Annotated in this window: 203 protein-coding genes, 2 tRNA genes and 1 pseudogene (2 of these 206 only partly in view); 96 read left to right on the forward strand and 110 right to left on the reverse strand. The window is 71.3% G+C overall.

Annotated elements, in window-relative coordinates; genetic code table 11:
• The 3 genes in view from ABD295_RS15370 to ABD295_RS15380 are tightly spaced (at most 9 nt apart) and all read right to left on the reverse strand, a layout consistent with a single transcriptional unit that may run on beyond the window.
• A protein-coding gene (locus tag ABD295_RS15370; protein ID WP_344304664.1) for a glutamate mutase L crosses the window boundary here: on the reverse strand, positions 1-557 show its start. The gene continues 820 nt to the left of window position 1, outside the view; 557 of the gene's 1,377 nt are visible here — the first part of the coding sequence; it begins with the start codon at positions 555-557; its stop codon lies beyond the left edge, outside the window.
• The gene (locus ABD295_RS15375) at positions 550-1,731 is read right to left on the reverse strand and encodes a cystathionine gamma-synthase (RefSeq protein ID WP_344304665.1); all 1,182 of its coding nucleotides are present in this window, start codon (positions 1,729-1,731) and stop codon (positions 550-552) included. The genes ABD295_RS15370 and ABD295_RS15375 overlap by 8 nt, the downstream gene beginning before the upstream one ends.
• A 9-nt stretch (positions 1,732-1,740) precedes the next feature.
• Positions 1,741-2,424: a hypothetical protein gene (locus ABD295_RS15380; RefSeq protein WP_344304667.1), complete on the reverse strand. Its 684-nt coding sequence runs from the start codon at positions 2,422-2,424 to the stop codon at positions 1,741-1,743.
• A 115-nt stretch (positions 2,425-2,539) separates the two neighbouring features.
• On the opposite strand from ABD295_RS15380, the gene msrA reads away from it, so the two are divergent.
• The 3 genes from msrA (at position 2,540) to ABD295_RS15395 (ending at position 4,537) form a co-directional block, all read left to right on the forward strand.
• Positions 2,540-3,190 (forward strand): peptide-methionine (S)-S-oxide reductase MsrA, encoded by a 651-nt coding sequence (gene msrA / locus ABD295_RS15385; protein WP_344304668.1) that lies wholly within the window; start codon positions 2,540-2,542, stop codon positions 3,188-3,190.
• 251 nt (positions 3,191-3,441) lie between these two features.
• Positions 3,442-4,056 carry a phosphotransferase gene (locus ABD295_RS15390; protein ID WP_344304669.1) on the forward strand — a complete coding sequence of 205 codons (615 nt, stop codon included), beginning with the start codon at positions 3,442-3,444 and terminating at the stop codon, positions 4,054-4,056.
• 151 nt (positions 4,057-4,207) lie between these two features.
• Entirely contained in the window at positions 4,208-4,537 is a 330-nt protein-coding gene (locus ABD295_RS15395; RefSeq protein WP_344304670.1) for a hypothetical protein, read from the forward strand.
• A gap of 30 nt (positions 4,538-4,567) precedes the next feature.
• Here ABD295_RS15395 and ABD295_RS15400 read toward each other — a convergent pair whose 3' ends face one another.
• A complete protein-coding gene (locus ABD295_RS15400) occupies positions 4,568-5,269 on the reverse strand; it encodes a 4a-hydroxytetrahydrobiopterin dehydratase (protein WP_344304672.1) in 702 nt (233 codons plus the stop codon).
• 126 nt (positions 5,270-5,395) lie between these two features.
• Here ABD295_RS15400 and ABD295_RS15405 point away from each other — a divergent pair, with 126 nt between their 5' ends.
• From ABD295_RS15405 to ABD295_RS15420, 4 genes are all read left to right on the forward strand, one after another.
• Positions 5,396-5,737 (forward strand): YciI family protein, encoded by a 342-nt coding sequence (locus tag ABD295_RS15405; protein ID WP_344304673.1) that lies wholly within the window; start codon positions 5,396-5,398, stop codon positions 5,735-5,737.
• Positions 5,738-5,777: 40 nt separating this feature from the next.
• Positions 5,778-6,428, forward strand: coding sequence for a VOC family protein (locus tag ABD295_RS15410; protein WP_344304675.1), 651 nt, complete (start codon positions 5,778-5,780; stop codon positions 6,426-6,428).
• 224 nt (positions 6,429-6,652) lie between these two features.
• Positions 6,653-6,991: a cupin domain-containing protein gene (locus tag ABD295_RS15415; protein ID WP_344304676.1), complete on the forward strand. Its 339-nt coding sequence runs from the start codon at positions 6,653-6,655 to the stop codon at positions 6,989-6,991.
• A 216-nt stretch (positions 6,992-7,207) separates the two neighbouring features.
• A complete protein-coding gene (locus ABD295_RS15420; RefSeq protein WP_344304677.1) occupies positions 7,208-8,539 on the forward strand; it encodes an ABC1 kinase family protein in 1,332 nt (443 codons plus the stop codon).
• Here ABD295_RS15420 and ABD295_RS15425 read toward each other — a convergent pair.
• The 3 genes from ABD295_RS15425 to ABD295_RS15435 all read right to left on the reverse strand — a co-directional run bounded on the left by ABD295_RS15425 (position 8,536) and on the right by ABD295_RS15435 (position 12,824).
• Complete coding sequence (locus ABD295_RS15425) at positions 8,536-9,195, reverse strand: response regulator (protein ID WP_344304678.1); 660 nt, start codon at positions 9,193-9,195, stop codon at positions 8,536-8,538. The two genes, ABD295_RS15420 and ABD295_RS15425, sit on opposite strands and share 4 nt — an antisense overlap.
• 82 nt (positions 9,196-9,277) lie before the next feature.
• Positions 9,278-9,955, reverse strand: coding sequence for a response regulator (locus ABD295_RS15430; RefSeq protein WP_344304679.1), 678 nt, complete (start codon positions 9,953-9,955; stop codon positions 9,278-9,280).
• A 289-nt stretch (positions 9,956-10,244) separates the two neighbouring features.
• Positions 10,245-12,824, reverse strand: a complete 2,580-nt coding sequence (locus tag ABD295_RS15435) for a sensor histidine kinase (RefSeq protein WP_344304680.1) — start codon at positions 12,822-12,824, stop codon at positions 10,245-10,247.
• 77 nt (positions 12,825-12,901) lie between these two features.
• Between ABD295_RS15435 and ABD295_RS15440 the strand changes: the two genes are divergently transcribed.
• The 4 genes from ABD295_RS15440 to ABD295_RS15455 are packed head-to-tail and all read left to right on the forward strand — an operon-like array spanning position 12,902 to position 16,381.
• Positions 12,902-13,336 (forward strand): hypothetical protein, encoded by a 435-nt coding sequence (locus tag ABD295_RS15440; RefSeq protein ID WP_344304681.1) that lies wholly within the window; start codon positions 12,902-12,904, stop codon positions 13,334-13,336.
• A 16-nt stretch (positions 13,337-13,352) separates the two neighbouring features.
• On the forward strand, positions 13,353-14,018 hold the full coding sequence (locus tag ABD295_RS15445; RefSeq protein ID WP_344304682.1) for a vWA domain-containing protein: 666 nt from the start codon (positions 13,353-13,355) through the stop codon (positions 14,016-14,018).
• A gap of 28 nt (positions 14,019-14,046) precedes the next feature.
• Positions 14,047-15,045, forward strand: a complete 999-nt coding sequence (locus ABD295_RS15450; RefSeq protein ID WP_344304683.1) for a glycosyltransferase family 2 protein — start codon at positions 14,047-14,049, stop codon at positions 15,043-15,045.
• Complete coding sequence (locus ABD295_RS15455; RefSeq protein ID WP_344304685.1) at positions 15,038-16,381, forward strand: NDP-hexose 2,3-dehydratase family protein; 1,344 nt, start codon at positions 15,038-15,040, stop codon at positions 16,379-16,381. Before ABD295_RS15450 ends, ABD295_RS15455 begins: the two co-directional genes overlap by 8 nt.
• A 16-nt stretch (positions 16,382-16,397) precedes the next feature.
• Here the strand turns inward: ABD295_RS15455 and ABD295_RS15460 are convergent, their stop codons facing one another.
• The 6 genes from ABD295_RS15460 to ABD295_RS15485 form a co-directional block, all read right to left on the reverse strand.
• The gene (locus ABD295_RS15460) at positions 16,398-18,524 is read right to left on the reverse strand and encodes a vWA domain-containing protein (protein WP_344304686.1); all 2,127 of its coding nucleotides are present in this window, start codon (positions 18,522-18,524) and stop codon (positions 16,398-16,400) included.
• A complete protein-coding gene (locus tag ABD295_RS15465) occupies positions 18,521-18,922 on the reverse strand; it encodes an OsmC family protein (protein ID WP_344304687.1) in 402 nt (133 codons plus the stop codon). Before ABD295_RS15465 ends, ABD295_RS15460 begins: the two co-directional genes overlap by 4 nt.
• On the reverse strand, positions 18,919-20,331 hold the full coding sequence (locus tag ABD295_RS15470; RefSeq protein ID WP_344304688.1) for a magnesium chelatase ATPase subunit I: 1,413 nt from the start codon (positions 20,329-20,331) through the stop codon (positions 18,919-18,921). The genes ABD295_RS15465 and ABD295_RS15470 overlap by 4 nt, the downstream gene beginning before the upstream one ends.
• 76 nt (positions 20,332-20,407) lie before the next feature.
• The gene (locus tag ABD295_RS15475; protein WP_344304689.1) at positions 20,408-20,920 is read right to left on the reverse strand and encodes a GNAT family N-acetyltransferase; all 513 of its coding nucleotides are present in this window, start codon (positions 20,918-20,920) and stop codon (positions 20,408-20,410) included.
• Positions 20,917-21,462: a DinB family protein gene (locus tag ABD295_RS15480; protein ID WP_344304690.1), complete on the reverse strand. Its 546-nt coding sequence runs from the start codon at positions 21,460-21,462 to the stop codon at positions 20,917-20,919. The genes ABD295_RS15475 and ABD295_RS15480 overlap by 4 nt, the downstream gene beginning before the upstream one ends.
• A 235-nt stretch (positions 21,463-21,697) precedes the next feature.
• Positions 21,698-22,315, reverse strand: coding sequence for a winged helix-turn-helix domain-containing protein (locus ABD295_RS15485; protein WP_344304691.1), 618 nt, complete (start codon positions 22,313-22,315; stop codon positions 21,698-21,700).
• 68 nt (positions 22,316-22,383) lie between these two features.
• On the opposite strand from ABD295_RS15485, the gene ABD295_RS15490 reads away from it, so the two are divergent.
• Positions 22,384-23,763, forward strand: a complete 1,380-nt coding sequence (locus ABD295_RS15490; protein ID WP_344304692.1) for an MFS transporter — start codon at positions 22,384-22,386, stop codon at positions 23,761-23,763.
• On the opposite strand, the pseudogene ABD295_RS15495 reads toward ABD295_RS15490, so the two are convergent.
• A pseudogene (locus tag ABD295_RS15495) lies at positions 23,718-24,395 on the reverse strand (VOC family protein); the annotation flags it as partial. The gene ABD295_RS15490 and the pseudogene ABD295_RS15495 overlap by 46 nt on opposite strands.
• A 23-nt stretch (positions 24,396-24,418) precedes the next feature.
• Between ABD295_RS15495 and ABD295_RS15500 the strand changes: the two are divergent.
• Positions 24,419-25,921 carry an alkaline phosphatase family protein gene (locus tag ABD295_RS15500; protein WP_344304693.1) on the forward strand — a complete coding sequence of 501 codons (1,503 nt, stop codon included), beginning with the start codon at positions 24,419-24,421 and terminating at the stop codon, positions 25,919-25,921.
• Positions 25,922-25,925: 4 nt separating this feature from the next.
• Here ABD295_RS15500 and ABD295_RS15505 read toward each other — a convergent pair whose 3' ends face one another.
• Positions 25,926-26,708: a sulfite exporter TauE/SafE family protein gene (locus ABD295_RS15505; protein ID WP_344304694.1), complete on the reverse strand. Its 783-nt coding sequence runs from the start codon at positions 26,706-26,708 to the stop codon at positions 25,926-25,928.
• 56 nt (positions 26,709-26,764) lie between these two features.
• Here ABD295_RS15505 and ABD295_RS15510 point away from each other — a divergent pair, with 56 nt between their 5' ends.
• The gene (locus tag ABD295_RS15510) at positions 26,765-27,646 is read left to right on the forward strand and encodes a cobalamin-binding protein (protein WP_344304696.1); all 882 of its coding nucleotides are present in this window, start codon (positions 26,765-26,767) and stop codon (positions 27,644-27,646) included.
• 29 nt (positions 27,647-27,675) lie between these two features.
• Here ABD295_RS15510 and ABD295_RS15515 read toward each other — a convergent pair whose 3' ends face one another.
• On the reverse strand, positions 27,676-29,085 hold the full coding sequence (locus ABD295_RS15515; RefSeq protein WP_344304697.1) for a cystathionine beta-synthase: 1,410 nt from the start codon (positions 29,083-29,085) through the stop codon (positions 27,676-27,678).
• A gap of 37 nt (positions 29,086-29,122) precedes the next feature.
• Here ABD295_RS15515 and ABD295_RS15520 point away from each other — a divergent pair, with 37 nt between their 5' ends.
• Positions 29,123-30,133, forward strand: a complete 1,011-nt coding sequence (locus ABD295_RS15520) for an SGNH/GDSL hydrolase family protein (RefSeq protein WP_344304698.1) — start codon at positions 29,123-29,125, stop codon at positions 30,131-30,133.
• A gap of 37 nt (positions 30,134-30,170) precedes the next feature.
• On the opposite strand, the gene ABD295_RS15525 is transcribed toward ABD295_RS15520, so the two are convergent.
• Entirely contained in the window at positions 30,171-31,034 is an 864-nt protein-coding gene (locus tag ABD295_RS15525) for a Bax inhibitor-1/YccA family protein (RefSeq protein WP_344304699.1), read from the reverse strand.
• Between the two features lie 154 nt (positions 31,035-31,188).
• Between ABD295_RS15525 and ABD295_RS15530 the strand changes: the two genes are divergently transcribed.
• Positions 31,189-32,571 carry an FAD-dependent oxidoreductase gene (locus ABD295_RS15530; protein WP_344304700.1) on the forward strand — a complete coding sequence of 461 codons (1,383 nt, stop codon included), beginning with the start codon at positions 31,189-31,191 and terminating at the stop codon, positions 32,569-32,571.
• A gap of 33 nt (positions 32,572-32,604) precedes the next feature.
• Here the strand turns inward: ABD295_RS15530 and ABD295_RS15535 are convergent, their stop codons facing one another.
• The 12 genes from ABD295_RS15535 to ABD295_RS15590 form a co-directional block, all read right to left on the reverse strand.
• Positions 32,605-33,525 carry an NAD(P)H-dependent flavin oxidoreductase gene (locus tag ABD295_RS15535; protein ID WP_344304701.1) on the reverse strand — a complete coding sequence of 307 codons (921 nt, stop codon included), beginning with the start codon at positions 33,523-33,525 and terminating at the stop codon, positions 32,605-32,607.
• A 23-nt stretch (positions 33,526-33,548) separates the two neighbouring features.
• Positions 33,549-33,622: transfer RNA gene (locus ABD295_RS15540), tRNA-Leu, on the reverse strand.
• Positions 33,623-33,627: 5 nt separating this feature from the next.
• Positions 33,628-34,533: a uracil-DNA glycosylase gene (locus ABD295_RS15545; RefSeq protein ID WP_344304702.1), complete on the reverse strand. Its 906-nt coding sequence runs from the start codon at positions 34,531-34,533 to the stop codon at positions 33,628-33,630.
• A complete protein-coding gene (locus tag ABD295_RS15550; RefSeq protein WP_344304703.1) occupies positions 34,530-35,405 on the reverse strand; it encodes a homocysteine S-methyltransferase family protein in 876 nt (291 codons plus the stop codon). Before ABD295_RS15550 ends, ABD295_RS15545 begins: the two co-directional genes overlap by 4 nt.
• A complete protein-coding gene (locus tag ABD295_RS15555) occupies positions 35,402-36,307 on the reverse strand; it encodes a Ppx/GppA phosphatase family protein (RefSeq protein WP_344304704.1) in 906 nt (301 codons plus the stop codon). Before ABD295_RS15555 ends, ABD295_RS15550 begins: the two co-directional genes overlap by 4 nt.
• Before the next feature lie 14 nt (positions 36,308-36,321).
• Positions 36,322-36,843: a DUF501 domain-containing protein gene (locus ABD295_RS15560; RefSeq protein ID WP_344304705.1), complete on the reverse strand. Its 522-nt coding sequence runs from the start codon at positions 36,841-36,843 to the stop codon at positions 36,322-36,324.
• A complete protein-coding gene (locus ABD295_RS15565; RefSeq protein WP_344304706.1) occupies positions 36,840-37,373 on the reverse strand; it encodes an FtsB family cell division protein in 534 nt (177 codons plus the stop codon). The genes ABD295_RS15560 and ABD295_RS15565 overlap by 4 nt, the downstream gene beginning before the upstream one ends.
• 172 nt (positions 37,374-37,545) lie before the next feature.
• Positions 37,546-38,823, reverse strand: a complete 1,278-nt coding sequence (gene eno / locus ABD295_RS15570) for a phosphopyruvate hydratase (protein ID WP_344304707.1) — start codon at positions 38,821-38,823, stop codon at positions 37,546-37,548.
• A gap of 586 nt (positions 38,824-39,409) precedes the next feature.
• Entirely contained in the window at positions 39,410-40,147 is a 738-nt protein-coding gene (locus ABD295_RS15575; RefSeq protein ID WP_344304708.1) for a MazG nucleotide pyrophosphohydrolase domain-containing protein, read from the reverse strand.
• A 2-nt stretch (positions 40,148-40,149) separates the two neighbouring features.
• Entirely contained in the window at positions 40,150-40,833 is a 684-nt protein-coding gene (locus ABD295_RS15580) for a hypothetical protein (RefSeq protein WP_344304709.1), read from the reverse strand.
• 13 nt (positions 40,834-40,846) lie between these two features.
• Positions 40,847-44,464 carry a transcription-repair coupling factor gene (mfd, locus tag ABD295_RS15585; protein ID WP_344304710.1) on the reverse strand — a complete coding sequence of 1,206 codons (3,618 nt, stop codon included), beginning with the start codon at positions 44,462-44,464 and terminating at the stop codon, positions 40,847-40,849.
• 137 nt (positions 44,465-44,601) lie between these two features.
• Entirely contained in the window at positions 44,602-45,285 is a 684-nt protein-coding gene (locus tag ABD295_RS15590; protein ID WP_344304711.1) for a class I SAM-dependent methyltransferase, read from the reverse strand.
• 147 nt (positions 45,286-45,432) lie between these two features.
• Between ABD295_RS15590 and ABD295_RS15595 the strand changes: the two genes are divergently transcribed.
• From ABD295_RS15595 to ABD295_RS15615, 5 genes are all read left to right on the forward strand, one after another.
• Complete coding sequence (locus ABD295_RS15595; protein WP_344304712.1) at positions 45,433-47,235, forward strand: hypothetical protein; 1,803 nt, start codon at positions 45,433-45,435, stop codon at positions 47,233-47,235.
• 108 nt (positions 47,236-47,343) lie between these two features.
• Positions 47,344-48,588 carry a nucleotide sugar dehydrogenase gene (locus ABD295_RS15600; protein WP_344304713.1) on the forward strand — a complete coding sequence of 415 codons (1,245 nt, stop codon included), beginning with the start codon at positions 47,344-47,346 and terminating at the stop codon, positions 48,586-48,588.
• A complete protein-coding gene (locus tag ABD295_RS15605; RefSeq protein WP_344304714.1) occupies positions 48,585-49,376 on the forward strand; it encodes a glycosyltransferase family 2 protein in 792 nt (263 codons plus the stop codon). The genes ABD295_RS15600 and ABD295_RS15605 overlap by 4 nt, the downstream gene beginning before the upstream one ends.
• 4 nt (positions 49,377-49,380) lie before the next feature.
• Entirely contained in the window at positions 49,381-50,412 is a 1,032-nt protein-coding gene (locus tag ABD295_RS15610) for an NAD-dependent epimerase/dehydratase family protein (RefSeq protein WP_344304715.1), read from the forward strand.
• Positions 50,413-50,909: 497 nt separating this feature from the next.
• On the forward strand, positions 50,910-51,326 hold the full coding sequence (locus ABD295_RS15615) for a VOC family protein (RefSeq protein WP_344304716.1): 417 nt from the start codon (positions 50,910-50,912) through the stop codon (positions 51,324-51,326).
• Positions 51,327-51,445: 119 nt separating this feature from the next.
• Here the strand turns inward: ABD295_RS15615 and ABD295_RS15620 are convergent, their stop codons facing one another.
• The 3 genes from ABD295_RS15620 to ABD295_RS15630 form a co-directional block, all read right to left on the reverse strand.
• Positions 51,446-52,225 carry a 3'(2'),5'-bisphosphate nucleotidase CysQ gene (locus ABD295_RS15620; protein ID WP_344304717.1) on the reverse strand — a complete coding sequence of 260 codons (780 nt, stop codon included), beginning with the start codon at positions 52,223-52,225 and terminating at the stop codon, positions 51,446-51,448.
• A 9-nt stretch (positions 52,226-52,234) separates the two neighbouring features.
• Positions 52,235-52,843, reverse strand: coding sequence for an aminoacyl-tRNA hydrolase (gene pth / locus ABD295_RS15625; RefSeq protein ID WP_344305456.1), 609 nt, complete (start codon positions 52,841-52,843; stop codon positions 52,235-52,237).
• Positions 52,844-52,926: 83 nt separating this feature from the next.
• Positions 52,927-53,622 carry a 50S ribosomal protein L25/general stress protein Ctc gene (locus tag ABD295_RS15630; protein ID WP_344304718.1) on the reverse strand — a complete coding sequence of 232 codons (696 nt, stop codon included), beginning with the start codon at positions 53,620-53,622 and terminating at the stop codon, positions 52,927-52,929.
• Positions 53,623-53,911: 289 nt separating this feature from the next.
• Between ABD295_RS15630 and pepN the strand changes: the two genes are divergently transcribed.
• Positions 53,912-56,296: an aminopeptidase N gene (pepN, locus tag ABD295_RS15635; protein ID WP_344304719.1), complete on the forward strand. Its 2,385-nt coding sequence runs from the start codon at positions 53,912-53,914 to the stop codon at positions 56,294-56,296.
• Between the two features lie 17 nt (positions 56,297-56,313).
• Here the strand turns inward: pepN and ABD295_RS15640 are convergent, their stop codons facing one another.
• The 3 genes from ABD295_RS15640 to ABD295_RS15650 form a co-directional block, all read right to left on the reverse strand.
• The gene (locus ABD295_RS15640; RefSeq protein ID WP_344304720.1) at positions 56,314-57,318 is read right to left on the reverse strand and encodes a ribose-phosphate diphosphokinase; all 1,005 of its coding nucleotides are present in this window, start codon (positions 57,316-57,318) and stop codon (positions 56,314-56,316) included.
• A gap of 3 nt (positions 57,319-57,321) precedes the next feature.
• Complete coding sequence (glmU, locus tag ABD295_RS15645; RefSeq protein WP_344304721.1) at positions 57,322-58,800, reverse strand: bifunctional UDP-N-acetylglucosamine diphosphorylase/glucosamine-1-phosphate N-acetyltransferase GlmU; 1,479 nt, start codon at positions 58,798-58,800, stop codon at positions 57,322-57,324.
• Positions 58,801-58,942: 142 nt separating this feature from the next.
• Positions 58,943-59,024 (reverse strand) — tRNA-Gln (locus ABD295_RS15650).
• A 110-nt stretch (positions 59,025-59,134) separates the two neighbouring features.
• Here ABD295_RS15650 and ABD295_RS15655 point away from each other — a divergent pair.
• The 4 genes from ABD295_RS15655 to ABD295_RS15670 all read left to right on the forward strand — a co-directional run bounded on the left by ABD295_RS15655 (position 59,135) and on the right by ABD295_RS15670 (position 64,500).
• On the forward strand, positions 59,135-60,250 hold the full coding sequence (locus tag ABD295_RS15655; RefSeq protein WP_344304723.1) for an ATP-dependent DNA ligase: 1,116 nt from the start codon (positions 59,135-59,137) through the stop codon (positions 60,248-60,250).
• Positions 60,251-60,317: 67 nt separating this feature from the next.
• On the forward strand, positions 60,318-60,878 hold the full coding sequence (locus tag ABD295_RS15660) for a hypothetical protein (RefSeq protein WP_344304724.1): 561 nt from the start codon (positions 60,318-60,320) through the stop codon (positions 60,876-60,878).
• Positions 60,879-60,902: 24 nt separating this feature from the next.
• A complete protein-coding gene (locus ABD295_RS15665) occupies positions 60,903-61,802 on the forward strand; it encodes a hypothetical protein (RefSeq protein ID WP_344304725.1) in 900 nt (299 codons plus the stop codon).
• A 10-nt stretch (positions 61,803-61,812) separates the two neighbouring features.
• The gene (locus ABD295_RS15670; protein WP_344304726.1) at positions 61,813-64,500 is read left to right on the forward strand and encodes a stealth conserved region 3 domain-containing protein; all 2,688 of its coding nucleotides are present in this window, start codon (positions 61,813-61,815) and stop codon (positions 64,498-64,500) included.
• Positions 64,501-64,527: 27 nt separating this feature from the next.
• Here the strand turns inward: ABD295_RS15670 and ABD295_RS15675 are convergent, their stop codons facing one another.
• From ABD295_RS15675 to ABD295_RS15690, 4 genes are read right to left on the reverse strand one after another with little or no spacing between them, the layout of a single operon-like run.
• Positions 64,528-65,598, reverse strand: a complete 1,071-nt coding sequence (locus tag ABD295_RS15675; protein WP_344304727.1) for a hypothetical protein — start codon at positions 65,596-65,598, stop codon at positions 64,528-64,530.
• Positions 65,599-65,618: 20 nt separating this feature from the next.
• Positions 65,619-66,377, reverse strand: a complete 759-nt coding sequence (locus ABD295_RS15680) for a hypothetical protein (RefSeq protein WP_344304728.1) — start codon at positions 66,375-66,377, stop codon at positions 65,619-65,621.
• Between the two features lie 9 nt (positions 66,378-66,386).
• Entirely contained in the window at positions 66,387-66,923 is a 537-nt protein-coding gene (locus tag ABD295_RS15685) for a mycothiol transferase (RefSeq protein WP_344304729.1), read from the reverse strand.
• 59 nt (positions 66,924-66,982) lie between these two features.
• Positions 66,983-68,068 (reverse strand): DNA polymerase domain-containing protein, encoded by a 1,086-nt coding sequence (locus ABD295_RS15690; protein ID WP_344304730.1) that lies wholly within the window; start codon positions 68,066-68,068, stop codon positions 66,983-66,985.
• A gap of 17 nt (positions 68,069-68,085) precedes the next feature.
• Here ABD295_RS15690 and ABD295_RS15695 point away from each other — a divergent pair, with 17 nt between their 5' ends.
• Entirely contained in the window at positions 68,086-68,775 is a 690-nt protein-coding gene (locus ABD295_RS15695; RefSeq protein ID WP_344304731.1) for a hypothetical protein, read from the forward strand.
• Positions 68,776-68,823: 48 nt separating this feature from the next.
• Positions 68,824-69,246 carry a peptide-methionine (R)-S-oxide reductase MsrB gene (gene msrB / locus ABD295_RS15700; RefSeq protein WP_344304732.1) on the forward strand — a complete coding sequence of 141 codons (423 nt, stop codon included), beginning with the start codon at positions 68,824-68,826 and terminating at the stop codon, positions 69,244-69,246.
• A gap of 134 nt (positions 69,247-69,380) precedes the next feature.
• On the opposite strand, the gene ABD295_RS15705 is transcribed toward msrB, so the two are convergent.
• The 3 genes from ABD295_RS15705 to ABD295_RS15715 are packed head-to-tail and all read right to left on the reverse strand — an operon-like array spanning position 69,381 to position 72,408.
• Positions 69,381-70,286, reverse strand: a complete 906-nt coding sequence (locus ABD295_RS15705; RefSeq protein WP_344304733.1) for a hypothetical protein — start codon at positions 70,284-70,286, stop codon at positions 69,381-69,383.
• Between the two features lie 38 nt (positions 70,287-70,324).
• Complete coding sequence (gene hemQ, locus ABD295_RS15710) at positions 70,325-71,053, reverse strand: hydrogen peroxide-dependent heme synthase (protein WP_344304734.1); 729 nt, start codon at positions 71,051-71,053, stop codon at positions 70,325-70,327.
• Positions 71,050-72,408 carry a protoporphyrinogen/coproporphyrinogen oxidase gene (locus tag ABD295_RS15715; RefSeq protein ID WP_344304735.1) on the reverse strand — a complete coding sequence of 453 codons (1,359 nt, stop codon included), beginning with the start codon at positions 72,406-72,408 and terminating at the stop codon, positions 71,050-71,052. Before ABD295_RS15715 ends, hemQ begins: the two co-directional genes overlap by 4 nt.
• 76 nt (positions 72,409-72,484) lie before the next feature.
• Here ABD295_RS15715 and ABD295_RS15720 point away from each other — a divergent pair, with 76 nt between their 5' ends.
• Both ABD295_RS15720 and ABD295_RS15725 read left to right on the forward strand, forming a co-directional pair.
• Positions 72,485-73,498: a DUF4349 domain-containing protein gene (locus tag ABD295_RS15720; protein ID WP_344304736.1), complete on the forward strand. Its 1,014-nt coding sequence runs from the start codon at positions 72,485-72,487 to the stop codon at positions 73,496-73,498.
• A 4-nt stretch (positions 73,499-73,502) separates the two neighbouring features.
• Complete coding sequence (locus tag ABD295_RS15725) at positions 73,503-74,300, forward strand: NYN domain-containing protein (protein WP_344304737.1); 798 nt, start codon at positions 73,503-73,505, stop codon at positions 74,298-74,300.
• Here ABD295_RS15725 and hemE read toward each other — a convergent pair.
• Complete coding sequence (gene hemE, locus ABD295_RS15730; RefSeq protein ID WP_344305457.1) at positions 74,297-75,310, reverse strand: uroporphyrinogen decarboxylase; 1,014 nt, start codon at positions 75,308-75,310, stop codon at positions 74,297-74,299. The genes ABD295_RS15725 and hemE overlap by 4 nt on opposite strands.
• A gap of 166 nt (positions 75,311-75,476) precedes the next feature.
• Between hemE and ABD295_RS15735 the strand changes: the two genes are divergently transcribed.
• Both ABD295_RS15735 and ABD295_RS15740 read left to right on the forward strand, forming a co-directional pair.
• Positions 75,477-76,118, forward strand: a complete 642-nt coding sequence (locus tag ABD295_RS15735) for a DUF3000 domain-containing protein (RefSeq protein ID WP_344304738.1) — start codon at positions 75,477-75,479, stop codon at positions 76,116-76,118.
• A gap of 17 nt (positions 76,119-76,135) precedes the next feature.
• On the forward strand, positions 76,136-77,473 hold the full coding sequence (locus tag ABD295_RS15740) for an HRDC domain-containing protein (RefSeq protein WP_344304739.1): 1,338 nt from the start codon (positions 76,136-76,138) through the stop codon (positions 77,471-77,473).
• Positions 77,474-77,476: 3 nt separating this feature from the next.
• Here ABD295_RS15740 and ABD295_RS15745 read toward each other — a convergent pair whose 3' ends face one another.
• The 4 genes from ABD295_RS15745 to hrpA all read right to left on the reverse strand — a co-directional run bounded on the left by ABD295_RS15745 (position 77,477) and on the right by hrpA (position 84,177).
• The gene (locus tag ABD295_RS15745) at positions 77,477-78,877 is read right to left on the reverse strand and encodes an extracellular solute-binding protein (RefSeq protein ID WP_344304740.1); all 1,401 of its coding nucleotides are present in this window, start codon (positions 78,875-78,877) and stop codon (positions 77,477-77,479) included.
• Between the two features lie 76 nt (positions 78,878-78,953).
• Complete coding sequence (locus ABD295_RS15750; RefSeq protein ID WP_344304741.1) at positions 78,954-79,460, reverse strand: type II toxin-antitoxin system PemK/MazF family toxin; 507 nt, start codon at positions 79,458-79,460, stop codon at positions 78,954-78,956.
• 165 nt (positions 79,461-79,625) lie between these two features.
• On the reverse strand, positions 79,626-80,234 hold the full coding sequence (locus tag ABD295_RS15755) for a hypothetical protein (protein ID WP_344304742.1): 609 nt from the start codon (positions 80,232-80,234) through the stop codon (positions 79,626-79,628).
• Between the two features lie 76 nt (positions 80,235-80,310).
• The gene (gene hrpA / locus ABD295_RS15760) at positions 80,311-84,177 is read right to left on the reverse strand and encodes an ATP-dependent RNA helicase HrpA (RefSeq protein WP_344304743.1); all 3,867 of its coding nucleotides are present in this window, start codon (positions 84,175-84,177) and stop codon (positions 80,311-80,313) included.
• A 121-nt stretch (positions 84,178-84,298) separates the two neighbouring features.
• Here hrpA and ABD295_RS15765 point away from each other — a divergent pair, with 121 nt between their 5' ends.
• Together ABD295_RS15765 and ABD295_RS15770 are read left to right on the forward strand one after the other, a co-directional pair.
• Positions 84,299-85,009, forward strand: coding sequence for a response regulator transcription factor (locus tag ABD295_RS15765; RefSeq protein ID WP_344304744.1), 711 nt, complete (start codon positions 84,299-84,301; stop codon positions 85,007-85,009).
• A 3-nt stretch (positions 85,010-85,012) separates the two neighbouring features.
• The gene (locus ABD295_RS15770; protein ID WP_344304745.1) at positions 85,013-86,467 is read left to right on the forward strand and encodes a sensor histidine kinase; all 1,455 of its coding nucleotides are present in this window, start codon (positions 85,013-85,015) and stop codon (positions 86,465-86,467) included.
• A gap of 31 nt (positions 86,468-86,498) precedes the next feature.
• Here the strand turns inward: ABD295_RS15770 and ABD295_RS15775 are convergent, their stop codons facing one another.
• Complete coding sequence (locus tag ABD295_RS15775; RefSeq protein ID WP_344304747.1) at positions 86,499-87,215, reverse strand: NUDIX hydrolase; 717 nt, start codon at positions 87,213-87,215, stop codon at positions 86,499-86,501.
• Between the two features lie 130 nt (positions 87,216-87,345).
• Between ABD295_RS15775 and ABD295_RS15780 the strand changes: the two genes are divergently transcribed.
• Genes ABD295_RS15780 through ABD295_RS15790 form a run of 3 tightly spaced genes read left to right on the forward strand, consistent with a single transcriptional unit; the run spans position 87,346 to position 89,882 of the window.
• The gene (locus ABD295_RS15780) at positions 87,346-88,179 is read left to right on the forward strand and encodes an SDR family NAD(P)-dependent oxidoreductase (protein ID WP_344304748.1); all 834 of its coding nucleotides are present in this window, start codon (positions 87,346-87,348) and stop codon (positions 88,177-88,179) included.
• Positions 88,176-88,745 carry a DUF402 domain-containing protein gene (locus ABD295_RS15785; protein ID WP_344304749.1) on the forward strand — a complete coding sequence of 190 codons (570 nt, stop codon included), beginning with the start codon at positions 88,176-88,178 and terminating at the stop codon, positions 88,743-88,745. Before ABD295_RS15780 ends, ABD295_RS15785 begins: the two co-directional genes overlap by 4 nt.
• 9 nt (positions 88,746-88,754) lie before the next feature.
• Complete coding sequence (locus ABD295_RS15790) at positions 88,755-89,882, forward strand: glutamate--cysteine ligase (protein ID WP_344304750.1); 1,128 nt, start codon at positions 88,755-88,757, stop codon at positions 89,880-89,882.
• A gap of 16 nt (positions 89,883-89,898) precedes the next feature.
• On the opposite strand, the gene ABD295_RS15795 is transcribed toward ABD295_RS15790, so the two are convergent.
• Positions 89,899-90,669, reverse strand: a complete 771-nt coding sequence (locus ABD295_RS15795; protein ID WP_344304751.1) for an IclR family transcriptional regulator — start codon at positions 90,667-90,669, stop codon at positions 89,899-89,901.
• A 59-nt stretch (positions 90,670-90,728) separates the two neighbouring features.
• Here ABD295_RS15795 and ABD295_RS15800 point away from each other — a divergent pair, with 59 nt between their 5' ends.
• Both ABD295_RS15800 and ABD295_RS15805 read left to right on the forward strand, forming a co-directional pair.
• Entirely contained in the window at positions 90,729-91,946 is a 1,218-nt protein-coding gene (locus tag ABD295_RS15800; RefSeq protein WP_344304752.1) for an MFS transporter, read from the forward strand.
• A gap of 56 nt (positions 91,947-92,002) precedes the next feature.
• Positions 92,003-92,803 (forward strand): matrixin family metalloprotease, encoded by an 801-nt coding sequence (locus ABD295_RS15805; protein WP_344304753.1) that lies wholly within the window; start codon positions 92,003-92,005, stop codon positions 92,801-92,803.
• Positions 92,804-92,904: 101 nt separating this feature from the next.
• On the opposite strand, the gene ABD295_RS15810 is transcribed toward ABD295_RS15805, so the two are convergent.
• Together ABD295_RS15810 and ABD295_RS15815 are read right to left on the reverse strand one after the other, a co-directional pair.
• Positions 92,905-93,249, reverse strand: a complete 345-nt coding sequence (locus tag ABD295_RS15810; RefSeq protein ID WP_344304754.1) for a DUF2200 domain-containing protein — start codon at positions 93,247-93,249, stop codon at positions 92,905-92,907.
• 19 nt (positions 93,250-93,268) lie between these two features.
• Positions 93,269-94,132, reverse strand: coding sequence for a LysR family transcriptional regulator (locus ABD295_RS15815; RefSeq protein ID WP_344304755.1), 864 nt, complete (start codon positions 94,130-94,132; stop codon positions 93,269-93,271).
• An 83-nt stretch (positions 94,133-94,215) separates the two neighbouring features.
• Here ABD295_RS15815 and ABD295_RS15820 point away from each other — a divergent pair, with 83 nt between their 5' ends.
• Positions 94,216-95,088 carry an EamA family transporter gene (locus ABD295_RS15820; RefSeq protein WP_344304756.1) on the forward strand — a complete coding sequence of 291 codons (873 nt, stop codon included), beginning with the start codon at positions 94,216-94,218 and terminating at the stop codon, positions 95,086-95,088.
• Position 95,089: 1 nt separating this feature from the next.
• Here ABD295_RS15820 and ctlX read toward each other — a convergent pair whose 3' ends face one another.
• Positions 95,090-96,133, reverse strand: coding sequence for a citrulline utilization hydrolase CtlX (ctlX, locus tag ABD295_RS15825; RefSeq protein ID WP_344304757.1), 1,044 nt, complete (start codon positions 96,131-96,133; stop codon positions 95,090-95,092).
• Positions 96,134-96,173: 40 nt separating this feature from the next.
• Complete coding sequence (locus tag ABD295_RS15830; protein WP_344304758.1) at positions 96,174-96,869, reverse strand: VOC family protein; 696 nt, start codon at positions 96,867-96,869, stop codon at positions 96,174-96,176.
• 152 nt (positions 96,870-97,021) lie between these two features.
• On the opposite strand from ABD295_RS15830, the gene ABD295_RS15835 reads away from it, so the two are divergent.
• Both ABD295_RS15835 and helR read left to right on the forward strand, forming a co-directional pair.
• On the forward strand, positions 97,022-97,684 hold the full coding sequence (locus tag ABD295_RS15835; RefSeq protein ID WP_344304759.1) for a class I SAM-dependent methyltransferase: 663 nt from the start codon (positions 97,022-97,024) through the stop codon (positions 97,682-97,684).
• Between the two features lie 267 nt (positions 97,685-97,951).
• Entirely contained in the window at positions 97,952-100,108 is a 2,157-nt protein-coding gene (gene helR, locus ABD295_RS15840; RefSeq protein WP_344304760.1) for an RNA polymerase recycling motor ATPase HelR, read from the forward strand.
• Positions 100,109-100,115: 7 nt separating this feature from the next.
• Here helR and ABD295_RS15845 read toward each other — a convergent pair whose 3' ends face one another.
• The 4 genes from ABD295_RS15845 to ABD295_RS15860 are packed head-to-tail and all read right to left on the reverse strand — an operon-like array spanning position 100,116 to position 104,523.
• The gene (locus ABD295_RS15845) at positions 100,116-100,832 is read right to left on the reverse strand and encodes a VOC family protein (protein ID WP_344304761.1); all 717 of its coding nucleotides are present in this window, start codon (positions 100,830-100,832) and stop codon (positions 100,116-100,118) included.
• Between the two features lie 52 nt (positions 100,833-100,884).
• Positions 100,885-102,246: a threonine/serine exporter family protein gene (locus ABD295_RS15850; protein ID WP_344304762.1), complete on the reverse strand. Its 1,362-nt coding sequence runs from the start codon at positions 102,244-102,246 to the stop codon at positions 100,885-100,887.
• 32 nt (positions 102,247-102,278) lie between these two features.
• The gene (locus tag ABD295_RS15855) at positions 102,279-103,385 is read right to left on the reverse strand and encodes a DNA polymerase IV (RefSeq protein ID WP_344304763.1); all 1,107 of its coding nucleotides are present in this window, start codon (positions 103,383-103,385) and stop codon (positions 102,279-102,281) included.
• A gap of 40 nt (positions 103,386-103,425) precedes the next feature.
• A complete protein-coding gene (locus ABD295_RS15860; RefSeq protein WP_344304764.1) occupies positions 103,426-104,523 on the reverse strand; it encodes an FUSC family protein in 1,098 nt (365 codons plus the stop codon).
• Between the two features lie 35 nt (positions 104,524-104,558).
• Between ABD295_RS15860 and ABD295_RS15865 the strand changes: the two genes are divergently transcribed.
• The gene (locus ABD295_RS15865) at positions 104,559-105,977 is read left to right on the forward strand and encodes a WS/DGAT/MGAT family O-acyltransferase (protein ID WP_344304765.1); all 1,419 of its coding nucleotides are present in this window, start codon (positions 104,559-104,561) and stop codon (positions 105,975-105,977) included.
• On the opposite strand, the gene ABD295_RS15870 is transcribed toward ABD295_RS15865, so the two are convergent.
• From ABD295_RS15870 to ABD295_RS15880, 3 genes are read right to left on the reverse strand one after another with little or no spacing between them, the layout of a single operon-like run.
• Positions 105,968-106,786, reverse strand: a complete 819-nt coding sequence (locus ABD295_RS15870) for an oxidoreductase (protein WP_344304766.1) — start codon at positions 106,784-106,786, stop codon at positions 105,968-105,970. The two genes, ABD295_RS15865 and ABD295_RS15870, sit on opposite strands and share 10 nt — an antisense overlap.
• Positions 106,787-106,794: 8 nt before the next feature.
• Positions 106,795-107,448, reverse strand: a complete 654-nt coding sequence (locus tag ABD295_RS15875) for an SDR family oxidoreductase (RefSeq protein ID WP_344304767.1) — start codon at positions 107,446-107,448, stop codon at positions 106,795-106,797.
• Between the two features lie 21 nt (positions 107,449-107,469).
• Positions 107,470-108,639 (reverse strand): site-specific DNA-methyltransferase, encoded by a 1,170-nt coding sequence (locus ABD295_RS15880; protein ID WP_344304768.1) that lies wholly within the window; start codon positions 108,637-108,639, stop codon positions 107,470-107,472.
• Positions 108,640-108,690: 51 nt separating this feature from the next.
• On the opposite strand from ABD295_RS15880, the gene ABD295_RS15885 reads away from it, so the two are divergent.
• From ABD295_RS15885 to ABD295_RS15900, 4 genes are all read left to right on the forward strand, one after another.
• Positions 108,691-110,250 (forward strand): CocE/NonD family hydrolase, encoded by a 1,560-nt coding sequence (locus ABD295_RS15885; RefSeq protein WP_344304769.1) that lies wholly within the window; start codon positions 108,691-108,693, stop codon positions 110,248-110,250.
• A 365-nt stretch (positions 110,251-110,615) separates the two neighbouring features.
• On the forward strand, positions 110,616-111,479 hold the full coding sequence (locus ABD295_RS15890; protein ID WP_344304770.1) for a hypothetical protein: 864 nt from the start codon (positions 110,616-110,618) through the stop codon (positions 111,477-111,479).
• Between the two features lie 13 nt (positions 111,480-111,492).
• Positions 111,493-113,850 (forward strand): hypothetical protein, encoded by a 2,358-nt coding sequence (locus tag ABD295_RS15895; RefSeq protein ID WP_344304771.1) that lies wholly within the window; start codon positions 111,493-111,495, stop codon positions 113,848-113,850.
• Between the two features lie 116 nt (positions 113,851-113,966).
• Complete coding sequence (locus ABD295_RS15900; RefSeq protein WP_344304772.1) at positions 113,967-115,235, forward strand: phosphodiester glycosidase family protein; 1,269 nt, start codon at positions 113,967-113,969, stop codon at positions 115,233-115,235.
• Positions 115,236-115,317: 82 nt separating this feature from the next.
• Here the strand turns inward: ABD295_RS15900 and glgC are convergent, their stop codons facing one another.
• On the reverse strand, positions 115,318-116,565 hold the full coding sequence (glgC, locus tag ABD295_RS15905; protein WP_344304774.1) for a glucose-1-phosphate adenylyltransferase: 1,248 nt from the start codon (positions 116,563-116,565) through the stop codon (positions 115,318-115,320).
• A gap of 68 nt (positions 116,566-116,633) precedes the next feature.
• Between glgC and glgA the strand changes: the two genes are divergently transcribed.
• The 3 genes from glgA (at position 116,634) to ABD295_RS15920 (ending at position 120,214) form a co-directional block, all read left to right on the forward strand.
• Complete coding sequence (gene glgA, locus ABD295_RS15910; RefSeq protein ID WP_344304775.1) at positions 116,634-117,827, forward strand: glycogen synthase; 1,194 nt, start codon at positions 116,634-116,636, stop codon at positions 117,825-117,827.
• Positions 117,828-118,130: 303 nt separating this feature from the next.
• Complete coding sequence (locus ABD295_RS15915) at positions 118,131-118,619, forward strand: NfeD family protein (protein WP_344304776.1); 489 nt, start codon at positions 118,131-118,133, stop codon at positions 118,617-118,619.
• Positions 118,620-118,660: 41 nt separating this feature from the next.
• The gene (locus ABD295_RS15920; protein ID WP_344304777.1) at positions 118,661-120,214 is read left to right on the forward strand and encodes a flotillin family protein; all 1,554 of its coding nucleotides are present in this window, start codon (positions 118,661-118,663) and stop codon (positions 120,212-120,214) included.
• Positions 120,215-120,404: 190 nt separating this feature from the next.
• On the opposite strand, the gene ABD295_RS15925 is transcribed toward ABD295_RS15920, so the two are convergent.
• Positions 120,405-121,187 carry an ATP-binding cassette domain-containing protein gene (locus ABD295_RS15925; RefSeq protein WP_344304778.1) on the reverse strand — a complete coding sequence of 261 codons (783 nt, stop codon included), beginning with the start codon at positions 121,185-121,187 and terminating at the stop codon, positions 120,405-120,407.
• A gap of 93 nt (positions 121,188-121,280) precedes the next feature.
• On the opposite strand from ABD295_RS15925, the gene ABD295_RS15930 reads away from it, so the two are divergent.
• Positions 121,281-122,444, forward strand: a complete 1,164-nt coding sequence (locus ABD295_RS15930; RefSeq protein WP_344304779.1) for an ROK family transcriptional regulator — start codon at positions 121,281-121,283, stop codon at positions 122,442-122,444.
• 96 nt (positions 122,445-122,540) lie between these two features.
• Here ABD295_RS15930 and ABD295_RS15935 read toward each other — a convergent pair whose 3' ends face one another.
• Positions 122,541-124,598 (reverse strand): 3'-5' exonuclease, encoded by a 2,058-nt coding sequence (locus ABD295_RS15935; protein WP_344304780.1) that lies wholly within the window; start codon positions 124,596-124,598, stop codon positions 122,541-122,543.
• A 142-nt stretch (positions 124,599-124,740) separates the two neighbouring features.
• On the opposite strand from ABD295_RS15935, the gene ABD295_RS15940 reads away from it, so the two are divergent.
• The 8 genes from ABD295_RS15940 to ABD295_RS15975 all read left to right on the forward strand — a co-directional run bounded on the left by ABD295_RS15940 (position 124,741) and on the right by ABD295_RS15975 (position 133,781).
• Complete coding sequence (locus ABD295_RS15940; protein WP_344304781.1) at positions 124,741-125,157, forward strand: DUF2237 family protein; 417 nt, start codon at positions 124,741-124,743, stop codon at positions 125,155-125,157.
• A gap of 98 nt (positions 125,158-125,255) precedes the next feature.
• A complete protein-coding gene (locus ABD295_RS15945) occupies positions 125,256-126,197 on the forward strand; it encodes an ABC transporter ATP-binding protein (RefSeq protein WP_344304782.1) in 942 nt (313 codons plus the stop codon).
• Entirely contained in the window at positions 126,190-127,125 is a 936-nt protein-coding gene (locus tag ABD295_RS15950; protein WP_344304783.1) for an ABC transporter permease, read from the forward strand. Before ABD295_RS15945 ends, ABD295_RS15950 begins: the two co-directional genes overlap by 8 nt.
• 4 nt (positions 127,126-127,129) lie before the next feature.
• On the forward strand, positions 127,130-128,053 hold the full coding sequence (locus ABD295_RS15955) for an ABC transporter ATP-binding protein (protein ID WP_344304784.1): 924 nt from the start codon (positions 127,130-127,132) through the stop codon (positions 128,051-128,053).
• 5 nt (positions 128,054-128,058) lie between these two features.
• Positions 128,059-128,766 carry an ABC-2 transporter permease gene (locus tag ABD295_RS15960; protein ID WP_344304785.1) on the forward strand — a complete coding sequence of 236 codons (708 nt, stop codon included), beginning with the start codon at positions 128,059-128,061 and terminating at the stop codon, positions 128,764-128,766.
• Positions 128,767-128,918: 152 nt separating this feature from the next.
• On the forward strand, positions 128,919-130,049 hold the full coding sequence (locus ABD295_RS15965) for a flavin-containing monooxygenase (protein WP_344304786.1): 1,131 nt from the start codon (positions 128,919-128,921) through the stop codon (positions 130,047-130,049).
• 54 nt (positions 130,050-130,103) lie between these two features.
• Complete coding sequence (locus ABD295_RS15970) at positions 130,104-131,723, forward strand: LuxR C-terminal-related transcriptional regulator (RefSeq protein WP_344304788.1); 1,620 nt, start codon at positions 130,104-130,106, stop codon at positions 131,721-131,723.
• A gap of 279 nt (positions 131,724-132,002) precedes the next feature.
• A complete protein-coding gene (locus ABD295_RS15975) occupies positions 132,003-133,781 on the forward strand; it encodes an ABC transporter substrate-binding protein (RefSeq protein ID WP_344304789.1) in 1,779 nt (592 codons plus the stop codon).
• 116 nt (positions 133,782-133,897) lie between these two features.
• Here the strand turns inward: ABD295_RS15975 and ABD295_RS15980 are convergent, their stop codons facing one another.
• A complete protein-coding gene (locus ABD295_RS15980) occupies positions 133,898-134,941 on the reverse strand; it encodes a DUF5937 family protein (protein ID WP_344304790.1) in 1,044 nt (347 codons plus the stop codon).
• Positions 134,942-135,345: 404 nt separating this feature from the next.
• Between ABD295_RS15980 and ABD295_RS15985 the strand changes: the two genes are divergently transcribed.
• On the forward strand, positions 135,346-135,495 hold the full coding sequence (locus ABD295_RS15985) for a hypothetical protein (RefSeq protein ID WP_344304791.1): 150 nt from the start codon (positions 135,346-135,348) through the stop codon (positions 135,493-135,495).
• A gap of 9 nt (positions 135,496-135,504) precedes the next feature.
• Here the strand turns inward: ABD295_RS15985 and ABD295_RS15990 are convergent, their stop codons facing one another.
• From ABD295_RS15990 to ABD295_RS16000, 3 genes are all read right to left on the reverse strand, one after another.
• Positions 135,505-136,359 carry a DUF1707 domain-containing protein gene (locus ABD295_RS15990; protein ID WP_344304792.1) on the reverse strand — a complete coding sequence of 285 codons (855 nt, stop codon included), beginning with the start codon at positions 136,357-136,359 and terminating at the stop codon, positions 135,505-135,507.
• Positions 136,360-136,429: 70 nt separating this feature from the next.
• Positions 136,430-137,398: a nuclease-related domain-containing protein gene (locus ABD295_RS15995; RefSeq protein ID WP_344304793.1), complete on the reverse strand. Its 969-nt coding sequence runs from the start codon at positions 137,396-137,398 to the stop codon at positions 136,430-136,432.
• Between the two features lie 140 nt (positions 137,399-137,538).
• Positions 137,539-138,336, reverse strand: coding sequence for a nuclease-related domain-containing protein (locus ABD295_RS16000; RefSeq protein WP_344304794.1), 798 nt, complete (start codon positions 138,334-138,336; stop codon positions 137,539-137,541).
• A gap of 288 nt (positions 138,337-138,624) precedes the next feature.
• Here ABD295_RS16000 and ABD295_RS16005 point away from each other — a divergent pair, with 288 nt between their 5' ends.
• Positions 138,625-139,047, forward strand: a complete 423-nt coding sequence (locus tag ABD295_RS16005; protein ID WP_344304795.1) for a hypothetical protein — start codon at positions 138,625-138,627, stop codon at positions 139,045-139,047.
• A gap of 15 nt (positions 139,048-139,062) precedes the next feature.
• On the opposite strand, the gene ABD295_RS16010 is transcribed toward ABD295_RS16005, so the two are convergent.
• A complete protein-coding gene (locus tag ABD295_RS16010) occupies positions 139,063-140,427 on the reverse strand; it encodes an MFS transporter (protein WP_344304796.1) in 1,365 nt (454 codons plus the stop codon).
• A 359-nt stretch (positions 140,428-140,786) separates the two neighbouring features.
• Here ABD295_RS16010 and ABD295_RS16015 point away from each other — a divergent pair, with 359 nt between their 5' ends.
• From ABD295_RS16015 to ABD295_RS16050, 8 genes are all read left to right on the forward strand, one after another.
• Positions 140,787-142,259: a DHA2 family efflux MFS transporter permease subunit gene (locus ABD295_RS16015; RefSeq protein WP_344304797.1), complete on the forward strand. Its 1,473-nt coding sequence runs from the start codon at positions 140,787-140,789 to the stop codon at positions 142,257-142,259.
• Between the two features lie 146 nt (positions 142,260-142,405).
• Positions 142,406-143,251, forward strand: coding sequence for an ABC transporter ATP-binding protein (locus ABD295_RS16020; RefSeq protein ID WP_344304798.1), 846 nt, complete (start codon positions 142,406-142,408; stop codon positions 143,249-143,251).
• A gap of 3 nt (positions 143,252-143,254) precedes the next feature.
• Positions 143,255-145,789 (forward strand): FtsX-like permease family protein, encoded by a 2,535-nt coding sequence (locus ABD295_RS16025; RefSeq protein ID WP_344304799.1) that lies wholly within the window; start codon positions 143,255-143,257, stop codon positions 145,787-145,789.
• A gap of 139 nt (positions 145,790-145,928) precedes the next feature.
• Positions 145,929-146,426 (forward strand): GNAT family N-acetyltransferase, encoded by a 498-nt coding sequence (locus ABD295_RS16030; protein WP_344304800.1) that lies wholly within the window; start codon positions 145,929-145,931, stop codon positions 146,424-146,426.
• Positions 146,423-147,811 (forward strand): alpha/beta fold hydrolase, encoded by a 1,389-nt coding sequence (locus ABD295_RS16035; RefSeq protein WP_344304801.1) that lies wholly within the window; start codon positions 146,423-146,425, stop codon positions 147,809-147,811. The genes ABD295_RS16030 and ABD295_RS16035 overlap by 4 nt, the downstream gene beginning before the upstream one ends.
• 35 nt (positions 147,812-147,846) lie before the next feature.
• Positions 147,847-148,041, forward strand: coding sequence for a hypothetical protein (locus tag ABD295_RS16040; protein ID WP_344304802.1), 195 nt, complete (start codon positions 147,847-147,849; stop codon positions 148,039-148,041).
• A gap of 92 nt (positions 148,042-148,133) precedes the next feature.
• Positions 148,134-150,875 (forward strand): helix-turn-helix transcriptional regulator, encoded by a 2,742-nt coding sequence (locus ABD295_RS16045; protein WP_344304803.1) that lies wholly within the window; start codon positions 148,134-148,136, stop codon positions 150,873-150,875.
• A gap of 291 nt (positions 150,876-151,166) precedes the next feature.
• Positions 151,167-151,778 (forward strand): cysteine hydrolase family protein, encoded by a 612-nt coding sequence (locus ABD295_RS16050; RefSeq protein ID WP_344304804.1) that lies wholly within the window; start codon positions 151,167-151,169, stop codon positions 151,776-151,778.
• Between the two features lie 12 nt (positions 151,779-151,790).
• Here ABD295_RS16050 and ABD295_RS16055 read toward each other — a convergent pair whose 3' ends face one another.
• The 4 genes from ABD295_RS16055 to ABD295_RS16070 form a co-directional block, all read right to left on the reverse strand.
• Complete coding sequence (locus tag ABD295_RS16055) at positions 151,791-153,263, reverse strand: MFS transporter (RefSeq protein ID WP_344304805.1); 1,473 nt, start codon at positions 153,261-153,263, stop codon at positions 151,791-151,793.
• A gap of 141 nt (positions 153,264-153,404) precedes the next feature.
• On the reverse strand, positions 153,405-154,613 hold the full coding sequence (locus tag ABD295_RS16060; protein ID WP_344304806.1) for a flavin-containing monooxygenase: 1,209 nt from the start codon (positions 154,611-154,613) through the stop codon (positions 153,405-153,407).
• 34 nt (positions 154,614-154,647) lie between these two features.
• Positions 154,648-154,863, reverse strand: a complete 216-nt coding sequence (locus ABD295_RS16065; RefSeq protein ID WP_344304807.1) for a type 1 glutamine amidotransferase family protein — start codon at positions 154,861-154,863, stop codon at positions 154,648-154,650.
• Between the two features lie 125 nt (positions 154,864-154,988).
• Positions 154,989-157,799: an AAA family ATPase gene (locus tag ABD295_RS16070; RefSeq protein WP_344304808.1), complete on the reverse strand. Its 2,811-nt coding sequence runs from the start codon at positions 157,797-157,799 to the stop codon at positions 154,989-154,991.
• A gap of 222 nt (positions 157,800-158,021) precedes the next feature.
• Here ABD295_RS16070 and ABD295_RS16075 point away from each other — a divergent pair, with 222 nt between their 5' ends.
• Together ABD295_RS16075 and ABD295_RS16080 are read left to right on the forward strand one after the other, a co-directional pair.
• Positions 158,022-158,249: a heavy-metal-associated domain-containing protein gene (locus tag ABD295_RS16075; RefSeq protein WP_344304809.1), complete on the forward strand. Its 228-nt coding sequence runs from the start codon at positions 158,022-158,024 to the stop codon at positions 158,247-158,249.
• 67 nt (positions 158,250-158,316) lie between these two features.
• Entirely contained in the window at positions 158,317-161,742 is a 3,426-nt protein-coding gene (locus ABD295_RS16080; RefSeq protein WP_344304810.1) for a heavy metal translocating P-type ATPase, read from the forward strand.
• Between the two features lie 200 nt (positions 161,743-161,942).
• On the opposite strand, the gene ABD295_RS16085 is transcribed toward ABD295_RS16080, so the two are convergent.
• Entirely contained in the window at positions 161,943-164,840 is a 2,898-nt protein-coding gene (locus ABD295_RS16085) for a vitamin B12-dependent ribonucleotide reductase (RefSeq protein WP_344304811.1), read from the reverse strand.
• Positions 164,841-164,950: 110 nt separating this feature from the next.
• Positions 164,951-165,484: a transcriptional regulator NrdR gene (gene nrdR / locus ABD295_RS16090; RefSeq protein ID WP_344304812.1), complete on the reverse strand. Its 534-nt coding sequence runs from the start codon at positions 165,482-165,484 to the stop codon at positions 164,951-164,953.
• A gap of 405 nt (positions 165,485-165,889) precedes the next feature.
• Between nrdR and ABD295_RS16095 the strand changes: the two genes are divergently transcribed.
• Positions 165,890-166,231, forward strand: a complete 342-nt coding sequence (locus tag ABD295_RS16095) for a hypothetical protein (RefSeq protein ID WP_344304814.1) — start codon at positions 165,890-165,892, stop codon at positions 166,229-166,231.
• A gap of 28 nt (positions 166,232-166,259) precedes the next feature.
• Here ABD295_RS16095 and ABD295_RS16100 read toward each other — a convergent pair whose 3' ends face one another.
• The 3 genes from ABD295_RS16100 to ABD295_RS16110 all read right to left on the reverse strand — a co-directional run bounded on the left by ABD295_RS16100 (position 166,260) and on the right by ABD295_RS16110 (position 168,405).
• Entirely contained in the window at positions 166,260-166,685 is a 426-nt protein-coding gene (locus ABD295_RS16100; protein WP_344304815.1) for a DUF3052 domain-containing protein, read from the reverse strand.
• Between the two features lie 168 nt (positions 166,686-166,853).
• A complete protein-coding gene (locus ABD295_RS16105) occupies positions 166,854-167,234 on the reverse strand; it encodes a LysM peptidoglycan-binding domain-containing protein (RefSeq protein ID WP_344304816.1) in 381 nt (126 codons plus the stop codon).
• Positions 167,235-167,433: 199 nt separating this feature from the next.
• Positions 167,434-168,405, reverse strand: a complete 972-nt coding sequence (locus tag ABD295_RS16110) for an NAD(P)-dependent alcohol dehydrogenase (RefSeq protein WP_344304817.1) — start codon at positions 168,403-168,405, stop codon at positions 167,434-167,436.
• An 82-nt stretch (positions 168,406-168,487) separates the two neighbouring features.
• On the opposite strand from ABD295_RS16110, the gene ABD295_RS16115 reads away from it, so the two are divergent.
• The 4 genes from ABD295_RS16115 (at position 168,488) to ABD295_RS16130 (ending at position 171,878) form a co-directional block, all read left to right on the forward strand.
• The gene (locus ABD295_RS16115; protein WP_344304818.1) at positions 168,488-169,171 is read left to right on the forward strand and encodes a TetR/AcrR family transcriptional regulator C-terminal domain-containing protein; all 684 of its coding nucleotides are present in this window, start codon (positions 168,488-168,490) and stop codon (positions 169,169-169,171) included.
• A gap of 37 nt (positions 169,172-169,208) precedes the next feature.
• Positions 169,209-170,084: an alpha/beta fold hydrolase gene (locus tag ABD295_RS16120; protein ID WP_344304819.1), complete on the forward strand. Its 876-nt coding sequence runs from the start codon at positions 169,209-169,211 to the stop codon at positions 170,082-170,084.
• A gap of 113 nt (positions 170,085-170,197) precedes the next feature.
• Entirely contained in the window at positions 170,198-170,935 is a 738-nt protein-coding gene (lexA, locus tag ABD295_RS16125) for a transcriptional repressor LexA (protein ID WP_344304820.1), read from the forward strand.
• A 94-nt stretch (positions 170,936-171,029) separates the two neighbouring features.
• A complete protein-coding gene (locus ABD295_RS16130; protein WP_344304821.1) occupies positions 171,030-171,878 on the forward strand; it encodes a phosphatase PAP2 family protein in 849 nt (282 codons plus the stop codon).
• Here ABD295_RS16130 and ABD295_RS16135 read toward each other — a convergent pair.
• Both ABD295_RS16135 and ABD295_RS16140 read right to left on the reverse strand, forming a co-directional pair.
• Positions 171,781-173,811: an ATP-dependent DNA helicase gene (locus tag ABD295_RS16135; protein ID WP_344304822.1), complete on the reverse strand. Its 2,031-nt coding sequence runs from the start codon at positions 173,809-173,811 to the stop codon at positions 171,781-171,783. The genes ABD295_RS16130 and ABD295_RS16135 overlap by 98 nt on opposite strands.
• A gap of 188 nt (positions 173,812-173,999) precedes the next feature.
• The gene (locus tag ABD295_RS16140) at positions 174,000-174,602 is read right to left on the reverse strand and encodes a hypothetical protein (protein ID WP_344304823.1); all 603 of its coding nucleotides are present in this window, start codon (positions 174,600-174,602) and stop codon (positions 174,000-174,002) included.
• A 151-nt stretch (positions 174,603-174,753) separates the two neighbouring features.
• Between ABD295_RS16140 and ABD295_RS16145 the strand changes: the two genes are divergently transcribed.
• On the forward strand, positions 174,754-175,089 hold the full coding sequence (locus ABD295_RS16145) for a DNA alkylation repair protein (RefSeq protein WP_344304824.1): 336 nt from the start codon (positions 174,754-174,756) through the stop codon (positions 175,087-175,089).
• Here the strand turns inward: ABD295_RS16145 and secD are convergent.
• The 10 genes from secD to xylB all read right to left on the reverse strand — a co-directional run bounded on the left by secD (position 175,036) and on the right by xylB (position 189,479).
• Positions 175,036-177,312: a protein translocase subunit SecD gene (gene secD / locus ABD295_RS16150; RefSeq protein WP_344304826.1), complete on the reverse strand. Its 2,277-nt coding sequence runs from the start codon at positions 177,310-177,312 to the stop codon at positions 175,036-175,038. The genes ABD295_RS16145 and secD overlap by 54 nt on opposite strands.
• A 15-nt stretch (positions 177,313-177,327) precedes the next feature.
• Positions 177,328-178,656 (reverse strand): HNH endonuclease, encoded by a 1,329-nt coding sequence (locus tag ABD295_RS16155; RefSeq protein ID WP_344304827.1) that lies wholly within the window; start codon positions 178,654-178,656, stop codon positions 177,328-177,330.
• Positions 178,657-179,267: 611 nt separating this feature from the next.
• A complete protein-coding gene (locus tag ABD295_RS16160) occupies positions 179,268-180,275 on the reverse strand; it encodes a sugar phosphate isomerase/epimerase family protein (RefSeq protein ID WP_344304828.1) in 1,008 nt (335 codons plus the stop codon).
• A 77-nt stretch (positions 180,276-180,352) separates the two neighbouring features.
• The gene (xylA, locus tag ABD295_RS16165) at positions 180,353-181,525 is read right to left on the reverse strand and encodes a xylose isomerase (RefSeq protein WP_344304829.1); all 1,173 of its coding nucleotides are present in this window, start codon (positions 181,523-181,525) and stop codon (positions 180,353-180,355) included.
• Positions 181,522-182,715, reverse strand: a complete 1,194-nt coding sequence (locus tag ABD295_RS16170) for a Gfo/Idh/MocA family protein (protein WP_344304830.1) — start codon at positions 182,713-182,715, stop codon at positions 181,522-181,524. Before ABD295_RS16170 ends, xylA begins: the two co-directional genes overlap by 4 nt.
• Before the next feature lie 88 nt (positions 182,716-182,803).
• Positions 182,804-183,832, reverse strand: a complete 1,029-nt coding sequence (locus ABD295_RS16175; protein ID WP_344304831.1) for a substrate-binding domain-containing protein — start codon at positions 183,830-183,832, stop codon at positions 182,804-182,806.
• A 177-nt stretch (positions 183,833-184,009) separates the two neighbouring features.
• Entirely contained in the window at positions 184,010-185,107 is a 1,098-nt protein-coding gene (locus tag ABD295_RS16180) for an ABC transporter permease (protein WP_344304832.1), read from the reverse strand.
• The gene (locus ABD295_RS16185; RefSeq protein ID WP_344304833.1) at positions 185,104-186,645 is read right to left on the reverse strand and encodes a sugar ABC transporter ATP-binding protein; all 1,542 of its coding nucleotides are present in this window, start codon (positions 186,643-186,645) and stop codon (positions 185,104-185,106) included. The genes ABD295_RS16180 and ABD295_RS16185 overlap by 4 nt, the downstream gene beginning before the upstream one ends.
• The gene (locus tag ABD295_RS16190) at positions 186,642-187,910 is read right to left on the reverse strand and encodes an ROK family protein (protein ID WP_344304834.1); all 1,269 of its coding nucleotides are present in this window, start codon (positions 187,908-187,910) and stop codon (positions 186,642-186,644) included. Before ABD295_RS16190 ends, ABD295_RS16185 begins: the two co-directional genes overlap by 4 nt.
• 129 nt (positions 187,911-188,039) lie before the next feature.
• Entirely contained in the window at positions 188,040-189,479 is a 1,440-nt protein-coding gene (gene xylB, locus ABD295_RS16195; RefSeq protein ID WP_344304835.1) for a xylulokinase, read from the reverse strand.
• Between the two features lie 190 nt (positions 189,480-189,669).
• Between xylB and ABD295_RS16200 the strand changes: the two genes are divergently transcribed.
• The 5 genes from ABD295_RS16200 (at position 189,670) to ABD295_RS16220 (ending at position 195,226) form a co-directional block, all read left to right on the forward strand.
• Positions 189,670-190,755: an ABC transporter ATP-binding protein gene (locus ABD295_RS16200; RefSeq protein WP_344304836.1), complete on the forward strand. Its 1,086-nt coding sequence runs from the start codon at positions 189,670-189,672 to the stop codon at positions 190,753-190,755.
• Complete coding sequence (locus ABD295_RS16205) at positions 190,752-191,975, forward strand: ABC transporter substrate-binding protein (protein ID WP_344304837.1); 1,224 nt, start codon at positions 190,752-190,754, stop codon at positions 191,973-191,975. The genes ABD295_RS16200 and ABD295_RS16205 overlap by 4 nt, the downstream gene beginning before the upstream one ends.
• Before the next feature lie 66 nt (positions 191,976-192,041).
• Positions 192,042-192,833, forward strand: coding sequence for an ABC transporter permease (locus ABD295_RS16210; protein WP_344304838.1), 792 nt, complete (start codon positions 192,042-192,044; stop codon positions 192,831-192,833).
• The gene (locus ABD295_RS16215; RefSeq protein WP_344304839.1) at positions 192,830-193,639 is read left to right on the forward strand and encodes an ABC transporter permease; all 810 of its coding nucleotides are present in this window, start codon (positions 192,830-192,832) and stop codon (positions 193,637-193,639) included. The genes ABD295_RS16210 and ABD295_RS16215 overlap by 4 nt, the downstream gene beginning before the upstream one ends.
• Before the next feature lie 105 nt (positions 193,640-193,744).
• The gene (locus ABD295_RS16220) at positions 193,745-195,226 is read left to right on the forward strand and encodes a hypothetical protein (RefSeq protein ID WP_344304841.1); all 1,482 of its coding nucleotides are present in this window, start codon (positions 193,745-193,747) and stop codon (positions 195,224-195,226) included.
• 56 nt (positions 195,227-195,282) lie between these two features.
• Here ABD295_RS16220 and ggt read toward each other — a convergent pair whose 3' ends face one another.
• On the reverse strand, positions 195,283-197,148 hold the full coding sequence (ggt, locus tag ABD295_RS16225; RefSeq protein ID WP_344304842.1) for a gamma-glutamyltransferase: 1,866 nt from the start codon (positions 197,146-197,148) through the stop codon (positions 195,283-195,285).
• A 112-nt stretch (positions 197,149-197,260) separates the two neighbouring features.
• Between ggt and ABD295_RS16230 the strand changes: the two genes are divergently transcribed.
• A complete protein-coding gene (locus tag ABD295_RS16230) occupies positions 197,261-198,754 on the forward strand; it encodes an alkaline phosphatase PhoX (protein WP_344304843.1) in 1,494 nt (497 codons plus the stop codon).
• A 60-nt stretch (positions 198,755-198,814) separates the two neighbouring features.
• Here the strand turns inward: ABD295_RS16230 and hflX are convergent, their stop codons facing one another.
• On the reverse strand, positions 198,815-200,341 hold the full coding sequence (hflX, locus tag ABD295_RS16235) for a GTPase HflX (protein ID WP_344304844.1): 1,527 nt from the start codon (positions 200,339-200,341) through the stop codon (positions 198,815-198,817).
• 106 nt (positions 200,342-200,447) lie between these two features.
• On the opposite strand from hflX, the gene ABD295_RS16240 reads away from it, so the two are divergent.
• Positions 200,448-202,913: a GcvT family protein gene (locus tag ABD295_RS16240; protein WP_344304845.1), complete on the forward strand. Its 2,466-nt coding sequence runs from the start codon at positions 200,448-200,450 to the stop codon at positions 202,911-202,913.
• 46 nt (positions 202,914-202,959) lie between these two features.
• Here ABD295_RS16240 and ABD295_RS16245 read toward each other — a convergent pair whose 3' ends face one another.
• Genes ABD295_RS16245 through miaA form a run of 5 tightly spaced genes read right to left on the reverse strand, consistent with a single transcriptional unit; the run spans position 202,960 to position 206,832 of the window.
• On the reverse strand, positions 202,960-203,736 hold the full coding sequence (locus ABD295_RS16245; RefSeq protein ID WP_344304846.1) for an SDR family NAD(P)-dependent oxidoreductase: 777 nt from the start codon (positions 203,734-203,736) through the stop codon (positions 202,960-202,962).
• A gap of 33 nt (positions 203,737-203,769) precedes the next feature.
• Positions 203,770-204,639, reverse strand: coding sequence for a diaminopimelate epimerase (dapF, locus tag ABD295_RS16250; RefSeq protein ID WP_344304847.1), 870 nt, complete (start codon positions 204,637-204,639; stop codon positions 203,770-203,772).
• The gene (locus tag ABD295_RS16255) at positions 204,632-205,273 is read right to left on the reverse strand and encodes a pyridoxamine 5'-phosphate oxidase family protein (RefSeq protein ID WP_344304848.1); all 642 of its coding nucleotides are present in this window, start codon (positions 205,271-205,273) and stop codon (positions 204,632-204,634) included. The genes dapF and ABD295_RS16255 overlap by 8 nt, the downstream gene beginning before the upstream one ends.
• Positions 205,274-205,295: 22 nt before the next feature.
• Positions 205,296-205,874 (reverse strand): dihydrofolate reductase family protein, encoded by a 579-nt coding sequence (locus ABD295_RS16260; RefSeq protein WP_344304849.1) that lies wholly within the window; start codon positions 205,872-205,874, stop codon positions 205,296-205,298.
• A 19-nt stretch (positions 205,875-205,893) separates the two neighbouring features.
• Entirely contained in the window at positions 205,894-206,832 is a 939-nt protein-coding gene (gene miaA, locus ABD295_RS16265; RefSeq protein ID WP_344304850.1) for a tRNA (adenosine(37)-N6)-dimethylallyltransferase MiaA, read from the reverse strand.
• Between the two features lie 60 nt (positions 206,833-206,892).
• Between miaA and ABD295_RS16270 the strand changes: the two genes are divergently transcribed.
• From ABD295_RS16270 to ABD295_RS16285, 4 genes are read left to right on the forward strand one after another with little or no spacing between them, the layout of a single operon-like run.
• Positions 206,893-207,126, forward strand: a complete 234-nt coding sequence (locus tag ABD295_RS16270) for an antitoxin (RefSeq protein WP_344304851.1) — start codon at positions 206,893-206,895, stop codon at positions 207,124-207,126.
• The gene (locus ABD295_RS16275; RefSeq protein WP_344305458.1) at positions 207,123-207,626 is read left to right on the forward strand and encodes an NUDIX domain-containing protein; all 504 of its coding nucleotides are present in this window, start codon (positions 207,123-207,125) and stop codon (positions 207,624-207,626) included. The genes ABD295_RS16270 and ABD295_RS16275 overlap by 4 nt, the downstream gene beginning before the upstream one ends.
• Positions 207,627-207,660: 34 nt before the next feature.
• Positions 207,661-207,936, forward strand: coding sequence for a hypothetical protein (locus ABD295_RS16280; protein ID WP_344304852.1), 276 nt, complete (start codon positions 207,661-207,663; stop codon positions 207,934-207,936).
• A gap of 29 nt (positions 207,937-207,965) precedes the next feature.
• Positions 207,966-208,247, forward strand: a complete 282-nt coding sequence (locus ABD295_RS16285) for a hypothetical protein (RefSeq protein ID WP_344304853.1) — start codon at positions 207,966-207,968, stop codon at positions 208,245-208,247.
• Here ABD295_RS16285 and ABD295_RS16290 read toward each other — a convergent pair.
• On the reverse strand, positions 208,244-209,074 hold the full coding sequence (locus ABD295_RS16290) for an arylamine N-acetyltransferase family protein (protein WP_344304854.1): 831 nt from the start codon (positions 209,072-209,074) through the stop codon (positions 208,244-208,246). The two genes, ABD295_RS16285 and ABD295_RS16290, sit on opposite strands and share 4 nt — an antisense overlap.
• A gap of 4 nt (positions 209,075-209,078) precedes the next feature.
• Positions 209,079-210,560 (reverse strand): tRNA (N6-isopentenyl adenosine(37)-C2)-methylthiotransferase MiaB, encoded by a 1,482-nt coding sequence (miaB, locus tag ABD295_RS16295; RefSeq protein WP_344304855.1) that lies wholly within the window; start codon positions 210,558-210,560, stop codon positions 209,079-209,081.
• A 108-nt stretch (positions 210,561-210,668) separates the two neighbouring features.
• Here miaB and ABD295_RS16300 point away from each other — a divergent pair, with 108 nt between their 5' ends.
• The 4 genes from ABD295_RS16300 (at position 210,669) to ABD295_RS16315 (ending at position 213,997) form a co-directional block, all read left to right on the forward strand.
• Complete coding sequence (locus ABD295_RS16300; protein WP_425574099.1) at positions 210,669-211,448, forward strand: amino acid ABC transporter ATP-binding protein; 780 nt, start codon at positions 210,669-210,671, stop codon at positions 211,446-211,448.
• A 54-nt stretch (positions 211,449-211,502) separates the two neighbouring features.
• Complete coding sequence (locus ABD295_RS16305) at positions 211,503-212,405, forward strand: transporter substrate-binding domain-containing protein (RefSeq protein WP_344304856.1); 903 nt, start codon at positions 211,503-211,505, stop codon at positions 212,403-212,405.
• A 75-nt stretch (positions 212,406-212,480) separates the two neighbouring features.
• Positions 212,481-213,134 (forward strand): amino acid ABC transporter permease, encoded by a 654-nt coding sequence (locus ABD295_RS16310; RefSeq protein ID WP_344304857.1) that lies wholly within the window; start codon positions 212,481-212,483, stop codon positions 213,132-213,134.
• The gene (locus ABD295_RS16315; protein WP_344304858.1) at positions 213,131-213,997 is read left to right on the forward strand and encodes an amino acid ABC transporter permease; all 867 of its coding nucleotides are present in this window, start codon (positions 213,131-213,133) and stop codon (positions 213,995-213,997) included. The genes ABD295_RS16310 and ABD295_RS16315 overlap by 4 nt, the downstream gene beginning before the upstream one ends.
• Here ABD295_RS16315 and ABD295_RS16320 read toward each other — a convergent pair.
• Genes ABD295_RS16320 through ABD295_RS16340 form a run of 5 tightly spaced genes read right to left on the reverse strand, consistent with a single transcriptional unit; the run spans position 213,981 to position 216,359 of the window.
• Entirely contained in the window at positions 213,981-214,439 is a 459-nt protein-coding gene (locus ABD295_RS16320) for a hotdog fold domain-containing protein (RefSeq protein WP_344304860.1), read from the reverse strand. The two genes, ABD295_RS16315 and ABD295_RS16320, sit on opposite strands and share 17 nt — an antisense overlap.
• A gap of 10 nt (positions 214,440-214,449) precedes the next feature.
• The gene (locus ABD295_RS16325) at positions 214,450-215,091 is read right to left on the reverse strand and encodes a DEAD/DEAH box helicase family protein (RefSeq protein ID WP_344304861.1); all 642 of its coding nucleotides are present in this window, start codon (positions 215,089-215,091) and stop codon (positions 214,450-214,452) included.
• A gap of 10 nt (positions 215,092-215,101) precedes the next feature.
• Positions 215,102-215,236, reverse strand: coding sequence for a hypothetical protein (locus tag ABD295_RS16330; RefSeq protein ID WP_344304862.1), 135 nt, complete (start codon positions 215,234-215,236; stop codon positions 215,102-215,104).
• A complete protein-coding gene (locus ABD295_RS16335; protein WP_344304863.1) occupies positions 215,233-215,406 on the reverse strand; it encodes a VOC family protein in 174 nt (57 codons plus the stop codon). Before ABD295_RS16335 ends, ABD295_RS16330 begins: the two co-directional genes overlap by 4 nt.
• The gene (locus tag ABD295_RS16340; protein ID WP_344304864.1) at positions 215,403-216,359 is read right to left on the reverse strand and encodes a methyltransferase domain-containing protein; all 957 of its coding nucleotides are present in this window, start codon (positions 216,357-216,359) and stop codon (positions 215,403-215,405) included. The genes ABD295_RS16335 and ABD295_RS16340 overlap by 4 nt, the downstream gene beginning before the upstream one ends.
• Positions 216,360-216,416: 57 nt before the next feature.
• Here ABD295_RS16340 and ABD295_RS16345 point away from each other — a divergent pair, with 57 nt between their 5' ends.
• The gene (locus ABD295_RS16345) at positions 216,417-216,902 is read left to right on the forward strand and encodes a MarR family winged helix-turn-helix transcriptional regulator (RefSeq protein ID WP_344304865.1); all 486 of its coding nucleotides are present in this window, start codon (positions 216,417-216,419) and stop codon (positions 216,900-216,902) included.
• Between the two features lie 58 nt (positions 216,903-216,960).
• Here the strand turns inward: ABD295_RS16345 and ABD295_RS16350 are convergent, their stop codons facing one another.
• From ABD295_RS16350 to rsmI, 6 genes are all read right to left on the reverse strand, one after another.
• Entirely contained in the window at positions 216,961-218,784 is a 1,824-nt protein-coding gene (locus ABD295_RS16350) for an ABC-F family ATP-binding cassette domain-containing protein (protein WP_344304866.1), read from the reverse strand.
• A complete protein-coding gene (locus tag ABD295_RS16355; RefSeq protein ID WP_344304867.1) occupies positions 218,784-219,692 on the reverse strand; it encodes a 4-(cytidine 5'-diphospho)-2-C-methyl-D-erythritol kinase in 909 nt (302 codons plus the stop codon). The genes ABD295_RS16350 and ABD295_RS16355 overlap by 1 nt, the downstream gene beginning before the upstream one ends.
• Positions 219,689-220,591: a 16S rRNA (adenine(1518)-N(6)/adenine(1519)-N(6))-dimethyltransferase RsmA gene (rsmA, locus tag ABD295_RS16360; protein ID WP_344304868.1), complete on the reverse strand. Its 903-nt coding sequence runs from the start codon at positions 220,589-220,591 to the stop codon at positions 219,689-219,691. The genes ABD295_RS16355 and rsmA overlap by 4 nt, the downstream gene beginning before the upstream one ends.
• Positions 220,592-220,665: 74 nt before the next feature.
• A complete protein-coding gene (locus ABD295_RS16365) occupies positions 220,666-221,793 on the reverse strand; it encodes a resuscitation-promoting factor (protein WP_344304869.1) in 1,128 nt (375 codons plus the stop codon).
• A 191-nt stretch (positions 221,794-221,984) separates the two neighbouring features.
• Positions 221,985-222,872: a TatD family hydrolase gene (locus ABD295_RS16370; protein ID WP_344304870.1), complete on the reverse strand. Its 888-nt coding sequence runs from the start codon at positions 222,870-222,872 to the stop codon at positions 221,985-221,987.
• A gap of 46 nt (positions 222,873-222,918) precedes the next feature.
• Positions 222,919-223,776 (reverse strand): 16S rRNA (cytidine(1402)-2'-O)-methyltransferase, encoded by an 858-nt coding sequence (rsmI, locus tag ABD295_RS16375; RefSeq protein WP_344304871.1) that lies wholly within the window; start codon positions 223,774-223,776, stop codon positions 222,919-222,921.
• A gap of 97 nt (positions 223,777-223,873) precedes the next feature.
• Here rsmI and ABD295_RS16380 point away from each other — a divergent pair, with 97 nt between their 5' ends.
• The 3 genes from ABD295_RS16380 (at position 223,874) to ABD295_RS16390 (ending at position 228,929) form a co-directional block, all read left to right on the forward strand.
• Positions 223,874-225,565: a dolichyl-phosphate-mannose--protein mannosyltransferase gene (locus ABD295_RS16380; RefSeq protein ID WP_344304872.1), complete on the forward strand. Its 1,692-nt coding sequence runs from the start codon at positions 223,874-223,876 to the stop codon at positions 225,563-225,565.
• A gap of 74 nt (positions 225,566-225,639) precedes the next feature.
• Positions 225,640-227,736, forward strand: coding sequence for a phosphate acetyltransferase (gene pta, locus ABD295_RS16385; RefSeq protein ID WP_344304873.1), 2,097 nt, complete (start codon positions 225,640-225,642; stop codon positions 227,734-227,736).
• Positions 227,733-228,929 (forward strand): acetate/propionate family kinase, encoded by a 1,197-nt coding sequence (locus tag ABD295_RS16390; RefSeq protein WP_344304874.1) that lies wholly within the window; start codon positions 227,733-227,735, stop codon positions 228,927-228,929. The genes pta and ABD295_RS16390 overlap by 4 nt, the downstream gene beginning before the upstream one ends.
• Here the strand turns inward: ABD295_RS16390 and ABD295_RS16395 are convergent.
• Positions 228,902-230,686, reverse strand: the 3' portion of a protein-coding gene (locus ABD295_RS16395) for a bifunctional acetate--CoA ligase family protein/GNAT family N-acetyltransferase (RefSeq protein ID WP_344304876.1). The gene runs 891 nt beyond the window's last position; only the last 1,785 of its 2,676 coding nucleotides appear in the window; its start codon lies beyond the right edge, outside the window — the gene reads right to left on this strand; its stop codon occupies positions 228,902-228,904. The genes ABD295_RS16390 and ABD295_RS16395 overlap by 28 nt on opposite strands.

Raw genomic sequence — 230,686 nt, forward strand, 5'->3', positions numbered from 1 at the left:
GGGACGCCGGCGTGATCGAGGATCTCGCGCACCTGGTCTCCGGCTTCGACGGCGCCGGCGACGACGACCGGACCGCGCCAGCCGGCGGCGACGAGGGCGGCGGCCTGGTCGAGGAGCGCCTCGGCGTTGCCTCCGTCGGTGCCGCCGGTCAGCAGGACGACGTCGGCGGCCAGCGCCTCCAGCCTGCCCAGGTCGTCACCGCGGGCCAGCACGCCGACGACCTTGCCCCCACTGGACAGGGCCACGCGGCGACCGGCCTCCGCCGTCACCAGCTCCTCGTTGCCGACGACCGCGACGCGCAGCCCTCCCCCGGCACTCGAGCAGGCCAGCACCTCGGCGTCAGCCGCGCGGGGGTCCTGCTCGACGAGCACGGCCAGGCAGGCGTCGTACCCGTCCAGCACGTCGGTGTCGATCGTGGTGGGGTGCGAGGCGGACGCCACGATCCGCCCGGCCTCGAGGTCGACGAGCGCCGCCTTCGTGAAGGTGGACCCGAAGTCGACGCAGACGGCGCGACTCGAGGGGTTTCGAGGCGGTCGCTGCGCGACCTCCTCAACCACCGATGGCGAGGGCACGATCGAGATCAGCCAGGAGGTCGTCGACGGACTCGATGCCGACGCTGAGCCGGATCAGGTCGTCGGGCACCTCGAGGTCGGTCCCGGCGACGCTCGCGTGCGTCATCCGGCCCGGGTGCTCGATCAGGGACTCGACGCCGCCGAGCGACTCCCCGAGGGTGAACACCTCGGCCCTCGCGCAGACCTCGAGCGCGTGCTGCTCACCGCCGGTGGTGCGGAACGAGATGATGCCGCCGTACCTCTTCATCTGCTTGCTCGCCACGGCGTGCCCAGGGTGCTCGGGCAGGCCGGGGTAGAACACCTGGCCGACCGCGGGATGACCGGTGAGGAAGTCGACGACCTTCTCGGCGTTGTCGCAGTGGCGGTCCATCCGCACGCCGAGCGTCTTCAGGCCACGCAGGGTGAGCCAGGAGTCGAAGGGGCCGGCCACGGCGCCCATGGCGTTCTGGTGGAACGAGATCGCCTCGGCCAGCTCGAGGGTGCGCACGACGACCGCGCCGCCGACGACGTCGGAGTGGCCACCGGCGTACTTGGTGGTGGAGTGCACGACCACGTCGGCTCCGAGGCCGAGCGGCTGCTGGAGGTACGGCGTCGCGAAGGTGTTGTCGACGACGAGCAACGCTCCCGCGTCGTGCGCCACCGAGGCCAGCGCCTCGATGTCGCCGATGTTGAGCAGCGGGTTGGTCGGCGTCTCGATCCACACGAGCTTGGTCTCACCGGGGCGGATCGCCGCCCGCACGGCGTCGACGTCGGAGACCGGTGCCGAGCTGTGGGCCAGCCCCCATGGCCGGGCGACCTTGTCGAAGAGGCGGTGGGTGCCGCCGTACGCGTCGTCGGGGATGACCGCGTGGTCACCGGGCTTGCACAGGGCCCTGATGATCGTGTCCTCGGCGGCCAGGCCACTGGCGAACGCGAAGCCGCGCTCGCCCCCCTCGAGCGAGGCGATGTTGCCCTCGAGCGCGGTGCGCGTGGGGTTGGCAGAGCGGCTGTACTCGTAGCCGCCCCGCAGTCCGCCCACCCCGTCCTGCTTGTAGGTCGACGTCGCGTAGATCGGCGGGATCACCGCCCCGGTCGCCTCGTCGGGCTCGTAGCCGGCGTGGATCGCCCGCGTCTCGAAGCCGCCCTTGGTCCGATGCTGGTGTTGCTGCTCGTTCGGCACCCGTCGACTCTACGAGGGCGCGAAGACGGCGGTCAGGGCGGTGTCCCGCACCGAGCCTGCGCCGATGAACTGGTCGCACACGAGGTTCACGGTGAGCAGCGATCCCTTGGTCACGTCGAAGCCCCGCGTGCCGCCGATCACCTCGCTGCCGCCTGCGCCCGGGAACTGCGCGAACTGGAGGAACGTCCGGTCGGGCTCGATCGTCGTCCCGGTGGAGATCTTGCATCGCAAGGTCGTGGGCCCGCCGTTCTCGTTCACGAAGTAGCCGCTCGAGGTCACGATGACCTTCCCGTCGGCGGGCGCGACCAGGCTCACCGAGCGCACCACGACCTCGTCGGTCAGCGTGATGTTCTGGGCGCCATCGGCGTAGGCCGACACCGAGTTCACGAGCGACGCGAGCCTGGCGTCGATCTCGGCCTTCGTGTAGTACCGCGCGTCCGACTGCGCCACCGAGTAGCTGGATCCGGCCGCGGCGTACCGCTCGTCCGACTGGCTCTTCGTGTAGTAGCGCTTGTCCGCGTACTTGCGCAGATGCTTCTTCCAGACCTTCTTCCAGCTCGTCGCCGCGTGGATCACGTCCTCCGCGGCGATCGCGGGCACGACCACCGCAGCGGTCACGCCGACCAGCATTCCGGCGACGAGCCCGGCGCCGGCAGTCCGCCAGCGGTGAGGGGTTCCCATGAGTCGCGACATGTGTGATCCGTCCTTCCGCTCGACATCTGAGGCGCCCAGCATCCGGCCTGTCAGGACTCCCCGACAGCATGGTCTGGACATTCGCGGCACTTGAGCGTTCTGGGAGACTTGTCGCATGAGCTTCTGGCGTCCGAAGGTGATGAGCGTGGTGACTCCCGAGGAGGCACTCCCCGGTCGGTCCGAGCCCTGGGTCCGTCTGGCCGACCGGCACCTGGTGCTCGACGCGCCGCTGGTCACCGACGAGGTGCCCGAGGGCTACGAGGTCGCGGTCTTCGGCCTCGGCTGCTTCTGGGGCGCCGAGGAGATCCTCTGGCAGCAGCCGGGCGTCTGGTCGACCTCGGTGGGGTACGCCGGCGGCACCACCCCGCACCCGTCGTACGAAGAGGTCTGCACTGGCCGCACGGGCCACACCGAGGCCGTGCGCGTCGTCTACGACCCGGCCGTGGTGTCGTACGCCGACCTGGTCCGCATCTTCTTCGAGGTCCACGACCCGACGCAGGGCATGCGGCAGGGCAACGACGTCGGCACGCAGTACCGCTCGGCCATCTACTTCACGACGCCCGAGCAGGAGCAGGTCGCGCAGGAGATCACGAAGATCTACGGCGAGGAGCTGGCCCGCCGCGGCTTCGACGAGATCACCACCGAGATCGCCCCGCTGTCGTCGACGACGTACTACTACGCCGAGGACCACCACCAGCAGTACCTCCACAAGAACCCCAACGGCTACCGCTGCCACGCCAAGACGGGCGTCCCCGTTCCGCGATAGGCCTCACCCACGACGCCGTCCGTGAACAGGCGGTTGCGCGAAACTCGATGGTGCCTCGTCCGGGCTCGTGCAAGCGTTCCAGCGTGACCGACGAGGAAGTACGTAGCCGAGCGGCAGAGGTGAACGAGCAGTTCCGCCCGATCGAGCTGACGGCCGAGACGGTCACTCGTCCGGCGGGGCGCCACACCCGGACCGTGCACTCGTTCCTTCGACACCTCCGTGCGAAGGGCATGGACTGCGTTCCCGAACCGGTGTCGCTGGACGGGGAGACCGAGACGCTTCGCTTCATCGATGGCGACAGCGGCGGCGACGCGTGGAAGCACCAGCACGACGATCGGGGTTTGCGTTCGGCGGCGCTCCTCCTGAGGCGTATTCACGACGCCTCCGCTGACTGGGCCCCACCCGACGACGCCGTCTTCGCCGCACCGGAGGCCGAGGAAGGCGACGTCTTCGTCAACGGCGATCCCGGCCCCTGGAACTTCGTGTGGCGGGAGGGAGAGGCGGTCGCGCTCATCGACTGGGATTTCCTGCATCCCGCGCCAAGACTCAGCGACGTGGCGTACGCCCTTCGGTGGTTCGCGCCGATCCGGGACGACCAGGCAGTCATTGAGTGGCACCACTTCCCGGAGGTCCCCGATCGGCGCGCGCGCATCGAGGGCTTCCTCGATGCGTATGGGATCCCGGCCGACTTCGACGTCGCCGACGCCGTCATCCGACGCATCCGGTCCACCAACGAGCACGTCCGGTTCCTCGCCGGCCAAGGGCAGGAGCCTCAGAAGACGTGGGTCGCCGAGGGAGACGTCGAGAAAGAGGAACTTGTCGAGATCGCGTGGATCGAGGAGAACAGGGCCCTCTTCTCCCGCTGAGCGCAGCCCGAACGGGTCCTCCGGCCGACATGTCCAGTGCGGCCTAGGCCACCCGCCGAGGCACTTGACGCCCCCAAGTGCGCCGCCTTGGCTATGCGCACCAATAGCAACCAAAGTAGGGGGATCGATGTTTGCCCGTCGTCTGTTCACCGTGACCGCCGGAGCTGTGTCAGCCGTCGTGCTGACCGCCACAACGGCCAGTGCGCACTTCTGCTACTTCGACAACCCGAACCCGAAGGCGAACGCCGGCCGCGCGAACTCGAGCGGCTTCGTGTCGTTCGGCGCGATCGCCGCCATGGAGGGTTTCTGCCCGGCAGGAGCCGAGGTCCTGGCCGACGCCGTCGGCGTCTCGACCAGCACCATGATCAACGCGCACGGGCTGATGGCCGGACCCACCGGCGGCAACAAGGCGATCTCGCACCTGGACTTCGGTGCCCTCGAAGCAGCCATCCCGGACGCGATCGCCGCTTGCGAGGTGTGACCCACTCGAAGCGGCACTAGGCCCCCGCCGTCAGTCCGTCCTCGCAGCGGAGGCGTCGTAGCAGACGATGCCCCGGTTGCCGTCCTGGTCGGCGACCACGACGAGCGAAGGCCCGTCGCTGTCGTCGACGACGGTCCCGCCGGCCGCGACGGCTGCGGCGATCCGCTGCCCGGCCGCCTCGGGGGCCACGTAGACCTCGACGTGGAAACCTGAGCCGCCGTGCTCCCCGGCGTCGCCGAACCACAGGTTCGGCACCCGGCGCGTGGCGTCCCGGATCTCGTCGCTGGGGCTGCCGTGACCCTGGGAGTCGGCGCTCCCGGTCAGCAGGGCGGCCCACACCGGGGCGATCGTCGCTGAGCTGGCCGTGTCGAGGCCGAGCTCGATGTCGCTGACCGAGGCCGGGTCAGCGGCGAGCTCGTGGTCCGAGGCGATCTCGGTGATGCGGCGCGCGAGGTCGACGTCCTGCTGGGTCGGCCACTGGACGACGTACTCGGTGCCGTCGTCGTCGCGGTAGATGGCGTCGTCAGTGACCAGCTTCAGGTCGACGTACCCCTCGCCCATGGACACGCTCGGGTGGTGGCCGAGCGCGTCGCCCGCCTCGCCCACCGCGGCGAGGAACCGGACGCCGGCGCCGAAGTCGTCGACGAGGTAGCGCGCGTGCAGCCCCTGGGCGAGCTTGCGCCAGTCGGTCAGGTCGGCCTCGGCGATCTGTGCGCTGCGCAGCATGTCCATGGACGGGGACCCTATCCGCCAGAAATGTCCCGCCGGACTGTCGTATCCGACTGGTCTCGTTCGTGGACATGGTGGAGGGTGGCCGTCCGGGCTGCCCCGTTCCCGTTCGGACGACGAGGAGTGCACATGACCAAGTACGCGATCTACTTCCAGCAGCAATGGGTCGGCGACCACCCGGCCGAGTGGTACGGCACCCGCGTCGCCCCCAGCAGAGCCGTGATCGAGGAGATCAAGGAGGCGGGGCACTACGTCTTCGCCGGAGGGCTGGTCGAGGAGCTCGACAAGGCGTTCCACGCCGACGACACCAGCGGCGAGCTGGTGATCATGGACGGGCCCTACACGGAGTCCAAGGAGTACCTCGGCGGGATCACCATCGTCGACGTCCCCGACGAGGCCACCGCGCGCAGGTGGGCGGGCAAGATCGCCGTGGGGTGCGGGTGGCCCCAGGAGGTCCGCGAGATCAAGTAGGCGCCTGGTCCGCCCACGGTCACCCTGACATCCTGGGAGCGTGAGCGAGCAGGGGTGGCGGGAGTTCCTGGCTGCGGACGGCGTCGACGACTGGGTGGTGCTGCACGGCGGGCCGGTCGCGGTGTACGACGCCGGGTCGATGGTCGCCGCCGCGCGGCTGGCCGGGCTCGTCGCCGCCGTACCCGGGCTCGAGGGGTCGCGGGCGGCGCTGACGATCTCGGGCACCTTGCTGACCGTCCGGATGACGCGCGAGCTGTGGGGCATCGAGACCGAGCACGTCGACCTGGCGCGGGCGATCTCGGCGGTGGCTCGGGAGCACGGTGCGGCGGCTGACCGGGGGCGGGTGCAGGAGGTGCAGCTCGCTGTCGCCGCCAAGCCCGACGAGATCGACCTGCCGTTCTGGCGGGCCGTGCTCGGCTACGACCCGATGGCCGACGACAACGGCGTCGACCCGCTCGCGCACAGCTCCACGGTGTGGATGCAGGACCTCGACCCGGGCAGGTCGCTGCGGCACGCGATGCACGTCGACGTGTCGGTGGCGAAGGAGCACCTGCAGGCTCGGGTTGACGCCGCCGTCGCAGCGGGTGGCCGGATCGTCGAGCGCACCGACGCCGACACCCACATCTTCGCCGACCGCGCCGGCAACAAGGTCTGCGTCTGCGCGTGGCCCGACAGCGGGAACGTCGGCTGAAGAGGAACCTCCCGGCTTCGGGCCGCCGTTGCACGTGCACCGCGGCGCGGCCGAGCCGTTCTGCGTGCTCGAGGCACCCGCCGCGATGGTCGGCTCTTCGAGGGGCTTGCACTGGCCGGGACGGAGGGCCGCCCGACCAACGAAGAGCTCGACCGGATCGCCGAGGCGCACGGGATGATCGTGCTCGGCCCGGTCCCGGACACCTATCTGAAGGAGCGCGAGAGATGACGATGGACCCTGTGGAGACCAACCCGGACCACTACCGCGTGGTCTTCGAGAACGACCGCGTGCGCGTGCTGGAGTACCGCGACCAACCCGGCGACGTGACCACTCCCCACCGGCACCCCGACAGCGTGATGCACACGCTGTCGTCCTTCCGACGCCGACTCGTCTCGGGTGACGCGTCGCGCGACGTCGAGCTCGCCGCCGGTACGACGGCCTGGCTCGACGCGCAGGAGCACCACGGCGAGAACATCGGCGACAGCGAGACCCACGTGCTCTTCGTGGAGCTGAAGGAGGGCGCCGATCCCACCGATGCGTCCGGACTCCTCGGTCCTGGCTGATCGCGCCCACCCCGGGCTGGTCCGGTCCACTCGTGGTCTCGACTCATCGCTCGCAGGCTCGCTGCTCGACCACCCGTGGTCGAGCTGCTCGACAACCGGTGGTCGAGCGCAGTCGAGACCGGTCGGTCGTGCCGGGCTCGGCGGTGGTGATCGGGCCGACGCGCTCGACCTCGCTGGTGGTCACCAGCCGGTTTCCCCGCCTGGGACACTGGACACATGACCGAGCTACCCCGCAAGGCCGTCGCGCGCACGGCACGCCTGGCGGCGCTCCCGTTGGGGTACGCCGGGCGCAGCGCGATGGGCCTCGGGAAGCGGCTCGCGGGCCGGCCGGGCGAGGCCGTGATGACCGAGCTGCAGCAGCGCACCGCCGAGCAGCTCTTCCGGACGCTCGGCGAGCTCAAGGGCGGCGCGATGAAGTTCGGCCAGGCGCTCTCGGTGCTCGAGGCGGCGCTGCCGGACGAGGTGGCGGCGCCGTACCGTGCGCACCTGACCGCGCTCCAGGACTCCGCTCCCCCGATGCTGACGCAGACGGTGCGCGACCAGATCGCCAAGGACCTCGGCCAGGACTGGCGCAAGCGGCTGGTGCAGCTCGATGGCGGCCCGACGGCGGCCGCGTCGATCGGTCAGGTGCACAAGGGGCGCTGGCACGACGGCCGCGAGGTGGCCGTGAAGGTGCAGTACCCCGGCGCCGGCGACGCGCTGCTGGGGGACCTGCGTCAGCTCGCGCGCATCGCCAAGGGCATCGCCCCTGTGTTCCCCGGCATCGACGTCGTCCCTCTCGTCGACGAGCTGCAGGCGCGGGCGGCCGACGAGCTCGACTACCACCTGGAGGCGGAGGCGCAGAGCGCCTTCGCGGAGGCTTTCGACGGGGACCCCCAGATCGTGGTGCCGAAGGTGATCGCGGTCGGCAAGACCGTGCTGGTCAGCGAGTGGATGGAGAGCCCCGCGTCCCTCGCGTCGCTCATCACCGACGGGACCCAGGACGAGCGCGACCACTACGGCGAGCTGTTGGTGCGCTTCCTCTTCTCCGGGCCGGCCCGCACAGGCATGCTGCATGCGGACCCGCACCCCGGCAACTTCCGCCTGCTCCCCGCAGAGGACGGCAGCCCCGGACGGCTGGGCGTGCTCGACTTCGGGGCCGTGGCGCGGCTGCCCGGGGGCAGCCTCCCGACAGCGATGGGCGCGCTGCTGCGCATCGCCGCCGAGAACGACCCGGACACGCTCGCCGAAGGGCTGCGACAGGAGGGCTTCATCAAGCCCGGCATCCGCGTCGACCCGCAGCTGGTGCTCGACTACCTCGCGCCCTTCGCCGAGCCCACCCGCGTGGACAGCTTCCAGTTCTCGCGGGAGTGGATGCGCGGGCAGTTCGAGCGGCTCAACAACCCCAAGGAGCCGACCTTCACGATGGCGACCAAGCTCAACCTCCCGCCGTCGTACCTGCTCATCCACCGCACCTGGCTCGGGGGCATCGGCGTGCTGAGCCAGCTGGGCGCGCGGGCGCCGTTCCGCGAGATCCTCGAGGAGTCGCTGCCCGGCTTCGCCTCCTAGCGGGGCGGCTCGACCAGGCCCTCGCGCACCGCGATGGCGAGCGCCTCCAGCTTGGAGTGGGCGCCGAGCTTGGCCGAGAGGTTCGCGATGTGGTTGCGCACGGTGTGCACGCTCAGGAAGAGCTGCCCGGAGATCGCCACGTTGGTCAGCCCCTTGGAGAGGAGCTGCAGGATCTCGCGTTCACGATCGGTCAGGTCGTGGCCGACACCCTGCGCCTCGCGACGCATCCGCACGAGCAGCCGGCTGAGCAGCTGCGGGCTGACCACGGCGTCGCCGCGCGCCGCCGCCCGCACCGCCGTGACCAGCTCGCTGAGACCGCTCGTCTTGGAGATGAAGCCCGCTGCGCCCGCCTCCATGGCCGCACCCAGGACACGGTCGGACGTGCTGGCGGTCAGCATCACCACGGCCATGCCGGGGTTGGCCTCGAGGAGGGGGCGTACGGCGTCGGCTCCCTCGCCGTCGGGGAGCGTGTGGTCGAGCAGGACGACGTCGGGGCGGTGGTGGACCACCATGGCCCGGGCCCGGGCCAGGTCGGGGGCGACCCCGACGGGGTGGATGTCGGTCTCGGCGCTGAGCACGCGCACCAGGCTGTCCGCCAGCACTTGGTGGTCGTCGACCACCAAGACTGCGATTGCGCCCTCGGGCTCGCCGCTCATGTTCCCCCCGTCGTCCCGGCCACTGCATGCTACCGCCGGCCCGCTGAACGGACAGCGGCCTCGGGTCGGGCCGGTCCGCCGCTCAGGACGCGACGAGCAGTCCTGCCTCGGCCGCCCGGGTGAGCGTCTCCAGCGTCGAACGACCGCCGAGCGCGACCGCGGCGCGGGCGACCAGCGCGTGCACCTCGTCGTCGGCGAGGTCACGCGCGATCGCGGCGTCGCGCAGGGTGGCCCCCGCGGCGAGACGCGCCAGGAGATCGAGGTCGACCGCGGCGTACTTGTCGGTCCCCGGAGGTAGGGCCTGCGCGGGCCGGGACGCGCGCCCGAGGAGGCGCTGCAGAAGCTCGGGCGCGACGGCTGCGTCGCCGCGCGCCGCAGCTCGCACCGCGTCGAGCACGGGCTCCACGCCTCGGGTCTTGGTGACCACCCCGGCCGCGCCGTGGGTGACGGCGGCACGGGCGACGCCCAGCGAGAGCGTCGCCGTGAGCAGCACGACCGCGGCTTCACGATGACGCGCGACGAGCTCGTCGACGGCGTGGGCGCCGCGGCCGTCGGGCAGGGCGTTGTCGAGGAGGACGACGTCGGGACGCAGCGTGTGGATCAGCTCTGCGGCGCCGGCAAGGGTGCCGGTGGTCCCGACAGCGTCGAGGTCAGGCTCGGCACCGAGTGCGCGACGCAGACTGTCGCGCACGAGGGCGTGGTCGTCGACCACCAGCACCCGGACCTGCGGTGGCCTCGCGTCAGCCTCGCCGCTTCCCATATCCCTCCTCCGCCTACGTCGGCTCTCCTACCGCGGCGGCGGGGACCGACCGGAACCAGGGGATGAACTCTGCTCCGATCGGTCCCCTTGTCATGTCACGGGCCTCGGGAACCCACGACGTGACGCCGGTGAACGCCGCTCCGACTAGTACCCATGAATCAGAGCGGCGCTTGGCCTGCTGGGCCCGGGGGGTGACCAAGCCGGCGTAGCAATCCTGACCGAGTGTCAAGACGCCCCGGATCACCTCCAGGCGCCGTCCTGATTAGTACTTGAGCACTAGTTGCCGGGCTCAGTCCTGGGGCAGCCAGAAGTCGACGACCGTGCCCTCGCCGGGAGCGCTGACGATGTCGAGGCGGCCGCCGGCCACCTCGACCCAGTCGCGGATGCTGCTCATCCCGAGGTGACCGGCCGCGCTGCGCAGCGGCACCTCTGCCATGCCGACGCCGTCGTCGCGCACCTGCACCGACACACCGTCGTCGACGTCGCTGATCGTCACCTCGACCCGGTCCGCACGGGCATGCCGCCCCGCGTTGGCCAGCGCCTCCTTCGCGATCCGGTACGCCGTGGTCAGGTGGCTCTGGTCGAGGCGCGCGGTCGACGTCGACTCCACGGTCCAGGAGGTGCCCACGGGCTCGAGGAGGTACGCCGCCGCCTCGGACACCGCGTCGTCGAGACTCGCCGTCGGGTCCGGCGGCTCCAGCTCGAAGAGGAGTGCGCGGAGGCGTTCGGCCGCGCCGCTGACGGCATCCCTCGCGAACGTGAGGTCCTCGGCCAGAGCCTCGTCGAGCTCGCCCGCGCGGCGCGCGAGGATCCCCAGCCGCAGGTCCGCCGCGGCGATGACCTGGACCTGGTCCTGGTGCACCCCGTCGGCGATCCGGGCCCGCTCGTCCTCCTGCGCCGACACCAGGCGATCGAGGAGGGCGCGCCGTTCCTCGGCGACCTGGGTCAGCGAGAGCTCGGCGTCCATGCGCTGCAGGGCACCCGACAGCAGTCCCGCGAAGGCGCGGGCGAGGTCGACCTCGTCGTCACTGAACCTGGCCCGGCCGACGGCGACCACGGTCAGCACCCCCCGAGGGCCTTCGCGGCCAGGCACCGCCACGGCGAGGCCGCTATCGCTGCCGAGCACATCGGCCAGGACGGCCATCTCGGGGCTGACGTCGTCGCGCATGTCGTCGCAGACATACGGCTCGCCGGTGCGGAGCACCCGCAGGGGCATCGCCGCCGCCACGGGTGCACCGATCGGCATGGCCAGGCGGTCGTCGCGCTCGGTGGCGGCCGTGACACGCAGCACGGTCGGCAGCAGCTCGTCGCCGTCGGGCTCGATCAGCACCGCGTGCCGCGCCTGGAGAGCCTCGGCGAGGTGCCGCACGGCCATGGCCCGGAGCACGCCGGGACTGTGGGTGACCAGCGCGTCGGCGGCGAACTGGGCGAAGGATGCGTCCTGGCGCGACTGCTCACCCACCAGCAGGGCGTTGTGGATGGCCTGTGCGGCGCGGTCGGCGAGCCCGACGACGAGGTCCAGGTCGGCCTCGTCCAACGGGGTCTGGTCCTCGTCGCGCAGGACCGTGATGGCGCCCAGCACCTGACCGCCGACACGGAGCGACGCCACCAGGGCGCTCGGGCGCCCGTACTCATCCAAGGCGGCGCGCAGCTCAGGGTCCTTGACCAGCACGTCGGCGCGGTGCGTGTCGGCCGCGAGAAGCCCCGGCAACGATCGGGTGACCACGTGGCCGCTCAGTCCCTCGTCGACGCGGATGACCCGGTCGAGCAGCGTGTTCAGGGCGGCCTGCCGAGACGGGTCCGGGTGATGGACGGCCACAGGCTCCAGGAACCGGCCGGTCGGATCCACCAGCCGCACCGCACAGCCCGCGTCGAGACTGCTGGCGATGCGACCCGTCACCCGGTCGAGGGTCTCCGACAGGTCGGGGGTGGCGGCGAACTCGCTCGACACCTCCGCCAGCAGCGCGAGACGGTCGCGGCCGGCGCTGGCCTCGCCGCGAGACCGGTCACCCTCCCGCTCGACCGGGATGGTGCGCAGCCCACCCCACCAGATGAGCGCGATCAGCACAGCGGTCCACGCGGTCGAGACGAGGCCGACCGCGAAGGTGGCGTCGTACCGCCCGGCGCGGATGCCCGCCATGCCGACGAGGCTCACCAGGAGGGGAAGCACGACGGCGATGCCGGTGGACTGGCGCAACATCCTCCCGATGCGTCCCGGCTCCCCGAGCACCCCCGCGAGCCCCATGCGCGGCTGCAGGGCGAGGATCCCCACCGCTGCCACCAACGACAGGGCGGCGCCGTGCAGGGAGACGCCGGGAGAGCCCTCGAGCTGCGGCACGGCGCTGGAGTCGTAGAGCGTGGCGGAGAACCCGAGCAGCGCCATCAGCCCTGCCGCGAGCGTCGCGGTGTGCGCCACGCGCGGGCTGGTCCGGAGCGCGCCGATCCCGACGGACAGGCAGAGCAGGTTCACCGCCGCGCCGATCGGGAGGCGACCGGGCTCGGCCACCCCTTCGTCGAAGTGCGCCTGTTGCTCCTGGAAGAGGAACAGGTCCGCCCCGATGTCGCGACCCAGTGCCCAGTCGATGATGTCGAAGGCGGGCAGCACGGCGGAGAGCACGGCCAGGAACGCGGCGAGGGACCACCACCCCTGCCGACCCGCAAGGATGCCCAGCCCGACCAGCACGAGGACCACCGCCGCGTTGGCGCGCATCGCCGGCAGTCCTGGGTGCAGCTGGACCAAGAGGGCGGACTCCCCCCACCAGCCCAGGAGGACCAGCACCCCGCCGAGCACGAGCACGACGCCACAGACACCTGCGACCAGGGCGGGGGCGCCCCGGTCCGCGCGCTCGGAGGATCCAGGCGACGCCATGCGCACAGTATCCCCCGCGCATCAGATGCGCTGCCGCAGTTCTTGAACCACCGCAGTTTATGCGGCACACTGGCGTCGTGACCACCCAGGCCGACGACCCGCTCGCCCGCTCGGTCGACCACGCGCGTCGGGCTCTCGACCAGGTCGACCCCACCGTCGCGTCGGCCGCACTCCCGCAGCTGCGCCTGGCCGCCGAGCACGTGTCGGCGGCGATCGACGCGGCGATGGCCGCGACGATCCTCGAGGAGGGCGCGACCATCCGTACCGCCGGCGCCCTCGCCGGACTGTCGGAGAACGCCGTCGGGCCGCGGCTGGCGCGCACGCGCGACCTCGGCGCCTACTCCGCCGAGAACGGCCGGGTCACCGCCAAGGGCGTCGAGCGGGCGCTCTACGACCTCGAGCAGGGCCGGCACCAGCCCGCTTCGGCCGCGTCACCCCCCGCCACCCCACCCAAGCCCGCGGCACCACTGCGGTTCCGCGCGCGCCGTCCGTCCTCCCGGGACGACGCCTGACCGAAGGAGCATCCCGATGACCGACGCTGGACTCACCCACCTGTACTTCCTGCTCGACCGCTCCGGCTCGATGCAGTCGATCCGCACCGACACGACGGGCGGCTTCGACGCCTTCATAGAGGAGCAACGCGCCCACAGCACCACCGGTGCCGGACGATGCCGGGTCACGCTGGCGCAGTTCGACGACCGCTACGAGGAGGTGTACGCCGACCGCGACCTCGCCGACGTACCCCCGCTCGAGCTCCAGCCCCGTGGCAGCACTGCACTCCTCGACGCCCTCGGCAGGCTGGTCGTCGACGCGGGCGAACGGCTCGCCGCGCTGCCCGAGGACCAACGCCCCGGCAGTGTGATCGTCGGCGTGATGACCGACGGCTACGAGAACGCCTCGCGCGAGTGGGACCACCCGCGCATCAAGGCCCTCATCGAGCAGCAGACCCGCGACTACGGCTGGCAGTTCCTCTATCTCGGCGCCGACCAGGACGCGATCGAGGAAGGGCTGAAGATGGGCTTCGCCGCCGGCAAGTCGATGACCTACAGCCGCGGCCGGGCCAAGGAGTCGATCGCGGCGATGAGCGGCAACATCGGCAAGTACCGGCACGCCGTCGCCACCGGGGCAGCACCCGCGGCAGCGCGGCACCTCACCGACTTCAGCGAGGAGCAACGCCGAGACGCCGGCGCCTGACGTCCGCAGGGGCTGCCATGCTGGCCCCGTGTCGCTGCCTGCGCCGCCCAGACGACCGCTTGTCTCGGTCGTGCTCCCGTCGTTCAACCACGAGGACTTCGTCGAGGCCGCGGTGCGGTCCGTGCTCGAGCAGTCCTACGAGCACCTCGAGCTGTTGGTCGTCGACGACGGCTCCACCGACGCGACCCCGGACGTCGTCGCGGGGATCGACGATCCCCGGCTGACGCTGGTCCGGCTCCCCACCAATCGGGCGACCCACCCGCGCAACCTGGCCCTGGAGCGCGCGACCGGTGCTCTCGTCGCCTTCCAGAACTCCGACGACGTGTGGCACCGCGACAAGCTGGCCGCGCAGGTGGAGGCCCTCGCGGACCGCGACGTCGTGGCGTCCTTCACGCGGGTGAAGATCATCGACGGGTCGGGCGCTCCCGATCCTGGCACGTGGGCCGCCGGCTTGTTCACCCACGAGCTGGACTCCCCAGCAGCCTGGCTGTGCCGCTTCTTCGACGATGGCAACGACCTCTGTGTCTCCTCGGCGGTGTGCCGTCGCGCTGCGGTGATGCGGGTCGGCGCCTTCGACCCCAGCCTCTTCCACCTCTCCGACCTCGACCTGTGGGTGCGGCTCGCAGGGTTGGGCCACCTGCAGGTGGTGCCGCGCGAGCTGACGTCGATGCGGATCGTCGGCGATCGCAACGTCAGCGCACCCAGCGAGGCCACGCTGCGGCGCAGCCTCCGCGAGCACGCACAGGTGCTGGAGCGCTTCACCCAGCCGCCGGTCTACCGCCGGCTGCCCGAGATGTTCCCGGGTCTGCTGGACGACACCATGCGGCGGCCACTGCGGCTCGCGCTCCTCGCCCGCCACTGCTGGGAGCGTCGAGACGCCCTGCACCGGGAGTTCGGCGACCGCCTCTTCACGCGGCTGCTGCAGACACCCGGCTATCGGGAGCGGATCACCAAGCGGCTGGGCACCCACATCATCGCGGAGTTCCTCCAGGCTCGCGGGCGGCTCGAGATGGTGACCCATGGCTGAGGTCGGGACCGAAGGCGTCGAGGTCGCGGTCGGCGGCTGGCTCGAGGGACTGCGCAGGGCGGCTTCCGTCGACGTGCGGCCGATCCCCCTGGCCAGGTCGCGCGAGTGGGTGCTGCGTGAGGGCCGCATCGTCCACCGCACCGGTCGCTACTTCGCCGTGACCGGGGTCGAGCTGGCCGACGGCTCCGCGCAGCCGTTGCTGGAGCAGCGGGAGATCGGGACGCTCGGCTTCCTGCGGCGGGTCCGCGACGGCCGCGTGGAGCTGCTCGTCCAGGGCAAGATCGAGCCGGGGAACGTCGGCCTCGCGCAGGTGGCACCCACGTTGCAGGCGACCGCGAGCAATCTCGACCGGGTGCACGGCGGTCGCGGGCAGTTCCTCGAGGCGGAGTTCCGCGACCCGGCGCGCAGCGAGGCCTCGTGCGAGCAGAGCGAGCAGGGCACCCGCTTCCTCGGCAAGCTGAACCGCAACACCCTGGTGACGGGCAACCCCGACGGCACGACCGACGCCGACCTCCCGGCGGCGTACCGATGGTTCGACGCCGACATCGTGCTGAGGACGCTCGCGTGCGACAACGCCGTGAACACGGACGCGCGGTCGGTGCTCACGTCCGCGCCGTGGCACCTGCTGACCGTCCGGCCGCCGTTCGCCGAGAGACCCGACCAGCCGGCCGATCCGCTGAGCAGTCCCCTGGCTCGCTCGTACGCCACCCTCCGACCCGGAGCGCTCGACGAGGTCCGGCGGGTGCTGGACCGCGTCGCGCGCGCAGCACCGGCCGTGACGGAGGTCGCAGTCGACTCGCTGCCGGGCTGGCGCTTCGACGCCGACGCCGTGCACACCCTCGACGGGGCGGCGTACGCCGTGCGCCACCTCGCCGTCGAGACCGACGCACGGGAGACGCCGGCCTGGGACCAGCCGATCATCGACAGCCGCGGCGACGGGCACGCCGACCTCGACCTCGTGGTGTCGGACGGCATCGCGCTCGTCGTGCTGGTGGCCAGGTCCGAGCCCGGGCTGCTCCACGTCGCCGAGCTGGGCCCCACGCGCGTCGCGGAGCCCGGGAGCCGCGGCGAGACCTGGAGTTCGGCCGGGAGTGCGGCCGGGGGTGCGGCCGGAGGTGCGGCCGGAACCGTCGTCGCCCGGGTGCGGCAGTCGGACGAAGGCGGCCGGTTCTACCGCGACGTCACGGAGTACCGGATCGTGCAGCGACCCGAGCCCGACGACGATCCCGACGCCGTGCTGCTCACCCTCGGCGAGGTGCAGGAGCTGTTGCTCGCCGGCGGCACGCTCACGAACGAGGCCCGCAGCGCACTCTCGCTGCTGCTGACGCGCCTCTAGAGAGCCGGATGCCGGGTCAGCCGACCCACCAGCCGCGGTCCCCGCCGTACCCCCACTCCTCGCGGAACGCCGACATCGGCGACCGGTCTCCGAGGTAGGACCCGACGACGGCCGCGCCGAGGTCGTCGAGCTCGGGCGAGACCACCCGGCCGTCGACGCGGCGGGCCATCTGCTCGATGAACCGGGCGAGGCCGGGGTCCTCCCCGAGGCGGAAGAACGTCACCTGCGCCCCGAAGCGGGCCGCGTTGTCGAGCTCGCGCACGGCGTACGCGATGGTCAGCGGGTGCGGCGGATAGCTGAACGCCACCTCGCCGTCGGGCTCGAGGTGGCTCGTCGGCTCGCCGTCGGTCACCACCAGCAGCACGGGCTGCGCGTGCGGGTGCTTGCGGAAGTGCCGGTTGGCCAGCAGCAGCGCGTGGTGCAGGTTGGTGCCCTTGTCCCACTTAGCGTCGAGGGCGGTCAGCTCCTCGATGTCCATCACCTGCGCGTGCCGGCCGAAGGAGATCAGCTGCAGGGCGTCGCCGCGGAAGCGGGTGCTGATGAGCGTGTTCAGTGCCAGCGCGGTGCGCTTCATCGGCACCCAGCGACCGTCCATCGCCATCGAGAACGACGTGTCGACCAGCAGCGCGACGCAGGCCTGGGTGCGGGCCTCGGTCTCCTGGACCTCGACGTCGTCGATGCGCAGCGCGACCTGTGGTCTCGACTGATCGCTCGCTTCGCTCGCTGCTCGACCACCGGTGGCTGCTCGTCCACCGGTGGCTCTTCGACCACCGGTGGCTGCTCGACCACCGGTGGCTGCTCGACCACCGGTGCTGCCGGCCTCGCGCACGACTGCGTTGGTGACCGTGCGGGTGACGTCCCACGGCTCGGTGTCGCCGAACTGCCACGGCCGGGTCGCGCCGGACGGCTCGCCGGCGGCGCCCGCCTGGCGCAGGTCGCGCTGGCCCTGCCGACCGCTCATCCGTTCGGCGACGTCGCGCAGGAGCGACTTGCCGAGCTGGCGCATCGCCTTGGGCGAGAGCCGCAGGTCGCCGTCGGTACCGCGACGCAGGTAGCCGCTGTCGCGCAGCGCCTGCTCGAGCTGCTGCAACGTGCGCGCATCGACGGCAGCGCTGTCGCCGAGCTGGCGGGCCAGCTTGTCGAGGTCGACGTCGTCCATGCGAGCACCGCCGTAGGACTGCGCCAGCTGCTCGGCCAGGTCGTCGAGGTCGGCGATGTCCTGGAGCACGCCGGTCCCGTCACCGAGACCCAGCCCCTCACCGCCCTCGAAGCGCTCGCCGCCGTCCCAGTCCTCACCTGGCCGCAGCGCGCGGAGGTTGTCGTCCATGCGCGCGAGCTGGTCCATCAGCTCGGGCGACCCGAACGCCTGCTGCGAGAGGGACATCAGCTCGGCGCGCTGCTCGGCACTCATCGAGTTGAGCATCCGCTGCGCGGCGGCGGCGCGCTGGGCGAGTGAGTCGAGGAGCTCGTCGACGTTGCGCGGGTTCTCGGGGAAGAGGTCGCCGTGCTTGGCCATGAAGTCGTCGAAGTCCTGCTGGGTGTCGTCGCCCAGCCGGTGCTTCTCCAGCAGCTCGTTGAGATCGGAGAGCATCTCGCTGACCGCGGCCCGGTCCTCGTCGGTGGCGTTCTCCAGCGCCTGCTTCATGCCGGCGAAGCGCTGGTCGAGCACCTCCCGGCCGAGCAGGTCCTTGATCTCCTCGTAGGCCTGACGGGCGTCGCTGCTCTGCCAGTCGTACGACGCCAGCTCGCTCACCGCGGCGGCCGTCGACGCCGGCAGGTTGTCCAGCTGCATCTCGCGCAACGCCCGGTCGCCGTCGTCCATCATCACGTCGCGGGCGAGCTGCTTGCGCTCCTCGAGCACGGCCTTGTCGAGGAGCTCCTTGACCTGTTGGAGGGTGCCGTCGAGGTTGTGCCGCTGGGTGAGCTGCCGCCGCTTCTCGGCGACCCGGCGGGCGAGGTCGTCGAGCCCGGTCTGGTTGCGCCCGCCTCTGCGCAGGAACTCGCGCATCGCCCGCTCGGGGCTGGTGCCGGCCATGACCTCCTGGCCGATCGCGTCGAGGGCCTCGGCGAGGTCGACCGGCGGGGCGAGCGGGTCCGGGCCCCCGGCGTAGCGGCCGTAGCGGGAGCGGTGTCGTTCTCTCATGTCGCCACCCGCTCGACCCGGCGGACGTCGGCGCCGGCCCGGATCGCCCGAGGGATCTCGGCGACCTCGTCGACGACGGCCACGAGCCGCGCGACGTCCTCCGGCGCGGCACCGCTGTCGACCTCGACCGAGTAGGTGATGCCCGTCGATCCCCAGCCCTCGTCGAACCCGCCTGTTGCCACGACCCGCACCCCCTGGACCGGCACGCCCAGCTGACGGCCCTCCCGGAAGGTGTCGTTGAGGACGCACAGCGCCACCGCGAGGTGAAGCACGTGAGCACCCGTCGCGGCACCGTCGGTGACGACGCCCTTGTCGGTCCAGGCGTGCGGCAGCACCAACGCACCGTCGGGGTCGGCGCGAAGCGAGCCCGCGCTCACCGTCACCGTGAAGTCAGTCATCCGTAGACAGTCTCCGCGCCGTCGGTGTCCTTGCTGATCTTGCGCGCGAGGAAGAGCCCCTCCAGCGCGAGCTCGATCGCCGAGGCGCGGCTGCCGTCGTCGGTCGCGCCGAGCCGGTCGCAGATCTGGTCGTAGAGGTCGGACTCCGCGTCCTCGACGGGCGGCAGCGCCGGCAGCCCCGACAAGAAGTCGATCGCGGACACGTGCTCGCCGGTCGTGACCAGCCGGCCGCCGTCCAGCGCCTCCACCAGGAGCGCGAAGTCGATCCCGCGGAAGTGGTGGCGCACGGTCTCGGCGGTCGCAGTCCGGAGCAGGTGCGTGAGGATCTCGAGGGAGCGTCCCTCCTCGCCGGACTCGAACTCGATCTTGCCGCCGAGCACCTCGACCGCCGTCTCCAGGTCGACGACGCGGGCGACCGCCTGGTCCTCCCCCTGCGTGGTCGCGCGGTGGAGCGCCGCCGCCGCGATCGTCTCGGCGCCGGCGATCGCGAAGCGGGCGCTCACGCCCGACCGCTGGTCGACGGCGCTGGACTCGCGCAGCGCACGGGTGAAGCGGGCCAGGATCTCGACGAGGTGGTCGGGCACGTCGCCGACCAGCCGCGCCTCCTGGCGGATCACCGCGATCTCGTCCTCGACCTCGAGCGGGTAGTGGGTGCGGATCTCGGCACCGAAGCGGTCCTTCAGCGGGGTGATGATCCGACCGCGGTTGGTGTAGTCCTCGGGGTTGGCGCTGGCCATCACCAGCACGTCGAGCGGCAGCCGCAGCACGTAGCCGCGGATCTGGATGTCGCGCTCCTCCATCACGTTGAGCATCGCGACCTGGATCCGCTCCGCGAGGTCGGGCAGCTCGTTGATGGCGACGATGCCGCGGTGGCTGCGGGGGATCAGCCCGAAGTGGATCGTCTCCGGATCGCCGAGGCTGCGCCCCTCCGCGACGCGCATCGGGTCGACGTCGCCGATGAGGTCGGCGACCGAGGTGTCCGGGGTGGCCAGCTTCTCGGCGTACCTCTCCTCGCGATGCCGCCACGCCACCGGCAGGTCGTCGCCGAGGTCGGCGGCACGGCGGCGCGACACCGGGGTGATCGGCTCGTAGGGGTGCTCCCCCAGCTCGCTGCCCTCGATGACGGGCGTCCACTCGTCGAGCAGGCCGACGAGGGTGCGCAGGAGCCGGGTCTTGCCCTGCCCGCGCTCGCCGAGCAGGACCACGTCGTGCCCGGCGATCAGGGCACGCTCCAGCTGCGGCACCACGGTGCCCTCGAAACCGTGCAGGCCGGGCCACGGGTCCTCGCCGGCGGCGAGCTTGGCGAGCAGGTTGGCGCGGATCTCCTCGCGCAGCGGCTTGAGCTCGTGGCCCGAGGCGCGAAGCTCACCGAGGGTGCCGATCGTGGGTGTGGCAGAAGGTTGCGTCACGCAATCAACGCTACTCACGCCCGCAATGTGGAGTGCCCTCGAACGCCTGGTGGTCGAACTGCGCCGGTGGTCGAGCTCAGTCGAGACCCAGGAACATCACGTGCAGGCCGACGTACCCGTGCGTCGGCGAGAGGAAGGCGCCCGGAACCGTCGCGAGGATCTCGAAGCCCAGCGACTGCCACAGGTGCACGGCCGCGGTGTTGGTCTCGACCACGGCGTTGAACTGGATGCCGCGGTAGCCGTTCTCCCGGTGCCACTCGACGGCGTACTCCGCGAGCGCGCGACCGACGCCCCTGCCCTGCGCGGCCGGGGCGACCATGAACGACGCGGTGCCGATGTGGGCGCCGGCGCCGGGCCGGTTGGGGCCCATCTTGGCGGTGCCGAGGATGCCCCCGCGGTCGTCCTCCAGGACGACGGTCAGTCCGGGCGGCGGCTCGAGCCAGAGCGTCCGCCCGCGGTCGGAGCTGATGTCGGGGTCGTAGGCGTAGGTCTCCTGCTGGACCACGATCGCCTGGAAGATCGGCCAGATGCCCGGCCAGTCCGCCTGGGTGGCCGGTCTGATGTCGACCGGGACGCCTGCTGCCGTCACTCGCCCACCCGGCCGTCGATGGACTCGCGGATCAGGTCGGCGTGGCCGTTGTGGCGGGCGTACTCCTCGATCATGTGCACCAGGATCCAGCGCAGGCTGAACCGGCCCTTCTCCCGGCGCGACTCCCGCACCGACAGGGCGTCCAGCCCGTCAGGACCAGTGAGCGCCTCGTCGGTGATCCGGTCGCTCGCCTCCACCGCCTCGTCGAAGATGCCCCGTAGCTCCTCGGGGCTGTCGTCAGCGGCGGTGCGCCACTCCCAGTCGCGGTCGGCCTCCCAGTCCACCGAGGCCCACGGCTCGAGCTCCGGCAGCCCCAGGAACACCTCGTGGAACCAGTTGCTCTCCACGAGGGCGAGGTGCTTCATCATCCCGCCGAGCGTCATCGTCGACGGCGCCAGCGGCTGCGCCAGCTGCTGCTGGTCGAGCCCCGCGCACTTCATCCGGAAGGTCTCGCGGTGGTAGTCGAGGAACGCCCGCAGCGTCTCGCTCTCGTCGGCGCGCAGTGGCGGGTCGGTCCTGGGGTCGGGAAGCTGGTCGGGCATGCCCGCCAACCTACGACGCGGGATGCCGCTCGGACGACGGGGTTCTTGCCGGGCGCGCGACAACATCCGCGCAATTGAACGACTGTGGCCGCTCACGGGGTCCCACGGCGACAACATTCGCGCAATTGAACGACTGTGGCCGCTCACGGGGTCCCACGGCGACAACATCCGCGCAATTGAACGACTGCGGTCGCTCACGGGGTCCCACGGCGACAACATCAGCGCAATTGAACGACTACGGTCGCTCGCCCTCGTCCGGGTCGAGGTGCAGGCCGGGGTGCGGCATCAGCACGGCGTAGTAGAGGTAGGTGCGCCGCGAGTCGTCTCGTGGTCGTGTCGAGCCGCGGGTGCGCTCTGACCAGCGGTCGACCAGGGCGGTCAGCTCGTCGGCCATCGCGACCGACTCCTCCTTGGTGAGCCGCAGCGCGGCGTTGGTGAGGCTGGTGTGGGTTCCTTCCTCACGCCGGTCCGACAGGGCCTGGTCGACGACCATGCGACCCCACTCCGCCTGGTTGCGGCGGAACACCGCGGAGGCGGCCTTGCCGCCCGGGGACGCCTCGAGCTCCTTGAGGTTGGCGGTGGTGCCGGAGGGGTTGCTGGCCTTCCAGACCCGGTCCCGCTTGTCGCGGGCAGCCCCCGGGTCCTCCTCGACCAGCCCGTACTTCGCGAGCTGGCGCAGGTGGAAGCTCGCCTGGTTGGCCGGGATGTCGAGCTCGCGTGCGACGTCCGCGGCGCGCATCGAGCCCTGTGCGGTGAGCTCGGCGAGCACTCGGTTGCGAACCGGGTGGGCGATGGCCCGCAGCACCTGGGGGTCGTGGATGTGGCGCGCCCGGGACCCGTGCTCGTCCGTCATGGGAGACACTCTATCAAATTGCGCACCTCCTATTGCGCAATACATATTGCGCAATTTATGGTGCGGGTATGCCGTACCCGGTCACCTCTCCTTCTCGCACCACCTCCCGCTTCCGCGAGCTCGCCCGCAACCACGACTTCACCGTCCTCTGGGTCGGCCAGACGGTCAGCGAGCTCGGCACCCGGATCAGCATGTTCGTCTTCCCGCTGATCGCGTACGCCGTCACCGGCTCGGTGCTGTGGGCCGGGCTCGTCGGGTCCGCCGAGCTGGTCGGCCTCACCGCCGCCCTGCTGCCCGCCGGGGTGCTGGCCGATCGGGTCGACCGCCGGCTGGTGCTGCGGTGCTCGGCCGCGGCGGGTGCCTTGTCCTTCGGGTCCCTCACCGGGGCGGCGTTGCTCGGCGCGGTGACGCTCCCCCACCTGATGGCGGTCGCCGTCGTCAGCGGCGCGGCCGCGGGGGTCTTCATGCCCACCGAGCTCGCGGCCGTGCGCACCGTCGTGCCGCGCGAGCAGCTCCCCGCCGCGCTCAGCCAGAACCAGGCCCGGCAGCACGTCGCCGCCCTCGTCGGCGGGCCCGTCGGCGGTGCGCTCTACGGCGTGGCCCGCTGGTTGCCGTTCCTGGTCAACACCGTCACCTTCGCCTTCTCCTGGCTGATGCTGGGCCGGCTACGCACGGACCTGTCCCCAGCCCCTCGGCCTGCCCAGAAGCGGTCCGCTGTCGCCGACCTGCGCGAGGGGGCGTCGTACGCCGCCAAGCACCCGCTGTTCCGCACGCTCACCATCTGGTCCTGCCTGACGAACCTCACGATGAACGTGCTCTTCACCGTCGCCGTGCTGCGCCTGGTGGAAGGCGGCGTCGACCCCCTGCACATCGGGCTCGTCGAGACCGTCGCGGGCGGCTCCGGGATCCTCGGCGCGGTGCTGGCCCCGTGGCTGATCGACCGCGTGCCCACGGGCTGGCTGACGATCGCCATCGCCTGGAGCCCGCTACCGCTCGTCGTGCCGATGGCGATCTGGGCGCACCCTGCCGTCGTGGCCGCGGCGCTGGGCTGCGTGCTCGTGCTGAACCCTGCGGGCAACGCGGGCATGAGCTCCTACCGGATCAGCGTCACCCCCGACGCACTCGTGGCCCGGGTGCAGTCGGCCACACAGTTCGTCGGCATGTCGTCGCTGCCGCTGGCACCGGTCGTCGCCGGAGGCCTGCTCAGCCTGACGGACGGCGCGACCGCGATCCTGGTCGCCGGGCTGCTGTGCGGACTCACCGCCCTCATCCCGACGGGCTCGCGCTGGATCCGCTCGGTGCCGCGCCCCGCCGACTGGGACACGGCTCAGACGAGCGAGCCGCTCGCCGGGTCGCGGTCGGTGACGCAGTACGCCAGCCCGGAGGGGTCCGACAGCACGGTCCAGAACTCCTCGACCGAGCGCACCCTCGCGCCGAGCGTCTCGTGACGGTCCACCTCGGCCGCCCGGTCCGTGGTCCCGAGGTCGAGGTGGGCCCGGACGAGACCCTCGGGCTCGTCCAGGCGTTGCAGAAGCACGTCGAGCGCGAAGCCTGTGGACCCCGGAGCCGCACGCAGCCACGCGAACTCCGGCCGGCGCTCGAGCACGTCGACGCGACGGTCGAGGAGGCCCGCCCAGTAGGCGACCTCGGCGTCGTACGCCGCCGCAGGGATGTCGAGACAGACCTGGTAGACGCGGCTGCGGCGTACGCCGGGGAAGCTCGCAGGCGGGGGTGTCGCGGCAGCCGGATGAGGCACCAGACAGTGCACGAACCCGCCGGGCGAGCGCAGCTCGACCGACCCCGCCGCCTCGACGGCGGGATCCTCGACGTGCACGTCGAGGTGCACTCGAGGGACCCCCGCCCCCAGCCGCTGCACCCTCAGGTAGTCGTCGCCCTCAGGCGGGGCGAGCGTCGCGAACTCGTCGTGCACACCCCGTGGCGCGGAGCGGACGAACCCGGTCACGCCCTCCCAGAAGCCGACTGTGGGCTCGAAGTCGGGAGCGGGGAGATCGAGGAAGGCCGACAGCCAGAACGGCACCGACGAAGGTCGTGGGCGTTGCGAACCTCCCTCCTCAGACACGCCGCAAACGCTAACGTCCTCGCATGTCTGAGAGTGCAGGCCGCCACGAGGCGCGCCAGCGGGTGATCGACGCGCTGTGCGCGCCCGAGCTGGCGCCGATCGTCGACCTGGTCGTCTGGGCGGACGAAGACGGCGAGCCGTACGCCGCCAACCACCTCGGATCGGTGCGGTTCCGCTACCAAGGCGGCGCCGAGGTGCTGAGCGGCACCAACCCTCTCGGCAGCGAGGACCCGATGGCGTTCCTGCCCTATCAGCAGGAGCTGGCGAACCCCTCGCCCCGCGTCTCCACCGAGAATGCCTACCCGCTCGCGTGGCAGCGGTTGCGATCGTTCTTCGCGGACCCCGAGCGCAGTCCCGACCTGGCGATCGTGCACACGCCTCGGCACTTCTTCCCCGACGAGGGCGGCCACGTCGGGGAGCACGGCAGCCTCGACGCGATCCAGTCACGTGCACCGCTGATCATGAGCGGCGCCGGCGTCAAGAAGATGGGGTACGTCGACGCGTTCGCCCGCCTGGTCGACGTCGGACCGACCCTCGCGTTCCTCGCGGGAGTGCCCGCCATGGACCTCGTCGACGCCAACGGCCAGGGTCTCGACGGCCGGGTGCTGCGCGACCACCTCGAGCCCGGCGGAGGCCAGCGCCGGCACGTCATCGGGATGCTCTGGGACGGCGCCCACTGCGGCGACCTCCTCCACCTGGCCGAGACCGGCGAGCTTCCCGGCGTGGCCCGGTTGATCGCGAACGGGCTGGCGCTGCGCGGCGGTGCCGTCGCCGAGTTCCCGTCGATCACGCTGACCAACCACACCTCGATCCTGACCGGAACGGGCCCCGGGCGGCACGGCGTGATGGGCAACGTCTACTTCGACCGCGCCACCGGCGAGCGGGTCGTGCCCAACGACCAGTCGACCTGGCACCTCAGTGCCGACTGGCTGCGACCGTCGGCCCGCACGATCTTCGAGATGGTCGCCAAGCATGCCCCCGGCGGCGACGGGACCGTGCGCACAGCGTCCGTCGACGAGGCGATCGACCGCGGCGCCGACTACGCCACCATGGCGCTGATCCGCGAGTCCGGCGAGAGCGGCGCGGACGCGCTCGACGACGCGCTGCCGGACCCGACGACGTCGCCCTACCTTCGTGACGCGGCGTACCTCGAGGACTCGTACTTCCGGTGGGGCGTACGCGTCGACGACTTCGGGATCACGCAGATGTCCGCCCTGTTCTCCAACCCCGGGTCGGCGCCGCTCCTCACCTGGTGGGCGTCGGTCGTGACCGACTGCGGGCACCACGGCGGTGGACCGAGATCCGACATGGCTCGCGACGCGCTGCGTCAGAGCGACGCTCGCCTGGTCACCTTCCTCGACCATCTCGACAGCATCGGGCTCAGCGACCAGGTCACCATCCTTCTCACCGCCGACCACGGCTTCGAGGGCTCCGACCCAGAGGTCATCGGCTCCTGGAAGGCGGCCCTCGACGCGACCGGGATCCCCTACCGCGACGAGGGACCGGGTCTGGTCTACCTCCTCTGAGCGATCAGCCCCAGAGCCCGAGCAGCTCACCGCCGATGCGCACCACGAAGGCGGACACCACGGCGATGAAGAAGGCGCGGACGAACCTCCGGCCGCGCGCCACCGCCGTCCGCGCTCCCAGGTAGCCGCCGGTCAGGTTGGCCGCACCCATGGACAGGCCGAGCCCCCACAGCACCTCGCCGTGCGGGACGAAGACGCAGAGCGCCGCGAGGTTGGTGGCCCAGTTGGCCAGCCGCGCCTTGGCCGAGGCCTCGAGGAAGTCGTAGCCCAGCAGCCCAACCAGCGAGAACACGAAGAACGAGCCGGTGCCCGGGCCCAGCGCGCCGTCGTAGAACCCGACGGCCAGGCCCGTCAGCATCGCCGCCGCCGTGTGCCGGTGCCCGTCCCAACGCAGCTCGGTGACGTCGCCGAGCTCGGGCCTCAGGAGGACGTACGCCCCGACCACGAGGAGCGCGACGAGCACGATCGGCTCGAACGCCGACCTGGGGATCAGGTAGGCCACCGCGGCACCGGCCGCCGACCCGAGGAAGGCGAACAGCATCAGCGGCAGGAACGTGCGCGGGTCGGGACCGACCCGGCGGTAGTAGGTCGCCGACGCGACCGTGGTCCCGCAGATCGAGGCCAGCTTGTTGGTGGCCAGGATCTGCACCGGGCTCGCGCCGGGCAGGCCGATCAGCAACGCCGGCAGCTGGATCAGCCCACCACCGCCGACGACGGCGTCCACGAAGCCGGCCGCGAAGGCCATCAGCAGCAGGAACAGCAGGACTCCGGTGGTGACGTCACCCATCGACGCGCATCCGAGACGGCTCCGAGCCCATGGCGGACCAGCCTAGGCTCACCCCCGTGCGGATCGTGTCCCTGCTCCCCTCCACGACGGAGATCCTCTTCGCCATCGGCGCCGGGGACGACGTGGTGGGGGTGACCTTCGAGTGCGACTACCCCGAGGAGGCGCGCACGCGCACGATCGTGTCGACGTCCGCGATGCCCGAGGGGCTCAGACCGGCGGAGATCGACGCGTTCGTCGCGGTCGCGATGGAGAGGGGCGAGGACCTCTACCACCTCGACGAGGGCGCGCTGGCCGGCCTGGACGCCGACCTGGTCGTCACCCAGGACCTCTGCGCGGTCTGCGCGGTCGACGTCTCCGTCGTGGACGACGCGCTCGCCCACCTGGGCTGCACCGCAGAGGTGCTCACGATCGACCCGCACACCCTCGACGACGTCATCGAGTCGATCCTGCGCCTGGGCGCGGCCACCGGACGCGAAGAGGCTGCCGCCGCGCTGGTCAAGCAGCAACGCGGCCACCTGGTGTCGGCGGCGATGCGCTCGGCGTTCCGCTCGGGCGAGCGACCCCGCGTGATGCTGCTGGAGTGGACCGACCCGCCGTTCGCGCCGGGCCACTGGATCCCCGAGATGATCGAGATCGCCGGCGGTGAGCCGCTGCTCGGCACGCCGGGCGAGAAGTCCCGCCGCGTCACCTGGGACGCCGTGCACGACGCGCGCCCCGACGTCGTCGTGGTGGCTCCGTGCGGCTACGACCTCGCCGGTGCGCGCGCGCTCGCCGACGACCTGGCCGCGTCAGGCGTGCTGCCGGCCGGCGTACCCGTGCACGCCGTCGACGCCAACGCCTCCTGGGCGCGACCCGGCACCCGCCTGGTCGAGGGGATCGACGAGCTCTCGGTGATCCTCGCCCGGGTGCAGCGGGATCGGGTGAGATCGCGCGGGTAGGGGCTGCCGTCGCGCAGAGTCGCGATGTCCTAGCGAGCCAGGAACGCCAGCAGGTCCTGACGGGTCAGCACCCCGACGGGCTTGCCGTCCTCCTGCACCAGCACCGCGTCGGCGGACTCGAGCAGGCTGACCGCGGCCTGGGCGGGCTCGGTCGAGCCGATCACCGGCAGCGCTGAGGACATGTGGTCCTCGACCTTGTCGGTGAGGTGCGCAGCACCGGTGAAGAGGGCTTCGAGGAGACCGCGCTCGGACACCGAGCCGGCGACCTCGGCGGCCACGATCGGCGGCTCGGCCCGGACGACGGGCATCTGGGAGACGGAGTACTCCCGCAGGATGTGCACCGCCTCGGCGATCGTCTCCGACGGGTGCGTGTGCACGAGGTCGGGCAGCCGGCCGTCCTTCCCGCGCAGCACCTCCCCCACGGTGCGCTCCACGCTTCCCGAGTCCTCTGTGGCGAAGCCGTAGGACGCCAGCCACTCGTCGTTGAACACCTTGGTGAGGTAGCCGCGGCCCGAGTCCGGGAGCAGCACCACGATCACGGCGTCGTCGCCCTCGGTCGTGCCGGCGAGCTCGTGGGCCAGCTTGACCGCGGCGTACGCCGCCATGCCGGACGAGCCGCCGACCAGCAGCGCCTCTTCGCGGGCCAGCCGGCGGGTGAAGGCGAAGGAGTCGGCGTCGGACACCTCGATCACCCGGTCGGCGATCGTGCGGTCGTAGGTCTCGGGCCAGAAGTCCTCGCCGACGCCCTCGACGAGGTAGGGGCGGCCGGTGCCGCCGGAGTAGACCGAGCCGGCGGGATCGGCGCCGACCACCTGGATGTGGGGGTTCTGCTCCTTGAGGTAGCGGCCGACGCCGCTGATGGTGCCGCCCGTGCCCATGCCGGTGACGAAGTGCGTGATCCTGCCCTCGGTCTGACGCCAGATCTCGGGGCCGGTGGTCTCGTAGTGCGACCGCGGGTTGTGCGGGTTGGAGTACTGGTCCGGCTTCCACGCGCCCGGCTGCGAGGCCAGCCGGTCGGAGACGTTGTAGTAGGAGTCGGGGTGCTCGGGAGCGACCGCGGTCGGGCAGACGACCACCTCGGCGCCGTACGCCTTCAGGACGTTGCGCTTGTCCTCGCTGACCTTGTCGGGGCAGACGAAGACGCACTTGTAGCCCTTCTCCTGCGCGACCATAGCGAGCCCGACGCCGGTGTTGCCCGACGTCGGCTCGACGATCGTGCCGCCGGGCTGGAGCTCGCCGGACGCCTCGGCCGCCTCGATCATCCGGCTGGCGATGCGGTCCTTCACGGAGCCGCCGGGGTTGAGGTACTCCACCTTCGCGAGCACCAGCGGGCCCTTGCGGCCGTCCGTCCCCGCACCGTCGAGGTCGTCGAGGGTCTTTCGGAGCCGCAGGAGGGGGGTGTCGCCGATCAGGTCGAGCAGGCTGTTCACGTAGTCCACCGACCCAACCTACTGACCGTCTCCGTAGGGTGGTCACGTGGGCAAGGCGGGCGCGGCGCGGAAGCTGGCGGCAGCGGCGGCGTACGGCGGCACGGGCGTCTCCCTGGTCGGCGGCTCGCTCTACGGGCTGCTTCGCGCGGAGGCCAAGCTGGCCCGCAAGATGATCGGGCGGCTCGACCACGACCCGCCCGACCCGACCGGCTGGTACGGCCGGGGTCGGCCCGGACCCGCGCTGAGGGTGGCGCTGCTCGGCGACTCGAGCGCCGCCGGGTACGGCGTCGACTCGGTGCTGCAGACCACGGGCGCGGTGCTCGCGTCCGGCGTGGCCAAGGCGTCCGACCGGCGCGTCTTCCTGCGCTGCGTGGCCAGGACCGGCGCGCAGACCTCCGACCTGGCCGGGCAGATCGCGATGATCCCCGTGCCACCCGACGTCGCTGTGATCTCGATCGGTGCCAACGACGTGACGCACTCGGTGCGGCCCTCGCACTCCGTGCACCACCTCGGGGAGGCCGTCCGCCGGCTGACCGCAGAGGGCGTGCCGGTCGTCGTGGGCACCTGCCCCGACCTCGGCACGATCACCCCGATCCCGCCGCCCTTGCGCCAGGTCGCGCGCGCCTGGTCGCGCCGCCTGGCCGCGGCGCAGTCGATCGTCGTGGTCGAGGCAGGCGGGCGGTCGGTCTCGCTCGGGTCGATCCTCGGGCCGGAGTTCGCCGCCGACCCGGGCCGGCTCTTCGGCCCGGACCGCTTCCACCCGTCCGCCGACGGCTACCGCTCGATGGTCGACGTGCTGCTGCCGTCGGTGCTGGCGGCCCTCGGGCTGGCTCCGGACGACGAGCTGCTCCCGCAGGCCGGGCGCGGCGAGACCGTGCTGCCGGTCGCGAAGGCGGCCGTCGAGGCCGCCCGCACCCCGGGCACCGAGCTCGACGGCACCGAGGTCGCCGGCGCCGAGCGCGGCCTGCGCGGCCGCTGGGTCGAGCTGCGGCACCGCCGCCGGCACCCGCGCGCCGACGTGGAGCTGCCGGAGACAGCAGACGACCCGCCCAGCTAGGCCGGGCGGGCCGTCGTGGTTGACGTTAGGTGGGCTCTCAATCACCCCTCAGGATCGCCAGGATCCGCAGCAGGTTGGTGTAGATCCACACGAGGCTGACGGTGAGCCCGAAGGCCGCCCGCCACGACTCGCGCTCCGGCAGCCGAGCAGCGATGCCGCGCTCGATCATGTCGAAGTCGAGGATCAGCATGAAGATGCCGAGAGCGAGGCCGGCGACGCTGAAGAGCAGGCCCAGGGCACCGAAGCCGAAGAAGCCGATGGCGTTGCCGAACAGGCCGAGCACCATCTCGAGGAGGCCGAGGGCCACCATGCCGAACATCGCCGCGATGACGAAGGTGCGGAACTTCTGGCCGACCTGGATGTCGAAGAACTTGTAGGCGGCCAGCGTGCCGGCGAACGCGGCGAAGGTGCCGACCACTGCCTGCATCACGATGTTGCCGGTGATGCCCTGATCGGACACGAAGGTCGCGTCGAAGAACTTGCTCAGAGCGCCCAACGCGACACCCTCGGCGGCTGCGAAGGCCATCACCAGAGCGGGACTGATGACCCGCTTGAACGAGTTGACCAGCGACAGCGCGAACGCCGCGCCCGAGCCGATGAGGAGGGCGCCGTACAGCGAGCCGGCCGTCTCGCTCGTCACCTCGGGGGTGAGGTACCAGGTGAGCGCGGCGAAGACGAAGACGAGGGCGATCGAGATGGCCGACTTCTGGACCACCGAGTCGATCGTCATGGGCGCCGACGGGCCGCCGTACTCCTGCGTGGTGCCGGGCGTGCCGGTGCCCCAGGTGCTCGGGTCGCTGCCGTAGGGGTTCTGCGGGGAGGCGTAGCCACCCGCGGCCGACCCCTGGCCCTGCCCGTTGAACTCGGGCGATCGCGTGAAGATCGGATTGTTGGACTGCATGGTCTCTCCTTGGAGGCCAAAAGCGATCCTCACTCTGAGGACCACCACGAGGTGCGTCATCCTAGACGCGCCTCATGGGGGAGAACGAGCGACGGGGGGCGGGTGTTCCCGGCGCGAGGCGGGTACCCGGCAACCCAGCGGGGTAACGGGCCACATGACGACCGTGACGAGCGCCGTGTGGGACGACGGCGGCTCACCTGGGTATCAGGACCTCGACAGCGAAGCCGGCGCGCTCGACGACCTGGTCGTCGGGGGTGGTCTCGCCGGGCTGACCACCGCGCTCCTGCTGGCCCGGGCGGGACGGCGCGTGGCGGTGGTCGAGGCTCGCTGGATCGGTGGCGGCACGACCGGGCACAGCACCGCCAAGGTGTCGCTGCTGCAGGGCACGAAGCTCTCGCGGATGCGCCGCCACCACTCCCGGGGTCTGGTGCAGGCGTACGTCGAGGGCAACCTCGAGGGCCAGCAGTGGCTGTTGCGCTTCTGCGACGACCACGGCGTGCCGGTGCAGCGGCGGCCGGCGGTGACGTACGCCGCGAGCCAGGCGCAGATCAGGGTCGCCCGGTCCGAGCTCGAGGCTGCTGACGAGGCAGGCCTGCCGGTGAGCTGGCGGGAGTCCTTCGACGTGCCGTTCCGGCACCACGGCGGCGTCGTCCTGGAGGACCAGGCCCAGGTGGACCCGGTGCAGGTGCTTCGCGCGTTGACCGAGCAGGTGCGCGAGCACGGCGGTCTGGTCCACGAGGGCGTCCGCGTCACCGACGTGGCGTGGGACGGCCGCACGGTGACTCTCGACGACGGGCTCGAGATCGTCGCCGACAACGTCGTGCTCGCGACCGGCAGCCCGATCCTGGACCGCGGACTCTACTTCGCGAAGCTGGAGGCGCAGCGCTCCTACGTCGTCGTCATGGACGGGGCGCAGCCCCCGCACGAGATGTTCCTGTCGGCCGGCTCCCCCGGACGCTCGGTGCGAGAGGTGCCTCAGGGGCGGTCCTCCCTGCTGATGGTCGGCGGCTCCGGTCACGCGACGGGGCGGACCGACTCCGAGCGGGAGCACCTCGACGACCTTCGCGCGTGGACCCGCGCGCACTTCCCGGGCGCGGTGGAGACCCACGCGTGGTCGGCGCAGGACTACAGCCCACCCGACGGCGTCCCCTTCGTCGGCCCGCTCCCCCTCGGCCGCGGACGGGTGTACGTCGCCACCGGGTTCGACAAGTGGGGTCTGACCAACGCCGTGGCGGCGGCCCGCAGCATCAGCACCGAGATCCTCGGCGGCGCACCTCCGTCGTGGCAGAAGCCGATGCGCCACCGCATCACCGGTCCGCGGACCGCCGCCGAGCTTGCCCGCATCAACGCGGCGGTCGGCATCCAGGCCTGCCGGGGCCTCGCCGGAGTCCTGAGCCGGCCCCGCTGCACGCACCTGGGCGGGGTCCTGGAGCGCAACGACGCCGAAGGCACCTGGGACTGCCCGTTGCACGGCTCGCGCTTCGATGCCGACGGGTCCGTGATCGAGGGACCTGCGACCCGGCCCCTGTCTCTCTAGCTGGGGTGATGGTCATGGGCCGTGACCATCACCTCACTGATCGAGTGCGCGTGCGAACTCCCTGACGACTTGCTCTGCAGTCTGCTCGCGGACCAGCGCAGCCACTCCTTCGCCCGCATAGAGGTGAGCCACGGCGAAGTCCGTGGTCTTCCTGGCCTCCTGGTGTCGTAGGCGGGCGGCGTCGTCCATGTCGTCCTCACGGCCGACCCACTCGTCGTAGAAATCGTTGACCAAGGCGCGCCCCCCGAACTCCGGCGGCCAGGCGAGCCCCTGGGCCACGTCGAACACTCGTCCGTAACCGGTCTCGTCCTGCTCGATCAGTCTCGCGCGAGCCGACGACGACATCTCCGCCTCCGCACATCCGAGGAACGCCGTGCCGACCCACGCGCCCTGCGCGCCCGCCGCCAGCACGGCAGCGAGCCCCCGGTGGTTCAGGATCCCGCCAGCGGCCAGCACGGGACGATCGGTCCGGTCGAGGATCATCTGCAGCAAGGGAAGGGTCCCCATGGCGTTGCGACCGTGACCTCCGCCTTCGGCGCCGCGAGCGACGATGAGGTCCACGCCTGCGTCGTGTGCCAGATCGAGGTCCGACAACGCGCCGACCTGGGTCGCGGTGCGGATGCCGGCGTCCCGGAGCCGACGCACCGGGACGCTCACGTCTCCGAAGCTGACCGAGACCAGGTCCGGTCGAAGGTCGAGGACGGCGTCGAGCTGATCGGGGTTGCCTGACTGAGCCCACGCCAGCAGCCCCACGCCGTACCTGCCGCCGTCCGTCCCGGCGGTCGCGGCCTCGGCACGGACCGCCTCACCGCTCATGTCGTTGCCGACACCGAACATCCCGAAGCCGCCTGCCTTCGACACGGCGTTCGCGAGGCGACCCCGCCCCGGTCCGGCCATCGGTGCCAGGACCAGGGGCACCGAGCACCCGAGGGCCTCGGCCAACCAGTTCGTCATACGAGGAGGCTAGGCCGATGGGGTGCCCCCGGTGGGGCTCGAACCCACACTGAACCGCTTTTAAGGCGGCTTCCTCTGCCGGTTGGGATACGGGGGCGCGGGTCAGCCTAGGGTGCGTGGGTCTCGTGCCGGTTGCTGCGCAACCTCCTGGACCACCGGCTGTCGCAGACCGGCGAGGGAAGCCGCGCGGCCGAGGACGTCGTCGAGCATGTCGGTGGTCAGGCGGCCGGTGAAGGTGTTCTGCTGGCTGGGGTGGTAGCTGCCGAGCAGGGTCACGCCGGGGGTGTCGTCCGAGGGCCCGGCCAGCTCGGCGGAGGCGCCATGGCCGAACTTCGGCTTGGGGCGGGGTACGCCGTACCCCGCGGCCGCGAACGTGCGCAGCGTCGCGTCCCAGCCGTAGCCGCCGAGTGCGACCACCACCCGCACGGACGGCGCGAGCAGGGCGACCTCTCGGGTGATCCAGGGTGCGCAGGTGTCGCGCTCCTCCGTCGTCGGCCGGTTGTCCGGCGGCGCGCACCGCACCGTGGCGACCATCCGGGCGCCGATCAGGGCCTGTCCGTCGCCGGCGTGAAGGCTGGTCTCCTGAGCAGCCAGGCCGACGCGGTGCAGGCTGGCGAAGAGCCAGTCTCCGGAGGAGTCGCCAGTGAAGACCCGGCCGGTGCGGTTGCCTCCGTTGGCGGCGGGTGCCAGGCCCACGATCAGCACGCGAGGCGACCGCGACCCCCAGCCCGCGATCGGCCGGCCCCAGTAGGGCTGCTGCGCGAAGGACGCACGCTTGGCGCGGGCGACGTCCTCGCGCCAGTGCACGAGCCGCGGGCAGGCGGAGCAGACCGACACCCTGGCGTCGAGCTCGCCGAGGTCGGTCGTGTCCGCGAGGGCGGCCACCTCGGCGGCTGTCCGCGCGACCGGGGTGTCAGGCGCGGCCGGGTCGTCGGGCCAGCCCGTGCCCGCGGGGACGGGCGACGCGAACGTCTGCCGGGTGACCGGGTGTGGCAGGAGCTCGGTCACGCGCCGGTGCGGGCACCCAGCGCGGCGGCCATCGCGTCGATGTGGGCCGGCGTCGAGCCGCAGCAGGCGCCGATCACGTCGACGCCCATCTCGCGCAGCCGGACAGCGTGGGCGGCCATGTCGGCCGGCGACTTGTCGTACTCGAAGTGGTCGCCGACCACGTGCGGCAGACCGGCGTTGGACTGCGCGACGAGAAGCGTCCCGGCCGGCCGGGCGGCCGCCATCTGGCCCATGATCTGCTCCATCTCGTCCGGGCCGCGGCCGCAGTTGGCGCCGACGGCGGCGACGCCGAGGGCAGCCAGCTCGGTGACAGCCGCGGCGGGAGCGACGCCCATCATCGTCCGCAGGTTGGTGTCGAAGCTGAGGGTCACGACGATGGGCAGGTCCGGCGCGACCCGCTGGGCGGCGGCCACCGCCGCGCGCGCCTCGCCGAGGTCGCTCAGCGTCTCGATCAGCACCAGGTCGATGCCGCCATCGACGAGTCCGGCCAGCTGCTCGGCGAACAGGTCCTCCGCGTCGGCCTCCGTCAGGGTGCCGAGCGGCTCGAGCAGCTCACCGGTCGGGCCGAGGTCACCGGCCACCAGGAGACCGTGCTCGTCGGCCACCTCGCGGGCCAGCCGGGCCGCGGCCGCGTTGAGCTCGTGCACCCGGTCGCCGAGCCCGTGCAGGTCGAGGCGCGGGCGGGTGCCGCCGAAGGTGTTGGTGGTGAGCACCGACGCCCCGGCAGCGGCGTACTCCTGGTGCGCGGCGCGGACCGCGTCGGGGTTGTCGACGTTCCACTGCTCGCCCGGCATGCCGCCCTCGAGACCCCGGTCCTGCAGCAGGGTGCCCATGCCCCCGTCGAACAGGCGGATGCGGTCGAGGATGCTCATGGGTCCAGGGTAGGCACGAGGGACCAGGCGATCCCGTCGAGAATGTCAGTCGGCGAGACGACGAGCTCGGCGACCGAGGTACGCCGCAACACGCGGGCGAGGATCAGCGCCCCGGCCGCGATCACGTCGGCCCGACCGGGATGCATCCACGCCAGGTCGCGGCGCTCGCCGACGGTCATCGAGACGAGCCGTTCGACCACCGCCTGCACGTCGGCCACTTCGAGGGTCACCGGCTCGGTCGGTCCGCGATCGGTGTCCAGGCCGAGCACGCCGCCTGCGATCGTGGTGATGGTGCCGGCGACGCCGACGACGGTCGCGGGCGCGGTCAGATCGACGCTCACCCCGTCGAGGAGGCGGTCCACCTCGTCGGTCAGCGCGGCGACCTCGGTGGCCGTGGGCGGATCGGACGCCAGGTGCCGCTCGGTCAGGCGCACCGAGCCGACGTCCAGCGAGACGACCGACTCCGGCCGGTCGGTCCCCAGGATCAGCTCGGTCGAGCCGCCACCGATGTCGACCACCAGCACCGGCGCGGCCGGCTGCGGGTGAAGAGACCGGACCGCGCCGTCGTAGGCCAGCGCGGCTTCCTCCTCGCCCGTCACGACCTCGGGGTCGATGCCGAGGCGGTCGCGCACCCCGGCGATGAAGACGCCGGCATTGCGCGCGTCACGGGTGGCCGAAGTCGCCACGAACCGCACGCGGGTCACTCCGTGCTCGCGGATCAGCGCGGCGTACTCGTCCAGGGCGGCGAAGGTGCGCGCCAGCGCCGCCTCCGACAGCTCGCCCGATCGGTCCACGCCCTCGCCGAGCCGGACCATCCGCATCTTGCGGACGGCGACGTCGGGGAGGTCGCCGATGAGCAGCTTGATCGTGTTGGTCCCGCAGTCGATCGCCGCGACTCGCACGCCTGACGCCCTCCTCAACCCGGGCTGGGGGCGTCCACGCACGGACCGTCCGCCCACCACTCGCCCAGCAGGTCGAGCACCTCGTCGCCCAGCGGGTTGACCCCCCGGCCCTGGGCGAGGGCTTGGCCGGCCAGCACGTGCAGGCACTTGACCCTGTCGGGCATGCCGCCGGCGGAGATGCCCTCGATCTCGGGCACGCTCTGCCCCACCCGGTGAGCCAGGTCGGCACGGGCGGCGAGGTAGCGATCGTGCGCGCGTCGGTACGCCGCCGCGAGCTCGGGGTCCTCGGCCAGCCGGTCCTGCATCTCCTTCATCAGACCCGATCCCTCGAGGGTCCCGATGCGCGAGGCCGCGCGCGGGCAGGTGAGGTAGAAGGTGGTCGGGAAGGGGGTGCAGTTGGGCAGCCGTGGCTCGGTCGTCACCACGTCCGGAAGCCCACAGCCGCACCGGTGGCCGATCGCGGCGATGGCCCGCGGCTCGCGACCGAGCTGTTGCTCGACGGCCTCGAGGTCCCTCGGGTCGACGGGGTCGATCACTCCTGCGTGCCGTCGATCTCGCTCGCCGGTGGCTTGCCGGCGCCGTTCTTGTCCACCGGCGGGTTGCCGGCCAGCTCGACCGACGCCCAAGCCGTGGTCCACCACGCGGTCGGCTCCTCCTTGACCACCTCGTCGGGGTCGTGGAGGGTCGCGCCGCTCTCGAGGGGCTGCCCGTCGGCGTCGAGCACGACGTACGACGTCTCGCCGGGCATGACGTAACCGAACCGGCGGTGCCCCTCCTGGGCCACGAACGCGGGGTCCGACCAGCGCCGCTTCTCGCGTTCGAGGGCCTGGATGCTCGCCTCCCGCTCGGCGATCTGCTCCTTGAGCTCCGCGATGTGGGAGCGCTGCTGGAGGAACGCCTTCAGCGACGAGCCGTAGGACACGGTGAGCACGGCGACGATCAGCACCAGCAGCGCCGCGCGGCCCGTGATGCGCGGCCCGCGCTCCCTGACAGGGGGAATCCTCTTCGAGGCCCCGGTCGAGGGGGTGACCGCCGTGATGCGGGTCCCGGTCGTCGAGGTGGTCACGACGGGGTTGAGCGCGGTGACGGTGTCGTCGGACGGCGGCGTGCGAGGGCGCGACGGAGCGCCACCTCGCGGAGTGCGTGCGCCGGGACGCCGGCTGCCGCCGGGGCCCCCACGAGAGGTGCGTCGCTGTTGTCCAGAGTGATCCGTCATACGAGGGACCAGTCTGCCTGCCTCAGGCCTTGAAACGCGGGAAGGCCGCGGCCCCGGCGTAGCGCGCGGCGTCGTCGAGGTCGTCCTCGATGCGCAGCAGCTGGTTGTACTTCGCCACCCGCTCCGAGCGCGCCGGGGCGCCGGTCTTGATCTGGCCGCAGTTCGTGGCCACCGCCAGGTCGGCGATGGTGGTGTCCTCGGTCTCGCCGGAGCGGTGGCTCATCATGCAGCGGAAGCCGTTGCGGTGGGCCAGGTCGACCGAGTCGAGGGTCTCGCTGAGCGAGCCGATCTGATTGACCTTCACGAGCAGGGCGTTGGCCTGGCCACCCGAGATGCCCCGCTGGAGGCGCTCGACGTTGGTGACGAAGAGGTCGTCGCCCACGATCTGGATCTTGCCGCCGAGCTCGTCGGTCATCGCCTTCCAGCCCGCCCAGTCGTCCTCGTCGAGGGGGTCCTCGATGGAGACGATGGGGTACGACGACACGAGGTCGGCGTAGTAGGCGATCATCTCGTCCGACGATTTCTTCTGGCCCTCGAAGGCGTACTTCTTCTTGTCGTGGAACTCCGACGCCGCGACGTCCATCGCGAGCGCGATGTCCTTGCCGAGCTTGAGGCCGGCCGCCTTGACGGCCTCGGCGATCAGGTCGAGCGCGGCCCGGTTGGAGGCCAGGTCGGGAGCGAAGCCGCCCTCGTCACCGAGCCCGGTGGCCAGGCCCTTCTTCTTCAGCACCGACTTGAGGGCGTGGTAGACCTCGGCGCCCTGGCGCAGCGCCTCGGCGAAGGTCTTGGCGCCGATCGGCGCGATCATGAACTCCTGGACGTCGACGTTCGAGTCGGCGTGCGAGCCGCCGTTGAGGATGTTCATCATCGGCACGGGCAGGACGTGGGCGTTGGGCCCGCCGACGTAGCGGTAGAGCGGGAGGTCGGCGCTGTCAGCGGCGGCCCGCGCCACCGCGAGCGAGACGCCGAGGATCGCGTTGGCGCCGAGCTTGGCCTTGTTGGGCGTGGCGTCCAGGTCGAACATCGCCTGGTCGACCAACCGCTGGTCGTCGGCCTCGAGCCCGAGGATGGCTGGGGCGATGGTGTCCACGACGCCCTTCACGGCCTTGGTGACGCCCTTGCCGAGGTAGCGCTTGCCGCCGTCGCGGAGCTCGACCGCCTCGAAGGCACCCGTGGACGCCCCGCTCGGCACCGCGGCCCGGGCGAACGATCCGTCGTCGAGGGCGACCTCGACCTCGACGGTGGGGTTGCCGCGCGAGTCGAGGATCTCGCGGGCGCCGACAGCTGCGATGGATGCCACGGGCTTGCTCCTTAGGGCGGGTGGGGCGGAAGGACGGGGCGCTCGCCAGCCTAGAGGGCGCGGGCAGGGTGTCCAGCCGGCAGTCGCGGGCCGGACTCGGGACTGACGGGAGGGCCATTTCGGCGCAATTGAACGGCTAGGGCCGTTGTGCGACGCCCACGGCGGCCACAACCGCGCAATTGAACGATTACGGCCCTCGTGAGAGCCCCGCGGCGGCCACAACCGCGCAATTGAACGATTACGGCCCTCGTGAGAGCCCCGCGGCGGCCACAACCGCGCAATTGAACGATTCCGGCCCTCGTGAGGTGACCGGGGGAGCCGACAGGTCGGTGACAGGTGCTCCCGCTTGGCTGGACTCTCGTTCATGCACGCGCGGAGAGCCGCTCGCTGCGCGAACGGCTGCGCGCCACTGGCGGGCGCCCCGCGCCGGAGGGACCCGCAGGTCCTGCTGGTGCCAGCGGGGGCGCTCCGAGGAGTCCGGGCCGAGGTCGGGACGACGACGACGCGGGAGGTCGGTGATGCGTGGTTCGATGGCCGCCGTGGACCGGCGTCTCGCCGGCCTGGTGCTCGAGGCCGTCCCCGCGGGCTAGATGAGCCGGCGGCGTACGGCGTCGCGCAGGGCCTGCTCGGGGTCGACGCCGTCGGCGTGCGCCTCGGCGACCAGGGCGAGGAGACGCTCACCCACGTCGTGCGACTGTGGTCTCGACTGTGGTCTCGACTGTGGTCTCGACTGATCGCTCGCTTCGCTCGCTGCTCGACCACCGGAGGCTGCTCGACCACCGGAGGCTGCTCGACCACCCGAGGCTGCTCGACCACCCGAGGCCGCTCGACCACCCGAGGCCGCTCGACCACCGGAGCGCTCGAGCCGGCCCAGCACCTTGTCGGCGTAGAGCAGCGCGGGCAGCCCGGGCGGCAGTCCGTCGGTCACGGACGCGCGCGGCTTCTCGGCCGCCTTCACCTGCTCCCACAGCTCGTTGACCGCGACCGGCCCGGACGCCTGCGCGTCGCCGAACACGTGCGGGTTGCGGCGGCGCAGCTTGGCGACGATGTCAGCGGCGACGTCGTCGAAGGTGAACGTGCCCGCCTCCTCCGCCACGACGGCGTGGAAGTAGACCTGCAGCAGCAGGTCGCCGAGCTCCTCGCGCAGGTGGGACCAGTCGCCGGTCGCCTCGCCGTCGTCGATCGCCTCAAGGGTCTCGTGGGTCTCCTCGACGAGGTAGCGGGCCAGCGACCGGTGCGTCTGCGCGGCCTTCCAGTCGCACTCGGCGCGCAGCTGCCGCATGACGTCGAGCAGCTCGGCCGCCGGGCCGGGCTCGGGCGTCACGGTCAGCCGCAGCGCTGCGACTCGGGCAGGCTGCGGGCGTACGCCGGGTCGAGCTCCTCCGCAGCACCCTGCAAGGCCAGGTCGCTGACCGCGAAGGAGGTGCTGGTGTCGCGCGTCTCGGGCTGCATCTCGACGAGCGCCAAGCCGTACTGCGGGTCGATCTCCGGCTCGTTCTTCGCCAACCAGATGTCGAGCGCGTCCTGCCCCTTGGCGAGGGCGTCGTCGGACGAGGCGTCGGTGATGCCGTCCTTCTCCAGCTCCAACCGGCCGACCAAGGTGAGCACGTCGGTGACGTAGTCGATGCTCCGCTCGAGCTCGACGCGCGCGTCAGCGGCGTCCTTCTCGAGGCTCGTCACCGTCTGCTCCAGGTTGGCCAGGGCCGCGGCGTACGTCACCGAGGGGGTGACGTCGTAGTCGTCGGCGAGCTGCTCCGCCGCCGCGGTCATGGACAGGGTCTGCACGACGTTGCTGGTGATGATGCTCATCGGGATCGCCGTGCCCTCGCCCTCGAGCTGACGCTCGTAGGCCTTGCAGTAACCCTCGGCGATGCGGTTGACCTCGCTGACCGTGATGGTCTGGTCGCCCACCTGGGCGGCGACGCCGGGCTGGGCCCCGCCGCAGGCGGACAGGAGTCCGGTGGCCGACAGGGCCACGACGATCGCGAGCTGCTTCACGCGGGGTGTCACGGGGTGTTCTCCTTCATCGCGGGTCGATGACGGCATCGATGACCTGGCGGGCCCATTCAAGCAGGGCGATCCCCATGATCGGCTTCCCCCCGATCACGGCGGTCTGCGGACGGGGCACCAGGATCGTGTCGACCTGGGTCTTGACCACCGCGCCGGGGTGCAGCCGTTTGAGCCGGACCGCCGCCGAGTCCGGCAGCGACACCGGCGCGAAGCGGACGTGCTTGCCCGCGATGGTGACCTCGCGGACGCCCGCCTGTCGGGCCCGGGCCCGGAACCGGGCGACCAGGAGGAGCGAGGTGACCTCGATCGGCGGTGGGCCGTAGCGGTCCTGGAGCTCCTCGGCCAGCAGGTCGACGTCCTCGTCGGCGCGCACCTCGGCGAGCCGCTTGTACATCTCCAGGCGCAGCCGCTCGGAGCCGATGTAGCCGTGCGGGAGGTGGGCGTCGACGGGCAGCTCGATGCGCACCTCGCCGAGCTCGACCTCCTGCTCGCCGCCGGAGCGGAACTCCTGGACAGCCTCGCCGACGAGGCGGACGTAGAGGTCGAAGCCGACGTCGGCGATGTGACCGGACTGCTCGCCGCCGAGCAGGTTGCCGGCGCCGCGGATCTCGAGGTCCTTCATCGCGATCGCCATGCCGCCACCGAGGTCGGAGTGCTGGGCCAGGGTGGCCAGCCGCTCGTGGGCGGTCTCGGTCATCGGCTTCTCGGCGGGGTAGAGGAAGTAGCCGTAGGCCCGCTCACGGGACCGGCCGACCCGGCCACGCAGCTGGTGGAGCTGGGAGAGGCCGAGCATGTCGGCGCGCTCGATGACCATCGTGTTGGCGTTGGAGACGTCGAGGCCGGACTCGACGATCGTCGTGCAGACCAGCACGTCGAAGCGCTTCTCCCAGAAGTCGACCATCACCTGCTCGAGCTGGTGCTCCCCCATCTGGCCGTGGCCGACCCCCACCCGCGCCTCCGGCACCAGCTCGCGGATCCGGGCCGCCGCCCGCTCGATGCTCTGCACGCGGTTGTGGATGTAGAACACCTGGCCCTCGCGCAGCAGCTCGCGCCGGATCGCGGCCACCACCTGGCGGTCCTCGTAGGCACCGACGTAGGTCAGCACGGGGTGTCGCTCCTCGGGCGGCGTCGTGATCGTCGACATCTCGCGGATGCCGGTGATCGCCATCTCCAGGGTGCGCGGGATCGGGGTCGCCGACATGGACAGCACGTCGACCGAGGTGCGCAACCGCTTCATCTGCTCCTTGTGCTCGACGCCGAATCGCTGCTCCTCGTCGACCACGATGAGGCCGAGGTCCTTGACGCGGACGTCGGGGTTGAGCAGCCGGTGGGTGCCGATGACGATGTCGACGCTGCCGTCGGCGAGGCCGGCCATGACCTCCTTGGCCTCCGCGTCGGACTGGAAGCGGCTCAGCCCCTTGATGGTGACCGGGAAGGCGCTCATCCGCTCGGTGAACGTCGAGAAGTGCTGCTGCACCAGCAGGGTGGTCGGCACCAGGACGGCCACCTGCTTGCCGTCCTGCACCGCCTTGAACGCGGCGCGCACCGCGATCTCGGTCTTGCCGTAGCCGACGTCGCCGCAGACCAGCCGGTCCATCGGCACGACCTGGCGCATGTCGGCCTTGACCTCCTCGACCGTGCTGAGCTGGTCGGGGGTCTCGGTGAAGGGGAACGCGTCCTCGAGCTCGCGCTGCCAGGGCGTGTCCGGCCCGAACGCGAAGCCCTTGGTCGCCTGGCGGGCGGCGTAGAGCTTGATCAGCTCGGCCGCGATCTCGCGCACCGCGCGCTTGGCCCGGCTCTTGCGCTTGCCCCAGTCGGCGCCGCCGAGACGGTCCAGGCTCGGTTGCTCGCCGCCGACGTAGCGGGTCACCTGGTCGAGCGTGTCGGCCGGCACGAAGAGCCGATCGGGCGGTCCGCCGCGCTTGCTGGCGCCGTACTCCAGCACGAGGTACTCGCGGGTGTGGCCGGCGACCTCCCGCTGCTTCATCTCCACGAAGCGGCCCACGCCGTGCTGCTCGTGGACGACGTAGTCGCCGGCCTTGAGCTCGAGCGGGTCGATCTGCCTCTTGCGCCGGGCCGGCATCTTGCGCATGTCGCGCGTCGAGGCCGACTGTCCGGACAGGTCGTCACCGGTCAGCAGCACCAGCCGCGCGGTGTCGTCGACGAAGCCGTGCTCGAGCGCCGCGCAGGTCACGCTCACGACGAGCGGATCGAGCTCCTCGAGGTCCTGCGGCTCGACCAGCCGGGCGGCGACGTCGTGCTCCCCCAGCGCCTCCACCATCCGCTGCGCCGGGCCGTGCCCGGGGTGCACGACGGCGACGCGGTAGCCGTCGCCCAGCCAGCGGCGTACGTCCTCGATGGCGGCGCCGACGTCGCCGCGGTACTCCGGCGCGGGCTTGGCCGGCAGCACCCGGACCGGGACGGCGCCCGACTCCACGTCGACGCCGGCGTCGACCACCTCGCCGAGCTCGTCGCGCAAGAGGACCCGCTGGGTCTCGTGACGACCGTGACCGGCCTCCTCGACCACGGAGGGATCGTCGATGCCGAAGGGGCTGACGGACCACCATGCGAGCCCGCGCGCGAGCGCGTGGTGGCGCACGTCGGCGATCGCTCGGTACGACGCGGAGCCGAGGTCGACCGGAGCCACCCCGCCGCCGGCCGCGGCCGCCCACGACGCACCGAGGAACTCCTCGCTGGTGGCGACCAGGTCGTGGGCTCGGGAGCGGGCCCGCTCGGGATCGAGGACCAGCACGTGCGCGTCGTCCGGGAGCAGGTCGACCAGCAGCTCCATGTCGTCGACCAGGGCAGGAGCCAACGACTCCATGCCTTCGACGGCGATGCCGGCGGCGAGCTTGTCGGTCAGCTCGACCAGCTGGGGGTGGGCGCGGCCGAGCTCCGCGGCGCGGGCACGGATCTCGTCGGTCAGCAGCAGCTCCCGGCAGGGAGGCGCCCACAGGCGCTCGACGGGCTCGAGGGTGCGCTGGTCGGCCACGGCGAAGGCGCGGATTTCCTCGACCTCGTCACCCCAGAACTCCACCCGCAACGGGTGCTCCTCGGTCGGCGGGAAGACGTCGACGATGCCGCCACGCACGGCGAACTCGCCGCGCTTCTCGACCAGGTCGACCCGGGAGTACGCCGCGTCGGCCAGCCGGCGGACGACGTCCTCCAGCGCCAGCGTGTCGCCGAGGGAGAGCTCGACGGGCTCGAGGTCGCCCAGTCCCTTCACCTGCGGCTGGAGGATCGACCGCACCGGGGCGACCACGACCTTGAGTGGCCCGTTGGTCGTGTCGGTGCCGGGATGGCACAGGCGCCGGAGCACGGCGAGCCGGCGGCCCACGGTGTCGCTGCGCGGGCTCAGCCGCTCGTGCGGCAGCGTCTCCCAGCTGGGGTAGTAGGCCACCAGGTTGGGATCGACGAGCACGCCCAGCGCCTCGACGAGGTCCTCGGCCTCACGGTTGGTGGCCGTGACGGCCAGCACGGTGCGCCCGGCGTCGACCAGGCCCCGCACGACGAAGGGCCGCAGCCCCGCCGGCCCCGTCAGGTCGAGCGCGGTCTCGACCGCGGCGTCACCGAGCGCGCCGGCCAGGGTCGGCTCGGCCAGGACGGCGGTGGTCAGACCGTCGAGCGTCACGTGATCACTCCAAGGGGCGCGCAAGGTGGGGTGGGCAGGGAGGGCACAGCACGAGAGCCCCCTGTCCGTCAGGACAGGGGGTGGTGAACGCCTCCGAGTCTAGGCGGTGCCGCCGACAGGACCCGCGGGGCGACCCATCACGGGGCCACCACCGGCTTGGCCACGAGGAAGGCCTGCGCGCCCAGCACCCGCCACGCCAGCGGGACCTTGAGGTAGAGCCGCACGAGTCCCGCACCGCTGGGGAGCCGGCTCTTGGTGGTGTAGGGCAGGAAGCGCGGGATGTTGAGCTCGACGTCGAAGCCCGTGGCGTGGAAGGCCTCGACCAGCGCGCGGTCGTCCACCGGCGTGATGTGGTCGAAGAACATCCAGTAGTCCTTGCCGCAGTAGCGGACGTTGGGCTGGAGCACGAGCAGCCGCCCGTCGGGACGCAGCACCCGGCGTACCTCGTCGAGGGTGGAGACGATCACCTCACGGGGCACGTGCTCGAAGAAGTTGCTGATGAAGACCCGGTCGACCGAGGCGTCCGGGAGCATGTCCATCGCGTCGCTCCGGCACACGTGCGCCTCGACCCCAGAGGCCGCGCGGGTCACCACGTCGGGGTTGAGGTCGACCGCGATGCGTCGGGCCGCCCTGATGTTGTTGACGAACTCGCAGTGACCGGCGGCAACGTCGAGCACCGTGGAGTCGGCCGGCACCCAGCGGGAGAAGAAGTCGTCGCAGAGGACGCGCCAGAGGTCCGTGCGCTGCCCCTCCACCGACTCGAAGCGGTGCGCGTACAGACGACGAAGCCCCGCCCCCGGGTCGTCCGACCGCTCGATCACCGCGACAGCCTAAGTGACGATGGCGGCTCGACCGTGTGCGGCCGCCTACACTCCCGCCACATCCCGACCGCGCGATCCGGCGCGACCGCACACGAGGAGTGATCGGCCATCATCACCAGCGCGCCTCCACCTGGGACGGCGGCTCGCGTGCGCGCCCTCGTGCCCCTGCTGCCGTGGCTGGCCGCGACCGCGCTGTTCGGGATGCGGATCGGCCCGCGTCAGCCGTTCGCGGGCATCGACGGGTCCTGGATGACCGTGCTCAACGGCGCGCTCGGACCCTTGCGCCACGGTGACGACGTCGTCTTCAACTACGGGCCCTACACGTTCCTCCAGGTGCCCCAGATCGTCGACCGGAGTCAGTTCGTCCTCGGGATGGTCGCCTTGACGGTGGTCGTCCTGTGGACGTGGACGGTGTGTCATCTCGCGTTCCGGCAGTGCACCGGCCGCACCGCGTCCGCCGCGGCAGCGACGGTGACCGCCATCGTGGCCGCGACGCAGGGCGCGGCGACGGCCGCCGTCGGCGCCGCCGCCGGCACCATCCTGCTGACGCTGTCGCGTCCCCGAAGCCCTGACTGGCGTCCCGTGCTCCTGGTTCCTCCTGTCCTGTGGGGACTGGCCGGCGCGCTGGTCGTGCAGGTCAAGCTCTCGGACGGCGTCGCCTTCACCGCCCTGGCCCTGGTGGCCTCCCTGGCCGCCCGGCGGCCGCTCCTGATCCTGCTCGATGCCGCCGTCACCTTGCTCTCGTTCGGCGCGGGAACGGTGCTGTGGTGGCTGCTTGCCGGGCAGGAGGTCGGTGACCTCCGTGCGTGGTTCGCCTACGGTGTCGACATCGTCGCCGGCTACGGCGATGCGATGAGCTCCGAGGTCCCGCCCTACCTGCTCGGCTACCTCGCGGCGGGCATCGTGGTGGTGATCTCCCTGGTGACCGTCCTGCGCAGGCGCGCTGTCCAGTCGCGCACGGAGCTCCTCGGCTGGATCCTCGTCTTCGGCGTGACCCTCGGCTACGGCGTGAAGTCCGGCTTCACCCGGCACGACGTGCACGAGCTCACGTTCTTCGTCGTCGCCTTGATCCTCCTCGCGGTCGCCGCCGGCCTCACCGGCCTGTCACGCACTGCAGTGACGGGCGCGGTCGTGTGCCTGCTGATGGTCTTCCCCGGCTTCGAGAGCATCGATCCCGGACCCGCCCGGGACCGGTGGCGCGCCGACGTCGAGGTGGCGCTCCGCCACGACTACGCGGCTGGCCTGCTCGAGGCGACGAGGCTCGAGATGCAGACGACGTACGCCGTCCCGCAGGCCATGCTCGACGCCATCGGCTCCGCACCGGTCACCATCGACCCCCACGAGGCCACGGTGGCGTGGGCCTACTCCCTCACCTACCGACCGGTGCCGGTCTTCCAGAACTACGCCGTGGTGACAGAGCGGCTCGACCGCCTCAACGCCCGGGCCATCAAGTCCGCGAGCGACGACCGCTACATCCTCCGCATCGACACCCCGGGGTTCGACGGCCGCAACGCGATCTGGGAGAGCGCGCACTACAAGCAGGCAGTGGCCTGCAACTTCGCGCGCCTCCAGCGCGAAGGCATCTGGAGCCTGCTCGGCAAGGTGGACTCCCGCTGCGGGCGCGTGACCGTCGAGGGCACCCAGCGGGTGTCAGCGGGCGAGGCGCTCGAGATCCCGCCCGCGGCGGACGGCACCATCGTGACCGCGAGCTTCCGGCCAGACGACGGGTCCCTCCTCGCGCGGCTCGGGCACCTCCTGATGAAGGACTACACCCCACTCCGCGCCACGGTCGACGGCCAGGACTTCAAGGTGCTGGCACATCCGGCCACCGGCCCGTTGATGCTGTCGTTCCCCGAGGTGGACGAGGGCGCCTTCGACCCGTTCACCTACAGCGAGGTGAGCTTCAGCGAGCCCGGCACCGTGACTTTCGCGACGGTCAAGCTCCGCTGAGCACCACGGCTCCTGGCCGAGGGCTCGACCGCTCGAGGGGCCACCTTAGACTCGTCCGCGACGAGCGGCGCCGGACCTGGGGCCGCGTGTGCAGATCCGGGGACCCGCGTGACTGACCAACCAGCCTCGATCACCAGCGACGGCGGGGTGATCGGCGAAGACGACGTCACCTACGACGTCGTCGTGGTCGGCGGGTGCGGGCACGTCGGCCTGCCGCTCGCGATCGCGTTCGCCTCGCGCGGCACCCGCGTCGGCATCTACGACATCAACGACGCTGCCGTGAAGCAGGTGATGTCCGGCGAGCTGCCCTTCCGTGAGGAGGGCGCGGAGCCCCTGCTGCGCACCGCCATCGACGAGGGACGCCTGCACGCGAGCACCGACGCCGCGATCCTGAGCCGCGCCGAGGTGGTGATCGTGGTGATCGGGACCCCCGTCGACGAGCACCTCAACCCGGACCCCCACGCCGTCACCAAGGCCCTGCGCGACGCAGTCCACCACCTGCGTGACGGGCAGCTCCTCGTGCTCCGCAGCACCCTGTACCCCGGAGTCACCCGCCGGGTACAGGCGATGCTCGCCAAGGAGGGGCTGACGGTCGACCTGGCGTTCTGTCCCGAGCGCATCGCCGAGGGCAAGGCGATGGAGGAGCTCTTCTCCCTTCCGCAGATCGTGTCGGCCACCGGCCGGCAAGGACGCGAGCGGGCCGCTGCACTGTTCCGCACGCTCACCTCCCACATCATCGAGCTCGAGCCCGACGAGGCAGAGCTGGCCAAGCTGTTCACCAACACCTGGCGCTACCTCAAGTTCGCGGCGGCCAACCAGTTCTACGTGATGGCCAACGACCACGGCCTCGACTACGCCCGCATCCGCGAGGCCGTCATCAAGGACTACCCGCGGGCAGCAGACCTGCCCGGCGCCGGCTTCGCGGCCGGCCCCTGCCTGTTCAAGGACACGATGCAGCTGGCCGCGTTCTCCGACAACTCCTTCGTCCTCGGCCACTCCGCCATGCTGGTGAACGAGGGGCTGCCGCTCTACCTCGTCTCGAGGCTCGAGGAGCGCTTCGACCTTGCCGACACCACGGTCGGGATCCTCGGGATGGCGTTCAAGGGCGAGAGCGACGACATCCGCTCGAGCCTGTCCTACAAGCTCAAGCGGATCTTGGAGTTCCACGCGGGCGAGGTGCTGTGCACCGACCCCTACGTCACCGTCGACGAGGGGTTGCTGCCGCTGGACACGGTGCTCGAGCGTTCCGACGTGCTCATCATCGGCGCGCCCCACAAGGCGTACCGGTCGCTGGACCCCCAGGGCCCTGTGGTCGACGTGTGGAACCTCCTCGGCCAGGGCACCCGCGTATGACGCCGACGGCCGCCCCGGACGGCGGACACTGGCTGATCTCGATCGTCGTGCCGGCGTACAACGAGGCGGAGGCGGTCCTGCCCGTGCTCGACCGCCTCTTCGACGGGGTCGAGTCGGCGTGCGAGGTGCTCGTGGTCGTCGACTTCGAGGAGGACACCACGCTGCCGGTGCTCCGCGAGTACTCCCAGCGGGAGCCTCGGCTGCGCGCGCTGGTCAGCACCTACGGTCGCGGACCGGCCAACGCGATCCGCTTCGGCATCGACGCGGCGGCCGGACAGGTGGTCGTGGTCACCATGGCCGACGGCAGCGACGACCCTCGGCAGATCGACGCGCTGGCCCGGCTCGTGGAGCGTGGGGTCGTCGTGGCGGCGGCGTCGCGCTACACCGCGGGAGGTCAGCAGGTCGGCGGACCGCTCTTCAAGAGCCTCCTGTCCCGCTCCGCCGGGCGCTCCCTCAAGATGCTCGCGCGGGTCGGCACGCACGACGCGACCAACAGCTTCAAGGCCTACTCCACCGAGTTCGTCCGCGAGGTCGGCATCGACAGCCGATCCGGGTTCGAGATCGGTCTCGAGCTGACCGCCAAGGCCCGCCGGCTGCGGCGGCCCGTGGCCGAGATCTCGACGATCTGGCTCGACCGGACCGTGGGTGAGTCCAACTTCGACCTCAAGCAGTGGATCCCTCGCTACCTGCGGTGGTACCGGTTCGCCTTCGGGCCGCAGCTGACCTTGGAGCAGGTACGCCGGGAGTCGGCGCGCATAGCCTCGCTCAACAACTCGACCGGGAAGTGACCAGATGACCCAGCAGAAGGTGCTCGTCTCCGGATCCGCCGGGTTCATCGGCGGCTACGTCGTCGAGGAGCTGCTCCGGCGCGGGCACGTCGTCGTCGGCATCGACAACTACTCCAAGTACGGCAAGGTCGTGAAGAGCTACGACGACCACCCCGACTACCACTTCGTCGAGGACGACGCCCGCAACGTCGACGTGATGAAGAAGCTGCTCGCCGACTGCGACCACTTCATCGCCGGGGCCGCCCTCATCGGCGGGATCTCCTACTTCCACGCCTATCCCTACGACCTGCTCGCCACCAACGAACGCATCATGGCCGCCCAGTGCGACGCCGCCATCGAGGCCCACCAGCACGGGCGGCTCCAGAAGGTCACCTACCTGTCCAGCTCGATGGTCTTCGAGTCGACGACCCACTGGCCGTCCAAGGAGGGCGACGAGCGACGGATCCCGCCTCCGTTGTCGTCGTACGGCTTCCAGAAGCTCGCCGTCGAGTACTACGCGAAGGCCGCCTGGGACCAGTACCAGCTGCCCTACACGATCGTGCGCCCCTTCAACTGCGTCGGCATCGGCGAGGGCCGGGCCCTCGGAGAGGTCGAGGTCGACTCCGGCAACGTCAAGCTCGCGATGAGCCACGTCGTCCCCGACCTGGTGCAGAAGGTCGTGAAGGGCCAGGACCCGCTGCACATCCTCGGCGCCGGCGACCAGGTCCGCCACTACACCTACGGCGGCGACCTCGCCCGCGGCATCGTCGAGTGCATGAGCCAGGACGCCGCGCACAACGACGACTTCAACATCTCGACGGCCGAGTCGACCACCGTGCGCGAGCTCGCCGAGGTGATCTGGCGCAAGATCAAGGGCGACGACGTGCCCCTGCGTCTCGTCAGCGACCCGGCCTACGAGCACGACGTCCAGAAGCGCGTCCCCGACATCACCAAGGCCCGGGAGGTCCTCGGCTTCGAGTGCGCCACCTCCCTGGACGACATGCTCGACGAGGTCATCCCGTGGGTCAGCCAGGCCGTCGCCGACGGTCGGCTCTGACCCTCATCGGCGACCGTCGTAGTCCGTTCGGGCTATGCCGCCACGAATGTCGGGTGAATCGCTGCGAATCGCCGGGATAAGCCTGCGGTGCCCGAGCGGTCTTCATCATGATGCTGCTCAGAGGAGGTGAGCAGGAGTCATGTGGGACACCGTCGAGAACGTGCCGGCCACGGCCACGCATCTGTCACACGATGCGCCGTGCAGGAGATGCGGCCATGGCACACACACGTTCCTCCCTTGTTCGGACACCTGCGACTGCCCACCCCCTGTCGAAAGGGGCTCGATTGCTGCGAGCTCCCCAGCGGGACGGTCGGGGTTGCTGGCCCTGACCTGAGTGCCGGCGTCCGGGCCTTGCTGACCCGGACCCGGCCCCCACCGCCGGCGTACGCGACGGTGGTCGTGCTCGGACCGTCCCCGCGCCGTCCGCGGGGACGGCCGCGTGCACGTGGCTGGAAATCGGTTTGCGGCGCGGGGGGATGCGAACCACGCTTCTGGACATGACCTCCGTCGTGTCCCACACCACCGTCGACTGCGCGAACGCCTACGAGCTCAGCGAGTGGTGGAAGTCCCTGCTCGGATACGTCGACGTCGACGGCGACCCCAACGAGCCTGGACACGAGGAGTGCATGATCCTCGACCCGGACACCGGCCACCACATCCTCTTCATCGAGATCCCCGACGCCGCCGAGTCCAAGCGGATCACCGGCAAGAACCGGCTGCACTTCGACCTTCGCCCGCGCGACGGCAGCCGCGACGAGGAGGTCGAACGGCTCCTGGGTATCGGCGCCACCCTGTATGCGGACCACCGCGGCATCTACGGGCCCGGCAGCGGGTGGGTCACGCTGGCCGACCCCGAGGGCAACGAGTTCTGCGTCCTGCGGTCGCAGGGGGAGGTCGACGCCCAGTCCTCGTAGCGGGTTTGCGTGGGTCTCAAGGCGTCCCGACCGTCAGAGCATGCGGCTCACCGGGCTTCGAGACGTCCTGTTCGCGCTCATCGACCTGGCCGGGCCCACGCCGATCCCTCGCCTCGGGATCAGCTGCCCGTCACACCGTGCTCCCGCACGAACGCCACGATGCGTTCAGCCAGCTCGACGCGGCAGACGATGAGGTCGGGCAGCGAGACGTCGTCCTGGTTGTAGCGGAGCGGTGAGCCGTCGACCCGCGAGCAGTAGAGGCCGGCCGCCCGGGCGACCACGACGGGCGCAGCGTTGTCCCACTCGTACTGGCCACCGGCGTGCACGTAGGCGTCGCTGACGTCGCGCACGACCGACATGACCTTGACGCCGGCGCTGCCCATCGGCACCAGCTCGGCGCCCAGCTCCTCGGCGAGCGCCTCGACGAAGGCAGGCGGCCGGGTGCGGGAGACGGCGATGCGAGGGCGAGCAGCCGTCGAGGGGGCGACGTACGGCGGGTCGGCGGTCGAGAAGGTCTCCCCGATCGCCGGCTGGGCCACGGCCCCCGCGGTCAGGTCGCCGCGGGACCAGAGTGCGACGTGGACCGCCCAGTCGTCCCGCGGCGGCTCGGAGAACTCACGCGTGCCGTCGAGAGGGTCGACGATCCAGACCCGCTCGGCCTCGAGCCGGCGCTTGTCGTCCTTGCCCTCCTCCGACAGGACGGCGTCGCCCGGACGGTGCTCCGCGAGCAGCTGCATGAGCAGGTCGTGCGCGGCGCGGTCACCGGCGTCCTTGAGCTCGCGACCGGTGAGTCCCTCTTCACGCACCTCGAGGAGGCGGCGGCCGGCTGCGTCGGCCAGCCAGGCGGCGAGGACGTGGTCGTCGGCGTTCTCAGGCGGGGCCCCGGGCTCGAAAGTCACGACTCGAACCTAGCGGGAGGCGTTGTTGAACTTCTGCTGGGCCCGCTCGAGGCCGTCGACCAGCAGCGACTCGACGGCGTCTGCGCCGTCGTACACCTGGAACGGCACGTCCTTGCGCTCGGTCGTCGAGTAGTTGGACAGCACGAAGTCGCTGACGTCCTGACGACCGGGCGGACGGCCGATGCCGATGCGCACGCGGTAGAAGTCGCCCGTGCCGAGCGCACCGCGCAACGAGCGCAGGCCGTTGTGGCCGTTGTCGCCGCCGCCGAGCTTGACCCGCATCGTGCCGAACGGCAGGTCGAGCTCGTCGTGGACGACGACGAGGTGGTCCGGCTCGACCTTGTAGAAGGTCATCAGCGCCTTCACCGGGCCGCCGGTCTCGTTCATGTAGGAGCGGGGGCGCCCCAGCACGATGCGCGGCCCGTCGGTGCCCGGAGCGCCGAGCCGGCCCTCGACGACGTCGGCCCGCCCGGTCTTGTGGGCCCGCCAGGTGGCGCCGCCCTGACCATCGAGCCGGTCGGCGAGCTCGTCGGCGACGAGGTAGCCGACGTTGTGCCGGTGCCCGGCGTACGACGCGCCGGGGTTGCCGAGGCCGACGACCAACCAGACCTCGCTCATGTCCTCACGATCCCAGGCGAGCGGGTGCCCGTCGGCCGGGGGTGGCCCCAGGAGCCACTCCCTCAGCCGTCGGAGCACCTGCGTCACTCCTGGTCGGAGCCCTCGGCCGACGCGTCGCCGGAGTCGCCCTCGCCCTCGGCGGCCTCGGCGGCTTCGGCCTTCTCCTCGTCGGACTCGTCGCGCTCGATGCCGAGCTCGGCCTCGGTCTCGGCGAGCTCCGCCTCGACGTCCTCCTGCGACTGCATCTGGGTGATGTTGACGATGAGCGTGTCGGGGTCGACCAGCAGGGTCGTGCCCTCGGGGAGGACCAGGTCGGACGCGTGGATCTGCGTGCCGATCGCGGCGCCCTGGATGTCGATCTCGATGTATTCGGGGATGTGCGTGGCCTCGGCCTCGACCTGGACGGTGGTGTTCTCGGTGACGACCAGCGTCTCGGGGGCGGCGTCGCCGGAGAGGTGGACGGGGACGTCGACGGTGACCTTCTCGCCGAGGCGGACCGCGACGAAGTCGATGTGCTCGAGGACCCGGCGGATCGGGTCGACCTGCACCTCACGGGCCAGCGCGAGCTGGTTGCCGCCGTCGAACTGGAGGTCGAGCACCGCGTTGGAACCGCCGTGCTTGAGGGCCATCATCGTGTCGTGGCCCGGGAGGGTCAGGTGGATCGGGTCGTTGCCGTGGCCGTAGACCACGGCGGGGATCTTGTCCTCGCGGCGGATGCGGCGGGCGGCGCCCTTGCCGAACTCGGTGCGCTTCTCGGCGGTGATCTTCTCGGCGGCCATGCCGGTTCTCCTCAGGGCTGGTGGTGGATCTGGCTTCGGGGCCCCGACGATCAGCGTGAAAGCACGAGAGCCGCACCGGACGACGGCGCGGCTCAAGGAACCGGCCCAGTCGATCACGGAGTTGGTGGCTCCCTCGCCGAGGCAACTGCAACAGTCTAGGGGCGCGCCGACACCGAGGGCCAATCGCCGGACGACGGGTCTCGCGACCGGCTGCGCCTTGCCTTGAGGAGGTTGCGCGGCAACCGTCTCGAAGCGACCTCCTCGACACCGGTGGGTAGGTTCGTTGCTCGTGTCGCTGACCCTCGCCGAAGCCCGCGTCCGAGCCGCCCTCCTCCACGACGTCTCCTACGTCCTCGACCTCGACATCACCGATGCCGACAGCTTCGCGGTGCGGGCGGAGGTGACGTTCTCCTGCCGGGAGCCCGGCGCCGAGACGTTCCTGGAGCTGGCGCACGCGCTGGAGCTGCGGGTCGACGGTGCGGAGCCGGAGTACGACGGCAACCGCATCCGCCTGACCGACCTGCAGGCGACGCAGACGATCCTCGTCGAGGCGCGGCTGCCGTACGTCACGGACGGCGACGGGATGCACACCTTCACCGACCCGGCAGACGGCGAGACCTACCGGTCGGCGTACTGCAGCATCGACATCGCCCACCTCGTCTACCCCTGCTTCGACCAGAACGACCTGAAGGCGTCGATCACCCTGCGGGTGACTGCTCCCGAGGCCTGGACGGTGCTCGCGAACAGCCGCGTCGTCTCCAGCGAGAACGGCCGGTGGGAGTTCGCCACCACGCCGCCGCTGCCGCCGGCGATGTTCGCGATGTGCGGCGGCCCCTGGGCGTCGGTGACCTGGGAGCACGCCGGCCTGCCCTTCGGATGGCACGCGAGGGCGTCCTTGCGCGAGCAGCTCGAGCGCGACGCCGACGACCTCAGGCGGGTGACGGAGGCGTGCTTCGACCACTACGCCGAAGTCTTCACCGAGCCGTTCCCCTTCGACTCGTACGACCAGGCGATGGTGCCCGGCCACAACTGGGGCGCGATGGAGACACCGGGCTGCGTGACCTACCGCGACGAGATGCTCCCGCTGAGCCCGCTGACGCAGCCCGAACGACGGGCGCGCTCGATGGTGATCGCCCACGAGATGGCGCACATGTGGTTCGGGGACCTGGTGACCATGACGTGGTGGGAGGACACCTGGCTGCAGGAGTCCTTCGCGGACTACCTCGGTTTCCGCGTCGCCCAGGAGGCCGGGGTCGAGGCGCCGTGGGTCGACTTCACGATCGCCCGCAAGCCGTACGCGTACCTCGCCGATGCCCGCCGCTCGACGCACCCCGTCGCCCCGAGGGCCGAGGACGTCCCCGACGTGGACGCGGCGTCGGGCAACTTCGACGCGCTGTCCTACGCCAAGGGCAACTCCTGCCTGCGCCAGCTGGTGACCTGGATCGGCGAGGACGCCTTCTACACCGGCGTGAACGCCTACCTGTCTCGCCACAAGTGGGGCAACACCGTGCTCGACGACTTCGTCGACGCCCTCGACGAGGCCACCCCGGACCGTGACGTGCGCGCGTGGGCGCAGGCATGGCTGCGCACCACCGGCTTCGACACCATCACCGCGACGAGGGACGGCGACGGGCCCGGGTCGGAGGTCGTGCTGACCCGCGAGGGCAGCCGGCCCCACACGCTCCGGGTCACGTCGTACGACGACAGCTGGGTGGAGCTCGGCTCGGTGTTCGTCGACCTCGCCGACGAGCCGGTCCGCGTGCCGGGCGCCGCCGTGGTGGTGCCGAACGCGCACGGCGAGACCTACGCGCGGGTCCGCCTCGACGACGTGTCGTGGGCCGCCGTGTCGCAGGGGCTTGCCGAGATCCCGGACCCCGACGCCCGCGCGCTCCTCTGGGCCACCGCCGTCGACCTGGCCTGGGCGGGTGAGCTGCCCATGGACGACTTCCTCGCCCTCGTCGAGCGGCACCTGCCTGCCGAGACCCACCCGGCCGTCGCCCACAACGTCCCGACCTGGGCGGGCGGCAAGCTGCTCACCACACTGGTGCCGGCCGAGGCGGTGACGGGTGTGCGGGCTCGGCTCTCGACGACCTACGCGACGGCGCTGGAGCAGGACCCCCACCCCGACGTCGCCGCCGTGCTGACCCGTCATCTCGCCGCCGTCGACTCCGACCAGCCACGGCTCCGGGGCTTCGCCGCGACCGACGACGCGTCGTTGCGCTGGACCGCCCTGAAGCGGCTGGCCTCGCTCGGGGCGCTCGATGCCGACGACATCGAGCGCGAGCGCGCGGCCGACGGCACGATCGTGGCCGAGCTCGGTGCGGCTCGCGCGCTGGCCGCCCGGCCCGACCCACAGGCGAAGGCCGACGCGTGGACCCGCATCGTCGAGAACCCCAAGATCTCCAACCGTGAGGTGCAGGCGATCGCGCAGGGACTCTGGGACCCCGAACGGACCGACCTCGTGGCGACGTACGTCGACCGCTACCTCGCCGAGACGCCGCGCCTGGCCGTCGCACGTGGCTCGGCCTTCGCCGAGCTGATGGGCAAGCACGTCTTCCCGACCGTGCCGCTCACCGAGGGGCAGGTCGCTGCCCTCAGGACCGCCCTCGCGGGCGACCTCCCCACGATCCTGCGCCGTGCCTGGGAGGACGCGCTCGACGACGTCGCCGGATGAGACGAGCCGCGAGGCGCCTATGCCTGGCCGTCGAACATCTTCGTGACGGAGCCGTCCTCGAAGACCTCGCGGATCGCCTGTGACAGCAGCGGTGAGATCGACAGGCAGGTGAGCTTGTCGAAGCGCTGCTCGTCGGTGAGAGGCAGCGTGTTGGTGACGACGACCTCGACAGCCGGGCTGTTCTTGAGCCGGTCGACCGCGGGGCCGCTGAGGATCGGGTGCGTCGCGGCGATGATGACGCCCTTGGCGCCGTCCTTCATGAGGGCCTCGGCGGCCGCGACGATCGTTCCGCCGGTGTCGATCATGTCGTCGACCAGGACGCACATCTTGCCCTTGACCAGACCGACGACCCTGTTGGCGACCGCCTCGTTGGGGCGGTCGGTGCTCCTGGTCTTGTGGATGAAGGCCAGGGGGGCGCCGCCGAGGCGGGCCGACCAACGCTCGGCGACCTTGATCCGGCCGGCGTCCGGGGAGACGACGGCGAGCTCCTGGTCGCCGTACTTGTCACGAACGTGCGACGCCAGGATCGGCAGCGCCATCAGGTGGTCGACCGGGCCGTCGAAGAAGCCCTGGATCTGGTCGGCATGCAGGTCGACGACGATCAGCCGGTCGGCGCCGGCGGTCTTGAAGAGGTCGGCCATGAGCCGCGCGGAGATCGGCTCGCGGCCGCGGTGCTTCTTGTCCTGCCGGGCATAGCCGTAGAACGGCATCACCACGGTGATGCGCTTGGCGCTGGCGCGCTTGAGGGCGTCGACCATGATCAGGTGCTCGACGATCCACTCGTTGATCGGGGCGGTGTGGCTCTGGATCACGAAGGCGTCGCAACCGCGCACCGACTCCTCGTAGCGGACGTAGATCTCGGAGTTGGCGAACTGGTACGCCGTGGTCGGGACGAGCCCGATCTCGAGAGCGGCGGCGACCTCGTCGGCCAGCTCGGGGTGCGCCCGGCCGCTGAAGACCATGAGGTGCTTCTTGGTGGTCTTCTTGGACTTCCTGCCCGCGGACTTCTGTGCGTCACCCACAGGTCAGGATCCTCCCGCACCCGGGTCGGTCGGCCCAAGCCCGGGGTCGGTTGTCTCACGGGTGACCTGCTCGCGCTCCAGCTTGGCGGCGCGCCGCTCGGCGTGCCCCTCGAGGTTGCGCTGGGTGGCGGCGGAGACGGCGAGCGCCCCGTCGGGCACGTCCTTGCGGACCACTGTGCCGCCGCCCGTCATGGCTTGGTCGCCGATCCGCACCGGCGCCACGAAGGTGTTGTTGGAGCCGGTCCTGGCGCCCTTGCCGACGGTCGTGCGGTGCTTCTTGACCCCGTCGTAGTTGGCGAAGATGGTGCCGGCGCCGATGTTGGTGCCCTCGCCGATGTCCGCGTCGCCGACGTACGACAGGTGCGGGACCTTGGCGTCGTCGGCGATCACAGCGTTCTTGGTCTCGACGAAGGTGCCGATCTTGCCGCGGGCGCCGAGCTGGGTGCCGGGCCTGAGGTAGGAGAACGGTCCGACCGTCGCGTCCGGCCCGATCACGGCGAGCTCTCCGTGCGTGCGCACCACCCTCGCTCCGGGCCCGATCTCGCAGTCCTTGAGGGTGGTGTCGGGGCCGATCACCGCGTCCTCGCCGACCACGGTGGCGCCGAGCAGCTGCGTGCCGGGCAGGATCGTGACGTCGGGGCTGAGCACGACGTCGGCCTCGATCCACGTCGTCGCCGGGTCCATCACCGTGACGCCCTCGCGCATCCACCGGTCGACGATGCGGCGGTTGAGCTCGCGGCCCAGGGCGGCCAGCTGCGCCCGGTCGTTGACGCCCTCGGTCTGCATCACGTCGTCGATGACGTGGGCCCCGACGGTCAGGCCGGCGTCGCGGGCGACCTGGACGGCGTCGGTGAGGTAGTACTCGCCCTTGGCGTTGTCGTTGCCGATGCGCGGCAGCGCCTCGCGCAGGAACGCCGCGTCGAAGGCGAGGATCCCGCTGTTGATCTCGGCGATCTCGCGCTGCTCCGGCGTCGCGTCCTTCTCCTCCACGATCGCCTCGACGTCCCCGTCGGCGTCGCGCACGATGCGTCCGTAGCCGAACGGGTCCGCGACGATCCCGGACAGCACGCTGACCGCACGCTGCGCCGCGTCGTGCTCGGCCGCGAACGCCTTGAGCGCTGCGCCCTGGAGCAGCGGAGTGTCCGCGGTGACGACCAGGACGGTGCCGTCCTCGAGGGTGCCGAGCGACTCGATGGCCACCCGGACGGCGTACGCCGTGCCGTAGGCCACCGAAGGACCGCCCGGCGTGGAGACGGGCTGGTGGGCCAGCGAGGTGTCGGGGTACGTCTTCGAGACGTGTGCGGCGACCTGCTCGCCCTGGGTGCCGACCACGGTGACCACACGGGTCGGCCCGACCTCGTGCACGGCGTGCAGCACGTGGTCGAGAAGAGTCCGTCCTCCGATGCGGTGCAGCACCTTCACCGTCTTCGACTTCATCCGGGTGCCGCCACCGGCCGCCAGGACAATCACGGTCAACGACATCTGGAGATCCCTTCGACGGGGGCTGAGCGCCGCCCGGGTAGGTCTCGACCCTAACCGGTGGCGAGCAGCGCTCCGTAAGCCGTCGGGGTCACCCGGACGGCGTGATCTGTCAGTCGCCGTCGACAGGATAGTGGCGCGCTGATGGCTCCCCGGGTAGGAGTCGAACCTACGTCGCTAGTCCTGATTCAAAGTCAGGCGGGCCCTGCCGGCAGACCAACCGGGGAAAGTCGCGTCACAGCCTAGAGCTTGCGGGGACGTCGTACGGAGGGAGCCTTCTACGGCCGCCTATGGCTCCGTCCGTGCGACGTCCCCGGGCACGGCTAACCTCGCCAGCATGGACCTGCCTGTGATGCCGCCGGTGCTGCCGATGCTGGCGAAGGCGGTGAAGGGGATCCCGGATGCTGCCCAGATCGCGAAGCACGGCGGGCTGTCGTTCGAGCCGAAGTGGGACGGGTTCCGGTGCCTGGTCTTCAAGGACGGCGACGAGGTCGAGCTGGCCAGCCGCAACACCAAGCCGCTGACGCGCTACTTCCCCGAGGTCGCCGCGGCCGCGCGCGAGCAGCTGCCCGAGCGCTGCGTGCTCGACGGCGAGCTGTTCGTCGCGCTGCCGACCGACGCGGGCGGCGGCAAGCTGGAGTTCGAGACCCTGCAGGAGCGGATCCACCCGGCGGAGAGCCGCATCAACATGCTGGCGGAGAAGACCCCGGCCGGGTTCGTTGCGTTCGACCTGCTCGCGCTCGGCGACACGTCGTACCTCGACAAGCCCTTCACGGAGCGGCGGGCCGCGTTGGAGGAGGCGCTCGCGCACCTCAAGGGCGGGGACGGACCCTGCCACCTGACCCGCACCACGACCGACCCGACCGAGGCCGCGCAGTGGTTCGAGCAGTTCGAGGGCGCCGGTCTCGACGGCGTGATCGCCAAGCCGCTGGGGGCGACGTACCAGCCCAACGCCCGGACGATGCTCAAGATCAAGCACGAGCGCACCGCCGACGTCGTGGTGGCGGGCTACCGCGACCACAAGACCTCCACCCCCGACAAACCCCTGCTCGGCAGCCTGCTGCTGGGGTTGTACGCCGACGGCGAGCTGCAGCACATCGGCGTCAGCGCAAGCTTCACCGCGCAGCGCCGGGCCGAGCTGTGGCAGGAGCTGCAGGAGCTCGTGGTCCCGATCGAGGACCACCCGTGGGGCCGGTGGCAGGAGTTCCTGACCGCCAACCCCGACCGGGTGCCGGGCACGCAGAGCCGGTGGAGCCAGGGCAAGGACCTCTCCTTCACGCCGCTGCGACCCGAGAGGGTGGTCGAGGTCGGCTACGACCACATGGAGGGGCGGCGGTTCCGGCACACCGCGCAGTTCAAGCGCTGGCGGCCCGACCGCGACCCTGAGTCGTGCGGCTACGAGCAGCTCGAGGAGGTCGTGTCCTACGACCTCAACACCGTCCTGGGGGGATGAGTCAGCTGACCGGATCTCCGTGAGCCCGTGGGCGCTGGCCGAGCAGCGGCGGGGATAGGCTGGCCGCGTGACTGACGGCGACGCATCGGCTGACGAGACCTACCACGTCGTGCTCCTGGTGGAGCAGGCCCTGACCGACGTCGACGCGCGCCAGGTGCGCTCACTGCACGAAGGGCTCGACCAGCCCGTCGTCTACCACGTGCTCCTCCCGATGGAGGATGCCGCGGCCCGCATCGAGGCTTCGATGGGCACCCTCGCCGCCGGCGAGGTGCTGGCCGCGCCGGCGATGACCATGAGCGACGTCGACCTCGCGGCCGTGCGCGAGGACTGCGAGGAGCGCTCTCGCGAGGACCTCGAGTCGACCCTGACGGCGCTGCGCGCTGCTGGTGTCGAGGCGACCGGCCAGGTCGTCGAGGGGCACCCGATCGACGCGCTGGCGCAGGTCGTGTCGCAGGTCGACGGCCGCGAGGCGATCATCCTGACCCGGCCGCACGTCGTGGCCGAGTTCTTCCACGTCGACTGGACGTCCAAGGCCCGCCGCGCCATCGGTGTCCCGGTCCTGCACCTGCTCGAGCACGAGAGCTTCGACGAGCAGGCGGGCGGCGGCGAGGGCGTGACCGGCCTCTAGGCGGTCGCGCCTGCCGACAACGCCATGGGTCTCCGAAACAGGCTGGGCAACAGGCTGGGCAACAGGCTGGGCGAGAAGCTGGGCGAGCGCGCCCGCGCCGTCATGTCGAGCGACGGTGCCGAGGCGGTGACGACGCCCGCGCGTCCAGCCGGGCCGACCGCGGTCTACGCGCGCGTCCTCGACGGGGACAGCCTGTGGCTGGCGGTCACCGGCACCGACGAGCGGGCCGCGCTCCGGCACGAGGAGACCGGCCAGGTCGTCGAGCCCGACAACGACGCGCCCGCCGACCCCGCCGCGGCGTCGTACCGCTGGCACCTGCCCTCCGCCCTTCCCGACCTCGCCGAGGGCCAGGACCACGACGTCTTCCAGCTGGTCACCCTCCCCTCCGGCGCCACGCTCCGCGCCGACCCCCTGCCCGCCGTGGCGCCGATGCGCACGCCGCCGACCCGCGACGGCCGTTGGCAGCTCGACGTACGCCGCCGCGAGAGCGGCGCGCTCGTCGTCCGGCGCGAACGGCGCGACCCGGTGGCGGAGGTCGCGGGGGTCGACCTCGTCGACCAAGGGCTGCTGCTCACCTTCACCGATCCCGGCCTGGCCGACCCTCGCCTGTTGCTGTCCGGCGCCGATGGAGTCGTCCGCCACGAGGCCGAGGTGAGAGCCGCCGAGGGCACACTGACCGCCGTGCTGGTGCCGGAGGCGGTGCCGGACGAGCTCGAGACGGAGTGGTTCGTCTCCGTCGGCGACAGCAGCCGGCTCGTGCCGCTCGTCCGCGCACGCAACGACACGGCCCGGCCCGGCTTCGCGACCGTGCTCCCCATCCTCTGGACCGACGACCAGGGCGAGCGCCGCACGGTGCGGTTGAGATACCTCCCCGACGGCCGGCTGCGCGCCCATCGGCCGGCGGACGAGGGCGAGCTCTCGTGAGGGGCCCGTGGTGAGGGTCGGTTTCCTCGTCTTCAACCTGGCCGGCCCGGGAGGCACGTCGCGATCGGCCATCACCCAGGCCAACGCGCTGGCCGCCCGGGGGCACGACGTCCAGATGGTGAGCGTCACCCGCAGCGCCGACCGCCCGACCTACGACATCGACCCGCGCGTGCGCACGGAGTTCCTGGTCGACGTGCGCGACGGTCACCGGACCGATCCCGAGCTGCACCGGCGCCCGTCGCTGCTCGTGCCTCCTCGCTGGGACCCGCAGTTCTCGGCCGTGTGCGACGTCGCGCTCGAGGAGCGGCTGCCGCGGCTCGCCCCCGACGTCCTCGTCACCGTGACGCCGAGCCTGCTCGCGGCTGCCGAGCAGCTCGTCGACGACCGCGTCGTCCTGGTGCACCAGGAGCACCGGTCGTCCTCCGACCGGGTGGCCGGGCTCGAGCCCCTGCTGACGTACGGCGCCCGCGCCGACGTCGTCGCGCTGCTCACCGAGAGCGCGGCGGCCTGGCTGGCCGAGCAGCTCGGCGACGCCGCGCCCCGGCTCGTGGTGCTGCCCAACCCGCTCCCTCAGGGCTACGTCCCGCGCTCCCGGCTGGACGACCCGGTGATCGTCACCGCGGGGCGCCTGGTCGGGGAGAAGCAGTTCGGGCACCTGGTGCGCGCCTTCGCCCGGATCGCACCCCTGGTGCCCGACTGGCGGCTGCGGATCTTCGGCGACGGACCCCAGCGCGGTCAGCTGCAGGCACTCACCCGCAAGGCGGGACTCTTCGACCGCGTGGAGCTGCCGGGCACGACCCACGACCTGGCCGGCGAGTGGGCCAAGGCGTCGGTGGCGGCCCTGTGCTCGAGGGCCGAGGGCTACCCGCTCGTGCTCCAGGAAGCCATGGCGGCCGGGGTGCCGGCCGTCAGCTATGACTGCCCGTCAGGACCACGGGAGATCATCGACCACGAGGTGAACGGCCTGCTCGTGGTGCCCGGCTCCGAGGAGCACCTGGCGGCGACGCTGCTCCGGGTCGCCACCGACGACGACCTGCGCCGTCGGCTCGGCGAGGGGGCGGTCGCCACCGCCGCGTCGTGGGAGGCCGACGGGCTCGCCCAGCAGTGGGAGCAGGTCTTCGCGGAGGCCGTCGCGGCCCGGCCCAAGGGAGCGGGTCGCCTGGCGGCGCGGGTCTCGGCAGGCTCGACCACCCAAGGCGCGCGCCCAGATGTCGGGGGGACCGACGGGCCCGGCGACTGGGGTCACGCCACCCCCGCGCAGGCACGGCGACAGGTGCTCGCCCTGGCCACGAGCGTCGCGGACGACGTCACCGACGAGTGGTTCGTGGTGCCCGGGGTCGCCGGGGCCGCACCCGTCGTCGTGGTGCCCCTCGCTGCCCGCGCGGCCTACCTCCGCGCGCTCGCCACGGCCGCGCCGCCGGCGTACCTCGGCCTGCGCGACCCCGGCGACCACGGCTGGCCCGAGCGTCGTGGTCCGGTGGCCGAGCTGGCGCAGGCACTGCTGCGCGCCATGACGCCGAGGATCGTGCTCGAGCCGTGGCCGACGTCCGGCGGCAGCGCCTCGTTGCTGGGCCAGGGCTGCGCGGTCGAGGTGCAGTTCTGGGCCGAAGGGCTGGGCGGTGACCTGGTTGCGCCGGAGCCGAACGCCTACGTCACCCGGGCCGCCCGCGGCTCGGCGACCGCGAAGCGCCGCGTGGAGGGCCTCGACCTGCCGTCGCTGCCGCTGATGACGCTGCCGACCCTCGCCGAGACGAGCGTCGAGGTCGACGTCGTCTACACCTGGGTCGACGGCGGCGACCCCTCCTGGGCCGAGCGCCAGCAACAGCGGTTGGCGGACTGGGCCGGGCAGTCGGGCGCCGCCGCCTCCCGGGCGTCGAGTGGCCGCGCCCGGTTCGAGAGCCGCGACGAGCTGCGCTACTCGCTGCGCAGCCTGCATCTCTTCGCCCCGTGGGTACGCCGCGTGCACATCGTGACCGACCGGCAGGTCCCGCCGTGGCTGGACGCCGAGCACCCCCAGATCCACGTCGTCGACCACAGCGAGATCCTTCCCGCGGACGCGCTGTCGACCTTCAACTCGCACTCCATCGAGACCGCCCTGCACCGGATCCCCGGCCTCGCCGAGCACTTCGTCTACTTCAACGACGACATGTTGCTCGGCCGGCCGCTCGGCCCCGAGCGGTTCTTCGACGCGGCGGGCCGTTTCGCCGTCTTCACCGCGCAGCACCTCGTCGGCCTCGGAGAGCCGGGCGGTCAGCCGGCGTACATCACCGCCGCCCTGCGCAACCGGTGGCTGCTCCAGGAGGCGTTCGGCATCGCGGTGACCCGGCACCTGGTGCACGCGCCGTACCCCCAGCGCGTCTCCGTGCTCGCCGAGGTCGCCGAGCGGTTCGCCGACGACGTCGAGGCCACCGCGCGGGCGCCCTTCCGGTCCGAGACCGACGTGTCGATGGTGTCGTCCCTCGCGCCGTTCTACGGCTTGATGACGGGGGCGGCCTACGAGGCGGCCCTGGAGAGCACGTTCATCGACCTGGCCACCACCAACGTCGGGCTGGTGCTCGAGCAGGCCTTGCAGCGGCGCCAGGACGCGGTCTGCATCGGCGACCACCACGACTACGCGATGGAGATGGCCAAGGTCGACCGGCTCGTCGCCGACTTCTTCGAGCGCTACCTGCCCATCGCCGGGCCGTGGGAACGCTGACTCTGCGGCTCCCCGGGTCGGTCGCGACTAGCGACGGCGCAGCCGACCCACCAACCGCTGGAAGGCGGGCTGCCAGCTGGGCCGCCCGTCGACCGGGTCCTGGGTCCGGGAGCGCTCGAGCTTGCTCTTGAGCTCCTCGATGCGGGCGTTCTTCTGGTCGAGCTTGGCGCGCAGCTCGCGGCGTACGGCGACGACCTGCGCGGTCCGCTCGTCCTGGGCCATCGCGGCGGCGAACTCGTAGAGGTCGACGTACGCCGCCCGCAACCGCTCGAGCTCGGCCACGGCGGCCTCGTCGTGCGGGCTGTCGACGAGCACGGTGACGGCGTCCCAGGTCTGCTGCGCCAGGTCGCGCAGCTCGGGGCGCACCGCGATGTCGTCCCAGGTGACCTGGGAGCGGAACAGGCCGGGGTCGATGAAGTCGTCGACCGGGTGGTGCTCACCGCTGCTGAGGTCGGCGTTGTAGGTCAACCCCAGCTGCGTGCCGGCGCGGCCCATCGCCTCGCGCCAGTCGGTGCGGAGGTCGGTGTAGCGGACCCAGGCGCGCGCGTGGTGGCGGGTGACCCGTTCGGTCTCGAAGACGGAGTTCATCCACGCCGCGACGTTGGTGGTCTCGCGCTCGCGGCGGAACTGCTCGCTCTGCCCGGCGAGGTACGCCGTGTCGCGCGAGCGGACGACCTCGGTCGGGTGCCGCAGCATGGTCAGCGAGGTGAGCTCGGCGCCCAGCTCGTCGGCGAGGCGGACGAACATCTCGTAGACCCAGTAGGCCCGGGTGTCCTTGAGCGCCACCTGCTCGTGCGGCAGCAGGTCGCGCAACCACTCGCGGAGCTGGTCCTCGATGTCGGTGTCCGCGAGCGCGTCCATCGCCACCTGAGGCGCGGTCGGTCGCGAGTCGATGGTGCGCACCGGGATGGGGTCCATGAAGTCCTTGAGGAGCGCCGCGAGCCAGGCGGGCTCGTAGTAGCCGCGCGGGTTCTTGTCGTCCGCCTCCACCTCGGGCTGCGGGATGTGCAGCCCGAGTCGCTTGAGGGTGCCGCCGACGCTGCTCGTACCGCTGCGTCCGGAGCCGGTGATCACGACCCACTTCGGCTTCGCTTCCACGGGGGCGAGGCTACCGGTGCTCAGAGGAGCGACTGGACCTCGACCCGGTCTGCTCGGCGGGCCTTCTTGTCCGACACCGTGCACGCGATCTCGACGACGTCCGACTCGTCGACGCTGCCGCCGCAGGAACCCTCGGCGACCACCCGATCGCCGCGGTAGAAGGTCAGCTCGAAGGCGATCGCGTCGAACGCGGAGGTGCCGACGGCGGTGCCGCGCATGTCCTGGATCAGCGGAAGGCCCTGCAGCACCTCGACCGACCAGCCGCTCTCGACCGCCACGTCACCGACGAGGAAGCCCTCACCCGGTGCCACCGTGACCGTCTCCTGCACCGCGGGCGGCTCGTAGGTCTCGATCTCGTCGAGCACGTCCTGGCCGGCGTTGTAGACCGCCATCCCGAAGACCGTGCACCCGCCACACGTCAGGAGCAGGATCGCGCCGATCACGATCGCGACGATCTTGCCGGTGTTGGACTTCTGGGGGAGAGGCGGGATGTAGGGGCCGCCGTACCCGCCCGGTCCGCCGTAGGGGTGACTGCCGGGTGGCCCCGGAGGCTGCTGTCCTGCGCCGTACGGCAGTCCGGCAGCCGTGGGTGGCACCTGCGGCTGACCCGGAATCGAGTGCGTGGGCGGCAGCTGCTCGCTGGGGGGCGCGGGCTGGCTGTTCGGCCAGGAGGCACCGGCCTGGCCGTAGGGCGGCGGCTCGGGAGGCAGAGGCGGCGGGCCGGCTTCGCCGTACGGCGGCGGCTGACCGCCGGGCTGCTCCCCCGACTCGTCTGGCACGGCCGCAGCCTACGCGCCGAGCTCGACCACGATGTCGAGATGACCCGCGTGGCGGGCGTACTCCGCGAGCACGTGGAAGCAGATCCATTCCAGGGTCGGCGGGTCGTCGGCGAAGCGGCCGCCCGGCGCGGAGACGGCGTCCAGCGGGTGCGAGCGCAGCACCTCGCGGGTGCGCTCCGCGATCGCCGCCAGCCGGTCGGCGAGCTGCTCGGCGGTCACGTCGTCGGGCACGTGCCAGCGCCCTCGGGCCTCGGCGTCCCACGGCTCGTCGACGGTCCAGTCGCCCCACGGCTCGGCCACCGGCTCCCCGAGGAAGCCCCACACGAACCAGCGCTGCTCCATGTGCAGCACGTGGCTGAGCAGCTCGATCGGCGTCCAGCCCGACGGCACCCTCGGCGTACGACGAGCCTCGTCGTCGAGCGCCAGCACGGCCTCGACGATGTTCGCGCGGACCCAGTCGAGGTAGCCGATCCAGCGTTCGGCGCCGGCCTCGCCCTGCTTGGCCGGCTCGCCGGGATCACGGCCGACGCGGTTGTCCTCGGTCACCGCTCGAGGCTAGCGAGGTCGAGTGCGCTGGTGGGCGTGGTCGCCGCCGGGTTGCGCACTCAGCTGTCAGGTCGCCGGTTGCCCTGCTCGTCCCAGTGCGCCTCGACCTTCTTGGACGGCTGCACGCGCGGGGGTTCGCCCGGCATCTTGGGGTAGTCGGGCGGGTAGGGCATCTCGCCGAGCCCCGACTCGTCGTACAGCCGCAGCAGCGGCTCGATCGAGCACGCCACGTCGTCGATGGTGGCCCACGGGTCACCGTCGGCGAGCCGGTCCGGGACACTGAAGAGGTTGAACTCCGCCGGGCTCGTGAGCGTCGCCAGCTCTGCCCACGTCATCGGTGTCGAGACGGGGGCGCCGGGGATCGGGCGCAGGGAGTACGCCGACGCGATGGTGCGGTCGCGGCAGTTCTGGTTGAAGTCGACGAAGATGCGCTCACCGCGCTCCTCCTTCCACCACTTGGTCGTGACCCCGTCGTCGCGCTTCTCCAGCTCGCGGCCGAAGCCGATCGCGGCGTGGCGGACGTCGACGAACTCCCACTCCGGCTTGATGCGGACGTAGATGTGCACGCCGCGGTTGCCCGACGTCTTGGGGAAGCCGACCAGCCCCAGCTCCTCGAGCAGCTCGCGAGCCACCCCGGCGACGCGCACCGCATCGGTGAAGGTCGTGCCGGGCTGCGGGTCGAGGTCGATCCGGAGCTCGTCGGGACGGTCGACGTCGTCGCGGCGCACCGGCCAGGGGTGAAAGGTCAGCGTGCCCATGTGCGCGCACCACACCGGGACCGCGATCTCCGTGGGGCAGATCTCGTCGGCCGTGCGTCCCGACGGGAAGGTGACCTCGATCGACTCGAGGTAGTCGGGAGCACCCTTGGGCACCCGCTTCTGGTAGAACGCGTCGGCCTTCTCCCCGGGTCGTCCGGTGGCCAGCTTGATCTCGGGACGTACGCCGGCGGGCCAGCGCTCCAGCGCGGTCGGCCGGTCGCGCAGCGCCCGCATCAGCCCGTCGCCGACGGACGCGAAGTACTCCGCCACCATCAGCTTGGTGACCTCGGGCGTCCGGTCGGTCGCCTCGTAGATCACCCGATCCGGGCTCGACACCCGGACGGCGCGGTCCCCGGCGACCACCTCTGCTGCGGAAGGCTTCGGCATGCTGTCAAAGTAGCTGGATGGACCCCCGGTTGGTCGCCGCCGTGGAGACCAGCCGCCGCTGGTACGACGACGTGTGCGCGGTCCACGAGGTGCCGGTGTGGTGCGACGACCGCCTCTGGGTCGCGCTGGCCGCGGTCCCGGCGTACCACTCGACCGTCAAGACGCTGACCCCTGACGTGGGTCGCGACGCCGTGCTGGCCGCCATGGAGCGGCACCCTGTGGGCGGTGTGGCCGACTCCTTCGGCACCCTCGACCTGTCGGCGGACGGGTACACCCTGCTCCTGGACGCGACCTGGCTGCACCACGAGGGATTCGACGACGCCGTGTGGCCCGAGGGCTGGTCCGTCGTGCGCGAGGAGGCGCTGCTGGCCGCCTGGGCCGAGGCCCACGACTACGTCGACGTGCTGGTGCCGGCCGTCCTCGCCCATGGCGGGTTCCGGGTCCTGGCGCGGGTCGCCGACGGCGTACCCGTCGCCGGCGCCGTCATCCACGACGCCGGACCGGTCGCCGGTCTCTCCAACGGGTGGTCCTCCCGCGGGCCGGTGACCGCCCTCGACCACGCGGAGCTGCTCGCGTGCCCCGCCGTGCTGCACCCTGGCAGGCCGGTCACCGCCTACGCGTGGGGCGACGAGCTCGACGCGATGCTCGACGCGGGCTACCAGCCGCTCGGGGCCCAACGGGTCTGGGTGCGGAACGTCATCCAATAGTCACAACGGGCCATGGGCCGGTCTTGGGTGCGCGACTACCGTTGAGACATGGGTTACGAGGTGGAGAAGTCAGACGAGGAGTGGCGCCAGACGCTCACTCCCGAGGAGTACGCCGTCCTGCGGCAGGCCGGCACCGAGCGCGCGTTCACCGGCAAGTTCACCGACACCGAGACCGTCGGCGTCTACCGCTGCAAGGCCTGCCAGTCCAAGCTCTTCGAGTCCGACACGAAGTTCCACTCCGGCTGCGGCTGGCCGTCGTTCTACCAGCCGATCACTGACACGATCGACTACATCGAGGACAGCTCGCACGGCATGAAGCGGGTCGAGGTCCGCTGCGCCAACTGCGGCTCGCACCTCGGGCACGTCTTCCCCGACGGCTACGGCACCCCGACCGGTGACCGCTACTGCATCAACTCGATCAGCCTGACGCTCGAGCCCGCCGACGAGGGCGCGCCGGTCGAGAAGGGCTGACGGGTCTCGCGGCGTCTCACGGGGGCAACTTCCGCGCAATTGCGCAGTTGTTGCCCTCCCGGGGCGTCTCACGGGGACAACTTCCGCGCAATTGCGTAGTTACGGCCCCCTGAGAGACGGCGGACGCCGGACGCTCAGCCCACGGGCTGGAGGACCGACCGCATCGCGACCAGACCCTCGCCGTACGTCGCGTCGGCCCACGACTGGAGCGTGCCGTCGTCCCAGACCACGTCGACGACCAGCTTGTCGAGCTGGGGGCCGCTGCTGAGCAGTCCCGGCAGCCCGGTCAGGCCGTCCTGGATCTCGACGAGCTCGGCCTCGGTGTGCTCGGCCACCGTGACGCAGAGCGGCCCGCCCCAGACCTCACGCAGGGCCTTCTCGGCCCCCTCGGGGTCGTCGGTGACCAGGACGTTGACGATGGTCGCGCTGGCGTCGTCCGGCTTGTCGGCGTTCATGTCGAGGAAGGACCCGGCGTAGTTCGGCAGCTGGGCGGCCGCGGCGTAGACCGCGTCCTGGTCCTCGAAGCCGACCTTCGACTCGTCCACGACGGCCCAGCCGCCAGCGGGCTCCTCGCACGTCGTGACGAACGGGTTGTCGGCCGGCATCGGGTCGTAGAGCGCCGACGACATCGGCTCCTGGGTCACCTCGAAGGTCTTGCCGTCGTAGGCGCCCGTGACCGCATAGCTGCCCCAGCGGACGGTGCCCGACGCCTCCGAGGTGTCCTTCACCGGCTTCCAGTCCCAGTTGGTGATCGGGATGCCGCTGCACTGCGGCGGGTAGGACTCGGCGACGGCACCCAGGCAGAGCTGCGGGTCCTCGCCCTGGCCGAGGTCCATGACGGTGCCGACGCCGACGACGTCGGAGGTGGGCGGCGGCACGCTGGTGGGCATCTCCCCCGCGGAAGCCCCGGAACCGGCGCCACCCGACCCCGCTGGATCGGTGGCGGTGTCGCCGTCGTCGGACGACCCGGAGCATGCTGACAGCAGACCCAGCGCCAGCACGAGCAGCGGCGCGGCAACAGTGGCACGGAGGCGTGTCATGGGGGTGAGACGGGCGGTCGCGCCAGACGGTTCCCGTGTCACGGCAGGCGGTGCAGCAGCTCCGTCGGCGTGGTGCGTGGGCCGGTGTAGAACGGCACCTCCTCGCGCACGTGCCGCCGGGCCGTCGACGCGCGCAGCTCGCGCATCAGGTCGACGATGCGGTGCAGCTCGTCGGCCTCGAAGGCCAGCAGCCACTCGTAGTCGCCCAGGGCGAAGCTCGCCACGGTGTTGGCGCGCACGTCGGCGAAGCCGCGCGCCATCTTGCCGTGCTCGGCGAGCATCGCGCGCCGCTCGGCGTCCTCGAGGAGGTACCACTCGTAGGAGCGGACGAAGGGGTAGACGCAGACGTAGGCCCGCGCCTCATCGTCGGCGAGGAACGCCGGCACGTGGCTCTTGTTGAACTCCGCCGGCCGGTGCAGCGCGAGCTGGCTCCAGACCGGGGCCAGCCGCTGGCCGAACGACGTGCGTCGCCAGCGGTTGTAGGCGTCCTGCAGCTGCTCGGCGGTGGCGGCGTGCCACCAGACCATCACGTCGGCGTCCGCGCGGAACCCGCTGAGGTCGTAGATGCCGCGGACCGCGACGTCGTCCGCCGCGAGCTTCTCGACGAGCCCGTCGAGCTCGTGCGCCTCGTGGCTGCGACCCTCGTCGCCGAGGTTGCCGTAGGTGTCGCGCAGCGAGAAGACCGACCACATCGTGTAGCGGATCGAGTCGTTGATCTCGCGCAGCCTGGCGGCGTTGGTCTGGCCGGACTCCTCGGCATCGGTCATAGGAGCCATTGTGCCGCCACGACCTGAGCGGCCGCGGCCCGGGCCGACGCGATGACCGCGGGGATGCCGACGCCGTCGTACGCCGCCCCGCAGACCGCCAGCCCCGGCACCGCAGCCACGGCGGACCGGACCCGCGACACCAGGTCGAGGTGCCCGACGGCGTACTGCGGGAGCGCGCCGCCCCAGCGCTGCACCTGCGCGTCGACCGGTCGGGCGGTCACGCCGGCCAGGGCGGCGAGATCGGCCAGCGAGCGCTCGACCAGGACCTCGTCGGGCACCTGCAGCGCCGCTTGCTCGCCGGCGCGGCCGAGGGACGTGCGGAGGAGGACGACGTCGGGTGCGCCGGCCGCGCGGACCCAGTCCCACTTGGCGAAGGAGTACGTCGCCGCCTTGATGTCGCGCCCCTCGACCGGCGGCACGAGGAACCCTGACGAGGCTCCGTCGAGGGGGACGTCGGCCGCGCGGAGGGCCAGCGTGACGATCGCCATCGAGGCGGACTCGACCTGCGCCAGCAGCGCAGCCGCGGTCGGCGAGATGCTGCCCAGCAGCCGCGCCGTCGGGGCGGCCGGGGTCGCGAGGACGACCGCTTGCGCCTCGACCCGCTGAGGCGCGCGGGTCTCCCCCACGGTCAGCGCGAAGCTCCCGGGCGCTCCGGTGAGCTCACGCACCGTGGCGCTCAGACGCACCTCGAACAGGCCGGACCCGGCCAGCGCCGCGGCCAGCCGGTGCATCCCGCCCTCGATGCCGGCGAACACCGGGCTGTCGAGGACCGGCAGCCGGGCCGCGGCTTCGAGCAACGAGCCCCGCGCGGCCAGCGCCGCCACCTGGGGCGCGGCTGCCCGCAGGGAGAGCGCTCGCGCCCGTCCGGCGTACACACCACCCAGCAGCGGCTCCACCAGTCGCTCGACCACCTCGTCGCCGAGCCTGGCCGCCACGAGGTCTCCCACCGACAGGTCGGTCTCGACCGGGGTCGGCGGCAGCGAGGGCTCCTCGCGCACCCGGGCGAGTCCCTGGGAGGACAGCACCCCTGAAGCCGCCAGGTCGTCCACGTCGATCGGGACGCCGAGCAGCGAGCGGGGCAGCGGCCGGAGACTCCCTCGCGACCAGACCCTCGACGAGGTGGTGGCCGGGTGCACCAGCGGCAGGCCGAGGTCCCGGGCCAGGTCGACACCCTCCGGGCGCCGGGCCAGCATCGCCTCCGCCCCGACGTCGACGCGCACGCCGGCCACCTCGCCACCACGGAGCTTGCCGCCGACCTCTGGGGACGCCTCCAGCAGGAGCACGTCGTGGTCGGCACCCAGCACGTACGCCGCCGTCAACCCGGCGACACCCCCGCCGACCACGACCACGCGCATGCCTGAACGGTAACGATCCGGTCACCCCCGGAACCGGCCGGGCGGCCGCGCCCGTCCCAGCGTCATGAGCACCCTGATGAGCACCCGGATCAGCAGCCGCAGGACACGTCGCCACACCCCCTCCGTCGCCGCGCTCGCGCTGGTCGCGATGGTGGCCCTGGCCGGCTGCTCGGGCTCGTCGGACGGTGACTCCGGCGGCAGCGAGGCAGCCGACATGGACGTGCCGACCTCGGGCGAACGAGAATTCTCGGACACCGGCTCGGACACCGGCTTTGACACCGGCTCCGACACCGGCTCCGACACCGGCTCCGACCCGGGGCAGGACGCGGCCGGCGACGGCTCGGCGATCCAGGGCGGCTCCGGCGGCTCGGTCGTCACGCCCGTGGTCCAAGCCGAGCGGTCGGTGATCTCCACCGCCGTGGTGTCGCTGCGCAGCGACGACGCGGGGGCGGCCCGCACCGAGGTGATGAAGATCGTCGACGTGCACCGCGGCCAGGTCAGCGACGAGGAGACCCGGAGCGACGACGACGGCGCGGTGCAGTCGTCGCGGTTGGTGCTGCGGATCCCCGCCGCCGACTTCGCGGAGACGGTCGCCGAGCTGGAGAAGGTCGCGGACCTCGAGTCGTCCGACAAGTCGTCAGAGGACGTGTCCTTCCAGGTCATCGACCTGCGCGCCCGGATCCGCGCCCAGGAGCAGAGCCTGCGCCGCGTCGAGGTGCTGCTGGAGCGGGCCCAGTCGATCCGCGACATCGTGAGCATCGAGTCGCAGCTGACCCAGCGGCAGGCCGAGCTCGAGTCGCTGAAGACCAAGCAGGCCTACCTGGCCGACCAGACGACGTACGCCACGATCACCGTCTACATCGCCAAGCACGACACAAAGGCGGAGCCGAAGCCGAAGGACACCGACGACTCGGGCTTCCTGAGCGGGTTCGAGGGCGGCTGGAAGGCCCTGGGCGCCTTCGCCACGGTGCTCGCGACGATCCTCGGGGCGCTCCTGCCCTGGCTCGTGGTGCTGGCGATCATCGGCTGGCCCACGTGGCTGGTCAGCCGCAGGCTGGTGCGACGCAAGCCGGCGCCCCTGACAGACTGACCGGGTGGACGAGCTCACCGACCCCCTCGCCGTGCTCATCGACGCCGACAACACCTCCCCCAAGCACGCCGGCGCGATCATCGACGAGGCCGCGAAGTACGGCCGCCCGACGGTCCGCCGCGCCTACGGCGACTGGACCAGCACCCGGCTCAACGGCTGGAAGAAGCAGCTGAACAGCCGGGCGATCCAGCCGATGCAGCAGTTCGCGCACACCAGCGGCAAGAACTCCACGGACTCCGCGTTGATCATCGACGCGATGGACCTGCTGTACGCCGGCCACGTCGGAGGCTTCGTGCTGGTCTCGAGCGACAGCGACTTCACCCGACTGGCCACGCGCCTGCAGGAGTCGGGCAAGCCGGTCTACGGCGTCGGCGGCAAGAAGACCCCTGAGGCCTTCCAGCAGGCCTGCACGCAGTTCATCTACACCGAGAACATCGCGGAAGGCTCCTCGGACGTCGACGACACGACGGAGCCCGGCGACGACACGGAGCCCGACGACGACGCCGCGCCCGCACTCCCCGATCTGCGCCAGCTGCTCACGCGCGCCCTCGGCAACACCGCGGGCGACGACGGCTGGTCCGGTCTCGGCGCTGTCGGTCAGTACCTCGGACGCGCCAACGCCGCCTTCGACCCCCGCTCCTACGGGCACCGTCGACTGAGCGACCTGGTCAAGGCCCAGGACTTCCTCGAGGTGCGTGACGCCGACACGACCAACGGCCCGATCTGGGTCCGGGTGCGGCAACAGCCGCGCAAGACGTCCACCCGGAGGTCGACCGCCAAGAAGGCGGCCAAGAAGAGCTAGCCGGTGGGCTCGTAGGTCTGCACGAACTCCGTCAGCCGCTTGAGCTGGTCGGGGTCGGTGCTCGGGATCACACCGTGGCCGAGGTTGAAGATGTGCCCCTTGGCGGCTCGGCCCGCGTCGATGATCTCGGCCGCCCGCGCCAGCATCACCTCGGTCGGCGCGAAGACCAGTGTCGGGTCGAGGTTGCCCTGCACGGCCCGGTCGCCGACCTGGCCGATCGCGGTCGCGAGCGGCGTACGCCAGTCGACCCCCACGACGTCGGCCCCCGCCTCGCCCATCAGGCCGAGGAGGTTGGTGGTGCCGACGCCGAAGTGGATGCGGGGCACTCCGAGGCGACCGGCGCGCTCGAGGACGCGCGCCGAGTGCGGCAGCACCCGCTCGGCGTAGTCGGCCGGGGTCAGCGCCCCCGCCCACGAGTCGAAGAGCTGCACGGCCGAGGCGCCCGCGGCGACCTGAACCTCGAGGTACGTCGCGGCGATGCCCGCGATCTTGCGCAGCAGCGCGTCCCACACGTCAGGGGCGCCGAACATCATCGCCTTGGTCTTGGCATGCTCCTTGGACGGCCCGCCTTCGACGAGGTACGACGCCACGGTGAACGGCGCGCCCGCGAACCCGATCAGCGGGGTCGGGCCGAGCTCGCCGACGAGGCCGCGGACGGCCTCGGTCACGAACCCGACGTGCTCCGGCTCCAGGTCGGGGATGGCCTCGACGTCGGCGAGCGTGCGCACGGGCTGCGCCACGACCGGTCCGACGCCCGGCACGATGTCGAGGTCGACACCGACCGCCTTGAGCGGCAGCACGATGTCGGAGAAGAAGATGGCCGCGTCGACCCCGTAGCGCCGCACCGGCTGGAGGGTGATCTCGACGACCAGCCCGGGGTCCATGCAGGCGTCCAGCATCGCGGTGCCCTCACGGAGCTTGAGGTACTCCGGAAGCGAGCGGCCGGCCTGACGCATGAACCACACCGGCGGCCGCGGCACCGTCTCGCCCCGCGCTGCGCGCACCAGCAGGCTGCCGGTCGCGGGGCCGGTTGCGGGGTTGGTGACAGGGCTGGTCACGGGGCTGGTCACGGGGCTGGTCACGGGGCCGGTCACAGGGGAGGGCACCGGGCGATCCTCCCAGGTCAGGCGGCGTGTCCGCACATCGGTGACGCAGGGGGCACCTACTGTGGAGGGCATGGTCGTCCGTCAGGAGGCGCACCCGGGAACGGGTGCGGACGCGAACCCGCCCGCGTTCCGGGCCGCGGTCGCGAGCATGCGGGAGGCCCGGCTGCGCGCGGAGATCTTCTGCGAGGAGATGCCGGCGCCCCAGCGGATCGCTCCCTACTCCTTCGCGCTCTCAGCCGACCTGACCGTCGACGGCGAGGACGTGGGCACCGGGCGGATCATCTTGCTGCACGACCCCGCGGGCAACGAGGCCTGGGACGGTACCTTTCGTTGTGTGGCCTACGTCCGGGCCGACCTCGACCCCGAGATGATCACCGACCCGCTGCTCGCGGCAGTGGGGTGGTCCTGGCTGACCGAGTCGCTCGACGGGCACGGCGCGACGTACCACGCTCCGTCCGGCACGGTGACCCGCGTCGCGACCGAGAGCTTCGGCGGCATGGCCGACGACGGCGGCAGCGCGCAGATCGAGGTACGCGCGTCCTGGACCCCTGACTTCGACGAGCCGCTCGCAGGCGCCGACGGCTCGCCCGACGCCGCCGCCCACGTGCGCGCGTGGGCGGACCTGTTGTGCATGGCTGCCGGGCTGCAGCCAGTCCCCGAGGGTGTCGCGGCGATGCCGAGCCGCCGTGGCCAGCGCGGCTCGGGCCGCTGAGGACGCCCACCGAGGACATGACGGACGCAGCAGGAGACGCCAGCGAGCAGGCCGAGGCCGCCGAGACGCCGGACGAGCAGACCCCCGAAGAGGCAGTCGAGCCGGCGCCGCTGCTGACCCTGCGCGACGGCCTGCCGGAGGTCATCGAGACCGAGACGGCCCTGGTGGAGTACTCCACCAGGCTGGCCGCCGGCACCGGGCCGGTCGCGATCGACGCCGAGCGTGCGTCGGGCTACCGCTACTCCAACCGCGCCTACCTCGTGCAGCTGCGCCGCGAGGGCGCCGGCACCGCGCTGGTCGACCCGATCTGCTTCGAGTCCCTGCAACCCCTCGCCGACGCGCTCGACGGCACCGAGTGGATCCTGCACGCCGCCACCCAGGACCTCCCCTGCCTGGCCGAGATCGGGCTGCGCCCGGCGCGGCTCTTCGACACCGAGCTCGCCGGGCGACTGCTCGGCAAGCCGCGGGTCGGCCTCGCGACCCTGGTCGAGGAGGTCGTGGGCCTGCGGATGCGCAAGGAGCACTCCGCCGCCGACTGGTCGACCAGGCCGCTGCCGGCGTCCTGGCTCGAGTACGCCGCCCTCGACGTCGAGGTGCTGCTCGAGCTGCGCGAGGCGATGGTCGCCGAGCTGGCCGCGGCCGGCAAGACCGACTGGGCCGAGCAGGAGTTCGAGGCGCTGCTGTCCTTCGAGCCCACCGTCCGCGAGGAGGTGTGGCGGCGTACATCGGGGGCGCACCGTCTGCGCGGACGTCGCGCCCAGGGCGTCGTGCGCGCCCTGTGGGAGACGCGCGACCGGATCGCCCGCGAGCGTGACGTCGCCCCTGGCCGGATCATCCCCGACTCGGCGATCGTGGCGGCGGCGGCCGCGATGCCGACCGATCGGACCTCGCTGCTCGCGGTGCAGGGCTTCCACGGGCGCGGAGCCGCCCGCTACGCCCGTGACTGGGTGGCCGCCATCGACTCGATCCGTGACGCCCCGGAGTCGGACCTGCCCGGACGCCCGGCCCGTTCGGACGGACCTCCGCAGCCGCGGGCGTGGGCCGACCGCGACCCCGTCGCCGCCCGCCGGCTCGCGCAGGCGCGCGCGGGCATCGCCGCCCTGTCGGAGAAGCACCACGTGCCGGTGGAGAACCTGCTGACCCCCGACTTCCTGCGGCGGGTGCTGTGGTCTCCCCCGGCGGCCCGCGAGCCCCGGCCCCTGGCCAAGGAGGTGGGCCGCCAGCTGCGCGGGTACGGCGCGCGGCAGTGGCAGATCGAGGTCACCGGCCCGACGATCGTCGCGGCGATCATCGCGGCTGACAAGGAACCTGTCGCCAGCCCTGTCGCCGAGGAGACGGACAGCGACGAGGCCTGACGGCTACTCCGACGGTGTCGGAGAGGGAGTCACCGTCTCGGGCGCCAGGATCGTGCGCGAGGTCTCGTCGATCTCGGTGGTGATCTCGTCGATCAGCTCGGGCGGCAGGATGTCGGCGGTGAACAGCTCGACGAGCATCGGCGCGATGGCCTCCTCGAGCGCATCCCAGTCGGCCAGCAACGGCGGGATGTAGATGTCGCGGACGGCGGTGTTGAAGACGCGGGAGTTGAGCGGCTGACGGCCCGGCTGCAGGAAGTCGTCGGACGTCGCCACCGCGACGTTGGCGGGCACGAGATAGCCGGCGCGCGCCACCCGCGTCACGGAGTCGACGCTGACGGCGTGGGCCAGGAAGTCGGCCGCCTCCGGGGTGTGCTGCGACTGGCTGGAGATGCACAGCCCGGTGATGTCACCGATGGTGCCCGAGCCCTCGATGACCGGGATCGGCATCACGTCGAACTCCAGCCCCTGGACCTGACGGAACTGTGGGACGAGGTCGCGGAAGCCCGCCACCATCCCCAGCTTGCCCCGCTCGAACCACTCGACGGCCGACCGTCGCGCGAGCTGCTCGGGACTCAGGGTCACCTGGGCGTTGCGCAGGAGGCGGAGCGTGGTCTCGAGCGCCGCCCGCGTGCTCTCCTCGGAGAAGGCGAGGGAGGTCGGGTCGGTGTCGTCGTTGAAGATCTGGCCGTCGCCGGAGACGATGAAGGGGGCCAGCCCTCGCAGGCTCGCCTCGATCGACACGCCCCTGGTGTTGCGCTTGGGCCGGGTGGCGAACTCGGCGGCCGCGGTGAACTGCTCGAAGGTCCAGGCCCGGGGCGGCTCGACGTCCTCGTCGGACCCGGGCGCCTGCAGGCCCCGCTCGCGCATCCGCGCGAAGTCGATCAGCTCGGTGTTGAAGTAGATGACCATCGGCGAGATGCCGTAGGGCATGCACTGCAGGCGGTTGTCGAGGCTGAAGGCCCGTAGGGCGTCGCGGGCGTAGCCGTCACCGAAGTCGACGCCGCGCGCGTCGAGCAGCTCGTCGACCGGCTGGACCTCGCCCTCCTTCTGGAACTCCGCCAGGTCGCGACGCGAGATGAGGAAGACGTCGGGCAGCGCCTCGTCGCGGTCGAGGGCGGCGGCGGCCTGCTGGTGGTCGGGCCACGACACGACCTCGACCTGAGCCGAGTCGCTGACCCCGTTGAACTGCTGGACCATGTCGTCGTAGCCGGCGACCTCGTCCTCGGACCCGAACACGCCGAAGGTGAGCCGCGCCACGGGAGCGGGCGCCGAGGTCTCGCCCGTCGTGGGCGTCGGTCCGGGATCGGGTTCACCGCCGCCTTCCGCCGTGCAGCCCACCAGCAGGCTGCTCATGAGGAGCCCGCACACGAGGGAGGAGGCCGCGACGCGGCTACGCGGGCTCACAGGATCCTCCTCGGGTCGGGTCGCGGGGGCGGATCCCAAACCCTAGCGGGCGGCTCCGAAACGACCCGAGGCAGTTTCAGTCGAGCGCGTGGTGCTCCCGGGCGGCGGCGACCACCTCGTTGAAGCGCGACTCGACGAGGGCGGCACCCTCCCGACGGATGTCGTCGGGACGCAGGCGCAGCAGCCGGTCCAGGCGTACCTCGCTCGGCCTGCCCTCGCGGTCCCAGCCTCCGGTGCCGACGTCCATCCAGTAACGGCCGTAGCGCGCCTCGTCCTCCGCGTCGAGGTCGTGGTCCTGGCTCGAGAGCATCAGGCCGAGCCACGTCTCGTCGGACCCGCCCTCGGTGCCGACGCGGGCGAGCAGGAGCACCGGACGGTCCTTGCCCTGGCTGGGGTCGTCCTCGTAGGCCACCCACGCCCACACGACCTCGCCCGGATCGGGCTCGCCGTCGATCTCGGGCGCGTAGGCGACGCCCGGCTCGGCGTCGCTGTCGGTGGTCGACCCCGCGAACCCACCGGGGTTGAAGCCTGCCGGCGCCGACGGGGTGGTGAGGCTGTCGAACAGCCGCTTCCACACGCTCATGCGAGGCACAGTACGCCGGACCGGGAGCGCCTCACGGCGCAAGGCCGCTCGTAGCGGCTGAAGTTGGGACCCGGGGCTGCCGCGGCCCGGCGTACTGCTCGTACAAGGCTACGGGGCGATCGGGTATTCCGGGGACTTTCGCGACGCCGCGGGTCTCCGGCGCCGTCACGCCAGCGCCGCGCGCAGCTCCAGGTGGCCGGCGTGCTCGAGCTGTTCGGCGAGGGTCAGCATCCGCGCCGTGTCGGTCGTGGACGGTCCGTCGGGCGGGTGGGGCAGGGCGGCGCGGCCGGCGGCGACGACGCGGGCGAACGCAGCCGCGCGCAGCAGCACGTCGGCGTACTCACGCTCCGCGATCCCGCGCAGCACCTCGTCGACCATGCGGCGCAGCTCGTCGGGTCCCGGCGGGTCCGCGACGCCGGCGACGACGCGGGCGACCTGCGCGGTCGACTGGCCGGCGTCGAACTCCCGCGCAGCGCCGACCGGGTCGGTGTGCACCCAGGCGCGCAGCAGGTAGAGCCGCCAGAGCGAGCCGGCGAGCGAGTCGGCGGGCGAGCCCGACCACAGCTCGGCCAGGGTCTCCAGACCCTCGGTCTCCGCGAGGCGCAGCACCCGCTCCGCGACGCCCTCGTCGTCGCTGTCGTGCGCCCCACGCACCAGCAGGGTCGCCGCCCGGTCGGCGGCCTCCCCGAGCACCAGCGGGTCCGTGCCGCTCTCGATGCCCTCGAAGAACGCAGCACCCGGGGTGGCGGGCTTGTGGTGGCGCTCCGAGGTCACGGATCCAGCGTAGGAGGCGGGCAGAAGCGACGGGGTCTGCCCCTCCGGCGTTTCGAGACCGTCGCCGGACGACCCCTCAACCAGCGGAGGCGAGCGCCTTCCGGATGCGCTGGTCGCTGACCGGCTGCGCGGTGCCGAGCTGTTGGGCGAACAACGAGACGCGGTACTCCTCAAGCATCCAGCGGACCTCCCGCAACCCCGTGCCTGGGGGACGACCGTCGGGCAGCGCGGCCAGCTGATGGAGGTACGCCTCCTGCAGCGGGGTCACCTGGTCCATCAGCTGTCGGTCCCGGCCGACGTCCACCAGCCGCTCGCGTCGCTGCTCGACCGCGGCGAGGTACCGCACGTGGTGGCGCAGTCGGGCCAGGCCGGTCTCCCTGACGAAGCCGTCGTGCACCAGCCTCGACACCTGCGCCTTCATGTCGGTCAGCGCCGGCAGCGTGGCCATCTCAGCGCGTCCGGACAACGCCTTCTCCGCGCGGCGCCACGCCTCGACGACGCGCAGCAGCTCGTGCAGGCCGATGCTGACGCGGTCGTCGATCCCGTCACGGGCCGCGGCCAGCGCGGCGGCGTACTCCTCCTCGGAGCGGACGGCGGGGCGGCTGTCCACCACGTCGAGGGCGGCCGCCATCCCGACGTCGGCGAGCAGATCGGCGACGGTCGGGTACGGCGTGCCCGCCAGCGAGAGCCTCTGGAGCTGGTCGAGCTCGTCGATCCGCACAGCCGGAAGCGCGAGCGCCAGCAGCCGGGCGACGCCGAGACGGTGCCGGGCGTCCGCCTCGTCCTCGCCGCCGAAGACGCCGAGACCGACGGTCGAGCCCTCGTCGACGAGGGCGGGGAAGGCGCGCACCTCGTGCCCCGCGCGCGTCTGCGTGAACGACCTCTCCAGCGAGCCGAACGTCCACGTGGTCTGACCGCTCGCCGAACGCCCGCTGTCGGCGGCGACCGCGGCCATCGCCGCGTCGAAGCGCGGCCGCAAGGGGGTCTTGAGGGCCTCGAGGTCCTTGCCGCGCGCCTGCTCCGCACCCTGGTCGTCGACGACGCGGAAGGTGGGGCGCAGGTGCTCGGGCACCTTCTGCCAGTCCCACGACTCTCGCGGGACCACGACGCCCTTCGTCGCGCGCACGTGCCGCTCGAGCGCGTCGAGCAGCGGCTCGTCTCCTGGCGGCACAGCCGCGAGGAAGTCGCGAGCGGTGTTGGGAGCCGGCACCAGGCCGACACGGAGGTTCTTCGGCAGGCTGCGGATCAGGCTGGTCACCAGCTCCTCGCGGAGCCCCGGGACGTTCCAGGAGAAGTCGTCGGCCTCGACCCGGTTGAGGGTGGCGACGGGTACGTCGATCGTGAGGCCGTCGTCGTCGGCTCCGGGCTCGAAGTGGTAGCGGATGTCGAACCGCAGTCCGCCCCCCTGAGTCCCATCGTCGAACCCGTCGCTGCGCCAGTGCGTGGGGAAGTCGTGCTCGCGCACCTCGTCCGCGGCGTCGTGGGTGAGCATCCGCGGGTCGAAGGTGAGCAGCTCGGGCCGCTTCTGCCGCTCCCGCTTCCACCAGCTGTTGAAGTGCGCGCCGCTGACCACCTCGTCGCCGACGCGGGCGTCGTAGAAGTCGAAGAGGGTGTCCTCGTCGACGACGATGTCGCGTCGCCGGGCCCGGTGCTCGAGCTCCTCCGCCTCCGCGAGCAGCGCCTCGTTCTTCGTGTAGAAGCGGTGCCGGCCGGACTCGAGCTCGGCCCACTCCCCCTGCACGAGGGCGTGCCGGATGAAGAGCTCGCGGGCGACCGCGCGGTCGATGGCGCCGAACTGCACGAGCCGGTCGGCGACCAGCGGGACGCCGTAAAGCGTGACGCGCTCGTGGGCCAGCACTGCCGCGCGCTTCTTGGACCAGTGCGGCTCGGAGTAGGTGCGCTTCACCAGGTGGGCGCCGATGGTCTCGGCCCACTCGGGCTTGATCGCGGCGTTCTGGCGCGCCCACAGCCGTGAGGTCTCGACGAGCTCGCCCGCCATCAGGAAGGGCGGGTTCTTCCGGGCGAGGCCGCTGCCGGGGAAGATCGCGAAGCGCGCGCCGCGGGCGCCGAGGTACTCGCGCATCGGGCGTCGCTCACCTGCTCGTGGTTGGCCGGGACGGGCCCGCTCGCGCTCCTCCAACGCCCCGACGTGCGAGAGCAGGCCGGACAGCAGCGCCTGGTGGATGCCGTCCTCGTCCACCCCGGTGGTCGAGCCTGTCGAGACCGCAGGTTGCCCGAGCTGGACGCGCATCTCCTTGCAGACCTGGCGAAGCTGGCTCTCGAAGTCCTGCCACTCGCGCACGCGCAGGTAGTTGAGGAACTCGCGCTTGCACATCCGCCGGAACGCGCTGCTGGACAGCTCCTTCTGCTGCTCGCGCAGGTAGCGCCAGAGGTTCAGCCACGTGACGAAGTCGGAGGTCTCGGCCTTGAACCGCGCGTGCTGCTGGTCGGCCTGGGCCTTGAGCTCCGCCGGGCGCTCGCGCGGGTCCTGCAACGAGAGCGCGGCGGCGATGACGATCACCTCGCGCACGCAGCCCAGACGCTCGGCCTCGAGGACCATGCGGCCGAGCCGCGGGTCGATCGGCAACCTGGCCAGCCGTCGGCCCACCGGAGTGAGGTGCCCCTTCTCGGTGGTCGAGCCTGTCGAGACCGCGCCGAGCTCCTCGAGGAGCTGGTGGCCGGCCTGGATGTTGCGCTTGTCGGGCGGCTCGACGAAGGGGAAGCGCCCGAGGTCGCCGAGACCGAGCGAGGCCATCTGGAGGATGACGCTGGCCAGGTTGGTGCGCAGGATCTCGGGGTCGGTGAACTCCGGTCGCGCCTCGAAGTCCTCCTCGGAGTAGAGCCGGATCGCGATGCCGGCGGCGACGCGTCCGCACCGGCCGGAGCGCTGGTTGGCCGACGCCTGGCTGATCGGCTCGATCGGCAGCCGCTGCACCTTGGTGCGCACCGAGTAGCGGCTGATCCTCGCGACTCCCGTGTCCACGACGTACCGGATGCCGGGAACGGTCAGCGAGGTCTCGGCCACGTTGGTGGCCAGCACGATCCGCCGCCCCGTGTGGGGGGCGAACACCTTGTGCTGCTCGGCCGCGGAGAGGCGTGAGTAGAGGGGCACGACCTCGAGGCCGCCACCCTTCGCCGTCGGTCCCGCGATCTCACCGAGGGCGTCGGCGGTGTCGCGGATCTCCCGCTCGCCGGGCAGGAACACCAGGATGTCGCCCGAGCCTTCGGCCATGAGCTCCTGGCACGCGGCGACGATCGCCTCGGTCTGGTCGCGTACGACGGCCTCGCCCTCGTCGTCGTTCTCCGGCAGCTCCACGAGCGGGCGGTAGCGGACCTCGACCGGGTAGGTGCGACCGCTGACCTCGATGATGGGCGCGGGCTTCCCGCGGCGGTCGGAGAAGTGAGCCGCGAACCGCTCCGGATCGATCGTGGCGCTGGTGATGATCAGCTTGAGGTCGGGCCGCTTCGGCAGCAGCCGCTTGAGGTAGCCGAGCAGGAAGTCGATGTTGAGGCTGCGCTCGTGGGCCTCGTCGATGATGATCGTGTCGTACTTGCGCAGCTGGCGGTCGCGCTGCAGCTCGGCCAGCAGGATGCCGTCGGTCATCAGCTTGATCCTGCTCGCCCGCGACGTCTTGTCCGTGAAGCGGACCTGGTAGCCGACCAGGTCGCCCAGCTCGGTGCCGAGCTCACTGGCGATCCGCTCGGCGACCGACCTGGCGGCGATGCGCCGGGGCTGGGTGTGCCCGATCAACGCCTTCTCCCCGCGACCGAGCTCCAGACAGATCTTGGGCAGCTGGGTCGTCTTTCCCGAGCCCGTCTCGCCCGCGACGATCACGACCTGGTGGTCACGGATCGCTGCGGCGATGTCGTCCCTGCGCTGGCTGACCGGGAGGTCGCCCGGATAGGTGATCTTCTGGCGGTCGAAGACGGGCGGGCGGGACATGGCTCACCCATTCTGCCCTGGGCCGTCACCCACCCGGTCCCCTCACCCGCGCTGTCGATCACGCGGGGAAGGCACAGGCAGGTCACAGACTTCTCACAGGTTCTCTGGGCAAAGTGGTCCCATGGAGCTGCTGCGCCCCGACGGCTCGCCCGTCCGCGTCCTGGTGGTCGAGGACGAGGCGAACATCTCCGAGCTGATCTCGATGGCCCTGCGCTACGAGGGCTGGGAGGTGCGCACCGCACACACTGGGACGAAGGCGGTGTCGGCGGCGAAGGAGTTCCGCCCGGACGCGGTCGTGCTCGACATGATGCTGCCCGACTTCGACGGCCTGGAGGTGCTGCGGAGGATGCGCTCCAGCCGGCCCGACATCCCGGTTCTCTTCCTGACCGCGCGCGACTCCGTCGAGGACCGCGTCGCCGGTCTCACCGCCGGCGGCGACGACTACGTCACCAAGCCGTTCTCCCTCGAGGAGGTCGTGGCCCGACTGCGGGCGCTGATGCGGAGGGCCGGTGCGCGGCAGACGGTGACGTCGTCCGTGCTGGTGGTCGGCGATCTCGAGATGGACGAGGACAGCCGCGAGGTGACCCGGGCCGGGCAGGAGATCAACCTGACCGCGACGGAGTTCGAGCTGCTGCGCTACTTGATGCGCAACCCGCGCCGGGTGCTGAGCAAGGCGCAGATCCTCGACCGGGTCTGGAACTACGACTTCGGAGGCCAGGCCAACGTCGTCGAGCTCTACATCTCCTACCTGCGCAAGAAGATCGACGCCGGGCACGAGCCGATGATCCACACGATGCGCGGCGCCGGATACGTGCTGAAGCCGGCCGGCTGACCCGTGGTCCCGCTCCGGAGGCGCTTCGCCTCCCTCACCTCCCGGCTGGTGCTCACCGCCGTGGCGCTGGTCGCGGTCGTCTGCCTGCTCATCGCCGCCGCGACCACCCTGGCGATGCACCGCTACCTCGACAACCGGCTCGACGAGCAGGTGCTGAGCGCGGCGTCCCGGTTGGGGACAGGGGGTGGGCCGTTGGGCCCCAACATCGGCCGGTTCTCCGGGGAAGGCAGCCTCTATGCCGTCATCGCCGACACCGGCGAGGCCGACGGGTCGATCGTCGGTGCCGGGGCGGGTGCCGGGCGGCCGGGCCTGACAGAGATCTCCCTGGACCAGGACGAGCTCGACCGCCTGGCCGCCGTGTCGACCGACGGTCGACCCCACGACATCCGCCTGCGCGGCCACGGCGAGTACCGCGTCGTGGCCAACGACGTCTCCGTCCGGGTCAACGGAGTCCCTGGGCAGGGCATCGTCGTCGTCGGCCTGCCGGCGCGCGAGGTCAACGCCACGATCGCCAGCCTGCTCGGCTGGGAGCTGGTGCTCACCTTGGTGGGTGTCACCGCCGCGGGAGTGGTCGGGCTCGTCGTCGTACGCCGCCAGCTCGCGCCGCTGCGCGAGGTCGCCGCGACCGCCGAGCGCGTGGCTCAGATGCCGCTGTCGACCGGCGAGATCACGATCCCCGAACGGGTGCCGGACCACCTCACCCGCGAGGACACCGAGGTCGGTCAGGTCGGGTCGTCGCTCAACACGCTGCTCGCGCACGTCGAGACCTCGCTCGCCGTCCGGCACCGGTCCGAGCAGCAGGTGCGCCAGTTCGTCGCCGACGCGTCGCACGAGCTGCGCACGCCGCTGACGACGATCAAGGGGTACGCCGAGCTCGCCCGCCGCCGCCCCGAGGACGTCGCCGCCGTGCTCACCGCGTTGGACAAGGTCGAGTCCGAGTCCGGCCGGATGACCTCGCTCGTCGAGGACCTGCTGCTGCTCGCGCGCCTCGACTCCGGCCGTCCCCTCGAGCGCCGGCCCGTCGACCTGACGCACCTCCTGCTGGAGGCCGTCTCCGATGCCCGCGTCGTGGCGCCCGACCACGTCTGGCGGCTCGACCTGCCCGACGCGAACCACGGGGCCCTCGAGGTCCTCGGCGACGAGCAGCGGCTGCACCAGCTGGTGACCAACCTGCTGACCAACGCCCGCAAGCACACCCCCGCCGGCACCACGGTCACCGTCAGCGCCCGCCCAGGACTGCTGACCGTCCACGACGACGGCCCCGGCTTCCCGGCCGAGCTGGTGTCCGTCGCCTTCGAGCGCTTCGCGCGCGCCGACAACTCACGGACGCGACTGCACGGCGCCGGCGGCGGAGCCGGCCTCGGTCTCGCGCTCGTCGATGCGATCGCCCAAGCGCACGGCGGCTCGGTGTCGCTCACCTCCCGACCTGGCGACACCACGGTCTCGGTCCGCCTCTGACCGGCGAGCCGCCGCAACAGACCCGTCGAGGTCAGGAGGACGCGCGGGTGATGGGCGTCGACAGCGGGTGCACGCCCGGGTTGCGGGCCCGGAACAAGGCTGCCGGGCGGCCGCGCCCGACCGGCGACGGGCGGCTGTTGCCCGTCTCGACCACGAAGTTCTCGGTGCCGCGCATCTTGCGCTGGAAGTTGCCGGCGTCGAACTCGGTCCCCCACACCACCTCGTAGACCCGCCGCAGCTCGGTGAGGGTGAACTCCGCCCCGACGAAGGCGGTGGCGAGCGTCGTGTACTCCAGCTTGGACCGCACCCGCTCCACCGCGTCGCGCAGGATCTGCCGGTGGTCGAAGGCGAGCCGGCGTCCGGTGAGCAGGGGCTCGACGGCGTACCAGTCCGCCTCGGCGGCGTCGCTCCCCGCTCGGATCGTCTGCTGGGCCGTCGCCTGCTCGGGAAGCACCGCCAGGTGCGCCACGCTGACGACCCGACCCCGCGGGTCGCGGTCGGGGGCGCCGTACGTGCGCAGCTGCTCGAGGACGACGTTGCGCACGCCCGTCTCCTCGCGCAGCTCGCGCTTGGCTGCCGCCTCCACGTCCTCGCTCTCACCGACGAAGCCACCCGGGAGGGCGAGCCGTCCCTTGAACGGCGCGCCGCCGCGCTTGACCAGCAGGACCCGCAGCTCGTCGTCGGCGACGGTGAAGATCGCGATGTCGACGGTGACCGCGAAGACGGGGTACTCGCTCGTGTAGACCATCCCCAGTCACGTTAGTTGTCATCGTGACAATGCTCAACCCTTGGGTGGTCTCGACTGACTGCTCTTCGGTGGTCGAGCCGAGTCGAGACATCGCTGCTCGACCACCGACGGCCTGTGCCAGGGTGGAGGGATGCGGAGCCTGGACGGGAAGGTCGTCGTGATCACGGGCGCGGCGTCCGGCATCGGCCGCGCGCTGGCGGTCGAGGCCGCGGCGCGCGGAGCGCTGCTGGCCCTCTCCGACGTCGACGAGGCCGGGCTCGCCCGGACGGCGCAGGCCTGCGCGGGTACGCGCGAAGTGCGGGCCGACCGGGTCGACGTCGCGGACCGTGCGGCGATGTTCGCCTACGCCGCCGACGTGGCTGCCCACTTCGGCCGGGTCAACGTGCTGGTCAACAACGCCGGCGTGGCCCTGCACGGCGATCTCGAGGACCTGGAGTACGCCGACCTCGACTGGATCGTCGGCGTCAACTTCTGGGGCGTGCTGCACGGCACGAAGGAGTTCCTCCCCCACCTGATCGCGTCGGGCGACGGTCACCTCGTCACCCTGTCGTCCCTCTACGGCCTGCTCTCGATGCCCGGGCAGAGCGCCTACAACGCGACGAAGTACGCCGTCCGCGGGATGACCGAGGCGGTGCGTGAGGAGCTGCTGATCGCCGGCCACCCAGTGGGCGTGACCGTCGTGCACCCCGGCGGCATCAAGACCGCCATCGCCCGCAGCGCCCGTACGTCGGCCAAGGTCGACCACGACGCGGCAGCGCGGCTCTTCGACGAGAAGCTCGCCACGATGCCACCGGAGAAGGCCGCCCGGATCATCTGGCGCGGCGTGCTGCGCGGCAAGCCGCGGGTGCTGGTGGGCATGGACGCCCACCTGATCCACCAGTTCGCGCGGCTCACCGGCGCGCGCTACCAGGACGTCGTCGCCCGTGTGCATCGCGGCCTCGGCGACCGGATCGAGCGATCGTGACGCCGGCGATCGGCGCCCCCTTGGTCGGACAGCAGATCGACTTCGTCAACACGAAGTGGGGTGGCCGCCCGCACTGGGAGTTCGTGGCGACGTACCTCGGCCAGGACGAGCACGGCCACTGGCTCGGTCTGCCCCCGGACACGCACTTCCGCCGGCCCGGCATGGAGTTCAGCAGCACCAACACCCAGGTCACGCTCGTCAGCCCCGGAGCCTGGTGGGTGGCGACCTTCCACGCCGCCGACGGACCCCCTCGGAAGGGGTGGGCCAACCTCGGCGGCGACCCCGTCGAGATGTACGCCGACATGACCACGCCCGCCGAGCTCGACGCCACCTCGGTGCGCTGCATCGACCTCGACCTCGACGTGGTCCGCGGCACCGGAGGCCTGGTGCACGTCGACGACGAGGACGAGTTCGCCGAGCACCAGGTGGCCTTCGGCTACCCCGACGACGTGGTCGCCGCCGCGCAGGCTGCCTGTGCCGACGTACGCCGCTGGGCCGAGCAGTCGGTCGCCCCCTTCGACGGCGTAGCCCCACGGGTGTGGCTGGACCGCGTCACCGCTCCCTAGTGTCGACCCATGCGGCTGGACTTCCACGCGTCGGCCGAGCCGACCATCGGGATCGAGTGGGAGTTCGCCCTCGTCGACCGCACTTCACGAGATCTGGTGAACGCCCAGGCCGAGCTCTTCGAGGAGGCGGCGCCGCACCTCAAGCGTCCCGAGCAGCTGCACAAGGAGCTGCTGCGCAACACCGTCGAGCTCGTCACGGGCATCTGCGGCACGGTCGGAGAGGCGGTCGGCGAGCTCACCGAGGAGCTGCGCGTGGTCGTCGAGGCCGGCGACCGGCTGGGGCTGGACCTGTTCGGCGCCGGGACGCACCCCTTCGCGGACTGGACCCATCAGGAGCTCACCGCCGGGCATCGCTACGAAGAGCTGATCAACCGGACGCAGTGGTGGGGCCGGCAGATGCTGATCTGGGGCGTGCACGTGCACGTGGGCATGCCGGTGAAGGAGCGGGTGATGCCGGTGCTGTCGGCCCTGCTGACGACGTACCCGCACCTCCAGGCGCTGTCCGCCTCCTCACCGGTGTGGGCGGGGGTCGACACGGGCTACGCGTCCAACCGGGCCCTGATGTTCCAGCAGCTGCCGACGGCCGGGCTGCCCTTCCAGTTCGCGACCTGGGAGGAGTTCGAGCGCTACTTCGGCGACCAGACCACGACCGGCGTGATCGAGGGGATGCCCGACGTGCGTTGGGACATCCGGCCCGCGCCCCACCTCGGGACCCTCGAGCACCGCGTCTGCGACGGCGTCTCGACCGTCGCTGAGATCGCGGCCCTGGCTGCGCTCATCCACTGTCTGGTCTGCGACCTCGACACCCGCCTCGCCGGCGGCGAGACGCTCTCGACCCTTCCGGTCTGGCACGTGCAGGAGAACAAGTGGCGCGCCGCCCGCTACGGCCTCGACGCGATCGTGATCACGGACGCCGACAACAACGAGCGGCTGGTCACCGACGACCTCGCAGACCTCCTCGACCACCTGGCGCCCACGGCCGAACGGCTCGGCTGCTCGGCCGAGCTCGCCGACGTCGCCGACATCCCGGCGCGCGGGGCGTCGTACCAGCGTCAGCGAGCCGTCGCCGAGCAGCACGATGACGACCTGGTCGCGGTGGTGGACGCAGTCGTCCGGGAGCTGCGCGAGGGGCTGTAGCCGGAGCGCTCTGGGGTCAGCTCGCCACGATGTTCTTGGCAGCCTCACGCGCCAGCGACCCGAGCGCGTCGAAGCGCTCGCGCTCGCCGCGGGTCTCGGGTCCCCACAGGCTGAGGGTGCCGATCAGCTGCTTGTCCCGGTCCATCAGCGGGACCGAGACGCCCCAGATGTCGGAGGTGTGCTCGCCCCGGCAGAGGGCGTAGCCGCGCAGCCGAACCAGCGCGAGCTCGTCGTACAACGCCTCACGTGACGTGATCGTCGTGTCGGTGAGCTGGTCGAGGGGCACGGCCTCGAGGTCGATGTTCTCGGAGTAGGCCAGCACGACCTTGCCGCTGGAGGTCGCATGCAGGGGGCCCGGTCCCTCGCCGAGCCAGCTCGGCTCGGTCGAGTCGGGCGGCTGCTTCTCGACGACGTAGCGCAGCTCGGTCTCGTCGAGGAGGGCCAGGGCGACGGTCTCGCGGGTCTGGAGGCTGAGCTCGCGCACGACGCGCTGGGCGCGGGCGAGCAGCGTGTCCGGGATGACCGCGCGGGCGAGGTCCACGACACCCATGCCGATGGAGTACTTGCGGGTCCTCGGGTCGTGGGCCGCCAGGCCCTGCAGCTCCAGCGTCTGGAGGATCCGCCAGGCCGTCGCGCGGTTCAGGCCGGTGGCCTTGGCGAGCTCGACCGCGGTGGCCTCGCCGCCGTCAGCGGCTGCGATCGCGCGCAGCAGAGCGGCGGCGCGGTCCACGGACTGCACCCGATGCTGCCCGCCTCCGCTCGTGCCCTGCGGGCCCCGCTCCGTCATGGGAGGATTGTCGCGCGAGACGGCCCACGGGACACATTCTTCGCAGATAGTTTGGGCGGGTGTCCGGGTCGGTGCGGTGGCTCTGCCTGGCCTGGACGTTCGCGTCGCTCGCCGACTGGTTCGTGCTGTGGGTGGTCGTCTGGTCGGCCGAGCTGCAGAGCTGGTCCGGCCTCCAGACGGCGGGGATCATCATGGCCGCGCGTGCCCCTGCCCTGGTGGGTGGCATCGTCGGCGGGCTGGCGATCGACCGCTACGGACCCCGCCGCATGATGCTCGTCGACGGCGCCAGCCGCCTGCTCACGATGCTCGGGCTGACGCTCCTCGGCGTCCTCGGCGGCTTCGGGTACGCCGGCGCGGTGGTGCTGGTCTGCCTGGCCGGCGCGACCGCTCCGATCTCCTACTCCGCGGTGCGCACGTTCCTGCCCCGACTGGTCGCGGCCGACGACCTCGGGCGGGCCAACACCTTGCTCACCATCGGCAACGCGCTGCCGCTCGTCCTGTCGGCCGGCGTGGTCGGTCCGACACTCCACCTCTTCGGGCTAGGCCCTTCCTTCCTGGTGCCTGCGGCGCTGATGGGCGGGGTCCTGCTCATCACGCTGTGGCTGCCCACGACCACCCCCGTGGCTCCGCTCCGGGCAGCAGGCGGCGCCAGCGTGCTCGACGAGAACCTCGCGCCGCTCGGCGGCCGCGAGCTGCGCCGCTGGCGCCGGCTGCGAGTGCCCGCCGGCGCGCTGGCACTGCTGGGCCTGTCGACGACCTACTACTTCACCTTCGGACCCGTCGAGCCGGTCCTGCCGCTCGTCGTCCGCGAGCACCTCGACGCGGGCGTGAACACCTACTCCCTGCTCTGGTCGGTCGTCGGCATCGGGGCGCTGCTCGGGCTGGTTCTGGCACCGCCCCTGTGCCGGCTCCCCCGTCCCGGCGCGGTGAACGCCGTGATCGCCGCGCTCAACGGCGTCGCGATGGTGCCGCTGGCACTCACCGACAGCCTGGGGGTCGCCGTGCTGGCCTGCCTGGGGATCGGGCTGCTGTGGACGCCGTACTCGGCCGTCGAGGCCACCGCGCTGCAGCGCCTGACCCCAGCCCGCCACCACGGCAAGCTCTTCGGGATCCAGCGCGCCCTCGTGATCTCGGCGCTCCCCGTCGGCGCCGCCGCCGGCGCTTTCGCGCTCGACCGCACCAGCCCGGCGGTCGTCCTGCTCGGCTCGGCCGTCGCGTGCATCGGCTTCGCCCTGCTCGCTCTCGCCGTGCCGGCGCTGCGGGCCCGCGTGGGTTAGCGGACCACCGCGACGTCAAGGCGAGCCTGTTGGATCGGGGTTACGATCTGCCGGCCATGAACCAGCCGGACCCGCCCTCCGCCGCCGACCTGGGGATCAGCGAGGTCGAGCTCGACCGGATCCTGCGCGACGTGCGGCACCGGCAGGGTCAGCCCACGACGCCACCGATCCCCGACCCGGTCACGGAGCGCCGCTTCACCAAGCTCCTCGTCCTGGCGCTCGTCGCCCTGGTCGTGGCGGTGATCCTGGTGCCCCAGCTTCGGGCGGACGACTCCGGCGAGCCGGTCTTCGCCTTCATGGAGACGTACGGCGACGGCAAGCCGGTCACCTACACCTCGTGCCGTCCCATCCAGGTCGCGGTCTACCCCACAGGTGGCCCGCCAGGCGCGGAGACGCTGGTGCGCGAGGCCGTGGCGACCATGCGGTCGGCCACCGGCCTCGACCTCGTCGTGATCGGCTCCTACGGCGGCCATGCTCCGAACTGGAACTTCGAGGCGGCGCCGGTGCGCCCCGACGACCCGATCACCGTGTCCTGGCAGGACGGCGAAGCGATCGCGGCGATGACCGACGACACGGCCGGCCTCGGGGGGAGCTACACGATGTCGAACCCCGACGGGAGCAGACGCTTCGTCGCCGGCACCATCGCGTTGTCGCGCGACTACTACGCCGAGCTGGCCCAGCGCGGCGACCGCGCCGAGGCGGAGGCCGTGCTGATGCACGAGTTCGGGCACGTGCTCGGACTGGATCACGTCCACTCCCGGCACGAGCTGATGAACGAGGACAACGTCGGCCTCACGACCCTGGGTCCGGGCGACCGGGAGGGGCTGCGTCGCCTCGGACAGGGCCCGTGCTTCTAGGCCGATCGGGCGCCGGCGGGCACGTCGCCGGCTGTGACTCCGTGCCGTGGAGATCGAGTGCGCCTGGCGCAACGGATCCACACCGCACCGCGCACGCTGCCTCAGCTGCGCAGGACCTTCTCCATCGCCCTGCCCTTGGCGAGCTCGTCCACGAGCTTGTCGAGGTAGCGGAGCTTCTGCATGAGCGGGTCCTCGATGTCCTGGACGCGGACGCCACACACAGAGCCGGTGATCTCGGACGCCTTCGGGTTGAGGCGCGCGCCGGCGAAGAAGTCCTCGAAGGTCGTCTCCGCGTCGAGGTGCTCGGCGAGCGCCGCCTCGTCGTACCCGGTCAGCCACTCGATCACCTCGTGCAGCTCGGCCTTGCTCCGCCCCTTCTTCTCCACCTTCGTCACGTAGTGCGGGTAGACGGACGCGACCGGGATCTTGAACACGCGGTGGCTCATGGGCGCGAGCGTAGTCCGCTCAGCCCGCGACGAGCAGGTCCATCAGCGCGCGCACCGGCGGCCACTGCGACCGCCCACGGCGCAGCACCGCACACGCGCGCAGCGTGGGCGTGGGCTCCGCCAACGCGAGCACGCGAACGTCGCGTCGCGACGGCCGCCGGCGCGGCAACAGCCCCACGCCGCGCCCGGCGACGATGAGGTCCTCCAGCAGCTCGAGCGAGTCGATCCGGTGCACGACCCTCGGGACGAACCCGGCGAGGCTCGCCAGCGTGCGCACGACCTCCTCGTCGGCGGTGTGCCGTGAGTTCACGATCCAGTCGTGGTCGGCGTAGTCGGCGAACTCCCGCCCTCGGTCGCGCGAAGGGACCCCTAGCCCCCACTCGATCTCCCAGAGCGGGGTGACCTCGTGCTCGGGCGCCCACGGCGCGGACGCCAGGTTGTAGTCGTAGGTGAGCGCCAGGTCGATGTCGTCGCGAGCGAGGAGGTCGAAGGCCTCGAGCGGCTCGTACTCGTGGACCCGGACCTCGACGCCGGGGTGCAGGCGGGCGAGCTCGTCCATGGCGGGCAGCAGGGAGCGCCGGATCGCGGTGGCGAACCCGGAGACGCGTACGACGCCCGCGGGCTCGGCCCGGGAGTCGAGATCGGCTCGCGCCGTGTCCACCGCCGCCAGGATCGTCACCGCGTGCGCGGCCAGCCGGTGCCCGGCGGGGGTGAGCCGGACCCTCCGTCCGTCCGGCTCCACCAGCGGAGTCCCGACCTCACGGGCGAGCGCCGCGATGCCTTGGGAGACGCTCGACGTGGTCGTCCTGAGCTCGGCGGCGACGTCGTGCATCGAGCCCAGCCGGGAAAGCTCCCACAGCAACCGCAACCGACGGACATCCACTCCATGATTGTCGCGATCTGATGAACAGTATGTCCAGCAAAGTCACGTGGACGCGAACGGTGTCGAGCGGATTCACTAGACGCATGTCCCGCTCCTCCACCCGCACCGGCGCCTCGATGGCGATGGCGTCGATGCTGTGCGTCCAGCTCGGTCTCGCCGCCTCCATCGGCCTGATCGACGAGCTCGGCGCGGCAGGCGCGGCCTGGCTGCGACTGGCCTGGGCCGGCGTCCTGCTGCTCGTGCTGGTCCGGCCCCGTTACTCGCGCTTCAGCCGGGAGAGCCTGCGCGCCGGCATCGCACTGGGTGTCGCGACCGCGGGCGTCACCATGCTCTTCATGGCTGCCGTCGCCCGGCTGCCATTGGGCACCGCCAGCGCGCTCGAGTTCCTCGGTCCCCTCGGTGTGGCCGTCGCCCGCACGCGCGGCATCGCCCGCGCCTGGGCGCTCTCCGCCGCGGCGGGCGTCCTCTGCCTCACCCAGCCGTGGACGGGCAGCGCCGACCCGGCCGGGGTCGCGTTCGCGCTCGCCGCCGCGGTCTGCTGGGCGGCGTACATCCTCCTCACGCAGAAGGTCGGCGACTCGGTCGCCGGTCTCCAGGGCCTCGCGATCTCGCTCCCGGTCGCCGGCCTCGTCGCCACGGTCGTCGCCGGGCCCAGCGTCATCGGCCACGTCACGACCGAGCTGCTGCTCTACGGCCTCGGGCTCGCGATCCTGCTGCCGGTCGTGCCGTTTTCGCTGGAGCTGCTGGCGCTGCGCAGGCTCACGACCGGCGCGTTCGGGACGCTGATGGCACTGGAGCCGGCGTTCGCCCTCGCAGTCGGCTTCGCCTTCCTGGAACAGACCCCCAACCTCGTGGCCGTCGCCGGCATCGGTCTGGTGGTCGCGGCCGGCATCGGTGCCGAGCGCAGCGGGGCGCGCACCCACGACGAGCTGGAGCCGCAACCACTGCTGGTCTGAGTCAGGCGTCCTCGAGCACGTCGTCCTCGATGACGTCCCGGCCGTCGGCCGTCGCGGGGTTCTCGTCGATCGCCTCGACGGCCTCGGTGAGCTCGGGCTCGACGCCGGGCGGCCGGCGGTCGAGGTGGACGCCGGCGATCATGCACCGCACGGACCCGCCAGCCAGCTCGATGGTCGGGATGTCGACGGCGACGATCTCGCAGGACTCCTCGATGGCTGCCACCTGGTCGGGCCGCAGGCTGCGGCGCGCGCTCTCGGACATCGCCATGACGTAGCGGCGCCGGCCCTCGGGAGTGCGCCCGCAGAGCTCCACAGCGTTGCCCGCGAACTGCCGCACCTGCTCCTCGGTGATCTCGACGACCTTGCGCCCGTTGACGGACAGCCGTTCGCGCACCTGCTCGCGGCGGTGCTCGTCGGGGATCATCTCCAGGGCGAACAGGGCGACCTCGGTGCCGACGCAGCCGATCACATTGGTGTGATAGACCGGCACGCCGTCGGAGTCGACCGCATCGAAGGCCATCGGCTCGTAGCCGAAGTCGGTGCAGAACCTTTCGAGCACGTGGGTGTCGGCCCGGTGGCTGCGCGCGGCGTACGCCACCCGCGACAGGTGGTCGAGGACCATCGCTCCGGTGCCCTCGAGGAAGATGCCGTCGGGCTCGAGGCCGGAGTAGTCGACGATCGTCTGGACGCGGTACTCCGACTTGAGCATCTCCAGCACGTCGGAGCGGCGCTCGTGGCGACGGTTGGAGGCGTACATCGGGTAGACGGCGACCGAGCCGCCCGCGTGCGTGGACAGCCAGTTGTTGGGGAAGACGCTGTCGGGGCGCGTGTGGTCCTCATCGGAGAAGACGTGCACGCGTACGCCCACCGCCCGCAGCGCGTCGGCCAACGCGTCCATCTCGGCCAGGGCCTTGCCAGCGGTCTGCTCGTCGGACTGGCCCTCGGGCGCGTCGGCCTGGAAGGCGTTGTCCGCGGCGGTCGCCGGGTTGGGCTTGAACCGCTGGGCACGGACCAGGATCACCGCTGAAGGAGCTTGAGCACTCACGAGAGGCGAACGTAGACCATTGCGAGCCCGCCCCTGAAGTTCAGCGCAGCCGGAAGGGATTGCCGTCCGGATCGGCGAGCCTGGTCCCGTCGGCGTCCTCATCGAGGATGGTGGCTCCGAGCGCCTCCAGTCGCGCTGCCTCCGCTGCCCGGTCGGCCTCCGCGACGAGCTCGAACCGCACCCGGTCGGCCTCGACTCGCGGCGTCAGTGGCGGGCCTCCCCAGGCGACCTTGGTCCCGCCGGTCGGCGCCTGGATCGCCGTCTCCTCGTTCTCGTCCCACACCAGCGGCCAGCCGAGCGCGTCGGCCCAGAAGAGTCCGAGCGCCCTGGTTCCGTCGCAGGCGAGCTCGCCGAGGAAGCCGGTGCCGGCGAGGAAGTTGTTGCCCGCCTCGATCACGCAGAGCGCGTTCTCCTCGGGGTCGGCGAGCACGACGTGGTCCTCCTCGGGCAGCTGGCCGACGTCGAGGTGCCGTCCCCCCAGCGCGAGCGCGCGCTCGACGGTCTCCTGCTGCTGCCCGGGGGCGTCGCTGGTGAGGTGGAGATGAATCCGGTTCGGTGCGGACCTCGGGGCGTCGGTCCGCTCGAAGGCGAGACGGAAACCGGCGGGGTTGTCCGGGAGGACCGACGGGCGGCCGGCATCGTCGTCGATGGGCTGACCGAGCAGGCCACCCCAGAAGGCGGCGACCTCTCCTGGGTCAAGGGCGTCGATGACGAGCGCGTGCAGCCGAGAGCTCATCGCCCGACCCTAGTCACGCGAGCGCGATCTCCTCACACCGTTTGACGCTGCGGGCGTACCGACGCCCCCGTCGAGCCCGAGCAGCGCGGTAGTGCTTTGCCGTTTCAGCAAGTTCAATTGCGCCTTGAGCGACCCCACGCCATCCTGGCGGCATGACGACGCAGTTCGGCGCGGACTTCTGGGAGGACCACTGGCGCGACGCCCGGGAAGGGGAGCACTTCCAGGCGGAGCCGCACCCCTACCTCGCGAGCGAGACGTCCGGGCTCACCCCGACGTCAGCGCTCGACGCCGGCTGCGGGCGTGGCGCGGAGGCCCTGTGGCTGGCCGCGCAGGGGTGGCAGGTCACCGGGGCCGACATCTCCCCCACCGCCCTCGCGTACGCCGTGGCGCAGGCCGAGGCCGCCGACCTGGCCGATCGTGTCGCCTGGGTGGCGGCCGACCTGAGCACGTGGCGGCCGGAGCGGCTCTTCGACCTGGTGATCACGAGCTACGCCCACCCGGCCATGCCGCAGCTCGCGTTCTACGAGCGTCTGGCCACGTGGCTGGCCCCGGGAGGGACGCTCCTGATCGTCGGCCACCTGCACGGGGGCGACCACGGGGGCGACCACGGGGGCGACCACGAGCACGGCCACGGGCACGGCCACGCGCACCAACCTCACGACGGGCCGCCCGTCGAGGCGACCGTCACGCTGTCCGACGTGACCGCCCTGCTGGCCGCTCCGGAGTGGCTGGTCGAGACGGCCGCGGAGCATCAGCGCGAAGCCGGCGCCCACGTCCTGCACGACTTCGTCGTCCGCGCCCGCCGCGTGGCGTAGCCCGGCACCGGTCCTTCGTGGGGTCTGTCGCCTGGGAATCCTGTCCAGCTCGCCGCCACGCGCGCCAACGACCCCGGACAGCACGATGGCGAGAGGAGAACCTCTCGCCACTCTCAACGTATAGCCCACTGGGGGGCTTGCGGCAAGACCCCTGTCGTGTCGCAGAATCACCGGTCCCGCGCCTCCTCGCCCGCTTCGTGACACCCGGGGCGAACAACCTGCGCGACCTGTCTGCCACCTCGCCGACCCTGTGGAGCTGATGCCTGCGTGACCTCGCTGACCGCCCGCGCCTTCGACCTGCCCGACCACCTGGCCGCCAAGGCCGACCCCGCCCTGATCGACGTCGACGCGCACCACTTCGCCGCGATGACCGAGAGCCTCGAGCAGACCATCACCGACCTCGAGGACCGGCTCGACACCGAGCGCAAGGCACCCGCCGGCCACGGCACCGCTGCACTCGAGCGCGATCAGGAGATCCACCGGTTGACCGCCCGGCTGCGCACGTTGCGTCGCTTCAGCCTCGACCTCTGCTTGGGCCGCATCGTCCCCGCCGACGGCGGCGACCCCGTCTACATCGGCCGCCTCGGCCTCACCGACGCGTCCGGCGGACGGCTGCTGGTCGACTGGCGGTCGCCGGCTGCAGAGCCGTTCTTCGCTGCCACGCACGCCGACCCGCACGGACTGACGAGCCGGCGTCGCTACCGCTGGTCCCGCGGCCGCATCATTGACTACTGGGACGAGGTGTTCTCGCCCGAGCTGCTCGACGGTCGCCAGCGGCACGCCGCCCTCGACGACCAGTCCGCGTTCATAGCCAGCCTCGGCTCGAGCCGGTCCGAGCGGATGCGAGACGTGCTCTCGACCATCCAGGCCGACCAGGACGCCATCATCCGGGCGAGCTCACGAGGGGCGCTGGTCGTCGACGGCGGCCCAGGCACCGGCAAGACAGTGGTGGCGCTGCACCGGACGGCGTACCAGCTGTACGCCGACCCGCGGCTGGGCCACCGGCGCGGCGGGGTGCTGTTCGTCGGACCGCACCAGCCCTACCTGGCCTACGTCTCCGACGTGTTGCCCAGCCTCGGCGAGGAGGGCGTGCAGACCTGCACCCTGCGCGAGATGGTCCCGGAGGGCGCCCTGGCGGTGCCCGAGACCGACCCCGAGGTCGCCCGCCTCAAGTCGACCGTCGAGATGGTCGGGGCGATCGAGCCGGCTGTGCGTCTCTACGAGGAACCGCCGGCCGAGGGCATGGTCGTCGAGTCCGAGTGGGCCGACGTGTGGCTCGGTCCCGCCGACTGGGCCGAGGCGTTCGACGCCCCCGACCCCGGCACCCCCCACAACGTCGCACGCGACGAGGTGTGGGAGGCGTTGCTGACGATCCTGGTCGACAAGCACGAGGAGGTCGACGCACCCGACGACCAGCTGCGCCGGTCGCTGGCGCGCAGCCCGGAGCTGCGCGACGCCTTCGGTGGCGCGTGGCCGATCCTCGAGCACACGGACGTGGTGGGCGACCTGTGGTCGGTGCCGGCATACCTGCGCCGTTGCGCTCCCTGGCTGGACGCTGACGAGGTGCGCGCCCTGCAGCGGCGCGACCCGCACGCGTGGACCGTCTCCGACCTGCCGCTGCTAGACGCGGCCCGGCAGCGGCTCGGCGACCCGGAGACCTCCCGTCGTCGCCGTCGACGCGAGGCGGCGCTGGCCGCCGATCGCGAGCAGATGGCTCAGGTCGTCGACCACCTGGTCGAGCACGACGACTCCGAGATGAAGCTGATGTCGATGCTCAAGGTGCACGACCTGCAGGGCGCGCTGGTGGACGAGAGCGCCGTCGAGACCGCCGACCCCGACCTGCTGGCCGGCCCCTTCGCCCACGTCGTCGTCGACGAGGCGCAGGAGCTCACCGACGCCGAGTGGCAGATGCTGCTGCGGCGCAGCCCCTCACGAAGCCTGACGATCGTCGGGGACCGTGCGCAAGCCCGGCACGGCTTCGCCGAGTCGTGGCAGGAGCGGCTCACCAGGATCGGCGTCACCGACGTGCGGGAGGCGACCTTGACCATCAACTACCGCACTCCGCAGGAGGTCATGACCGAGGCGGCGCCGGTCATCCGCGAGGTCCTGCCCGACGCGAACGTGCCGGTGTCCGTGCGCAGCAGCGGCCTCCCCGTCGCGCACTGGGGGCTGGCCGAGCTGCCGGCGATCGTGGACTCCTGGCTCAAGGAGAACGACGAGGGGGTCGCGTGCGTGATCGGCCATCCGGGCTTCGAGCCGCAGCCGCGGGTCCGGTCACTCACCCCCGAGCTGGCCAAGGGCCTGGAGTTCGACCTGGTGGTGCTCGTGGATCCCGAGTCGTTCGGCGACGGCGTCGAGGGCGCGGTGGACCGCTACGTCGCCATGACACGCGCCACCCAGCAGCTGGTGATCCTGACCAGCTGAGGCTCGGCTACCGCAGCGTCGTGCAGACGCAGGCGCGGTTGCCGTCTGCGTCGGCGACGATCGTGTACGCCGGGGCGTTGCTGTCGTCGACCACGGTCCCGCCCGCGGCCACGGCCGCCGCGAGCCGCGCCTCGGCCTGGTCCGGAGCGACCCACACGTCGAGGTGGAACCGCTGCCGCGGCGTCTCGTGCGCATCGGTGTCCTGGAACCACAGCACCGGCATCCGCTCGGTCTGGTCGCGCACGTCGTCGCCGATGGAGCCGTGACCGACGGCGTCGGTGCTTCCGGTGAGCAGCGCCGCCCACATCGGCGCGATCCGCGCGGAGTCCGCGGTGTCCAGGCCGAGCTCGATCGCGGTGATCGACGCCGGGTCCGCGGTCACGTGCAGCTCCGCGGCCACCTTGCTGATGTGCGCCGCCAGCTCGAGGTCGCGACCGGTCACCCACTGCACGACGTGCTCGTTGCCCTCGCCGTCGCGGTAGATCGCGTCGTGGCTGACCAGCCGGAGGTCGACGTACTGCTCACCGACGGTGAACCGCAGGTGCGAGCCCATGTCGGTCTCGGCCGTGGCGATGGCCGACACGAGCTGCGCTCCCTCCGCGAGGTCCCTCGTGGCGTAGCGCGCGTGGAGCGCCTGCGCGAGCTTGCGCCAGTCGCCGAGCCCCTCTCGCAGCCGTTCGTTGACGACGTGGTCGCGGAGCATTTCCTTGTTGTCACCGGTCATGAGATCGAAGGTAACGATGGGTCCGGACGATCCACTTCCGGAGCTCGCGCCTTCAGGCTTCGTCCACCCTTGATCGCCGACTCCGCTGGCGCCCACGGATCCGCGACGGCCCGATCAGCCGTGGGCCGGCGAGGCGGTACTCCAGCCGTCGCGCGTTGCGCCGTACCGGCTGGGCGACGTACTCGCCCAGGATCACGCCGGCCGACAGCGCCAGCGCGACGGATGCCGCGGTGAACATCGCCAGCAGACCTGGGGTCGTGCCGCTGCCTCCGTCGGCGAGGAGCGACAGGCCGCGGTAGATGGACAGGCCGGGGAGCATGGTGACGACCCCGGTGACCACCAGGACGAGGGGCGGGACGCCCAGCCGGGACGCGACCGGATAGCTCACCACACCGATGGCGAACGCAGCGACGCCCGCCGCCCAGGGCCGGTCGAAGTCGTTGGTCAGGATGCTGAGGTAGATCACGTAGCCGGCGCCGGAGATCAGCGCGATGGGCAGCAGCGACCGCCGGGGCGCGTACGACGAGAACGCGAAGGCGCACGCACCGATCGCGGCACCGATCGCGCTGATTGCGAAGTCGCCGATGCCGAAGCGGCCCGGGACGAGCCGTCCGACGTCGACGCCGAGCAGGCCGCCGATGCTCAGCCCGGCGCTGACGCCGGCGATGATGCCAGCGGTGGCCAGCACGGCCTCGAGCAGCCGCGCGTTGGCGGTGATGTAGAAGCCCGTGAGGGCGTCCTGGAGTGCGCCCATGAAGCCGATGCCCGCCAGGAGCATCACGATGTTGGCCGTCACGACCAGCGACGGGTCGACGGGGATGCCGACCCCGACGGCCGCGACCGTCAGGAGCATCGCGAACCCGCCGCCGGCGACCTGCTGGTAGAAGAACGGCAGCCGCCGCTTCGCGAGGAACAGCTGCAGCCGGTCGATGCCCATGGCGGCGAGGGACGCGATGACCAGCACCGTCACGTCACCGCCGAGCTGCAGGGCGACGCCGCCGCACATCACGCCCCAGCCGACGGTGACCGCCCAGCGCGGCGTGTGGTGGCCCGACGAGATGATCCTCGCCAGCCACCGGCGCGCCTCGGTGAGCGTCAGGTCGCCGTTGAGCACGTGCCGTACGAGGTGGTCGGTCTGGGTCAGGTCCTCGTAGTCGATCTCGCGCAGCTTCACCTGCCGGATCGCCACGACCATCGAGGCCTCCGGGTCCGGCTGCACGCTCATCGACAGCGACGTGAAGGTGACGTCGATCTCGGCCTGGGCCAGGCCGAAGTGGTGCGCCAGGGCCCGCATCGTGACGCTGACGTCCGCGGCACCCGCGCCGGAGGAGAGCAGCATCTCGCCGATCTTGAGGCAGAAGTCGAGCACGAGGTTGACCTCGCGCCCGTCGCCCACCACCCGCTCGCCGGTCACGGGACGAATGGTGACATCCGGGGAGACCGAGGTCAGTAACCCCCGGCCGGCTCGGTCATCTCGAGTCGCACTCCCAGCAGCCGGACCGGCTTGTCCTGCTCGACCTTCGCGAGCAGGGCCACCACCGCGTCTGCGAGGACGGTGAGGTCGTTGCTCGGCTCCGGCAGCTTGCGCGAGCGGGTGAGGGTGAAGAAGTTGCGGTAGCGGACCTTCAGGAAGACCCGCTGCGCCGGCCGTCCTTCCTTGTCGATGTCGGTCAGCGCCTGCTGGGTCAACGCGCGCACCGCGTCGGGCACCTCGGACCACTCCAGGTCGCGCTGGTAGGTCTCCTCACGCCCATGAGCGCGCGCCACCCAGGGCGTCGCGTCGACCGGCGAGGAGTCGACGCCCCGGCCGAGCCGCCGGAACCACGGGCCCATCGTCGGACCGAACTCCCCCACGAGCTCCTGCGGGTCGACCGCCGCGAGGTCGCGCACGGTCCTGATCCCGTGGGTCTCCAGGCGGCCCGCGATCTTGGCGCCGACGCCCCACAGGGCGCGGGTCGGGCGGTCGCCCATCTCGTCGAACCAGGTGGCGCCGGTGATCGTGTAGGTGCCCCGCGGCTTGCCGAAGTCGGTGGCGATCTTGGCCTGGAGCTTGTTGTTGCCGATGCCGACGGAGCAGTGCAGCCGGGTGGCCGCGAGCACCGCCGCCCGCACCTCCTGGGCGAACGCCTCCGGATCGCCGAGCGGTCCATGACCGTCGCCCGCGCCGACGAACGCCTCGTCCCAGCCGAGCACCTCGAGCACGACGGGCACCCCGCCCCACTCCAGCGCGCGCAGCGTCGCCATCACCTCCGCGGACGCGGCTTCGTAGACCGGGAAGTCGACGGGCAGGAAGACGGCGTCGGGGCACTTCTTGTAGGCCGCCCGCAGGGGCATCCCCGACCGGATGCCGAGCTCACGGGCCTCGTAGGACGCCGTCGACACCACCGCACGCTCGTTGACGATCCCGCGACCGCCCACGACCACGGGCTTGCCGGCCAGCTCGGGATGGCGCAGCACCTCGACCGCCGCCAGGAACATGTCGAGGTCGACGTGCAGCACCCACCGCTGGTCGCCAGGCTGTCTCTCGACCGGCTCCGGCGGCGTCCCCTCCACGCCGTCAGGCTAGCCACCGACGGGGACAGCCCGGCCGGTTTCAGGGAGGGGGTGGCAGCGCGTCCGTCGCCTCGAGGGAGTCCAGACCGGTGACCATCAGCAGGTCCGCCACGATCGAGCGGAGCTGGGCGAGCACGACCTCGGCCGAGAGCACGTCGGAGCGCTCGACCATCCCCGTCGCGCTCCCGACGGCCAGCAGCGGCCCGCGGGCCGCCGAGGCCATCCGGTCGGCCTCGAGCTCGGCCGCCACGATGTCGTTGGCCTCGGCGAGCTCACGGGAGAGCAGGGCGTACGACGCCGGGACGGGCCGCTGCCGGTACGCCGCCACGGCGACGTGCCGCACCAGCACCCGCGTGCTGCGCAGCGCCCGGTCGATCGGGTCGACCAGGTCGGCCATCCGCCGCAGCCCCGGTTTGTGCCTGACCCGGAAGGGCGACGACGCGACGACCGCCAGTCCTTCGGCCGCGGCGTCCTGGAGCTCGCGCACGAGGTGGTCAGTGGCGCGCGCGTCCTCGAGCAGCTCGAGCGCCGGGTCGGCCTCACCAGACTCCATCACGTCCGCCGCCGCCCGGAGCAGCTCGCTGATCTTGCGGACCACGACCGCCGCCTGCTCGCGCGGACGTCTCAAAGGCGCGGCCGGGACGGCCGTCGCGGCGACCAGCGCCACGGCACCCCCGACAAGGGCGTCGGTCCACCTCGTGAACGCCGCGCCCGGGTCCGGCACCAACGAGGCGACGACGATCGACTGCACCGCAGCCTGCGTCACCAGCAGCTGACCGCCGTCCAGCAGGAACGCGGTCGACATGGCCAGCACGACGATCACCGCGAGCTGCCAGGCCCCGCTGCCCAACCAGACGACGAGCAGGTCGGCGATGAAGACCCCGAGCGCCACACCGATGGTCACCTCGGCCACCCGCCGGAGTCGCTGTCCGTAAGAGGTCCCGAGGCTCACGACCGCGGCGATCGGCGCGAAGAACGGCGTCGGGTGGTCGAGCAGGTCGGCCGCGACGAACCAGGCGACACCCGCGGCAAGGGCGCACTGCAGGATCTGCCAGCGCTTGCCCGCCAGCCGGGCGACCCGCTCGCGCCACGACGTACGCCACGTGGCCCGCAACCGGTCGAGCGGGCCCGCGTCCATGGACACCATCTTGGCGGACAGGTGAGGATGCAAGCGTGGTGACGCCCATCGATCCGACGGCGACGGGCTTCCTGCTCGCCGAGAACCGCACGATGCCGATGCACGTGGGTGGGCTGCAGCTCTTCGCGAAGCCCGAGGATGCTGGGCGGGGCTACGTGCGCGAGCTCTACGAGCACATGCGCTCCTACGACTCCCTCGACGAGATCGCGCCGCTCTTCCTCAAGCACCCGCACCGATCGGCGCGCACGGCTGGACAGCTGGTGTGGGAGATCGACGAGCTCTTCGACATCGACCACCACGTGCGGCACAGCGCGCTGCCCAAGCCCGGGCGGATCCGCGAGCTGCTCGACCTGGTCTCACGCCTGCACGGGACCCGGCTCGCGTGGGAGCGACCGCTGTGGGAGGCCCACCTGATCGAGGGACTGCGCGACGGGCGGGTGGCGATGTACACCAAGACCCACCACGCCCTCGTCGACGGCGTCTCGGCGATGCGCCTGCTCGCCAGCGTGCTGAGCACCGATCCGGACAAGCGCGACATGCCGGCGCCGTGGGCGTCGAAGCCCGGCGCGAAGGCGGAGCGCGAGCGCCGCGACGCCGAGCGACGTGGGAGCGACCTCGCGACGCAGGCGCTCCGCGGCGCTCTCGGCATCACCGCCGAGGCAGCGGGCATGCCCGGCGCGCTGGTGCGGACGCTGCGCCGCGGCATCCGCAACGAGACGTCCTCGCTCTCCCTCTACGCCCCGCGCACCATCTTCAACCAACCGATCACGGGTGCCCGGCGCTTCGCCGCCGACGACTGGGCCCTCGACCGGCTGCGCGGGATCTCCAAGGCCACGGGGACGACCATGAACGACGTGGTGCTCGCCATGTGCAGCGGGGCGCTGCGCACCTACCTCCTCGAGCTCGACGCGCTTCCCGACACCGGCATGGTCGCGATGGTCCCGGTCGGCCTCAACGCCAAGCAGTCGCACCTCGCCTCGACCGACGGGGGAAACGCCGTCGGCTCGGTGATGGTCAAGCTAGCCACGGAGCTCGCCGACCCCGAGGAGCGACTCAAGACCATCCACGCCTCGATGCGCGACGGCAAGCAGGCGCTGGCGTCCATGACGCCCGCTCAGATCCTCGCGATGAGCGCCATCGGCCAGGCGCCGGCGATCCTCACACCGATGCTGAAGATGTCCGGACTGGTCCGGCCGCCCTACAACGTCGTCATCAGCAACGTCCCTGGCCCTCGGACCACCCACTACTTCAACGGCGCCAAGCTCCTCGGCACCTACCCGCTGTCCATCCCCATCAACGGCATGGCGCTCAACATCACCTGCACGTCCTACGACGACAAGATGTGCTTCGGCCTGACGGGCTGCCGCCGGACGGTGCCGCACCTGCAGCGCCTGCTGGGCCACCTCGACGACGAGGTCAAGGCCCTCGAGAAGGTCGCAGGCACCTACTTGTAGACCCGGCCGATGGCGGCGTCCATGACGCCGTCGGGCAGCAGCCGGCGGGCCAGCACGATCGAGCCGGCCCCACGGCCCACGGGGTAGCGCGCCTTGGGGCGGCGGGTGGTCGCGGCTTTCACGATCTTGCGCGCGACCACGTCGGGACCGGACATCGTCGGGCCGTCGCCGCGCTCCATCACGCCCCGGACCCGCTCGGCGCGCTCCTCGTACGCTCCGCCCCGACTGGTCTCGACGAGGCTGTCGCGCGAGATGGAGTTCCACTCGGTGCGGATCGGCCCCGGCTCGATGATCACGACGTCGATGCCGAACGGCGCGAGCTCGAGCCGCAGCGAGTCGGAGAAGCCCTCGACCGCGAACTTCGTCGCGTGGTACCACGCGCCCAAGGGCTCGTAGAACTTCCCGCCGATCGAGGAGATGTTGATGATGCGGCCGCTCCCCTGCGCCCGCATGTGCGGTGTCACCAGCTGCACCAGCCTGGCCAGACCGAAGACGTTGACCTCGAACTGCCGCCGCGCCTCGTCGATCGGCACGTCCTCCACGGCGCCGTACGAGCCGTAGCCGGCGTTGTTGACCAGCACGTCGATCCGGCCGTGCTCGCCGACGATGCGCTCGATCCCGGCCGCCATCGACGCGTCGTCGGTGACGTCCATCGCGAACGTGCGGATGCCGTCTGCGTCGAGGGGAGCGAGCCGGTCCGTACGCCGGGCCACGGCGTACGTCGTGAAGCCGGCCCCGACCAGCCCGCGGGCGGTCGCCTCGCCGATCCCGCTCGACCCGCCGGTCACCAGGGCGACGCGCTCGGTCATGGGACTCCTCAGCCGCTGTAGGGGATCTCGGGGGTCCAGTCGTCGTCGTCCGGTCTCGTGGCGGCGGCGTGGATCGCCTCGGCCACCCGGTCCGGCGTGAACGGCCCCTCCTTGCCCAGGGTGCCGCGCACGGTGATCGACACCGCGCGGATGCCGTCGGGCCTCAGCGTGGTGTCGAGGCTGCGTACGAGGTTCTGCAGGCCTGCCTTCTGGACGCCCAGCGAGGCGGCGCTCGCCGACGGCCGGTCGGCGGCCATGCTGCCGGTGGCGGTGACCCGCGCTCCCGTGCCCATGAACGGCCGCGCCGCCTGGACGGCGGTGAGCAGCCCGCCGACCCCGAGCGCGACGTCCTCGAGCAGCTCGTCGACGGTGAGCTCCATCGGGTTCTTGCCGCGGAACGCGCTGGGGTTGAAGTGCAGCACGTCGATCCGGCCGAGCTTCTCACCGAGCGACCGGATCGCGCGGGCATGGGCCTCGGCGTCGGTCAGGTCGGCGATCTCCCAGTGTGCCTGCACGCCGAGCTCGCGCAGCTCGGACTCGAGGGTGCGCAGCACGTCGGCGTCCATGCCGATCAGCCCCACGTCGTACCCGTCACGCGCGAAGCGCCTCGCCACCGACCCGCTGACCCCGGGACCTGCTGCCACGACCACGATCGAGCTCATGCCGGCCAGCCTAGGCGGCGATCAGCTCTGGACCCGCTCCTCGAGTCCGCCGCCGACCGTCTCGGCCACGGCTCGCAGCCGCGCCCGGGTGATGTCGGCGACCGTCGCGAGCCCGGCCAGGGCTGCGTTGGATCCGCGGCGGGTCGGCTCGGCCGAGTTCACCGACAGGCAGCGGCGGGTGCCGCCGTCCGCCGCGTTGGCGAGCGCGACCGCGTGGCCCGTCGTGCCGCTGCCGGCGAAGAAGTCGAGGACCACGGCGTCGTTCGGCATGGTCTCGAGGATCCGCAGCACCAGCCCGGTCGGCTTCGGCGACTCGAAGACGTGGCCGACGATCGCCTTCAGCTCCGCGACCGCCGTGTCGGTCGAGCCGATCTCCTCGGCCAGCCAGATGGTGCGCAGCTTCTTGCGCCGGCCGTCCGGACGGTCCGCAGGATGCAGCCAGTCGCGCTGGAACACGTCGACCCGCGACCCCTGCTTCCCCGCGACGTGCCGGCACACCAGGTCGTCGGGACGCTCGTCGATCAGCGGCCGCGACCAGCGCCACACGGCGGGGCGGCCGTCCCCGAACACCGGCCACACCTCCTCGCTGCCCTCGAACGGCAAGGTGCGGACGGCGCCCGTCGCCGGGTCGCCGTACACCGGGAAGTGCAGGGTCGAGGCGGTGACGGGGTTGAACTTCTTGTTGGTGTTGCGCAGCGGCAGGTGCCGGAACCGCCGCCCGTCGTCAGTGACGAGGGGGAAGTCGGCGGGGTCGACCGTCGAGGTGGTCGAGGCGTCGAGCACGCAGGCCCGGGCGTCGCGCGCGTAGACGAGCAGGTACTCGTGACTGGTCGCGAAGCCACGACCCAGCTGGCGTCCCTTGGCGTTGAGGTTCACCACCACCGTGGCGAGGAGGTTGGCCTCGCCGAAGACCTCGTCCATGAGCAGTCGCAGGTGGGCCACCTCGTGGTCGTCGATGCTCACGAAGATCGCGCCGGTCTGCCGCACTGCGTCGCGCGCGGCGATCAGCCGTGGCCGCATCATCGAGACCCAGGCGTCGTGGCCGGCGAACGCGTCGGCGTACGCGAAGTCGCTGCCCGTGTTGTACGGCGGGTCGATGTAGACCAGGTCCACCGAGGCCGGCTCGAGGGTGTGCAGGACCGCGAGGTTGTCGCCCTCGACGAAGGTGTTCCAGGCCTGCACAAGGCTCATCCTGCCCGGCCTGCGCGTGACCTCCGCGGCGCCACCACCGTTAGACCGCACATGACCCCACGTCTGGCGCTGGCCGCCGTCCTGGCGCTCGCCGCCACCCTGATGAGCCCGCTGGGCGCCGTCGCACAACCGCCGGCGCCGGCCGCCGGCAAGGCGCGCACCGTCAGCTCGTGCTTGGACTCGGTCCCCGATCCGGGCACGACCGCACCTGTGCAGATCTGCTACACGCTCTTCAAGCCGGCCGGCGCGACCAAGCGCGCGCCGGTGCCGATGATCTTCCACAGTCACGGCTGGGGCGGATCGCGCACGACCGACCGCGCGTCGTTCAGCCGCTGGCTCGACCACGGGTACGCCGTCCTCTCCTTCGACCAGCGCGGGTTCGGTGAGAGCGGCGGGCAGGCGCAGGTGATGAACCCGGCGTACGAGGGCCGCGACGTGCGCAGGCTGGTCCGGATGGTCAGCCGCTACGGCTGGGTGCAGATGGACGGGCGCAACGATCCGCGGCTCGGCGCCATCGGAGGGTCGTACGGCGGCGGCTACCAGTTCCTCGGCGCGCTCACCTCGCTGCAGACCCGCGGCAAGCCCGTCTTCGATGCCCTGGCGCCGGAGATCACCTGGTACGACCTCAGCGAGAGCATCGCCCCGCTAGGCGTGGTGCGCACGGCGTGGGCGCTCGCGCTCAGCGCGGCGGCGCTGCCCTCCGACGCGCTGCCACCGAAGGTCTACAAGGCACTCGTCGAGGGCGCCGCGGCGGGCACTTGGCCGGACGGCAGCATCCCCGGCACCGAGAACCTCGCCGAGTTCTTCCGGCGCAACGGTCCGAAGTGGCACGTCGGCGAGGGACGCCGCCTCGACATCCCGGTGCTGTTCGGGCAGGGGACCACCGACAGCCTCTTCAACCTCCAGCAGGGCCTGGCCAACTGGGAGCACACCCTCACCCCGAAGGCTCGTCGCAAGAGCATCTTCGTCGCCTACAACGGCGGTCACGTGCTGCCGCAGCTCCTGCCCGCCGGCCTGACCGTCACCTCCGACCCGTGCAGCCAGAAGCTCGCGGGCGGCAGCTTCGCCGACCTCGCGCGGCAGTTCATGGACCGCAGGCTGAAGCGGATCAAGACTCCCCCCGACGAAGGGGGTCTCACGGGCTGGAACCGCTACCACCTCGCCACGCCCGGCGGTGCCTGCGTCACCACCACCTCGGTCGCGCCGACGCAGGAGTACGCCGTCGGCACGGTCGCCACGACCACGGCAGTCGGTGCGCCGCTGCCCACGAAGATCGCCGACGGTCCGTTGCGCGTCGCCGGGTCGCCGTACCTCACCGGCAAGGTCACCGCGATCGGCCTCGAGAACCGCACGTTCTACGGCTTCGCGATCGGCACCTCCCCGCTCGACGCGACCCTGGTGTCGAACAGCGTGCTCCCGCACCGTGAGACGTCAACGGTCGTCGGGGTCGAACGCCAGGTCGCGCTGCCCTCCATCGCCGTCGACGTGCCGGCCGGGCAGTCGCTCTTCCTGGTCGCGACGCCGCTGTCGGACACGTTCGTCGGCATGGGCAGCCGTGCCCCCGGGGCGATCGCGATCGAGAGCACCGTGGTCCACCTGCCGGTCAAGTAGTCGGCCGACCGAAACTGCGCGCACGCGAGAATGTCGCAAAGCGCTGACAGGCTGGCACGCGCTGACCGAGGATGCATCCGTCGGGAACAGGGGCCTTGGGGGGACGAGTGCATCTCGGGACACGTCTGCTGCGCGCGTTCGGTGCGGCGCTGGCAGGGCTCGGCGTCCTCGCCCTCCTGACCGCCGTGCTGTCCCCCGTCTTGGCCGGAAGGCTCGCTGCGGGTGCCGTCTCCGCGTATCCCGTGCCTGGTCGGAACGCCTCGTCCGGTCCGACAGATTCGTCTGAGGAGACATCCGGCGACCCATCGGCGACGTCCCCGGCCGAGCAGGACGCCGCACCCGAGCCGATGGACCCCATAGGTCAGGTGGCCAGCGGACTGCGTGAGCTCCCGCTGCGCACACCTGACGGTCCTGTTGATCGGCTCCTGCAGGAGCCGATCCTGATCCCGTCCACAGAGCTGCGGGACACCACGCTGCAGCTCGCGGACCAGCTAGGGCTGGCGGGCGTCGTGGCCGCGGGTCTGGACACGGAGCTCTACGAGATCACCTCGACCGTCGCCGAGGACGGCACCTACTCCTACTTCCCGTTCGACGACGACATCGCCGCCGAATTGGACCCTGAGGTTCTCGCGGCAAACGAGGACGTCGTCTTGGACCTCTCGGCCGGACTCATCGCCCTTGCTGCGCGCGACGGTGGGACGCGGGTCGACCCCGAGACGACTCCCGGCGCGATGCTCGCCTACTCGTTCCTGCGCCAGTCGGGGTTGCTCGACCAGTCCTGCGACCTCCAGACCAACTTCGCCTTCCTCGTCGGGCTCGGCATCAGCCCACCCACTAACGGCGTGCAGGCTGAGACTTCTCGAGCAGTCACGCTGTGCGGCGCCGAGGACCCCACGCCTGCATGGGCCTACGCCAAGTACCTCGCCGCACTCACCAACGTGGGAAGCGATGACGGCCGCACGCTCGACTTGCCTCCTGCGAAGCTCCGCGAGCTTGCGCGCAGCTCCTTCGCCCAGCTGCGCGAGAACTACCCGGACCTGCCGCTGGGCTACGCCGGCGAGGCCGACCTCCTCCTGGACTGGGCCGACAGGAGCGACGCCATCGGCTGGCAGCCGTTCCAGGCTCGAGCCTGGCGCGAGGAGGCGGTCGCGCTGTACTCCCTCGCGCGCAGCACGTCGGCCGACTCCCGCCTGCTCCTTGGTCACGCGCGCGCTGGCCGCCGTGGATGAGACGGACGCTTCCGTGGAGCTGGCCGATCAGGCGGTCGAGCTCGCACCTGACAGCTTCCTCGCTCGGGTCGCGCTGACCAGTGCACTCACCAGTGCGCACCGGTACGCCGAGGCCGCAGCGTCCGCGTCGGTGGAGGTGGGCGCACTCGATCGACCGTGGTGGGCTGGTCACCATCCACTCTTCCGCCGCGACTACCTGTCGGGCGCCTACGCGGTGGAGGAATATCCGCCCCTCCTTGTTTGGGACGCCTCGGGCCAAGAGTTCGGCGGAGCGTCGGTGGGCGACTCGGCCTTCGTGCCCACCAGCCGCTATGAACCGCCTGACGTGGAGTGCCGCGGCGCCACCCTGCTGCGTGCGCTGCTTCTGGCTGGTGAGCCTGACGAGGTCCTCGCGCGAATCGAGGGCGGAACTCGACCGGACGACGACGGCCTGGGTCGCTCGTGCGCGACGACCGGTTACCTCTCCCCTGAGATCGACGCAACCTACTACCGTGCCGCAGCCCACCTGCTGGCCGACGCACCATCAGAAGCCGAGGACGTTCTGGCCGAGGCTGCCGCGTTGGACGACGACGGGTTCGGCATCCTCACCCTGACTGACGTGCGCGAGCGACTGCAGGACCTGCTCCGCTCCGGCGGCGACCTCGAGACGGCGCGGACCCAGGACGAGGCGTGGACGCAGGCGCAGCCAGAAGACGGCAAGGCCTGGCAACGTCTCGGCGAGGTGGCCTTTCTCGACCAGCGGTGGCCGGATGCGGTGGCGGCCTTCGAACAGGCGGTGACGCACCTGACGGAAGCTGCCGACGTCTTCGATCCCGACGCCTACCAGGACGCGATCACCATCACCCCGAGCGAGGACGTCGCGTGGGCGCAGCTCCAGCTCGGCGCAGCGCAGCGCGAGACCGGCGAGTCCGGTGAGAACGCGTTCGTTGCGGCGCTGGACAGGCTGGCGGCGGCAAGTCCGGACCAGACATCGGCGTACGCCCTGTTCATCCGCGTGCACGCGCTCGGGCAGCTGGGCGAGTCTGCGCTGCAACAGGAGGACTGGGAACTTGCGGCCGAGCGGTTCGGGGAGGCGATCGACGTCGGTGACGACACGCGAGGCAGCCGCTACTGGTTGCCAACCGGCTCCGACGACCTCCAAGAGGCCGAGGTGGAGGGCGGCATCCTGCGCGGTGCGCAGCACAACAACCTGGCCCTTGCTCTGGCACGGCTCGATCAGCCCCGACGTGCCGAGACGGCCGCACGGGCCGCACTGGAGCGTGACCCTGCCAACCCGGTGTTTCGCGACACCCTAGGGTTCGTGCTGCAGAAGTCCGGCCGCGACGAGGAAGCAGAGGCCGCCTACGACGACAGCGTCGAGGCCGATGCCACGTCGTACGTGTCGACAGCGAACCGCGCCGTGCTCACTGCACAGCGCGGGCAGCGGCAGGCGGCGATCGAGGACCTGTTAGGCGTCCTCGCCGAACACCCTGACTATGCCCTCGGCTGGCACAACCTCGGAGTGCTCTGGGGCGAGTCCTGGCGACCCATGGACGCAATCCGGGCCCAAGGCGCTCTGGCGAAGGCGGCAGATCTGGACAGGGATCTCCGGGGATCCGATGCGGTCCTGGTCATGGACGAGCGCATCTACGAGTCTGGACTCGACGTCGACAAGGTGGCGGCTGGGGACTGGCAGTACGGACGATCAGCAACCGCGACGTCGCAACGCCTCACGTGGTCGATGGTCGTGCTCCTGCTGCTGCGCGTCGTCTGGCTGCTCGGCCTCGACCGCGTCACCGGGGCCTTCGTCGAGCGTGCACTCGGCGCGCGAGACCGGTTCCCCCTCGTGCACTCATGGTGGGGCGGGAGGTGGTACGCCGCCTGGGGACTGACGCTGTCGGTCGTCGTCATCGCTGGAGCCGCGCTTCTCGACATCAGCAGCCTGCCCGACGTCTGGCTGGTGCTCAGCATGGCGGGCCTCGTTGTCCTGCCGGTCATCGTGCGCGCGCTCATCGGAAGGCGCGCGGGCTACCGGGTCCGTCACACCGCGTGGCCGCCAGCGGTGCTCATCGGCTGCGCGGTCGCTTTCGCGGGAGTGAGCTTCGCCCCGTTCCCGGTCCTCGACACGGAGGGAGGAGCGCCCCCGGTCGCCGTGCGCTGGGCGGCCCCGGTCGCAGCCGGCGCCCTGTCAGTCCTGTCGGTCACCGCCGTCGTCATGACGGACCTACCGCTGCTGCGCGCGGTCGCGGCTGGCGGCCTCGTCCTCCTGGCGTCGATGCTGACCCCAGTCGGCCCGCTAGACGGGGCGGCGCTGCGGGGTCGGGTAGCACAAGCAGGATTGACCATCGGCCTCGCTCTCGGGACGCTGGGCTTGGCGCTCAACTGGCTCTGAGGCCCGCGAACCTCGCAGCACCGGACGGCGTCGTACCCCACGTGCCCACGCCGAGCGACGCGCCCACCTCACTGCGAGTCCGGGAAGGCGAGGTGTCGCCACCTACCCTGGTGCGCGTGCGCTCTCGGACTTCCCCGCGGCTTCTTGCTGCCCTGACGACGGTCCTCGCGACGATGGTCGCGGGGACGCTGCTCTCTGCCCCTTCGTCCGCCGAGCCCGGTCGGCCCGTCCCGGGGCACGACGGTCCGCGACCGGGTGAGCAGACCGGCGACCGCACCACCCACTCCTCCGACGGCATCCGCGGCAAGATCGCGCCGCGGATCCTCGGACGTGCGGCGGCGCCGGTCGACACCGGCTGGCTGAGCTACCCGATGGCACCGGGCCTGACCTTCACGCAGTGGGACCGCGTCGACGCGCGGGGCACGATCCGTGCCTACCTGATGACCGCCCAGCTCGGCACGCCCGGCCTGAGCATCGACTACCTCGGCGCCGACGAGGTGCCCGAACGCAAGCCGGTTCTCGACATGGTCGTGGAGCAGGCCGCGATCGGCGGGGTCAACGGCGACTTCTTCGACATCTCCGACACCGGCGCGCCCCTCGGCATCGGCGCCTCGCGGGAGGCCGGGCTGATCCACGGGCGCACGTCCGGCTGGAACGCTGCGTTCTCGATCTCCAAGGCGGGCGTCCCGGAGATCGGTGACCTTGAGGTGAAGGCCAAGGTCAAGGGTCATGACGAGCTGAGGCTCGAGTACGTCAACTCCCCCACCGTCTTCGCCCGCCGCGTCGGCATCTTCACGCCCGAGTGGGGTCGCACGTCTGGCAGCAACGTGGTCGACGGCCAGAAGAAGAACGTCCGCGAGGTCGTGATCAACGAGAAGAACCGCGTCGTCAGCAACAAGGGCAAGCTCAGCAGCGGGAAGAAGATCCAGGGGGCTGTGCTGGTCGGCCGCGACAAGATGGCGAAGCGGCTCGCCAAGCTCAAGGTCGGCAGCAAGGTGAAGGTCAACTACCGCGTCGCCGGCCGACCGCAGGTCGCGCTCACCGGCAACCGGCAGCTCGTCGACGAGCGCATCCGCACGGTCGTGGACGACAGCGAGATGCACCCGCGCACGGCGATCGGAGTGGACCGCGACACCAACTCCGTGCTCTTCCTCGTCATCGACGGCCGGCAGTCGTTCAGCCGCGGCTACACCATGGTCGAGCTGGCGAACCTCATGATCGAGCTCGGCGCAGAGGATGCGCTCAACCTCGACGGCGGCGGCTCCTCCACCATGGTCGGCCTGCGACCCGACGGCTCGCTCGGCGTGCTCAACTCCCCGTCCGACGGCAAGCAACGCCCCGTCCCCGATGGGCTCCAGCTCACCTACACGCCGCTGTCCCAGTAACCACGCCCGGCACCCGACGCCGGCCCGCACCTCACGCCCTCTCGTGACGGTCGCTGCGCGACCTCCTCGACCATCGGGGTGGTCAGGTGGGGAACTGCTGGTCCTTGCCCAGGATCGTGATCCCGTCCTCCACCATGAAGCCGCGCGCGCGGTCCTCCTCCGGGTCCACGCCGACGCGAGCGCCTGGCGGCACCACGACGTTCTTGTCGAGGATCGCGTGGCGCACGATGGCGCCGGCGCCGACCCGCACGTCGTGCATCAGCACGGAGTCGGACACCTCGGCGTTCACCTCGATCCGCACCGCGGGCGAGACCACCGAGCGGTAGACGCGCCCGCCGGTGACCACGACGCCAGGTGAGAGGACGGCGTCCTCGGCGTGCGGCAGCGTGCCGCCCTCGGCGCGCACGAGCTTGGCCGGCGGCTGCGGACCGTACGTCGTGTAGATGGGCCAGTCGAAGTTGTAGAGGTTGAAGATCGGCAGCGGCGAGATCACGTCCATGTGCGCAGCGAAGTAGGACTGCATGGTCCCGACGTCACGCCAGTAGCCCCGGTCGCGTTCGGTCGAGCCGGGCACGGTGTTGTTCTTGAAGTCGTAGACGCCCGCGTCGTCCTTGTCGACGAACGACGGCACGATGTCGCCGCCCATGTCGTGCTTGGAGCCCTCGAGGTCGGCGTCCTTGGTGACCGACTCGATCAGCGCATCAGCGTCGAAGACGTAGTTGCCCATCGACGCGAGCACCTCGTCAGGGTTGTCCGGCAGACCGACGGGGTCGGTCGGCTTCTCCAGGAACTCGCGGATCCGCGTCGGGTCCTCGGGAACCACGTCGATCACACCGAACTGGTCGGCCAGCGAGATGTGCTGGCGGATCGCGGCCACCGTGCAAGCGGCGCCCGACTCGACGTGCTGCTCGACCATCTGGGAGAAGTCCATCCGGTAGACGTGGTCGGCGCCCACGACGACCACGATGTCGGGCTTCTCGTCCTTGAGCAGGTTGAGCGACTGGTAGATCGCGTCGGCGCTGCCGAGGTACCAGTGCTTGCCGACCCGCTGCTGGGCCGGGACCGGCGTGACGTAGTTGCCCAGCAGCGTCGACATCCGCCACGTCTGCGTCACGTGCCGGTCGAGGCTGTGCGACTTGTATTGCGTCAGCACGACGACCTGCAGGTAGCCCGAGTTCACGACGTTCGACAGCGCGAAGTCGATGAGCCGGTAGATCCCGGCGAACGGGACCGCCGGCTTGGCGCGGTCCGCCGTCAGCGGCATCAGCCGCTTGCCCTCACCGCCGGCGAGCACGATGGCCAGGACCTTCTTGCGCGCACGGTCAGTCATGCCAGCCAGGCTCGCACTCGGTGGTCGGGCCTGTCGACCCCCGCCGAGGTAGCGGTAGCGTCGTCGACATGCGCGTGGACATCCTGAGCAAGGAGTACCCACCCGAGGTCTACGGCGGCGCCGGGGTCCACGTGGCGGAGCTGGTCAGGGCGCTGCGCGCCCGTGGGGACGTCGATGCGCGCGTGCAGGCCTTCGGCGCACCCCGCGACGAGGCCGGCACGACGTCGTACCCGGACCTCGCCGAGCTCGCCGGCACCAACGCCGCCCTGCGCACACTGGGGGTCGACCTCGCGATCGCCGCCGGCTGCGAGGGAGCCGACCTCGTCCACTCGCACACCTGGTACGCCAACTTCGCCGGGCACGTCGCGTCGTTGCTCTACGGCGTGCCCCACGTGATCAGCGCGCACTCGCTCGAGCCGCTGCGGCCGTGGAAGGCAGAACAGCTCGGCGGGGGGTACGCCGTCTCGTCATGGGTCGAGCGGACGGCCTATCTCGCCGCCGACGCGGTCATCGCCGTCTCGGCCGCGATGCGCGACGACGTGCTCGCGTCGTACGTCGACATCGACCGCAGTCGCGTGCACGTGGTCCACAACGGCATCGACACCGACGACTGGTCCCCACGACACGCGCCCGACCGGGTCCGCGAGCTCGGCGTCGACCCTGACCGCCCCTCGGTGGTCTTCGTCGGCCGGATCACCCGGCAGAAGGGCCTGCCGCTCTTCCTGCGGTCCTGCGCGCAGCTGCCACCCGAGACGCAGATCGTCCTGTGCGCGGGCGCGCCCGACACCCCCGAGATCGAGGCCGAGGTGGTCGGTCTCGTCGAAGAGCTGGCGCGTACCCGCACGGGCGTCCTCTGGATCCGCGAGATGCTGCCCCGCCCCGACGTCGTCGCCCTGCTCACGGCGGCCACGGTCTTCGCCTGTCCGTCGATCTACGAACCTCTCGGCATCGTCAACCTCGAGGCGATGGCCTGCGAGACAGCGGTCGTCGCCACCGCCACCGGCGGCATCCCCGAGGTCGTCGTCGACGGCACGACCGGGCGCCTCGTGCCGATCGAGCAGGCGACCGACGGCACCGGCACCCCCTTGCAGCCGGACCAGTACGTCGCCGACTTCGCGGCCGCGCTCAACGAGGTGCTCTCCGACCCGGCAGGCGCCGAGGCGATGGGCAAGGCGGGACGGCAACGCGCCATCGACGCCTTCAGCTGGGGCGCGATCGCCGAGCGCACCATGGACATCTACCGCTCGGTCGCATCGGCCTGACCGCGTGCTCGCCGGCATGCTGCGCGGCGAGTGGGCCTACTGGCTGGGATGGGCGATCCAGCTCGTCGCGATCGGTCCTGCGGCGGGATGGACGACGTCTCGACCGAGAGCTCCCCGGTGTCGAGGTGCCAGCGCAGCTGCCGATCGGGATCGCCGGTGTTGCGCAGGATCGTGGCGGCCGGCCTCGAGACCACCTGCGGACAACCCACCTGGCGACTCGGCGACCTCAGGCGACCACCCCTTAGGATGCGGGTCCACGGCCTGACAGCTCACGTCTTCGGGGCCGAGACGAGGGGGTGACCGGTGACCGCGTTCCTGATCATCGGAGCGGTCGGCGTCGTGCTGCTGCTCGTCATGCTCCTCGTGGGCGACTTCCTCGAGGGCGCGCTCGACTTCGGCGGCGACCTCTTCTCCGGCTCGGCCCTCGCCGGCTTCCTCGGCGCGTTCGGCTTCGTGGGCGCGCTCGCCCTCGACGCCACCGACTCCAACGGCGCCGCGATCGGCATCGGGCTCGCTGCAGGCCTCGTCATCGGGGCCGGCGTCGGGATCGCCTCCGCCCGGCTGCAGAGGGGAGGCGACGAGGCCAACGTGCGCACCGCCGACCTCGTCGGACGCCAGGCGGTGGTCGTCAGCTCGATCCCCGAGGACGGCTACGGCGAGGTCTCGATCACCGCCTCCGGCCACATCACCAAGCTCAACGCCCGCGCTCCCGGCGGCCTGTCCGCCGGTACGCCGGTCACCATCACCGCTGTCTTGTCCGCGACGTCCGTGGCCGTCGAGCCCCGCGCGTAGTCCCGCACACCTTCTCCGAGCCCGCCAACCCAAGGAATCCCATGTTCGGCTTCTCCTCGACGCTCGTCGCCGTCGTCGGCATCGTCGCCCTCGTCGTCCTGCTCGCCGCACTGATCACCACGCGCTACAAGGTGGCGGGGCCCAACGAGGCGTTCCTGGTCACCGGGCGCAAGGGCAAGGAGGTCAAGAACGTCGAGACCGGCCTCGTGTCGACCGACCTGTCCGGTCAGAAGGTCGTCATGGGCGGCGGCGTCTTCGTGATCCCGTTCGTGCAGCGGCTGCACGTCCTCGACCTGTCGTCGCGCCGGATCTCGGTGCAGATCCGCGGGGCCGTGTCGGGCCAGGGCATCAAGCTCAACCTCGACGGCGTCGCCATCGTCAAGGTCGGTGGCAACGAGGACTCCATCCGCGCGGCCGCCCAGCGGTTCCTCACCCAGCAGGCCGAGATCGAGACCTTCACCCAGGAGACCCTGGCAGGCTCCCTGCGCTCGATCGTCGGTTCGCTCTCGGTGGAGCAGATCATCCGCGACCGCGCGGCCTTCGCCCAGCGGGTCGCCGACGAGTCCGAGACCTCGCTGACCGGCCAGGGCCTGGTGCTGGACACCTTCCAGATCCAGGACATCACCGACGACGGGTCCTACCTCGCCGACCTCGGTCGCCCCGAGTCCGCCAAGGTCGGCCAGGTCGCGGCCATCGCGGAGGCCAACGCCCGACAGGCCGCCGAGCAGGCCCGCATCGCCGCCGAGCAGGAGATCGCGATCTCCCAGCGGCTGCTGGCGCTGAAGAACGCCGAGATCCTCGCCGAGACCGACGCCGCCCAGGCCACCGCCGCTGCGGCCGGGCCCCTCGCTCAGGCCGACCGTGACCAGGCGATCCTGGCCGAGCAGGAGAAGGTCGCCGTACGCCAGGCAGCGCTCAAGGAGCGCCAGCTCGACGCCGAGGTGCGCAAGCCCGCCGACGCGGAGCGCTACCGGGTCGAGACCGAGGCGACGGGTCGCCGCAACTCCGAGATCCTCGAGGCGGAGGCCCGCAAGGCGGCCTCGATCGCCGACGCCGAGGCGGAGGCCGAGAAGGCGCGGCTCACCGGTGAGGGCGAGAAGTCCCGCCGTTCGGCGCTGGCCGAGGCGGAGGCCATCGAGGGCGCCAAGCGCGGAGAGGCCGAGAAGGCCCGCCGCGTCGCCGAGGCCGACGCCCTCCGCGCCGAGGGCGACGCGCAGGCGTCCGCCACCTTGGCTGCCGGCCAGGCCGAGGCGACCGCGATGGAGAAGAAGGCGGAGGCGTTCGCCCAGTACAACCAGGCCGCCGTGCTCCAGATGCTCGTCGAGATCCTGCCGAAGGTCGCCGCGGAGCTGGCCCGCCCGATGGGCTCCATCGACAAGCTGACGGTCATCTCGACCGACGGTGCCGGCGAGCTGCCCCGCCAGATCACCAACAACCTCGTGCAGACGATGGAGCTGCTCAAGAACACCACCGGTTTCGACCTGCAGACGCTGGTCGAGCGGTACGCCGGCGACGAGTCCGGCTCGCCCGCCCCGGCGGCGGAGCCTGCAGAAGCCGTCACGCGGACAGGGCCGTCGACGGCTCCGCCCGCATGACGTCTGCGCGGCGTCAGCCCTTGTAGACCTGCACCACCGACGGGCGCGGGCCACCCCAGCGGCCTGCTAGTCGCTGGACGAGTCGTTGGGTGCGTCGTACGGCTCGGGCGTCAGGGTCTTGCTTCGGAAGTTGGGCAACGCAAGCGGATGCGGAACGCCGTCGGGGTCGACGGCTGGCGAAGGGCGCGGCTCAGGCAGACCCCGAGCGCACGAACGCCGCGGCCGGCCACGACGCCACGGTGTCCTCGCGCGGCGGGACCAGCCGGTCGAGGTGCACGCTGGCAGCGCCGCCGGCCCGCTCGGGCACGAGCAGGGTGAGCGAGTCGCAGATGTCGAAGACGTCGCGCGCCGAGGAGGTCACGTAGAGGAGGGCGGTGCCCCGCGCGACGAGCCGGCCGAGCACCTGGTGCAGAAGGTCGACCTCGCGCTCCTCCAGCCCCGTCTCGGGGTGGTCCAGGACCACGACGACCGCTCGCTGGTACGCCGCGCGCGCGACCTCCACCAGTCGCTGGTCACCGCGGCTGAGGAGCCCGACCGGGCTGCCCGGCTCGAGGTGGCCGACGCCCAGCCCGCGCAGGAAGGCGCCGGCGTCGCGTGACCGCCGGGAGGTCTCCACCAGTCGACCGGGGCCGGATCCGGCACCCAGCACCGCCTCGACGGTCTGCTCCGGCGCAAGGTGGGTCTGCTCGGCCACCGCCCACACCCCCGCCCGCTGGGCCTGCTCGGGGTCGGCCGGGTCGAGCGCGACGCCCGCGACCTCGATGCGGCCGGTGTCGGCCTGCTCGGCACCGGTCAGGAGACGCACGAGCATGGAGCCCGCACGATGTTCGCCGGCGACCCCGTGCACCTCGCCGCCCACCACGGTGATGTCGATGTCGCACAGCACTGGACGGCGGTCTGCCTGTTTCGACAACCCGACGGCCCGCAGCGCAGGGCCGGGGGTGGTCGTGTGGCGCTCGTCACGCTGCTGCATCCGGTCACTGTGACACGGTGGATCACTTTTGTCGAGAAACAATCAAAAGTTGAACGCTGGACGCGGAAAGTTCTCGGGTGGTCTACTTCGTCCGTGCGGACCGGTGACGTCTTCGAGCTGCTGCGCGACGGGCGGCCCTGGACCCGTGCCGAGCTGGCCGAGACCACCGGCCTGGCCCGCTCGACGGTCGCCGCGCGCATCGACGTCCTGATGCGCCTCGGCCTGGTCGCGCCGTTCGGAGGCGCACCGTCGACCGGAGGCCGTCCACCGGCACTCTTCGCGCTGAACCCTGCCGCGCGCGTGGTCGTCGGCGTCGACGTGGGGGCGACCCACGCCCGCGCGGTGCTGGCCGACCTGTCCGGCGAGCTCCTCGGTGAGGTCGGTGAGCGGCTCGACGTCGCCGAGGGACCCGCGGTCGTGCTCGGGTGGGTCGTCGACGCGGTCCGGCTGCTGCTGCGCAGGACCCAGCGCAGGACCAGCGAGCTGGCCGCCATCGGGGTCGGGCTCCCCGGGCCGGTGGAGCACTCGACCGGACGGCCGATCAACCCGCCGATCATGCCGGGCTGGGACCGGTACGACGTCCCCGGCCACATCCAGCGCCACTACGCCGTCCCGGTGCTCATCGACAACGACGTCAACGTGATGGCGCTCGGCGAGCGGCGTGTCCACCTCGCCGACGTGGACGACCTCGTGCTGATCAAGGTCGCCACCGGCATCGGCGCCGGCATCGTGTCCGGCGGTCAGCTCCAGCGCGGCGCGCAGGGCACCGCGGGCGACCTCGGACACGTCCGAGTACCCCGCGCCGGGGACGTCCAGTGCCGCTGCGGGAACCTCGGCTGCCTCGAAGCCGTCGCCGCCGGCCCAGCTCTCGCGACGGCGCTGCGGGCGCGCGGCATCGAGGCGCGCAACGGCCAGGACGTGGTCGGCCTCGTCCGCTCCGGCGACGCCGACGCGATCGCCGTGGTCCGGCAGGCCGGACGCGACATCGGCGACGTCGTCGCGACGATGGTCAACCTGATCAACCCGTCGGTCGTGGTCATCGGCGGCCAGCTCGCGGCCTCCGGCGAGCACCTCCTCGCCGGCATCCGCGAGGTCGTCTACAGCCGCTCGCTCCCCCTGGCCACCGAGCACCTCAGCATCGTCCCCTCCCGGGCCGGCGGCGAGGCCGGCGTGCTCGGCGCCGCCGCCATCGCCATCGAGCACGTGCTGTCCCCGGAGGCGATCGAGGCGGCGAGCGTGGCGATCACGGCGTCGTGAGGTCGTCTCCCGAAGCACCAACACCCCGCCGCTCTCCAGCAAGAGGCGACGGGGTGTCGATGAGTGACGCACGGCGCGCGCGTCGTTCCTCAGGGGTCAGCAAGCCCCGTCGGAGTCTGGGAGGTCGGTCAGGTAACCCAGCCACAGCCCGTGACGGGCTCGGGTGATGCCGACGTACTGCAACCGGCGCAGGCGCTCGACCCGCTCCCTGTAGGCCACCGGGTGCTCGCCCGGCAGCTGGGCGGGCTCGAGGCGCAGGCCGGGCATCAGCACGTGGTCGAAGGAGAGGCCCTTGGCCTCGGCGTAGGTGCCGACGACGAGGTGGTCACCGGCGAGGAGCACGCCGGCCATGTCGACGACCGGGAGGGCGGCGCGCATCAGCATGGTGCGCACGTGGCGTACGTCGGCCTCGCTGGCCACCAGCACGGCGACGTCACCCCGGGAGGACTCACTGTCGTTGATCTCCGACAGCCGGGTCACCAGCTCCCGCTCGAGGGCGTCGAGGTCCTCCGCCTCGACGACGGCGGGAAGGATCCCGCGGCGGCGCACGGGCTGGCCCGCGACGTGCGGCTGCGCCGTGCCGTCGACATCGAGGTGCAGGTCGGTGCCGATCATGCGGGTGGCCAGGCGGAGCACGTCGCCGCTGCTGCGGTGGTCGTCGGTGAGCAGCGAGGGCCGTGCACAGACCTCGATGCCGGCCTCGGCGAGCGTCCGGCGACCGGCGTACGCCGCCTGCTGACCGTCATCGAGCAGGAGCAGCCGATCCGGGCCGTCACCGGCGAGCAGGTGCAGCAGCTGCAAGCCGACCAGCGACACGTCCTCGGCCCCGTCGACGATCACGGCGCTGTAGGACGGCCGGACCACGCCGTCGCGCACCAGGTCGCGGGCCTGCGTGACGACGTCGTTGACGTCTTGGACCTTGGACTTGGCGAGGCGGCGTCGGTACTCCAGGCTGACCCGCCACATCGCGGTGCGGGCGGCCTCGTCAAGAGGCACGCGACGGTCGTCGCGGTCGAGGGCGAGGTAGTCGTCGAGCTCGGCGATGCCGCTCGCCTTGATGACGTGGTCGACCTCCTCCTGCCAGTAGGCGGGTCGCTCGTCGATCTGGCTCAGCAGCCCGCCACGCCCCGACGCCATCCAGGCGGACACGAAGGCGATGGCGGCCTGACGATCGTTGACGTTCACGGGCAGCTTGGCCTGCTGCACGATCGCGACCGCGAGGTCGGGCAGGCACGCGCACACGACGTTGTCCCGGGCCTGAGGCGTCAGGCGGTCCATCATGGACGCGGCGACACCGGCCTGGGCGGCCGTGGCGGCGACGAAGAGGACCGGGCTGTCCGAGTCACGCTCGGCCAGGTAGGCCGCCCGGTGCAGGCCGACGACGGTCTTGCCGGTGCCCGCGGGCCCGGTGATCCGCGCGGGTCCGTCCCAGCTCGTGGTGATCAGCGCGAGCTGTTCGTCGGTCAGGAAGGTCATCCATCGCTCGACCGGCGGTGCGGTCGCGGTGCGGAGCACGGCGGTGGTGAGCCGCTGGACGTCGAGGTCGGCCACCGCGGCCGGCCAGCGCTCATCGAGCGGGATCTCCACGTCGGCGACCGGGAAGTCACGGTCGAGGATCACGGTGATCGCCTCGATCTCGGACTCCTCCAGGCGCGCGGGCCGGGCGGCCACCCACGCGGCGAGGTTCTGCTCACCGATGACGTTCAGCTGCTGCGAGGTGGTCTCGAAGTGCCGCCCGACCAGGGCGACCACGGACCACAGGGACTGGCGCGTGATGCCGAAACCCGCCAGTGCGTCGTGCACCTTGTCGGTCATGCTCCGCACTGCGGCGGCGTCGGAGTCCCGGCTCAGCCCGCCGTCGTACAGGCTGCCTCCGCGCAGCTTGACGTCGTCCCAGGCGTGCGCGTCGAGGACGACCACACCGCCAGGTCCCACCAGGATCGCGTCGGTGCAGGCGCGGGCGGAGGACACCCAGCGACGGTCCGACAGCACCCGCCACCCGAGCAGCTCGAGCGCGACCAGCCGCTGCGCGAAGGTGACCGGACCGTCCACCGCGCGGCCGTAGCTGGCGGCGAGATCGCGAGCGCGCGCCGCCGCGTCGTCCTGGGTCGAGGGCGCGCCGACGGGGTCGCTGACGAACGAAGTCAGGGTCATACGCGCGTTTCACCCCCCATGGTGGTCGGCGGCGTAGAACTCGACCGTAGGAGGTCGGGCCGGGCCGCGCAGGCTTTCGCGGAATTCTTTGCCGCTCGGTTGGTGGTACCCCGGTTCTCGCGGCTCATGGCACTCTGCACCTATGACGGCCTCCCGAGACGAGCGCAACCGGCCCGAACGCAACGTCCTCGGCGGAGTCCTCGAGCCGTGCGGGACCGACCCGCTGACGGGCTTCTACCGTGACGGCACCTGCTCGTGCGGACCCGAGGACGTGGGTCTGCACGCCGTCTGCGCGGTGATGACCGAGGAGTTCCTGGAGCACCAGCGCTCCGTCGGCAACGACCTCTCCACACCGCGTCCGGAGTGGCACTTCGCGGGCCTCGCGCCGGGTGACCGCTGGTGCGTGGTCGCCGCCCGCTGGCTCCAGTCGTACGACGCCGGTGCGGCCGCCCCCGTCCTGCTGGCCGCCACCAACGCCCGGGCACTCGAGATCGTGCCGCTCGAGTTCCTCCGCGAGCAGTCCGTCGACGTTCCCGAGGACCCCGGCTCGCTCGTGTGACCCAGGACGGCGCCCTCTCAGGGGTCAGCCCCGAGTCTTCCCTGAACCTTCACATCGGCTGCAGCGCGCTGGGGGCACGCCGGTCTAGCCTGACCGACGTGACCCCTGCGACAGCCCGATCCGCGGGCAGACCCGTGGCCCAGCCGGTGGTCGCCACCGACGGACTCACCAAGGACTACGGGTCCGTGCTCGCGCTCGACGCGCTCACGGTGTCGGTCGGGCACGGCATCACCGGGCTGGTGGGGGCCAACGGCGCCGGCAAGTCGACGCTCATCAAGATCCTGCTCGGCCTGGTCCCGCCCACGCGCGGCGGTGCACGGGTGCTGGGGCACGACATCGCGACCGAGGGCGCGGCGATCCGCGCGACGGTGGGCTACCTGCCTGAGCACGACTGCCTGCCACCGGACGTGAGCGCGAGCGACTACGTCGTCCACCTCGCGATGATGTCGGGCCTCCCGCGTGTCGCCGCCCGCGAGCGGACCGCCGAGGTGCTCCGCCACGTCGGGCTCGCCGAGGAGCGCTACCGCCCGATGGGCGGCTACTCCACCGGCATGAAGCAGAAGGCCAAGCTGGCGCAGGCGCTCGTGCACGACCCCCGGCTGGTCTTCCTGGACGAGCCGACCAACGGACTGGACCCCGCGGCCCGTGACGAGATGCTCGGCCTGGTCCAGCGGATCGGCCGTGACTTCGGCATCAGCGTCGTCGTGACCAGCCACCTGCTCGGGGAGCTCGAGCGGGTCAGCGACCACGTGATCATCCTCGACGGCGGCAGGCTGCTGCGCGCCTCGCGGACCGACGACTTCCTCGACGCCACCGGCCACCTCCTCCTCGAGGTGCTCGGAGACGGCGGCCAGCAGCGGATGATCGCCGCACTGGTGGCCGCCGGAGTCGAGGCCGTGCCGAAGGGGTCCATGATCAACGTCGGGTCCGGCGCCGGCGTACACGACCTGATCCGCGACACCGCCGCAGACCTCGGTCTGGGGCTGGTCCGCATCCAGATCGACCACCGGCGCATCGAGGACGTGTTCGCGGATGCCTGACCTCCCGGAGCCCCACCCGGACAGCCAGGCGCACCCGTCCTCGATGACACCGGCCGGACGCAGCGTCATCCACGACCTCGGCTACCGCCCCTACACGGGTCCCCGGCTGGGCGAGGGCGCCATCGCGCGTGCCCTGGTGGCGACCGGCTTCAAGAACGCCTTCGGCCTGGGCCGCTCCACCAAGTCGAAGGTGCTGCCGTTCATCCTGCTCGGCATGAACCTCTTCCCGGCGGTGATCCTCGTCGGGGCGCTGACGCTCTTCGGCGCCGACGAGCTGCCGATCGGCTACGCGCAGTACGCCTCGACGACGCAGGTGCTGCTCAGCATCTTCGTGGCCGCGCAGGCGCCGGTGCTGTTCTCCCGCGACCTGCGACACGGCAGCATCACCCTCTATCTCGCGCGCCCGCTCCGGGCGAGCACCTACGCGTTGTCCCGGTGGTTCTCCCTCCTGCTCGCCTGCCTGGTCTTCGTCTTCCTCCCCCTGCTGCTGATGTACGTCGGCGCGCTGCTCGGCGAGCTGGACTTCAGCCGGCAGACCCGGGAGGCCTCGATGGCCGCCTTGCTCGGGCTGATGCTCGCGCTCTGCATCACCGGCATCGGCGGCCTGCTCGCCAGCTGGTCGACCAGGCGGGGCTTCGCGATCGTCGGGACGATCGCCGTGCTGCTGATCGGAAACGGCATCGTCACCGCCATCCAGGGCATCGCGCAGGAAGAGCTGGACGACCAGCGGCTCGGCCAGGTCGCCGGCCTGTTCTCGCCGTACTCCCTCTACCGCGGGCTCGCCTACGCATGGGGCGACGCCAACGAGCCGCTCACCCCACCCACGAACGGTGGGCTCGAGGCGGCGTACGCCGCCGTGTTCGTCGGCCTGTCGGTGGCCTGCCTCGCCGGGCTGGTCTGGCGCTACCGCAAGCTGGCGGGGAGGTGATCCGATGAACACGATCACCCTCGAGGAGACCTCGCGCTGGTACGGCAACGTCGTCGCCGTCAACGGCATCTCGATGACCATCGGCCCCGGCATCACCGGTCTGCTGGGTCCCAACGGCGCCGGCAAGACGACGCTGATCGCGCTGATGTCGGGGTTCTTGTCGCCCTCGGCCGGCAGGGTCACCCTCGACGGCCAGCCGATCTGGCGCAACACCGAGGCCTACCGGACGATCGGGCTGGTGCCCGAGCGCGAGGTGAGCTTCGGCTACCTCACCGGGCGTCAGTTCGTGCTGGCCAACGCCGAGCTCCAGGGGGTGCCCGACCCCGGCGCGGCCGGCGAGCGCGCCCTGGAGATCGTCGACCTGGTCGAGCCCGCCCAACGTCGGATCGCCACGTACTCCAAGGGCATGCGGCAGCGCGTCAAGCTCGCCTCCGCCCTGGTCCACGACCCGGCGGTGCTGCTGCTCGACGAGCCCTTCAACGGCGTCGACCCGCGGCAGCGCCTGCACCTCATGAACCTCCTGCGCCGGATGGGCGCGGAGGGTCGCACCGTGCTCTTCAGCTCCCACATCCTCGAGGAGGTCGAGCAGGTCGCCCGGCAGATCGAGGTCGTCGTGTCCGGACGTCACGCCGCGTCGGGTGACTTCGGGCAGATCCGGCGGCTGATGACCGACCGTCCCGTGCAGTACGTCGTCGTCGGCGACGGCGCCGCCCAGGACCGGGCGCTCGCGAGTGCGCTGATCGCCGAGACGTCGGTCGTGGCCGTGTCGCTGCGACCCCAGGGCGGCGTGGACGTGTCGGTGTCCGAGTTCGGCGACTTCGCCCAGCGGCTGCCGGTTGTGGCCCGCGACCATGGCGTCCGGGTGCTCGAGCTGACCCCGACCGACGAGTCCCTCGAGAGCGTCTTCTCCTACTTGGTCGGAGGCTGACGACCGTGAACCCCACCATCATGCGGCTGTCCGCCCAGGCCCTCTTCGGCCGGCGCCGCGGGCTCGTGCTCCTCCTGATCCCCGTGCTGCTGGTCGCGCTGTCCATCGTCGTGCGCGCGCTGACCGAGGCCGGCACCGGCTACGAAGCCATCCTGTCGCTCGGCTTCACCCTGGCGCTCCCCATCGTCGCGCTGCTCTCCGCGGCCGCCGTGCTGGGGCCCGAGATCGACGACGGCTCGGTGGTCTACCTGCTCGCCAAGCCGATCAGCCGGCACACCGTCGCCCGCAGCAAGTACGCCGTCGCCTGGGCCGCCACCATGGGTCTCGGTGTCCTCCCGCTGATCGTGAGCGGCCTGATCATCGACGCGGGCGACAGCCGCCAGGCGCTCGCCTGGGGCGTCGGCGGCATCGTCGCCGGGACGACGTACACCGCTCTCTTCCTCGGCCTGGCCGCCCTGACCCGGCACGCCGTCGTCGTCGGGCTGCTCTTCGCGCTGCTGTGGGAGAGCGTCCTGGGCAACGTCCTCACCGGCATCCGCTGGCTGGCCATCGGCCCCTGGGGCCGCGAGGTCGCCGGCGAGATCAGCCCCCGCGTGCCCGTGCCCGGCACCGGACTCACCTACGCGCTCGTCGCGTCCGTGATCATCGCGGTCGGCACCGTGTGGTTCGCCGGCGACCGGTTGCGCTCCTTCACGTTGCGCGGCGACGAATAGCCAGCCGGGTCGAGCGCGGGTACGAACGAGGCCGCTAATTCGTCGCCCTCCTGTCGGACCTCGGACCACGAGGCAAACTACCCACGCCCGCCCGGGAGGTTGGGTCATCCGCCCGACGCGGCCGGGCCTCCTCCCTTCCTAGCGTCGACGGCATGAGCACCCAACACATCGAGACGATCGTCATCGGCGCCGGCCAGGCCGGCCTGTCCACCGGCTACCACCTCAAGCGGCTGGGCCGCTCCTTCGTCATCCTCGACGGCGCCGCGCGCGTCGGCGACCAGTGGCGCCAACAGTGGGACACGCTGCGGCTCTACTCGCCCGCCGGGTACGACGGCCTGCCGGGGCTGCCGTTCCCCGCCGCTCGCTGGTCCTTCCCCGGCAAGGACGAGGTGGCTGCGTACGTCGAGCAGTACGCCGCGCACCACGAGCTCCCGGTCCGGCTCGGCGTCCGCGTCGAGGCGCTGGACGGGCGGCCCGACGGGGGGTACGCCGTGCGCACCAGCGCCGGCGAGTGGACCTGCGACAACGTCGTCGTGGCGACCGGAACCTTCGGCCGCACGCCCGCGATCCCCGACTTCGCCGCCGAGCTCGATCCCCGGATCGTGCAGCTGCACTCGAGCGAGTACCGCCGCCCGGGTCAGCTCCCCGAGGGCCGCGTCCTGGTGGTCGGCGCGTCGCACTCCGGCACCGACATCGCCTACGACGTCGCGCAGACGCACCCCACGACCCTGTGCGGGCGCGACTGCGGCGAGATCCCGGTCGACTTCGACTCCTGGATCGGCCACCGCGTCTTCCCGTTGATCGTCTTCGCCTGGAGGCACGTGCTGACCCGGCGTACCCCCATGGGCCGCAAGGAGATGGGCCACGTCCGCAAGCACGGCGGACCGATGATCCGGGTCAAGCGCAAGCACCTGGCCGAGCGCGGGGTCGAGCGACTCACCGACCGGGCCACCGGCGTGGTCGAGGGCCGCCAGGTCGTCGGTGACGACGCCCTCGACGTGGCGACCGTCGTGTGGGCGACCGGCTTCAAGCAGCAGTTCGGCTGGATCCACCTCCCCGTGATCGGTGAGGACGGTTGGCCCGTCGAGTACCGCGGCGTCGTCGACGCAGCGCCAGGCCTCTACTTCTGCGGCCTGTCCTTCCAGTACGCCTTCAGCTCGATGGTCTTCCCCGGCGTCGGTCGCGACGCGGCGTACGTCGCCGAGCACCTCGACCACCGGATGCGGACAGCCTCTCCCCGACGCGCCGATCGGTCGACCCCATCGGTCAGGTCGGGTAGCTGAGCGGGCCGAACAACCCGCGAACCACACGGATATCCTCAGCCTCAGGAGGTTCCGATGAGCGTCGTCGACGAACTGGTTCGCGCGCGGGAGACCTACGAGCGAGGCGACTGGGCGGCGGCGTACGCGGTCTGGTCAGACGTACCCCCGGACGAAGCCGGCGACCTGCTCAAGCTGGCCCTGGCCGCCGAGCTGCGCGGCCGGCACGCGGAGGCGGCGGAGACCCTGCAGCAGGCCTTCCACCGTGCCGGCGACGACCTGGCTCTGGCCTGCCGCGCCGCCTTCCACCTAGGGATGCTCTTCACCTCGATCGGCGAGCAACAGCTGGGGTCGGGGTGGGTGTCCCGCGCGCAGCGTTGCCTGTCCCTGCTCGGGTCCGACACCGTCGAGAGCGCGTACGTCGAGCACCTGCTGATGTTCCGTTCGCTGGCCGAGGACGACTTCCCGGCCGCACTCGGGCACGCGGACGAGACGCTGCGCATCGCCCGCGAGCACGGCGACCCCGACATCATCACCATGGGCATGGCGTCCGTCGGCCGGCTCAGCCTCTACGCCGGGCGCGTGCCTGAGGGGCTGGCGCTCTTCGACGAGGCGCTCGCCGCCGTCGCGGCCGGCGAGGTGTCGCCGCTCTTCGCCGGCCACGTCTACTGCGTGATGATCGAGGGCTGCCAGGACGTGTCCGACCTGGGCCGTGCCGCGGCGTGGACCTCGGCGCTCTCGCGCTGGGCCGAGGCCCAGCCGGAGCTGGTGGCCTTCACCGGGCAGTGCGCCGTGCACCGCGGCCAGATCTTCCGGCTGCACGGCGCCTTCCGAGAGGCGGTCTCGGAGTACGACGCCGCGGTGGCGCGCTACCTGCGAGAGCCGAGCACCTCCGCCGCGGGGCTGGCGCTGGCCGAGCGCGGCGACGTCCATCGACTCCTCGGCGACCTCGCGGCCGCCGAGGACAGCTATGAGCAGGCGGCGGACCAGGGCTTCGAGCCTCAGCCGGGCCTCGCCCTGCTCTGGCTGGCCCGCGGCCAGCGGGACGCCGCCACCGCGGCGATGCGCCGGCTGCTCTCCGAGAAGGACGATGCCGTCGGCCGCGCCAAGCTGTTGCCGGCCGCCGTCGACGTGCTGCTCGCCGGTGGGGACACCGCCGGCTCCCGGCCGCTCGTCCGTGAGCTCGAGCAGCTGGCGGCCGACTTCTCCTCCGACGCGCTGCGCGCTGCCGCGGCGTACGCCGCCGGCGCGGTCGAGCTCGCGGACGGTGACCCCGCCGGCGCGCTGCCCTACCTGCGCACCGCCGGCGCCGGATGGGCCGGGCTCTCGGCGGCTTACGAGAGCGCGCGCTGCCGAGCCCTGGTGGGACGGTGCCTGCGGGCGCTGGGTGACGAGGAGTCCGCCGCGCGTGAGCTGACCGCGGCGCTGCGCACCTTCGTCGACCTCGGGACCGCCCCTGCTGCGCGCGAGGTGGAGGCCCAGCTGCGGAGCGACCCGGTGCTCCCCGACGGCTTGACCGCCCGCGAGGTCGAGGTCCTCGCCCTCGTCGCCACCGGCCGCAGCAACAGTCAGATCGCGGCCGAGCTCGTGCTCAGCGAGAAGACGGTCGCCCGCCACCTCAGCAACATCTTCGTCAAGATCGGCGTCGGCTCGCGCACCGCCGCGGCGGCGTACGCCTTCGAGCGCGGGCTGGCCTGATCGCCTCCTCGCTGGAGGGTCCGATCGGTCACGAGAGCGCGGCGCTTCGATAACGGACCGGTCTCAGCACCCGCCCGCATCCCTGTCCATTCCCGCTCTGACCTGCACGAACGTGTCCTCGCGGCGCGCTTTCGGTCCGCCCCGAATTGATTGTGAGCAGTCCCGCACGAGGCGACCTTGTGCCAGGCGGTGTTCGCCGGCGAGGCGCACGCCGGCGTTCACCGCCGCACCGGACAGTCGATGATCGGGACGAAGGGAAGACGGATGAGAACAGGCCGGATGACCAAGGCGCTCCTCGGAGCGACCACGGCAGCCGCGATGGTCGGCCTCGCCGCCTGTGGCGGCGGAGGCGGCAGTGGGAACGAGGACGACAGCGGCACCGGCGGTCGGGACTTCCAGGAGTCCGACTTCGGCGACGCAAAGGACCCCGAGCGCACCGGACCGGCGCCTGAGGTCGAGGGCGCCCAGACCGGGGGCACGGTGACCGTGTACTTCCCCGGCGACCCCGGCCCTGACTCGCTCGACCCGGCGGTCGGCTGGTCGGTCACGGGCAACTCGATCCAGCAAGCGCTGACCAACCGGTCCCTGACGCAGTTCGCCCGCGACCCGGAGTCGGGCCAGATGGTCCTGGTCCCCGACCTCGCCGTCGACCTCGGCCAGCCCAACGAGGACTACACCGAGTGGACCTTCGAGATCCGCGACGACGCCACCTGGGAGACCGGCGACCCGGTCACCGCCGAGGAGGTCGCCTTCGGCATCACCAGAACGTTGGACGCGGCCACGCTGCCGGGTCCCGGCACGGCGTACTCGACCCCGTACTTCCTCGGCGGTGACGAGTACGGCGGGCCCTACACCGACAAGGGCAAGGCGTACGACGGCGTCACCTTCGACGACGAGGCGAGCACCGTGACCATCAAGATGTCGCGGCCGTTCCCCGACATGGACTACTGGGGGTCCTTCATGGCGATGGGCCCGGCGCCGCTCGGCGACCAGGCCGACCCGCCTGACTACGGTCTGCGGCCGCTGTCGACCGGCCCCTACAAGATCGAGTCCTTCCAGCCCAACGAGGAGCTCATCCTGGTCAAGAACGACCAGTGGGACCCGAATTCCGACCCGGCCCGGCACCAGTACGTCGACCGTTGGGAGCTGCTCTACAACCAGGACCAGGCGCAGGTCGACGAGATCATGCTCAGCGGCAACAGCAAGTCGCAGACGGCGATCTCCGACAGCCTCGGCTCCAACAACTACGCACGTGCCAACGAGGAGCTCGGCGACCGGCTCTACCAGCAGTCGACGCAGTGCATCACCGCGCTCGCGCCCGACTACGAGCAGATCACCGACATCAACGTGCGCAAGGCGATCGCCTACGCCTACCCCTACGAGGACAACTGGCTGGCGATCGGGGAGGTGCCCGGTGTGACGCGGGTGCCGGCGAACTCCATCATGCCGCCGGGCATGGCCGGCCGCCCCGGCGACGACTACTTCGCCGACGGGCAGCAGTTCACCTTCAACCCGGAGCGGTCGAAGGAGCTGCTGAAGGAGGCCGGCTACGAGCCCGGTGAGTACGAGCTGACGGTCTCCTACTACGAGCCCGACGACCTCGCCATCGCCGGCTTCAACCAGGTCAAGAAGGGTTACGAGGAAGGCGGCTTCAAGGTCCGCGGCATCCCGATCCAGGACTCGCCGTTCGACCTCTACGCCGACCCGGACAACAAGGTCAACAAGGAGCTCAACATGCGCCACGTCAACTGGTGCTCCGACTGGCCGTCCGGTTTGACGATGTTCCTGCCGATCTTCGCCACGGGTGCGGAGTACAACTTCGCGCGCTTCTCCGAGCCGTCCGTGGACGAGGAGATCGACCGGATCCAGACGCTCCCGTTGGAGGAGCAGCCAGGTGCGTGGGGCGCGCTGGACGAGAAGATCGGCACCGACTTCCTGCCGGTCATCCCGACCGCGTTCCTCAACGACCTGTACGTCTTCGGCGAGTCGATCGGGAACCCCACGGGCGACGGGGCGATGGGCGCGCCGAACTTCAAGGACCTCTACGTGACCGAGTAATCGGCGTGACGCTGCTCCGTCACTCCGCGTGACGGTCCTTGCCCCACGGCCACCCGCCCCGACGAGCCCAGCCTCTCGTCAGGGCGGGTGGCCTCGTTCTTCTCGACGGCGGGTGACTAACGCTGGGGCGAGATCAGCGCGTGCCCGAGCGAGGTGCGCTCGTAGAGCACCTCGCGCCCACGGCGCGAGGACTGCAGCAGGCCGGCGCGTTGCATGGCGGTGAGGTGCTCGCTGACGGTGCCGTTGCTCAGCCGGAGCAGGCGGGCGAGCCGGGTCGTCGTGCTGGGGGCTTCGAGCTGGGTCAGGATCGCGACCCGCGAGCGGCCGAGGACCGGGTCGAGCCCGGTCGACTCGGCTTGAGGCAGCGACTCCCAGAGCCGGCCGGCGCCGCGCGCGGCGTAGGACACCACCGGCGGGCTGGAGTCGAGCTCGGCCACCAGGCACGGCCAGCGGAACACCGACGGCACGAAGCGGACGCCGTTGCCGCGGGAGCTGCGGTGCTCGTGGTGGCCGGACATCCGCAGCCGCAGCCGCCCGGCGTCGTACGACAAGCGCTCGTGGAGGTCGTCGAGGGTGGCCCCGACACCCTCGGAGGCCAGGGTGCTGGACCGGTAGGCGATGTCGGAGGAGGTGATGTCCTCGACGCGCTCCCACAGGGGCGCGAGCACGCGCCCGAAGTAGCCCACCAGCGCCGTGGAGGTCTCCTCGAGCAGCTGGGGCACCGAGGTGTCGCGCCACCGCGGCTGGTCGGGGAAGGTACGCCGCAGCGTCTCCAGGTCGCCGCCGGCGACCTGCTCGTCGGTCTCGACGATCCGCGCCAGCGCCCGCGCCGGGTCGTCCTGGGAGCGGCTGGGGACGGGCGCGAGGGTGCTCGGGTACCACCGCTCCGAGGCCAGCAGCCCGACCAGCAGGTCGTGGTCCCAGTCGGGGTCGTTCACCCGCTCGAGGAGCCCGCGGTGCAACGGGTGGTGGGCGGGGTGGGCGAGCACGCCCAGACTGGCGACGGTCTCCCAGACCGGGTCGGGGTGGAAACGGATGGCGGCCAGGTCGTCGGGCTCCAGGGCCAGGTCGACCACCGAGGTGTCGTGGCAGTCGCAGGGCGCGGACAGGGTCGTCCCGCCCGAGACGCTGCCGCCAGTCGGCAGCGTCGTGTCACCCATGCCAGCCCTCACAGCGTGACCTCCTGTGGAGGTCATCAAACCGCCGAACCGGCCTCCGTGGACCTCGGCACGGTCACCGTCTGATAACGGTGCGGACACGATCGACTGATCGGCCGTTTGGATTCGGGAGGGCCCGAAACCGCGGCCTGGTGCCGGCCTGCCCCGGAGGATCCCGGCCCCGGGATTGGTTGCCGTACTCAACGGGGTTCGACACCACTCATGACGCGGTTCCGGAGAAATCGGACCGATCGGGCAGCGTTCGATCTCGGTGCGGACTATTCGGCCCACCTTCGCCCCACATCAGCTGGTTCGGTGGCGTAGCGTCCGCCCTGCCGGGCCGTTGATCACGACAAACCAGCGATCCCGTCCTACCAGCCCCCCCAACTCCTCCCCCCGGAGCGCACGTGACCAGTCAGCACACGCCGCCACGCACCACGACCTGGGACAACCCGTTCCTCGAGCCCCCGCGCAAGACGTGGCGGATCGTCGTCGCCGTCGTCGTCGCGGTCATCTTGGTGCTCGGAGCGGTCTCCGCGGTCCTGCTCTCGCTCTGACCTCTCCCGTCAGAGGTCGGGCTGCCAGGTGATGGCGCCCTCGCGGTCGCCGCCGAGGTAACAGCTCTCACCGAACTCGTTCGAGGCGTACGCCGAGATCCACGTGCCGTCGTCGTGCTCGTCGTCGGGCCTCCGGAGGATGGCGTACCAGCTCTCCGGGTCGTCCACGCAGGCCCTGGCCTGGTCGACGAGGGAGACCACCACGGCCGGGTCGATGTCGGTCAGGTCGAAGCGGCCGTAGGTCGTCGTGCTCTTGCTGGTGGCCTCGTCGAGGCTGCCGTCCCAGTAGCGGTACTCGTAGCGGTCGGAGGTGGCGTCGACGGGGACCTGCAGCACGGCGTACCCGGGGTAGAGAACCCCCTCGAAGACCTCCGACGAGCCCGTCTCCGAGACGAGGTCGTCGATCAGCTCGGCGTACCCCTCCGCGCTCATCGTGTTGACCTGGCCGAGGCCCGGCTCCTCCCCCGGCTCGAGCACGTCCGAGCCGCCGACCGACGACACGACCGCAGCGATGATGCCGATGACCGCGCCGATCAGACCCAGCGGGATGAGCAGCATCAGCCCGCAGGCGATCCTGCTGCCCCCGGCCTGCGTCTTGAGGGGCACGGCGACGTCGGGCTTGACCGTGGCGATCGTGCTCGCTGCGCCGTACGCCGGTCGCGGGACGCCGCTCGGGTCTGGCGCCGGCGGCTGCAGGTCCTGCGTGTAGGTCTTGATCTCCTGCAGCGTCTGGGCGCGCAGCAGCTCCTCGACCCGCTTGTCGCGGTCGGCCTCGACGATCTGGCCGTCGGCCCACGCGGCCTCGACGACCTCGATCGCGTCGTCGCGGTCGGCGTCGCGAGCCCGCTTGCTGTTCCACGCCACGAGCGGAGGTTAGTGCCTGCCGAGGCTCCGTGTGGCGGTTGTCGAGACCACCTGGTGCAGACGCGGCGGGTCAGCCGGCGGGCTGTTCCTGCTGCTGGTCCTGCTGGCTCTTCTTGCCCTTGTTCTTGTTCTTCTTGGGCTTCTCGACGTCCGCAGGAGCGTCGCCGCCGTCGTCGGGCCAGAAGACCCCTGTGACGCTGTCGGTGATCGAGCCGACGGGCTCGGTCACGACGCTGGGCTTGAAGTAGGCGAGGGCGGCGACCGCCAGCGCCGCGACGGCGAGGACGACCACGCCCTTGCGCGGCCCGCTCGAGCTGCCGGGCCCGCTGGGTGCGGTCTTGGTGGTGTCCTTCAGATAGCGACGGCGGGCGCGGCGCGAGACCTTGGCGCCTTCTGCGGCGCCGCTCTCGGCGGCTCCCGCCTCACCGGTGAGCTCGGGCGGCGGGACGCGCCGCAACGGCACCGGAGGAGGCGGGGCGACCTGCTCCTTCAGGGCCTCCTCGAGCTGACGGACAAGATCGTTGTGCAGGTAGTCCGGGCCCTTGTCGGGCGGCGTCTGCAGCACGGTCGCGACGTTGATGCTCGAGCAGATCCACACGTCGCCGAAGCGCTCGTTGACCCACTCGTCCTTCTCGACGCACAGGATCGGGTGGAAGGTCGAGGGCGGCAGCATCGGTGAGAGCGACGCGATGGCCTGGGTCTGCTCGGCGGCCTCGGTGACGTACTTCTGACGCAGCCGGCCGTTCTCCTTCAGCACGCCGCCGGTCACCGTCAGGGAGCCGCTCCACTTCTGCGCGGAGACGACCCACACCTGGCCGCCGCCGATGACGACGTGGTCGATCTTCGCCAGCCGCTTGCCGGGCCAACGCACGTTGTGGAACACGGTGAAACCGTGCCCTTCGAGCGCCCGCAGCTCGGAGGCGGTGATGCTCTCGCGCCGGCCGCCGGGCTGCCAGCGCCGTGAGGACTCGATGAGCCGACCGCCCGTCGCGGCATCGCCTTCAGCCGGTCCCGGTCGGGCCGGATCTTCGGGCAACACCCGAGCCGTCTCTCCCACCATCTGCCCAACCCCCCTACTTTGGTACCGATCACGGTACGCCGCGAGCGTCGTCCGCGCTGCTCGTTCCACTAGTTTCCGGGGATGAGACGGCCCAGACGGCCGATCCTGACGCGGTGGTGCTACTCGGCGGGAGCTTCCTGCCCGTCGGTGCCCTTGTCGTCCTTGACCGGCGTGTCGGACGGGCTGTCGGACGGGCTGTCTGAGGGGGTCCCGGTCTCGTCGGGGGTGACGAGGCTCGACACGAAGTCGGTGACGGGCGTGAACACCTCGGGCTTCACGAGGACGACCGCGACGAGTCCGACGCCGGCGATCGTACGGACGATCGGGATGCGACGTCGCGCACCGCGATGGTCGGTGACCTCTTGCGGCTCCTCGTGCGACGCGGCGGTGCGAGGTGGCACCACGCCCCGCCGCGCACGTTCGCGCTCGCTCTCGAAAGCGGCCCGCAGCTCGCCGGCCACGGTGTCGACGGCGTCGGCCTCGAGGAGCCGGCGGCGGGTCTTGACGAGCGGGACGAGGTTCTGGGTCGTGGCGATCGTGACGTCGCCGATGCGCCCGTTGATCCACTCGTCGCGGACCAGGCAGACCACGGGCTGCACCACCTCGGGGTCGATCCCCGGCACCACGAAGGTCACGGCCTGCGCGGCGGTGGCCACGCCGTGCACCGCGTCGATGCGCAGTCGGCCGTCCTGACGCAGCTCGTCGGCGGTCATCGTGATCTTGCCCGGCCAGCGCACGGTGTCGACGACGAAGATGCCGCTCGCCCCGATGATGACGTGGTCGATGTTCGCCAGTGGCCGTCCGGGCCAGGGGACGTCGTTGAGCACCGTCCAGCCAGGCTGCTGCGCCAGGTCACCCAGCGCCTCGCCCGAGACCACCTCGCCGTCCACGCCTCTCTCCCAGCTGTGGGCGGTCACGATGGGCTCGTTGTCGCCTGGGGTCGCGGAAGCGCGCCGGTCCGCCTGTGGCTGCGCAGACTCCATGGCCATGACGCCCCTCCCCCAAGTCGTCTCTGGCGACGGTAGATCATGCGCTCGGGCGGCGTCACGCATTCGTCGACCGACCCCTACCTTCGGACAGGGCCACCTGAACCGGCTGCCTGTGGAGAAGCGTGTGTCGGGCGTGGCTGTGGACGGGAATCGGCCCGTTCTTGACGCTGTGGATGAGCAACGACGAGCGGTGGCGATCTGGGAAAGCCTGGCCCCATGACGACAGCACCCTTCCGCCCGACGATCCGCACCCAGGCCGACCTCGCGGACGCGTGGCGACAGCTCATGGGTGACGGCGGCTTCGGCGGTCACAGCGTCTGGATGTTGTGGATCGTCGGCGACCAGCCCGTCCCCCACATCACCGAGATGCAGGAGTCGGAGCAACCCATCACCGGCAGGCTGCTGGACAACTTCGTCGAGATCCTGGGCCTGCTCGGTGCGGAGCACGCGCAGCCGGCCAGGGTCGCCTTCCTGATCTCCCGACCCGGCAACGCGACCGTCTCGAGCGCAGATCGGGCGTGGGCGCACACGCTGTACGGCGCCTCTCGAGACGCAGGAGTCGCCTGCGAGGTCGTGCACCTCGCCACCTTCGACCACGTGCGGCCGCTGCCGCTCGACGAGCTCGACGCGTCCTGCTGACTGGTCCGAGAGCCCTCAGCGCGGACCTCGACTTTCCCGGGCGATCGTGCACCCCAGGAGCGCCGTGCAGACTGCCACTGCGGCGGCGGCAGAGAAGGCAGTGGTGAAGCCCGTGGCACCGTCGGAGAGTGCGATGGCCGTGAACGCGGCGGTGCCGAGTGCTGCCCCGACCTGGGTGGCGCTGCTGGCCAGGCCGGAGGCGAGACCCGCATGGGAGTCCGAGGCAGCTGAGGCGATGACCATGGTGGTGGGGGTGAAGCTGAACGCAACGCCGGTGGCGACGAGCAGCAACCCTGGGAGCACGGCGAGCGCGTAGCCGACTTCGTCGGGCGCGTAGGCGAGCCAGAGGTGTCCTACAGCAAGGATCGCGAGTCCGGCGACGAGACTCCATCTCGGGCCGATGAGGCGTAGGACGCGCGGCAGAACGGCGAGCGAGACGAGAAAGCCGGTGACGGAGGTCGGGACCATGGCGAGCCCGCCCGTTGCCGGAGACATGGCAAGCACTTGCTGGAGATAGAGCGCGACGAGCACGAACGTTGAAGCTCGGGCCGCCCCACCAAGGACGGCGAGCGCGACCCCGATCGTGAGCACCCGGGACCGGAACAGGTCGAGAGGGACGAGAGGTTCCGGAGCGCGACGTTCGGTACGGATGAAGGAGAACACGAGTACGGCAGGCACGGCGACGCCGACGACGGTGAACTCTGCCCAGCTGCCGTCCGCGAGGCTCAGCGCTCCCTGGACCAGGGCTACGACCGCACCGGTGATGGTCACGGCGCCCCGGATGTCGAACTTGCGGGAAGCACGCTGCGGGTTGTCGGCGAGGACCCGCCCGGCCATGACGACAGCCGCCAGTGACACGGGGACCGTCACCAAGAACACCGAGGACCACCCCAGGGATCCGGCCAGCAGTCCTCCCGCGGCCACGCCCGTGGCACCCCCCAGCGCCGAAGCAGCTCCCCACAGGCTCATGGCGCGCGCCCGGTGCTCGCCGGGGAAGTTCACAAGAAGCAGCGACATCGCGGCAGGGCTCAGACAGGCCGCCCCGGCGCCCTGCACCACCCGACCGGCCACGAGCGTCCACTCACTCGCAGCACATGCCGCCACGAGCGTGCCGACGGTGAACAGCGCGGATCCGATGGTGAACATGCGGCGCCTGCCCACTTGGTCGGCGACTCGTCCGCACAGCAGCAACAGGCCACCGAACGTCAGCACGTAAGCGTTGACCACCCAGCTCAGGCTTCCGGCGCTGAGGGACAGTGCCGACTGGATCGAGGGCAGGGCCACGTTGACGATTGACGTGTCCAGCATGACGACGAACTGAGCCGAGACGAGCAGCCCGAGGGCAGGTCTGCGGCGCCGACGGCTCACGACATGAGGCATGGGCGGTTCCTCGGGGCGGCGTGTAGTCGTCGCGTGAGCCGGGCTGGGGTCGCGGGTCGTGCTCGTGGTCATGGTTCTCACCTGGGTCGTCGGGCTGTGCGATCCACGCTCGCCGCGAGCAGCCCTGTGTCGCACCGGCGAGATCGCCGGGATTGCCTGGGCCGCCACAAGAGGACGCCCGCGTCGAGGACCTGAACTCACGCCGGTCTCGCCCTGCTGGCACCGAGCCGCGAGTCGAGCAACCGGACCGCCAGCGGTGCAACCCGGCGGAACTCCCGGCGCGAGCCCGGCCTCGTGAGCAGCACGCTCCTCGTCACCGGCACCACCTAGCCGGCCTCACACCCGACGAGGAGAAGACCATGAGCACCCAGTCCCACCACCCGGCCGTGTCACCGCCGCTCAAGCACCAAGTCCACGCCACCGACGACGAGCAGGCAGTGGCACGTCGACCTTGGACCGTGCTCGCCCTGATGCTCGCCGCGCAGATCATGGTGGTGCTCGACGTCAGCGTCGTGAACGTCGCGCTCCCCAGCATTGCGGCCGATCTGCACCTGTCCTCCAGCAACTACCAGTGGATCGTCAGCGCCTACGTGCTGCTCAGCGGCGGATTCCTGCTGCTCGGCGGACGCGTGGCTGACCTCTTCGACCGACGCCGGGTGTTCCTGACCGGTCTCACCCTCTTCACGCTCGGCTCGCTCACAGCGGGCTTCGCCGACTCGGCGCTCGCGCTGATCTCCGCTCGCGGCGCCCAGGGTGCCGGCGCGGCCCTGCTCACCCCGGCTGCCATGTCGATCGTGATGGCCAGCTACACCGGCCGGCAGCGGGCGACCGCCCTGGCCATGTGGGGCACCGTCGCCAGCATGGGCATCGCCGCCGGTGTGCTGTTCGGCGGCATCCTCACCACCGCCTTCGCCTGGCGCGCCGTGTTCTTCATCAACGTCCCCATCGGCGTCGCGGTCGCCGTCGGCGTCTTGGCCAAAGTCCGGTTCGCGCCCACGCCCACCGCCAGCCGCCGCCAGCTCGACCTCTCCGGCGCCGTACTCCTGGTGACCGGCCTGATCACCCTCGTGTACGCCGTGGAGTCCACCACCAGCCACGGCTGGACGGCACCTCACACCCTCGCCGCCGCCGGCATCGCCTTCGCCCTGCTGGCCGGGTTCGTGGTCAACGAGCGCAAGGTCGAAAGCCCCATCGTCCCGCCCACCACATGGCGCATTCGGTCCCTCGTGTCGGCATCGACCGTCATGGCGGGCGTCACCGGAGCGGTCGTCGGGGCCATCTTCCTCAGCTCGCTGTACCTCCAGCAGGTGCTCGGCTCGTCACCGCTCGTCACCGGACTGCAGTTCCTTCCGCTGGCGGCCTTCATCACCCTCGGCGCCGCCGCCGCGGCAAAGGCGCTGCCGCACGTGGGTGCGAAGAAGCTCATCAGCCTCGGGCTCGTCATCGCCACCGCCGGTGCGCTGGTGCTGTCCCTCGTCGACTCCGACCCCAGCTACGTCGCGGACGTGCTGCCTGGGTTCGCGCTGCTCGGTCTCGGCGTCGGGCCGATGTTCGTCGCCATCTCGGTAGCGGCGATGGGCGACGTCGCCCCCGAACAGTCCGGGCTCGCATCAGGGTTGATGATGACTGGTCACGAGATCGGCGCCGCTCTCGGCGTGGCGGCCCTGACCGCCGCCGCCGGCGACATCACCACCCGTGCCGGAATCGTCGCCGGCAGCCAGGACGCCTTCCTCGCTGTTGCCATCGGACTCGTCGCCCTGCTCGTGCCGACCTTTCTGTTGCCCGCTCACGACCCAGCGACGACACCCGCCGCTCACGGCCACGGGCACTGACCCGCCCCACCCGAGCAGCGAACCAGGTGACGGACCCGGCGGTTTCCCCGGCGCGACCAGGCGCCGGGGAAACCGAGGCTGAGACCCACCGAAGGCACGCCGTCCTCACCCGACCGGCACACAGCCACCCAACCAAGGAGCCACCGATGACCAACCTGCTCAACGACACCCAGCGCGCTCAAGCAGCCGCTGCTCCGACCAAGTCGGTAGCGGTACACGCCCGGGGCCTCGTGAAGACCTACGGAACCGGACCCGCGGCCGTCAAGGCGCTCGACGGCGCCGACCTCGACATCCACACCGGAACCTTCACCGCCATCATGGGCCCGTCCGGGTCCGGCAAATCGACCCTGATGCACGCCCTCGCCGGCCTCGACGTCCTCGACGCCGGCCAGGTGCTGATCGGCGACACCGACCTGACGGCTCTCGGCGAGCGGCAGCGCACGTTGCTGCGCCGCGACCGGTTCGGATTCGTCTTCCAGAGCTTCAACCTGCTCCCCGCCCTCACCGCGCAGGAGAACATCACCCTTCCGCTGGGCCTGGCCGGTCGGCGCGCAGACCCGGACTGGCTGACCCGGCTCGTCGACACGCTCGGACTGCGGGAGCGGTTGAAACACCGCCCCTCCGAGCTCTCCGGGGGCCAGCAGCAGCGAGTGGCGGTCGCCCGAGCCCTGGTGACCCGCCCGGCGATCGTGTTCGCCGACGAGCCGACCGGAAACCTCGACTCAAAGCACGGGCAGGCACTGCTGCGCTTTCTGCGCGACGCCTGCGACGACCTCGGCCAGACCATCGTCATGGTCACCCACGACCCCTTGGCAGCCGCTCACGCCGACCGCGTCGTCATCCTCACGGACGGTCGCGTTATCGAGGAGATCGACAACCCCACCGCATCCACGATCGCTGACCGGATGCTCCAGCTCGACGCCGACCCGAACCTCGACACCCACGCCTGTTCCGGGCCCGGCTTCGGTTCCGGCTCCACCCAGGAGGGCTGACCCATGTTCCGCCTCGTCCTCAAGCAGACGATGGCCCACCGCGGCCGGCTGCTGCTCACCTTCGCCGCGATCACGCTCGGGGTCACCTTCGTCGTCGGCACACTGGTCCTCACCGACACGTCTCGGGCAGTGTTCGACGACCAGTTCCGCGACGCCAGCACCGAGGTCGACATCGTCCTCCGCGACGCCGTCGCCTTCGACGCCGCCATGGGCGTGGAGGTTGAGCGCGACCCTCTCGACCCACAGCTGACGTCGCGCACTGCCGCGCTGCCCGGAGTCGGTCGCGCCATCCCGGTCGTCAAGGGAACCGGACTCCTGATCTCCGACGGCAAGGCGATCGTTCCGGCAGGTCCCTCGATGCTCACCTCCTGGACCGGACTCGACGGGTTCACCCTCCGTGACGGCCAGGCACCCGCCGGCGCGGACGAGGTCGTCATTGACGCGGCCACCGCAACCGCACACGACATCACCCTCGGCGACACGGTGCGCGTCCAGGCCGACCGTGAGGTCGACCTCCGGGTGGTCGGGCTGGTCGGCTTCGGCGATGCAGACGGGCTACCCGACACCACCGTCGCCCTCACCAGCCTGACCACCGCGCAACGCCTCCTGCGGCTCGGCGACGGCATCTCGCAGATCGACGTCATCGCAGCAGACGGCACCGCCACCTCGGAGCTGACCGAGGACCTTCGCGCCACCCTCGGCACGGACGTCGACGTTGCGGCCAGCCAGGACACAGCCGCCGCCAGCGCGGCAGCCGCCAAGTCCCAGCTCGGCTTCATCACCGGCGCGCTCCTCGCGCTGGCCGGAGCGGCGCTGGTGATCGGTGCGTTCCTCATCGCCAACACCTTCTCCGTGCTGGTCACCCACCGCACCCGCGAGCTCGCGGTCCTTCGTGCCGCCGGAGCCACGGGGCGCCAGGTCATGGCCTCCATCCTCGGCGAGGCGACCGTTCTCGGCATGGCCGGAGCCGCCGCCGGGACCGGGGCCGGGCTCCTTGCCGCCACCGGGCTGCGCGCCCTGCTCGACGCCGCCGGCGCCACCGTCCCCGACGGCCCCACGGTGCTGTCCGCCCGCACCCTGCTCGTGGCGCTTGCCGTGGGCGTGGTCGTCACGCTCCTCGCCGCGTTCGGTGCGGCTCGACGCGCAGCCCGCATCTCCCCGGTGATGGCCATGCGCGAAGGTGCCCTCGGCACCACCGGTGGCCGGGGCCGTGTCCGCGCCGTGTTCGGGACCGTGCTCATGGCCCTGGGGGTCGCCGCGCTCGGCGTCGGAGGGGCCATCGAGTCGATGCCTGCACTCGGCGCCGGCACGGCTGCCCTCGTGGCCGGGCTCGTCGCCCTCGCGCCTATCGTCGCGCCCGCCGCGGTGCACCACATCGGGGGCGCACTGAGCGCCGTCACCGGCCGTGGCGTCCCCACGGGACTCGCCCGAGAGGGCGCCCGCCGTGCACCGCGGCGCACCGGGGCGACCGTGATGGCGTTGGCGCTGAGCCTGGCACTGGTGGTCTTCGTCTCCGTCGTCGGAGCCTCGGTCCGCGGCGCTCTGCAGTCCGGGTTCGACGAGGCCATCACCGCTGAGATCGTGGTGGAGAGCGCCCGAGGCGAGATGCTGGGCGGGCTCGAGCCCGCCACGCGGGAACGGATCCAGGACCTGGATGAGGTCGGCACGGTCTCGCGCTTGCGCTTCGGGCACTGGAAGGACTCCGGAGTGACCCGGGCCCTCACCGCGCTCGACCCCGCCACGATCGGTGACGTGACCGATGTCGACATGGTCGAAGGCCGCCTCTCGGACCTGGGCGACGGCGTGATCATCACCGAACGCCAAGCAGCCGAGCGCGGCGTCGGAGTCGGCGACAACCTCGCCATGACGTTCGCCCGCACCGACACCCTCGAGGTCCCCATCGTCGGACTGATCGACGACGACGACGCGAAAGCCCTGAGCACCGACTACCTCGTCTCGCTCGCCAGCTACCGCGACTGGTTCACCGAGCGCATGGACGCCACCCTCCTGGTGCGTCCCGCGTCCGGAACCAGCGTCCCCGAGGCCCAGAAGGCGGTCGAGAAGGCCCTCACGGGCATGCCGACGGTCGAGGTACGCGACCAGGCCAGCGCGGCCGAGGCCCGCACCGCGTCCTTGGACGGCATCCTCACGCTGATCACTGCCGTGCTGATGCTCACCGTGCTGATCGCCATGCTGGGTATCACCAACACCGTGGCGCTGTCCATCATCGAACGCACCCGAGAGCTCGGCCTGGTCCGAGCGGTGGGCATGACGCGGCGCCAGCTGCGCACCATGATCCGCACGGAGTCCTTGCTCATCGCGATCGCCGGGCTGCTCCTCGGAACCACGGTCGGCATCGCCACGAGTGCCTTGTTCGTGCGCGCCATCGCCCAAGGCGGTGACCTCCACCTGCAGGTCCCCACGACCGGGCTGGCCCTCGTCGCCGCAGTGGCCCTCCTCGTCGGGGTCATCAGCGGGCTCGCGCCCGCACGTCGCGCAGGCCGCCTGGAGGTGCTCACCGCCATCCGCGAACAGTGACCACCCGCCAGCCCCGCCCCGCCCCGCAGCCGAACTTCAGGGCGCCACACCCGGCCCACCTCGCAGACACTCGACATCACGTGAGCCGACATCACCCCGATCCGACACCGTCATCCACCCACCGCACAGGAGCACAGCCATGACCGCCCAGCCGGACGCCAGCGCCACCATCACCATCCGCCGCGCCAACCCCGAGGACGCCCACGACGTTCGGACCCTGCTCCTCGAGCTCGCCACGCACGAGAACTCCGCCGACGCCGTCCAAGCCAGCCTCGAGGACTGGCGGCGCATGCTCGCCGAGCGCTCCGTCGTGGTGATCCTCGCCGTGGCCGCGGGGGAGCCCCTCGGGTACGTCAGCGGCACCCGGCAGCTCAACCTCTGGCAGGGCCGCAACATCTTCGCCATGGACGACCTCTACGTCCGCCCGCACGTGCGCGACCGCGGTATCGGCGGCATGCTGATGGCTGCCCTCGCTGAGCAGGTGCGCCCCGACCAGTCCCTCATCACCTGGGGCGTGAACCAGGACAACCACGCCGGGAAGCGCTTCTACGGGCGACTGGGGGCCACGCTTCGCACCAAGGTGGTCGCCGCCTGGCGGCCGGACGCCTACACCCGCTACCTCCAGGACCGGGCATGACTGCCACCGATGCGCCGCAGCTGACCCTGCGACAGCTCGACCAGCGTGACATCCAGGCCGTGCAGGCCGTTCTGGACGCAGACCCGCACTACGCACGCCGCGTCACAGGCACTGCGGCACCGCCGGACGCGGCAACCGAGCTGCTCACCGTCCGCCCGGCCGGCCTGCCCGCTGAGCACAAGATGGTGCTCGGGGCGTACGACGAAACCGGTGACCTGGTGGTTGTCGTCGACGTGCTGCGGGGGTGGCCCGACGACCACACCGCGCACATCGGACTCCTCCAGACGCATTCCGCCCACCAGGGACGCGGAGCCGGCCGTCGCACGCACGAGCTCCTCCTGGAGTGGGTGGCCCGTTGGCCCGAGGTGCACCGACTGCGCGCCACCATCGTGGCCACCAACGCCGCGTTCGCCGACCCGTTCTGGACTGCACTGGGCTACCGCCCGGGCGACACCGCGACGCCCTACCTGGCAGGCGACAAGCCGACCACCGCCCTGGCCTGGACGCGCGAGCTCTCGCGCGGTCCCAGCCCGGAGCGCTTCGCCGAGGTCGGCGACGTCACCGTGTGCTACCAGACCTTCGGCGCCGCGGCGTCACCCACGATGCTGCTCATCATGGGGCTGGGGTTCCAGCTGGTGCACTGGCCGGACGCGTTCTGCCGCCAACTGGCGGATCAAGGGTTCCACGTGGTCCGGTTCGACAACCGCGACGCGGGTCGGTCCACCCATCTGCCCGGTGCCACGTACACCCTCGACGACATGGCCGACGACGCTGTCGGGCTCCTCGACCAACTCGGTGTTGCGACCGCGCACGTCGTCGGTGCCTCGCTCGGGGGCATGGTGACCCAGCTGATCGCGATCCGGCACCCGGACCGGGTCGCCTCACTCGCGTCGATGATGTCGACCACTGGGCAGCGTGGGAAGGGGCGCACCTCACCCGCGCTTCTTCGTCACCTGCTCGCCCGCCGGCCGAGCACCGAGGCACAAGCCGTCGAACGCCGCGTGCGGATCTTCGAGGCTGTCGGGTCCACCGGATTCGACCAGGACCTCGACGAGCTCCGCCGGGCGACGAAGGTGGCGTTCCATCGCGACCCCGACGCCCGCGACGGAAGGACCAGGCAGCACCGTGCGGTACGGACCGCGTTCGATCGCACACTCGCGCTCGCTGGCCTGTCGGTTCCGACGGTAGTCATCCACGGCACTGCCGACCGCATGTGCCACCCCTCCGGTGGTTTCGCGACCGCTGCCGCCATCCCCGGCGCACGACTCGTGCTGGTCGAAGGGATGGGGCACGACCTGCCCCCTGCAGTCTGGCCACGCATCATCACCGCCCTCACCCGCAACGCCCGGACGGCCACCCCACCCCACCCCGGGGGGTCGCAATGATGCGAAACACACCGCGGGCTTTCGTCGGGACCGTGATGTTCCGCCTGGAGAACCCCGTGTCCGCAGGGGTGTGCGATGCCGTCGAGCGACAGGTGGGCAACCTGTCGGGTGTCAGCTTCTGCGACTTCGACGAGGCTGCCGGCCTGCTCATCGTCACGGCCAGAGAACCTGTTGAGCGCGCCGACGTGCTGGCGCTCCTGGACCGGCTCGATTGCCGGGTTGCTCAGTGACCGACTCGTCCGCAGGACCCGTCACCGATCCCGGCGGAAGCCGCGATGTCGGCCCTGTCTCGGTGTCGGTTGCGCTCGGTAAAGTTCGGCCGGTGCTGAGGGGACGCGAGGCCGAGCAGGCAGCACTGCGCACGGTCACCGAGCGCGCCGCAACTGGCGACGGAGCTGCGCTGGTTCTGCGAGGCCAGCCGGGGGTCGGGAAGTCCGCGCTGCTCGATGACGCGGTCGCGGCCGCCCAGGACGCGGTTGAAGGTACGACGGTGGCCGTGCTCCGCACGCGGGGCGTCGAGTCCGAAGCGCCGTTGCCGTTCGCCGCGTTGCACCGTCTGCTCCGTCCGGTGCTCGACCGTCTCGACGACATTCCAGCACCCCAGGCCCGCGCCCTGCGTGCTGCCTTCGGCGAAGAAGCCGAAGGTGCCGGCGACCGACACCTGGTTTACCTCGCCACCCTCAACCTGCTCTCCGAGGTCGGCGGGCAGCAACCCGTCCTCGGGGTCATCGACGACGCCCACTGGCTCGACGACGCCTCCGCGGCCGCCCTCCTGTTCGTGGCACGGCGGCTCGAGGGCGAAGCGGTCGCACTGATGTTCGCCATCCGTGACGACGAGTCCGGCGCCTTCGACACCCCGGACCTCACGACCATCACCGTGACCGGGGTCGCCGCTACCGCGGCCGGAGAGCTCATCGCCGACCAAGCGGCTGCTCCGATTGCTGCCCATGTGCTTCAAGAGCTCGTCGAGGTCACCGACGGCAACCCTCTCGGTCTCATCGAGCTGAGCCGCGCTCTCACCGCCGACCAGCTCACCGGACAACACCGTCTCCCCGACCGGCTTCCGCTCACCGAACGTGTCGAGCGTGCTTTTCTCGACCGCTACCGCAAGCTCGACGGCGCAGCCCAGACCGTGCTGTTGGTCGTGGCCGCCGACGACTCCGGCCACCCCGCCACTGTCGCTCGAGCTGCGGCCGCTCTCGGCGCACACGAGGACGCGTTCGACGCAGCCGAGGAGTCAGGACTGCTACGCGTCAGCACCGAAGGGCTGATGCTCCGCCACCCGCTCGTACGCTCCGCCATCTACGAAGCCGCCACGGGCTCACGGCGCCGCCAAGCCCACCGGGCACTTGCCGACGCCCTCGCCGGAACCGCCCACGAGGACCGGCGCGCCTGGCACCTGGCTGCGTCCGTCGACGGCCCCGACCCCGACGTGGTCGCAGCGCTCGAAGAGGCCGCCCAGCGCTCAAGTCGTCGCGGCGGCCATGAAGCAGCTGCCGCCGCTTGGGGCCGCGCCGCCGAGCTCACCCTCAACCCCCATGAACGCGCTCGACGCCTGCTGGCCGCCGCCGGGGCCAACCTCGCCGCCGGCCGCCCGCTTGAGACCGACCTCCTCACCCGGGCCGCCCTCGTGGACGCCGACGACCCGCTCCTGCGCGCGGAGCTCCTTCAGCTCCAAGGCCAGGTCGAGTGGAACACCCGCTCCCTGGACGACGGCTACCGGATCGTGTGCCACGCAGCCACCACCGCAGCGCCCCACGACCCTGCGCACGCGCGGGTCCTCGCCATGCTCGCCGCTGCCCTGGCATCCTTCGGCGCCCGCTCGGCCGACGCTCCCGACCCCTCCACCATCGTCGAGCCGCCCGCACCACAGGCAGCACCAGAGGAACGCGTAGCCGGCTTGCTGCTCGACGGGTTCACCGCCGTCATCCGCAACGACTGGGCGAGCGCAGCCACGGCATTGCGGCGCGCCTGGGACATCCCCCTGCCCCTGACGGCGCCCCCGCTGCTCCACTCCAACCTCGCCATCGCGACCATGCACCTGGGCGATGACGAGCGAGCCATCCGCCTCCACGACCGCCAGCTCCAGCACGCCCGCGACGCCTCAGCCGTCAACATGATCGAGCACGCCCTCACCCGAGGCGTCGTCTTCCGCATCGCGACCGGCGCGTGGAGCGAAGCCGCCTCGGCCGCCCACGAAGCCTTGCTGCTCGACCGCAACCTCGGCCTGCACGAGCTCGTCGCCCTACCTCTCGCCGAGCTCGCCGTCATCTCGGCGTTGCGCGGCGACGCGACTGCCCCGCAACACCTGCGTGAACTCGACGCCGAACTCGAACAGCGTCCGCCTCACGGCGCGGTCACTGGAATCGTGCGCGGCCTCGCGCACTGGGCTGCTGCCCGGCAGCCGGACGTCACACCTTCGACGGGTCTCCACCACCTGCAACAGATCGACCTGCCCGTGGCACGCTGGCTGACCGCGCTCGACCGCATCGAGACCGCCGTGCGCGCCGACCGGGCGAACCTCGCCGAGGAGTGGCTCGACGAGCTCCGCGCCTTCGCTGAAGGAACCGACATGGCATGGGCCTGGGCCGCGGTCCACCACGCACAGGCCGTCGTCGGCGACGGTGACGCCGAAGAGAACTTCGGCAAGGCGCTGGAATGGCACGCCAAGTCGCCTCGCCTCCCCGCCCGCGCACGAACTCAGCTAGCCCTCGGAGAGCACCTGCGCCGTCACCGCCGGCGCACCGACGCGCGAGTGCCGCTGCGCGACGCCCTCGACACGTTCGAGAGCCTCGGCGCCGGGTCCTGGGCCGAACGGGCACGACAAGAGCTGCGAGCCTCCGGCGAGACCGCCCGACGCGGCGCCAAGCTCGTCGCCACCGGCCTCACACCGCAAGAGTCACAGATCGCCGGGCTCGTACGAGAAGGGCTGAGCAACAAGGACGTCGCCACCCGCCTGTTCATCAGCCCCCGAACGGTCGACTTCCACCTGCGCAACGTGTACGCCAAGCTCGGCATCACCTCCCGCACCGAACTCGCGGCCCTCGCCGGCGCCCTCGCCTAACCCAGGCCCGACGTCCAAGTCAGCGCCGACCCGGCAATCTTCCCGGCGATTTCCCCGGCGCGACCAACCCGCCGCCAAGAACACGATGGTGACTCCACACCGCACCTGAGGAGATGACCATCATGACCAGCTACCTGTTGCACCAAGCCGCTGCCGACCAAGAGATCCAGCGCCGGCTGCGCGACGCTGAGGATTACCGCCGCGCACGCCTCGTCCGAGGTCCCCGCCGCTGGCCCGCTCGCCCGAAGGTCTCTCGCTAACCCCCCGACCACGCACCTCACGGGAGACCACATGCCACACACCACACGAGCCTCGATGACCGCGGCCGGGCTCCTCGCAGCGTCGACCGCGCTGATCGTGGTCGACGTGCAGCGCGGGTTCGACGACTCGGCCTTCTGGGGGCCACGCAACAATCCTGACGCGGACCGCAACATCGCCTCACTGGTCGACGTCTTCGCCGCTGCGGGCCTGCCCATCGTGTTCGTGCGGCACGACTCAACCAACCCGACCAGTCCGCTTCACCCGAGCCGGTCAGGCAACCACCTCAAGGAGTACCTCGACTCCGCCCAGCCTGACCTGTTGGTCCGCAAGACCGTGAACTCCAGCTTCCACGGCACCCCTGACCTGGACCGATGGCTGCGACGGAAACAAGTCGACGGGCTCGTGATCTGCGGCATCACAACCAACCACTGCTGCGAGACCACGGCACGCGTCGGCGGCAACCTCGGCTATCGAGTGCTGTTCGCGGCCGACGCAACACACACCTTCGACCGCACTGGCCCCGACGGCCGAGAGCTCACCGCAGACCAGCTCGCGCACGCCACCTGCAGCAACCTGCACGACGAGTTCGCCACGGTGGTCACCACCCGAACCGTCATTGCGGCGCTCCTACCCCGTAGCTGACGTGCGCGACTGCTACTGGTCTTGTCGCAAGGGCGCGCCGGGTGCAACGTCGCTGCTCGTGACGTCCGCGGGGGCGTCAATAGCTAGCGGAGAACCGGCCCTCGCGAGGTCGACGTCACGTGTCTCCGGGCCCCACCCGGCTCCGGCGAGCGCCATCAGGCTGCCCACGCCTAGGAGGACGAGCTGGGTGAGACGTTCGGGCATCAGCCGGGTGAGCCCGGTCAGGTAGAACGCATAGAAGCTGGCAGGGACGAGCGCCAGGCTGTACGCCATGCCGAACCCTGTGGCGCGGACATTCGTGGCGAAGCGCTCGTTGAGGTACGAGGTGACTACTCCCCACACCGCCAGGGTAGTCACCTCGGTCGCCACCACCAGGACGGCGAGGAGCCAGCCAGCAACCGGAAGCGTCAACGCAAGGACGTAACAGGCGAGGCCGGCGGTCCCGGACACCGTGGCCCCCAGGGCGAGAGCACGGCGACGTCCGACCTTCTGGCTGGTCATACCAGCCGCAACGAACCCACCGATCACGACCGGTTGCGCGGCGAGGAGCACCGTGGTCACCCAGACCGGGGACTGGCCGACGTGCGCGAGCAGGCGCTGCGGCAGCACCGACACGACGCTGGTGGCGACCAACCACAGGCCGACCATCAGCACGAGGACTTGAACGAAGTCGCGCCGTGACGCGCCGCTCAGGAGCACCTGCACGGGAGCCTGCCGTGGGGAGGCCTGCGGGTCTCCCCCGGCATCGCCGCAACCTTCGTATCCCTGACGCGAAGCCACGGCGGCCTGCCACAGCGGCGACTCCGGGACGCGAGTCCTCCACAGGAGGAACACCAGCCCGGCCAGACCGCCGGCGAGGAACGGCACGCGCCACCCCCATGCTTGGTAGGCGCCGGCGGGCAGCAGGAGGAGAAGGACGAGCACGAGCGCGGACACGGCGGCGTACGCGGCCGCGTAGGCGCTCATCAGCAGGCCACCGAACAGGCCGCGGGCGCGGGGCGGACAATGCTCAAACGCGAGGGGCGTGGCCGCGGTGTACTCGCCGCCGAGAAACACACCGTCGAGGAAGCGCAGGCCGATCAGCGCGGCCGGTGCCGCTAGGCCCCAGTCGGCGTGGCCAGGCAGTAGGCCGATGAGGATGGTGCAGACACTGAAGCCGGCGATAGAGGCAATGGTGACCCTCCGGCGACCGAGGGTGTCGGCGAGATGACCGAAGACCAGCGCCCCGACGGGCCGCCCCAGCAGGGTGGCAGCGAACGTGACGAAGAACAGGGTGCCGGCCTCGCCGGCGCCGAGTGTCTCGGGTTGGAAGTACGCGATGGCCGGCGCGAGCGCGATCACGGGCAAGTAGATGTCGACCATGTCCACGAAGAACCCCACCCAGCTGGAGCCGAGCGCACGCCGCTGGCGTCCGGTGGTGCGGCGCAGCGCCCGCCACTGACCCGCCCACGCCACCTCATGTCGGGCCTGCGTCGTTGTCCCCACCTCGGTTTCCGTGCGACCTTCCGGTCCTCCCATACCTTCCAGGTTTTCGCGACGGCATCGGCGTCGTCAACGCCCGTTCAGGCCATCGCGCCACCCACTCCGCCACGCAGACCAGGCAGGCCAGGCGGGTCGCGTTGGTCGCTACGGACCGGCGAGCTCGGTGCGGTCGGCGTACAGCCGGTCGGCGAGCCAGGCTGCGTCGTGTCGAACGAACCCGAGCAGCGCGGAACCGCGAGAGTGCTGCCAGGGCAGACCGATGAAGTACAGCCCGGGAACGGCGGTGACGCCTCGCTCATGGACCACGGTGCCCCCGCGAGGCGTGTCGGTGATGACGCCGGGCACGTCCATCCAGGTGTAGTCGGCTATGAATCCGGTCGACCAGATCACGCTCGCCGGGGCTAGCCGGCTGCCGTCGGCGAACTCGACGCCGTGCGGTCCGGCCCCGGTCACCCGCGAGCGGGCGTTGACGCCCAAGCTCTTGACCCGGGACAGGTTGGTCCCGATGACCACGTCGCCCCGCGCCCGCATGCGTCGGGCGAGAAGAGAGGTGGCCGGCTTGTGGATTGCGCCCGTCTTGCTCAGCCACCAGAACAGGTCGCGGCCGGCGAACCGTTGTGGCAGCTGTGGGGGCGTCGTGCCGACCGCGAGGTGCACCGGGCGTTCACGATCGCCGTTCTTGATGTTGTTGCCGGCCGGGGTGGGGTGGGTGGCCAGCTCCTCAGCGATTTGCAGGCCAGAGTTGCCGGCTCCGACGACCAGCACCGGCCCCGGAGGAAGCTGGTCGGGATTGCGGTAGTGCGCGGAGTGAACCTGCACGACTCGGTCGTCGAGCGCATCGGCGAAGCTGGGTCGGTGGGGCTTGTGGAACGCGCCTGTGGCCACCACGACCTGTCGCGCGCGAAGCGGCCCGTGGCTGGTGTGCACCGTAAACACAGGCGGCCGTCCGTTCGTGGCCGGGTGATGCTGGAGCCGGGTGACGCGATGACCGAGGAGGATCGGCAGCTGGAACTGCTCGGCGTAGCCGGCGAGGTAGTCGGCGACGTCGTCCTTGCCGGGGTAGGTGTCCCGAGCGGCGGGGAAGTCCATGCCCGGCAGCGAGTCGTACTGCGCCGGGGAGAAGAGTCGCAGCGAGTCCCATCGAGTGCGCCAGGTGTGGCCGAGTTGCGGGGCCGCGTCGAGCACTACGAACCGGGCTTGCTGCTGGGTCAAGTGCCATGCGACGGCGAGGCCAGCCTGGCCTGCTCCGACGACGACGACATCGAGCGCGTCCTGCTCTGTCCGAGCGTCGACGGGTGTGTTCGCGTGGCCAGGGTGGTTGCCCGGCGTGTGTGGGGCAGCGGGTGTGGTCACGGTGCGACTCCTGGTTCGAGACGAAGGGTGGAAGCTAGAAGACGATGTTCTTGAGGGTCTGCAGGTCGGCGACGATGCCGGGATCGACCTTGTCGGGGTGGTCGGTGTCAGCACGAACCGGGCCGAGACGCTCGCCGACGAAAGTGACGCGGTTGCCGGGCAGACGCGAGAGAACCTCGTAGGGCCCAACCGCATCAAGGGCAGTGACCCGGTCGAACAGCAAGATCGAGACGCTCATCGTGGTCTGCACTGCAGGCTCCTCGCCTTGACGGCCGCCGCGGGATGCGGTGGCTGGGGCGACAGACGCTACGAACCGACGAGCCCGGGTCGCGCCGGTGAAATCGCCGGGTTCAGCGAGACCGCGTGCCCGGATCGTCAGGTGAGGGCGAGCTGCGCGAGCTCGACCCGGGACGTGACGCCGGTCTTGGCGAACACGTTCCGCAGGTGAAAGTCCACGGTCCGCGGGGAGAGGAACAGCTGCGCGGCGACTTCACGGTTGGACAGGCCCTGTTGAACCTGGGTGGCGACAGCGAGTTCCTGTGCGGTGAGTTTGAGTGGCTCGGAGTCGTCGCGTTTGCGAGCGGTTTCTCCCGAAGCCCGGAGTTCGGCGGCCGCGCGGTCCGCCCAGGACTTGGCGTCGAGGTCCTCGAACGTGGCCAGCGCGACGCGAAGCTGCTCGCGGGCGTCGACGCGGCGACGGTTGCGGCGTAACCACTCGCCGTAGGCGAGATGGGTCCGGGCCCGGTCGAACACCCGCCCGCCGGAGTTCGGGTGCGCAGCCAAGGCGGCCGCGAAGTGCTCTTCGGCCCTGTCCGGGTCCACGAGGGCGAGCGCATGAGCCGCAGCAGCACGCGCCCACGCGTGACCGGTCGCGTCGGCGAAGGTGGCGAGATCATCGACCCACAAACGCGCGGCAGCGTCCTGACCCGCGGCCACGGCCGTTTCTACCCGGTCAACGCCGGCCATGCGCTTGGTGATGTCGTGCGAGATCTGACCGAACTGGTGGAACGCGGCGGTGGGTTTGGCGCCGGAACCCCACGCGTGGAGACCTTTCGCCCACCGCACCAGATCTCGGCAGATCCCGTCCAGGATGCCGACGGCCTGCGCGCCCAGCGCTGCCTCGACCTCCACCAGCAGTGGCTCGTAGGCCTCCGAGGCGCGTCGTGCGGCAATGAGCAGCTGCAACGCCTTCGGCATCGTCGCAAGAACTGGCTGGCCGGTTTCCTCACCCAGAGCGACGGCCTCGACGCAACGCGCTTCGGCCGACGACCAGGCTCCGGTGGCGACGTCGGTCAGCGCGAGTCTGGACTGGGCGTACAGCACCATCACCATCGCGCCGGTGTCCCGGGCCCTCGACAGCAGCCGGCGGTGGTACTCGAAGGCGGCAGCGTCATCGCCCACGTGCAACGCGGCGATGCCCAAGTTGGGCAACAGGTCCTGGTCGTCAGCGTCGAGGACCTCGACGGTGGCGAACAGCCGCTCCATGACCGCCGCGGCGTCGTTCCAACGGTCGTGCACGACGTGATCGAGCCCGATCAACAGGTCGGCGAATGCCTGCTCTCGAGCGGGAGCCCCAGGGCCGGGTGGGTTGGCGAAGTCGAGGGGCCGGACGTCGATGCCGGAGTCCCCGCCGAAGGCGGCGATCGCGGCAGCGAACATCGCCATCTCCCGGGCCCGGGCCGGGTCATGGCCCGCGACTTCTGCGGCGGCCTGCAGGACCATCCGGTGGCCGAGCTGGACGGAACCGGTGTTCCACTCCACCCGCGCGCGAAGCCTCGCGATGTCGGCACGTAGCCCGGGGTCGGTGACGTGGACGAGCGCCGCCTCGCTGAGGCCGCGAGCCCGGACGGGTTGTCCGGTCAGCCAGGCGCACCGGGCAGCAAGGTAGAGCCGGCGGGCTCGACCCTCGGTGTCGATGGTGAGCTCGCTGGCGCGTTCGTAGGCCCGGGCGGCGGCTTCGTGTGCACCGCGGCGGTGTGCGCGTGCGGCGGCCTCGTCGAGGTCGGCGACTACGGACTCGTCAGGTTCTTCCGCGGCGGCGGCGCGGTGCCAAGCGCGCCGGTCGGGATCAGCACGTCCCGACAGCGCCGCTGAAGCCTGGGACGCCGCAACCGGGGCGGGTGTCAGCGCGTCGGCCAGCGCCTGGTGCGTGGCCCGACGCGCGACCGTGGTGGCGCCGGTGTAGATGGCCGAACGCACCAGGGGATGCCGCATCTCCAACACCCCGTCCGTCACGGTGACCAGCCCGGACCGCTCGACCTCGTCCAGGGCGTCAGGGTCCACGCCCAGCGCACGAGCCGCGGCGCGGATGACCCCGATCTCGGTCGAGTCGTCGGTGGCCGCAATCAGGAGCAGACGTTGCGCGTCCGGCCCGAGACGCCCGGCGCGCTCGGCGAACACCCGCTCCACGCCGCCCGTGACCGGCAGCCGCCCAGGCAGCGGCGCGCTGCCTTCGAGCTGGCCGGCCGTGAGCACCTCGGGCAGCTCCACGAGCGCCAACGGGTTCCCGCCCGTCGCGGCGAGCAGCTGCGCGGACACCTCCGGGGACACGACACCGCCAGACCGGTCGGCGAGCAGGTCGCCCACTGCCGTCCGATCAAGGCCGCCCAGCAGGAGCGTGGGCAGGTCTCCGGCGTCGAAGGTGCGCACGTCCCCGTCTCGGGCTCCGAACAGCAGCGCGACGCGCTCCAGGTTCAGACGCCGGGCCGCGAAGAGCAGGGCCGCGGCTGACGCCTCGTCCAGCCAGTGGGCGTCGTCGATGACGGCGACTACCGGTTGCGTATCGGCCGCGGCCGAGACGAGGTTCAGGGTGCCGAGGAACACCCGGAACCGGTCACCATCGGCCGCGCTCGGAGAGCCGTCCTGATCGTCGACCTCCTCCCCGAACGCAACCCGCAGCGCATGGGTCTGCGGCGCCGCGATGTCATCCGCATGCCGGCACATCAGCGGCCGCAACAGGCGCTGGAGCGCGGCAAACGGTAGCGGCGCCTCGGACTGAATGCCCTGGGTGCGGAGCACCGTGACGCCCGGGTCGACCAGCAGAGGGGCGACGGCGTCGGCCAGCAGCGCGGACTTCCCGACTCCCGGCTCGCCGCGAACGACCAGCACGCCGCCGGTCCCCGCACGTGCCGACTCAAGCAGGGCACTGATCTGCTCCTGCTCGACCCCCCGCCCGTGGATCCGCACGGCGCGAGGTTACCTCCGTCGCGCGACGTACGCCGGACCGAACCTTGCGTCGGGCCGCTACCGGCGTCGATCCGGAGCTGCGCGGCGTTGCCGGCTCGACCGATCAGCAACCCAGTGACGAACCCGGTGATTCTGCCGGTGCGACCCCCACGCCCTCGGGCGCAGCATCAGTCCTGTCACTTCGCCACCCGGGCGAAGCCGCCGCACAGACAGGACACGCACATGACCTCCAGCCCCGCCACCCGGACCACGACCAGCCTTCAGGTAGCAGGCATGACCTGTGACCACTGCGCCATGGCCGTCGGCCGTGAGCTCGACGCCCTGCCCGGTGTCCAGACCGTCCAGGTCAGCCTGCCCACCGGTGAGGTCACCGTCACCCACGACCAGCCCCTGGACCCGCAGCAGGTTGCCGACGCGATCGACGAGGCCGGCTACTCACTCGTCTCCTGACGCACCACGCCCTCCCGAGGGCCTCGCAGTTCACCGCATCTCTTGCCGCGACCAGACGGAGCTCACCATGACCGTGACCACCCCCAACAGCGCCCACCCTGGCACCAACGCCTCGGACCCGAGCGGCGGAGACACCCCCGTCGAGTGCACCCTCAACATCGGCGGCATGACCTGCGCGTCCTGCGTGGGTCGCGTCGAGAGGGCCCTCAAGAAGGTCGAGGGGGTGGTCACGGCCACGGTCAACCTGGCCAACGAGACCGCAGTGGTCACCTACCAGCCGCACACCACCTCCACTCAGACCATGACCGAGGCGATCGCGAAGGCCGGCTACACCGGCACGCCGCGAACCGTCGCCTCGGTGCCGGCCGGCGGCGACGCGAATGCCTCGCTCGCCACGAAGAGTGCCTCCGCGACGCGTACGGAGTCCGGAGCCGCGCGTGACCAGGTCGACGACCTCGACCGGCGTCGCGACCACGAGATCGCCGCGCTCAAGAGGCGCTGGCAAGTCGCGCTCACCACTGGACTCGGACTGATGGCCGTCATGTACGTGCCTATCCACCTCGACACCATGGACTGGCTGATGCCCGCCATCTTCGTGGTCGCCACCGTCGTGCAGGCCTGGGCCGGCGCTGAGATCTACAGGGCCGCCTGGGCCGTGGCCAAGCACCGTGGCACGAGCATGAACACCCTCGTGGCACTCGGGACCGGCGTTGCCTACGGCTACTCCGCGTTCGTCACCTTGTGGCCCGGCCTCGCCGAGAAGTGGGGCCTGCCCCTGCACGTGTACTTCGAGACGGCGCTGGTCATCGTCGCCCTCGTCCTGATGGGCCGCTGGCTCGAGCTGCGCGCCAAGAAGCGCACTGCCGCCTCCATCAAGGCGCTCGTCGGGCTCGTCCCCACCACCGCCCGGGTCGTTACCCGCCACCCCGACGGACACCTGACCGAGGCCGAGGTCCCCCTGGACAAGGTGGGTGTCGGGGCCGTCGTCCGGGTCCGACCCGGCGAGAAGATCCCCCTCGACGGCACGGTCACCGACGGCTCCTCCAGCGTCGACGAGTCCATGCTCACCGGGGAGTCCGTGCCCGTTACGAAGACCAGCGGCGACACCGTCATCGGTGCCACCCTCAACGGCACCGGCAGCCTCCTCGTGGAGGTGACAGCCACCGGTGCCGATGGCACCCTCGCGCAGATCGTCCACTTGGTCGAGACAGCCCAGGGTTCGAAGGTCCCCATGCAGAGGCTCGCCGACACTGCAGCCGCCTGGTTCGTCCCCGCGGTCTTGCTGGTCGCAGCCGCGAACTTCGTCCTCTGGGCCGCTCTGGCCGGACCCGGAACCGGTGGCTCGCTCACCCTGGCGATCAGCACCACCGTCGCGATCCTGATCATCGCCTGCCCCTGCGCCCTCGGTCTGGCCACCCCGACCGCGGTCATGGTCGGCACCGGCAAGGCCGCCGAGCTCGGCATCCTCATCGGCGACGGTGAAGCGCTGGAGACCACCCGGCGAGTCACCGCCGTGGTCCTGGACAAGACGGGCACCATCACCCGAGGCCGCCCTGACCTCAGCGCCGTGCACACCACCACCACGTGGGAGCACCGCCGCCACGAACTCGTCGCGCTGGTCGGCGAGGCCGAAGCCGGCAGCGAGCACCCCGTCGCCGCCGCCATCACTGCCCACGCCACGCAGCACGGCTCGCACGGCGGGCGCATCCGGGCCACGTCGTTCGAGGCTGTCCCCGGGCAGGGCATCATCGCGACGCTGCGTACCACCGAAGCCGAGCCGCGGGTCTTGGTCGGCAACCAGGCCCACATGACGGCCCACCAGATCGACACGGCGCCGCTGGCCCAGACCGCCGCCGAGGCCGCAGCTCAGGGCGGCACACCGATGTACGCCGCCATCGACGGGCAGCTGGCCGGGCTGTTCGTGGTCGCCGACCCGGTCAAGCCGGAGTCGGCCGACGCGATCGCCCAGCTCAAGGCCCTGGGCCTCGAGGTCTGGATGGTCACCGGCGACAACACCGGCACGGCCCGCGCCATCGCGGCCCAGGTCGGCATCGACCACGTGATGGCCGAGGTGCTCCCGGCAGACAAGGCCCGCCGGGTCGCGTCCCTCCAGGCCGCCGGACACATCACCGCCATGGTCGGGGACGGGATCAACGACGCCCCGGCCCTCGCCCAAGCCGATCTCGGCATCGCGATCGGTACCGGCACCGACGTCGCCATAGCCGCCTCCGACATCACGCTGGTCGGCGGGGACCTGCGCACCATCGTCTCCGCGATCGCGTTGTCGCGACGCACCGTCGCCACCATCAAGCAGGGCCTGGCCTGGGCTTTCGCGTACAACGTGCTGCTCATCCCCGTCGCCGCCGGGGCCCTGTACTGGTGGCACGACCTGCTCCTGGACCCGGTGCTGGCCTCTGCCGCGATGGCCATGAGCTCGGTCAGCGTGGTCACCAACGCGCTGCGGCTGCGACGGTTCACCCCACCCGCCACCGTGGCCGAGCTCGAGCACCCGCCGCTGCGCGCCCGGGTCGGGCAATGGGCCTACCTGGCCACCGTCGCCGTGGTCGCCCTCGCCCTGGGCGCCGGGTTCACCGCCGCGTCCCGCACCGACGCCGCTGAGCGGGGAATGAACGGGCTGCTCGCCTGGTCCGAAGGCATGGGCATGCCGATGCGCCCCGCCATGTCAGTCATGGAGGAGACCGAGGTCGAGCCGATCACCTCCAACGACGCAGGCCTGAGCGTCACCCTCGACACTCCGTCCCCGATCGTGCCCGGCCAGCCGACCACCCTGACCGTGTCGGTGCGCGACACCGAGACCGGCGAGCCGCTCGAGGGCCTGGTCCGCACCCACCAGGTGTGGATGCACCTCATCCTCACCCGCGCCGACCTCGGCACGTTCGCGCACATCCACCCCGAACCGACCGGGACTCCCGGAGTGTTCGCGGTGACCGCCGAGTTCCCGACCGGGGGCGACTACACCGCGCACATCGAGTTCCGGCAGCAAGGCCAGATGGCGGACGTGCTCGCCACGATCCCGCTGCAGGTCGCCGGTACTGTCCCGGCACCGGTGCGGGTGCCGGACGGTGACGTGCGCACCCAGGTCGAGGCGGGAATCCGAGTCGACCTGCACGGCGACACCGTCCTCCGCGACGAAAGCGACCTGCACTTCGAGTTCACCGACGCCACCACCGGGGAGCCGGTCGACGACCTCCAGCCCTACCTCGGCGCTGCCGGGCACGTCGCCGTCATTTCCGCCGACGGCACTCGGTTCTCCCACCGCCACGCGGAAACCCTCGACGAGCAGGGCCGCCCGGTACTCGCCGTCCCCGGCACTCGGTTTGGCCCTGATCTCGGCCTGCACGTCCGGTTCGAGGAGCCCGGCGCTTACCGGCTGTTCGCCCAGTTCCGCCTCGACGACAACCGCGTCATCACCGTCGCGTTTGTCATCCACACCGACGCACCTCACGGCGAAGACGACCTGGACTCCCACTGACAGGGCCAGCCCTCGTGCGTGCAGAAGGTCTCTCGAGGACTCATGACGCCAGCCGAGCCGTTCCCCGGGCAAGCCGACCCTCTGGTGGCTGCTCGAGCAACCGGCAGTCCGCCTCGGCCACTTGAGGAGGAGGGTGTGGCAACGATGCAACCGTTGTCAGACTGCGCAGTTCATGTAGCCAGAACCGTGCGACCCAACAGTCAGCTGCAGCCGGAGGTCGACCCGCAGCCCTCGCAGACGTAGCAGGAGCCGGCGGGGCGCATCTTGGTGCCGCAGGTGAAGCAGAGCGGCGAGTCGACGGCGGTGCCGGTGATCTTCTCCATGAGCTCGGCGGAGGTGTGGGCGTCCTTGGGGGCGGGCTTGGCCGCGACGTCCTCGACCGGCGAGGCGACTTCCTCGGCCTCGATCACCTCGGCGACCTCGCTGACCGGCGGGTCCGCCTTCAGCGACTCGGCCTCCGGGATCTCGATCGGCTCGTAGGAGCCGGTCTCGAGGTGGCGCTGACGCTCCTCGGCGGAGTAGATGCCGAGCATCGAGCGGTCCTCGAAGGAGAGGTAGTCCAGCGCCAGCCGGCGGAAGATGTAGTCCATGATCGACTGCGCCATCCGCACGTCCGGGTCGTCGGTGAGACCGGCCGGCTCGAAGCGCTGGTTGGCGAACTTCGAGACGTAGGTCTGCAGCGGCACCCCGTACTGGAGGCCGACCGAGATCGCGATCGAGAAGGCGTCCATCACGCCGGCCAGGGTCGAGCCCTGCTTGCCGAGCTTGAGGAAGACCTCACCGAGCTCACCGTCGTCGTGGGCACCGGAGGTCATGTATCCCTCGGCCCCACCGACCGTGAACGACGTCGTGCGCGAGGTGCGCGACTTCGGCAGCCGCTTGCGGGTCGGGGCGTAGACGATCTTCTCGACCACCTTGGTGGCCGCCGCCTCGGCAGCGGCAGCGCCGGCACCCGGCGCGACCGCCTTGTCGGCGCCCTTGGCCTTCGCGTCGGCGAGCGGCTGGCCCACCTTGCAGTTGTCGCGGTAGACCGCGGTGGCCTTGAGGCCGAGCTTCCACGACTGGAGGTAGATGTCCTCGATCTCCTCCACTGTCGCCGTCTCGGGCAGGTTGACCGTCTTGGAGATCGCGCCGGAGAGGAACGGCTGCGCGGCCGCCATCATCCGCACGTGGCCCATCGGCTTGAGGGCACGGGCACCCATCGCGGTGTCGAAGACCTCGTAGTGCTCCGGCTTGAGGCCGGGGGCGTCGATCACGTGGCCGTGCTCGGCGATGAAGGCGACGATCGCCTCGACCTTCTCGGAGTCGTAGCCGAGCTTCCTCAGGGCCCGCGGGATCGTCTGGTTGACGATCTGCATCGAGCCGCCGCCGACGAGCTTCTTGAACTTGACCAGCGAGAAGTCCGGCTCGATGCCGGTCGTGTCGCAGTCCATCATGAAGCCGATCGTGCCGGTGGGTGCGAGGACCGAGGCCTGCGCGTTGCGGAAGCCGTTGGTGGCGCCGAGCGCGACCACGTCGGACCAGGCCTTCGTGGCGAGCTTGTGCACGGCACCGTCGACCGAGTTGATGGTCCGGACGGTGTCGTTGGCGGCCTGGTGCTTGCGCATCACCCGGAGGTGGGCCTCGGAGTTGCGGGCGTAGCCGGCGTAGGGGCCGACGATCGCGGCGAGCTCCGCGGAGCGCTTGTAGGACGTGCCGGTCATCAGTGAGGTGATCGCGGCTGCCATGGCCCGGCCGCCCTCGGAGTCGTAGCCGAGACCCATCGCCATCAGCAGCGCGCCGAGGTTGGCGTAGCCGATGCCGAGCTGGCGGTAGTCGACCGTGGTCCGGCCGATCGCCTCGGTCGGGAAGTCCGCGAAGCAGATGGAGATGTCCATCGCGGTGATGATCACCTCGACGGCCTGGGCGAAGAGCTTGGCGTCGAAGGTGTCGTCGTCCTTGAGGAACTTCAGCAGGTTCAGCGACGCGAGGTTGCACGAGGAGTTGTCGAGCGACATGTATTCGGAGCACGGGTTGGACGCGGTGATCCGGCCGGTCTCGGGGTTGGTGTGCCAGTCGTTGATCGTGTCGTCGTACTGCAGGCCGGGGTCGGCGCACTCCCAGGCCGCCTGGCTGATCTTGCGGAACAGCTCACGCGCGTCGACGGTCTCGATGACCTCGTGGGTCATCCGGGCCCGGAGCCCGAACTCGGTGCCGTCCTCGACCGCCCTCATGAACTCGTCGGTGACCCGGACGGAGTTGTTGGCGTTCTGGTACTGCACCGAGGTGATGTCGTGACCGCCGAGGTCCATGTCGAATCCGGCGTCGCGCAGCGCGCGGATCTTGTGCTCCTCGCGCGCCTTGGTCTCGACGAACTCCTCGATGTCGGGGTGGTCGACGTCGAGGACGACCATCTTGGCCGCGCGCCTGGTGGCGCCACCGGACTTGATGGTGCCGGCGGACGCGTCCGCGCCACGCATGAAGGAGACCGGCCCGGAGGCGGTGCCGCCGGAGGAGAGGAGCTCCTTGGACGAGCGGATCCTGGAGAGGTTGAGGCCGGCGCCGGAGCCGCCCTTGAAGATGAAGCCCTCTTCCTTGTACCAGTTCAGGATCGAGTCCATCGAGTCGTCGACGGAGAGGATGAAGCAGGCCGAGACCTGCTGCGGCGACTGGGTGCCGACGTTGAACCAGACGGGGCTGTTGAAGGAGAAGTACTGGCGCACGAGCAGCCAGGTCAGCTCGTGGTCGAAGATCTCGGCGTCGGCGGGGGTCGCGAAGTAGCCGTGCTCGAGTCCGGCCTTCGTGTACGTCGACACCACCCTGTCGATGAGCTGCTTGAGGCTCCACTCGCGGACGTCGGTGCCGACCGCGCCCCGGAAGTACTTCGTCGTGACGATGGTCGAGGCGTTGACCGACCAGAAGTCGGGGAACTCGACCCCGCGCTGCTCGAAAACGGTGTCCCCGGTCTTCCAGTTGGTCTGGACGACGTCGCGACGCTCCCACGTGATCTCGTCGTAGGGGTGCACGCCCTCGGTGCTGAACACACGCTCGAGGGTCAGACGCTTGCCGGCCTTCTTGGCGGGTGCGGCGCCGGATTCGGGGCGAACCGTCTCGGTCATGGGATCTCCGTTTTCTCGAGCGTACTGCTGGGTGGCGACAGGTGGCAGAGGAAGCAAGTGGTGCGCCCGGCGCGCGCAGCTTCCCCACTACGCACGCCGGGCAGTCTGTGTCAGCCCGTGGGGACTGGTTGTGGTGCCTGGTCTCGTGACGGTCGCTGCGCGACCTCCTCGACCACCGACTCGGCGGCGCGCTCGGCGCGCAGGACGGCGATCTCGGCCTCGAAGTCGTCGACGGACTCGAAGGCGCGGTAGACGCTGGCGAACCGGAGGTAGGCCACCTCGTCGAGAGCCCGCAGCGGGGCCAGGATGGCCAGGCCGATCTCGTGGGTGGGCACCTCGGCCCAGCCCTCGGCCCGGAGCTGGTCCTCGACCTCCTGGCCCAGGCAGGCCAGCTGGTCCTCGGTGACCGGTCGGCCCTTGCAGGCCTTGCGGACGCCGGCCATGGCCTTCTCCCGGACGAACGGCTCGCTCGCCCCCGAGCGCTTGAGCACGGTCAGCTGCATGAGCTCGACGGTCGTGAAGCGCTTGCCGCAGCCGCCGGCGTCGACGAGGCAGGTCCGGCGACGCCGGATCGAGGAGCCGTCGTCGGCGACGCGCGAGTCGAGGACCCGGGTGTCGGTGCTCCGGCAGTAGGGGCAGTGCATCGGGTCCTCCTCTCGGGTGGTCGGGCGTGTCAGGACAGGCTGAGGAGACGCCGTGTCGGCGGTCTCTGGCAGCCTGTTGGGGAAGTAGGGGCTGTGCACTGGAGCCACTGGACTGTGGGTAACTCCGCGTCAGCTGTGCACCAACATGTGGAGAACTACATCCGTGTAACTACTACATGTAGTGCCTACCGTAGTTCGTGCGAGCAGATGTGGCAAGGCTTCTGAAGAACAACTGCGAGGTTTCGAAAAGTCCCAGGTCACGGCCCATTTCAGTGGTCCAGACGCTGCGTGTCGCGGCCTCCCGGAGCGCCTTCCCGGGGGGCAAGCGGCGGTCGCTGGCACCTGCGTCGCCGAGGGTGTGTCGTTCGCCGGCTCGTCCCAGGTCCCATCCGCCACAATGGCCCCGTGACGGACGGACGGCATGCGGGCTCGCGGAAGGGCCCGCGTCCCAAGACGTCGCTCCAGCCGAAGGTCCTGCTGCTCGCCCTCGCGATGACGCTGTCGATCGTCGCGTGGGGCTACCTGGTCTACCTCGCGATCGACTTCGGCACCTCGGCACGCGGAGGTGAGAGCCGGGCCTGGCTGTTCCTCGGCGTGGCGTCCCTCGGTGCGGTGCTGTGCCTGTTCCTCGGCCTCGTCCTGGTCGCTCGGCTGCTTCGAGCACTCGGCATCACCTCGCCCCCGGACGAGGACGACAAGCCCCCGCCGCCCCCGCGTTCGTCCGGGGGGCACCGGGCGTCCCGGTGAAGCCCCCGTCAGCCCCCGTCAGCGCCCGTCAGCGGTCGACGAGACGACGGACGAACTTGAGCGCCGACCAGGTCTCGTCGACCGCGGCGACCTTGACGTCGACCCAGCCGAGCCCGAGGCCGAGGCCGCGGACGACGTTCTCGTCGAGATCGACGACGACCCCTTCGGCGGCCAATGCCCTGTGGGCGGCCTTCTTGGGCCAGCAGACCCACACGGCCCCGTCGACCACGGTGCGCTCGAACAACGCGGGCAGCCGGCGCGCGAGCGTGAGGCGGGTCGCGTGGAAGGTGAGCGTCACGTCGAGCCCGGGTCGCAGCCGGCGCACCACGGTGGCGCCGCCGAGGTCGCCCAGCCGGACCGTCGGCGGGAGCGCGTCGAGGAGGACGACGTGGCCGTCCTGGATGCCCAGCTTGCGGGGCAGCGGGGTGCCGGAGTAGCCAGCCGGTGCGGACACGCTGCCCATACTGCCGCTGGTCGAGCCGGGACGAGACCAAGGGCGGTCCGCTCGTGCGCGGACCGCCCTCGTCTTCCCCTTGGCATATTCAGTTGTAGCCGCCGGACCGGGGTCGAATCGGCCGGCGGCGGTCTTGGGTGGCCCGGTGGTCGAGCCCGGTCGAGACCCCTAGGCCGGGACCCGGATGCGCTGACCCGCGTCGAGCGCGGAGCTCGCCAGCGCGTTGAGGCGCTTGATGTCGAACATCGTCTCGCGCACGTCGTCGCCGGCCGGGGTGATCCGGCTGGCGATGTCCCACAGGGTCTCGCCCGGCTGGACCATCACGATCTCGGTGGCGGGCGAGGCGCCGCGCTCCCCGGTGGCCACCGAGCCGGCCCCCAGGAAGAAGCCCACGACCAGCACCGTGGCCAACGCGACGAGGAAGAGCACGAGGCGCCCACGCCTGGTCAGCCGCACCGTGCCTGTCACCTGGTCCGCACGGCGCGCGGCGGACGGGGATCGGACACTGCTGGGCTGGATGGCGCTGGGCTGGATGACATACGTGCTCATCGGGACCTCCTGGGGAAGTGGCGATGACCCTCATCGCCTGTCGGTTCCTTGTCCGATCCCTGTCTAACGGCGACCACCGACAAGCTGTCGGGAGCCGCCGCTCGATCAGACGTTCGATCGAACATGTGTACGACGGTAGAGCACCTGTTCGAACAGGTCAAGCACTGATTCGAACAGCTGTTCCCAGGAGGAGGACGCCCTACGGAACCACGACGAGCTTGCCGCGCGCGTGGCCCTCGGCGAGGTGGTCCATCGCCTTGGCGGCGTCGGCGAGCGGGAACACCCGGTCGACGACCGGGCGGTAGGCGCCCTGGTCTGCGAGGCGGGCGAGCTCCTCGAGATCGGCGGCCTTCTCGGCGGCGACGAGTCCCCGCAGCTTCTGGCGCGAGACCAGCGACAGCGCAGCCGCGCGCAGCTGGCGGTCCAGGCCGCCGAGGACCCGCCCGCCCTCGTCGCCGCCGATCAGGACGAGCGTCCCGGCCGGCGTGAGCAGGCGGCGTACGTCGCGCAGCGGGCGGTTGCCGCCGATGTCGAGCACGACGTCGAACCGCTCTCCGACGAGGTCGGTGGGGTCCTGCCGCGTGTAGTCGACGATGCGCTGCACGCCCAGGTCGCTCAGCAGGTCGATCTTGGAGGTGCTGCACACGCCGGTCACCTCGGCGCCCAGCGACATGGCGAGCTGGGCCAGGTAGGTCCCGACGCCGCCGGACGCACCGATCACCATCACCCGCTGGCCGGCACGCACGCCCCCCGCGCGGACGGCTTGGATCGCCGTCATCCCCGAGATCGGGACGGCCGCGCTCTGCTCGAAGGTCAGCGTCTGGGGCCGGTGGGCGAGCCGCTTCACGGAGACGACCGCGCGCTCGGCGAGCGATCCTGACGGCGCGCTGCCGTAGACCTCGTCGCCGGGCGCGAAGCCGGCCACCCCAGGGCCGACGCCGACGACCACGCCGGCGACGTCACGTCCGGGCACGGGCTGGCGGAGTCCGCGGAGACCGAGGAACGGCCGCATGAGCAGCGGCTCGCCGATCATCAGGTGCCAGGTGCCCCGGTCGATGGCGGCGGCCCGCACCTCGACGAGCACCTCCCCGTTGCCCGGCGACGGATCCGGGACGTCGTGGACGCTCCAGGTCTCGGTCCCGCCGTAGCCCTGCTGGACGACTGCTCGCATGACGCGCTCCTCTCGTGGCCTTACGCCGTAAGTCTGGCGGCCAAGGTAGCCTTACGCTGTAAGAAACGCAAGAGGAGGACCATTGCGACCGACCGGGCCGCTCACCCGCGACGACATCGTGACCACGGCGATGGGTCTCGCCGACCGCCACGGGCTCGCCAAGCTGTCGATGCGCTCGCTCGCGCGCGAGCTCGGGGTCGAGGCGATGTCGCTCTACCACCACGTCGCCCACAAGGAGGCGCTGCTCGACGGGATGGTCGACCACGTCTTCTCCGAGTTCCACGCACCCCGGCCCGGCCATGCCTGGGCCGACGAGATGCGACGGCGCGCCGTGACCGCGCGGGAGAGCCTCCTTCGGCACCCGTGGGCCATCGGCCTGATGGACTCGCGGACCAGTCCGGGCGAGGCGACGCTGCGCCACCACGACGCGGTCATCGGCTGCCTGCGCGCGGCCGGCTTCTCGGTCGAGCTCGCCGCGCACGCCTTCGCCCTGCTCGACGCCCACGTCTACGGCCACGCCCTCCAGGAGGTCGCACTCCCCTTCGAGCCCGGCGACGACATCGCCCCGATCGCCGAGGCGATGCTCGCCTCGATGCCGACCGACACCCTGCCCCACCTGGCGGAGATGGCCAGGGAGCACATCTACCGGCCGGGCTACACCTTCGGCGCCGAGATGACCTGGGGTCTCGAGCTGCTGCTGGCCGGGCTGGCCGACCGGCTGGCCGACCGGCTGGCCGATGAATCCGACGACCTCGGTGGGTCATAGCAGGACCACACGCGAGCGGGAGGGCACGATGACCACCATGAGCACGAGCAGCACGACGAGCACGGTCGGCGAGGGCACCGAGACGGTGACGTACGACGTCCACGGCGACCTGGCGTCGGCGACACCCGACAGCCCGCCCCTCTTCATGCTCGCCTCGCCGATGGACGCGGTCGGCTTCACGACGCTGCGCGGCCACTTCACCGACCGTGTCGTCGTCACCTACGACCCCCGGGGTGCCGCGCGCAACCCCATCGACACGACCGACATCCCGCCGACTGACCACGCCGAGGACCTGCACCGGGTGATCACGGCCCTGGGCGTCGGGCCGGTCGACGTGTTCGCCAGCAGCGGCGGCGCCGTCAACGTGCTCGCCCTCGTCGCCGCCCATCCCGAGGACGTGCGGGTGGTCGTCGCGCACGAGCCGCCCTGCTTCGCGTACCTGCCCGATCGCGACAACGCGCTCGCTCTCACCCGCGACATCAAGGCGACGTACGAGCGCGAGGGCTCGCCGGCGGCGATGGCGAAGTTCATCACCACGGTGATGCTGCGCGGCGAGATCACCCAAGAGGTCCTCGACGCACCCGCGCCCGACCCGGCGATGTTCGGCATGACCGGCGGCGACGACGGCTCCCGCACCGACCCGCTGATGCGCAACATGCCGTCGTGCATGGAGTACGAGCCCGACGTCGCCGCCCTCCGCGCCCTCGGGGACCGCCTGGTCATCGCCGTCGGCGAGGAGTCGGGCGAGGAGCTGGCCGCCCGCGGCGGGCGCAGCGTCGCGGCGGCGGTGGGCGTCGAGCCGGTCGTCTTCCCCAGCAACCACGGGGGCTTCCTCGGGGGCGAGCACGGCCAGCAGGGCGACCCGGACGCGTTCGCCGCCAAGCTGCGCGACGTCCTGGCCGAGCGGGGCTGACCGCAACACGCCGTTCGAACGTGTGTTTGAAGTTGGACGCCTCTCGGGTCTACCGTGGCCCCACGAGTCCCGACCCGGCGAGCGGGGTGCGGACGTGACGGAAGGCGGACGTGATGGCCCAGAAGGCCACCCCCAAGCGGCGGACCGGCAAGGTCACGGAGTTCCCCGACGGCCCGCCGGACGCCACCGGCCTCACGCCTCGCCAGCAGAAGGTGCTCGCCACCATCAAGGACTCGATCGAGATGCGTGGCTACCCGCCGAGCATGCGCGAGATAGGCGGAGCGGTCGGCCTGACCAGCTCCTCGAGCGTCGCCCACCAGCTCAAGACCCTGGAGGAGAAGGGCTTCCTGCGCCGCGACCCCAATCGGCCGCGGGCGCTCGAGGTCTTCCTGCCCGAGGTGATGGCGGCACGCCGCTCGATCTCCGGCACCGACGACACGTCGTACGACGAGACCGACATCGGCGACTCGGCCCCACCGGCCTCCTACGTCCCCCTGCTCGGCCGCATCGCGGCCGGTGGCCCGATCCTGGCCGAGGAGCAGGTCAGCGAGGTGTTCCCGCTGCCCAAGCAGCTCGTCGGTGACGGCACGCTCTTCCTGCTCGAGGTCTCGGGAGACTCCATGATCGACGCCGCGATCTGCAGCGGTGACTACGTCGTGGTGCGCCAGGAGCAGACCGCCGACAACGGCACGATCGTCGCCGCGCTCCTCGACGGGGAGGCGACCGTCAAGACCCTGCAGCGCAAGGACGGCCAGGTCTGGCTGCTGCCGCACAACGACGCCTACGACCCGATCGACGGCACCCACGCCACGATCCTCGGCGTCGTCACAGCCGTGCTCCGCAGGGTCTGACGACGTCGACGCCGGCACCTCAGGGGTCTCCCCCACACAGACCCCACACAGAATTCAGGGTTGGTCTGGGGGAACCTCCGCGTAGCCTGTCCCCATGAGCCAGGGGGAGGCTGGAGAGGTGACGACAACCCCGCTCCAGAAATCCGCTGCGCCGACGCGTGACAGGCGCTCCAGGGTCTGGGCGGGGCTCGTGGAGGTTGCCCTGGTCCTCGGGCTCTACGTCGCCTACAGCCTCACCCGGCTGGTGGCCGACGACTCCATGGCGCCCGCCCTCGAGCGCGCCCGCGACCTGCTGCACTTCGAGCGCTGGCTCGGCCTGGACCTCGAGGCGGGGCTCAACCAGCTTTTCGTCGACCAGTCCTGGCTCGGGCTGGCGGGCAGCTTCTACTACGCGACCGCGCACTACCTCGTCACCGGCATCGCGCTCATCTGGCTCTGGCGACGCGGGCCCACGGCGTACCTCCCTGCGCGCCGCGCGCTGATGCTGGCCACCGCCATCGCCTTGGTGCTCTACGTGCTGCTCCCGATGGCGCCGCCCCGGATGATCGACGGGTACGTCGACGTGCTGCAGCTCTCCTCAGCCCACGGCTGGTGGGGCGGTGAGGCCTCGGCCCCCCGCGGCCTCGGGGGCTACACCAACCAGCTCGCCGCCTTCCCGTCGATGCACGCCGGCTGGGCCCTGTGGGTGGCCTGGGTCGTGCAGCGTGAGGCGCGCAGCAGGGTGCTGCGAGCGCTGGCCTGGACGCACGCGCTCGTCACCTCGCTGGTCATCGTCGGCACCGGCAACCACTGGGTGCTCGACGCAGTCGTGGGCTGGGCCGCGGTCGTGGCGGCGGTCGTCGCCCTCAGGCCGATGCGCTTGCCGCGGCCGACTCGGCGAGCCGCCCCAGCGCCTTCCGGGCCACCGCCGGATCCGTCGTGGTCCACATCGGCGGCAGGCTAGCCTTGAGGAAGGTGCCGTAGCGGGCCGTGACCAGCCGCGGGTCGAGGACCGCCACCACCCCTCGGTCCTCGGTCGTGCGGATCAGCCGCCCGGCACCCTGCGCCAGCAGCAGCGCGGCGTGGGTCGCGGCGACCTGCATGAAGCCGTTGCCGCCAGCCTGGTCGGCGGCCTTCTGCCGCGCCGACATCAGGGGGTCGTCGGGCCGCGGGAACGGGATACGGTCGATCAGCACCAGCTGGCAGGTGTCCCCCGGCACGTCGAGACCCTGCCACAGGGACAGCGTGCCGAAGAGACAGGTGTAGGGGTCGCCGACGAACTGCTTGGCCAGCTCGGGCAGCTGCGCCTCCCCCTGGGCGAGCGTCGTCAGGTGTGGGAGGCGCTCACGGACGACCTCGGCGGCGCGCTCGGCCGCGCGCCGCGAGGAGAAGAGGCCCAGAGTGCGCCCCTCGGCCGCGTCGACCAGCTGGACGATCTCCTCCAGCTGCCGCTCTCCCAGGCCGTCACGCCCGGGCGGGGGCAGGTGCTTGGCGACGTAGAGGATCGCCTGCTTGCCGTAGTCGAAGGGCGAGCCGACGTCGAGCCCCCGCCACGGCAGCGCGTCGCCGGCCGTCGGCCCTCCGTCGTCGATGCCGCTGACACCTCCGGTCACCCGCTCGGCGGGCCGCAGCCCGACCGAGGTCGCGACCGCGGAGAAGTCGCCGCCGAGCATCAGGGTCGCCGACGTCATCACCGCGGTCTTGTCGGAGAGCAGCTTGTCGCGCATCGGGCCCCACACCTGCAGCGGGGCGACGTGCAGCCGGGCCGGCAGCCGCTCGGTCGGCTCGCCCAGCCACAGCACGTCACCGTCGCTGGCCGCGGCCATCCGCTCGGCGGTCACGAAGACCTCCTGGGCGAGGCCCTTGGCCTGGGTGAGCCCGGCGTCGGGCTCGCCGGACTCGGAGTCCTTGGGGTAGGCCGACACGGTCGCCCGCGCCGCGTCCCGGACTAGCGCGAGCGCCTCGGCGAGCTGCTCCGGCACCCGCTCGAAGCGTCCCGGGGACGCGGCGGCGACCGCGTCCTCGAGCGCGTCGCCGGCCTCGGCCAACCGGTCCGCCTGCTCGGGGACGTGGCGCTGCGAGCGCCGCGCCGCGCGCTGGACGTCGAGGACCCCGAGCTCGTCGGTCGCCGCCTGGGTCACCCGCGAGACGACCTCGTGCGCCTCGTCGATGACGACGGCGTCGTAGTCGGGGATCATCGGCACGCCCTCGACGGCGTCGATGGCCAGGAGCGAGTGGTTGGTGACGATCAGGTGGGAGCGGAAGGCCTTCTCCTTCGCACGCTCCGCGAAGCACTCCTGCGCGAAGGGGCACTTGGTGGCGCCGAGGCACTCACGGTGGTTGACGCTGACCTGCCGCCAGGTCCGGTCGGTGTGCCGGGGCGCGTTGTCGCGCTCCCCACTCCCGCCGGACTTGGCCTGCTCCTCCGCCCAGGACCGGAGCTTGAGCACCTCGCCGCCCTGTGAGCCCGAGGGCACCTCGACCAGCACGCCCTGGTCGTCGGGAACGCCCTCGCGGATCCGGTGCAGGCAGGCGTAGTTGGACCGACCCTTGAGCACGGCGTACGACGCGTCGACCCCGGGCAGGGAGCCGACGGCCTCGACCAGGCGCGGGATGTCGCGCTCGACCAGCTGGTGCTGGAGAGCCAGCGTCGCGGTCGCCACGACGACGCGGGAGTCGTGGAGCAGCGCCGGGACGAGGTAGGCCAGGGACTTGCCGGTGCCGGTGCCGGCCTGGACGAGGAGGTGCTCCTCGCGGGTGAACGCCGCGGCGACGGCCTCGGCCATCGCGACCTGCCCAGGCCGCTCGGAGCCACCCAGGGCCGCCACCGCTGCGGCGAGCACGGCGCCGACGGGCGTGCTGCCCTCGCGGTCGGGGCTGGCTTCTGGCTCGGGCACCCGCGCAGGCTAGTACGCCGGACGGACAGGACCGCACCGCCACTCACAGGCAACCCCGCGCCGGCGCAACGAGCCACGCGCGGCGACCACTCCCCCCGAAGCGGTCGCCGCGCGTTGGCCATCCAGTCGGAGCACCCGCATGGGTAGGCACCCCAACCGTGGTCTTCAGTTGTGTGGAGCCGAGGAGGTCAGAAGGTGATCTCGAACCCGGGTTCCATCGGCTCGCCGTTCTCGTCGAGCTCGGCGAATGTCAGGTGCCAACCGCGCCCGGTGGGCGACTCGGCGAACCGCATCGTCCGGCCCCGGCCCGGCACCAGCGGAGTGGTCAGGCGCACGTCGTACGTCCACGTCTCGCCGGCGCCGATGTGCGCGAAGTCGCCGGGCAGGGCCGGGAGCCGGTCGCCGTCGGAGAACCGGTCGACCACCGCGAGGTCCAGCCAGTCGGAGACGGCGACGTCGGCCCCGGTCGCGTCCGCGGCACGGGTGAGCGTGACCCGGAAGGTGAAGCCCACCGGCAGCACCACGCCCGAGGTCCGGGACGCCGTGACGCGAGCGCAGAAGGACTGACTGTCCAGCCGCGTGGCGCCGTACAGAGCGGCGGTCTCCGGGACCTCGGGCGTGGCGGTGGCCTCGCGCAGAGGCTCGGCCGGTGCGGTCAGCACGGCGACGGGCCCGGCGAACATGGGATCGCCGACCTCCCCGACCGTGCCCTCCGCGGACGCCCGCCCCCCGACGGACGTGTCTGTGTGGGCGCGCAGCTTCTCGGCCAAACGCACAAGGTGGTTGCTCATGGTTCCCCCCGGTAGATGAGCGAAGACGGTTCCCCCCGGATCCGTCTGACGTACATCATGCGCCACTTGTCCGAGACTTTCGGCCTGTGCCCACGGTTTGGCGCCAACCTTTACGAACTGGTCCAGACCATTCGCCATCTAGGCTTCCGGCGTGGCGATCGACGGGACTGGGGCCTCCGCGGTAGCCGATCGGCAACTGATCGACCGGTTGCGCAACGAAATGCGCAGTGCAGCCGATCCGGTCCGGGCGGCCGCCCAGCAGGCCTACATGAAGTCCGCCCTGCCCTACTTCGGTATCACCGCGCCGGGGCTCCGGACATTGCTGCGGCCGGTGCTGAAGACCTACGCGCCGTCGACGCGCGTCGTCCACGAGGCCACCGTGCTGACCCTCTGGGACGAGGCGACGCACCGCGTGGGCGGGCCCTCAAGCACCTCAGATGACGGCGCCGGAGTCGTCGGGGGCGCGAACCTCCCGCTTCTGGCGTGAGGCGCGGTCGAGCGGGGCGACCTGTTGGAGGTAGGTCAGCAGCGGGGTGGCGGTGAAGACCGACGAGTACGTGCCGATGCCCAGGCCGAGCAGCAGGGCGATGGAGAAGTCACGCAGCGAGTCGCCGCCCATGATCGCCAGCGCGGCCAGGATGAACATCGCCCCGAGGCCGGTGTTCACCGTGCGCGGCATCGTCTCGACAGCGGCCCGGTTGGCCAGGGACGCGAAGGACTCGTCCTTCGAGCCGAACCAGCGCTCCCGGATGCGGTCGAAGACGACGACGGTGTCGTTGACCGACAGACCCACGATCGTCATGGCGGCCGCGAGGAAGACCCCGTCGATCGGCTTCCCGAGCCAGGCGAAGACGCCGGTCACGATCACCACGTCGTGGAACATCGCGAGCACGGCTGCCAGCCCGAAGGTCCACTTGAAGCGGATCGCGAGGTAGAGCATCTGCGCGAGGAAGGCGATGCCGAAGGCGATCAGCGCCTTGTTGCGCAGCTCGTCGCCCAAAGAGGCGCCGATCTTCTCGTCGCGCTCCTTGGTCGCACCGCCGGAGGCGTCGCCGATCGCCTCCTCGATGACGACCGCCTCGTCGTCGGTGATCTGGCCGATGCGCACGGAGATCTTGTCGTCGTCGCTCTCCTGCACGGTGGCCTCGGGGAAGCCCGCCGCGGACACGGCCTCGCGGGCGTCGTCCGCACTGATCGGCTGCGTGGTGGAGTACTCGAGAACCCGGCCGCCGGTGAACTCCACGCCGAGGTTGAGGCCCTTGCCGAAGATGCCCGCCAGGGCCGCCACCAGCGCGATGCCGGAGAGGACGAGCCACAACCTGCGCCGGCGCATCAGGTCGGGGTTGCGCCGCTCCAGGTAGGTGCGCACCCGGCCGACGGTGGCCAGGCCGGTGATCGCGGGCCGACGCTCGACGGGCTTGCTCGACACCGCCACCTCGGTCATGACGCGCGCGATCAGCAGCGCCGAGATCATCGACGCCAGCACACCGATCGACAGCGTCACCCCGAAGCCCTTGATCGGGCCCGAGCCGAGGAAGAACAGCAACGCCGCCGCGAGCAGTGTGGTCACGTTGGAGTCGATGATCGCGGTCCACGCCTTGTTGAAGCCGATCATCAGCGCGCGGCGCAGGCCTGCAGAGGGCGCCGCGCGGTACTCCTCGCGCGCTCTCTCGAAGACCAGCACGTTGGCGTCGATCGCCAACCCGATCGCCAGCACGAAGCCGGCCAGTCCGGGCAGGGTCAGCGTGGAGCCGAGGCCGACGAGCACGGCGTACGCCAGCAGGGCGTACGACGACAGCGCGAGCGTCGCGAGGAAGCCGACGAGCCGGTAGACGAGGCCGATGAAGAGTGCGGTCAGCGCGAGCCCGAGCAGGGCTGCCTTCCAGGACGCCTCGATGGCGGCGTCGCCGAGCGTGGGACCGACGGTGCGCTGCTCGATGACCTCGACGGGCAGCGGCAGCGCGCCGCCCTCGATCAGGATCGAGAGGCTCTCGGCCTCGTCACGGGTGAAGTACTCGATCTGCGTGTCACCGGGGATGCCGGCGGGGCAGAACTCCGGCCCGACGTTGGGTGCGGAGATCACCTCGTCGTCGAGCACGAACGCGACCCGGCTGGTCATGTCCTGGGCGCAGGCGGCTCGTCCGGTGACCTCGCGCCACGCGGTCTTGCCGGGTCCGGTGAACGACACCGCGACGACGTACGCCGTGGCGTTCTGCGGCTGCTGGGCCTCGGCGCTGTTGACGTCCTCGCCCTCGAGCACGGGCGGACCGAGCTTGAGGAAGGTCCCCGGCCCGTCGGGGTCGGCGAGAGCGATCTCGCCGTCCTTGAGCGAGCCGGGCTCCGGCTCGGCGGTGAGCCCCTCCTCGAGCACCGGCCGGGCGGTCAGCTGGGCGGTGCGCCCGATCGTCTCGACGGCCTCGCGAGGGTCCTGCACGTCGGGGAGCTCGACGATGATGCGGTTCTCCCCGGCACGGGTCAGCGTCGGCTCGGAGATGCCGAGCGCGTCGACGCGGCCGCGGAGGATCTCGACGGCGCGGTCGGTGGACTCGGCGTTCGCCTCGACCCGGTCGGTGGAGCTGGTCTCGAGCGTGATCTGGGTGCCGCCGCGGAGGTCGAGCCCGAGACGTGGCTCTTGGGTCAGCGCGAGCGCAGCGCACGCGCCGAGCAGCCCGAGCACGAGCAGGAGCCGGAGCCAGACGCCGCGTGACATGCGGTGCATCCTCCCTCAGAGGGAGGGGGCGGCCCAATTGGTGTCGTTCTGACGCCGCACCGCTGATGGCGGGCGGGCAAGGGGCGCGAGGGACCGGTAGCGATGACCGGTGGGTGTGGTGAGCTCAATCTGGTGCCGTGGCCCGGGCCGCGACCGAGCAGACCAACCGATCGCCTGCTTGGCGTGGTTGCAGCGCTCGCACAGGCCTTGCCCGTTGAAGGCGCTCGTCCGACCGCCCCGCGCGACGTCGTGCGGGTGGTCGAGGTGCCGGATCGGTGCGTCGCACCAGGGAGTGCGGCACGTGCGGTCCCGCAGGCGGATGAAGCCGCCGAGGACTGCGGGGAAGAGCCGTGCTCGCGACTCCATGGCCACGAGGCTGCCGGTCTCGGGCGCGACGTAGATCCGACGCAGGCTGGTCGCCGCCTCCGGAGAGGCGAGCACGAGCGCGCGGGCGAGCTCGGCGGGCACGGGACCATGCCCGTCGAGGTGCGCGGCGGCCTCGCTCGCTCCGAGCAGGGCGGTGTCGTCGACCAGGAGGTTGACGTGGACCGGGACGGCTTCAGCCTTGTCCTGGCCGGTGACTCGCCCGACGAGCGTGTCGGCCATGATCTGGTTGCGCGACCGGGGGTCGCCCTGCGCGACGAGTCGGTCAGCCTCGACGCTGAGCGCGGCGTGGACGGAGACACCTTGGGCGACCGGCAGCAGCGCGGACACCTGGCTCATGACGTCGGGCGCAGGGCGCAGCGTGACCCGACGCTCGCGCTCCGCCCTGCGCCGGCGGGCGACAAGGGCCTCGGGGTCGAGTGCGTAGGCAAGGCGCCTGGCCTCACCCACCAGCTCACGCTCGCCCATCGCCTCGAGGCGGTCGGCGTCAGCGGCCAGCGCCGCGTCGATCTCGCGCCGGTGGCCGAGCTCGAGGCACGCCGTCTCCCGCGCGATCAGCGTGGCCCGCCACTCAGTGATGCGACCTGCTGAGAACGCGGCCATCGTGAACGGCAGCTCGGTCGACAGCACCTTGGCCAGGCCGAGGTGCTGGCTGCCGCGATGTGGCGACTCCCTCCGGGCCAGCGCGATCTGCTCAGCGACCCCACGCCCCTGCCGCTCGGCTGGCACGCCACGCCGCGCCGCGGCCTCACGCTGCGAAGCGTCGAAGTCGGCGGCCAGCACCGCCTGCCTGGCCTCGGCCGCACACTTCAGCTCCTCCAGCGCCCGGATCTGGTCGATCCGCTCGGCGTCGCTCGCATGCCGCTCGACCTCGCGAAGCACCACCGCCCAGGCACGCAACGTCGCCGCGTCCGGTGCGGACGGCGTCGGGACTCGATCGCCCGAGAGGAATTCGAACATGTGTTCGATCCTAGACTCGACCACCGACACCCGACCACGTACAGCCGAACGCAAGCGCGGACTCGGTCAATCGCGCAGTGACGCACGGACGCCGGGGCTCCACACGAATCCCTGCGACCCCGACCTCGACGGTCTAGCTCGTATCGTCACGCGCGACGAGTACGACAGCGTGACGCGGGGCGTTTGCCCCGTGTCCTCCCGCGGCAACTCGAGGCGAGCCAAGTCTGCAGCGGGGACCAGCATGTCCTTGACATCCTCATCTCGGTCGGCACCCATTTGCGCGAACTGCGCTGAAACCACACCAATGGCTGCCCTCACGCCTGTCTGGTGACCGTGCCGGACAGGCGGCGGATCGACGCACTCATCGCTTAGGCCGATTCGGAGCACTCATCCTCGATGACGCCCACCCCGACGGCGGGCGAGTTCGTCGAATTCGGCAAGCATCAGGCCTGAGGACCGCAGGGCCTCACGGCGCAACAAGTTGGCCGTGCGTCGCAGCAGGGCGACCACACTCGTCACCACCTTTCCCCGATGCGGCAAGTGTGCCTCGCCGAGCCCGTCGGAGGCCATCGCTTGGGCGCCAGAGGTCAGTCCGCCCGCCTGGCGACCCGTCAGTCCTTGGTGGAGAAGGCCGCGTCGAACGCCGCGGAAGGCGCGTCGAAGGCGAGGCGGCGCACGAACTCCAGCGCCTCGGGGGCGCCGACGAGCCGGTCCATGCCGGCGTCCTCCCACTCGACCGAGATGGGCCCGTCGTACCCGATCGTGTTGAGCATGCGGAACGAGGCCTCCCAGGGGACGTCGCCGTGCCCGGTGGACACGAAGTCCCACCCTCGGCGCGGGTCCGCCCACGCGAGGTGGGAGCCCAACCGGCCGTTGCGCCCGTTGCCCACCTGCTTCTTCGCGTCCTTGCAGTCGACGTGGTAGATCCGGTCCTTGAAGTCCCAGAGGAAGCCGACCGGGTCGAGGTCCTGCCACACGAAGTGCGACGGGTCCCAGTTGAGGCCGAAGGCCTCGCGGTGGCCGATGGCCTCCATGGTCGCGACGGTCGTCCAGTAGTCGTAGGCGATCTCCGACGGGTGCACCTCGTGGGCGAACTTCACGCCCTCCTCGTCGAACACGTCGAGGATGGGGTTCCACCGCTTGGCGAAGTCCTCGTAACCGGCGTCGACGAGGTCCTGCGACGCGGGCGGGAACATCGCGACGTACTTCCAGATCGACGACCCGGTGAACCCGACGACGACGTCGACGCCGAGCTTGCGCGCGGCACGCGCGGTCATCTTCATCTCCTCGGCCGCACGCTGACGAACGCCCTCGGCGTCGCCGTCACCCCAGATGCGGTCCGGCAGGATCCCGCGGTGCCGCTCGTCGATGGGATCGTCGCAGACGGCCTGGCCCTTGAGGTGGTTGCTGATCGCGAACACCTGGAGGTCGTACTTCTTCAGCATCTCGAGCTTCGCCGGGACGTACGCGTCGTCCTCGACCGCGGCCCACGGGTCGAAGTGGTCGCCCCAGCACGCGATCTCGAGGCCGTCGTAGCCCCAGCCCGAGGCGAGCTTGCACATCTCCTCGAACGGCAGGTCGGCCCACTGGCCGGTGAACAGGGTGATCGGTCGGGTCATTGATCGCTCCATCTCTCTCGTCGTCGATGGCCCGGCTCGGGGCCTCACACCCGAGCCGGGCGGGGGCTGTCCGCTTGTCAGCGGACGCCCAGCAGGTGTTCCAGCGCGAGCTGGTCGAGGGCCTCCATGCCGATGCTGCGCTCGGCCAGCCCCTCCACGTCGTACGTCGCTGCGCGGAGGTCGGCGAGCGACTCACCGTCGGCGAGCGTCGGCGTGCTCAGCGTCCCGACCTCGGCGGCCTCGAGAGCCGCGGCGACGTCGGGGTCCGCCCTGAACGCCTGCACGCGCTCGCGCAGGATCAGGTAGTTGCGCATGCAGGACCGGGCAGAGTCCCAGACGCCGTCGGCGGCCTCGGCGCGGGGCGGCTTGAAGTCGAAGTGCACGTAGCCGTCGTACGCCTTGGAGGTGCCGCTGCCGAGGAGGGCGTCCACGGTCCAGAAGGCGCCGCGCAGGTTGCCGGCGCCGAAGCGGAGGTCCTGGTCGAAGCGAGGACCGTGCTGACCGTTGAGGTCGACGTGGAACAGCTTGTCGTGCCAGAGCGCCTGGCTCAGGCCGTGGGCGAAGTTCAGCCCGGCCATCTCCTCGTGCCCGACCTCGGGGTTCAGGCCCACCATCGAGGGGTCCTCGAGCTCGGAGATCAACGCGAGCGCGTGCCCGATCGTCGGGAGCAGGATGTCACCGCGGGGCTCGTTGGGCTTGGGCTCGAGAGCGAAGCGCAGGTCGTAGCCCTGCTCCTTCACGTAGCCGCAGAGCAGGTTCAACGACTCGGCGTACCGGTCCAAGGCCGCCTGCACGTCCTTGCTGGCCCCGTGCTCGGCACCCTCACGGCCACCCCACAGCACGAAGGTGCGCGCCCCGAGGGACGCGGCCAGGTCGATGTTGCGCAACACCTTCGACAAGGCGTAGCGGCGCACCTCCCGGTTGTTGGCGGTGAGCGCACCCTCCTTGAAGACGGGGTGGCTGAAGAGATTGGTGGTGACCATCTCCACGCCTAGACCCGTGTCGGCCAGCGCCTTCTCGAAGCGCTCGAGCGTGGCCGCGCGCTCCCCCTCGTCGGGGAGCAGGTCGTCGTCGTGGAAGGTGACCGCGGCGGCGCCGAGCTCGGCCAGCTTGTACGTCGCCTCGACCGGGTCGAGCAGCGAGCGGGACGCCGGACCGAAGACGTCGACCCCCTGCCAGCCGACGGTCCACAGACCGAAGGAGAACTTGTCGTCCGGGGTGGGGGCGTAGTCGTCCAGGGCTCTGCTCATGAAGTGATCTCCTGCCAAGTGTCGGTGTCGGAGCTGGTCTCGACCGCGGCGAGGACGCGCTGCACCTGCAGCCCGTCCGCGAAGGACGGCGAGGGGTTCTGACCGGCTGCGATGTCGTTCACCAGGTCGACGACCTGATGGGTGAAGCCGTGCTCGTAGCCGATGAGGTGACCGGGTGGCCACCAGGCTCCGACGTACGGGTGCTGCGCCTCCGTCACGACGATGCGTCGGAAGCCCGCGGTGGCGACGTCCTCGGTCCCGTCGAAGAAGTGCAGGAGGTTCATGTCCTCGAAGTCGAAGGCGATGCTGCCCTTCGACCCGTTGATCTCGATGCGGATGGCGTTCTTGCGGCCGTTGGCGAACCGGGTGGCCTCGAAGACGCCGAGCGCACCGCCACGGAACTCGGCGAGGAAGACGGCAGCGTCGTCCACGGTGACCTCGCCCCTCCCGCTGCCGGCGGTTCCCGCCAGTCCGGCGTGCTCGCTGGGCAGCGGCCGCTCGTGGACGAAGGTGCGCAGCCGCCCGGAGACGCGACCGATCGCGTCGCCGGTGATGAACTGCGTGAGGTCCACGATGTGCGCGCCGATGTCGCCGAGCGCACCGGACCCGGCCTTCGCCTTGTCCAAGCGCCACGACAGCGGCGCCTCCGGGTCGACGATCCAGTCCTGGAGGTACTGCGCACGCACGTGGTGCAGGGTGCCGAGCCGCCCCTCGGCGACGAGCTGCCGGGCGAGGGCGATGGCGGGCACGCGGCGGTAGGTGAACCCCACCATCGAGCGGACGCCGTTCGCGGCGGCCTTCTCGGCGGCGGCGGTCATCGCCTCGGCCTCCTCGACCGAGTTGGCCAGCGGCTTCTCGCACAGGACGTGCTTGCCGGCCTCGAGGGCCGCGATGGCGATCTCTGCGTGGGTGTCACCCGGCGTGCACACGTCGATCAGGTCGATGTCGTCGCGCGCGACCAGCGCCTGCCACGACGTCTCCGTCGACGCCCAGCCGAGCTTCTCGGCAGCCTGGGCGACCCGGCCGGCGTCGCGGCCGGCGAGCGCGGTCATCCTCGGACGCATCGGGAGGTCGAAGAACCGGGGCGCGCTGCGCCAGGCCTGTGAGTGCGCCGCGCCCATGAAGGCGTAGCCCACCATGCCGACGGACAGGTCACGGCCGTCGGTCACTGCGTCCGGGGTGGTGCTCATCGGATCTTCTTCCACTGGAGGGAGCTCGGGATTCGGGGTGGGGTCCGCAGCGGCCCCCGGCACGACCGGGAGCCGCTGCGGAGCCTGATCAGGACTCGAACGCGGAGTCGATGTACTGGTCGACGTTCTCCGAGGTCACGACCGGTGCGTAGAGCTGCACCGTGCGCGGCACCTCGACCTCGACCAGGTCGCTCATCGCCTTGCCCTGGAGGACCAACCGCGCCAGCTTCACGCCGTCGGCACCCTGGGTCGACGGGTAGATGACCGTCGCCTTGAGGACCCCGCTGCCGTCCTGGATCTCACGCATCGCGTTCGCCGAGCCGGCGCCGCCGACCATGACGAACTCGTCGCGACCCGCGTTCTCGATGGCAGCGAGGACGCCGACGCCCTGGTCGTCGTCGTGGTTCCACAGGAAGTCGATCTTCGGCTCGGCCTGCAGCAGGTTGGCCGCGACCTCCTCGCCGCTCTCGACGGTGAACTCGGCAGCCTGGCGGGCGTCGACGTCGAGGCCGCACTCGGCCAGCGCGTCCGCGAAGCCCTGGCTGCGGTCCTGGGTGAGCGGCAGGGAGTCGATGCCGGCGATCTCGGCGACGATGGCGTCCTCGTTGCCGTCGGCCTGCTCGCAGACGTACTGGCCGGCCGAGACACCCATGCCGTAGTTGTCACCCAGCACGGTGACGCGAGCGGCGTTGGGGTCGTCGAACTCCCGGTCGACGTTGACGACCACGATGCCCGCCTCCATCGCCTTGAGCGCGATCGGCGTCATGGCGGCGCCGTCGAAGGGCAGCAGCACGATGGCGTCGACGCCGTCGTTGATGAAGGTCTCCACCTGGCTGATCTGGAGGTTCACGTCGTTGGTGCCCTCGGCGATCCGGAGGTCGACGTCGGGGTACTCGTCCTCGAGGGCCTTCACGTTGTTGGTGATGGCGGCCATCCAGCCGTGGTCGGCGGCGGGCGCGGAGAAGCCGATGGTGACGGAGTCGCCGGCCTCGTCGTTGCTGCCGGCGGCCGCGACGGGAGTGTCGTCGCCGTTGTTCTCGTTCTCCGCGTCCTGGGCGCTGCCCGTGCAGGCGGTGAGAGTCAGCGCGGCGACCGCGCCGGCCACGAGACCGGTCATGGCGCGGCTCCGGCGCGTGATTGAGGTTCTGCGCAGTCGCATGGGTGGTGCTCCTTGTTCATCTGGGTTGTTCATCTGGGTTGTTCATCTGGGTTGATCTGGTCGGATGCTGGTTCGTGCGGGTGGTGCTGTTCTCGTTCCGAGCTGTGGGTGGAGCGGCGGTGTTCGGCGACCCGGCTAGGTCGACGTCGAGCGTCGGGCCAGCCGCTGCTGGAGCAGCACGGCGACGACGATGATCAGGCCCTTCGCGACCGCCTGGGTCGAGGTGTCCTGGTTGTTGAGGGTGAAGACGTTGGTCAGCGTCGCGAAGATGAGGACGCCGATGACCGTGCCGACGATCGTTCCGCGGCCCCCGGAGAGCAGGGTGCCGCCGATGACCACCGCTGCGATGGCCTCGAGCTCGTAGAGGCCTCCGTGCGTGGAGCTGCCCGTCGACGTACGGCTGACCAGCATGAGGGCGGCGAGGCCGCAGCAGACGCCGACGAGCACGTAGAGCATCACGGTGTGCCGGTTGACGTTGATGCCCGCCAGCCGCGCCGCCTCGGGGCTGCCGCCGACGGCGAGGGTGCGCCGCCCGAAGGTCGTCCGGTTGAAGACGACCCAGCCGAGCAACGAGACCAGCGCGAAGAGGATCACGATCAAGGGGATGCCGCCCGGCTCGGAGGAGAAGAAGTCCTTGAAGCCGTCGACGCGCACGATCTGGGTCTTCCGCTCGGAGATGATCTCCGCCAGTCCACGGGCAGCCGCCAACATCGCCAGAGTGGTGATGAAGGGGACGACCTTGCCGTAGGCGATGACGACCCCGTTGATGAGCCCGCAGCCGGCGCCCACCGCCAAGGCCGCGATCACCATGATCACCCAGTGGGTGTCCTCGGCCATGTTCTGCGTCGCGAAGGTCGTTGCCCAGACCGAGGAGAGCGCCAGGATCGCCCCGACGGACAGGTCGATGCCGCCGCCGGTGATCACGAAGGTCATGCCGATGCTGACCACGCCGATGGTGGAGCCGTAGCGCAGGATCGTCATCACGTTGTCGACGCTGGCGAAGCGGTCGCCCGCGGTGATCACGCCGGCGATGCAGATGAGCAGCAGGGCCACGACGAGCCCGAGGTTGCGGCCGAAGGGACCGCTCATCAGCCCGCCGCTGCTCGTGCTCGCCTCGGTGCGGGCGGCAGCCTGCTCCACCTCGACGGTGTCACCGGTGGGCGCCACGGGATTCTCGACCGCGCCGACGTCGGGTGCCCTGCTGGTGCCAGGGTTGGTGCTCTGGTCGCTCATGCTGCGTTTCCTTCCATCACCAGGTCGAGGACCCGGGACTCGTCGATCTCGTTCGCGGGGCCTTCGTGGACGACGCGGCCCTCACGGACCACGAGCACCCGGTCCGCGAGGCCGAGCACCTCCTCGACCTCGCTCGACACGACGACGACGGCGACTCCCGAGTCGGCCAGCGAACGGATCAGGGCATAGATCTCTGTGCGGGCCCCCACGTCGACGCCGCGGGTCGGCTCGTCGAGAAGCAGCACGCGACACTCGCGAAGCAGCCAGCGCGCCAGCACGACCTTCTGCTGGTTGCCACCTGACAGCAGGCGGACGAGGCGGTCCACGCCCGCCGGGCGCACATCGAGGGACTCCGCCACCTCGCGGGCGCCGCGGCGCTCGGCCCGGCTGTCGAGCATCCCGAGTCGGGAGAACCGGCCCAGCGTGGACACGGTGATGTTGCGGTAGATGGCCTGGTCGAGAAGGAGCCCTTGGCTCTTCCGCTCTTCGGGTGCGAGCCCGACGCCCGCCTTGACCGCCGCCACCACGGAGCCGCGGCGCAGCTCCTTCCCGAGCACGCGGACGGTGCCCGCGGAGGCTCGGCGGGCGCCGTACAGCGTCTCGATGATCTCCGAGCGACCCGCGCCGACCAGACCGGCGAGACCGACGATCTCGCCTGCCCGGACGCTGAGGTCGACTCCCGAGAAGACCCCGGACAGCTCCAGCCCGCGTACGTCGAGGACGGGGTCGCCCGTGGCGGACGGCCGGTCGCCACGCTGCGGGAAGACGTACTCGATGGAGCGGCCCGTCATCAGCTTGATCAGCTCGGAGGTCGGGGTGTCCTCGACCGCGAGGCCCGTGGCGACCGTGCGGCCGTCCTTCAGGACGGTGATCCGGTCGCCGATCTGGCGGATCTCCTCGAGCCGGTGGGAGATGTAGACGACGGCCACACCCTCGACGGTGAGGTCACGGATGACGCGGAAGAGGTTGTCGACCTCGCCGTGGTCGAGCACAGCGGAGGGCTCGTCGAGGATGAGCAGCCGCGTGTCCTGGGACAGCGCACGGGCCATGCTCACGATCTGTTGGGCCGCCGGTGAGAGCCGACCGACCGAGCGGGTCGCCGAGATCTCGGGGTGCCCGAGTCGCTCCAGCAGCTCCCTGGCCCGGCGGTTGGTCGCGCCGCGCTGGCTGAACCCCGCCGACGACATCTCGTGGCCGAGGAAGATGTTCTCCGCGACACTGAGGTCAGGGACCAGGTCGAGCTCTTGGTAGATCGTGGAGATGCCGAGCGCCATCGCGGCCTGCGGAGAGGTGAGCGCGACCTGCCGTCCCTCCCAGAGGATCTCGCCCTCGTCGGGCTGATAGCTCGCCGAGAGGATCTTGATCAGGGTGGACTTGCCGGCGCCGTTCTGACCGAGGAGGCAGTGCACCTCACCTGCGCGGACGTCCAGCTCGACCCCGTCGAGCGCGAGGACGCCGGGGAAACGCTTCACGATGCCGCTCATCTCCAGCAACGCGTCGGTGCGGCGCGGGACCGTGACGGTCACGTCCTCGATCATGAGGTGGCTCCCAGCTGCTCGGCGCTGGTGCGCGGCACCAGCGTGGGGTCGTCGTAGACGCGCTCGATGGCGACGGCCGCGGCGCCGCGCACCGCTGCGGAGAAGCCCAGCGTCGAGAGGGCGATGCGGGTGCCGCCCGCGTCGGGCGCGAGGACGCCCTCGTCCAGCTCGGCTTGGACGTCGGCCTGGATCCACTCGCCGATCTCGCCGAGGTAGCCCGACAAGACGATGACCCCGGGGTTGAGGGCGTTGGTCAGTGCCGCGGCGCCGATCCCGACCCAGCGGCCGACCTCGTGCAACGCCTGGAGGGTGCGCTCGTCACCGGCGGCCGCGCGACGGTTGAGCTCCTCGACCTTGACCTCGAGGGCGACGTCGGGGGAACGAAGCAGGTCGTCCTCGTCGGTCGCCATCTCGATCAGGCGACTCACCCCGACGACGGTCTCCCAGCAGCCCGACCGACCGCAGCCGCACCGCCGCCCGCCGCGGTCGACGACCATGTGCCCGAACTCGCCGGCGAAGCCGAGGCGTCCTTGGTAGGGCCGGCCGTCGGCCACGATGCCGCCACCGATGCCCACCTCGCCGTGGATGACGAGGATGTCGCGGCGCTCGGGGTCTCCGGGTGTCGCCTCCGCCACCGCCGCGAGGTTCGCTTCGTTGGCCACCTCGATGAGGAGGTCGTGGCCCAGCCGCGACCGCAGCAGCTCGGCCAGCGGCACGTCTCGCCAGCCGAGGTTCGGGGCCACCGAGACGAGTCCGTGGTCGAGGTCGACGAGCCCGGCCACGCCGACCGTGACTGAGATCGGGCGAGCCCCGCGATCAGCCAGGTCCGAGAGCGTGCCCTGCAACAGCTCCACAAGATGGTCGACGACCTGCTCGGGGGGCAGCCCCCGGGTGTCGACAGAGGTACGCCGCTCGCTCACCGCCGAGCCGGCCAGGTCGACCGCGAGGGTGGTGACGTGGTGCACGTTGATCTCGGCGCCGATGCCGTACGCGCCGGAGCCGGCCAGCTCGACGCTGGTGCCCGGTCGTCCGACGGCACCTCGCTCGGCCTGGCCGTCGCGGACCAGGCCGCGCTCCATCAGCTCGCCGACCAGGCTGGACACGGTCGCCTTGTTGAGCCCGAGGTCCGCGGCGAGCCGCGCCCGTGAACGGGGGCCGGCGTCGCGGAGGCTGCGCAGAAGCAGCGAGAGGTTGTTGCGGCGCACGGTGCCTTGGTCGGCACCTCCGGAGCCGGCGCTCTGCCAGCTCTCACGCGCCTGCGACATCGACTGCCTCTCAGATCGTCAGGCGACGAGCGTGACGCCCGTCACCCTATTAGTTCGTTGGGACATCAAACTAACTAGGGGCGGTCGTCACGTCAAGCCACGGCCGACGGCCGCCTGCTCGACGACGCGTCAGGGAGCCAGCCGGTCGAGGTGGCGTTCGCGCGCCTCGGCGTACCGCGCTCGCACCTCGGGGCGGGGGGCTGCCTCGACCCGCACCGTCCCGGCCCGCTCCCACTCCGGCGGCGAGGCAGAGCCGGCGAGCGCCCACGCGGCCTGACGGGCGGCGCCGTCCGCGACGTACTCGCCCGCAGGCGGCACGTCGACGGGGACGCCCAGGATCTCCGCTGCGGCGGTCCGGACGGCCCCTGAAGCGGCGGCGCCTCCGACGAGAAGGGCCCGGGCCGGCCGCACCCCGGTCGCGACCACGGCGTCGAGCCCGTCGGCCAGACCGCACAGCAGCCCCTCGACGGCGGCCCGGGCGAGCGCGGGACGGGTCGCCGTCGACAGGGTGATGCCGTGCAGGGACCCGGTCGCGTCGGGCAGATTGGGCGTGCGCTCGCCCTCCAAGTAGGGCACCAGGACGAGTCCGCCAGCACCGGACGGCGCCTCCAGCGCCAGCTCGGCCAGCTGCTGGTGGTCGACCCCGAGGAGCCCGGCCGCTGCGTCGAGGACCCGCGCCGCGTTGAGGGTCGCGACGAGCGGCAGGTAGAGGCCGGTGGCGTCGGCGAAGCCCGCGACCGTGCCGCTCGGGTCCACCGTCGGCGTGCTCGAGACGCCGGTGACCACGCCCGAGGTCCCGATCGACACGACCACGTCGCCCTCGACCGCACCGAGGCCGAGCGCCGCGGCGGCGTTGTCGCCGGCCCCGGCGCCCAGCACCGCCCCTGACGGCGTCCTCGCCGCCACGCCGCCGGGCGCCACCACCCGGGGCAGGTGGGGCACCGACCCGAACGCACGCTCCAGGAGGTCGGTGCGGTACTCCCCCGACACCGCCGACCAGTAGCCCGTGCCGCTGGCGTCACTGCGGTCGGTCGTCAGGTCCGCGAGGTCCCGACTGCCCGAGAGCTTCCAGGTCAGCCAGTCGTGGGGCAGACAGACGGCCGCCGTCCGACGCGCGTTCTCGGGCTCGTGGTGGGCGAGCCAGCGCAGCTTGGTGATCGTGAAGGACGCCACGGGTACGACGCCCACGGCCTCGGCCCACGCGCGGCCGCCCACCTCCGGTCCGCCCAGCTCCCGGACCAGCTCGGCCGCGGCGCCGGCGGAGCGGGTGTCGTTCCAGAGCAGCGCCGGCCGGACGACCTCCCCGTCCTCGTCGAGGCAGACCATGCCGTGTTGCTGGCCTCCCACGCTCACGGCCGCGACGTCGTCGAGCCCGCCCGCCTCCTCGAGAGCCGCCTGCAACGCCCGCCACCAGTGATCGGGCTGGACCTCGGTCCCGTCAGGGTGCGCAGCCCGGCCCTGCCTGACCAGCGCCCCCGTGGTGGCGTCGCGGACGACGACCTTGCAGGACTGCGTGGACGAGTCGATGCCGGCGACCAGATCTCCTGTGCGCGTCCCCTCACGTGTCATGGTCGCGGATCATTGCAGACACGCTCGGGTCGAGGCGGGGTCCGCGAGCACGGTGGCCAGGGCGACCTCGGTCGGCCGACGGCTACGGCGAGGAGCGTCGGTCGACCATCGTGCGCCGACACACAACCGTGACCCACTGAAGTCGCGACGGTGCTTGTCGGCCCCGACGGCGCTCCCCTACGTTGCCCACGTGGCCCGAGACGAGGTGATCCAGCACGCCGCTGTGCGCCTCGTCGGAGTGACCAAGACCTTCGGGTCGGTCACCGCTGTCGACGACCTCGACCTCGAGATCCGCGACGGCGAGTTCTTCTCGATGCTCGGCCCGTCGGGTTCCGGCAAGACGACGGTGCTGCGGATGATCGCCGGCTTCGAGGCGCCCACCTCGGGCCGAGTCTTCCTCGGCGGTGTCGACGTCACTCGCGAGGCGCCGTTCAACCGTGACGTCAACACGGTGTTCCAGGACTACGCGCTCTTCCCGCACATGGACGTCCTCACCAACGTCGAGTACGGGCTGCGCGTGAAGAAGGTGCCGCGCGGCGAGCGCCGCGAGCGGGCCCTGGCCGCGCTCGACACGGTCCGGCTCACCGGGTACGCCGACCGCCGACCCACCCAGCTGTCCGGCGGGCAGCGCCAACGCGTCGCCCTGGCCCGCGCGCTGGTCAACCGGCCCAAGGTCCTCCTGCTCGACGAGCCGCTGGGCGCCCTCGACCTCAAGCTGCGCCGCGAGATGCAGATCGAGCTGAAGCAGATCCAGCGCGAGGTCGGCATCACCTTCTGCTTCGTGACCCACGACCAGGAGGAGGCGCTGACGATGAGCGACCGCATCGCAGTCTTCAACCATGGCCGGGTCGAGCAGGTCGCGACGCCGACCGAGCTCTACGAGGCGCCGCAGTCGTCGTTCGTCGCCGGCTTCGTCGGCACCTCCAACCTGCTCACCGGTGCCGACGCCCGGGCGGTCTTCGGCCGCGAGGGCACCTTCAGCATCAGGCCGGAGAAGGTGCAGCTCGACGAGGACGCCGGGGGGCCGCCGAAGGCGTCCGGCGTCGTCCAAGCCGTCGTCTACCTGGGCTCCGTCAACCACTACCTCGTCGAGCTCGACGGGGGCAGCACCCTCACGGTGCTGCGCCAGAACCTCCACGGCACGGCCGACCAGGCACTCGGCCGCCGTGGTGAACGCGTCGACCTCACGTGGGCCGACGAGCACGTCATCGACCTCGGGACAGAAGCGGGGAGCCCGGCAGCCGGGGTCCCCGCAGAAGAAGGAGGCATTCCATGAGGATCAACAGACGCGCAAGCACCGGGGTCGCGGCCGTCGTGCTGGCGCTGGTCGCCGCCGGCTGCGGCACGGAGGACAGCGGGGGCGACGACGGGGACGGCGGCTCCGCGGCCGAGGAGCAGGGCGGCTTCACCCCGCCCGACCTGCCGATGCTCGACGAGCTCGGTGAGAACGAGGGGACGCTGAGCGTCCTGGCCTGGCCCGGCTACGCCGAGGACGGGTCCACCGACAAGTCCGTCGACTGGGTCACCCCCTTCGAGGAGGACACCGGTTGCGAGGTCAGCGTCAAGTACTTCGGCACGTCCGACGAGGCCGTCTCCCTGATGAAGACCGGGGAGTACGACGTCGTCTCGGCCTCCGGCGACGCCACACTGCGGCTCATCGCGGGCGGTGACGTCGAGCCGGTGAACATGGACCTCATCGCGAACTACGCCGACGTCTGGCCCTTCCTGAAGGACCGGCTCTGGAACACCGTGGGCGACGTCAACTACGGCGTTCCGCACGGCTACGGCGCCAACCTGCTCATGTACAACACCGAGGAGGTCAGCCCTGCGCCGACCGACTGGAGCGTCGTCTTCGACGGCGCGTCCGACCACAGCGGTGCGGTGACGGCGTACGACTCACCCATCTACATCGCCGACGCCGCGCTCTACCTGATGAACACCCAGCCGGACCTGGGGATCGAGAACCCCTACGCCCTCGACGAGGACCAGCTCGCCGCGGCCGTCGACGTCCTCAAGGCCCAGCGCGAGCACGTCGGTGAGTACTGGTCCGACTACCTCAAGGAGATCCAGGCGTTCACGACCGGCGACTCCGTCGTCGGCACCACCTGGCAGGTGATCGTGAACCTGGCGCAGTCGGAGGGCGTCCCGGTCGAGGCGATCCTGCCCGAGACCGGCTCCACCGGCTGGTCGGACACCTGGATGATCGGCTCGAAGACCGAGTCGCGCAACTGCGCTTACGCCTGGCTCAACCACATCATCAGCCCCGAGGCCAACGCCGCGGTCGCCGAGTGGTTCGGCGAGGCACCGGCCAACAGCAAGGCGTGCGACCTGGCCAGCGAGGGATTCTGCGACAGCTACCACGCCGGTGACGAGGCCTACGCCGAGGGCATCTGGTACTGGACGACGCCGATCGAGGAGTGCCTCGACGGTCGCACCGACGTCCAGTGCACGACGTACCAGGACTGGACCACGGCCTGGACCGAGATCAAGGGGTAGGTCCTGACCGCAGGAACACTCCACCGCCACCCCCGGCTACGGCTGGGGCTCCTCCTGGGGCCTCCGATGCTGTGGCTGGGGGTGGCGTACCTCGGCGCCCTCGCGGCGCTGTTCATCACCTCGTTGTGGACCGTCGACGGCTTCACGGGGGCGATCCAGCGTGACTGGACGCTGGAGAACTTCAAGGACCTCTTCACCATCGAGGTCTACCGCTCCATCACCATCCGCACGCTGCTCACCGCGGCGGCGGTGACGGCCATCGACGTGGTCGTGGCGTTCCCGATCGCGCTCTTCATGGCGAAGGTCGCCTCCCCCCGGCTGCAACGCATGCTGGTGATCGCGGTGCTGACGCCGCTGTGGGCGTCGTACCTCGTCAAGGCGTACGCCTGGCGCGGCATGCTCTCGGAGACCGGGCCGGTGTCGTGGATCGCGCAGCCGTTCGGTCTCGACTCCCCCGGGTACGGCCTCGCGGCGACGGTCATCACGCTGTCCTACCTGTGGCTGCCCTACATGATCCTGCCGATGTACGCCGGCCTGGAGCGGCTGCCCAACTCGCTGCTCGAGGCCTCGGCCGACCTCGGCGCCCCGACGTCGACGACGATGCGGCGGATCGTGCTGCCGGTGCTCTTCCCGGCCGCCGTCGCGGGCTCGATCTTCACGTTCTCGCTGACGCTCGGCGACTACATCGCCGTGAAGATCGTCGGCGGCGCCAACCAGATGCTCGGCAACGTCGTCTACGACAACTTCCTGACCGGCAACAACATGCCGTTCGCCGCGGCGGTCTCGACGATCCCGGTCGTGATCATGCTGGTCTACCTGTCAGCGGTGCGCCGCACGGGAGCTCTGGAGCAGCTGTGAGCTTCTCGCGTCTGACCCGCGCCCTGCTCGGCGTCTTCAGCGTGCTCGCGCTGCTCTTCGTTTATGCGCCGCTCGCGCTGGTCCTGCTCAACTCCTTCAACACCTCGCGCACCTTCGCCTGGCCGCCGCCGGACCTGACGACCAAGTGGTGGTCGGCGGCTGCGTCGTCGTCGGGCGCGCGCTCGGCGATCATCGTGTCGCTGGAGGTCGCGGCGATCGCGACGGCCATCGCGCTGGTGCTCGGGACCATGGCCGCGCTGGCCCTCCAGCGCTTCCAGTTCTTCGGGCGCGACACCGTCTCGCTCCTCATCATCCTGCCGATCGCGCTGCCGGGCGTGGTGACGGGCATCGCGCTGGCGAACGCGTTCCTCACGATGGTGGGGATCCGGCTCGGCTTCTTCACCCTCGTCGTCTCGCACGCGACCTTCTGCATCGTGACGGTGTTCAACAACGCCGTCGCGCGGCTGCGGCGGCTCGGCGGCAACCTCGAGGAAGCATCGATGGACCTGGGCGCCGGCACGTTCATGACCTTCCGGCTGGTCACCCTGCCGATGCTGCGGTCGGCCCTCCTGGCCGGCGGTCTGCTGTCCTTCGCCTTGAGCTTCGACGAGATCATCGTGACGACCTTCACCGCCGGCTCCGGAGTGCAGACGCTGCCGATCTGGATCTACCAGAACCTCTTCCGGCCCAACCAGGCACCGGTGGTCAACGTCGTCGCCGCTGCGCTGATCGTGCTCTCGATCGTGCCGATCTGGCTCGCGCAGAAGCTCGCCGGCACCGACGAGAGCGTGGCAGCCGCCCGCTGACTTCTGGCGCGCTAGACCAGCATTCCCTGGGCGGGCGCAGCCCCTTACTTTCGTCGGTAGCGACTGCTGAAAGGGCAGCGGTCCGAGCCGACTCGAGGAGTCAGCATGAACGTCGTGTGCCGTCGTACCCGTCTCCTGGCCGCGGCCGCGGCCGCCGCTCTCGCCCTCACGCTGGCGGGACCCGTCCACACCTCCGGGGCCGCGGTCGACGCGGCCGTCGAAGCCCCGCCCGTCAAGGCCGGAGCGGACGGCCCGGTCCTCGTCGTCGAGGACCAGGCGACGTTCTCCGGCTTCGACCTGGCGACCGACCCGTCCACCGGGGTCGCCTACCTGGGCTGGATCTCCAGCAGCGCAGCGTCGCCCCTCCGAGCCGTGCACCTGTGCGTCCTCCCACCCGGCGCTCTCGCGTGCTCCGGCGGCGTCCTCACCACCAGCGCGGTCGACGGACCGTCGGCGGCGGGCCTCCAGGTCGAGGTCACCTCGCCCGGCACCGCGACGCTGGTCTGGTACCACAACTTCTCCAGCAACTCCCTCGGTGCGCTCTCCTTCGCGACGTACGCCGCCGGCGTGCTCGGAGCCCCGGCGACCGTCGCCGGCCAGATCCCGCCGAACGGCCAGCTGTTCGACGTGGTCCCGGGTCCCGGAGGGTTGTGGGCGGTCGCCGGGGACGGTGGCGCGGGGACCGGTCTCCGTATCATCCCGAACATCGGTGTCAACGCCGCACAGCCCGTGACCGCGCCGTGGATGGTGGGCAACGCCTCACTGGCCTTCCAGGGCTCGCAGCCGGTGCTCCTCATCGCGAAGTACGGATCGATCGGTGACCCGCTCGCCTACGCGTCGGGCACCCCGATGGGGTCCTTCAAGTCGCTCGCCAAGACGTGGACCACCGGGCAGGGCAACGACCTGGTCGGCACGTCCCACGGCGTGCGGGCCATCGCGTCGGAGGCCAAGGCGAGCTATCGCCCGGCCGTGGCCAAGTGGAACGGCTCCGAGTTCAGCAAGCCCGAGCTCATCGGTGAGAACGACAGCTGCCCGGGTCTTTTCCACGACGCCGTCACCGACGGCAGCGGCCGGATCGCCGACGTCGTCGAGCGCTGCGGGAAGGTGATCATCTACAACCTGCCCGGCACCGAGACCGCCGCGAAGGCATCCTTCCCGACCGGCGGGACGCTGTCCTCGGGTGGCGCCCAGATCACCACCACCACCCGCGGCTACGGGTGGGTCGCCTGGGGGACCCTGAGCCCGACCAGCGTGGGGAACCGTCTGCAGGTCCGCGCGGTCCGGCTTCCGGCGCTGATGATCGAGAAGTCGAAGAACGCGAACCCCGGGAAGGTCACGGTGAAGGGCCCGGCCAGCTGCCTGCCGGTGGTCGAGGTCAAGGCCAAGGTCACCGCGAAGGCCGCCAACGGCTGGAACGTCGCGTCCAAGAAGCTCACCCTGGACGGCGACGGCAACGACGCCACCATCAAGCTCGACGGCGAGAAGCTGAAGTCCGGCGAGAAGTACACCCTGCTGGGCAAGGCCGTCTTCAAGAAGGGCGGTCAGACCGCGACCGTCGTGCAGAAGCTGAAGTTCAAGGTCTGCTGACCCGTCACCCCGGTGGTCGAGGAGGTCGCGCAGCGCCCCCCTCGACCAGCGGAGGGCTACTTCGTTTTCGACACCACGCCCGTCGCTCCGCCGCCGCGCCGAGTGGGCTCCGCGACCGCGGTCATGAAGCCCTTCTTGCCGAGCTCGATCGCGGTGGCGGCACCGATGAAGGGGTCGGAGGTCAGCCCGTCGCCGGCCGGCGAGAGCGTGTGGCCCAGAGCGGTGAGCGCCGTCCCGTAGGCATCGATGAAGGCCTGCTCGGCCAGCGTCGTCGCCGTGTTGCGCGGGGTGGCGCGCGGCGCGGCCATCGCCTCCTCGACGGTCATGCCCAGGTCGATCCGGTTGACGAGCATCTGCAGCACCGTCGTGATGATCGTCGACCCGCCGGGTGAGCCGAGCGCCAGCCAGGGCCTGTCGTTGCGCAGCACGATCGTCGGCGACATCGAGGAGCGCGGGCGCTTGCCCGGCTGGATCCGGTTCGGGTCGGTGGCGACGTACGTCGTCGAGAAGTCGGTCAGCTCGTTGTTGAGCAGGAAGCCGCGACCGGGCACGACGATCCCGGAGCCTCCGGTCTGCTCGATGGTGAGGGTGTACTCGACGACGTTGCCCCACCTGTCGGCGACAGTGAGGTTGGTGGTCGAGACGTTCTCGGTGTCCTCGTGCTCGGCAGGAGCGCTCGTCGTGGTCGGGCAGACGCCGTCGTAGCCGGTCACCGCCCCGGCAGCCACCGGCTTCGTCGCTGCCTTGGCGGGGTTGATGCCGCAGGCCCGCTCGGCGGCGAACTTCTCGTCCAGCAGGGCCTTGAGCGGCACGTCGACGTACGCCGAGTCGCCGACGTACGCACCACGGTCGGCGTAGGCGAGGGCGGAGGCCTCGAAGTAGAGGTGCATGGCTGACGCGACCGGGAGCGTGGCGAGGTCGTAGCGCTCGAGGATGTTGAGCGCCTCACCGACCGTCGAGCCACCGCTGGACGACGGGGCCATGCCGTAGACGTCGTACCCGCGGTAGCTCACCTTGGTCGGCTTCTGCTCGAGCACGGAGTAGTCGCGCAGGTCGCGCTTCTTCAGGTAGCCCGGCGGGACGGGCAGCTTGGTCGACTTCGTCGTGGGGGGTGTGCGGACGGCGCGGACGATCTCGCCGGCGAGGCCGCCGCGGTAGAGAGGCCGGAGGCCCTTGTCCGCCAGCAGCTCGTAGGTGTCGGCGAGGTCCTTGTTCTTGAACATCGAGCCGACGGACGGGGCGTCACCGCCCTTGAAGTAGAGCTTCTTCGTCGAGGTGAAGGCCTTGAAGCGCACCTCGTTGTCGAGGGCCTGCTGGCGGAAGGTCGTGTCGACCTTGAAACCCCTGCGAGCCAGGTCGATCGAGGGGTGCAGGGTGTCGCCGAGGCTCCACGTGCCCCACTTGTCGAGCGCGCGCTGCCAGGTGGCGGGCGTGCCGGGCACGCCGACCGAGACGCCGCTGGTGACCAGCTCGGGGGTGAAGTTGTAGGGCTTGCCGGTGGCGGGGTCGACGAAGGCGTCGTTGGGCATCGCCTTCGGCGCGGTCTCCCGCCCGTCGAGGGTCTGCACCTTCCCCTTCTCGGCGTTGTAGAAGACGAAGTAGCCGCCACCCCCGATGCCGGCCGAGAACGGCTCGGTCAGCCCGAGCGCGGCTGCGGTCGCCACGGCGGCGTCAACCGCATTGCCGCCGCGCTTGAGGACCCGGAGCCCGATCTTCGTCGCCTCCGGGTCGACGCTGCTGACGGCGCCGCCGTACCCCTCGCTGGTCGCCTTCTTGGGCGCTCCCATGAGCGGAGCCGAAGGTCGATCAGCAGTCGACCTGGTCCCGGCCGCGACGGCGTCCGGTGGCGTCAGGAGCGCGGCCGTGACGGCCGCCGTCGTCGTGAGCGCGAGCGTGCTCACGAGCAGGCGTGACGTGCGCATGGGGCCTCCCCGAGTAGGTGGTATGCCCCACCACCCTCACGCGTCACACCCGTCCTTGTCGCCCCCCTTGAAGGGGGTGTTCAGGTGCGGGAATCGGGTCTAGCGTCGCCAGATGACTCAGTCCATCGACCGCCGTACCGTCCTCAAGTCGAGCGCCGCGATCGCGGCAGCGGGCCCCTTCGCGGGCCTGGTCGCCGCTCCGGCATCGGCGCGCAAGGCACCCAGGGCCTTCGACCTGGTGCCCGTCCCCGACGCGCGTGACGGCAAGGTGCGCCTGCACCTGCCGAAGGGTTTCTCCTACCGCTCGTTCCACGACACCGAGGCGACCGTGACGTTGAACGACGGCACCACGCTTCCGGGCCGCCACGACGGCATGGGCGCTTTCGAGGGCCCGGACGGCACCGTGATCCTGGTGCGCAACCACGAGGTCAACAACCCGACGAACCCGTTCGGGCCGGGCACGCCGTACGACGCTCGCGGCGGCGGCGGGACCACGACGATCCACTGCACGCCCGACGGGCAGGTGCTCAACGCGTTCACCAGCCTCAACGGCACGATGATGAACTGCTCGGGCGGCATCATGCCGTGGGGGTCGTGGGTCACCTGCGAGGAGACCGTCAACGGCCCCGACGTCGGGCCCGACTTCACCGGCGCCTCCAACGTCTCGCTGACGAAGCCGCACGGTTTCGTCTACGAGGTCCCGGCCAGCACCGACGCCGAGACCGGCCAGTCGGCCCGCCAGCCGTTGCGGAAGGCAGGGCGGTTCGCGCACGAGGCGGTGTCGTACGACCCCAAGGGCGGGCACCTCTACCTCACCGAGGACAACTTCGGGTTCCCGTCGGGCTTCTACCGCTACACCCCGCCGACGCACCCGCGGCACGCCGGCAAGCTGCTCGACGGCGGCTGGTTGCACATGCTGCGCGTCAAGGGCACGTTCAACGCACACCTCGAGGGCGCGCAGGTCGCCGGCACCGAGTACGACGTCGACTGGGTCGAGATCGGCGACCCCGACCCCGAGTTCCCGTACACGCCCGGGCAGGTCGCCCCCACGGACAACAACACCGCGCTGACCTACGTCAGCAGCCAGGGCTGGGCCGAGGGCGCGGCGTTCTTCTCGCGGCTGGAGGGGCAGGTCTACGGCAAGGGCGAGATCTTCTTCACCAGCACCCAGGGCGGTGGGGCACCTGAGACCGGCAACGAGCCGAACGCGGGCTACGGCAACGGCTTCGGGCAGGTCTGGGCCTACGACCCGAAGCGGGAGAAGCTGCGCTGCGTCTACCAGTCACCCGACAAGGTCACCCTCGACTTCCCCGACAACATCACCACCTCCCACCGAGGCACCCTGGTGGTCTGCGAGGACAACAACGAGGACAACTTCATCCGGGGACTGTCGCCGGAGGGTCAGCTGTGGGACATCGCGCTCAACAGGTTGGTGAGCCAGCTCCCGACGCCCGGCAGCAACCCGCCGGTCTTCCCGACGCGCTACAACGACGAGTTCGCCGGGTCCACCTTCAGCCCGTCGGGCGAGACGCTGTTCGTGAACGTCCAGGCCTCGCGTGGCATGACGTTCGCGATCTGGGGGCCGTGGGGGCGGATCGGGGTCTAGGGCCGGCTACTGGCGCTCGGACGAGCGAAGCCGCCCGTCACGGCGACTGCCGGTGCCGAGTCAGTCGGCGGCCGGAGCGACGGCGTACTGCGCGAGCTCGCCGGCGAGGTCCTCGTGGGCGCGGCCGCGCACGACGGTGCCGTCGCCGGTGTGTTCCTGCGAGTCGATCTCGCCCTCGTGGTGCAGCCGGTCGATGAGGTCGCCGCGCTCGTAGGGCAGCAGGGCGGTGAACTCGACCCCCGGGCGCGGCAGCTCGCCCTCGATCATCCGCAGCGCCTCGTCGATGCCTTCGCCGGTGCGGGCCGAGACCACGACCGAGTGCGGCTCGCGCTGGCGCAGCCGCGCGAGCACCAGGGGGTCCGCCACGTCTGCCTTGTTGATCACGACCAGCTCGGGCACCTTGTCGGCGCCGATCTCGGCGAACACCTCGCGCACCGCGCCGAGCTGTCCCTCCGGGTCGGGGTGCGATCCGTCGACCACGTGCACGACCAGGTCGGAGTCGGACACCTCCTCGAGGGTCGAGCGGAACGCCTCGACGATCTGGTGGGGGAGGTGCCGCACGAAGCCGACGGTGTCGGTCATCGTGAAGACGCGGCCGTCTGAGGTGTGGGTACGCCGGGTGGTCGGGTCGAGGGTCGCGAACAGCGAGTCGTCGACGAGCGCGCCCGCGCCGGTGAGCCGGTTGAGCAACGAGGACTTGCCCGCGTTGGTGTAGCCGGCGATGGCCACGCTGGGCACCTGGTGACGACGGCGCTCCTGACGCTTGGTCGCGCGGGTGCCCTTCATCGCGGTGAGCTCGCGACGGAGCTTGGCGATCTTGGTGTTGATGCGGCGCCGGTCGGTCTCGATCTTGGTCTCACCGGGGCCGCGGCCGCCGATGCCGCCACCGTCGGCGCCGACCCGGCCACCGGCCTGGCGGGAGAGGTTGCCACCCCAGCCGCGCAGCCGCTGCTTCATGTAGTTGAGCTGCGCGAGCTCGACCTGCGCCTGCCCCTCCTTGGACTTCGCGTGCTGGGCGAAGATGTCGAGGATCAGCGCGGTGCGGTCGACGACCTTGACCTTGAGCCGGTCCTCGAGGTTGCGCAGCTGGCTGGGCGCGAGCTCGCCGTCGCAGATCACGGTGTCGGCGCCGCTGGCCGCCACGATCTCGCGCAGGCCGTCGACCTTGCCCCGGCCGATGAACGTGGCCGGGTCTGGCTTGTTGCGCCGCTGGTAGATCGCGTCGAGCACCTCGGAGCCGGCCGTCTCGGCGAGCAGGGCGAGCTCGGCCATGGAGTTCTCGGCGTCCTCCACCGAGCCGGAGGTCCACACGCCGACGAGCACGACCCGTTCCAGCCGGAGCTGGCGGTACTCGACCTCGGAGATGTCCTCGAGCTCGGTGGACAGACCGGCGACGCGGCGCAGCAGGTAGCGCTCGGCCAGGTCCTGCTCGCCCGTCGTCAGCTCGGGGTCCGGCTCGCCGGCGTACCCGCTCTGGAAGTCGTCGGAGTCCTCGTCACCGTCGCAGGTGTCGAGGTCGTCGTCGAGGTCCCAACCGGTCGTCTCGGCGAGCTCGGCATCAAGGTTGATATCGCGTGCGTTCGTCATACGACTTCCCAGGGTAGGTCGACGGACCCAGCCACCGCGAACCCAATACGGCCCGACGACTGTGGCCTCGGTCGTCACGCGACCCTCCAGGACTAGATTGTGCGCCGTGCTCGACCTACCTACGCGCGCCCGCGTCGTCATCGTCGGTGGCGGCGTCATCGGCTGCTCGGTCGCCTACCACCTGGCCCACGCCGGCTGGACCGACGTCCTGCTGCTCGAGCGCGACAAGCTCACCTCCGGCACGACGTGGCACGCCGCAGGACTGATGACCTGCTTCGGGTCCACGTCGGAGACGAGCACGGGCATCCGCCTCTACAGCCGTGATCTCTACGCCCGCCTGGAGGCCGAGACCGGCGTCGCGACCGGCTTCCGCCCGGTCGGGATGATCGAGGCCGCCGCCGACCGCGACCGGCTGGAGGAGTACCGCCGGGTCGCCGCCTTCCAGCGCCACCTCGGCCTCGAGATCGACGAGATCGGCCCGTCGGAGATGAAGGACCTCTTCCCGTGGGCGCGCACCGACGACCTCGTCGCCGGCTTCCACGTCGCAGGCGACGGGCGGGTCAACCCGGTCGACCTGACCCAGTCGCTGGCCCGCGGTGCGAAGAACCTCGGCGTCACGATCGTCGAGGGTGCGCGGGTCGACGAGATCCTGGTCGCCGAGGGGCGGCACGCGGGCCGGGTGACCGGCGTCCGGGTCGGCGAGCACGTCGTGGAGGCCGAGTACGTCGTCAACTGCACCGGCATGTGGGCGCGCGAGCTCGGCGAGCAGAACGGTCTGGTCATCCCCAACCAGGCCGCCGAGCACTACTACCTGATCACCGACACCATCGACGGCCTCACGCAGGACACCCCGATCTTCGAGGACCCCTCGTCCTTCGGCTACTACCGCGAGGAGGGCGGCGGCATGATGGTCGGCCTCTTCGAGCCGAACGCCGCCGCGTGGCAGGTCGAGGGCATCCCCCGGGACGCGTCGTTCCTCACCCTGCCGCCGGACTGGGACCGGATGGCGCCGTTCCTCGAGCAGGCGATGGATCGCGTCCCCGTCACGCACGAGGTCGGGATCCGCACGTTCTTCTGCGGGCCGGAGTCGTTCACTCCTGACCTGGCTCCCGCAGTCGGGGAGGCGCCCGAGATCTTCGGGTACTTCGTCGCCGCCGGCATGAACTCCGTCGGCGTGCTGTCCGCTGGTGGGCTCGGCAGGGTGCTCGCCGAGTGGATCGTGTCGGGTCGCCCCGACGTCGACGTGACCGGCTTCGACGTGGCGCGCTTCCGGCCCGACCAGCTAGACCCGGCGTACCGCGCGGCGCGCACGACCGAGATCCTCGGCACCGTCTACGCCGCGCACACGCCGGGCAAGCAGCTGCGCACCGCGCGTGACGCGATCCTGTCGCCGGTGATCGAGCGGCTGGTCGAACAGGGCGGCTACCTGCGCGAGGTGAGCGGCTGGGAGGGCGCCGACTGGTTCGCCGGGTACGGCGTCGTCCCCCACGCCGAGCCGACGTGGGGCCACGCGCCGTGGTTCGAGGCGTGGTCGCAGGAGCACCGAGCGGTCCGCGAGGCCGTGGGCCTGATGGACATGTCGTTCATGGGCAAGCTCTCGGTCAAGGGTCCCGACGCGGGGGCGCTGCTCGACGAGGTGTCGGCGGGGTCGGTCGACGGCGACGCGGGCGTCATCACCTACACGCAGTGGCTCAACGAGGGCGGGCTGATCGAGGCCGACCTCACCGTCACCAAGCTCGGCCGCGACCGTTTCCTCGTCGTCGTGTCGGACACCGCGCACGGCCACGCGCTCGACTGGCTGCGCCGGGCGGCGGAGCGCCTCGAGGCCGAGGTGACGATCACCGACGTGACCCAGGACCTCGCCCAGCTCAACCTGCAAGGCCCTTCGTCGCGCGACGTGCTCGCCGCACTGACCGCGACCGACCTGTCGACCGAGGCGTACCCGTTCCGCACTTCTCGGGAGATCGAGGTCGCCGGCGTCGACGTCGTGTGCGCCCGGATCACCTACGTCGGCGAGCTGGGCTACGAGCTCTACGTGCCGGCCGAGGACGCGATCACCGTGTACGACGCCCTGCTCGCCGCCGGCGAGCCGCACGGCATCCGCCCCGTCGGGCTCAAGTCGCTGGCGTCGTTGCGGATGGAGAAGGGCTACCGCGACTTCGGCCACGACATCGACAACACCGACGACCCGGTGTCGGTCGGGCTCGGCTTCGCGGTCGGCTGGGACAAGCCGTCGTTCGTCGGGCGCGCCGCTGCGCTCGCCAGGAAGGCAGCCGGGCCGCCGTCCTCGCGACTGGTGCAGATCCTGCTGCGCGACCCCGAGCCGTTGCTCTACCACGCCGAGCCGGTGCACCGGGACGGTGTCGTGGTCGGCTACGTGCGCGCGGCGTCGTACGGCTGGACCCTCGGCGCCTCGGTCGGGCTGGCGTACGTGACCGGCACCGACGGGCCCGTCACCGCCGACTGGCTGGCCGCCGGCTCGTGGCAGGTCGACGTCGCCGGCACGCTGCACGACATCGACGTCTCGCTGCGGCCCCTCTACGACCCGGCCTCCGAGCGGGTCCGGGTCTGACCCGGGGTGCGCGTCGCTGCGCAAGCTCCTCGACCACCGGTGGTGGCTACTTCGGGGGCATCCGGATGCCGCCGTCGACGCGCACGACCGAGCCGTTCATGTAGGGGTTGGCCAGGCACTCGAGGACCATGCGCGCGAGCTCGTCGGGCCGACCGAGGCGCTTGGGGAAGAGCACCGACTCGCCGAGCTTGGCCTTGAACTCCTCGGCCTTCTCGCCCTCGCCGTAGATCGGCGTGTCGATGAGGCCGGGCGCGACCGTGCTGAGCCGGATGCCGGCCGCCGAGAGGTCACGGGCCACGGGGAGCGTGAGCCCGACGATGCCGCCCTTCGACGAGGCGTACGCCGCCTGGCCGATCTGGCCGTCGAAGGCCGCGACGCTGGCCAGCGCGACGATCGCGCCGCGTTCGCCGTCGGCGTCCGGCTCGCTGCGGCTGATCGCGGTCGCGGCGAGCCGGATCGTGTCGAACGTGCCGATCAGGTTGATCTCGATGACCTTGCGGTAGAGCGCCAGGTCGTGCGCCGACTCGAACTCGCTGTCGCGGCCGATGGTGCGCTGCGCCGGGCCGATCCCCGCCGAGCAGACGGCCGCCCGTAGCGGCGCGAGCGACAGCGCCGTCTCGACGGCAGCCTGGATCTGCTCGGTGCGGGTCACGTCGACCTCGGCGAACACGCCGCCGATCTCCTCGGCCAGCGCGGTGCCCTTGTCGACCTGGACGTCGGCGACGACGACGTGGGCACCCGCCGCTGCGAGCTGGCGTGCGACGGAGGCGCCGATGCCCGAGGCGGCGCCGGTGACGAGGGCGGAGGCTCCCTTGAAGTCCATGTCCCGCAGCCTAGGAGCCGGTCGCGGGTCCCCTCAGAGGTGGGTGGTCCCGCGCGCCACGATCTCGGCCGGACCCGCCAGCAGCACGTGGTCGTCGGCCGTCCAGGTCAGCGTGAGGCGGCCGCCGGGCACGTCGACGGCGTACGTCGCCTCCTGGCCCGCTGATCGCCCGTCGGCGACCGCGGTCGCGACACAGACCGCGCCGGCGCCGGTGCCGCAGGACCTGGTCTCGCCGACGCCGCGCTCGTGCACGCGCATCGCGACGTGGTGCTCGCCGACGCGGGCGACCAGCTCGACGTTGACGCCGGCGGGATAGACGGCGGCGTCGTGCTGCGGCGGATCGAGGTCGCGACCCGGCGCCGACAGGGACGCTAGGTCGGCACTGTCGTCGAGGAACGCCACCGCGTGCGGATTGCCCATGTCGACGTGGGTGGCGGGCCAGGTGCGGTCCCCGAGCGACACCGAGGTCTCGCCCAGGACCTGCGGGACGCCGAGGTCGACGGTGATCCGCTGGCCCGCGATCGTCACGGTCTTCACGCCGTCGCGGGTGCCGATCGGAATCGGCTGGGCGGGGTCGACGAGACCCTCGCGGACCAGGTGGAGGGCGAAGACGCGGATCCCGTTGCCGCACATCTCGGACGCCCCGCCGTCGGCGTTGCGGTAGTCCATGAACCATTCGGCCTGATCGGCCTGCGTCGCGTCCACGTGGCGGGACCGGATGACGCGCAGCACGCCGTCGCCACCGATCCCGGCGCGCCGGTCGCAGAGGCGGCGTACCCGCTCGGCCGACAGGTCGCCGTGCACGATGCCATCGTGGTCGGGCAGCAGCACGAAGTCGTTCTCGGTGCCGTGTCCCTTGACGAAGGGGTAGGAACCGACGGGGCCACCCGACGGCTCAGCCATAGAGGCCCTTCTCGTAGGACGGGCCGTAGTAGTCGTCCAGCTGGGCGACCGTCATGCCGTTGGGCTCGACGCCGCTGGCGATGACCGAGCGCCGTGGCACGTGCGCCTCGGGGTCCCAGGTCTCGGGCTTCCAGAGACCCGATCGCAGGAACGCCTTCGCGCAGTGGAAGAAGATCGTCTCGATCTCGACGACCACGGCCAGGATCGGGCGGTGGCCCTTGACGACCATCGCGTCGAAGAACGGGGCGTCGGTCACCAAGCGGGCGCGGCCGTTGATGCGCAGGGTGTCGCCCCGGCCGGGGATGAAGAAGTTCAGCCCGACGTGCGGGTTGGACAGGATGTTCTTGTAGCCGTCGGCCCGCTTGTTCCCCGGCCGCTCGGCCAGGGCGATCGTCGTGTCGTCGACGACGTGCACCAGCTGGCTGGGCGGGTCGCCCTTGGGGCTGACGTCACAGGTCCCGTCTGCGGCGGAAGTCGCCATCACGCAGAACGGCGTGGCCGCCAGCCATTGACGGTCGACGTCGAGCAGCGCGTGCCGCTCCTTGTCGCGCGCCCGGTCACCGGGCACGCCGAGCAGCGCCTCCAGCTCGTCGACCGACCCGATCGTGGGCCAGCCCGTCTGCGTCGTCGTCACCCGCCCATCGTCCCACGCCCCGTCAGGGCAGCGGGCCGACGACGTCGTACCGGGCCGCGATGAACGCCTTGTTCTGGTGGGCCTCGGCCAGCCGCAGGTCGAAGCGTCTCGGGAAGAGCGGACGGCCGGCGCCGAGGGTGACGGGGGCGATGTAGGTGATCACCGACGCGAGGTGACCTGCCTCCGCGAACTGCGCCGCGAGGTCGCCGCCGCCCACGACCCAGACGTCGCGATCACCGGCGGCGTCGGCGAGCGAGGCCCAGTGGTCCTCGACCGGCCCTTGCACGAAGCGCAGGTCCGCGCCCTCGAGGCCGGGCAGGTCACGGTGGGTGAAGACGTACGACGGCTGTGTGTAGGGCCATGAGTCGCCCAGCCCCTCGACGCCGGTGCCGAGCCGGTCGCGCACCCACATGTACGTCGTCGACCCCATCGCGATCGCGCCGACCCCCTTGATGAAGTCGCCGTAGTTGAGCGGGCCGGCCTCGTCCTGGTCCTGCTTGAAGAGCCAGTCGAGCGAGTCGTGCTCGTCCGCGATGAAGCCGTCGAGAGTGGTGGCGGTGTAGAAGACGCCGCGAGGTCGATCACGGGCAGGTTCGGTCATGACCCCAGTGTGCTGCCGGTCAGGCCGGCTGCGCCCGACCGATCTTGCGCACCGCGTCGATCGCGCGGTCGACGCGGGCGGGATCGTCCCAGCGCACCCACACGATGCGCGGGTCCTTTCGGAACCACGCGTCCTGGCGGCGTACGAACCTCCGCGTCGCGGTGACCATCCGCTCGCGTGCCTCGTCGAGGGTGAGCTCGCCCTGCAAGTACGCCGCCACCTCGGGGTAGCCGATCGCCCGAGCAGCGGTCCGGCCCTCCGCCAGCCCTTCGTCGAGCAGGCGGCGTACCTCGTCGACGAAGCCGGCCTCGAACATCGCCCGCACCCGCTCCTCGACCCGGTCGTGGAGGGTGGCCCGGTCGATGTCCACGCCGATCTGGACGGTGCGCGGGTCGGCGTGCTCCATCGCCGGGAGCGACGCCGAGAACGGCCGTCCCGTGATCTCGACGACCTCGAGCGCCCGCACGATGCGCCGACCGTTGTCGGGCTCGATGCGCGCCGCGGCCTGGGCGTCGACGACCGCGAGTCGTGCGTGCATCGCCGCGGTTCCGCTGCGAGCGAGGTCGCCCTCGAGCCGCGCGCGGACGACGGGGTTCGTCCCGGGGAACTCGAAGCGATCGACCACGGCCCGGGTGTAGAGCGCCGAACCTCCTACCAGGAAGGGCGTGCGGCCACGGCCTCGCACGTCGGCGATCGCCGCGCGCGCCCACCCCTGGAACTCCGCCACGGTGGCAGGCTCGCGCACCGTGAGCCGGTCGAGCAGGTGGTGCGGCACGCGTGCCTGCTCCGCGGGTGTGGGCTTGGCCGTGCCGATGTCCATGCCGCGATAGAGCGCCATCGCGTCGGTGTTGACGATCTCCCCGTCGAGCCGTTCGGCGAGGTCGAGGGCGAGGCCCGTCTTGCCCGAGGCGGTGGCCCCGACCACCGCGACGATGGGCGCTGCCTCGGCGTCGGACATGTCGCTAGTGTTGCGGAGACGCCGGCCCACGGGAGGCCGCACCCTGAGAGAGGGACCGCCATGAGCTTTCTCGACAAGGCCAAGGCCAAGTTGACCGATGCCGTCGACAAGCACGGCGACAAGATCGCCGACGGCATCGACAAGGCCGCCGCCGCGGTCGACAAGAAGACCGGCGGCAAGCACCACGACAAGATCGCCGGCGCCACTGGGAAGGTCCGCGAGGGCCTCGACAAGCTCGACGGCAAGAACGACGACGACCTCGGCCCGGAGGCTCGCCCGGGCACCACCCCCTGAGCGCCCGGGAGCCGCACGGGCGCTTCGTCGTCGTCCCGGCGTCCTACGTCTTCCTCACCCGCGGCACCGGGCCGCCTGCCGACGGCAGCACCGAGGTGCTGCTGCAGCTGCGGCAGAACACCGGCTACATGGACGACCACTGGGCCGCCGCGGCCGCCGGCCACGTCGAGGCAGGCGAGACGATCTTCGTCGCCGCTCAGCGGGAGGCCGCCGAGGAGCTCGACGTGCGCGACCTCGAGCTGGACTACGTCACCGTCATGCAGCGCACGAGGTACGACGAGCCGATCGACGAGCGGGTCGACTTCTTCTTCACCGCCCGATCATGGTCCGGGGAGCCCCGGATCCTCGAGCCGGCCAAGTGCGCGGAGCTGCGCTGGTGCCGTCTCGACGAGATCGACGCCCTCTCCCACCCCGTGGTGCCGCACGAGCGTGAGGTACTACTGAGGCTGCGGACCGGGTACGTGCCGACGTACCTGAGTTTTGGATTCACCGGGTCCTGAGTCGTGGGGCCCGGCCTTGAGGGAGGGGAACCCATTGCCTGTCGACCTCGGCGACCTGCCAGAGCCCACCGTCGAGCCGCCTGAGCGCTTTCCGGGCGGTGCCGACTCGATCGCCGACGAGGAGAAGTACGGCAGCATCCCGGACCAGCCGCTGATCCCCGACCTGCCCAACGACCGCAACCCCGCCACGGACGACGAGGTGCCGGACGAGATCAGTCAGTCCGAGCAAGAGGAGGACGCCGAGGACGAGCAGGCCGCTGACGAGTCCGGCGGCAAGTCCGACGCGCTGGGCGAGGACACGCCCGTCTGACCCGCAGCACCGTCGGGTACCGAGCTGTCATGACACCCGACGACGACAAGACCGACGTCCCCGAGCTGCGCGAGTCGCAGCCCAACGCGGCCGGCCCCGACGCGGCGGCGGGCGGGATGGGTGTGAGCAGCGAGCGCACCGGCCCGACCGGGCCCGGTCAGGTCGGCACCGACGGCGAGCGGGACACCTCGATCAAGGTGTCGCGCGAGCCGGACTCCCCGCCCGAGCAGTCACCGGGTGGTGTGGAGGAGAACCCCGAGGGTGTCGCCCCGAAGGCGGGCTACCCGTCCCTTGATCCTCGCTCGCCCTAGCTGCGAGGAAGCCGCGCGGCGACCTCGATCAAGGCGGCTCTCCGGTCGGCTGACAACGGGACCCCGAGCGCGTCCAGCTGGTCGCCGAGCTCACCGTCGCGCAGCGGCCGCAGCTCGGTCGGCCGTCCGGGCCGCCGGGTCGTCACGTGCTCGTGCGTGACCGTCACGTGGCAACCGTCGAGGTGGCGCGTGATCATCAGCGTCCGGCGGAAGTGGGAGGTCGGGAACGTGCTCGTCATGTGGTGGCCCATCACCAGGTCGACCGGTCGCACGACCAGCTCGTCGGTGGTGTGCATCAGCTCCCAGTGCCCGTCGCGGTCGCGGTGCAGCTCCCACGTCGGCCCGTCCGCTCGACCCTCGACGCGGCGCAGTCGGTGCGTCCAGCCGCCGGTGTCGTCCTCGGCGCCGTCGCGCATGCGGATCGGCCCCAGGGGACTCATCCCGAAGCCCGCGTCGGCCAGCCACCGCTCGGCACCCAAGGTGACGACCGTGACGGCGTGCGTGCGGGGCGCCTCGAGCGGGTCACCGACCCGGCCCAGGTGGCGCACGACGTCGTACCCCAGCCGCTGCAGCGCCGCGGCGAAGAGCGTGGTGTGCTCGAAGCAGTAGCCGCCCCGCCCGCGGCCCACGAACTTCTCCTGCACGGCAGGGAGCCCGACGCCGGGGTGGTCCTCGAGGAGCACGTCGATGTTGTCGAAGGTGAAGGCCCGCACGTGCGCCTGCTGGAGCTCGGCCAAGGCCTCGACGCTGGGCGCGGCCGCGCTGACGCCGAGCCTCGCCAGGTAGGCGTCGAGGTCGAGCGCCCCGGTGTTCCAGGGATCGGTCATCGGCTCACCCGCAGGCGGGAGCGGCGGCAGGGAGCTGGTCGGGTACGCCGAGGCCCGGCATCCCGAGCCCGACCGAGGCCGTCACCGGCGCCGTCGTACGCGCCGCCCAGGCGTCGCCCGAGCGGGTACGCCGCACGTCCAGCACCGGTCCGTCGGCGATGAGGTGGTGGGGCGCGGCCCGGGTGATCTCGACGGTGACGAGGTCGCCGGGTCGGACGGCTCCGGGGGTCTCGACCGCCGGAGGGGGTGTGAAGTGGACGAGGCGGTTGTCGGGACCCCGGCCGGAGAGCCGGTGCGTGGCGGCGTCCTTGCGGCCCTCGCCCTCCGCGACCATCAGCTCGACGCGGCGGCCGACCAGCCGTTTGTTCTCGTCCCAGGCGACGTCGTTGACGAGCTCGACGAGCCGGTCGTAGCGGTGCTTGATCACCTCGGCCGGCACCTGCTCCTCCATGGTCGCCGCGGGAGTGCCGGGACGCTTGGAGTAGATGAAGGTGAAGGCGCCCGAGAAGCGCGCCCGGCGCACGACCTCCATCGTGTCGAGGAAGTCGGCCTCGGTCTCGCCGGGGAACCCCACGATGATGTCGGTGGTGATGGCGGCGTCCGGGATCGCGGCGCGGACGCGTTCGATGATCCCGAGGTAGCGCTCCTGGCGGTAGGAACGCCGCATCGTCTTCAGGATCCGGTCAGAACCCGACTGCAGAGGCATGTGCAGCTGCGGCATCACGTTGGGTGTCTCGGCCATCGCCGCGATCACGTCGTCGGTGAACTCCGCCGGGTGCGGCGAGGTGAAGCGCACCCGCTCGAGCCCGTCGACCTCGCCGCAGGCGCGCAGCAGCTTGGAGAACGCCTGCCGGTCGCCGAACTCGACGCCGTAGGCGTTGACGTTCTGGCCCAGCAGGGTGATCTCGCTGACGCCCTCGGCGACCAGGGCCTCGACCTCGGCGAGGATCTCGCCGGGACGGCGGTCCTTCTCCTTGCCCCGCAGGCTCGGGACGATGCAGAACGTGCAGGTGTTGTTGCAGCCCACGGACACCGACACCCACGCGGCGTACGCCGACTCGCGGCGGGTCGGCAGCGTCGAGGGAAACACCTCGAGCGACTCGAGGATCTCGACCTGCGCCTCCTCCTGCACGCGCGCCCGCTCCAGCAGCGCCGGCAGCGAGCCGATGTTGTGCGTGCCGAAGACGACGTCGACCCAGGGGGCCTTCTTGGTGATGGTGTCGCGGTCCTTCTGCGCCAGGCAGCCGCCCACGGCGATCTGCATGCCCGGCCTCTTCGCCTTCACGGGCGCGAGGTGGCCGAGGTTGCCGTAGAGCCGGTTGTCGGCGTTCTCGCGCACCGCGCACGTGTTGAACACGACCACGTCGGCCTGGTCGCCCTCCGGCGCCGCGCAGTAGCCCGCGTCCTCCAGCAGCCCGCTCAGCCGCTCGGAGTCGTGGACGTTCATCTGGCACCCGTAGGTGACGACCTCGTACGTGCGTGTCATGACGGTCGCTAAGAATACGGCGCCCGTGGCATCACAGCCGCATCACGATGCTGTTGCCACCAGCAACGAGCTTGGCGCGATCGCACTCCTTGCCGATAGGTTGCGCCAATGGCGGTCTCGGAGCCGGGCCCCGCCACCACGGCTTCCCCTGGGGATGCTCTGGTGGTGCTGGAGCACGTGAACAAGTGGTTCGGCGAGCTCCACGTCCTCCAGGACATCGACCTGTCGATCAAGCAGGGCGAGGTCGTCGTCGTGATCGGGCCCTCCGGCTCGGGCAAGTCCACGCTGTGCCGCGCGATCAACCGGCTCGAGACCATCGACAACGGCACCATCACCCTCGACGGCAAGAAGCTGCCCGAGGAGGGCAAGGAGCTGGCGAACCTCCGCGCCGAGGTCGGGATGGTCTTCCAGAGCTTCAACCTCTTCGCGCACAAGACGATCCTCGAGAACGTCACGCTGGGTCCGATCAAGGTCCGCAAGCAGCCGAAGGAGCAGGCGGAGAAGCGCGCCAACGAGCTGCTCGAGCGGGTCGGAGTCGGCCACCAGGCGGCGAAGTACCCCGCCCAGCTCTCCGGCGGCCAGCAGCAACGCGTCGCCATCGCCCGTGCGCTGGCCATGGACCCCAAGGTGATGCTCTTCGACGAGCCCACCTCGGCGCTGGATCCCGAGATGATCAAGGAGGTCCTCGACGTCATGGTCGACCTCGCCCGCGGTGGGATGACCATGGTCGTGGTCACCCACGAGATGGGCTTCGCCCGCACGGCGGCCGACCGGGTGCTCTTCATGGCCGACGGCGCGATCGTCGAGGAGAACACCCCCGAGGAGTTCTTCGAGAACCCCCGCACCGAACGCGCCCAGGACTTCCTCAGCAAGATCCTCAAGCACTAGCCCCCACGAGTTCCCGCATGACCCAGATCAATCAGCTCGGAGAAGGAGAACCAGATGCGCCTGCACACGAGGTTCCACCGAACGGCCGCGCTCGTCGCCGGCCTCGGCCTCGCACTCAGCGGCCTCGCCGCTTGCGGGGACGCCGGTGACGGCGACGCCGAGACCGTCGACGTGGAGGTCGAGGAGGACGCCGCCGACGCGTTCGACGACGGCACCCGCATGAAGGAGCTCGCAGAGAGCGGCGAGATCACCATCGGCGTCAAGTTCGACCAGCCCGGCATCGGCTTCAAGGGCGCGACCGACGACATGCCGACCGGCATCGACCCGGAGATCGGCAAGATCCTCGCGGCGAGCCTCGGCATCGCCCCGGAGGACATCACCTGGAAGGAGACCATCTCCGACAACCGCGAGCCCTACCTCATCGACGGTGAGGTCGACCTGGTGCTGGCGTCGTACTCCATCACCCCGGAGCGTCGCGAGGTCGTCGGCCAGGCCGGCCCCTACTACGTCACCGGGCAGCAGCTGCTCGTCGCCTCCGACAGCGACATCGACAGCCTCGACGACGTGAAGGGCACCGAGGTCTGCTCGGTGACCGGCTCGACGTCGCTGGAGAACATCGAGGCCGAGGGCGCGGAGCCCCGTGGCTTCGACACCTACTCCGAGTGCGTCGACCAGGTGCTCAGCGGTGCCGTGGACGCGATGACGACTGACGGCGCGATCCTGCTGGGCTACGCCGCGGAGAACCCCGACGAGCTGAAGGTCGTCGTCGACCCGTTCTCCGAGGAGCGCTACGGCGTTGGCTACTCGCTCGACCACCCGGAGATGTGCCAGTGGATCGTCGACACGCTGACCGAGGCCCAGGACGGCGACGCGTACGACGCGGCGTTCGAGGCCACCCTCGGCCAGTCCGGCGTGGACACACCCGAGGCCCCGGAGATGGACGCCTGCCCCGAGTGACCCAGGTGACCGGCGGCCGCACGGCCTGAACCCGCACACCTCACAGCCAGAACGCCCGGAGAGGAGCTCACCCGAGTGGACGACGTCTTCTCGAGCTTCGACCTCGTGCTCCGGGCGTTCTGGCTGACCCTCCAGCTGCTGGTGCTGTCAGGGGTGGCGTCCCTCCTGCTCGGCACCCTGCTCGCGGCGCTGCGGGTGGGGCCGGTCAAGGTCCTCAACCGCCTCGGCACGCTCTACGTCTCCGTGGTGCGCAACACCCCGCTGCTCGTGATGTTCATCTTCGTGTTCATCGCGTCGCCGACCCTCGACCTGTTCGTCGGGACGCCGTTCCTGGTCAAGGGAGTCATCGCCCTCACCATCTACACGTCGGCGTTCGTGTGCGAAGCGGTGCGCTCCGGGATCAACTCGGTCTCGCTCGGCCAGGCCGAGGCCGCCCGAGCCATCGGGCTCACCTTCGGGGGCACCATGCGCGAGGTGATCCTCCCCCAGGCCTTCCGCGCGACCGTGCCGCCTCTGGCGAGCGTGCTGATCGCCCTGGCCAAGAACACCTCGGTCGCCGCCGCCTTCGGGCTGATGGAGGCCACCGCCCGGATGCGCTTCTTCACCAACAACAACGCCAACGATCGCGTGCTGATCTTCCTCACCTTCGCGATCGGCTACATCATCATCGTCGAGGTCATGTCGGCCGGCGCGTACTCCTTCGAGCGGCGCTGGCGGGTGGCCCGATGACCTCGCTGCTCTTCGACGTGCCGGGCCCGCGCACCCGCGCTCGGCACCGGATCTACAGCGTCGCCGCCTGGCTCCTGGTGGCGGCGATCGTCGCCGCTGCGGTGTGGCGGATGCAGACCGAGGGCCAGCTCGACTACGACAAGTGGGAGCCGCTGCTCACCCCGGAATACATCCGGGTGATCCTCGTCGACGGACTGCTCAACACGCTGCGGATGGCCGCCCTCGCGGTCCTGTTCGCGCTCGCGTTCGGCATCGTGTTCGGCATCGGCAAGCTGTCGGACCACCGGTGGGTGCGGATCCCCTGCTGGCTGGTCGTGGAGTTCTTCCGCGCCGTGCCGTTGCTGCTCCTGATCATCTTCATCTTCTACCGCTTCGGCATCGGCGACGGGATCGGCGCCTACTGGAGCGTGGTGATCGGGCTGACCCTCTACAACGGGTCGGTGCTGGCGGAGATCTTCCGCGCCGGCGTGCTGGCCGTCCCGAAGGGCCAGTCGGAGGCGGCGTACGCCATCGGCATGCGCAAGACGCAGGTGATGGCGACCGTGTTGCTGCCGCAGGCGGTGAAGATCATGATCCCGGCGATCATCAGCCAGTGCGTGGTGGCGCTGAAGGACACCAGCCTCGGCTACTACATCGGCGCTCCCGGCCTGACCGCGATCGGCAAGCCGATCTACGTCGAGTTCAAGAACCAGGTGCAGATGGCCATCGCGATCGCGGCCCTCTACATCGTCGCCAACCTCGTGCTCAGCTACCTCGCCAACCTCGCCCAGCGCCGGTTCGTCGGTGAGCGCAGGAAGCCGCTCGACGTGTCGATGGCCGGCCGCACCGACCGGGACACCGGGATCTTCAAGGGCGGTTCGTGACCCACAGCCGGATCGTGCCCACGACGACCACGGTCCCGTCGCGGCGTACGCCGGTGACCCGCACCGGAACGTCGGGGGCACCGGCCCAGTCCTCGGGGTCGGTCTCCGCGATGCAGAGCACGTCGGAGTCGGCCTTCGCGGTGTAGCGCACCTCCATCCCCTTGGGGATCCACCGCTGCGTGGGCAGGATCGTCGCCTCGGCGAGCGCGCCCATCGCCGCCTCCAGCCCGTTGCAGAGGGCGATGGCGTGCACGGTGCCGATGTGGTTGCGCACCCGCCGCCGGTCCTTGATCAGCAGTGCCGCGCGGTGCGGTCGGATCTCGGTGAACCGCGGGCGGATCGACCGGAAGTACGGCGCCCGCCACCCGAACGCCGCCGAGAACACCCGCTGCCCGAACGGCAACCTCGAGGTCGTCTTCCAGAGGGTCAGCACGCGCGCCATGGACGCGATGCTACCGGTCGGTAACACGCAGCGGCGAAGAGTGCCGGCTGTCGAGCCACTCCAGGATCCGGTCCACCGCCTCGTCCGGGCCGAGGTGGGTGTTGTCGAGCCGCAGGTGCGGGTACGCCGCGATCAACCGCTCGCCGGGTGTCTGCGGCTCGCGGTGGGGATCGGTCACCATCACGCACGACTCGAGGTCGCGGACGTTGCCGTCGGACCAGTCGAGGTCGCGTTTGGAGGGCTTCACGGCCAGCCGGTGCTCGGTGCGGTTGCGCGCCAACCGCGTGTCCAGGTCGGCGACCAGCTCGACGATGGCGATGTCGGCGCCGCGGTCGGCGTACGGCTTGACCAGGTCCCTGACGAAGTCGGTGTCCCCGTCGAGCTCGAGCCCCCAGACGAACGTGAAGACGAGCGAGGTGCCGTGACCAGCGGCCTCCTCGACCAACCGACGCCGCCACTCCCCCATCAGGGTCATGAACGGCGGCACGCCGTAGTCGAAGACCTCGAGCAGCGGCTCGATCGTCGCGTGGTTGTGGAAGAGCCGCAGGTCGCTGCGCGCGGCGATCGCCCGGCCCACGGTCATCTTCCCGACCGCCGGCGCCCCCATGAGCAGCAGGAAGCGCTGACGTCCACCCTCGGTCGCATCCGTCATCCGCCCATCCTCACGGCTGGGGCGCCAGGACCTCCACGCGGTTTCCGTGACCGTCGAAGGTGTGGAGGCGCAGGTAGCCGGGGAACGTCACCCGCTCACTCGCGTCGACGACGAAGTCCAGACCCCGAAGCCGCCCCGCGATCACATCGAGCGCCTCTGCGTCGGCGACGACCAGCGCGGGATGCGCCTTGCGAGCCGGGGTGAACGGCTCCTCGACGCCGACATGGACCTCAGCCCCAGCCCCTCGGCGTAGAACCGCCGGGCCTCGGCCTCGCCACCCGGCGGCATGGCGACCTGCACGTGGTGGAGCCTCATGCGGGGTCGGTGGCCGGGCTCGACGCGACCCGCGCGACGGCGAAGATCCGGCGGAACGGCAGCACGACCCCGGAGGCTCCACCGGAGATGCCGCGTTGCGGGTACGCCGCTCGCAACCGCCGCTTGAACTCCTCGGTGAACTCCTCGCGGAGCCCGTCGGGCAGCGCCTGCAGCGTCGGGCGCGCACCGGTGCCGGAGACCCAGGTGAACACGGCATCCTCGCCCTGGAGCTGGTGGAAGTACGTCGTCTCCCAGACGTCGACCTCGCAACCGGTGGCGACCAGTGCGTCGAGGTAGGTCTCCGGGCCGTGACTCGTCGGCACCCGGGCGTCGCGCGTGTGGTCGGCGTACGCCGGCTCGCGGGCCAGCTCCGTGCGGATCGTGTGGCTGGGCTCGTCGAAGTTGCCCGGCACCTGGAAGGCGAACCATCCGCCGGGAGCCACCTGCGCGACCACCGACGGCAGCAGGTCGAGGTGCTCGGGCAGCCACTGGAGGGTGGCGTTGGAGACCAGGACGTCGACGCCGCCGGGGGGCGCGGACCACGCACGGAGGTCGCCGACCTCGAACGCCGCGACGTCGCCGTGGTCGCGCCGGGCCGCCGCGATCATCTCGGGGCTGGAGTCGACTCCGCGCACCTCGGCGTCCGGCCAGCGGTCGGACAGGAGCCTGGTCAGGTTGCCCGGCCCGCAGCCGAGGTCGACGACCGTGCGTGGCGCGCCCGCACCGATCCGGGCGACCAGCTCGAGGAACGGCCGGCCGCGCTCGTCGGCGTACGTCAGGTAACGCTCGGGGTCCCAGCTGTGCGCCATCGTGCCTCCCTCGGTGATCGAGCCCGGTCCATCGGTGATCGAGCCCAGTCCATCGGTGATCGAGCCCAGTCCATCGGTGATCGAGCCCAGTCCATCGGTGATCGAGCTCAGTCGAGATCTCTTGACGTCAAGATACTCAGCCATGGTGCGACGAAAGACTCTCGATGTCAAGATTCTTGACGGACGGTTACACTGCACCCCATGCGGGACGAGGTGGACGAGCTGGTGGAGGCGTGGGCGCGAGAACGGCCCGACCTCGACCTCGCGCCCGTCGAGATCTTCAGCCGGATCGGCCGGCTGGCCCGGCACCTCGACCTGGCTCGCAAGGCGGCGTTCTCCACGCACGGCATCGAGTCCTGGGAGTTCGACGTGCTCTCGGCGCTGCGCCGCGCCGGGGCGCCCTACGAGCTCTCCCCCGGCCGTCTGCTCAAGGCGACCCTGGTCACCAGCGGCACCATGACCAACCGGGTCGACCGCCTGACCGCGCGAGGGTACGTCGAGCGACAAGCCGACCCCGCCGACCGTCGCGGCGTGCTCGTCCGGCTCACCCCGGACGGCAAGCGCACCGTCGACGCCGCCTTCGCCGCCCTCCTCGACGCCGAGCGCGACCTGCTCGCGGGTCTGCCCGCCCAGGACCGCGCCCGGCTGGCCGACCTGCTCCGACCGCTGCTGGCCCCCTTCGCCTGACCCTCACAGCCGGTGGTCGAGGAAGTCGCGCCAGCGACTGTCCCGAGACCCGGTGGGGCTACTCCAGCACCTCGGCCGCCTCGAGCCACTCGGTCTCCAGGACCTCCCGCTCGGCGGCGACGACGGCGTGGTCCGCGGCCAGCTCGGCCAGCCGCACGTAGTCGTCGGACGCTGCCGCCATCGCGGCGTTGATCTCGGCTTCCCGCTCGCCCACGCGGGCGAGCTGCTTGTCGAGCCGGGCCAGCGTCTTGCGCGCCTCGCGCTCGACGGCGCTCCCCCGCGACGCCCGGTCCGCGCCGCCCGCACCGGCGGCGCCGGCCGCAACGGCTGCCACGCCGGCCTCGGCGGCGGCGCGGTCGGCCGCGAGCCGCGCCGCCCGACGTTCGAGGTACTCGTCCACCCCGCGCGGCAGCAGCGAGATCTGGCCGTCACCGAGCAGCGCCCAGGTCGTGTCGCAGACCCGTTCGAGGAAGTAGCGGTCGTGCGAGACCACCACGAGGGTCCCGGGCCAGCCGTCGAGGAAGTCCTCCACGACGTTCAGCGTCTCGATGTCGAGGTCGTTGGTGGGTTCGTCGAGGAGCAGCACGTTGGGCTCCGTGAGCAGCAGCATCAGGAGCTGGAAGCGCCGCCGCTCCCCACCCGACAGGTCACTCAGCCGCGCGGTCAGCCGGTCGCCGGTGAACCCGAAGCGCTCGAGCATCGACGTCGCGGACACCTCGCCGTCGAGCGTCCGGGTCACCCGCCGCACCGACTCCACCGTGGCGAGCACCCGCGCCTGGGGATCCAGCGCGACGCCCTCCGGCCCGGCGGACACCTCCTGGGTCAGGTGCTGGAGCGCGATCGTCCGGCCGTGCTTCACGCGGCCCGCGGTCGGTGCCAGCTCGCCCGCGAGCAGCGACAGCACCGAGCTCTTGCCGGCACCGTTGACGCCGACGAGACCGACGCGATCGCCCGGCCCGAGCCGCCAGGTGGCGCGGGACAGCAGCGTGCGGTCACCCCGCACCAGGTCGGCGTCGAGCAGGTCGACCACGTCCTTGCCCAGCCGCTGCGTCGCGAAGCGCTCGAGGGCGAGCCGGTCGCGCGGGGGCGGCACGTCGTCGATCAACGCGGTGGCGGCGTCGATGCGGAACTTCGGCTTGGCCGTGCGCGCCGGCGCACCACGCCGCAGCCAGGCCAGCTCCTTGCGCACGAGGTTCTGGCGGCGCACCTCCGAGGCCGCCGCCTGCCGCTGCCGCTCCGCCTTGGCCAGCACGAACGCGGCGTACCCGCCCTCGTAGGCGTCGACGACGCCGTCGTGCACCTCCCACGTCTGCTCGCAGACCGCGTCGAGGAACCACCGGTCGTGCGTGACCACGACGAGCGCCGACGGCCGCTCCGCGAGGTGGGCCGCGAGCCACGCGACCGCCTCGACGTCGAGGTGGTTGGTCGGCTCGTCGAGGACGAGCACGTCGTGGTCGTCGAGCAGCAGCGCGGCCAGCGAGCAACGCCGGCGCTCGCCACCCGACAGCCCTAGGACCGCCCGGTCGAGGGCGATCCCGGCCAGCAGCTCCTCCACGACCTCGCGAGTGCGCGGGTCCGACGCCCAGGCGTGGTCGGCGCGTCCGCCGAGCACGGCCTCGCGCACGGTGTGGGAGTCCTGGAGCTGGTCCTGCTGGTGCAGGTAGCCCATCCTCAGCCCGCGCCCCTGCGACACCCGCCCGGAGTCCGGCTCCAGAGCCCCCGTGAGGACCTCGAGCAGCGTGGTCTTGCCGTCGCCGTTGCGCCCGACGATGCCGATGCGCTCGCCCTCCCCGATGCCGAGCGAGACGTCGGTCAGCAGCGGCCGGACGCCATAGCTCTTGGAGACCTTCTCGAGGTTCACCAGGTTCGTCGGACCGACCATCAGGCCCTCACCACGAGGTGTGCGCCCGCGACCGGAGCAGGGGCGATGAGGACGGTGTCGTACGACGGCGCGAGGGTGCCGGCGACCTGGCGGGCCTCGTCTCCGGAGCCGCACAGCAGCACGACGGTCGGCCCGGAGCCGGACACCATGCCACGCAGCCCTCCGGCCTCCTCGCCGGCGGCGATCACGTCGGCGAGCTCCGGACGCAGGTCCAGCGCGGCCGCCTGGAGGTCGTTGTGCAGCGCGCGGGCCAGCGCCCGGACGTCGCCGTCCTGCAACGCACCGAGCACGGCGAGCGGACCGGTCGGCACGACCGGGGCGTCGGGGTGCAGCTGGTCGAAGCGGCGGTACACGTCGGGCGTGGACAGCCCCTCCCGGAACGGCACGACCACCCACCACCAGCCCCCCTCGTCGGGAACCCGGTGCACCAGCTCGCCGCGACCGGTGCCGTGCGCCGATCCGCCGACCAGCGCGAACGGAACGTCGCTGCCGAGCTCGCCGGCCAACCGGAGCAGGTCGTCGTCGGGCGTCTCGAGCTGCCACAGCCGGTCGAGCGCGACCAGCGCGCCGGCTGCGTCGGCCGAGCCTCCGGCGAGCCCCGCGGCGACCGGGATGTCCTTGTCGACCCGCAGCTCCCCGCGCACGTCGACACCGTGGTGGGCGGCGAGGAGCCGGGCCGCGCGGTCGACGATGTTGTCGCCCGCCGGAGGCAGCGCCTCGGCAGCGACGTGGTCGGAGGTCCGCACGTCGACCCGCCAGTCATCGGCAGGCCCGGCGGTCACGTCGTCGTAGAGCCCGATCGCCTGGTAGACGGTGTCCAGCGGATGGAAGCCGTCGGGTCGAGGAGCACCGACGCCGAGGTACAGGTTGACCTTGGCCGGCACGCGCACGGTGATCTCGTTAGTCACGAGCCCTCCCCCTGTTGCCCCGCGTATTGCCCCGCGGGCTGTGTCGCGAGTTGCTCGGCGATGCGCACGAACGCGTCGAGCCCCAGCACCTCGCCGCGCGCCTCCGGGTCGACGCCGGCCGACTCGATCACCCGGCGCGAGGCCTCGGTCGAGCCTGCGAGGCCGCGCAGCGTCGCGCGCAGGGTCTTGCGGCGCTGCGCGAACGCCGCGTCGATCACCGTGAACACCTGCTCCCTCGAGACCGTGGTCGCGGGCGGGTCGCGCCGCGTCCACGCGACCAGGCCCGAGTCGACGTTGGGGGCCGGCCAGAAGACGTGCCGGCCGATGGCGCCGGCGCGTCGCACGTCGGCGTACCACGCTGCCTTCACCGAGGGGACGCCGTAGACCTTGCTGCCGGGCTTCGCCGCGAGCCGGTCGGCGACCTCGGACTGCACCATCACCAGGCCCCGCTCCAGCGACGGCAGCAGCGCCAGCATGTGCAGCAGCACGGGCACCGACACGTTGTAGGGCAGGTTGGCGACCAGCGCCGTCGGCGGTGGTCCCGGCAGCGCGGTCACGCGCAGGGCGTCGGCCGTCACGACGCCGAGACGGTGGGCGTGGTCAGGGGCGTAGGCCGCCACGGTGCCCGGCAGCAGCGCCGCCAGACGCTCGTCCACCTCGACCGCGACGACCCGCTCGACCACCTCGAGCAGCGCCAGCGTCAGCGACCCGAGCCCCGGGCCGACCTCCACCACCACGTCGTCGGCACCGACACCGGACTCGCGCACGATGCGCCGCACCGTGTTGGGGTCGATGACGAAGTTCTGGCCCCGCTGCTTGGTCGGTCGCAGGTCGAGCTCGGCGGCCAGCGCCCGCACCTCCGCCGGACCGAGCAGCCTCGGCCCAGCTGGAGTGCTCACAGGCACGAGGCTAGTGCGCGGGCGCCAGCCACCGGTGGTCGAGGAGGTCGCGCGGCGACCGTCACGAGACAGAGCTAGCGAGGCAGGCCGAGCTTGGCGGCACAGCCCGGCCAGGCGCCGTACCCGCCGGAGGCGTCGCGGAGCTTGGTGGCGATGGCGATCTGGGTCTCACGGCTGGCCTGGCTGGGCAGACCGGTGCCGCCGTAGGCACGCCAGGTGCCGAGCGAGAACTGCAGGCCGCCGTAGTAGCCGTTGCCGGTGTTGATCGCCCAGTTGCCGCCCGACTCGCACTGCGCGAGCGCGTCCCACACGGTGTTGCCAGGGGCGAAGTTCGGCCCCGACTCCTGGGTACCGACCTCGACGACCTCGGTGACCGGCTTCTCCAGCACCTTCTGGCGCACGACCTTGCGGGCGACGAGCTTGCCGTTCTCGTAGGTCAGCCGGTAGGTCACCTGGCGCAGGCCGTCCTGGCCGGCGGTGACGACGGTCTCCTCGCCCTCGAAGGCCGAGGAGTCCTCGCGGGTCACGGTCGAGTGCCTGATGACCTCGCGGTCGACCGAACGGGTGACCACGCGGATGCGGGTGACCACGACCTTGTCGCCGTCGGCGACCGCACTGCCGAGGCGGGGCTTCACCTGGTCGTCGTCGTCGACGGTGATGCCCAGCTCGTCGAGCACGTCGGCGACGGTGAGCGCGGCGACCCGCGCCTTCGCCATGTCCTTGGGACCGATCTTGATCTGGACGGTCTTGGGAGTGACCACGTCGAGCGCGAGCCCGCCGCGGTCGATGTCGGAGCCGCGGCTCACGGAGAGGGCGGCGTTGCCGAAGGCGAGGCCGAGCTCGTCGAGCGCGGAGTCGACGGTCGTCGCGGTGACCCAGTGGGTCTCGGTCTCGCCGTCGACGCTGAGCTCGAGCGGGCGGCCGTACTGCACCGCGATCTCGGAGCCGTCGGTGACGGTCTCGTCGAGGCCGGGCGCGACGACGTCGTGCTCACCGACCTCGATGCCCTCGGCCTCGAGGACGTCGCCGACGGTGTCGCCGAGCGCCGTGACCTGCTTGTCCTCGCCGTCGACCGACACGGTCACGGTGGAGGAAAGGGCTGCGTAGCCGTAGGTGCTGCCCGCGACGGACAGGATCACGGCACCTGCGAGGGCGCCGAGCACCGTCTTGCTGCGGACGAGGCTCTCGATGCGTTGATGCACACTGCTCCGAACGTTGTTCTCCCCGGGCCTCGGGAGGCACACCGCAGGCGAGAACTTCAGGGGAGAGGCCTCGCAGGCATTGGCGTGCCGGTGGAAATGGCGTCCCGATCCCGGCCAACAGTCACAAGACGATAACGGTGATGGGCGGTAGTGCAAACTCGAACGACCAAACGGAGCCGAACCCCGCCGGCCTACCAGGCGCCTCCGAAGGCGCGTTCGGCGTTCGTGTCGAGGGCCTCGCACAGGCTCACGAGGTCCTCGCGGAGCACCTCGACCATCGCCCGGACGGTGTGCGGGACGAGGTACGACGCGTTCGGCCGGCCGCGGTAGGGCACCGGTGTCAGGAACGGCGCGTCGGTCTCGACGAGCACCCGGTCGAGCGGCGTGACGGCGAGCGCGTTGCGCAGTGGCGCGGCGTTCTTGAAGGTCACCGTGCCGGCGTACGACAGGTGTGCGCCGCGCTCCAGGCACGCGCGCGCGAACCGGTCGTCACCCGAGAAGCAGTGCATCACCCATCGTGGTGGGGCTCCCTCGTCGTCCAGCACGCGCAGCACATCGTCGTGGGCGTCGCGGTCGTGGATGACGAGGGTCTTGTCGAGGCGTTTGGCCATCGCGATGTGCGCACGGAACGAGTGCTCCTGCGCCTCGCGGCCCTCGGGTCCGGTGCGGAAGTGGTCGAGGCCGGTCTCCCCGACCGCGCGCACCTTGTCGTGCGCCTGCGCGAGCGCCTCGATCTCGTCGAGGGCTTGGTCGAGGGTGCCGGCGTCGGCCTGCCGCGGCGCCTCGTTGGGGTGCAGCGCGACGCCCGCCACCAGGGCGTCGTACGTCGCCGCGGCGTCGACCGCCCACCGCGCCCCGGGCAGGTCGCAGCCGATCTGCACGATCCGGGTGATGCCGACGCTCGCGGCGTTCGCGAGGGCGGCTTCCGTCGCCAGCCAGTCGCCGTCGGCGATGTCGAGGTGGCAGTGGGTGTCGACCACCCGATGCGGCAGCGCCTCGGGCAGCGGCGGCCGCTCCTGGTCGCGCCTGGCCCCCGACTTCTCCTCGGTGGGCGCGCGCTTCCGTGTCGGTCCGTCCACGTGCGCGAGTCTCCCACCGGTGGGCGAGGAGGTCGCGCAGCGACCGTCACGAGGCCCGATGCACCAGGTCGTACACGTCGCGCTTGCGCAGACCGGCGTCGCGGGCGACGGCGGCGATCGCGTCCTTGCGCGACATCCCGCCCGCCTCGGCCGCGGCAACGGCGGCGAGCAGGTCGTCGGGCTCGGTCGACGCCGTCGTACGCCGCCCTCCCGCGACCACGATCGTCACCTCGCCGCGCACGCCCTCCTTCGCCCAGGCGACCAGCTCGGAGAGCGGGCCGCGCGCCACCTCCTCGTGGGTCTTGGTCAGCTCACGGCACACGGCCGCGAGCCGGTCGCCACCGAACGCCTCGGCCATCGCCTCCAGCGCTGCCAGGGTCCGGTGCGGCGCCTCGAAGAAGACCAGCGTCCGCTCGTCCTCGGCCAGCCCGGTCAGCCTGCGCGCCCGCTCCCCCGCCTTGCGCGGCAGGAAGCCCTCGAAGGCGAACCTGTCCACGGGCAGGCCGGACACCGCCAGCGCCGTCAGCACCGCCGACGGGCCGGGCACCGCGGTGACCCGGATCCCGGCCGTGACGGCGGCGGCGACCAGGCGGTAGCCCGGGTCGGAGACGCTCGGCATCCCGGCGTCGGTCACCAGCACGACGCGCTCGCCGGCGAGCAGCGCCTCGACGAGCGCGGGGGTCCGAGCCGCCTCGTTGCCCTCGAAGTAGGAGACGACCCGACCGCTCAGGGTGATCGACAGGTCGACGCACAGCCGGCGCAACCGTCTTGTGTCCTCGGCGGCGACCACGTCAGCGGCGGCCAGCTCCTCCGCCAACCGCGCCGGCGCGTCGGCGGCCCGGCCGATGGGCGTCCCGGCCAGCACGAGGACGCCGCGCTGAGCTGTGCCGTCTTGGGTTGCCATGGGTCGATCATCGCGGACGCCCGGTGGTCGAGCAGCGAGCGAAGCGAGCGGAAAGCCGAGACCACCTCAGCGAGGTCGCGACCGTAGAGTTCCCGTCGTGCCGTCGACCACCACGAAGCCCGAGATCGGGTCACGGGTCGGGCTGTCGCGCACGAGCACCGGAGACGCCGTACCCGACGCACGCACGCGGGCCCGGCGCGGCCCCGACCTCGAGGACCCCTTCGTGTCCTGGAGCGCGGCGATCGGGCTGGCGCTGCTCGGGCTCTTCCTCAGGCTGTGGCACCTGGGCGAGCCCAAGGCTTTCAGCTTCGACGAGACCTATTACGCCAAGGACGCGTGGTCGCTGCTCAACAACGGTTACGTCCGCGACTACATCGAGGACGCCGACAAGCTCATCCTGTCCGGCCAGACCGACGACCTCTGGAAGGAGACGCCCTCGATCATCGTCCACCCCGAGGCGGGCAAGTGGATGATCGCGCTCGGGGAGAAGGCGTTCGGGCTCGACCCGTTCGGTTGGCGCGTCGCCTCGGCCGTGATCGGCGCGCTGATGATCCTCGTGATGTGCCGGTTCGTACGCCGCGTCACCGGCTCGACCCTGCTCGGCTGCGTCGGCGGCCTCCTGCTCAGCCTCGACGGTCTCCAGCTGGTGCTGTCGCGGCTGGCGCTGCTCGACATCTTCCTGGCCTTCTGGCTGCTCTGCGCGGTGCACTGCCTGGTCGCGGACCGCGACTGGTTGCGCCGCCGGCTGGCCGAGCGCGTCGAGGTCGACGCCAGCGGCCGCGCGCTCACCACGCAGCCGTGGGGACCGGTGCGTGGCTTGCTCTTCCGGCCGTGGCTGCTCGTCAGCGGCATCTGCTTCGGGCTCGCCGTCGGCACCAAGTGGACGGCGTTGTACCCGCTGGCGGCGTTCGGGCTGCTCGTGTGGTTCTGGAGCGCAGGAGCACGCCGGTCGTTCGGGGTGCAGTGGGCGATCCCGCGGGCGGCGCTCACCGACGGCGTACCCGCGTTCTTCCACCTCGTCGGCGTCGGGCTCGTCGTCTACGTCGCGACGTGGACGGGCTGGCTGGTGCACGCCGACCAGTACGAGGAGTTCCGCTCCGACACGCAGTACACGCAGTTCGAGGGCGGCAAGCCGTGGCCGACGGCGTCAGAACCCGATGCGAGCGGTCCGGCCGAGGTCGTGCAGTCTTTGCGCTCGCTCTGGCACTACCACCAGGACGTGTACGTCTTCCACACCCACTTCCTCAACGACTCCTCGCACGTATACGCCAGCAAGCCGTCGGGGTGGCTGCTGCTCAACCGACCGGTCGGGGTCGACGCCCAGAACGACATCGCGGTCGGCACCCAGGGGTGTGCGGCGCCAGCCGACTCCAAGTGCATGCGACAGGTGCTCCTGCTCGGCAACCCGGTGATCTGGTGGGCCGGCTGCCTCGCGCTGCTGTGGGGGTTGCTGATGTGGGTCGGCGCGCGCGACTGGCGCTACGGGGTGGCCATCACGGGAGTGGCCTCCACCTGGCTGCCCTGGCTGATGTACGACGACCGGCCGATCTTCATCTTCTACGCCGTCGCGGCGCTGCCGTTCCTGGTGCTCGCCCTCACGGTGGCGCTCGGACAGATCCTCGGCCGCGACACCGTCCCGTCGCCGCGGCGTACCGTCGGCGTGATCGTCGCGGGCTCCTACGTCGTGCTGGCGCTGCTGACCTTCGCGTGGTTCTGGCCCATCTGGACCGACACGCTGATCACGTACTCCGAGTGGCTCGACCGGATGTGGTTCGAGCGCTGGATCTGAGCCGCGCAAGGGCGCGTCGAGACCCGGTGAGACGACTGGAGACGGTGCCCACTCCGCGTCGCTAGTGTCGACACATGCCTCGAGTCTCGGGTCGCAGCGTCTACGTCGCGACCGTGGAGGGGTTCACCGGCAAGTCAGCGGTGGCCCTCGGGCTGCTCGACGCCTTGTCGCGCCGGGTGGAGCGGGTGGCGGTCTTCAGGCCGGTGGTGCGCACCGACAGCACATCGAGCGGGGGCATCGACCGCGACTACGTCCTCGACCTGCTCGTCTCCCACGAGGCCGTGCAGCTGACCTACGACGACTGCACGGGCGTGACGTACGACGAGCTGCATGCCGACCCGGATGCGGCGATGGACCGGATCGTCGACCGCTACCACCAGGTGGCCGAGCAGTGCGACGCGGTCGTGGTGGTGGGCAGCGACTACACCGACGTCGGAGCACCGGCGGAGTTCGCCTTCAACGCCCGGGTGGCTGCCAACCTCGGCTCGCCGGTCCTGCTGGTGCTCAACGGCAACCACCGCTCCCCCGACCAGCTGCGCACCGCCGCCGACCTCGCCGCGGCCGAGCTCGCGGCGCACCACGGCAGCCTCTTCGCGGTCATTGCCAACCGGGTGACCGACGCTCCGGCCCTCTGCGCGGAGGCACTGTCGCGGGCCGGGACGCCGGCGTACGCCATCCCGGAGCAGCCGATGCTCAACGCTCCGTCGGTCGGCGCCCTGATGGCGGCGTGCGGCGGGACACTCACGAGCGGCGACGAGGCGCTCCTGGCCCGAGAGGTCCCCGGCCTCGTCGTTGCCGCGATGACCCTGCCGCACGTGCTCGACCACCTCTTCGAGGGCGCGCTCGTGGTGACGCCGGGCGACCGACCCGAGATCGTGCTGGGTGTGCTGACCGCGCACGTCTCCACCAGCTTTCCGCAGGTCTCGGGCATCGTGCTCAGCGGCGGTCTCCCGTTGCCGCCCCAGATCCAGTCGCTGCTGGCCGGTCTCGCGGTCACCCTGCCGATCATCAGCACCGACCTCGACACGCACGCGACGTCGACCGCACTGACCAACCGGCGCGGTCGTCTCGACAAGGACTCACCGCGCAAGATCGCCACAGCGCTGGCGCTCTTCACCGAGCACGTCGACTCGGATGCCCTGCTTGATCGGCTCGAGGTCGCCAAGACCCATGCGGTGACGCCGTTGATGTTCGAGCACCAGCTCATCGACGCGGCCGTCGCCGACCGGCGGCACATCGTGCTGCCCGAGGGCGAGGAGGAGCGCATCCTCCGGGCCGCCGACACGTTGCTGCGCCGCAACGTCGTCGACCTGACCCTGCTCGGCGACCCGCAGGTGATCCAGGCCCGCGCGGCGACGCTCGGCGTCGACGTCTCCAGCGCCCGACTGCTCAGCACCCGCGACGAGGAGCTGCACGAGCGGTTCGCCCAGGTCTACGCGGAACGCCGTGCCCACAAGGGGATCGACGTCGACGCAGCGCGCGACATCGTCGTCGACGTGTCCTACTTCGGCACCCTGATGGTCGAGCTCGGCCTGGCCGACGGCATGGTCTCGGGCGCGGTCCACACGACCGCCCACACCATCCGGCCGGCACTCGAGCTGATCCGCACCCGCCCCGACGTCTCGGTGGTGTCGTCGGTGTTCTTCATGTGCCTGCGCAACCAGGTGCTGGTCTACGGCGACTGCGCGGTGAACCCCGACCCGACCGCCCCCCAGCTCGCCGACATCGCGATCGCCTCGGCCCACACCGCTGCTGCCTTCGGCGTGGAGCCCCGGGTCGCGATGCTGTCGTACTCCACGGGCTCCTCCGGCTCCGGCAGCGACGTGCAGAAGGTGATCGAGGCCACCGCCCTCGTCAAGGAGCGCGCACCGCAGCTGCTCGTCGAAGGACCGATCCAGTACGACGCGGCGATCGACGCGGCCGTCGCCCGCACCAAGCTGCCGGACTCCGTAGTGGCGGGCCGCGCCACGGTGTTCGTCTTCCCCGACCTGAACACCGGCAACAACACCTACAAGGCCGTGCAGCGATCGGCCGGAGCCCTCGCCGTCGGGCCGATCCTGCAGGGGCTTCGCAAGCCGGTGAACGACCTGTCCCGCGGGGCCACCGTGCGCGACATCGTCAACACGGTGGCGATCACCGCGATCCAGGCCCAGCAACAGGGCAGCGCGTGACCGGCTCGCTCGTCCTCGTCGTCAACGCGGGCTCGTCGTCGCTGAAGTACAGCCTCGTCGACGGCGACTCCGGCGCGGCCGCCGCTCACGGCACGGTCGAGCGGATCGGCGAGGAGAGCGGCTCCCTGACCCATGTGGTCGACGGGACCGAGCACGTCGACGAGCGCGCCTTCGCCACGCACGAGGACGCGCTGGCGGCGGCGCTGGACGCCTTCGACGATCACGGTCCCGCACTCTCCCCCGCCGACCTGGCCGCCGTCGGCCATCGCGTCGTCCACGGCGGCCCGCTCTTCTCCGCGCCGGCGTTGGTCGACGACGCGGTGCTCGATGCCGTCGAGGACCTGGTGCCGCTCGCCCCGCTGCACAACCCCGCCAACCTCGAAGGGCTTCGAGTCGGCCTTCGCCTGTTTCCCGATGTCCCCCATGTCGCCGTGTTCGACACCGCCTTCCACCAGACGATGCCGCCGGCGGCGTACACCTATGCCGTGCCGCTCGAGTGGCGCGAGGAGCACCGCATCCGCCGCTACGGCTTCCACGGGACTTCGCACGCGTTCGTGTCGCGCGCGGCCGCCATGCTGCTGGGCCGCGACCCCGACCGGACCAGCTCGATCGTGCTCCACCTCGGCAACGGTGCCTCTGCGACCGCCGTCCGCGACGGCCGCTCGGTCGACACGTCCATGGGCCTGACCCCGCTCGAGGGTCTGGTGATGGGTACCCGCTCCGGCGACGTCGACCCTGCTCTGCACGCTCACCTGCACCGCTCGCTCGGCTGGTCGATCGCCGACGTCGACAGCGCGCTCAACAAGGCGTCGGGGCTGAAGGGGCTCGCCGGCCACAACGACTTCCGCGAGGTGATGTCGCGTCGCTCGGCGGGCGACGAGGCGGCGGCGCTGGCCTTCGAGGTCTACGCCTACCGGATCCGCAAGTACGTCGGCGCCTACTACGCCGTGCTCGGCGAGGTGCACGCGATCGTCTTCACCGGCGGCGTCGGCCAGCACAATCCCGAGCTCCGCTCGGCGGCGCTGTCGGGTCTCGAGGGCCTGGGCATCGCCCTCGACCCCGCCCGCAACGAGCAGCCACTGCGCGAGCCCACGATCGTCTCGCCCGACGGTGCCGGCGTACCCGTCCTCGTCGTCCCCACCAACGAGGAGTGGGAGATCGCCCGTCAGTCCTTGGCACTCGTCCGCCGCTGAGACGCGAGGCGGCGAGGGATGCCGGCGTCGAGGGCCGGCGGCGGCGACAGGTGGGCCTTGATGTCGACGAAGTGCACGCCCTCGGCGTCGAGGAAGACGGGGTCGACGACGAGGTCGTCGAGGTGGGGTACGTCGAGCGCGAGCTGCCCGACCGAGACGACCAGCGCCTCGAGCGGCTCGGTGTCGACGGCCCAGGAGCCGCGGCTGCCGACGAGAGCGGGCCACAGCCTGAGCGCGCGGACAGCCCGGGCAGCGTCGGCCGGCGCCACGGGCGGCAGGAGCAGCACCTCGTCGTCCCACGTGCCCAGCGTGGTGCCCTCGCCTGCGGCGACGCGGACCAGAGGTCCGAGGCTCGGGTCGGGCACGATCCCCACGCCCACGCGGTGACCCATCAGCAGCGGCTGCACGAGCACGTCGGCGTCGCCACCGAACGCGCCGCGCAGCTGATCCACGGCCTCCTCGACCTCCTCCGGCCGGCGCAGGTCGACGCGGACCAACCCCCGGTCGGCCTTGTGCAGCTCGGTCGTCTCGGCGACCTTCACCACCACGGGAAAGCCCACCTCCGCGGCGACCCGCGGCGCGTGCTCCATCGGGCAGACCGTGCCGGCCAGCGAGATGCCGTACGGCGCCAGCAGCTCGGTCATCGCGTCCGCCGGCAGCCACTCGGGCTCGCCGGCACGGCTCGCGAGCCGGGTGTCGGCCCACCCGCGGGCGTGCTCCCCGCGGGTCCCGAGCTCGACGACGGGCCGGTCGTCGGCGACCCGTCGCCACTCGGCGTACCTTGCTGCCCGGCCGAGCGACGCGGCCGCGCCGACGATCGTGTTGTAGACCGTCACGCCTGGGATCCCCCTGGCCACGTCCGCCAGGGCACCGGCCGCGACGAGCACCACCGGCTTGTCGGGACGGGTCGTCCGGGCGCGGCCCAGCGCGGCGAAGAGCTCGACGCGGTCGGTGAGCCTGGTCGAGACCAGCAGGGCGAGCACCACGTCGAGCTCGTCTGACGCCAGCATCGTCGCGACGCACTCCTCGAGCCTCTCGGGGCTCACGTCCGCGCCGAGGTCGACGGGGTTGCGCCCGTCGACGGCCTCCGGGATCGCGGCCTGCAGCTCCGCGGAGAAGGCGACGACGTCGAGACCCTGGCCGTCCACCAGGTCGAGGGCGACGTTGCCGAGACCACCGGTGTTGCTCACGATGCCGATGCGCAGGCCGGCCGGAAGCGGCTGCTCGGTGAGCAACAGCGCGGTCTCGCAGAGCGTCATCCCGCTCGGGCAGGCGACGACGCCGGCCTGGGTCAACAACGCGTCCACTCCGACGCCCGGCCCGCTGACACCGCTGTGTCCGCGCTCGAGGCGCTCCCGCGAACGGCCCCCGACCAAGGCCAGCAGCGGCTTGCGCTCGGCGAACCGGCGGGCGGTGCGCGCGAACTTCAGCGCGTTGCCGAACGACTCGAGGTAGAGCATCGCGGCCGTGACCCGGTCGTCGTCCATCCAGGCGCCGAGCACGTCGTTGCTGGACACGTCGACCTTGTCGCCCAAGGAGACGAAGGCATGCACGCCGAGGCCGACGTCTCGGGCCATGTCGAGCAACGCGAAGCCCATACCACCGGACTGCGACACCAGCCCGAGCCCACCTGGCTCCGGTACCTCGTGGAGCAGCGTCGCGTTCAGGTGCAGACCTGGATCGTTGAGGAGGAGCCCCTGGGAGTTCGGGCCGACGATGCGCAGGCTGTGCGACCGCGCGGTGGCGACGAGCTCCTC

The organism is Nocardioides bigeumensis (genome assembly GCF_039531755.1).
Classification (GTDB): Bacteria; Actinomycetota; Actinomycetes; order Propionibacteriales; family Nocardioidaceae; genus Nocardioides; species Nocardioides bigeumensis.

Excerpts from the sequence above, each read along its gene's own strand:
- ABD295_RS15380 (WP_344304667.1), bottom strand. The coding sequence starts at position 2,424 with ATGTCGCGACTCATGGGAACCCCTCACCGCTGGCGGACTGCCGGCGCC.
- msrA (WP_344304668.1), top strand. The coding sequence starts at position 2,540 with ATGAGCTTCTGGCGTCCGAAGGTGATGAGCGTGGTGACTCCCGAGGAG.
- ABD295_RS15400 (WP_344304672.1), bottom strand. The coding sequence starts at position 5,269 with ATGGACATGCTGCGCAGCGCACAGATCGCCGAGGCCGACCTGACCGAC.
- ABD295_RS15405 (WP_344304673.1), top strand. The coding sequence starts at position 5,396 with ATGACCAAGTACGCGATCTACTTCCAGCAGCAATGGGTCGGCGACCAC.
- ABD295_RS15415 (WP_344304676.1), top strand. The coding sequence starts at position 6,653 with ATGACGATGGACCCTGTGGAGACCAACCCGGACCACTACCGCGTGGTC.
- ABD295_RS15420 (WP_344304677.1), top strand. The coding sequence starts at position 7,208 with ATGACCGAGCTACCCCGCAAGGCCGTCGCGCGCACGGCACGCCTGGCG.
- ABD295_RS15425 (WP_344304678.1), bottom strand. The coding sequence starts at position 9,195 with ATGAGCGGCGAGCCCGAGGGCGCAATCGCAGTCTTGGTGGTCGACGAC.
- ABD295_RS15430 (WP_344304679.1), bottom strand. The coding sequence starts at position 9,955 with ATGGGAAGCGGCGAGGCTGACGCGAGGCCACCGCAGGTCCGGGTGCTG.
- ABD295_RS15435 (WP_344304680.1), bottom strand. The coding sequence starts at position 12,824 with ATGGCGTCGCCTGGATCCTCCGAGCGCGCGGACCGGGGCGCCCCCGCC.
- ABD295_RS15445 (WP_344304682.1), top strand. The coding sequence starts at position 13,353 with ATGACCGACGCTGGACTCACCCACCTGTACTTCCTGCTCGACCGCTCC.
- ABD295_RS15455 (WP_344304685.1), top strand. The coding sequence starts at position 15,038 with ATGGCTGAGGTCGGGACCGAAGGCGTCGAGGTCGCGGTCGGCGGCTGG.
- ABD295_RS15460 (WP_344304686.1), bottom strand. The coding sequence starts at position 18,524 with ATGAGAGAACGACACCGCTCCCGCTACGGCCGCTACGCCGGGGGCCCG.
- ABD295_RS15465 (WP_344304687.1), bottom strand. The coding sequence starts at position 18,922 with ATGACTGACTTCACGGTGACGGTGAGCGCGGGCTCGCTTCGCGCCGAC.
- ABD295_RS15480 (WP_344304690.1), bottom strand. The coding sequence starts at position 21,462 with ATGCCCGACCAGCTTCCCGACCCCAGGACCGACCCGCCACTGCGCGCC.
- ABD295_RS15485 (WP_344304691.1), bottom strand. The coding sequence starts at position 22,315 with ATGACGGACGAGCACGGGTCCCGGGCGCGCCACATCCACGACCCCCAG.
- ABD295_RS15490 (WP_344304692.1), top strand. The coding sequence starts at position 22,384 with ATGCCGTACCCGGTCACCTCTCCTTCTCGCACCACCTCCCGCTTCCGC.
- ABD295_RS15500 (WP_344304693.1), top strand. The coding sequence starts at position 24,419 with ATGTCTGAGAGTGCAGGCCGCCACGAGGCGCGCCAGCGGGTGATCGAC.
- ABD295_RS15505 (WP_344304694.1), bottom strand. The coding sequence starts at position 26,708 with ATGGGTGACGTCACCACCGGAGTCCTGCTGTTCCTGCTGCTGATGGCC.
- ABD295_RS15525 (WP_344304699.1), bottom strand. The coding sequence starts at position 31,034 with ATGCAGTCCAACAATCCGATCTTCACGCGATCGCCCGAGTTCAACGGG.
- ABD295_RS15530 (WP_344304700.1), top strand. The coding sequence starts at position 31,189 with ATGACGACCGTGACGAGCGCCGTGTGGGACGACGGCGGCTCACCTGGG.
- ABD295_RS15535 (WP_344304701.1), bottom strand. The coding sequence starts at position 33,525 with ATGACGAACTGGTTGGCCGAGGCCCTCGGGTGCTCGGTGCCCCTGGTC.
- ABD295_RS15550 (WP_344304703.1), bottom strand. The coding sequence starts at position 35,405 with ATGAGCATCCTCGACCGCATCCGCCTGTTCGACGGGGGCATGGGCACC.
- ABD295_RS15605 (WP_344304714.1), top strand. The coding sequence starts at position 48,585 with ATGACGCCGACGGCCGCCCCGGACGGCGGACACTGGCTGATCTCGATC.
- ABD295_RS15610 (WP_344304715.1), top strand. The coding sequence starts at position 49,381 with ATGACCCAGCAGAAGGTGCTCGTCTCCGGATCCGCCGGGTTCATCGGC.
- ABD295_RS15615 (WP_344304716.1), top strand. The coding sequence starts at position 50,910 with ATGACCTCCGTCGTGTCCCACACCACCGTCGACTGCGCGAACGCCTAC.
- pth (WP_344305456.1), bottom strand. The coding sequence starts at position 52,843 with ATGAGCGAGGTCTGGTTGGTCGTCGGCCTCGGCAACCCCGGCGCGTCG.
- ABD295_RS15630 (WP_344304718.1), bottom strand. The coding sequence starts at position 53,622 with ATGGCCGCCGAGAAGATCACCGCCGAGAAGCGCACCGAGTTCGGCAAG.
- glmU (WP_344304721.1), bottom strand. The coding sequence starts at position 58,800 with ATGTCGTTGACCGTGATTGTCCTGGCGGCCGGTGGCGGCACCCGGATG.
- ABD295_RS15655 (WP_344304723.1), top strand. The coding sequence starts at position 59,135 with ATGGACCTGCCTGTGATGCCGCCGGTGCTGCCGATGCTGGCGAAGGCG.
- ABD295_RS15665 (WP_344304725.1), top strand. The coding sequence starts at position 60,903 with ATGGGTCTCCGAAACAGGCTGGGCAACAGGCTGGGCAACAGGCTGGGC.
- ABD295_RS15690 (WP_344304730.1), bottom strand. The coding sequence starts at position 68,068 with ATGCCGAAGCCTTCCGCAGCAGAGGTGGTCGCCGGGGACCGCGCCGTC.
- ABD295_RS15695 (WP_344304731.1), top strand. The coding sequence starts at position 68,086 with ATGGACCCCCGGTTGGTCGCCGCCGTGGAGACCAGCCGCCGCTGGTAC.
- msrB (WP_344304732.1), top strand. The coding sequence starts at position 68,824 with ATGGGTTACGAGGTGGAGAAGTCAGACGAGGAGTGGCGCCAGACGCTC.
- ABD295_RS15705 (WP_344304733.1), bottom strand. The coding sequence starts at position 70,286 with ATGACACGCCTCCGTGCCACTGTTGCCGCGCCGCTGCTCGTGCTGGCG.
- hemQ (WP_344304734.1), bottom strand. The coding sequence starts at position 71,053 with ATGACCGATGCCGAGGAGTCCGGCCAGACCAACGCCGCCAGGCTGCGC.
- ABD295_RS15715 (WP_344304735.1), bottom strand. The coding sequence starts at position 72,408 with ATGCGCGTGGTCGTGGTCGGCGGGGGTGTCGCCGGGTTGACGGCGGCG.
- ABD295_RS15720 (WP_344304736.1), top strand. The coding sequence starts at position 72,485 with ATGAGCACCCGGATCAGCAGCCGCAGGACACGTCGCCACACCCCCTCC.
- ABD295_RS15735 (WP_344304738.1), top strand. The coding sequence starts at position 75,477 with ATGGTCGTCCGTCAGGAGGCGCACCCGGGAACGGGTGCGGACGCGAAC.
- ABD295_RS15740 (WP_344304739.1), top strand. The coding sequence starts at position 76,136 with ATGACGGACGCAGCAGGAGACGCCAGCGAGCAGGCCGAGGCCGCCGAG.
- ABD295_RS15750 (WP_344304741.1), bottom strand. The coding sequence starts at position 79,460 with ATGAGCGTGTGGAAGCGGCTGTTCGACAGCCTCACCACCCCGTCGGCG.
- hrpA (WP_344304743.1), bottom strand. The coding sequence starts at position 84,177 with ATGTCCCGCCCGCCCGTCTTCGACCGCCAGAAGATCACCTATCCGGGC.
- ABD295_RS15765 (WP_344304744.1), top strand. The coding sequence starts at position 84,299 with ATGGAGCTGCTGCGCCCCGACGGCTCGCCCGTCCGCGTCCTGGTGGTC.
- ABD295_RS15775 (WP_344304747.1), bottom strand. The coding sequence starts at position 87,215 with ATGGTCTACACGAGCGAGTACCCCGTCTTCGCGGTCACCGTCGACATC.
- ABD295_RS15780 (WP_344304748.1), top strand. The coding sequence starts at position 87,346 with ATGCGGAGCCTGGACGGGAAGGTCGTCGTGATCACGGGCGCGGCGTCC.
- ABD295_RS15790 (WP_344304750.1), top strand. The coding sequence starts at position 88,755 with ATGCGGCTGGACTTCCACGCGTCGGCCGAGCCGACCATCGGGATCGAG.
- ABD295_RS15795 (WP_344304751.1), bottom strand. The coding sequence starts at position 90,669 with ATGACGGAGCGGGGCCCGCAGGGCACGAGCGGAGGCGGGCAGCATCGG.
- ABD295_RS15805 (WP_344304753.1), top strand. The coding sequence starts at position 92,003 with ATGAACCAGCCGGACCCGCCCTCCGCCGCCGACCTGGGGATCAGCGAG.
- ABD295_RS15810 (WP_344304754.1), bottom strand. The coding sequence starts at position 93,249 with ATGAGCCACCGCGTGTTCAAGATCCCGGTCGCGTCCGTCTACCCGCAC.
- ABD295_RS15820 (WP_344304756.1), top strand. The coding sequence starts at position 94,216 with ATGTCCCGCTCCTCCACCCGCACCGGCGCCTCGATGGCGATGGCGTCG.
- ABD295_RS15830 (WP_344304758.1), bottom strand. The coding sequence starts at position 96,869 with ATGAGCTCTCGGCTGCACGCGCTCGTCATCGACGCCCTTGACCCAGGA.
- ABD295_RS15835 (WP_344304759.1), top strand. The coding sequence starts at position 97,022 with ATGACGACGCAGTTCGGCGCGGACTTCTGGGAGGACCACTGGCGCGAC.
- ABD295_RS15845 (WP_344304761.1), bottom strand. The coding sequence starts at position 100,832 with ATGACCGGTGACAACAAGGAAATGCTCCGCGACCACGTCGTCAACGAA.
- ABD295_RS15860 (WP_344304764.1), bottom strand. The coding sequence starts at position 104,523 with ATGGACGCGGGCCCGCTCGACCGGTTGCGGGCCACGTGGCGTACGTCG.
- ABD295_RS15870 (WP_344304766.1), bottom strand. The coding sequence starts at position 106,786 with ATGACCGAGCGCGTCGCCCTGGTGACCGGCGGGTCGAGCGGGATCGGC.
- ABD295_RS15875 (WP_344304767.1), bottom strand. The coding sequence starts at position 107,448 with ATGAGCTCGATCGTGGTCGTGGCAGCAGGTCCCGGGGTCAGCGGGTCG.
- ABD295_RS15880 (WP_344304768.1), bottom strand. The coding sequence starts at position 108,639 with ATGAGCCTTGTGCAGGCCTGGAACACCTTCGTCGAGGGCGACAACCTC.
- ABD295_RS15885 (WP_344304769.1), top strand. The coding sequence starts at position 108,691 with ATGACCCCACGTCTGGCGCTGGCCGCCGTCCTGGCGCTCGCCGCCACC.
- glgC (WP_344304774.1), bottom strand. The coding sequence starts at position 116,565 with ATGACTGACCGTGCGCGCAAGAAGGTCCTGGCCATCGTGCTCGCCGGC.
- glgA (WP_344304775.1), top strand. The coding sequence starts at position 116,634 with ATGCGCGTGGACATCCTGAGCAAGGAGTACCCACCCGAGGTCTACGGC.
- ABD295_RS15920 (WP_344304777.1), top strand. The coding sequence starts at position 118,661 with ATGTTCGGCTTCTCCTCGACGCTCGTCGCCGTCGTCGGCATCGTCGCC.
- ABD295_RS15925 (WP_344304778.1), bottom strand. The coding sequence starts at position 121,187 with ATGCAGCAGCGTGACGAGCGCCACACGACCACCCCCGGCCCTGCGCTG.
- ABD295_RS15935 (WP_344304780.1), bottom strand. The coding sequence starts at position 124,598 with ATGACCCTGACTTCGTTCGTCAGCGACCCCGTCGGCGCGCCCTCGACC.
- ABD295_RS15940 (WP_344304781.1), top strand. The coding sequence starts at position 124,741 with ATGACGGCCTCCCGAGACGAGCGCAACCGGCCCGAACGCAACGTCCTC.
- ABD295_RS15950 (WP_344304783.1), top strand. The coding sequence starts at position 126,190 with ATGCCTGACCTCCCGGAGCCCCACCCGGACAGCCAGGCGCACCCGTCC.
- ABD295_RS15955 (WP_344304784.1), top strand. The coding sequence starts at position 127,130 with ATGAACACGATCACCCTCGAGGAGACCTCGCGCTGGTACGGCAACGTC.
- ABD295_RS15965 (WP_344304786.1), top strand. The coding sequence starts at position 128,919 with ATGAGCACCCAACACATCGAGACGATCGTCATCGGCGCCGGCCAGGCC.
- ABD295_RS15970 (WP_344304788.1), top strand. The coding sequence starts at position 130,104 with ATGAGCGTCGTCGACGAACTGGTTCGCGCGCGGGAGACCTACGAGCGA.
- ABD295_RS15975 (WP_344304789.1), top strand. The coding sequence starts at position 132,003 with ATGACCAAGGCGCTCCTCGGAGCGACCACGGCAGCCGCGATGGTCGGC.
- ABD295_RS15980 (WP_344304790.1), bottom strand. The coding sequence starts at position 134,941 with ATGGGTGACACGACGCTGCCGACTGGCGGCAGCGTCTCGGGCGGGACG.
- ABD295_RS16005 (WP_344304795.1), top strand. The coding sequence starts at position 138,625 with ATGACGACAGCACCCTTCCGCCCGACGATCCGCACCCAGGCCGACCTC.
- ABD295_RS16010 (WP_344304796.1), bottom strand. The coding sequence starts at position 140,427 with ATGCCTCATGTCGTGAGCCGTCGGCGCCGCAGACCTGCCCTCGGGCTG.
- ABD295_RS16015 (WP_344304797.1), top strand. The coding sequence starts at position 140,787 with ATGAGCACCCAGTCCCACCACCCGGCCGTGTCACCGCCGCTCAAGCAC.
- ABD295_RS16020 (WP_344304798.1), top strand. The coding sequence starts at position 142,406 with ATGACCAACCTGCTCAACGACACCCAGCGCGCTCAAGCAGCCGCTGCT.
- ABD295_RS16025 (WP_344304799.1), top strand. The coding sequence starts at position 143,255 with ATGTTCCGCCTCGTCCTCAAGCAGACGATGGCCCACCGCGGCCGGCTG.
- ABD295_RS16030 (WP_344304800.1), top strand. The coding sequence starts at position 145,929 with ATGACCGCCCAGCCGGACGCCAGCGCCACCATCACCATCCGCCGCGCC.
- ABD295_RS16035 (WP_344304801.1), top strand. The coding sequence starts at position 146,423 with ATGACTGCCACCGATGCGCCGCAGCTGACCCTGCGACAGCTCGACCAG.
- ABD295_RS16040 (WP_344304802.1), top strand. The coding sequence starts at position 147,847 with ATGTTCCGCCTGGAGAACCCCGTGTCCGCAGGGGTGTGCGATGCCGTC.
- ABD295_RS16050 (WP_344304804.1), top strand. The coding sequence starts at position 151,167 with ATGCCACACACCACACGAGCCTCGATGACCGCGGCCGGGCTCCTCGCA.
- ABD295_RS16075 (WP_344304809.1), top strand. The coding sequence starts at position 158,022 with ATGACCTCCAGCCCCGCCACCCGGACCACGACCAGCCTTCAGGTAGCA.
- ABD295_RS16080 (WP_344304810.1), top strand. The coding sequence starts at position 158,317 with ATGACCGTGACCACCCCCAACAGCGCCCACCCTGGCACCAACGCCTCG.
- ABD295_RS16085 (WP_344304811.1), bottom strand. The coding sequence starts at position 164,840 with ATGACCGAGACGGTTCGCCCCGAATCCGGCGCCGCACCCGCCAAGAAG.
- nrdR (WP_344304812.1), bottom strand. The coding sequence starts at position 165,484 with ATGCACTGCCCCTACTGCCGGAGCACCGACACCCGGGTCCTCGACTCG.
- ABD295_RS16105 (WP_344304816.1), bottom strand. The coding sequence starts at position 167,234 with ATGAGCACGTATGTCATCCAGCCCAGCGCCATCCAGCCCAGCAGTGTC.
- ABD295_RS16110 (WP_344304817.1), bottom strand. The coding sequence starts at position 168,405 with ATGCGAGCAGTCGTCCAGCAGGGCTACGGCGGGACCGAGACCTGGAGC.
- ABD295_RS16120 (WP_344304819.1), top strand. The coding sequence starts at position 169,209 with ATGAGCACGAGCAGCACGACGAGCACGGTCGGCGAGGGCACCGAGACG.
- lexA (WP_344304820.1), top strand. The coding sequence starts at position 170,198 with ATGGCCCAGAAGGCCACCCCCAAGCGGCGGACCGGCAAGGTCACGGAG.
- ABD295_RS16130 (WP_344304821.1), top strand. The coding sequence starts at position 171,030 with ATGAGCCAGGGGGAGGCTGGAGAGGTGACGACAACCCCGCTCCAGAAA.
- ABD295_RS16140 (WP_344304823.1), bottom strand. The coding sequence starts at position 174,602 with ATGAGCAACCACCTTGTGCGTTTGGCCGAGAAGCTGCGCGCCCACACA.
- secD (WP_344304826.1), bottom strand. The coding sequence starts at position 177,312 with ATGTCACGCGGCGTCTGGCTCCGGCTCCTGCTCGTGCTCGGGCTGCTC.
- ABD295_RS16155 (WP_344304827.1), bottom strand. The coding sequence starts at position 178,656 with ATGTTCGAATTCCTCTCGGGCGATCGAGTCCCGACGCCGTCCGCACCG.
- ABD295_RS16160 (WP_344304828.1), bottom strand. The coding sequence starts at position 180,275 with ATGACCCGACCGATCACCCTGTTCACCGGCCAGTGGGCCGACCTGCCG.
- xylA (WP_344304829.1), bottom strand. The coding sequence starts at position 181,525 with ATGAGCAGAGCCCTGGACGACTACGCCCCCACCCCGGACGACAAGTTC.
- ABD295_RS16170 (WP_344304830.1), bottom strand. The coding sequence starts at position 182,715 with ATGAGCACCACCCCGGACGCAGTGACCGACGGCCGTGACCTGTCCGTC.
- ABD295_RS16175 (WP_344304831.1), bottom strand. The coding sequence starts at position 183,832 with ATGACCGGTCTCGTGGCCGGCGCGGTCGCCGCGCTGACTCTCACCGCC.
- ABD295_RS16180 (WP_344304832.1), bottom strand. The coding sequence starts at position 185,107 with ATGAGCGACCAGAGCACCAACCCTGGCACCAGCAGGGCACCCGACGTC.
- ABD295_RS16185 (WP_344304833.1), bottom strand. The coding sequence starts at position 186,645 with ATGATCGAGGACGTGACCGTCACGGTCCCGCGCCGCACCGACGCGTTG.
- ABD295_RS16190 (WP_344304834.1), bottom strand. The coding sequence starts at position 187,910 with ATGTCGCAGGCGCGTGAGAGCTGGCAGAGCGCCGGCTCCGGAGGTGCC.
- xylB (WP_344304835.1), bottom strand. The coding sequence starts at position 189,479 with ATGACACGTGAGGGGACGCGCACAGGAGATCTGGTCGCCGGCATCGAC.
- ABD295_RS16205 (WP_344304837.1), top strand. The coding sequence starts at position 190,752 with ATGAGGATCAACAGACGCGCAAGCACCGGGGTCGCGGCCGTCGTGCTG.
- ABD295_RS16210 (WP_344304838.1), top strand. The coding sequence starts at position 192,042 with ATGCTGTGGCTGGGGGTGGCGTACCTCGGCGCCCTCGCGGCGCTGTTC.
- ABD295_RS16220 (WP_344304841.1), top strand. The coding sequence starts at position 193,745 with ATGAACGTCGTGTGCCGTCGTACCCGTCTCCTGGCCGCGGCCGCGGCC.
- ggt (WP_344304842.1), bottom strand. The coding sequence starts at position 197,148 with ATGCGCACGTCACGCCTGCTCGTGAGCACGCTCGCGCTCACGACGACG.
- ABD295_RS16230 (WP_344304843.1), top strand. The coding sequence starts at position 197,261 with ATGACTCAGTCCATCGACCGCCGTACCGTCCTCAAGTCGAGCGCCGCG.
- hflX (WP_344304844.1), bottom strand. The coding sequence starts at position 200,341 with ATGACGAACGCACGCGATATCAACCTTGATGCCGAGCTCGCCGAGACG.
- ABD295_RS16245 (WP_344304846.1), bottom strand. The coding sequence starts at position 203,736 with ATGGACTTCAAGGGAGCCTCCGCCCTCGTCACCGGCGCCGCCTCGGGC.
- dapF (WP_344304847.1), bottom strand. The coding sequence starts at position 204,639 with ATGGCTGAGCCGTCGGGTGGCCCCGTCGGTTCCTACCCCTTCGTCAAG.
- ABD295_RS16260 (WP_344304849.1), bottom strand. The coding sequence starts at position 205,874 with ATGACCGAACCTGCCCGTGATCGACCTCGCGGCGTCTTCTACACCGCC.
- miaA (WP_344304850.1), bottom strand. The coding sequence starts at position 206,832 with ATGTCCGACGCCGAGGCAGCGCCCATCGTCGCGGTGGTCGGGGCCACC.
- ABD295_RS16270 (WP_344304851.1), top strand. The coding sequence starts at position 206,893 with ATGAGCTTTCTCGACAAGGCCAAGGCCAAGTTGACCGATGCCGTCGAC.
- ABD295_RS16285 (WP_344304853.1), top strand. The coding sequence starts at position 207,966 with ATGACACCCGACGACGACAAGACCGACGTCCCCGAGCTGCGCGAGTCG.
- ABD295_RS16290 (WP_344304854.1), bottom strand. The coding sequence starts at position 209,074 with ATGACCGATCCCTGGAACACCGGGGCGCTCGACCTCGACGCCTACCTG.
- miaB (WP_344304855.1), bottom strand. The coding sequence starts at position 210,560 with ATGACACGCACGTACGAGGTCGTCACCTACGGGTGCCAGATGAACGTC.
- ABD295_RS16300 (WP_425574099.1), top strand. The coding sequence starts at position 210,669 with ATGGCGGTCTCGGAGCCGGGCCCCGCCACCACGGCTTCCCCTGGGGAT.
- ABD295_RS16305 (WP_344304856.1), top strand. The coding sequence starts at position 211,503 with ATGCGCCTGCACACGAGGTTCCACCGAACGGCCGCGCTCGTCGCCGGC.
- ABD295_RS16315 (WP_344304858.1), top strand. The coding sequence starts at position 213,131 with ATGACCTCGCTGCTCTTCGACGTGCCGGGCCCGCGCACCCGCGCTCGG.
- ABD295_RS16320 (WP_344304860.1), bottom strand. The coding sequence starts at position 214,439 with ATGGCGCGCGTGCTGACCCTCTGGAAGACGACCTCGAGGTTGCCGTTC.
- ABD295_RS16325 (WP_344304861.1), bottom strand. The coding sequence starts at position 215,091 with ATGACGGATGCGACCGAGGGTGGACGTCAGCGCTTCCTGCTGCTCATG.
- ABD295_RS16335 (WP_344304863.1), bottom strand. The coding sequence starts at position 215,406 with ATGAGGCTCCACCACGTGCAGGTCGCCATGCCGCCGGGTGGCGAGGCC.
- ABD295_RS16340 (WP_344304864.1), bottom strand. The coding sequence starts at position 216,359 with ATGGCTGAGTATCTTGACGTCAAGAGATCTCGACTGAGCTCGATCACC.
- ABD295_RS16345 (WP_344304865.1), top strand. The coding sequence starts at position 216,417 with ATGCGGGACGAGGTGGACGAGCTGGTGGAGGCGTGGGCGCGAGAACGG.
- ABD295_RS16350 (WP_344304866.1), bottom strand. The coding sequence starts at position 218,784 with ATGGTCGGTCCGACGAACCTGGTGAACCTCGAGAAGGTCTCCAAGAGC.
- rsmI (WP_344304871.1), bottom strand. The coding sequence starts at position 223,776 with ATGGCAACCCAAGACGGCACAGCTCAGCGCGGCGTCCTCGTGCTGGCC.
- pta (WP_344304873.1), top strand. The coding sequence starts at position 225,640 with ATGCCTCGAGTCTCGGGTCGCAGCGTCTACGTCGCGACCGTGGAGGGG.